Origin of the sequence: Ignatzschineria ureiclastica (assembly GCF_003121845.1) — a bacterium.
In the GTDB taxonomy this organism is placed as follows: domain Bacteria; phylum Pseudomonadota; class Gammaproteobacteria; order Cardiobacteriales; family Wohlfahrtiimonadaceae; genus Ignatzschineria; species Ignatzschineria ureiclastica.
This window is the reverse complement of record NZ_QEWQ01000004.1, coordinates 403,700-591,116: the sequence shown is the minus strand read 5'-3', so window position 1 is coordinate 591,116 and position 187,417 is coordinate 403,700. Positions and strand designations below refer to the sequence as shown.

148 protein-coding genes, 1 tRNA gene, 1 pseudogene and 1 CRISPR repeat array (1 of these 151 only partly in view) are annotated in these 187,417 nt (G+C 39.4%); of the genes and pseudogenes, 92 read left to right on the top strand and 58 right to left on the bottom strand.

Annotation, left to right across the window (positions count from 1 at the left end; genetic code table 11):
* From DC083_RS08015 to DC083_RS08005, 3 genes and pseudogenes are all read left to right on the top strand, one after another.
* Nucleotides 1–457 (top strand): annotated as a pseudogene (locus tag DC083_RS08015) (IS982-like element IS1592 family transposase); the annotation flags it as partial.
* 420 nt (nt 458–877) lie between these two features.
* Nucleotides 878–1,639, top strand: coding sequence for a Nif3-like dinuclear metal center hexameric protein (locus tag DC083_RS08010; protein ID WP_109189675.1), 762 nt, complete (start codon nt 878–880; stop codon nt 1,637–1,639).
* A 270-nt stretch (nt 1,640–1,909) separates the two neighbouring features.
* A complete protein-coding gene (locus tag DC083_RS08005) occupies nt 1,910–5,422 on the top strand; it encodes a translocation/assembly module TamB domain-containing protein (protein WP_189364545.1) in 3,513 nt (1,170 codons plus the stop codon).
* Nucleotides 5,423–5,891: 469 nt separating this feature from the next.
* Here the strand turns inward: DC083_RS08005 and DC083_RS08000 are convergent, their stop codons facing one another.
* On the bottom strand, nt 5,892–7,529 hold the full coding sequence (locus DC083_RS08000) for an FMN-binding glutamate synthase family protein (protein WP_109189673.1): 1,638 nt from the start codon (nt 7,527–7,529) through the stop codon (nt 5,892–5,894).
* A gap of 184 nt (nt 7,530–7,713) precedes the next feature.
* Between DC083_RS08000 and DC083_RS07995 the strand changes: the two genes are divergently transcribed.
* The 3 genes from DC083_RS07995 to DC083_RS07985 all read left to right on the top strand — a co-directional run bounded on the left by DC083_RS07995 (nt 7,714) and on the right by DC083_RS07985 (nt 12,791).
* A complete protein-coding gene (locus DC083_RS07995; RefSeq protein ID WP_109189672.1) occupies nt 7,714–8,445 on the top strand; it encodes a hypothetical protein in 732 nt (243 codons plus the stop codon).
* Between the two features lie 10 nt (nt 8,446–8,455).
* Nucleotides 8,456–9,172: a regulatory protein RecX gene (locus DC083_RS07990; protein WP_157954910.1), complete on the top strand. Its 717-nt coding sequence runs from the start codon at nt 8,456–8,458 to the stop codon at nt 9,170–9,172.
* A 193-nt stretch (nt 9,173–9,365) separates the two neighbouring features.
* Complete coding sequence (locus DC083_RS07985) at nt 9,366–12,791, top strand: FAD-dependent oxidoreductase (protein ID WP_109189670.1); 3,426 nt, start codon at nt 9,366–9,368, stop codon at nt 12,789–12,791.
* Between the two features lie 573 nt (nt 12,792–13,364).
* Here DC083_RS07985 and DC083_RS07980 read toward each other — a convergent pair.
* The gene (locus DC083_RS07980) at nt 13,365–14,576 is read right to left on the bottom strand and encodes an argininosuccinate synthase (RefSeq protein WP_026878639.1); all 1,212 of its coding nucleotides are present in this window, start codon (nt 14,574–14,576) and stop codon (nt 13,365–13,367) included.
* Between the two features lie 97 nt (nt 14,577–14,673).
* A complete protein-coding gene (gene trkA, locus DC083_RS07975; RefSeq protein ID WP_109189669.1) occupies nt 14,674–16,053 on the bottom strand; it encodes a Trk system potassium transporter TrkA in 1,380 nt (459 codons plus the stop codon).
* A gap of 394 nt (nt 16,054–16,447) precedes the next feature.
* Between trkA and DC083_RS07970 the strand changes: the two genes are divergently transcribed.
* The 3 genes from DC083_RS07970 (at nt 16,448) to DC083_RS07960 (ending at nt 21,142) form a co-directional block, all read left to right on the top strand.
* Entirely contained in the window at nt 16,448–18,085 is a 1,638-nt protein-coding gene (locus DC083_RS07970) for a bifunctional metallophosphatase/5'-nucleotidase (protein ID WP_157954909.1), read from the top strand.
* A gap of 713 nt (nt 18,086–18,798) precedes the next feature.
* On the top strand, nt 18,799–19,830 hold the full coding sequence (gene mgtE, locus DC083_RS07965; RefSeq protein ID WP_109189667.1) for a magnesium transporter: 1,032 nt from the start codon (nt 18,799–18,801) through the stop codon (nt 19,828–19,830).
* 19 nt (nt 19,831–19,849) lie between these two features.
* Nucleotides 19,850–21,142: an AmpG family muropeptide MFS transporter gene (locus DC083_RS07960; RefSeq protein ID WP_229822294.1), complete on the top strand. Its 1,293-nt coding sequence runs from the start codon at nt 19,850–19,852 to the stop codon at nt 21,140–21,142.
* A gap of 181 nt (nt 21,143–21,323) precedes the next feature.
* Here the strand turns inward: DC083_RS07960 and DC083_RS07955 are convergent, their stop codons facing one another.
* A complete protein-coding gene (locus DC083_RS07955; protein ID WP_109189666.1) occupies nt 21,324–21,509 on the bottom strand; it encodes a hypothetical protein in 186 nt (61 codons plus the stop codon).
* Between the two features lie 696 nt (nt 21,510–22,205).
* Here DC083_RS07955 and DC083_RS07950 point away from each other — a divergent pair.
* Nucleotides 22,206–23,204, top strand: a complete 999-nt coding sequence (locus DC083_RS07950; RefSeq protein ID WP_109189665.1) for an MDR family oxidoreductase — start codon at nt 22,206–22,208, stop codon at nt 23,202–23,204.
* A gap of 80 nt (nt 23,205–23,284) precedes the next feature.
* Here the strand turns inward: DC083_RS07950 and DC083_RS07945 are convergent, their stop codons facing one another.
* The 4 genes from DC083_RS07945 to folA form a co-directional block, all read right to left on the bottom strand.
* Entirely contained in the window at nt 23,285–23,791 is a 507-nt protein-coding gene (locus tag DC083_RS07945) for a flavin reductase (RefSeq protein ID WP_109189664.1), read from the bottom strand.
* A 247-nt stretch (nt 23,792–24,038) separates the two neighbouring features.
* The gene (locus DC083_RS07940) at nt 24,039–24,920 is read right to left on the bottom strand and encodes a DUF726 domain-containing protein (protein WP_109189663.1); all 882 of its coding nucleotides are present in this window, start codon (nt 24,918–24,920) and stop codon (nt 24,039–24,041) included.
* 43 nt (nt 24,921–24,963) lie between these two features.
* Nucleotides 24,964–25,722 carry a sulfate transporter CysZ gene (cysZ, locus tag DC083_RS07935; protein ID WP_109189662.1) on the bottom strand — a complete coding sequence of 253 codons (759 nt, stop codon included), beginning with the start codon at nt 25,720–25,722 and terminating at the stop codon, nt 24,964–24,966.
* A 231-nt stretch (nt 25,723–25,953) separates the two neighbouring features.
* Nucleotides 25,954–26,460, bottom strand: a complete 507-nt coding sequence (gene folA / locus DC083_RS07930) for a type 3 dihydrofolate reductase (protein ID WP_109189661.1) — start codon at nt 26,458–26,460, stop codon at nt 25,954–25,956.
* Between the two features lie 418 nt (nt 26,461–26,878).
* On the opposite strand from folA, the gene pssA reads away from it, so the two are divergent.
* From pssA to DC083_RS07890, 8 genes are all read left to right on the top strand, one after another.
* Nucleotides 26,879–27,859: a CDP-diacylglycerol--serine O-phosphatidyltransferase gene (gene pssA, locus DC083_RS07925; RefSeq protein ID WP_109189660.1), complete on the top strand. Its 981-nt coding sequence runs from the start codon at nt 26,879–26,881 to the stop codon at nt 27,857–27,859.
* A 129-nt stretch (nt 27,860–27,988) separates the two neighbouring features.
* A complete protein-coding gene (locus tag DC083_RS07920) occupies nt 27,989–29,077 on the top strand; it encodes a uracil-DNA glycosylase (RefSeq protein ID WP_157954908.1) in 1,089 nt (362 codons plus the stop codon).
* Between the two features lie 73 nt (nt 29,078–29,150).
* Nucleotides 29,151–29,621: a ribosomal protein S18-alanine N-acetyltransferase gene (gene rimI / locus DC083_RS07915; RefSeq protein ID WP_026878630.1), complete on the top strand. Its 471-nt coding sequence runs from the start codon at nt 29,151–29,153 to the stop codon at nt 29,619–29,621.
* A gap of 201 nt (nt 29,622–29,822) precedes the next feature.
* The gene (locus DC083_RS07910; RefSeq protein WP_026878629.1) at nt 29,823–30,050 is read left to right on the top strand and encodes a sulfurtransferase TusA family protein; all 228 of its coding nucleotides are present in this window, start codon (nt 29,823–29,825) and stop codon (nt 30,048–30,050) included.
* Between the two features lie 94 nt (nt 30,051–30,144).
* Nucleotides 30,145–31,875, top strand: coding sequence for a single-stranded-DNA-specific exonuclease RecJ (gene recJ / locus DC083_RS07905; RefSeq protein ID WP_109189658.1), 1,731 nt, complete (start codon nt 30,145–30,147; stop codon nt 31,873–31,875).
* A gap of 396 nt (nt 31,876–32,271) precedes the next feature.
* Nucleotides 32,272–33,783: a peptide MFS transporter gene (locus DC083_RS07900; protein WP_109189711.1), complete on the top strand. Its 1,512-nt coding sequence runs from the start codon at nt 32,272–32,274 to the stop codon at nt 33,781–33,783.
* 182 nt (nt 33,784–33,965) lie between these two features.
* On the top strand, nt 33,966–34,970 hold the full coding sequence (locus tag DC083_RS07895; RefSeq protein WP_229822297.1) for a DNA ligase: 1,005 nt from the start codon (nt 33,966–33,968) through the stop codon (nt 34,968–34,970).
* A 155-nt stretch (nt 34,971–35,125) separates the two neighbouring features.
* Nucleotides 35,126–35,590, top strand: a complete 465-nt coding sequence (locus DC083_RS07890) for an outer membrane lipoprotein (RefSeq protein ID WP_109189657.1) — start codon at nt 35,126–35,128, stop codon at nt 35,588–35,590.
* A 175-nt stretch (nt 35,591–35,765) separates the two neighbouring features.
* On the opposite strand, the gene DC083_RS07885 is transcribed toward DC083_RS07890, so the two are convergent.
* Nucleotides 35,766–37,001: an aromatic amino acid transport family protein gene (locus DC083_RS07885; RefSeq protein ID WP_109189656.1), complete on the bottom strand. Its 1,236-nt coding sequence runs from the start codon at nt 36,999–37,001 to the stop codon at nt 35,766–35,768.
* Nucleotides 37,002–38,052: 1,051 nt separating this feature from the next.
* On the opposite strand from DC083_RS07885, the gene nhaC reads away from it, so the two are divergent.
* The 5 genes from nhaC (at nt 38,053) to DC083_RS07855 (ending at nt 44,261) form a co-directional block, all read left to right on the top strand.
* The gene (gene nhaC, locus DC083_RS07880; protein WP_109189655.1) at nt 38,053–39,510 is read left to right on the top strand and encodes a Na+/H+ antiporter NhaC; all 1,458 of its coding nucleotides are present in this window, start codon (nt 38,053–38,055) and stop codon (nt 39,508–39,510) included.
* An 884-nt stretch (nt 39,511–40,394) separates the two neighbouring features.
* Nucleotides 40,395–41,345 (top strand): ABC transporter permease, encoded by a 951-nt coding sequence (locus DC083_RS07870; RefSeq protein WP_109189653.1) that lies wholly within the window; start codon nt 40,395–40,397, stop codon nt 41,343–41,345.
* Complete coding sequence (locus tag DC083_RS07865; RefSeq protein ID WP_109189652.1) at nt 41,342–42,319, top strand: iron chelate uptake ABC transporter family permease subunit; 978 nt, start codon at nt 41,342–41,344, stop codon at nt 42,317–42,319. Before DC083_RS07870 ends, DC083_RS07865 begins: the two co-directional genes overlap by 4 nt.
* Nucleotides 42,320–43,078 carry an iron ABC transporter ATP-binding protein gene (locus tag DC083_RS07860; protein ID WP_026878622.1) on the top strand — a complete coding sequence of 253 codons (759 nt, stop codon included), beginning with the start codon at nt 42,320–42,322 and terminating at the stop codon, nt 43,076–43,078.
* A 202-nt stretch (nt 43,079–43,280) separates the two neighbouring features.
* Entirely contained in the window at nt 43,281–44,261 is a 981-nt protein-coding gene (locus DC083_RS07855; RefSeq protein WP_109189651.1) for a siderophore ABC transporter substrate-binding protein, read from the top strand.
* A 292-nt stretch (nt 44,262–44,553) separates the two neighbouring features.
* On the opposite strand, the gene DC083_RS07850 is transcribed toward DC083_RS07855, so the two are convergent.
* Nucleotides 44,554–44,865, bottom strand: a complete 312-nt coding sequence (locus DC083_RS07850) for a YqfO family protein (protein WP_026878620.1) — start codon at nt 44,863–44,865, stop codon at nt 44,554–44,556.
* Nucleotides 44,866–44,948: 83 nt separating this feature from the next.
* Nucleotides 44,949–45,110: a hypothetical protein gene (locus DC083_RS10190; protein ID WP_157954907.1), complete on the bottom strand. Its 162-nt coding sequence runs from the start codon at nt 45,108–45,110 to the stop codon at nt 44,949–44,951.
* A 49-nt stretch (nt 45,111–45,159) separates the two neighbouring features.
* Between DC083_RS10190 and DC083_RS07845 the strand changes: the two genes are divergently transcribed.
* The gene (locus DC083_RS07845) at nt 45,160–45,603 is read left to right on the top strand and encodes a DUF4377 domain-containing protein (RefSeq protein WP_109189650.1); all 444 of its coding nucleotides are present in this window, start codon (nt 45,160–45,162) and stop codon (nt 45,601–45,603) included.
* Nucleotides 45,604–45,614: 11 nt separating this feature from the next.
* Complete coding sequence (rluA, locus tag DC083_RS07840; RefSeq protein WP_109189649.1) at nt 45,615–46,274, top strand: bifunctional tRNA pseudouridine(32) synthase/23S rRNA pseudouridine(746) synthase RluA; 660 nt, start codon at nt 45,615–45,617, stop codon at nt 46,272–46,274.
* An 18-nt stretch (nt 46,275–46,292) separates the two neighbouring features.
* On the opposite strand, the gene DC083_RS07835 is transcribed toward rluA, so the two are convergent.
* Together DC083_RS07835 and DC083_RS07830 are read right to left on the bottom strand one after the other, a co-directional pair.
* The gene (locus tag DC083_RS07835; RefSeq protein ID WP_229822298.1) at nt 46,293–47,576 is read right to left on the bottom strand and encodes an MFS transporter; all 1,284 of its coding nucleotides are present in this window, start codon (nt 47,574–47,576) and stop codon (nt 46,293–46,295) included.
* Between the two features lie 306 nt (nt 47,577–47,882).
* Nucleotides 47,883–49,055, bottom strand: a complete 1,173-nt coding sequence (locus DC083_RS07830) for a M20 aminoacylase family protein (protein WP_275667361.1) — start codon at nt 49,053–49,055, stop codon at nt 47,883–47,885.
* 255 nt (nt 49,056–49,310) lie between these two features.
* Here DC083_RS07830 and DC083_RS07825 point away from each other — a divergent pair, with 255 nt between their 5' ends.
* The 7 genes from DC083_RS07825 to phoU all read left to right on the top strand — a co-directional run bounded on the left by DC083_RS07825 (nt 49,311) and on the right by phoU (nt 57,072).
* The gene (locus DC083_RS07825) at nt 49,311–50,372 is read left to right on the top strand and encodes a PTS sugar transporter subunit IIC (protein ID WP_229822300.1); all 1,062 of its coding nucleotides are present in this window, start codon (nt 49,311–49,313) and stop codon (nt 50,370–50,372) included.
* A 392-nt stretch (nt 50,373–50,764) separates the two neighbouring features.
* Entirely contained in the window at nt 50,765–51,271 is a 507-nt protein-coding gene (tpx, locus tag DC083_RS07820; RefSeq protein WP_109189646.1) for a thiol peroxidase, read from the top strand.
* Nucleotides 51,272–51,856: 585 nt separating this feature from the next.
* Nucleotides 51,857–52,897 carry a phosphate ABC transporter substrate-binding protein PstS gene (gene pstS, locus DC083_RS07815; protein ID WP_109189645.1) on the top strand — a complete coding sequence of 347 codons (1,041 nt, stop codon included), beginning with the start codon at nt 51,857–51,859 and terminating at the stop codon, nt 52,895–52,897.
* Between the two features lie 400 nt (nt 52,898–53,297).
* Nucleotides 53,298–54,233, top strand: coding sequence for a phosphate ABC transporter permease PstC (gene pstC, locus DC083_RS07810; RefSeq protein WP_109189644.1), 936 nt, complete (start codon nt 53,298–53,300; stop codon nt 54,231–54,233).
* Nucleotides 54,233–55,150: a phosphate ABC transporter permease PstA gene (gene pstA / locus DC083_RS07805; RefSeq protein ID WP_051396232.1), complete on the top strand. Its 918-nt coding sequence runs from the start codon at nt 54,233–54,235 to the stop codon at nt 55,148–55,150. The genes pstC and pstA overlap by 1 nt, the downstream gene beginning before the upstream one ends.
* A gap of 170 nt (nt 55,151–55,320) precedes the next feature.
* Nucleotides 55,321–56,175 carry a phosphate ABC transporter ATP-binding protein PstB gene (pstB, locus tag DC083_RS07800; protein WP_109189643.1) on the top strand — a complete coding sequence of 285 codons (855 nt, stop codon included), beginning with the start codon at nt 55,321–55,323 and terminating at the stop codon, nt 56,173–56,175.
* 168 nt (nt 56,176–56,343) lie between these two features.
* Nucleotides 56,344–57,072, top strand: coding sequence for a phosphate signaling complex protein PhoU (phoU, locus tag DC083_RS07795; RefSeq protein WP_109189642.1), 729 nt, complete (start codon nt 56,344–56,346; stop codon nt 57,070–57,072).
* 155 nt (nt 57,073–57,227) lie between these two features.
* Here phoU and DC083_RS07790 read toward each other — a convergent pair whose 3' ends face one another.
* The 4 genes from DC083_RS07790 to glmM form a co-directional block, all read right to left on the bottom strand.
* The gene (locus tag DC083_RS07790) at nt 57,228–58,313 is read right to left on the bottom strand and encodes an NADH:flavin oxidoreductase/NADH oxidase (RefSeq protein ID WP_109189641.1); all 1,086 of its coding nucleotides are present in this window, start codon (nt 58,311–58,313) and stop codon (nt 57,228–57,230) included.
* Nucleotides 58,314–58,568: 255 nt separating this feature from the next.
* Entirely contained in the window at nt 58,569–59,858 is a 1,290-nt protein-coding gene (phoR, locus tag DC083_RS07785; protein ID WP_157954906.1) for a phosphate regulon sensor histidine kinase PhoR, read from the bottom strand.
* 184 nt (nt 59,859–60,042) lie between these two features.
* Nucleotides 60,043–60,735 (bottom strand): response regulator, encoded by a 693-nt coding sequence (locus DC083_RS07780; RefSeq protein ID WP_109189639.1) that lies wholly within the window; start codon nt 60,733–60,735, stop codon nt 60,043–60,045.
* 370 nt (nt 60,736–61,105) lie between these two features.
* Nucleotides 61,106–62,431, bottom strand: coding sequence for a phosphoglucosamine mutase (glmM, locus tag DC083_RS07775; protein WP_189364547.1), 1,326 nt, complete (start codon nt 62,429–62,431; stop codon nt 61,106–61,108).
* A gap of 401 nt (nt 62,432–62,832) precedes the next feature.
* On the opposite strand from glmM, the gene DC083_RS07770 reads away from it, so the two are divergent.
* The 6 genes from DC083_RS07770 (at nt 62,833) to DC083_RS07745 (ending at nt 70,146) form a co-directional block, all read left to right on the top strand.
* Entirely contained in the window at nt 62,833–63,798 is a 966-nt protein-coding gene (locus DC083_RS07770) for an NAD-dependent epimerase/dehydratase family protein (RefSeq protein WP_109189637.1), read from the top strand.
* Nucleotides 63,799–64,182: 384 nt separating this feature from the next.
* Nucleotides 64,183–64,638, top strand: a complete 456-nt coding sequence (gene dut, locus DC083_RS07765) for a dUTP diphosphatase (RefSeq protein ID WP_109189636.1) — start codon at nt 64,183–64,185, stop codon at nt 64,636–64,638.
* Between the two features lie 432 nt (nt 64,639–65,070).
* Complete coding sequence (locus tag DC083_RS07760) at nt 65,071–66,273, top strand: MFS transporter (protein WP_109189635.1); 1,203 nt, start codon at nt 65,071–65,073, stop codon at nt 66,271–66,273.
* A gap of 462 nt (nt 66,274–66,735) precedes the next feature.
* The gene (gene leuB, locus DC083_RS07755) at nt 66,736–67,803 is read left to right on the top strand and encodes a 3-isopropylmalate dehydrogenase (RefSeq protein WP_109189634.1); all 1,068 of its coding nucleotides are present in this window, start codon (nt 66,736–66,738) and stop codon (nt 67,801–67,803) included.
* Nucleotides 67,804–68,077: 274 nt separating this feature from the next.
* A complete protein-coding gene (gene asd / locus DC083_RS07750; RefSeq protein ID WP_109189633.1) occupies nt 68,078–69,217 on the top strand; it encodes an aspartate-semialdehyde dehydrogenase in 1,140 nt (379 codons plus the stop codon).
* Between the two features lie 590 nt (nt 69,218–69,807).
* Nucleotides 69,808–70,146: a YegP family protein gene (locus DC083_RS07745; RefSeq protein ID WP_109189632.1), complete on the top strand. Its 339-nt coding sequence runs from the start codon at nt 69,808–69,810 to the stop codon at nt 70,144–70,146.
* A gap of 139 nt (nt 70,147–70,285) precedes the next feature.
* Here the strand turns inward: DC083_RS07745 and DC083_RS07740 are convergent, their stop codons facing one another.
* The gene (locus DC083_RS07740) at nt 70,286–72,448 is read right to left on the bottom strand and encodes a YgiQ family radical SAM protein (protein ID WP_109189631.1); all 2,163 of its coding nucleotides are present in this window, start codon (nt 72,446–72,448) and stop codon (nt 70,286–70,288) included.
* Between the two features lie 548 nt (nt 72,449–72,996).
* Between DC083_RS07740 and bfr (DC083_RS07735) the strand changes: the two genes are divergently transcribed.
* Both bfr (DC083_RS07735) and bfr (DC083_RS07730) read left to right on the top strand, forming a co-directional pair.
* On the top strand, nt 72,997–73,467 hold the full coding sequence (gene bfr, locus DC083_RS07735; RefSeq protein ID WP_109189630.1) for a bacterioferritin: 471 nt from the start codon (nt 72,997–72,999) through the stop codon (nt 73,465–73,467).
* Between the two features lie 134 nt (nt 73,468–73,601).
* Complete coding sequence (bfr, locus tag DC083_RS07730) at nt 73,602–74,078, top strand: bacterioferritin (protein ID WP_109189629.1); 477 nt, start codon at nt 73,602–73,604, stop codon at nt 74,076–74,078.
* Nucleotides 74,079–74,232: 154 nt separating this feature from the next.
* Here bfr (DC083_RS07730) and DC083_RS07725 read toward each other — a convergent pair whose 3' ends face one another.
* A complete protein-coding gene (locus DC083_RS07725; protein WP_109189628.1) occupies nt 74,233–74,442 on the bottom strand; it encodes a bacterioferritin-associated ferredoxin in 210 nt (69 codons plus the stop codon).
* 246 nt (nt 74,443–74,688) lie between these two features.
* Between DC083_RS07725 and epmA the strand changes: the two genes are divergently transcribed.
* Nucleotides 74,689–75,654: an EF-P lysine aminoacylase EpmA gene (epmA, locus tag DC083_RS07720; protein ID WP_268248485.1), complete on the top strand. Its 966-nt coding sequence runs from the start codon at nt 74,689–74,691 to the stop codon at nt 75,652–75,654.
* A gap of 209 nt (nt 75,655–75,863) precedes the next feature.
* Here epmA and hemJ read toward each other — a convergent pair whose 3' ends face one another.
* A complete protein-coding gene (hemJ, locus tag DC083_RS07715) occupies nt 75,864–76,304 on the bottom strand; it encodes a protoporphyrinogen oxidase HemJ (RefSeq protein ID WP_109189627.1) in 441 nt (146 codons plus the stop codon).
* Nucleotides 76,305–76,452: 148 nt separating this feature from the next.
* On the opposite strand from hemJ, the gene ispG reads away from it, so the two are divergent.
* From ispG to DC083_RS07700, 3 genes are all read left to right on the top strand, one after another.
* Nucleotides 76,453–77,679: a flavodoxin-dependent (E)-4-hydroxy-3-methylbut-2-enyl-diphosphate synthase gene (ispG, locus tag DC083_RS07710; protein ID WP_109189626.1), complete on the top strand. Its 1,227-nt coding sequence runs from the start codon at nt 76,453–76,455 to the stop codon at nt 77,677–77,679.
* Nucleotides 77,654–78,484, top strand: coding sequence for a tRNA (guanosine(46)-N7)-methyltransferase TrmB (trmB, locus tag DC083_RS07705; RefSeq protein ID WP_109189625.1), 831 nt, complete (start codon nt 77,654–77,656; stop codon nt 78,482–78,484). The genes ispG and trmB overlap by 26 nt, the downstream gene beginning before the upstream one ends.
* Before the next feature lie 197 nt (nt 78,485–78,681).
* The gene (locus DC083_RS07700) at nt 78,682–79,992 is read left to right on the top strand and encodes an arsenic transporter (protein ID WP_109189624.1); all 1,311 of its coding nucleotides are present in this window, start codon (nt 78,682–78,684) and stop codon (nt 79,990–79,992) included.
* A 46-nt stretch (nt 79,993–80,038) separates the two neighbouring features.
* On the opposite strand, the gene greB is transcribed toward DC083_RS07700, so the two are convergent.
* Both greB and DC083_RS07690 read right to left on the bottom strand, forming a co-directional pair.
* A complete protein-coding gene (gene greB / locus DC083_RS07695) occupies nt 80,039–80,566 on the bottom strand; it encodes a transcription elongation factor GreB (protein WP_109189623.1) in 528 nt (175 codons plus the stop codon).
* Nucleotides 80,567–80,644: 78 nt separating this feature from the next.
* On the bottom strand, nt 80,645–82,777 hold the full coding sequence (locus tag DC083_RS07690; protein ID WP_133243363.1) for a hypothetical protein: 2,133 nt from the start codon (nt 82,775–82,777) through the stop codon (nt 80,645–80,647).
* Between the two features lie 974 nt (nt 82,778–83,751).
* Between DC083_RS07690 and DC083_RS07685 the strand changes: the two genes are divergently transcribed.
* The 5 genes from DC083_RS07685 to DC083_RS10315 all read left to right on the top strand — a co-directional run bounded on the left by DC083_RS07685 (nt 83,752) and on the right by DC083_RS10315 (nt 87,475).
* The gene (locus tag DC083_RS07685; protein ID WP_026878994.1) at nt 83,752–84,051 is read left to right on the top strand and encodes a lipopolysaccharide assembly protein LapA domain-containing protein; all 300 of its coding nucleotides are present in this window, start codon (nt 83,752–83,754) and stop codon (nt 84,049–84,051) included.
* A gap of 143 nt (nt 84,052–84,194) precedes the next feature.
* Complete coding sequence (locus DC083_RS07680) at nt 84,195–85,346, top strand: hypothetical protein (protein ID WP_109189621.1); 1,152 nt, start codon at nt 84,195–84,197, stop codon at nt 85,344–85,346.
* Between the two features lie 196 nt (nt 85,347–85,542).
* Nucleotides 85,543–86,889 (top strand): nucleobase:cation symporter-2 family protein, encoded by a 1,347-nt coding sequence (locus DC083_RS07675; protein WP_109189620.1) that lies wholly within the window; start codon nt 85,543–85,545, stop codon nt 86,887–86,889.
* A gap of 213 nt (nt 86,890–87,102) precedes the next feature.
* A complete protein-coding gene (locus tag DC083_RS10185) occupies nt 87,103–87,246 on the top strand; it encodes a hypothetical protein (protein WP_156923269.1) in 144 nt (47 codons plus the stop codon).
* A 94-nt stretch (nt 87,247–87,340) separates the two neighbouring features.
* A complete protein-coding gene (locus tag DC083_RS10315; RefSeq protein ID WP_268248487.1) occupies nt 87,341–87,475 on the top strand; it encodes a hypothetical protein in 135 nt (44 codons plus the stop codon).
* Nucleotides 87,476–87,509: 34 nt separating this feature from the next.
* Here DC083_RS10315 and DC083_RS07670 read toward each other — a convergent pair whose 3' ends face one another.
* Nucleotides 87,510–88,289 carry a pirin family protein gene (locus tag DC083_RS07670; protein WP_109189619.1) on the bottom strand — a complete coding sequence of 260 codons (780 nt, stop codon included), beginning with the start codon at nt 88,287–88,289 and terminating at the stop codon, nt 87,510–87,512.
* Nucleotides 88,290–88,614: 325 nt separating this feature from the next.
* Here DC083_RS07670 and DC083_RS07665 point away from each other — a divergent pair, with 325 nt between their 5' ends.
* Nucleotides 88,615–89,499, top strand: coding sequence for a LysR family transcriptional regulator (locus DC083_RS07665; RefSeq protein ID WP_109189618.1), 885 nt, complete (start codon nt 88,615–88,617; stop codon nt 89,497–89,499).
* Between the two features lie 192 nt (nt 89,500–89,691).
* Here DC083_RS07665 and dinB read toward each other — a convergent pair whose 3' ends face one another.
* The 5 genes from dinB to DC083_RS07640 all read right to left on the bottom strand — a co-directional run bounded on the left by dinB (nt 89,692) and on the right by DC083_RS07640 (nt 96,389).
* Nucleotides 89,692–90,777, bottom strand: coding sequence for a DNA polymerase IV (gene dinB / locus DC083_RS07660; RefSeq protein ID WP_109189617.1), 1,086 nt, complete (start codon nt 90,775–90,777; stop codon nt 89,692–89,694).
* 65 nt (nt 90,778–90,842) lie between these two features.
* Entirely contained in the window at nt 90,843–91,475 is a 633-nt protein-coding gene (locus DC083_RS07655) for an ankyrin repeat domain-containing protein (protein ID WP_275667358.1), read from the bottom strand.
* A gap of 175 nt (nt 91,476–91,650) precedes the next feature.
* Entirely contained in the window at nt 91,651–94,008 is a 2,358-nt protein-coding gene (rnr, locus tag DC083_RS07650) for a ribonuclease R (RefSeq protein WP_157954905.1), read from the bottom strand.
* Nucleotides 94,009–94,624: 616 nt separating this feature from the next.
* Complete coding sequence (lpxK, locus tag DC083_RS07645; RefSeq protein WP_109189615.1) at nt 94,625–95,629, bottom strand: tetraacyldisaccharide 4'-kinase; 1,005 nt, start codon at nt 95,627–95,629, stop codon at nt 94,625–94,627.
* A complete protein-coding gene (locus tag DC083_RS07640) occupies nt 95,604–96,389 on the bottom strand; it encodes a type III pantothenate kinase (protein ID WP_109189614.1) in 786 nt (261 codons plus the stop codon). Before DC083_RS07640 ends, lpxK begins: the two co-directional genes overlap by 26 nt.
* A 294-nt stretch (nt 96,390–96,683) precedes the next feature.
* Between DC083_RS07640 and dtd the strand changes: the two genes are divergently transcribed.
* Complete coding sequence (gene dtd / locus DC083_RS07635; protein ID WP_109189613.1) at nt 96,684–97,121, top strand: D-aminoacyl-tRNA deacylase; 438 nt, start codon at nt 96,684–96,686, stop codon at nt 97,119–97,121.
* Between the two features lie 55 nt (nt 97,122–97,176).
* Here the strand turns inward: dtd and DC083_RS07630 are convergent, their stop codons facing one another.
* The 4 genes from DC083_RS07630 to msrA form a co-directional block, all read right to left on the bottom strand.
* Nucleotides 97,177–98,172: an LLM class flavin-dependent oxidoreductase gene (locus tag DC083_RS07630; RefSeq protein WP_109189612.1), complete on the bottom strand. Its 996-nt coding sequence runs from the start codon at nt 98,170–98,172 to the stop codon at nt 97,177–97,179.
* A 344-nt stretch (nt 98,173–98,516) separates the two neighbouring features.
* Nucleotides 98,517–98,852, bottom strand: coding sequence for a hypothetical protein (locus tag DC083_RS07625; protein ID WP_109189611.1), 336 nt, complete (start codon nt 98,850–98,852; stop codon nt 98,517–98,519).
* 140 nt (nt 98,853–98,992) lie between these two features.
* A complete protein-coding gene (locus tag DC083_RS07620; protein ID WP_133243362.1) occupies nt 98,993–99,583 on the bottom strand; it encodes a hypothetical protein in 591 nt (196 codons plus the stop codon).
* A gap of 357 nt (nt 99,584–99,940) precedes the next feature.
* On the bottom strand, nt 99,941–100,462 hold the full coding sequence (msrA, locus tag DC083_RS07615) for a peptide-methionine (S)-S-oxide reductase MsrA (RefSeq protein WP_229822306.1): 522 nt from the start codon (nt 100,460–100,462) through the stop codon (nt 99,941–99,943).
* A gap of 368 nt (nt 100,463–100,830) precedes the next feature.
* Between msrA and DC083_RS07610 the strand changes: the two genes are divergently transcribed.
* Nucleotides 100,831–103,869 (top strand): autotransporter domain-containing protein, encoded by a 3,039-nt coding sequence (locus DC083_RS07610; RefSeq protein ID WP_189364549.1) that lies wholly within the window; start codon nt 100,831–100,833, stop codon nt 103,867–103,869.
* Between the two features lie 492 nt (nt 103,870–104,361).
* On the opposite strand, the gene leuS is transcribed toward DC083_RS07610, so the two are convergent.
* A complete protein-coding gene (gene leuS, locus DC083_RS07605) occupies nt 104,362–106,947 on the bottom strand; it encodes a leucine--tRNA ligase (protein WP_109189608.1) in 2,586 nt (861 codons plus the stop codon).
* A gap of 425 nt (nt 106,948–107,372) precedes the next feature.
* Here leuS and DC083_RS07600 point away from each other — a divergent pair, with 425 nt between their 5' ends.
* The 9 genes from DC083_RS07600 (at nt 107,373) to DC083_RS07560 (ending at nt 117,527) form a co-directional block, all read left to right on the top strand.
* The gene (locus tag DC083_RS07600) at nt 107,373–108,143 is read left to right on the top strand and encodes an ABC transporter ATP-binding protein (RefSeq protein ID WP_109189607.1); all 771 of its coding nucleotides are present in this window, start codon (nt 107,373–107,375) and stop codon (nt 108,141–108,143) included.
* Between the two features lie 210 nt (nt 108,144–108,353).
* Nucleotides 108,354–110,147, top strand: coding sequence for a cysteine desulfurase family protein (locus DC083_RS07595; protein ID WP_109189606.1), 1,794 nt, complete (start codon nt 108,354–108,356; stop codon nt 110,145–110,147).
* Nucleotides 110,148–110,357: 210 nt separating this feature from the next.
* On the top strand, nt 110,358–110,570 hold the full coding sequence (locus DC083_RS07590; protein ID WP_109189605.1) for a hypothetical protein: 213 nt from the start codon (nt 110,358–110,360) through the stop codon (nt 110,568–110,570).
* Nucleotides 110,571–110,609: 39 nt separating this feature from the next.
* Nucleotides 110,610–110,984: a hypothetical protein gene (locus tag DC083_RS07585; RefSeq protein ID WP_109189604.1), complete on the top strand. Its 375-nt coding sequence runs from the start codon at nt 110,610–110,612 to the stop codon at nt 110,982–110,984.
* A 302-nt stretch (nt 110,985–111,286) separates the two neighbouring features.
* Entirely contained in the window at nt 111,287–112,333 is a 1,047-nt protein-coding gene (locus DC083_RS07580) for an iron ABC transporter substrate-binding protein (protein WP_109189603.1), read from the top strand.
* Entirely contained in the window at nt 112,333–113,313 is a 981-nt protein-coding gene (locus tag DC083_RS07575) for a FecCD family ABC transporter permease (RefSeq protein ID WP_109189602.1), read from the top strand. Before DC083_RS07580 ends, DC083_RS07575 begins: the two co-directional genes overlap by 1 nt.
* Nucleotides 113,313–114,086, top strand: coding sequence for an ABC transporter ATP-binding protein (locus DC083_RS07570; protein WP_109189601.1), 774 nt, complete (start codon nt 113,313–113,315; stop codon nt 114,084–114,086). Before DC083_RS07575 ends, DC083_RS07570 begins: the two co-directional genes overlap by 1 nt.
* Nucleotides 114,087–114,196: 110 nt before the next feature.
* Nucleotides 114,197–115,048, top strand: coding sequence for a class I SAM-dependent methyltransferase (locus DC083_RS07565; protein ID WP_109189600.1), 852 nt, complete (start codon nt 114,197–114,199; stop codon nt 115,046–115,048).
* 226 nt (nt 115,049–115,274) lie between these two features.
* Nucleotides 115,275–117,527 (top strand): TonB-dependent receptor plug domain-containing protein, encoded by a 2,253-nt coding sequence (locus DC083_RS07560; protein WP_229822311.1) that lies wholly within the window; start codon nt 115,275–115,277, stop codon nt 117,525–117,527.
* Between the two features lie 183 nt (nt 117,528–117,710).
* Here DC083_RS07560 and modD read toward each other — a convergent pair whose 3' ends face one another.
* The 3 genes from modD to DC083_RS07545 all read right to left on the bottom strand — a co-directional run bounded on the left by modD (nt 117,711) and on the right by DC083_RS07545 (nt 120,939).
* Complete coding sequence (modD, locus tag DC083_RS07555) at nt 117,711–118,559, bottom strand: ModD protein (protein WP_109189599.1); 849 nt, start codon at nt 118,557–118,559, stop codon at nt 117,711–117,713.
* Between the two features lie 161 nt (nt 118,560–118,720).
* A complete protein-coding gene (locus tag DC083_RS07550) occupies nt 118,721–120,082 on the bottom strand; it encodes an ATP-binding protein (protein WP_109189598.1) in 1,362 nt (453 codons plus the stop codon).
* A 68-nt stretch (nt 120,083–120,150) separates the two neighbouring features.
* Nucleotides 120,151–120,939, bottom strand: a complete 789-nt coding sequence (locus DC083_RS07545; protein ID WP_109189597.1) for a winged helix-turn-helix domain-containing protein — start codon at nt 120,937–120,939, stop codon at nt 120,151–120,153.
* Nucleotides 120,940–121,169: 230 nt separating this feature from the next.
* On the opposite strand from DC083_RS07545, the gene DC083_RS07540 reads away from it, so the two are divergent.
* The 4 genes from DC083_RS07540 to DC083_RS07525 all read left to right on the top strand — a co-directional run bounded on the left by DC083_RS07540 (nt 121,170) and on the right by DC083_RS07525 (nt 123,620).
* On the top strand, nt 121,170–121,817 hold the full coding sequence (locus DC083_RS07540) for an MtnX-like HAD-IB family phosphatase (protein ID WP_109189596.1): 648 nt from the start codon (nt 121,170–121,172) through the stop codon (nt 121,815–121,817).
* 167 nt (nt 121,818–121,984) lie between these two features.
* Nucleotides 121,985–122,848, top strand: a complete 864-nt coding sequence (locus tag DC083_RS07535; protein ID WP_109189595.1) for an alpha/beta hydrolase — start codon at nt 121,985–121,987, stop codon at nt 122,846–122,848.
* Entirely contained in the window at nt 122,845–123,204 is a 360-nt protein-coding gene (locus tag DC083_RS07530; RefSeq protein ID WP_109189594.1) for a DMT family transporter, read from the top strand. The genes DC083_RS07535 and DC083_RS07530 overlap by 4 nt, the downstream gene beginning before the upstream one ends.
* Nucleotides 123,204–123,620, top strand: coding sequence for an EamA family transporter (locus DC083_RS07525; protein WP_109189593.1), 417 nt, complete (start codon nt 123,204–123,206; stop codon nt 123,618–123,620). Before DC083_RS07530 ends, DC083_RS07525 begins: the two co-directional genes overlap by 1 nt.
* A 99-nt stretch (nt 123,621–123,719) precedes the next feature.
* Here the strand turns inward: DC083_RS07525 and DC083_RS07520 are convergent, their stop codons facing one another.
* From DC083_RS07520 to DC083_RS07505, 4 genes are all read right to left on the bottom strand, one after another.
* Complete coding sequence (locus DC083_RS07520) at nt 123,720–124,628, bottom strand: arginase family protein (RefSeq protein ID WP_109189592.1); 909 nt, start codon at nt 124,626–124,628, stop codon at nt 123,720–123,722.
* A gap of 51 nt (nt 124,629–124,679) precedes the next feature.
* Entirely contained in the window at nt 124,680–125,756 is a 1,077-nt protein-coding gene (locus DC083_RS07515) for a GNAT family N-acetyltransferase (RefSeq protein WP_109189591.1), read from the bottom strand.
* 134 nt (nt 125,757–125,890) lie between these two features.
* Nucleotides 125,891–127,276, bottom strand: coding sequence for an aspartate aminotransferase family protein (locus DC083_RS07510; RefSeq protein ID WP_109189590.1), 1,386 nt, complete (start codon nt 127,274–127,276; stop codon nt 125,891–125,893).
* A 328-nt stretch (nt 127,277–127,604) separates the two neighbouring features.
* Nucleotides 127,605–128,348, bottom strand: coding sequence for a MipA/OmpV family protein (locus DC083_RS07505; protein ID WP_109189589.1), 744 nt, complete (start codon nt 128,346–128,348; stop codon nt 127,605–127,607).
* 747 nt (nt 128,349–129,095) lie between these two features.
* On the opposite strand from DC083_RS07505, the gene DC083_RS07500 reads away from it, so the two are divergent.
* A complete protein-coding gene (locus DC083_RS07500) occupies nt 129,096–130,628 on the top strand; it encodes an AbgT family transporter (protein ID WP_109189588.1) in 1,533 nt (510 codons plus the stop codon).
* Between the two features lie 197 nt (nt 130,629–130,825).
* Nucleotides 130,826–132,013 (top strand): M20 metallopeptidase family protein, encoded by a 1,188-nt coding sequence (locus tag DC083_RS07495; protein ID WP_109189587.1) that lies wholly within the window; start codon nt 130,826–130,828, stop codon nt 132,011–132,013.
* A gap of 249 nt (nt 132,014–132,262) precedes the next feature.
* Here the strand turns inward: DC083_RS07495 and DC083_RS07490 are convergent, their stop codons facing one another.
* The 3 genes from DC083_RS07490 to DC083_RS07480 all read right to left on the bottom strand — a co-directional run bounded on the left by DC083_RS07490 (nt 132,263) and on the right by DC083_RS07480 (nt 134,183).
* Nucleotides 132,263–132,877, bottom strand: a complete 615-nt coding sequence (locus DC083_RS07490) for a DUF805 domain-containing protein (protein WP_109189586.1) — start codon at nt 132,875–132,877, stop codon at nt 132,263–132,265.
* 198 nt (nt 132,878–133,075) lie between these two features.
* Nucleotides 133,076–133,465: a hypothetical protein gene (locus DC083_RS07485; protein WP_109189585.1), complete on the bottom strand. Its 390-nt coding sequence runs from the start codon at nt 133,463–133,465 to the stop codon at nt 133,076–133,078.
* A 31-nt stretch (nt 133,466–133,496) separates the two neighbouring features.
* Complete coding sequence (locus tag DC083_RS07480; protein ID WP_109189584.1) at nt 133,497–134,183, bottom strand: DsbA family oxidoreductase; 687 nt, start codon at nt 134,181–134,183, stop codon at nt 133,497–133,499.
* Nucleotides 134,184–134,405: 222 nt separating this feature from the next.
* Here DC083_RS07480 and DC083_RS07475 point away from each other — a divergent pair, with 222 nt between their 5' ends.
* Complete coding sequence (locus tag DC083_RS07475; protein WP_229822312.1) at nt 134,406–134,849, top strand: PaaI family thioesterase; 444 nt, start codon at nt 134,406–134,408, stop codon at nt 134,847–134,849.
* Between the two features lie 28 nt (nt 134,850–134,877).
* On the opposite strand, the gene DC083_RS10180 is transcribed toward DC083_RS07475, so the two are convergent.
* From DC083_RS10180 to DC083_RS07455, 5 genes are all read right to left on the bottom strand, one after another.
* A complete protein-coding gene (locus DC083_RS10180) occupies nt 134,878–135,030 on the bottom strand; it encodes a hypothetical protein (protein ID WP_157954904.1) in 153 nt (50 codons plus the stop codon).
* A gap of 184 nt (nt 135,031–135,214) precedes the next feature.
* A complete protein-coding gene (gene rpsU / locus DC083_RS07470; RefSeq protein ID WP_084331539.1) occupies nt 135,215–135,430 on the bottom strand; it encodes a 30S ribosomal protein S21 in 216 nt (71 codons plus the stop codon).
* 159 nt (nt 135,431–135,589) lie between these two features.
* Nucleotides 135,590–136,888, bottom strand: coding sequence for a trigger factor (gene tig, locus DC083_RS07465; RefSeq protein ID WP_109189583.1), 1,299 nt, complete (start codon nt 136,886–136,888; stop codon nt 135,590–135,592).
* Between the two features lie 243 nt (nt 136,889–137,131).
* Nucleotides 137,132–137,215 (bottom strand) — tRNA-Leu (locus DC083_RS07460).
* A gap of 209 nt (nt 137,216–137,424) precedes the next feature.
* Nucleotides 137,425–138,144: an SDR family NAD(P)-dependent oxidoreductase gene (locus DC083_RS07455; protein ID WP_229822316.1), complete on the bottom strand. Its 720-nt coding sequence runs from the start codon at nt 138,142–138,144 to the stop codon at nt 137,425–137,427.
* 270 nt (nt 138,145–138,414) lie between these two features.
* Here DC083_RS07455 and DC083_RS07450 point away from each other — a divergent pair, with 270 nt between their 5' ends.
* From DC083_RS07450 to DC083_RS07440, 3 genes are all read left to right on the top strand, one after another.
* Nucleotides 138,415–139,125: a TIGR04211 family SH3 domain-containing protein gene (locus DC083_RS07450; protein WP_109189581.1), complete on the top strand. Its 711-nt coding sequence runs from the start codon at nt 138,415–138,417 to the stop codon at nt 139,123–139,125.
* Nucleotides 139,126–139,525: 400 nt separating this feature from the next.
* Nucleotides 139,526–140,395, top strand: coding sequence for a MetQ/NlpA family ABC transporter substrate-binding protein (locus DC083_RS07445; RefSeq protein ID WP_109189580.1), 870 nt, complete (start codon nt 139,526–139,528; stop codon nt 140,393–140,395).
* Between the two features lie 147 nt (nt 140,396–140,542).
* Complete coding sequence (locus tag DC083_RS07440; RefSeq protein WP_109189579.1) at nt 140,543–141,373, top strand: MetQ/NlpA family ABC transporter substrate-binding protein; 831 nt, start codon at nt 140,543–140,545, stop codon at nt 141,371–141,373.
* A 175-nt stretch (nt 141,374–141,548) separates the two neighbouring features.
* Here DC083_RS07440 and DC083_RS07435 read toward each other — a convergent pair whose 3' ends face one another.
* Nucleotides 141,549–142,208, bottom strand: a complete 660-nt coding sequence (locus DC083_RS07435) for a DUF421 domain-containing protein (protein ID WP_109189578.1) — start codon at nt 142,206–142,208, stop codon at nt 141,549–141,551.
* Between the two features lie 375 nt (nt 142,209–142,583).
* Between DC083_RS07435 and DC083_RS07430 the strand changes: the two genes are divergently transcribed.
* The 9 genes from DC083_RS07430 (at nt 142,584) to cas6f (ending at nt 153,543) form a co-directional block, all read left to right on the top strand.
* Nucleotides 142,584–143,402, top strand: a complete 819-nt coding sequence (locus tag DC083_RS07430; protein WP_109189577.1) for a MetQ/NlpA family ABC transporter substrate-binding protein — start codon at nt 142,584–142,586, stop codon at nt 143,400–143,402.
* A gap of 351 nt (nt 143,403–143,753) precedes the next feature.
* The gene (locus tag DC083_RS07425; RefSeq protein WP_109189576.1) at nt 143,754–145,172 is read left to right on the top strand and encodes an NAD(P)/FAD-dependent oxidoreductase; all 1,419 of its coding nucleotides are present in this window, start codon (nt 143,754–143,756) and stop codon (nt 145,170–145,172) included.
* 128 nt (nt 145,173–145,300) lie between these two features.
* Nucleotides 145,301–145,786: a RidA family protein gene (locus DC083_RS07420; RefSeq protein ID WP_109189575.1), complete on the top strand. Its 486-nt coding sequence runs from the start codon at nt 145,301–145,303 to the stop codon at nt 145,784–145,786.
* 397 nt (nt 145,787–146,183) lie between these two features.
* The gene (locus DC083_RS07415; protein ID WP_157954903.1) at nt 146,184–146,651 is read left to right on the top strand and encodes a DIP1984 family protein; all 468 of its coding nucleotides are present in this window, start codon (nt 146,184–146,186) and stop codon (nt 146,649–146,651) included.
* 309 nt (nt 146,652–146,960) lie between these two features.
* Nucleotides 146,961–147,950 carry a type I-F CRISPR-associated endonuclease Cas1f gene (gene cas1f, locus DC083_RS07410; RefSeq protein WP_109189573.1) on the top strand — a complete coding sequence of 330 codons (990 nt, stop codon included), beginning with the start codon at nt 146,961–146,963 and terminating at the stop codon, nt 147,948–147,950.
* Between the two features lies 1 nt (nt 147,951).
* A complete protein-coding gene (locus DC083_RS07405) occupies nt 147,952–150,903 on the top strand; it encodes a CRISPR-associated endonuclease Cas3'' (RefSeq protein WP_109189572.1) in 2,952 nt (983 codons plus the stop codon).
* The gene (gene cas7fv, locus DC083_RS07400) at nt 150,896–151,873 is read left to right on the top strand and encodes a type I-Fv CRISPR-associated protein Cas7fv (protein WP_109189571.1); all 978 of its coding nucleotides are present in this window, start codon (nt 150,896–150,898) and stop codon (nt 151,871–151,873) included. The genes DC083_RS07405 and cas7fv overlap by 8 nt, the downstream gene beginning before the upstream one ends.
* 8 nt (nt 151,874–151,881) lie before the next feature.
* Nucleotides 151,882–152,907, top strand: coding sequence for a type I-Fv CRISPR-associated protein Cas5fv (gene cas5fv / locus DC083_RS07395; RefSeq protein WP_109189570.1), 1,026 nt, complete (start codon nt 151,882–151,884; stop codon nt 152,905–152,907).
* 12 nt (nt 152,908–152,919) lie between these two features.
* The gene (cas6f, locus tag DC083_RS07390) at nt 152,920–153,543 is read left to right on the top strand and encodes a type I-F CRISPR-associated endoribonuclease Cas6/Csy4 (RefSeq protein WP_109189569.1); all 624 of its coding nucleotides are present in this window, start codon (nt 152,920–152,922) and stop codon (nt 153,541–153,543) included.
* Between the two features lie 131 nt (nt 153,544–153,674).
* A CRISPR array of direct repeats spans nt 153,675–158,325; the repeat unit is 28 nt; unit sequence GTTAACCGCCACATAGGCGGCTTAGAAA.
* Nucleotides 158,326–158,459: 134 nt separating this feature from the next.
* Here the strand turns inward: cas6f and DC083_RS07385 are convergent.
* Both DC083_RS07385 and DC083_RS07380 read right to left on the bottom strand, forming a co-directional pair.
* On the bottom strand, nt 158,460–159,740 hold the full coding sequence (locus DC083_RS07385; protein ID WP_109189703.1) for an NAD(P)/FAD-dependent oxidoreductase: 1,281 nt from the start codon (nt 159,738–159,740) through the stop codon (nt 158,460–158,462).
* A 423-nt stretch (nt 159,741–160,163) separates the two neighbouring features.
* Entirely contained in the window at nt 160,164–161,345 is a 1,182-nt protein-coding gene (locus DC083_RS07380) for a M20 family metallopeptidase (protein WP_109189568.1), read from the bottom strand.
* A gap of 460 nt (nt 161,346–161,805) precedes the next feature.
* Here DC083_RS07380 and DC083_RS07375 point away from each other — a divergent pair, with 460 nt between their 5' ends.
* Nucleotides 161,806–162,699 carry a DMT family transporter gene (locus DC083_RS07375; RefSeq protein ID WP_109189567.1) on the top strand — a complete coding sequence of 298 codons (894 nt, stop codon included), beginning with the start codon at nt 161,806–161,808 and terminating at the stop codon, nt 162,697–162,699.
* A gap of 76 nt (nt 162,700–162,775) precedes the next feature.
* Here DC083_RS07375 and DC083_RS07370 read toward each other — a convergent pair whose 3' ends face one another.
* On the bottom strand, nt 162,776–162,979 hold the full coding sequence (locus DC083_RS07370) for a YqaE/Pmp3 family membrane protein (protein WP_109189566.1): 204 nt from the start codon (nt 162,977–162,979) through the stop codon (nt 162,776–162,778).
* 479 nt (nt 162,980–163,458) lie between these two features.
* Between DC083_RS07370 and purD the strand changes: the two genes are divergently transcribed.
* Nucleotides 163,459–164,739 carry a phosphoribosylamine--glycine ligase gene (gene purD, locus DC083_RS07365; RefSeq protein ID WP_109189565.1) on the top strand — a complete coding sequence of 427 codons (1,281 nt, stop codon included), beginning with the start codon at nt 163,459–163,461 and terminating at the stop codon, nt 164,737–164,739.
* A 691-nt stretch (nt 164,740–165,430) separates the two neighbouring features.
* A complete protein-coding gene (locus DC083_RS07360; RefSeq protein ID WP_229822387.1) occupies nt 165,431–167,545 on the top strand; it encodes a BCCT family transporter in 2,115 nt (704 codons plus the stop codon).
* A 287-nt stretch (nt 167,546–167,832) separates the two neighbouring features.
* Here the strand turns inward: DC083_RS07360 and DC083_RS07355 are convergent, their stop codons facing one another.
* Nucleotides 167,833–168,834, bottom strand: coding sequence for an FUSC family protein (locus tag DC083_RS07355; protein WP_109189563.1), 1,002 nt, complete (start codon nt 168,832–168,834; stop codon nt 167,833–167,835).
* Nucleotides 168,835–169,089: 255 nt separating this feature from the next.
* The gene (locus DC083_RS07350) at nt 169,090–170,019 is read right to left on the bottom strand and encodes an NAD-dependent epimerase/dehydratase family protein (protein ID WP_109189562.1); all 930 of its coding nucleotides are present in this window, start codon (nt 170,017–170,019) and stop codon (nt 169,090–169,092) included.
* Nucleotides 170,020–170,260: 241 nt separating this feature from the next.
* Here DC083_RS07350 and DC083_RS07345 point away from each other — a divergent pair, with 241 nt between their 5' ends.
* Entirely contained in the window at nt 170,261–170,479 is a 219-nt protein-coding gene (locus tag DC083_RS07345; RefSeq protein ID WP_109189561.1) for a heavy-metal-associated domain-containing protein, read from the top strand.
* Nucleotides 170,480–170,785: 306 nt separating this feature from the next.
* On the opposite strand, the gene DC083_RS07340 is transcribed toward DC083_RS07345, so the two are convergent.
* Nucleotides 170,786–171,634, bottom strand: coding sequence for an endonuclease (locus DC083_RS07340; RefSeq protein ID WP_109189560.1), 849 nt, complete (start codon nt 171,632–171,634; stop codon nt 170,786–170,788).
* Nucleotides 171,635–172,631: 997 nt separating this feature from the next.
* Between DC083_RS07340 and DC083_RS10375 the strand changes: the two genes are divergently transcribed.
* Together DC083_RS10375 and DC083_RS07330 are read left to right on the top strand one after the other, a co-directional pair.
* Nucleotides 172,632–172,895, top strand: a complete 264-nt coding sequence (locus tag DC083_RS10375) for an NYN domain-containing protein (protein ID WP_229822318.1) — start codon at nt 172,632–172,634, stop codon at nt 172,893–172,895.
* Between the two features lie 77 nt (nt 172,896–172,972).
* On the top strand, nt 172,973–174,022 hold the full coding sequence (locus tag DC083_RS07330) for an NAD(P)-dependent alcohol dehydrogenase (RefSeq protein WP_109189559.1): 1,050 nt from the start codon (nt 172,973–172,975) through the stop codon (nt 174,020–174,022).
* Between the two features lie 76 nt (nt 174,023–174,098).
* On the opposite strand, the gene DC083_RS07325 is transcribed toward DC083_RS07330, so the two are convergent.
* Nucleotides 174,099–174,470 carry a hypothetical protein gene (locus tag DC083_RS07325; protein ID WP_109189558.1) on the bottom strand — a complete coding sequence of 124 codons (372 nt, stop codon included), beginning with the start codon at nt 174,468–174,470 and terminating at the stop codon, nt 174,099–174,101.
* Nucleotides 174,471–174,505: 35 nt separating this feature from the next.
* Complete coding sequence (locus tag DC083_RS07320) at nt 174,506–175,786, bottom strand: hypothetical protein (protein ID WP_109189557.1); 1,281 nt, start codon at nt 175,784–175,786, stop codon at nt 174,506–174,508.
* Between the two features lie 489 nt (nt 175,787–176,275).
* Here DC083_RS07320 and DC083_RS07315 point away from each other — a divergent pair, with 489 nt between their 5' ends.
* The gene (locus tag DC083_RS07315) at nt 176,276–176,722 is read left to right on the top strand and encodes a GNAT family N-acetyltransferase (protein ID WP_109189556.1); all 447 of its coding nucleotides are present in this window, start codon (nt 176,276–176,278) and stop codon (nt 176,720–176,722) included.
* Nucleotides 176,723–177,051: 329 nt separating this feature from the next.
* Here DC083_RS07315 and DC083_RS07310 read toward each other — a convergent pair whose 3' ends face one another.
* Nucleotides 177,052–177,648 (bottom strand): hypothetical protein, encoded by a 597-nt coding sequence (locus DC083_RS07310; RefSeq protein ID WP_109189555.1) that lies wholly within the window; start codon nt 177,646–177,648, stop codon nt 177,052–177,054.
* 134 nt (nt 177,649–177,782) lie between these two features.
* Between DC083_RS07310 and DC083_RS07305 the strand changes: the two genes are divergently transcribed.
* The 5 genes from DC083_RS07305 to DC083_RS07285 form a co-directional block, all read left to right on the top strand.
* Nucleotides 177,783–178,817: a lipoate--protein ligase gene (locus DC083_RS07305; protein WP_275667348.1), complete on the top strand. Its 1,035-nt coding sequence runs from the start codon at nt 177,783–177,785 to the stop codon at nt 178,815–178,817.
* A 766-nt stretch (nt 178,818–179,583) separates the two neighbouring features.
* A complete protein-coding gene (locus DC083_RS07300; protein WP_109189553.1) occupies nt 179,584–181,074 on the top strand; it encodes a basic amino acid/polyamine antiporter in 1,491 nt (496 codons plus the stop codon).
* Nucleotides 181,075–181,229: 155 nt separating this feature from the next.
* Nucleotides 181,230–182,498, top strand: a complete 1,269-nt coding sequence (locus DC083_RS07295) for a phosphatidylserine decarboxylase family protein (RefSeq protein WP_229822320.1) — start codon at nt 181,230–181,232, stop codon at nt 182,496–182,498.
* A 522-nt stretch (nt 182,499–183,020) separates the two neighbouring features.
* On the top strand, nt 183,021–184,931 hold the full coding sequence (htpG, locus tag DC083_RS07290; RefSeq protein WP_109189552.1) for a molecular chaperone HtpG: 1,911 nt from the start codon (nt 183,021–183,023) through the stop codon (nt 184,929–184,931).
* 684 nt (nt 184,932–185,615) lie between these two features.
* A protein-coding gene (locus DC083_RS07285; protein ID WP_109189551.1) for an autotransporter outer membrane beta-barrel domain-containing protein crosses the window boundary here: on the top strand, nt 185,616–187,417 show its 5' end (the start). It continues 3,058 nt past the right edge of the window; 1,802 of the gene's 4,860 nt are visible here — the first part of the coding sequence; it begins with the start codon at nt 185,616–185,618; its stop codon lies off the right edge, out of view.

The window sequence follows — 187,417 nt, the reverse complement described above, 5'->3', positions numbered from 1 at the left end:
TTGGTTTTACGGATTTAAACTGCACGCGATTATCAATCATCACGGTGAGTTATTATCGATTAGAGTCACTCCGGGAAATATAGATGATAGAGAGCCGCTAAGACAGGGCCTAGCAAATGATATATTCGGTAAACTGTTTGGTGATCGAGGGTATGTCAGTCAAGATTTAAAAGATAAACTGTTTAATGACTTCAATATCGATTTTATAACCAAGCTTCGAAGGAATATGAAACAGCAGATTCTTAAACCTATTGATGAGGCGTTACTTAACGGACGCTCGTTAATTGAAACTGTTTTTGATGAGCTTAAAAACCTATGTCAGATTGAACACTCAAGGCATCGAAGCTTCACAGGGTTCGCTGCTAATCTTTTAGCAGGACTCATTGCTTACTGTTGGTTTCCCTTTAAGCCGACACTCAAAAACGTGTCGGCTTATGGACAAGCTGCAAAAAACTAAGCTGTTTCAATGATTTAGGCAAGCTCTTATCCCGAACTCAGGTTAATTTAATTATACTTATCGTTTTACTACTTGTCGTTTTACAGTTATTTTAATTCCATATTAATTCGGTACTTAACATGCTTCATGCGGCCAAAATGGCCCGTACAGCAAAATTGCTTTCACTTTCTAGTCTAAATCTATAAATCTATTAGATAGAATACCCTTAAGTTCATTAGCGAAAGAAAATCATTAATAATAGGGAAGATACGATCGTTCTTGATGAGGCATATTTGTTGCTAAACGGCTATCATAAAATCGTTCTATAGGCGTGTTCATTAGGGGAACTTGTGGTAGTCTAGCTCTATGTTTTGAGCATCAAACAGATATTAAAACAAACTATTTTAGTTGATTGATTGAATTAGCGAGAGGTCATTATTAATGCATAACCTAGAATTAGAAAATATTCTCGATACCTTTTTACAGAGTAAACAGATTAAAGATTATACGATTAATGGCCTTCAAGTTGAGGGTAGACCTGATGTGAAACGAATTATAACAGGTGTTACAGCAAGTTTAGAGCTTATTGATATGGCGATTGAGCGAGGGGCCGATGCACTATTAGTACATCATGGATATTTCTGGAAAAGTGAAGCACCGGCTATTCGGGGGATGAAATATCAACGTATTAAGCGTCTGATTGAAAACGGAATTAATCTCTATGCTTATCATTTACCTTTAGATCTTGAACCCACTCTGGGTAATAATGCAATGCTCGGGAAGCTCTGGGATATTGTAGATATAGTACCTTTGTCAGAGGCGCAGCCTCTTGTATTAACTGGAGAGTTACCTGAGGCAATGGATATTGTTTCATTAGCAAAATTGATCGAACAAAGTTTAGATCGCAAACCTTTTGTCGAAGCTTCCGGGCCAAAGTTAATTAAACGAATTGCGTGGTGTAGTGGTGCAGCGCAAGATATGTTAGAAGAAGTGGCTGAAGCAGAATTTGATGCTTTTATTACCGGTGAGGTATCAGAAAGAACGATTTATATTGCCCGGGAGTTAGGGATTCACTTTTTTGCAGCAGGGCATCACGCAACAGAGCGTGGAGGCGTAAAGGCGCTTGGTGAATGGCTACAGTCAGAATATGGACAAAGTCATGGACTTGAAGTCGAATTTATTGATATTGATAATCCGATCTAACCGATATCATTTATAAATAGCTGCTTGTATTTAATGAGACCTTTTATGAAAAGATAATTATTCAGATGATCTATGGTTTAGAAAGAGATTATTAAAAACTTTATTTTTTGAAGAGAAGTTTAGATAGAAGGGTGATAGGGTATTTCTATGGAAGTACTGAACTATTTTAATCTTGTTATAAAACAAGGTAGAATACCAGATCATATCTCATTATCAATAATCACGTGAATTTAAAAGGTGAAGATGAGCGATAAAGCAGAAAAGTCATCTATGAATAGGAATACTGATAAAGTACAGCACGATAGTGTACAGCATTCGAAAGAATTCACTATTCAGGAAGCTTCTACCACTGAAAATCAGCAAAATCAGACGCAAGAAGCTGTAGGTGACTCAAAACCAGAGGACACTAAAAAAACTAAAAAGCCTAAAAAGTCGAAACGCAGAAGACGTACGCTTTTAGGCCGTTTTTTGACGTCTATACTAAATCTGCTTTTGATTTTAATTGTTGCGATTGTTCTACTCTTCTTCTATCTATTAGATACAGAATCAGGGCTTCGTACTATTGTTAATGTTGCCAATCATTATTTCCCACAATATGTTTCAATTCACAATGCCGAAGGACAGTTAGGCAAACGTTTTACACTTGAAGATGTGACATTAAATCTCCCTAATTATGAACCATTAGAGATTCCTCAATTAACACTTGATTGGAATTATGGGCAATTATTAGAGATGACGGTTGCGATCAATCATCTTGAAGTAGAGGGCGCGAATCTTAATTTTACACCAATTGAGAAGATCGAGAAGATTGAGGAGGCAAGCGAGCCATTTTCATTAAAGTCACTGAATATTCCCATTAATGCCGAAATTAAGACGATTGATATCACAAACAGTACGTTAAAGGTAGATGATTTCTATCTAGCGATGAATGATATTCAGCTGACCAATGCCAAACTTGAAGATAATCATGTCACGATCGAAAATACAGTGGGAGATTTACAAGCATTAGTGGGTTCTGATGTCGATCTCCCATTCGTTGTCGCACTGAATGGTAATGTCGATATCCCTACGGAAACTTTTGATCTTAATTTAGCGATTTATGCGCAAGAAGCCTTTATTAGTGGTAACGAGCTCAATTTAGCGCTTAATACCGAAGTAAAAGGCGAATTAGAGAAGTTTACAGCGGATCTCAATGGTCGGGTGGATTGGGCAAATTTCTTGAATGACCCTATCTTACTGAAAGTGGATAATGAGGTGACGGGATTAAGCGATATTAAAAGCTATCTGCATCTTAAAAATCTTTCAAATCAGATTATGCTCAATAGTGAGTGGTCTGCGCAGAATCCATTGAATGTCGATCTTGATTTAAAAATGAATGCACCTTACTTATCACAATTGCATCCGGATATCAGTGGTTCTTTAATGGGGAATATTGATCTTAAAGGGGAAGTACTCAAGCCTATTTTAGTAGCTGATGTTAATATCTCGAATATCAATGCTTTTGGTCTACAATTACAATCCTTATTATTGAAAGCGAATCATGAAGATTATAATGCCGATATATTGTTGCAACTCGATAGAATGCGTTTTGATACGATCTATTTGGCGCTGTTAAAGCTACAGTTTGATGGAAGCTTAACGGATGAGTTTGACCTTGATCTTTTAGTGGAAAATCTAGAGCAAGCTAAAAGCGCAAAAGAGGCTGATCAGTCGGTGAATAAGATTGAAGTTGCTAATATTAAAGAGCCTGATGGTGAGATTGATGAAACTTTAACTTATCAAGAGAATAAACCAATGGCATTATTGCCGGCAGATGATCGACAAGTGCTTGTGAAAAAGATGGAGTATAAAGTTACAGGAAAAGCAGATTCACATCATTTTAACTTTGATCTTGATAGTATTGTCGGAACGATTAAATCAGATGGGATAGCCTCGTTAACAGATGTTTTTACGGATCCCACTTTTACTCTCTATCTACAAAACTCAGTGGTCAGTTCTGATTTTGTGGGGGATTATAAACTCAATAAACCTGCTTATTTCTACTATAGAGCGAAGAATAATACGATCTCGTTGAGTTCGGCCTGTTACGAGCAAGGTTACATTGTATTTTGTGCAGAAGGCGGGCGCAGCATTGAAGGGGTTAATACGGCCGTTATTACGCTTAATAACTTACCTTCATCCCTTATCGATAGTTATTTGCCACCTGATCTCTCGATTAATACCAAAGCGAATGTGACCATTGCCGGACAATTTACAACAGAAGAAGATTTTGTCGGCGTTGTAAACTTAGCGCTCTCAAAAGGGGATATTCGCTACCGTTTCCAAGGTCGAGAAGTCTTAATTCCCTTAGATAAAACATTATTAGAAGTTCATGCACTTCCTGAAAAAGTGACGAGTAATCTCAATGTCGATTGGGGGAAATATTTGCGTGTTCAGGGTAAGGGAGAGATGAACGATCTCTTTAAAGAGAATCTCGTAGACGCGAGCGTTGTCGCTAATATCCCAAGTTTTGATTGGGTATCCCCCTTAATGCCGGTATTACAGGATCTTGGAGGAGAGGTTCTCTTAAAAGGTAAAGTACAAGGACCTGTGGCTCATCCTAAAATGGGTGCTAATTTTTCCATTAAAGATGGGCATCTCTATATCGCCTCGCTCAACAGTCGTTTAAAAGCCATTAATTTAGATGTCGCTTTACAAGAGGGAACGCCTGAATTCTTTATTAAAGGAAGCGTCGGAACTAATAAAGGAACTTTAAATCTTGATGGTTACTATAATATTGCCAATTTTAGTACAGAATTGAATGCATCAGGCGATGATATTCAGTTAGCCGATAGTCGTGATATTAAAGTCATGATTTCCCCTAAAGTACAATTTACAGGGAAACATTCAGGTAATATCCAACGTTATCAATTGAAAGGATCTATTTTAATCCCCGAACTCTACTATATGCATACCTCTATGGGCGGCGGTGGCTCTGTCGTGAAAGTCTCAGAAGATACTGTTATCGTAGGCGATGGCTATGATCAAAAACGTAGTGAAAGCTTTATGGATAATTTCTCTATGGATCTTAATGTCATTTTGGGGAATGATATCTTAGTGGGGGCTGAGGGGCTTAAGGCACACTTAAGTGGTGGTTTAAAAGTCTTGAAAGATTACGGTAGTCAACCAATACGAGGACTAGGAGTGATCAATGTGGGGCAAGGGGAATTTGATATCTACGGTCAAGTATTGCAGTTAGATCGTGGTAAGATCCAATTCTCTGGTGCATCGATTACTAATCCGGCACTTGATATCCAAGCTTCACGACAATTTATGAATGAAATTGAAGGTCGGGAGCTGCGTGTCGGCGTGAAAGTTTTAGGTAGTGCAGAAGCACCAAGAGTGGAACTCTATTCATCACCTACCATGACAGATATCGAAATCGCTTCTTACTTGTTTCTCGGACGTGGTCCTAACTTAGGTTCAGCCGCTGAAAACTTAATGCTTCTCAATATGCTTCGTAAGATTGCGATGGGTGAACCTGTATCCAGTTCTGATACGAGTATTGCGAGCAAAGTAGGGCTTACTGATCTTGGGTTTATGGAGACGCCGAATGGGCATATTGGTGTGGGTTTAGGGAAACGATTTGCCAATAGTTTCTATGTCGGATTAGGCGTTGGCGTTGAAGAGGGCGAGAGTGCATTTGCACTGTTACGTTATAGCTTCCTGAAATATTTCAACGTGAATGCGGCCTTTATGAGTGAGGGCGAGAGTGTGAACTTGAACTATTCACGGGATTTCTAAAATTGAGATTAGATAGGGATGACTGACTTTCTATACGCTTTTATCTCTCTCTATTCTTATCGGTTTTTAAGTAGCTAGTATGATATTTGAAAAGAACATACTTACTAAACAAAAGCTTGTAAAATGTCGGATAGAATAGCCTCCTTGCCTCGATCTGCTGATGTGCCGGCATTTCAATAAGCTTATTCAAATGCCGGCGCATCGGTTGTAATAAGTAAGGAAGTCGTTTTATCCGGCATCTTGCAAGTGTTGTTTAAAACCATTTTTCTTAAACCAAATTGATTATAAATAGATAGAATATGTCTCTATAATTTATATGTGTATATTTATTTATATTGAATAGCAAAAAGGCTAAGTAATCATATCGTTACTTAGCCTTTTTATTGAAATTATTGAAGTTATTAAATCTTATTAGAGTCTTAATTGTTAAGCTTCAATAATCTCATTGCAACTTAATCTTAGATGATATCTAGACAACCTTAGGAATCACAACACGAGGTTGGAATGATTCTGCTTGTGCAATATTCCAAATGCTTGAGTAGTAGTTACTTTCGATTTCATCACCGAGTAGTGCGCCTTCAGGTAGATAGAAGTGCATATTAGAGAAGAGACGAATCTCATTTTCAGAGGAACGCATCACTAAATGCTGAGGTAATAGTTTAGATGGATGGGAAACGCCGGCAGAAGAGAGCATTTCCGAGAGTGCATGAAGTGTATTGTGATGGAAGTTTTTAACGCGAGTCATTTTATCTTCAACCACTAATGCTTTTTGTCGTAATGGATCTTGTGTAGCAATTCCTGTAGGACAATTATTGGTATGACAGCTTCGAGATTGAATACAACCTAAAGCGAACATAAATCCACGAGCTGAATTAACCCAATCAGCACCAATAGCAATGGTCCGAGTGATATCAAATGCAGTAATGATTTTACCGCTAGCCCCAATTCTAATCTTTTTGCGTAAACCTGTTCCCACTAAAACATTATGAACGAAGAGTAGCCCTTCTTGTAGCGGTGTTCCAATATGATCGGCAAATTCAATAGGTGCTGAACCTGTCCCGCCTTCTTTACCGTCAACGACAATAAAATCGGGGAGAATATTAGTGAGTAACATGGCTTTAGCGATCCCCATAAATTCCCAAGGATGCCCTATACAGAGTTTGAAACCAACAGGTTTACCGCCGCTTAATTCACGAAGTTTCTTGATAAATTCAAGCAGCTGAATCGGCGTTGAGAAAGCACTGTGATTAGAGGGTGAGATACAATCTCGATCCCGAGGTACGCCGCGAGTTGCGGCAATCTCTTCACTAATTTTATCTTTAGGTAATACACCACCATGTCCTGGTTTTGCACCTTGGCTTAGCTTAATTTCAATCATCTTAATTTGAGGATCAGCAGCTTGCTGCTCAAATTTTACGGGATCAAAGAAACCATCTTCGGTGCGGCAACCAAAGTAACCGCTTCCTAATTCCCAGATCAGATCACCGCCATGTTTTCGGTGGTAAGGGCTAATGCCACCTTCACCGGTATCGTGGGCGAAATTCCCCATTTTTGCACCCCCATTGAGTGCCTCGATTGCATGAGCGCTCAGTGCACCGAAACTCATGGCGGAAATATTGAGAATAGAGGCAGAATAAGGGTGAAGACAATCATCACCGCCGATGGTCACTCGGAAAGTTGCAGGGTCACTTGCAGGGACTGTTGCCATCGAATGGGTAATAAATTGATAACCTGGTTCGTAGGTGTTTTGTAGTGTTCCGAATGCTTGTACAGAATCTTGTGCAATATTCTTAGCGCGTGCGTAGACAAGCTTGCGTTCAGCGTGGGTAAAGGGAACGGCATCGTTATCAGATTCAATAAAGTATTGGCGGATTTCTGAACGGAAATGTTTGAGTAGATAGCGCAGATTCCCGATGATAGGATAGTTTTTTCGAACAGCGTAGCTGTTTTGGGAAATATCGATGATTCCGATCACTGAAAGAATCGCAGTAATGCCCGTCAGAACCCATATAGTTGTGGTATGATGAGCGAAGAATAATCCATAAATTGTAAAGAGAATGGACAAAACTAAAGGGAGGTAACGCCCAAAGCGAGCAAGCGTATGCATGTTAGGAAGCTCCTGTCATGATCGTTGAATGGTTATTGTAAATTGCCTCTATCATAACGCATTCCATAATTAAATTTTAAAAATTTTTAAGATTTATTGTAAGTGTTATTTGTATGGAATTGAGACTTGTTGTCAATATTTATATATTAAAAATCGACTTTTTCTATAATTTTTTAAAGAGCCTATGAAGAGAGAAGAATTGAATCCTTGGGATGATGAGATCGTTCCTCGTAAAAAATTAGATGAAATAGAAGTCAAAGGTCGGCTTCGGAATGTGCAACGTGAAATCGGTAAGATGTCCCGTAAACGCTCGCCTGAAGAGACTTACAAGATGCTCACAATCTACCTTAAAAGATCACTACAACTCTCCTACATAGAGCCCTGGTTTCAGTTCTTTTTACCGCCAAGATTAAAAGGACGGCTTTTTATTGCGACAATTGGTAAGCGCTATTGGGTAATCGGAACGCCTCGAGGGGAGTTTGGTGCGGCATTTAATTTCTATCAAAAAGAGATTCGTAAATCTCTAGAAATGCACCTGAATAAGATCTCTAAAAAACGGTGGAAAATTCCCCCATTTCGAATCTCTATTATGCCGGAGAATCCTAATACTCGAGCTTTTGATGAAGAGATCGAGGCCTTGATGCAGATTAAATCAGTACCGATGAAGTCTCAAGAAGAGAGACGAGCGATGCTTGCTAAAGAACGCCGGGAGCGATTAGCAAAACAAACATTCAATGAAAAATCAGCAGACATTGCAGTATCGAACAATCAGCGAATAGATTCAGGGGAGTTAAAAAGTTCAAGAGGGTCAGAAATATCAGAGGGGGCAGAAATATCACAAGATGCCCAACATATTATTTCCGATCTATTTGCGGAAGTTCTACAATATGAAGTTCGTCGGCGGACTCGGCAGTAGAGGTGATGTGATGAGCAAATCAAATATCAATGATGCGATGAGTAGTGAGAAATTTGCAGCCCTTGTAGAAGAGATCAAACAGCGAGATTCTCACAGAAAGCAATCTCGAAGAGAGCAGCAACAAAGTTATAGTAGATCTCGAAAAGATCATTCTTTCATAAAAGCCGATAACGCTATAGATCCCCAAGATCTTGAATGTATTGAAGATAGAGATCAAACATTGAAAGATTATGTTTTAGAAGAGAAAGCGGGGATATCGCAAGAAGATTTAACTGCACAGCTGTTAGCCGCAGCGAAAAGAGAGGAGGAGCAGGCGCGAGAATGGCGATATTGGCGAGAACGTGCGATGAATTTCTTGATTCGTCGAGAGCACAGTGAAGTGGAACTTCGACAAAAGCTACAACAAAGACAATGTCCCTCTGCATTGATTGATCCGATTATTGATTGGCTCTATGGTGAGCGTTATTTGAGCCTTGAGCGATTTGCTTATAGTTACAGTAAAAACCGCGCGGACTTAGGTTATGGGCCCATTCGAGTTCGTTATGAATTAGCACAAATTCACCGAATATCTGAGAGAGATATTACGGCGGCTTTTAAAGAGATTGATTGGCATCATGCTCGCTTAATTGCCGAACGTAAAGTGGGTAAAAAGGAGGGGGCTAAATATTATGCCGCGCTCTATCGCCGCGGGTTTAGTGGTGAAATGATCGTTGAGGATGATCTTTGAAAATTGATAAGATGAGGGGGATCAGTAGAAGGGGCGGTAGTATAGGATGAATGAAATTGTCTGCTTTTGATCTAACTTCCGCCATTAGAACAAAATCAAGGTATAATATTGCGTTAGTTTATTTTTATTTTATTGAAGCGGTTTTTCAGTTTTTAATTTATTTAGATTTGAGTAATGCATAAGAGGATGAGATATGGCATTAGAGGAACAATTGCAAAAGTATGGCTTGAGCTTTCAGGATTTGCAAAATCATCAGGGTTTAACAGAAGTTGATACATTATTTCAACAATTTCTACCCGATGAAACGCTGCAATCACTACTACAATGGCGTCGAGGTGAGCTCAATTTTACCGCAATTGAAGAGTCAGAATTTCAAATTCTCTTAGGGCAATATCTCAATGGCTTCATTGCGAAACTCTTTGGAATTGAAAAAGAGAGTCAAAAATTAGAAGAGCGAGCGGCACAATATAATCGTTTAATGCGTTTTAAAGAGCAATTTATTCAGCGAGGCGCTAAGCGTTATCGTCAAGCGATTGAGGGTGATTTTGCCACACATCATGCCGCTTTATTAGCGAAAATGGGTGTGAGTGATGAGGATCCGAATTTAGAGGCCAAAATTGCAGAGTATGCGCTCTCCCTTGATGCAGAAAAAAATGCTTCAGAGATTGAAGCGCTCTATCAATGGGGTTCTTTAGCGGAATCTGATCCTGTCGGTGCGGAACGCGTTGCGGATTGGATGACTTTTAAATTCCCCGCGCGTTTAGATTATGATCATCTTGTCTCTACTAAAGAAGAGACGTTCCAAGGGATTCCAGTGAAAGTAGGGACGCATTCTCTTCGTAAACGGGATGGTTTTGCGCTTACAGATCAACGCATGAATCGTTATGAAGTGGCTAGTGAAATTGAATATTGCAAGTATTGTCATGATCATGATGGGGATTTTTGTAGTACTGGTTTCCCTGTGAAAAAAGGGGATCCAGCCCAAGGTTTCCGTAAAAATCCTTTTGGTGCAGCACTGACGGGTTGCCCGCTTGATGAGATGATCTCAGAGATGCAGCGCCTTGAAAAAGAAGGGCTCTCAATTGGCTCTTTAGCAATTACTATGGTTGAAAATCCTATGGTGCCGGCAACGGGCCATCGGATCTGTAATGATTGTATGAAATCCTGTATTTATCAGCGTCAAGAGCCGGTTAATATCCCTCAAATTGAGACCAGCGTACTCTCAACAGTTCTAGATCTACCTTATGGTGTTGAGATCTATAATCTGCTTGCGCGTTGGAATCCTCTTAAACCAACAGATTATCTCCCTGCAAAAGAGAATAATCGGAAAGTATTAGTGGCAGGAATGGGACCCGCGGGCTTTACGATGGCGCATTATCTATCGCAACAAGGTTGTTATGTTGTGGGAATTGATGGTCTTAAAATTGAGCCATTACCCCAAGAATTACTCACTGCGCCGATAAAATCTTGGGCGGAGTTAGAAGAGAATCTTGGTGATCGGATATTAGCAGGGTTTGGCGGTGTTGCAGAATATGGAATTACCGTTCGTTGGGACAAAAACTTCCTTAAATTGATCTATTTGACCTTAGCACGCCGAGAAAATGTCGATATCTATGGCGGTGTCCGTCTAGGTGGGACTTTAACACTCGATGATGCTTTTGACTTAGGGTTTGATCATGTTTCATTAGCTGTAGGCGCAGGTTTACCTCGTGTTCTTAAAATTGAAAATTCCTTAGCAAAAGGGATGAAGCAAGCCTCAGACTTTTTAATGGCGATGCAGTTAACAGGTGCCGCAAAAGATAGCTCCATTGCGAATCTTCAAGTAAGATTGCCAGCCGTTGTGATTGGTGGCGGATTAACTGCAATTGATACCGCAACAGAAGTACAGGCTTACTATATTAAGCAGGTAGAAAAAGCCCTTCATCGCGTTGAGATCTTAGGGGAAGAGAAAGTTCGGGAGAATCTATCGCCGGAAGATAATGAGACTTTAACGGAATTTTTAACCCATGGTCGAGAAGTGCGCGCCGAGAGAACTCGTGCAGCAGAAGCCGGTGAAGCACCTGATTTCAATCCACTTCTAGCAAAATGGGGCGGTGTTATGGTGGCCTATCGCCGGAAGATGCAGGAATCACCCGCTTATACGCTGAATCATGAAGAGATTACGAAAGCCTTTGAAGAGGGTATTCATTTCGGTGAGGAGCTCAATCCTCTAGGGGTAGAACTTGATCAATATGGCCATGTGAAAGCCATTCGCTTTATGAAATCAGGAGAGACGGAAGTAACAGTTCCGGCACGAGCGGTCTTAGTGGCGGCAGGGACATCACCGAATACTATTTATGGCACAGAGTATCCAGGCTCTCTTGAAATTGAAGAGAAGCATCATTTCCAAGGATATGATTTAGAAGGAAATTTAGTACCTTTTGAGTGGGGGACGAATAATAAAGAGGCATTTGCGCCCTTTACCTCTTTTAGACGGGGTGAGAAACGTGTCTCTTATATCGGAGATACTCATCCTGTTTTTAACGGAAATGTGGTTAAAGCGATTGCAAGTGCGAAAAAGACCTCGAAATTTGTGATGGAAGCATTAGCAAGATTGCCGGAGAACACTTTAGGTAATGAATCATTAGCTACGACAATGAATGAGGGATTAGTCGCGACTATTGAATCGATAGATAGTAGTAATCCAACCGTTTGTGAAGTATGGGTTAAAGCGCCGATGGCAGCTAAAAACTTCAAACCAGGTCAATTCTTTAGAATGCAGACCTTTGAAACCGGCAGTGAGATTGTTGCCGGTACGCGTTTACAAATCCCACTTTTAACTGTTTCAGGGACAGGATCTACAGAGGATGCGATTCGCCTTTTAGTATTCCAATGGGGTACAGGGCAACGATTAATTCCCTCTTTAAAACCAGGTGATCAAGTTATCCTAGCGGGTCCTACAGGCGCACCAACAGACCTTCCATCAGGTAAAACAATCTTGGTGGTTGCAGGTAAATGGGGCGCTGCTGTTATGCTTGATATTGGATCTGCACTTCGTAATGCTGGCAATAAGGTCATTTACCTTGCGGCAATGGGGTCAAAAGACGATGTGGATCAAATGGATGCCTTAGAGGAGGGCGCAGATCAAATTATCTGGGCTGTAGGTAAAGGTGAGCCGATTGAAGCAAGAAGACCTCAAGATCATTCAGTTGTCGAGTGGGATGTCATTAAACTGATTAAAGAACTCGATGATCAAGGTATTGTCGAGATGAAAGCTGTTGATCGTTTAATGGCAATGGGCTCAACAGGAATGTTAAAAGGCTTCCAAAAAGAGCTCTCTGAAGGTGGATCTCTCTATGATCGTTTCAAAGAGGATCTACATATTACCGGTACTATCGGTAGCCCTATGCAATGTATGATGAAAGGGGTTTGCGGGCAATGTCTGCAGTGGCAGATTGATCCTGTGACGAAAGAGCGCACTCAAGCTGTATTTACCTGTTCACAACAAGATCAACCCCTTAAAAATGTGGATCTCGATAACTTGACTGCAAGAACGAGTCAAAATCGTCTCCCTGATATTATCTCTTCTCATTGGCTTAGCTATGTATTAGCAGAGAAGTCGAAACAACAAGAATCATAGTTTATTCCTTAATGCTGTATAAATTGACGTTATATAAAGTTTAAACTGTTGAAAGCCTCTTCGTCAGAAGGGGCTTTTTAGTGTTGAGGAGTTAGGTAGCGAGGTTAGGTCGTTAATGATAGTAAGATCGGTTCAAAATAAGCTCATTTAAATGCCGATGCATCGGCTGATAGAGGCGAGTAAGTCGTTCTATTTGGCATCTTGAAAATATTGTTTAGTAAGATCTTATGTTTTTTATAGTAAGATCGGTTCAAAAAAAGCATTATTTAAATGCCGGCGAATCGGCTGTAAGAGACAAGGAAGCTATTCTATCCGGCATCTTGCAAGTGTTGTTTAGTACGGTTTGATATTCTTTTAAAGCTTCACACTCGCTACATAAAAAATCATTTTTCTTAAACCAAATTGACTATAAAACGACGAAATAAATAAATCCCGCATTATCTCTCGATAGTGCGGGATTTGGTTTAATTATGAATAGAATTTTAAGGATTTTAGTATAGCAATTATTATTTAAATTTGCATAGGTAATTATTCTTTTTTAGTTAAAAGTTTTTACCAAACCTTAAAAGATCATTAAAAATGTCTATTTTTACTCGCTGCAATACGTAAACGAAGGGCGTTTAACTTGATAAAGCCACCTGCATCTTTTTGATCGTATGCACCCCCATCATCTTCGAAGGTTGCGATATTTTCATCAAAGAGTGAATCATCTGATTTACGGCCAACAATAATGACATTGCCTTTGTAGAGTTTTACACGAACAACACCATTCACGAATTTTTGTGATTCATCGATCATTGTTTGAAGCATTTTACGCTCAGGAGACCACCAATAACCGTTATAGATCAAGCTTGCATATTTGGGCATTAATTCATCTTTAAGATGAGCCACTTCACGGTCAAGTGTAATAGATTCAATAGCACGATGTGCTTTTAACATTACAGTACCTGCAGGTGTTTCGTAGCAACCGCGAGCTTTCATTCCCACATAACGATTTTCAACGATATCAACACGGCCAACACCATTTTCGCCTGCGAGTTTATTGAGTTTTGCCATCACATTCGCAGGAGAGGTTTCCACGCCATCAATAGCAACAATGTCCCCATGACGATAAGTCAATTCAACATAGGTAGGTTTATCAGGTGCTGCTTCAGGAGAAACAGTCCAACGCCACATATCAGCTTCAGGCTCTGTCCAAGGATCTTCTAATACTAAACCTTCATAAGAGATATGAAGTAAGTTAGCATCCATTGAATAAGGAGATTTTTTACCACCACGATCGATTTGGATGTTATTTTTCTCTGCATAATCGAGGAGTTTTTCACGAGACATTAAATCCCACTCACGCCAAGGTGCGATAACTTTAATGCCTGGTTTAAGGGCATAAGCACCAAGCTCAAAACGCACTTGGTCATTTCCTTTACCTGTTGCGCCATGAGAGATGGCATCAGCATTAGTTTCATTGGCGATTTCAACAAGGCGTTTTGCAATTAATGGACGTGCAATGGAAGTTCCAAGAAGATATTCTCCTTCATAGATTGCATTCGCACGGAACATTGGGAAAATAAAGTCGCGCGCAAATTCTTCACGTAAATCATCGATATAGATCTCTTTTACGCCTAATGCTTTTGCCTTTTCACGTGCAGGTTCAACTTCTTCGCCTTGACCGATATCTGCGGTAAAGGTGACCACTTCACAGTTATATTCATCTTGTAACCATTTAAGGATCACAGAGGTATCTAATCCGCCTGAGTAGGCGAGCACGACTTTATTGATTTTGTCCATTCTAGTCTCCTAACGACTTTGGTGTTGATCATAATTTATGATAAGTGATTTTATAGTAAATTATTGATTTATTAATTGAAATCAATCATTGGTTAGCTTATTTTCTAAGCTCAAAAAGATCTTCCACTTCTGGAATACTCTCTTTATCGGTGATAAATAAAATCAGATGATCGTTCTGTTCTATAAACATAGAAGGTTCAATCTTCATGACTTTACCACGGCGAATAAGACCTGCAACGACCACATCTTCAGGCCAGCGAATACCCTCTAGGGATTTGCCGACGATTTTAGAAGTCTCTGCATTACCATGGGCGATAATTTCCATCGCTTCTGATTCACCTGATCTTAAAGAGTATACCTGAACGATATCTCCTTTTCTAATATAGGTGAGTAGAGTACTCAAGGTCACTTGTTGAGGGGAGAATGCTAGGTCAATATTTGATTCATCTTCAATCATCTCCAGATACGAAGATCGATTAATAAGTGACATTGAGAATTTAGCCCCTAATCGTTTAGCGAGCATCGCTGCCATAATATTGGTCTGATCATCATTGGTCAGGGCACAGAATAGATCAGTATTCTCAATATTCTCCTCAAAGAGAAGTGTCTCATCAGTACAATCGCCATGTAAAATTAAGCTACGATTGAGTTTAGAGGCGAGTGCATTCGCGCGCTCAGCACTTGCTTCAATAAGTTTAACATGGGCAAATGATTCTAGTGCCTCGGCGAGTGCTGCACCAATATTGCCACCGCCAGCAATAGTAACGCGTTTTGCGATCCGTTGTTTCGATTGAAAGAGTTCAATGACTTCTCGTGCATCAGAACGAGCACAGAGGAAATAGACTTCATCATCCTCCTCTAAAACAGTATCTTCTTCGGGAATAAACTCGCATCCCTCGCGATAGATAGCCACATAGTTGATATTGAGGTGGCGTGTTCGGCGTTTAATTTTGGAAAAGCGACGGCCAAAAAGCTGTGAATCTTTCTCAACCCCCATTGAGACAATTAAAGCTTCCCCTTTCGCAAAGCGAAGTACATCGAGAGCGCCAGGAAGTTCGATGATATTTTTAATATAGTTGGTGATGAGTGTTTCGGGGCTAATGACCACATCGATATGGAATGTGGAGTCAAGTTTATTGCCAAAGAGATCACCTGCACGTAAATAATCTTGTGAGCGAACACGGGCAACTTTAAGTTTGATGCCAAAAACCGTATGCGCAATTTGTGAGGCGACAATATTGACCTCATCACTTGAGGTCACTGCAATCAAAACATCCATACTCTCCGCTCCCGCTTCTTTAAGCAGGATCGGTGATGCCGCATTACCACGGATAGTGCGAATATCGTAACGTTCTTTGAGTGCAGCAAGTGGCGCATATTGATTATCAATAATAGTGATATCATTTTGCGCCTCTTTCGATAAGACGTGGGCCACTGTTGAGCCAACTTGGCCAGCACCTAATATTAGAATTTTCATGAGATCTTATTATTTGAATTTCAGATAGTGCAATCATACCGTAAATGAGAAGAATTGTGCATCTCAATTTCATGATTCTCAGGAATAGTATTATCTTTTTATGTAAAGGAATACAGGATATTAACTCTTTATTAAAGTCTTTATTAAAGTCTTTATTAAATTTTAATTAATGCCTTGTTTTTTGAGATTATTTTAATCCTTTTTAAATTTTTGTTTAAATATCTTTTAATTTTTTGTTGTTCAAATTTTCATTGTGTCGTTATTTGTATCGTTATTTATATTGTTATTTGTTGAATTTGGGCTATATTGAGAGTCAAATTATATTTAGATGATTATTAATATGATCGATATTATTCAAGTTTTAATGCCTATTTAGAGTATGCAAAAGGAGTGGATGATGTTACCTCTTATCAATATGGGACGTGCCCGACGTTCGGTATCGAAGCAAGCAATATTGCTAAAGACAATATTATGGTTATTATTGATTGTGATGTTGATTCCTGTGGCCTCTTTTGCTGAAGAAACACAAGATCATATTCAAAAAGTGTATATTTTACATACTAATGATACACATGCGCGGGTGATTGGTGATGACGTTCCTGGTAAAGATGGAAAACCCCTCGATAAAGGATTAATAGGTTATGCTCGTTACAAAGGGGCGATTAATACTTTTAAGGAGCGTTATCCTGAGCAAGTATTAATTTTGGATGCCGGTGATACTATTCATGGAACCAATTTTGCCACTTTATCGAAGGGGCAGAGTGTGATCCGTCTCTTAAATGAGATAGGTTTAGATGCGATGACACTTGGCAATCATGAGTTCAATTATGGGCAAGAGGACTTAAAAGCCGCTATTGCAGAAGCACAATTCCCCGTATTAGCGGCGAATGTCCTTAATAGTGAGAATCAACAACCGGTATTTGAAAGTAGCACGATTTTAGAAGTCAATGGTTTAAAAATTGGGGTAATCGGTTTGGCTACGCCGGAAACTAAGGTCAAATCATCCCCTAAAAATACCGAAGGTTTAGATTTTGCTAATCCTGCGATGATTGCTGCAAAAGAAGTTGAAGCATTAAAGGCACAAGGTGTTGATGCCATCATTGTCTTGAGTCATTTAGGAATGGATGATGAATCAGAAATTACCTCTTATTCAGTGCTTGATCAGGTGGCGGATATCGATCTTTTAATTGATGGTCATAGCCATACGCTGCTACCGGAGGGGAAACGTTATAAAAATACAATGATTGCATCGACAGGGAATTATCTCGAAAATATTGGACTTGTGACATTGACGTTTAATAATCATCAATTAGTAGATATTACAGCTGAAACCATTGATTTTATCCATGCAATGCAGTATCCGATAGATGAGGAGATTAGTAATGCAATTGAAGCTATTAATCAAGAGAATGCGCGTGTGACTGCAGTTGAGGTAGGCACATTACTCAATGATCTGAATGGCGAACGGGAAAATGTTCGGGGTAAAGAGACAGACTTGGGGCAGTTATTAGCAGACTCAATGCTTTGGGCAACAGATGCCGATATTGCATTGACTAACGGCGGGGGGATTCGAGCCTCTATTCCGGCGGGTAAGGTGACTTATGGTGATTTCTTAACGGTATTGCCATTTGGCGGTTTAGTGACTGTTATTGAGGTGAATGGTCAAGATATTCTGGATGCCTTAAATCATGGTGTGGATGCCTATCCTGCTGTTGCTGGTAAATTCCCACAAGTGGCAGGTTTAACTTATCAGCTTATTGCACCTAATGGGGATCAATCTGAAAAAGCGCATGTTACCAATGTCATGATTCAAGGAAAGCCGCTTGATCTTAATGCGAACTACCGTTTAGCAACCAATGATTTTATGGCCATTGGTGGAGATGGTTATGAGATGTTTAAAGGGAAGCCACAATTATTACTTCAAGGTTTAATGGTGGATATTTTGATTGATTATGTCAAAACAGAATTGATGAATGAGCAGGGTGAATTTCAATTTCAGATGGAAGCGCCTAGATTAATCCTTGTAGAGTAGTCCATGATGAACTAGTGACTTTAATTTTGTAGAGCATTAATGCTACATCGTTATGAGTAAATGGTGAGATAAATTATCTCATTGAGGCATTATCTCATTGAGGGAGAAAGGGATTGTAGAGGAAAAGAATACAATCCCTTTTTTATTATTTCATATCAATTTCATATCACTAACAGTATGATAGATATAGTAAATTGGGTTTAAGAAAAATGTTTTTTATGTAGCTAGTATGGGGCTTTAAACGAACATCAAATCGCATTAAACAATACTTGCAAGATTGCCGGATAGAGAAAAGCTTTCTCGACTTGAACCGTTGATGTGCCGGCATTTAAAAGAGTTTATTTTGAACCGATCTTACTATAGTTATCTTTGTCGCTACTATTGTTGTTATCTTTATAACTAGCTTTATAGCCCTTTTTATTGGTAAAAAGGGTAATATTGAATTTATTGGTAATAAAAGCTACAATGTCGACCTTTCAAACCTGATCATTCCTATGATTCTTTTTCGCTAGATTTAGCACTATTGCGATGATTTAAGTTGGCTAGGATGCTTTAAATAGGGATTATTAAGATCAGTCTAGATGTCCCTGCTACGATTTTCGTCTGATGTTATTTCAACCGATTATAACTATTATAGCTTAGATACGAGCTAATTTAGAGACAGACGTTTCTCACCTCGTTTTTCGGTCACAATTACTTACAGGAGTATGTTTATGGCGCCACAACATGCAGCAAAACGCCCACAACACTTTGCCGAAGAAACCGTTGGTTCTTTGATGGACTTTGATTTTATCTGCGTTCCAGAGAGCTATACCGTAGGAGAAACTTTCAAATATCTGAGGAAGAATGTGCATGGTAAGGCCAACATTCATTATAGTTATGTGATTGACCCATTGGGTGTCCTAGTGGGAGTCCTCTCTTTGCGTCAATTATTAGGGGCAGAGGAAGATCAGGTTTTGCAGGATATTATGTCACCGGCAACCTTACGTCTTGATTATGAATTAGACCAAGAGCAAGCAGCGAAAATTTTCCAAGATTGTGATCTTGTCACACTTCCTGTGGTTGATAGTAATGGCCGAATGATTGGTGTATTACATGTGGATGAGATGATGGATGTTATGCAACAAGAAGCCACAGAAGATATTCATAAAATGGCTTCCATCTCGGTAGATGACGATGAAGAGGATAAGGGATTATTAGAATCCTCTTTTGGTTGGCTTTATAAAAAACGCATTGGCTGGCTCGTCATTCTTGTGTTTGTGAATCTTTTATCGGGTGCCGGAATTGCGAGTTATGAAGATCTTTTAGGGAAGTATCTGCATATTGTCTTCTTCTTACCGCTTTTAATTGCAAGTGGTGGGAATGCAGGATCGCAATCGACAACGCTTGTGATTCGGGCTATGGCAGTCGGGGATGTGACGGTCAAAGATTGGTTTAAGGTGATTAGTAAAGAGGCATTAGTCTCTTTTGCGCTAGGTTTAACGATGGCGGTAGCGATCTCTTTAATCGGTTATTATCGAGGAAATGCTTATAATGTTGGTGCAGAAACAGCGATGATTGTTGCCATTGCCATGGTCGTAGTTGTTATGTTCGGAAGTCTATTGGGTGCCATTTTACCCTTTATCTTCCGTCTCTTTAAACTTGATCCTGCAACTGCAAGTACGCCGTTAATTACTTCCATTTGTGATATTGCCGGTGTCTTTATCTATCTTGGTACTGCAAGTCTTTTCTTAGTGTTTGATTAGCCAATAATAAGGAATGCCTATGAAGTATCAAAATTGGGTGAGTAGTTTTATGCGCTATTTCTCGAAGCAAAATTTATCGGTAGCCCTGTTAGGTTTCTCATCGGGCTTGCCGATTTTAATGACGCTCTCAACGCTCACCTATTGGCTCTCAACACTCAATATTGAGAAGGGAACGATCGGGCTTGCTTCTCTTTTGGGCTTACCCTATCTTCTGAAGTTTCTATGGGCGCCTTTATTGGATATTTTTCATCTGCCTATATTAGGAAAATTAGGTAGAAGAAAAGGCTGGATTATCTTTTTTCAGATTTTCATCGCACTCATTTTTTTAGGATTGGCTTGGGTTGATCCTTTGGAAAGTCCATATCTTTTAGGATTTATGATCTTTCTGCTAGCATTTGCTTCAGCGAGTCAAGATATTGTGGTAGATGCTTATCGTATCGATTATCTTGATAAAGAGAATCAAGCATATGGTGCAAGTGGGTATCTCTTTATGTACCGCATTGCGATGCTCTTTATGGGCGCAGGCGTTTTGATGCTATCTGATCGTTATAGTTGGTCGTTCATTTTTCAGATAATTGCGATTTTAATGGGCATCATTGTTGTATTAACGCTGATGATCCCAGAGCCGAAGACGAAAGAGACAGTTATTACTCATTCAGAAAATGAGAGTGCCTCGGAAGCCTTGCTGCGAGTTTTAAATCGGTTTATTGAAGGATTTGTGCACTTTTTTCAGCGGGAAAGAGCACTTTGGTTTTTACTATTGGTAGTTTGTTATAAGTTGCCTGATGCCGTTTCTGGAGTCATGGTCACCAACTTTTACTATGAGTCAGGATTTACCGGCACTCAAATTGGATTAGTCACAAAAGTATATGGCTTAATCGCTACATTAGTGGGCGCATTTTTAGCTGGTGCGATTATTAATCAATTAGGCCTCTATAAGAGTCTTATTATTTCGGCGATTCTAATTGGCGTTACCAATCTAGGTTATCTTCTGATTATTGCTTATCCTGGTAGTACATCAATGCTGACAGTCGCCATTAGTGCGGAGAATTTCATTTCAGGATTCTCAAGTGCGCTCTTTATTATGTTTTTAGGGCTACTTTGTGATCGAAATGCTTCAGCAACACAATATGCGCTATTAAGTGCCTTAGCTGCTTTTGGGTTGCGTATTTTAGGTGGTGCTTCAGGGTTTATGGTAGAAGGACTTGGATGGACTGATTTCTTTATTATGACGGCAGTATTATTTATCCCTAGTTTAATTCTGATTATCATGCTCCGTCCCCAAATCCAGAGATTGAAAGCGCCAGAATAGTATTCATAATTATTGAGTGGAGTTGAGCAACGAAAAAGAGTTGCTATTATATGGCGCACTAGAATAGACAAAGCCTGCAATGAATGCAGGCTTTTTATATGGTAGATATCTCTAAGGATATTCTTCTATTTATTGAGTCTTGGGAAGCGCACCTACAACAGGGCAGTGAACTATCCATGACTTAGCAAGCGTTACTATTACGTTGGATAAAATATTTGATCTCTTCAAACCAATTGAAGCCACCATTTTTGTACCAAACTTGCTCGGTATTATCGTCAATACGGATAATGGTATCCCATTGTTGATCTCTCATAAGGCAGTTGCCGACAGATACCGCATTTCCATTTTTATCAATAGGTTGTTTCATATTAAATCTCCTAATTTTATTATTAATATGGTGATAGGAATAACTCATTTTTGAGTTATGACTTATTAAATTTGTGATTTATGCTACGAATGAACAAAATCGCATTTTTAATAGGGTTTTAAATTTTTAATATGTTATATAACTTAATGTCTTTTCGACAAATTAGCTAGAGGGCTAGATAACTTTATGAACTTAAGGATGCAGATAAATTGATCCTGAACAATATATGCAATCTAGCGCAAACATTGCGACTTAACAAAAGTCAAATTACAGCTCAAATGTTAGAAAAAATTTTAAACGAATTTATTGTAGAGATCGCTATGGTTATTGTTAGTGTTATATAAAAATAAAGAAGTAAAATGATCATCTACAATAAAGTATGCATATTTGCATTGAATTAGTATAGTGCTATCTTACAGCAGATGCAACATTTTTATGTTCAATCAAAAAATATTTGGATAATACAGCAATATGATTATCTCGAAATATTCTTAGCTAATTCATTAAAATAGATGAATATATTTTTGAGTATATTTGTGGATATGTCTGACTGGATTTTAATTTACTAGAGTTTAATTGAAAATTGATATTAGTCTTATCTAAGGGTGGTTTTCTAAGGGGAAGCGATTATGTCGAAGTGATATCTGCTATGATGAGTAGGTGCTTTTATATTGATAAAACAACTAGGAGAATATTATGTTTCAAGCCCTCTACTTAGAGCAAAATCCTGAGTTTCATTGCCAAATTCAAACGTTATCATTAGATACTTTGAAAGCGAATGCACGTGAAAAAGCTGATGGCGATACGCTTGTGAAAATTCATTACTCAACGCTCAATTATAAAGATGCACTAGCGATTACTAATAAAGGGCGAATTGCTCGACGTTTCCCGATGATTCCTGGGATTGATTTTGTTGGAGAAGTGGTAGAAACCACTCATACAGAACTCAAAGTAGGGGATCTTGTCTTTATGAATGGGCTAGGGTTAAGTGAGAGTTATTTTGGTGGCTTGTCTGAATATGCTTTTGTACCGGGCGAGGATCTATTACTGGTTCCTGAATCTTTTACTGAATTTGATGTGATGGCCTTAGGAACTGCAGGCTATACAGCAGGGCTCTGTGTGAATCGTTTACTAGCGCATGGAATTAAGCCTGATGATGGTGAGGTATTAGTCTCAGGCGCTACAGGGGGGGTTGGTATGGTAGCCTTAATGTTGCTCAATAAATTAGGGTTTAAAACGGTCGCTTTAACTCGTAAAGCGGATGCTGAGCATTTTTTTGAGGCTTTAGGTGTCAGTAGAATTGAGCAAAATCCAGCCTTTTATGAGAAAGGAAAGGTATTACAGAAAGAGCAATATCAAGCCGCGGTCGATGTATTAGGTGGTCATCCTCTTGCGAATATTTTAGCGCAGACTCAATATAGTGGGATTGTTGCCGCGTGTGGTTTAGCCAGTGATATGGCGCTTCCTACAACTGTTGCACCGTTTATTTTACGAGACGTAACGCTGGCAGGTGTTGATAGCGTTATGGCACCGAAGAAGAAACGGATAGAGGCTTGGGCGTTATTGAGTCGATTACTGACCTCAAAAGATCTTCAGGATAAAGTGACAGAGATTCCGCTTTCTGAAGTGAGCTCAGTTGCAGAAGCGATGATTTCAGGGACTATTAAAGGGCGCTTTGTCGTAAAAATTGCTTAACTGGATTTACCTGGCACAATGTAATTAAATGTAACGTAATTTAACAAAGTCTCAGACTTAACCTTTGATTAAATCTAGGATTAAGAAGGATGCTTTAGAGTATAGAAGGCGCGATTGAAATAGATCAGCGCCTCTTTCTCTTCTGAAGCCCGAATTTCAAAGAGTTCTAGAATAAAGAGTGTATGGGTGCCGACTTCATAGGTTTCAATAATATGACCCTCGAGTTGTGCGAGGGCACCTGTTAGCAGCGGTAGTCCTAATGCCCCTTTTTCAAACGGGAAACGGGCAAAGCGAGCTTCCATAGAGACCGGATGTATTCCACCAAAATATTCAGCCTCAAGTTGTTGTTTAGCGCTCAAGATGTTGACAGCCATTGTGCCATTTTCTTTAAAGATTGCATTCACCGCACTATTGCGATTTACTGAGATCATCATCGTGGGCGGCGTATCGGTAATAGAAACCACTGCAGTTGCCGTTAATCCCGCACATCCAGCCGGACCATCAGTCGTAATAACGTTAACACCTGCACCGAGTGTTGCCATTGCATCTCGAAAAATTTTTTTTACATCTTGATGTTGTGAATCCATACCCTTTGTATCCCTTACTGGCATCTTAGCAATGTGATGCAAGATTTCCCATATTTTGATTTTTCATATTTATTATTGTTAGCTCTATTGATTCTAGCGATTAAATATCATTTTGCAAAAAATAATCACAGAGCGCATCATTCTTTGAAAAGATCAATAGAATCAGAATCAAAAACATAAAATACAATATCGGAAATATAAAAAGATATCTCACAAACAGGGAGGACTGGTAGAAAAGAACCAATGTTTAGGATGATTGTTGGGTTATCAAGCGATACACATCAGGGTAATTCTCTTTCCATTTATCATGACCTGCAATAATCTCAGTGCAATCGATGTTATGAATACGAGGATGTTCACTTTTAATACAGTAGTAGCCTATTGCTTTACTCAATCCTGCATTTGCGATCTTGTAGCCATAGCGTAATGTATCATCATTTTTAGAGTAGCAATTGTAGATATTGCCGGTAATATGATCGGCAATTTTTTCCCAATCTTCCGTTTGATTCCCGACTGCACCGCCCAGTAGATAGAGGTTGTGGAGTTTTTTCTCGGGCTGTTGTAGTAATGCTTCTGCAGTATAGTAGATTACTCGGCAACCTAGGGAGTGCCCTGCAAGTGAGTAGGAATCTTGAGTTTGTTGCAAAATTTCTCCGAGTATCTCGCCGGCATCTTCAGCCTTTTTCATAGAAACATGCCACGGGTTAGCGATAAGACCATAAGCAACCATTGTCCAAGGCGTTCGACGTATAAGTGTCGAGGCGGCGGCTGAAGGCGAGACAAAGCTTTTGATAAAATCATTTATCTCTTTTGAATCCCACGTTAAGCCATAAAGTTCAACATTATCTGGAATATCGTTGTAGGCCTCTAGCCAATCTTCAAAGATTTTAGCTTTATCATTTAAGAAGCCATTAATAAGAATGATTTTTTGCGCAGGAGAATCATCACCCGCTTGAGGCGCTTTTTCGAGTTTTAATAGATTAAAGTGTTGATCTTTTGCAAAATAATCCCCTAAAAAAATTTCTCCGAGTTTTTGCCCAAAATGGCGATCATCAGGTTGCTCTTTGAGTTTTTCTACAATCTCTGTAATTTCAGCCGTTGTCAGTTTGTCTTGCGGGTGCTTCTTCATTACATTTCCTTTTTGGGGATAAATTAAGTCAAAGATTCCTCTATTATTGTGGTAGATGTTTCTGCCGATAACGATCCACCCAGAGAGCAGTGCCTGCGCAGACAGAAGCCGGCATAATAAAGAGGTTTAAGATCGGTACCATAGTGGCAATATAGACTAAACCACCAAAAGGCATATTGGTAATGCGATCTTGTTTGAGGCTCGCTAACATTACAGGAAAAGAGATCTTATGATTATCAAAGGCGTAATCACAATACTGTAAGGTCAACATCCAAGCACCAAAGATAAACCAGAGAAATGGCGCTGCCACGTTGATCACCGGTACAAAAGAGATAATAAGGATGAGTAAGGCGCGCGGGATATAATATTTGATACGTGTCCACTCCCGGTGAAGTGTTCTTGGAATATCTTTAATCACATCAGACCAAGGCATTGATTCTGCTGGTATACCTCGCAGTTCAGCTTCTACTTTTTCTGCTAAAAAACTATTAAAGGGGGCTGCGATGATATTGGCAAGCGCACTAAAGAAATAACCGAATATTAGAAGAATAGAGGCTAATACCATAGGCCACATGAGATATTTAAGCCACTGTAGCCATGAGGGAAGGTGGGTTAAAAGATATTCAATCCAATCGTCTACTTGTAAGTAGAGCCAAGAGAATGCGCCCCCTAAAATAATAATATTCACCAATATTGGCATAAAGACAAAACGCTTCATTCCGGGGCGCATCATTAAACGAAAGCCCTCAAGAAAATATTGTAAGCCATTTTGGTTATTGCGTTGAGATGCAGTGGCACGCATGGTAAGAGATCCTCATATTTTAATGATGCTTAATCAAATTGAACTACACTAAGCTAAATTATCATTAAAGTTAAGTTAGATTAAGCAACTAGATTAAATCATAATATAAACAATATTATTGCCATTATATAGTGTTAGAGAATGGATATTTCAAGTAATCATAAGTTATTGCTTGAAATATTCAGCGCGAACAATATTAATGATCGCGCTATAGTACGCGACTCAAATAATCTATTTAGCCGGGAAATCCCAAATTTCAAAGGTATAATCATATTGATTTTTCTCATCTTTATGATGCGCTTCCTTAAAAATCTCAGTAGCGCCAGTAAAATCAAATGGTGGCATTTGAGTATCACCCTCAATGTCAGCGTGAACATGGGTAAGATAGAGGCGATTCATTAAGGGAAGTGCGCTTTGATAGAGTTTTGCCCCACCCATAATCATGATCTCTTTTGCACCTAAAATCTCTTCAGCATACTCAATAGCTGTTTCTAATGAGGTAAAGGTATGGCAACCAGTAATCTCAGTGACCGTTCTTGAAACCACTAAGTTCTCTCTACCTGGCAATGGTTTTCCAATCGATTCATAGGTTTTTCTGCCCATAATAATGGGTTTACCGAGCGTGCTCTGTTTAAAAAACTGTAAATCTTTAGGGAGATGCCAAGGCAGGCTATTGTTATTACCAATAGTGCCGTTATCGGCCATAGCAAGGATGAGAGAGATAATAGGTTTTGACATAGTTTTATCGCATCAAATTGAGAAATTATTAAAGCCATTATGATCTCATCACATATATTTTATTAAATATGAGATCAGAAAATATAAGATCATCAAACCTAAGATTAGGAATCATAGGAAAGCAATGGCGGATTACTAAAAGAGTTCTTAGTTTAACACGAAAGGTTACAAAATATCCGTTGAGGATAAGCGCCTCTATTTTGAATTGAACAATGATGATCATTGCGCCCTTTATGATCTATCTTATTGATCATTAATGGCAGTAAATTTTTCTTTATCGAGTTTACTCTAATCTTATTTTCGAGGTTTAAAGTTACAAACAACGAAGTAGATCAGGATTCGTTTAAACTTCTTCCTTAATAAAAAGGGGGAGAGTGTTATAATAATGACTTACTTTTATGAATATGATGGATAAACAATGAGTAATCAAAAAGATTCCAACAAACCGGCACAAAGAAAAAATAATGCGATTTATGCCTTACCCAATCTCATTACCACAGCTTCGATGCTCTGTGGATTTTCTGCGATCCTAATGGCATTAGATGCTTACTATGGCGCTTATGGCGGTGCGGATATGCCACAAAGCTTTACCAAAGCGGCTATTTTAGTCTTTATTGCAATGATCTTTGATGGTTTAGATGGTCGTGTTGCGCGTATGACCAATAGTGCGAGCGCTTTTGGAGAGCAATATGATTCACTGTCAGATCTTATCTCTTTCGGGATTGCACCGGCGCTGATTATCTATCTTTGGGCGCTTAAAGAGAGCCATTTTAATATAATTGGGGGCTTATCTTGGGTGGTGGCTTATATCTATTTGGCTTGTGCGGCGCTTCGATTAGCGCGCTTTAATGTCCAAATTGGCAAAGTGGATAAACGTTTCTTTGTCGGTATGCCAAGCCCAACAGCTGCTGCGATTGTGGTGGGATTCGTTTGGTTCGGTGAGAATATCGGCCTTGATTCACCTTGGAAAGATTATATTGCGCTCGTATTAACGCTCTATAGTGGTTTGATGATGGTAACGAATATTAAATTCTTCAGCTTTAAAGATATTCGTTTCCAAAATCCGGTACCTTTCTTTTATTGGGTACTGCTTGTGATCCTATTAGGAATTTTAGCGGTTTGTATTGTGCGTTTCCCCGGCCAAGCAATCTTCTTAATTCTATTGGCGTATGGCCTTTCAGGTCCAATTTATGCTGTAATGCGTTTCCGTAAACGCCGAGAATTACAGAGTCGCGTTAAAGATCGAGCAACTAGACGAGCTCATCGAGCAGCAAAATCGGCTACAGCTACTGATAGCGCTGAGATTAAAGAAACTGCTGTGGAGTTGACCGCTACTGATAAACAGTCAACTCAAGAAGAGACCGCATCACACTCAGAGACAACTTCACAAGATAAATAAAGTAGCCTGAATCACTCAGACTCGGAAGATCGGTAATTCTATTGAGAAAATAGAATTACCGATTTGTTATTTTATCCCTTTAAATATAATATTGAGGCTCAGTAGTGAGATCGATGAAAGGATATGGGAATGGATACAAGGCAGGCCACTTACCTAAAGCTATTAGGCATACAAGCTTGGTGTAAACAGGAGGATTTGCCTCGTATTCGAGAATATCAAAAAGCGCAAGCAGGGCAATCTGTCAGCGTTGCATCGGTCAGTGGCACATCGGTTAAGGAGCAATCGGCAATTGTTGATCAGAGTACGCTCATTCCACCGCAAGCCGATTACTCATCTAATAATGTAATGAATAGTGCTGAAACCGCAACAAGTCAGCGGAAGCAAGGATTTTTTAGTGATCAGCTATCGTCCATTATTGATGGGGAAAAAGGCCAACCTCGCCGGCAAGTGATCAATGAAGCGGAAACTAACGATCAAGGCACCACGACAAGAACATTAGAATCAAACGTACACAATATTCCACAGAATCATCAATCGGCGAAAGCTTTTAAAGCCGAGCCATTCGAGGCCACGTCATTTCAGGGCAAGTCATCTGATACTAAGTCATTCGAAGCTAAACCATTTGAATCTAAGCCATTTAGTAGTAATAAAGCGACTTCAATCTTTACATCTGATTTTCTACAATCGATTCGACAATGTACCGCTTGTGAATTCTCTCAAAGCCGTCAACAAGCCACGCTTCCAAGACAGAATCACAATGCAAAAGTAATGGTCATTACCGATATCCCTCTCAAAGAGGAGATGTATCAAGGCGTTGTTCTTGATCGGCAAGATGAATCATTCTTCTTTAAGGCATTGTCGGCGGTGGGATTACCACCGGAATCGCTCTATATTACCCCTTTTATTAAATGTCGTCCGCCGGAGCTACGAGATGTGACGGCACAAGAGTGGCAAGCCTGCGTACCGATTTTGCAACAGGAAATAATTGGTTTAAATCCTGATTTCCTCTTTATATTAGGGCGAACATCGGTGAAGTTTCTGTTAGGGCAAGAGTTGCCTTTTGATCAGCTTCGAGGAGAGATTCATCAGGTGAATATGGCAGGGCAACAGTTCCCGGCGATCATCTCTCATTCGCCGAAAGTCTATGCGCATAATGCAAGATTAAAAGCGAATTTTTGGAAAGATGTTAAATTGCTACGACGATCTTTAGCGGACTGATCAATAGCAGTGATATCGACAATAGAGAATAATAAGCGAAGAGCAGATTAGGGAAAAAGGGGAAGAGAGTAGTATGGCAAAGATTGAGATTGTGCCGGCAACATTAGCGGATTTAGATGCCATTTTAGAGATTGAAGCACGCGCGTATCCGGTTCCTTGGAATCGAGCGCAGATGGAAGATGTCTTTCATCAAAAGGTGATTCGTCAAAAACTACTCTATGATGGTGTTTTAATCGGTTATACCTTTGTTTCGATTATTTTAGATGAGGGACATCTACTGCATATTACTGTTGATCCTAAGTATCAAGGTAAAGGGCTTGGGCACGTGTTGCTAGATTCGGTGCTTGCATTGGGCGAAACACATCAATTAGCGACGATTTTTTTGGAAGTAAGAGCAGGGAATACGCCGGCAAGAGCGTTGTATGAAAAGCGAGGCTTCAATCAGATCGGTCTTCGTAAAGGATATTATCCTTGCCTAATTAATGGCCGGGAAGATGCTATTGTGATGGCCTATACCTTAGCAACTGCTTTTGATTTTAAGTAGATTTGACATAGATTTCAGGAGACTCTGAAATCATCCCCGAAAATCGCTATAATAGACTACTTTTATAATGCTGTATCAATGGCAGATCAATAACAGATCAACAACGAATCGTAGAGATTGCCAAACGTCATTTTGGGCGTGAAGGTAGATTTTTAACGGATTGATTTGCATAGCTTACTTCACAATGTGAGTCATATTAGGATTGAAATAATGATAGAACTAGATTTAAAAGGACTCAATTGTCCGATGCCGATTCTAAAAACGAAACAGGCAATGAAGAATATGGTCAAAGGCGATCAATTGCGAGTATTGGCGACAGATCCTCATTCAGAAATCGATTTTAAAGCGTATTTGGCGCGTACCGGGGATCATTTACTCGAATGTTTCGAGGCTGATGGTGTCTTTACGTTTCTAATTGAGAAAGCTTAATTTGTGATATGTCACTATTTTTATCAATGTGAAAACTAATAATCTCTAGGCACTACAATAACTGATATTGCTTATAACCTATACTGTTTATTTTATGAAAATTATCCGTAGAACGGCGCACCACTCTTATCAACGTCCAGAGCATTCGACACTGCTACAGCGCGTGCTAGCGAATCGTGCGATTACAGAGGATTCAGAATTAGACCTTTCGCTGAAAGGGCTCTATCCTTATCATTCGCTGAGTAATATTGAACCAGCAACACAATTGGTGGTAGAGGCTATTTTAGCGGAGAAAGATATCCTTATTGTGGGGGATTATGATGTCGATGGTGCCACAAGTATCGCGCTTGCAATCCGTATTTTACGGGATTTTGGGGTTTATAATATCCGGTATACCGTACCACATCGTATTCTTGATGGTTATGGACTTTCTCGCTCTCTAGTACAAAAGATCCTCATTGATCCCCCCGATCTACTCATTACGGTGGATAATGGAATCTCTAACATTGATGGTGTGGCTTTAGCTCGTGAAAATGGAATCGATGTTGTAGTCACAGATCATCATTTACCGCCTGAAACATTGCCTAATGCCAATGCGATTGTGAATCCCAATTTGCCGGGGGATCAATTTCCAAGCAAAGCATTAGCCGGCGTTGGCGTTATCTTTTATCTACTGTTAAGTGTACGGGCTAAACTGATTGAAGTGGGTTATTTCAAAGGGCAAGCACAAGGGGCAATTCCGAACCTTGGGCGTTACCTTGATATTGTGGCGCTGGGTACTGTGGCCGATTTAGTCCCTTTAGATGGGAATAATCGCCGGATGGCGCAACAGGGGTTACTGCGAATGCGGCAAGGAATGATGGTGCCCGGCATTGCGGCTTTAATCGAAGTATCGCAGCGTAATCGAGAGAAGCTCTCGACAAGTGATATTGGATTTAGTATTGCCCCCTTACTCAATGCCGCAGGTCGCTTAGATGATATGCAGGTGGGAATAGAATTATTATTAACAGATCAATATGAAGAGGCTTTTGCTATTGCGCAACAGCTCTATGCGCTCAATGAAGAGCGGAAAATGATCGAGCGGGGAATGCGCGCTGAAGCGAATGATGCTCTTGAAAAAGTGCAGTTAAAACGAGATGAAGTACCCCTTGCAATCTGCCTTTATAACGAATTGTGGCATCAAGGGATTACCGGGATTGTCGCTTCTCGGATCAAAGAGCAATATTATCGACCTACATTTATCTTTGCTTATGATAATGAAGGGTTACTCAAAGGTTCCGGACGTTCGATTCAAGGCATTCATCTTCGGGATGTGATTAGTAATGTTGCACGTGATAATCCGGGGATTATCAATACCTTTGGTGGGCACGCAATGGCGGCAGGGCTCTCGATTTATGAGGAGTATTTGCCACAATTTACTGAAGCGATTAATGCCGAGATGGCAAAATCTTTAGAGGCTTTAGAATCCGCAGATGAGATTTTAAGTCAGAAGATCTATACCGATGGAGCGCTTGCTCTAGAAGAGTATCGATTAGATCTGGTAGATGAGATGAAGCTGGCTTATCCTTGGGGACAACAATTTCCTGAACCACTATTTGATGATCGTTTTGAGGTGGTGGATTACCGTATTTTAAAAGATCTACATCTGAAATTTACCTTACGAAAACCCGGCACTCACACGCTCTTTGAGGCGCTTGCTTTCTTTCAAGCGCATCAAATTGTCGATAATGTGACGGAGATTCACTGCGCCTTTAAGCTTGATATTAACGAGTGGCGCGGAGAGCGTAAATTGCAGTTGTTAATCGATTATTTTGAAGCTGTATAATTGTTGCTGATTCTTGTTATGAATGTCATATATAGTAAATTGGGTTTAAGAAAGCTGATTTTAAACAGCACTTGCAAGATGCCAGCTAGAATAGTTTCCTTACTGATTACAGCCGATGCGCCGGCATTGAAATAAGCTTATTTTGAACCGATATTACTATAAATCTGAATAACAAATCATAATAGCAAAGCTGAAAAGTCATAGAACTCGTTAGACATTTGATATAAATCTTATCAAATAGATAATTATGGTTAATATTTGCGCATAATCGTGCTCTATCTCATTTAAGATCGTGATAATCTGTCTGATATCTGTTTTTAAAGGAGATTGTAGTTCAAGTAATCTGAATATGAAAATGAATAAAAGATTATTTGAGTGAATGTTAGGGCAAATATTATGAATAAAATAACAACTGAAGATAAGGCCTTTTTTGGTCATCCGCGACCATTGAGTTCGCTCTTTTTTACGGAAATGTGGGAACGTTTTTCGTTCTATGGTATTCGACCGCTACTGATTCTTTTTATGGTGGCGACGGTGAATCAAAATGGTTTAGGAATCGATGCGGTTACCGCCTCTGCGATTGTCGGAATTTTTGGTGGTGCGATTTATCTCGCGGCACTTCCTGGTGGTTGGGTCGCTGATAATTGGCTGGGGCAGGAGCGAAGTGTTTGGTATGGTTCCTTAATTATCGCGTTAGGTCATCTCTCTATTGCACTATCTGCTTGGCTATCGGTGCACTTTTTCTATCTTGGTCTGATCTTTATCGTCATCGGCTCAGGACTCTTTAAAACCTGTATTTCCGTCATAGTCGGGATGCTCTATAAAGAGGGAGATCCACGCCGAGATAGTGGTTTCTCAATCTTCTATATGGGGATTAACTTGGGGGCTTTTATCTCGCCGATTATTGGCGGGATTCTGAATGAATCTTATGGTTGGCACGCGGGCTTTGCCGTAGGCGGTATAGGAATGTTAATCGCCTTACTGATCTTTCGTCTAAAGGCTATGCCGGATATGCGTCGATTTGCACAAATTGAGGGGATTGAACCCACGTGGCAAACACCGAGCACAATTTCGCCATTAACTAAACGAATTGGATTAGGCTCAATTGCACTAATTGCAATTTTATTTATTTTGATTAGTGCCGGGATTATTCCATTCTCGCCCGTTGCGGTGGTGAACTATACGACAATCATTATTGCGATTACGGTAGGAGCTTATTTCTTAGGACTCTTTTTCTTTGCGAAGCTCAACAAACAAGAGCGCTTTCAATTGATTATCTGTTTGATTCTTTTTGTAGCGGCTGCATTTTTCTGGTCCGCCTTTGAACAGCAACCTACCTCGATGAATCTCTTTGTAGATAGTTACACAGATCGTACCATTTGGGGTTTTCAGATTCCAACGGCTTGGTTCCAATCGATTAACTCAATCTTCATTATTATCTTCGCACCACTTTTTGCAGCACTTTGGATGGCGATGAGTAAGCGCAATATTGAACCCAGTAGTATGACGAAGTTTGCATTTGGGCTCTTCTTCGCGGCGGTGGCTTTTATCTGTCTCTATCTTGCAAGTAATATTGTTGTAGGTGAGGGCTCTAGATTAGCATCCCCAATGTGGATGGTCGCTTGTATGCTCTTTTTAACCTTTGGTGAACTCTGTTTAAGTCCTGTCGGACTCTCGATTATGACGAAAATTGCCCCCAAAATGATTCGTGGACAGATTATGGGATTATGGTTTGCCTCTGTTTCACTAGGAAATCTAGTAGCTTCAAAAGTTGGGGGAAATGTGCAAGCAGAAACCATTGGTGATTTACCCGGCATCTTTATGACCATTATTATTGCATTAGCCATTGTCGGCGTTTTACTACTCCTCATTAATTTAGTGGTTCGTCGTTATGTGAAAAATGTTTAGTGGTGAATAGGCAATAGGGTTTATTTCTGACTTGTTTGTGACGCATTGATGATTCGTTTATCATCCAGCGCTCGATCTTTGGGATCGGGCGTTTTTTATGGATAATTCCCACAAATTCTCCTCTTAACCTAATCTTTAGGTAACTGAAGTTTAGAAGCACATCATAATCGTGAGAGGGGAAGATGATGATCAGTTATGAAATTAAAAAATTTGAATTATTGGGGAATAGAGCATCGAATTTTTCAGCGATAGCTGTGGAATTTAGACGGTTATTAGTGGCTCTGATCTGTAGTTTAATATTATCCATTATCGGCATATTGCCGGTGTTTTCAGATACTTTAATGCCTCTGCAACACGGTGTGGCAGTGAGTGATGCTAAATGGGCAACGCTACCGGTAGAATATTACTATGTCAGTGAAAAGCTCGATGGCGTTCGGGGTTATTGGACGGGGAAAGAGATGCTCTCAAGGCAAGGTTATCCGATTACTGTGCCTGAGTGGTTTACCCAAAATTTAGGGGATAAACCTTTAGATGGGGAAATTTGGCTTGGAAGAGAGACTTTTGAGACGCTCTCTGGATTAATTGCGCGTGAAGATGTGGCAGATCCTTTATGGCAATCTGTAACTTATCAGATCTTTGATATGCCGGCGGAGAAAGGCACCTTTAAAGAGCGGGTATCAGTGATGAAAGAACATATTGCCTCGTTACATTCGCAAAATCCCCATTTGAAAATGATTCCGCAGGAAAAATTCAGCTCAAAGGAAGCGCTTGAAGCGCAGCTACAGGCAGTCGCCAAAGCAGGGGGCGAGGGATTAATGTTGCATCATCAAGATGCTTATTATCAACCGTATAATCGCACCAATGCATTGATTAAACTCAAAGTGATTGATGAAGGTTGCGCATTGGTTCGGGGCTATTCGCCGGGAAAAGGGAAGTATCAAGGAATGGTGGGTTCACTACGAGTGGAAACCGTCATTGATGGCGAAAAACGTTACTTTAAAGTAGGTTCAGGATTAACAGATCTGATGAGAAAAGATCCACCGGAGATAGGGCGGGCAATTATCTATCGGCATAATGATTTCACGAAAAATGGCATTCCCCGTTTTCCTCGTTTTAAAACGGTGCACGTAGAGGAGAATTGTGATGGTTATTGGGCAAAAGAGGGCGTTGATGGGTTAGCGCAGTAGGAGCGCTGAGGTTAACATTTTTTTCTCGCTTTCTATACTATCAATTTGCTGATGATTGATTAGAGCAAACGACTGTTCCTTAATGCATTATGATGGGGTTGTTGCTATAATAATCAGGATTTATTGTAACAATAATCTGATAAAAGGATTTCAATATGAAAAAATTAGCAGTGGTGAGCCTTGCGCTCTTGACTATCGCGGGTTGTACAAACTCAAGCCTCTATTCTGGTGATGTGTATACCGGCAATCAAGCAAAAACTGTGCAATCGGTCTCTTATGGTACGGTTGTAGGAGTTCGTCCTGTCACGATCCAAGCAGATGATTCTTCACCATTGGGTGCGATTTCTGGCGCAGTATTAGGCGGCGTTGTCGGTAATGCTTTTGGTGGCGGTAGTGGTCGTAATATTACAACGGCTGTAGGCGCAATCGCAGGCGGTATCGCAGGTGACAAAATTGGACAAGAAACTAGCAAAGTCAATGGTGTTCAGTTAGATATCAAAACAGATAGCGGTCAAACGATTGCCGTGGTCCAAAAACAAGATAAAAACGTGATTTTTGCACCCGGTCAACGTGTTCGTATGACAGGCAGTGGTCGTAATATTAACGTATCTCCGCTCTAATGCGATTGAACTATTGATTCGATCATTATTGATTTTGACTGAGTCAGTGATGACTTGAAGGATTAAGCGATCAGTATCGGTTGATCACTCAAAATGGATGATAGAAAGAAACCCTTTTAGTTGAACTAAAAGGGTTTTGTTATATTTCAATAATGATTATTGTGTATTGATCTTACTATTTGAAGAAGTTGAGTGTTCCGACTTGGAAGACTTCCACTAATAGATGAGAAACAATAGCAATTAAACCGTAAATAATAATGATATAAGGCATCACTTTTCCGCCGAAAGCTTGGAATTTTAAGGGCGCATTTGGATTGCGTTTACGGTAGCTGATAACCATTGCAGCCGGAACAATGACTGACCAAATGGCCGCAAAAAGGCCGGCAAAACCGATGGCTAAGACAAAACCATTTGGGAAGATCATTCCGAAAATAGTTGGAGGAAGGAATGTGATTAAGGCGGTCATCAAGCGACCTTTTGGCGTATCATCAATTTTGAAAAGATCGGCAATATAGTCAAATAATCCTAATCCTGCACCTAAGAATGAGGTTACAACTGCGAAAAAGGCAAAGAAGCGAAGAGAGAGATCTGCAAATTCAGAGGCATTGACTTGATTCAATAGCCAAGCAACTTCATCACTGCCCACTGTTAAGAAACTAGCACGATCGATGCTTCCCATAATGGCCGTCATCCAACAGAGATAAAATACGAAGGTAATAATCATTCCCCAAAGAATCGCTTTACGAATTTTGCTACCCTCAATTCCATAATATTTCACAAAGCTTGGAACACTTGCGTGAAAGCAGAATGAGGTAAGGAAGAAGGGAAGGCTTGCAAATGCATAGAGTGCAAATTTACTTTCGCCGGTAGGCTCTAGTAGATAAGGAATTTCTATCTGTCCTAATAATCCCGTAACGGCTGCAAAAAGTGTGATAAACATCCCGATCATTAAGACAGTTGAAAGGCGATCCACCGCTTTAGTACTCCACCAAACAATCGCAGTAAAGAGTAGGGCAAAGATAAAGGAGGATTGATAACGAGGAAGGGGAATATTGAAATTACTCATTAAGGTATCGCTAATGACCGATCCTGAGCCCACCACATACGCATAAAGCAGAATATAGAGAACAAAGGCGACAGAAAAACCATTAATGAAGCGCCAAACATTACCGAGATTATATTTGACTAAGGTATCGAAGCTGGCACCGGGATTATAGTTGAGATTGACTTCGAGGATCTGCTCGGCTGTCACATACATAAAAAAGACGGTCATAATCATAATGAGTACTGTCCAACCATACCACATACCCGCTGAGGCAATCGGTAAACTGAGCATACCTGCACCGATCATTGTGCCGGCGGCAATCATAGCACCACCAAGGACGGTGGGGGATTTATCTACTTTTGTCATAATCTTTCTTCTACTGTTTATTACGCTACTATTCAATAGCAAGGGTCTTTTTAATTACTGCCACTCTTTAATGAGAGATGTATCAGTCTATGCCGATCTATCGAGATCTATTGTATTTGAATGAGTCTTTCATTATCTAAAAGTCTTTCCTGATCTAAATATATCGTTCATCGTTGATTCACTATAATAGATTCTTGTGTAAAATAAGATATTCGTATAAGAATCAATCATTAAACAGAGTATTTTGTGGGCTAAATATGGTTTACTTATTTCAATAAAGAAGCAAACTATCGTAAATAGTAGCACGTTCAAAAGGGGCTGCAATCAATAAAACAGAAGATAGATCAATGAAGATTCAATAATAGACCCATAAATAAGCCAATAAATAAACCAATAATAGATTTATAGGAAGATCAGTTCAAAATAAGCTGATATAGATGCCGGCGCATCGGACGTAAAAGGCAAGGAAGCGGTTCTACTCGACATCTTGCAAGTGTTGGTGAGTCAGGTTTTATGTTCTTTTTAAAATCTCATACTCGTTGCTTAAAAACCATTTTCTTAAATCCAATGGGCTATAATCGTTTATTAAGGACTTTCTTCTCTAGGATATTGCCGTAGCGTAATCTATTAAGGTTTATGAGCGATAATGATCTCCCTGTATCGTATTATTTTTAGGCAGATAAAGACTATACATTTGCAGTTTTTGTGATAGACTTGCGAAACGTTTTGCGGTGGGATAAAAGTCCTATTTTTTATATTAACTTACAGCACATTTTGAGTCTTCGGTATATTTTTTCTTCTTGCGTAAGTAGACCATTTCACCATTCATCACCGCCTTGATTAGAGTTCTCTCTAGGGATTTCTTGCAAGATTAACGTCACGGGCTATCTATTCACTTTTCCCTAACAAGTTTGTACCTAATAAGTTTATGAGTTGATGAATCATTAAGGTCATTGAGTTTTCATCATCTGCCTTAGGCTGAGCTTTTATCGAAGGGATGGCTAGATAGAATTTTCTCCTCTTTTTTCGACTTTGTGAGGAAAATGATCATATGAGTATTGAAGTATCCCCTGTTGAAGCTGTACCTACTAGAATGCCGACCTTAATCGAGGCATTAATTCCTATTGTCTTTATGATGTTTGCCTTAGTGGTGGGCATATTTTTTTGGGGGGTAAGCCCTCATATTCCATTATTACTGAGTGTTTGTGTGGCGATTTTAGTCGCGATGCGCCTAGGTTTTAAATGGAAAGCGATTGAAACCGGTATGCTTGATGCGGTACGTTTAGCACTGCAAGCGATCGTCATTCTAATCGTGATCGGCACGATTATTGCTTCGTGGATTGCCGGCGGTATCGTACCCACCTTGATCTATTATGGACTCAATCTTTTAGCGCCTGAATATTTCTTAGTGGCCGCTTGTGCGATCTGCTGTATTATTTCCATTGCTTCGGGTAATGCTTGGACCGCTGCGGGGACTATCGGGATTGCCATTATGGGAATCGGCTTCGGCCTTGGAATTCCTGCTGAAATGGTAGCAGGGGCTGTGATCTCCGGTGCATATTTTGGCGATAAAATCTCGCCGCTTTCGGAATCAACGAATCTCGCACCAGGGATTGTCGGTGTAGATCTTTTTGAACATATTCGTTATATGCTCTATACCACGATTCCGGCATTAGTGATCTCTTTGATTCTTTTTACTATTTTAGGGTTTACGATCTCGGCGGATTTCAGTAACACTGCCGCAACGAACTTTACGCTACAGCAAGATCTTAAAGATATTTTTGTCATTAGCCCTTGGTTATTATTGGTACCAGCATCGATTATTATTGTAATGATCTTCCGTATTCCTGCGTTCCCTGGTTTAATGATGGGTTCGATTCTTGGTGTTCTTTGTGCGATTTTTGTGCAAGGGGCGGAGCCCAGTATGGTTCTGACAGCGCTTTATGATGGTTACTCAATTCAAGTAGCCAATGAAACGCTCAATGAGCTTTTGAATAATGGCGGAATTGTCTCTGTATTTGCCACAGTATCACTTGTGATTATTGCGATGTGTTTCGGCGGTATTTTAGAGTTTACTGGCATATTCCAAACAATTGTATTTAGTATTGTTAAATTAGCGAAAACAACGAGAAGCCTAATTATCACAACGGTGGTGACTTGTATTACCGGAAATATTGTTGGCTGTGATCAATATATGTCGATTATTATTCCGGGCAGAATGTATGCCGAAGAGTATCGCAAACGGGGTATTAAGGGCAAGGTACTCTCTCGGACATTAGAAGATGCCGGTACAATGACCTCGCCACTGATTCCTTGGAATACTTGTGGTGCCTTTATGGCAACGACGCTAGGGGTTGCGACCTTTAGTTATCTTCCTTATACCTTTTTATGTCTATTAAGCCCTGTGATTGCAATTGTTTATGCGGTAACTGGTTTTACTATTGAATATTATGAAGATGGAGAAGCACCGAAAAAAGTTCGACGTTTTAGAATGGCGAAACGAATCTAAAATAATCTCTATTAATTCAGATTAAGCAAATGGAGCACTTCAATATTGAGGTGCTTTTTTATTGCCTAAAAGTTAAAGGCTTTGGTTTTTTATTTGTGGGCACGTGGTTTGCCTGGATTTGCACGCATTCTCTCCCGCCGGGAATCAGATTTGATTTGCAATGACTAGAAGATTAATCTCATCGCCGGGGGGAATGATCGCGCTCTTGCCACAATCTTGCGCCGGCAAGTAGGGCAATTCTTAATGCCGAAAGATATTTTGATTTCAGTAAATTACTTGGATTATTCTGATAGAGATGATTGCCGAGAGATTAAGCATCGCTCATCTGTGGGCGCGAGGTTTGTCTGGATTTGCAAGCATTCTCTCCCGCCGGGAGAATGATCGTGCGCTTGCCACAGTCTTGCGCCGGCAAGTAGGGCAATTCCTTAATGCCGAAAGATATTTTTATTTCAGTAAATTACTTGGATTATTCTGATAGAGATGACCGAGAGATTAAGAATCGCTCATCTGCGGGCGCGAGGTTTTTCTGGATTTGCACGCATTCTCTCCCGCCGGGAGTTAGATTGAATTTGTAATGACTAGAAGATTCATCTCATCGCCGGGAGAATGATCGTGCGCTTGCCACAGTCTTGCACCGGCAAGTAGGGCAATTCCTTAATGCCAAAAGATAGTGTGATTGCAATAATTTGTGTCGATAGCTGTGAAGGTTATCCTTACTAAGGATTATTCACTATTATCTTGTTTTTTAACAAAAAAGGCTCATCTCTGCACAAATTCTATTTAAAATCTTTAATTGACCTATGAAAATGTTAAATATGCTGTAAAATAGCAATCATTATCATTCGTGTTCACATTTCATTTGTAAAAGGAAAAGGCTTTTGTTCATGAGAATACATTTTTGGGTTCTCATTCTCATTGTATTATCTGTGATCTCTCTCTTTGTAGGAGTCATCAATATTTCTGTGAATGACCTCTTTCATCTGACAGATGCGCAAAAACAGACAATCTTAATTAGTCGCTTGCCGAGATTGATTGCGATTCTGATTGCCGGCGCTAGCCTCTCGATTAGTGGCCTCATTATGCAAAAGTTGAGTCAAAATCCTTTTGTTTCGCCGACAACGGCAGGAACGATGGAATCTGCACGATTGGGGATTTTAGTAGCTATCCTTTTTGTCCCTGGCGCTTCGCCACTTTTGAAAATGGCTCTGGCTTTTATCTTTGCATTGGGTGGAACCTACATATTTGTTCAAATTCTCAATCGTATTCGCTATAAAGATGCGATATTTATTCCGCTGATTGGCCTAATGTTTGGCGGTATTATAGGTTCTATTTCCACCTTTATTGCCTATAAATATGATCTCATTCAAAATCTAGCTTCTTGGCTCATTGGCGATTTTTCGATGGTAATGGCAGGGCGCTATGAGTTGATCTATATTGCCGTTCCCTTGATGGTGATTGCTTATCTCTATGCACATCAATTCTCTATTGCTGGTATGGGACAAGATTTTGCTAAAAACTTAGGGCTTAAATATCAACAAGTGGTGAATATTGGTCTTGCCATTGTGGCAATGGTCAGTGCTTCGGTGATTTTAACGGTTGGAATGATCCCATTTTTAGGGCTAATTGTACCGAATATTGTGTCACTCTATCGGGGTGATAATATTCGGACTACCTTGCCATTTACCGCTATTTTAGGGGCCATTATCGTTTTAGTATGTGATATTGCTGGACGATTAATTATCTATCCTTATGAAATTCCTATTAGTGTTATGATCGGTATAGTCGGGAGTATTGCTTTTATCTGGCTTCTCTTTAAGAAGGTAGGTTCGGCATGATTCAGACGCAAAAGGGCTTACAACGAGGTTTAAGTCATCGTACCAAATTGATTATTTTAGTAATCCTGGCGATAGCTTCCGTTGCGCTCTATCTCTTCTATCAGTTAGGCAGTAATTGGGATTATGTCTTGCCACGCCGAGGTTATAAAGTGGGGGCGATGGTGATTGCCGGTAGTGCTATTGCATTTTCGACGGTTATTTTCCAGACGGTGACACATAATCGAATTTTAACACCTAGCATTATGGGGCTCGATTCGCTCTATCTGTTGGTGCAAACCATTTTAGTCTTTTTCTTAGGTGGCAAGAGCTTTGCGATGATGGGGAGCGTGCCGCTCTTTTTCATCTCTGTTGGGGTATTAGTTTTTTTCTCATTAATCCTGTTTAGAGGTGTTTTAGGAAAAGAAGGTCGATCGGTCTATTTCTTACTATTAGTCGGGATCATTTTTGGCGCACTCTTTCAGAGCCTTTCAACCTTTATGCAGGTATTGATTGATCCGAATGAGTTTCTGATTGTTCAAGATAAGATGTTTGCAAGTTTTAACAATGTGCAGGTGAAATTAATTTGGTGGGCTTTGGGGATTTTAGGCGTTGTATTTTTAGCCTATCTACCGATGATTAAATATCTTGATGTGCTAACACTTGGGCGAGATCAATCACTCAATTTAGGCGTTCCTTATCAAAAAATAGTGATGATTTCGCTGATTGTTGTGGCGATCTTTACCGCTGTTTCAACGGCGCTGATTGGGCCGATTACCTTTTTGGGATTATTAGTTGCGAATCTAGGGTATGAAGTGCTCAAGACCTATCGCCATACGATTTTGTTAATGGGTACGGTATTGATCAGTATTATTGCACTGGCCTTTGGGCAGTTATTAGTAGAACGTGTCTTTAGTTTTTCAACGACATTGAGTGTGATTATCAACTTTATTGGGGGAATCTACTTTATGTATCTATTGTTAAGAGGGAGTCGTTAAATGATTACAGTTGAACATATTTCTAAATCTTTCGGTCATAAAAAGGTAGTAGATGATGTCTCTTTAACAATTCCTGCGAATAAGATTACTTCTCTCATTGGTCCTAATGGTGCAGGCAAAAGTACATTACTTGGCATTATGAGCAGAATTTTAACTCCAGACAGTGGTCAGGTGGTGATTGATGATGTGCCGATTACCGCCTGGAAAGAGGAGGATCTTGCGAAAAAGATCTCGATTCTAAAACAGGCAAATCATCTTAATTTGCGGATTACTGTACGGGAACTCGTTACTTTTGGGCGTTTCCCTTATTGCAAAGGTCGGCCCACAGCAGAAGATCAGCGCTATATTGATGAAGCAATCGAATATATGGGGCTTGTGGATCTACAACATAAATATATTGCCGAGCTTAGTGGCGGTCAGCGTCAATGCGCTTTCATTGCAATGGTTGTGGCCCAAAATACAGAGATTATTTTCCTAGATGAGCCCCTTAATAACCTTGATATGAAACACTCAGTAGAGATTATGCAAGTGCTTCGTAAGCTCGTTGATGAAAAGGGGAAAACGGTGGTCATTGTGATTCACGATATTAATTTTGCCTCTTGCTATTCCGATCATATTATCTCGCTCAAACAAGGTGCATTAGTGCATGAAGGGGATACTGCTTCGATGATCGATAGTAAAATTTTACGAGATATTTATGATATGGAGATTCCTATTCAGATGGTGGATAACCGCCGGATCTGTGTCTATTTTTCTTAAATAGAGCTTGTGAAAACAATTTTGTTAAAACAAGAGCAGAGAAGTGACTTTTAAAGCAACAATAGATCAACAATAATTCAAAATTATAAAGTCACACTATTGATTCCCAATAGAGATTCAAAATAGGGATTTAAGATATTCAAATTAAAAATTTTAGTACCAATTTTAGTTCATTTTAATGATTACAGTAAGGAGATATACGATGAAGAAATTGAATAAGGCGATTATCGCATCCACTTTAGCACTACTATTAGTGGCTTGCGGTGATGATAAAGCGCCACAAACAGAGAGTAATACAGCGGCTTCAACTACAACGGCAGCAACGACTGCACCTGCGAAAACCGTAACTATCAAACATGCTTCCGGTGAAACGGTGGTTCCTCTTAATCCAGAACACGTTGTTGTATTTGATTTTGGGACTTTAGATACTTTAGAAGCACTTGATATTGATGTTATGGGTCTTCCTAAAGCGAATATGCCCGCCTATCTCTCAAGCTATGATAATGGCAAATATTTAGATTTTGGAACTTTAAAAGAGCCAAATTTTGAAGCAATTCATGGGGCAAAACCTGATTTTATTGTGATTTCTCATCGCCAAGCACCACTTTATGAACAATTTTCTGAGATTGCGCCAACGATCAATTTAGCGATTGATAATAAGCATTATCTTGATTCTGTAACCGGTAATATGAAAACGTTAGGTCAAATTTTCGGTAAAGAAGGGGAGGCAGAGAAAGAGATCAAGGCGATTGAGCAAAAAGTGGCAGATGTTCGTGCGCAAACTGCGAATATGGATGAAGGTGCTCTTATTTTGCTAGTGAATGATGGCAAAATTAGTGCTTATGGTCCTGGCTCACGTTTTGGGTTAATCCATGATGTGTTAGGTATGAAACCAGCAGATCCATCTATCAAAGCAGAATCCACTCATGGACAAACTGTTTCATTTGAATATGTGATGGACTTAAATCCGGATTATATTTTTGTGGTGGATCGTAGTGCTGTTGTAGGTAATAGCGATAGTTCTGCGAAACAAGTGGTGGAAAATGATCTTGTGAAAAACACCAATGCTTATAAAAATGGCAAAATTATCTACCTTGATCCAAACGTATGGTATCTCTCAGGTGGCGGATTTAAATCCACAGAAACAATGATTGATGATGTACAAAATGCTATCAAAAAATAAGTAATCGTTACTCATTGTTAATAATAGAAACGACAGAAAATGCCTTTATTAACCTTTGAGATGCCTTGCGCGTATCAGAGGATTTAAAGGCATTTTGCATTTCATCTTTCAAATAAAAGTTCATTCTTGGCGGGAGGGAATGCTTGCAAGTCCAGATGAAGTGAGCGCCCGCAGATAAGCGATTTTAATCTCGATATTGAAAAAGTGCCACAATTGCCGGCGCGGGATTTAGGGAAGAACGGGATTATTCGATCCGGCGATGGGATAAAATTGTCTGAGTCATTTCCTATCTTTAAAAAGGCAATAATGCTAATACATCATACGCCGGAACTTCATAGGGATGGGCTTCTTTCATAGCTTTAATAGCCTCTTCGATCAGTGGCTTGGCAACGACTAATTCTACACGCCATTCAGGGACGATTTTAAGTGTATCAATAGTACCAGAGTACGGATGACTTCCGGGAAGAGGTTTAAATTGCCCTTGACCTAATGTTTGCCAAGCGCAATGACTATAATGACCGATTTGACCGCCACCGGCAGCAAAAATTGCCTCTTTGACAGATTCAAGATGAGATTCCGGGACGAAAAAGATGAGTTTATACATAATCAGAAATACCTTCTGTCTGTGAAAGGTTATATAGTAAATTGGGTTTAAGAAAAATGTTTTTTAAACAGCTATTACGGGGTTTAAAAGAACATAAAACCTGACTCACCAACATTTGCAAGATGCGAGATAGAACAAGCTTTCTTACCTCGATCAATTGATGCGCCGGCATTGAAATAAGCGTATTTTGAACCGATATCATCTACATTGATCTTTATTTTTTGGTAAGATGAGCCACAAATCATAGCTCGCTTTCATCAATACCACACTTTTTATAATAGAGATCAATATCAGATGCGCCCATTCAGAAATAGCATACTACTGCTTACCACATTGAGTCTACTTTCGGCTTGTAGTACAACATCAATGCCGGGAAAAAGGGTTGAGTTACGTATTGCTTCTCAAATGGTGGATTGTGTCGGCGTTGTGCCTCAAAAGTGTCTATTGGTTGAAACAATTTCCGAGGGGAATGGATCAAAAGAAAACAGCTTCGTTAATTCGAGTGGGGATCAGCCTGATTGGCACTATTTCTATCAAACAATAGAGGGGTTTGAATATCAGCCGGGTTATGAGTATCAGATCTTAGCGCAGGTTGTGCCCGAATCTTTTGATCAAAATGATGTGGCCGATCGATCCTCTATTCGCTATCAGCTGATTAAAGTTATTTCGAAAGTCGCCGGAGAATCCCATCATTTACCGAAAACGCATCACTATAATGTTGCGCCTCGCCGGTCTTAATAGGGACGGCTATGGAGTTTTACTATAATCCGCCGATTGAACCTTGGCTCGATATTCTCTATCAAGATGATGATATTATGGTGGTCAATAAACCGGCAGAACTTCTCTCCGTACCGGGTAAGGGGGCCGAGTTACACGATAGTGTTATTTCCCGCGTGCAATGGCAATATCCCTATGCGGAAACGGTTCATCGATTGGATATGTCAACGAGTGGGATATTAGTGATTGCGCTCACTAAAGAAGCCGAGCGGGAATTAAAACGACAATTTCGAGAGCGAGAAACGGAGAAAGCCTATATTGCAGATGTTTGGGGCATTATAGAAGAAGAGGGTGGTTTGATTGATCTGCCACTCATTTGTAATTGGCCGGAAAGACCGAAACAGATGGTCTGCTTTGAGCGAGGAAAATCAGCAAAAACGCTTTATAAGGTGATTCATCGAGATATTGCGCATCACTATACGCGCGTCTCTCTTGTTCCCATTACCGGGCGCTCTCATCAATTGCGAGTTCATCTGTTAAGTATCGGTCATGTGATTTTAGGGGATCGTTTTTATGCCGATGGTGAAGCTTACTATTGCCGGGATCGCTTAGCGCTCCATGCTTATCAGTTACAATTTTCACATCCCATAACAAAAGAAAGGCTCACCTTTAGCTGTGAGCCTCCCTTTTAGTTTCTCAGAATCTACGGATTACTCAAGTGGTTGTCCGGCAGTCTCTTTGACTAAGAGTAGTGCAATCAAGCTCACAAGCCCCGTTGCAATGACATAAAATGCCGGTGACAGTGGATTATCTGTCCAGCCGATTAGAAGCGTGACGAAGAATTGGGCAAAACCACCAAAGATCATGACCGTAAAGCTATAAGAGATCGAAAGCCCTGTTGCACGAATACGGCTAGGGAAGATCTCAGCACAGAGAACGATACTTGCAATCCCATTTCCTACTAAGAAGAACGCTAAGATTGCGACAACAATAAAGAGCATATAAGGTTCAGGATACTTATTAATGAGTAGGAAAGCAGGGTAGATAAAGAGCACAATTCCCATACGTGTCCAGAAGATCATCTGTTTACGACCAATTTTATCAGTTAAAATCCCCATAAATGGAGAGAGTACAACTTGGACTAAGCCTGAAACAGTGACTGCCCAAACAGTATATTTAAAGTCCATTTTGAGCTGGGTTGCGGCATAGTTAGCCATATAGTAGGCGATAATATAGGTGGATGCAGTAATACCAAGAATAATAAGAACGCCGGCGATGAGCGTTTTCCAATAATCTTGGAAGAGTTCTTGTAAAATCGCTTTTTCAGTTGCTTCATCTGTAGTCTTCTCTTTGGTCTCAGGGAGATTACGGCGGATATAGAGTGCAATGGGAATGATGATTAAACCTACAGCAAAGGCCGCGCGCCAGCCCCATAGTGTGAGTGCATCTTCGGAGAGTACTAATCCTAAAATCCCCCCAATAAGCGATGCTAAGAGCTTATTAAAGTTTTGGCTAAACATCTGCCAGCTACCATAGAATGCACGATTTTGATCATTTGCATACTCCATTAGCATAGCTGTAGATGAGCCTAATTCCCCGCCTAATGAGAAGCCTTGTAGTAAGCGCGCCGAGATAATCAGAATCGGGGCGGCAATCCCAATGGTGTCATAGGTGGGGGTTAGGACGAATATGAGAGTCCCAAGTCCCATTAAAAAGAGTGTCAATAACAACGCCGGTTTTCGGCCATATTTATCGGCATAAAGACCGATACAGACAGCCCCTAAAGGGCGGGTAACAAAGCCAACACCGATGGTTGCAAAGGTGAGCAGCAATTTGGCAAATTCATTATCTGCCGGGAAGTAGAGTTTACCAATTAAGACGGCAAATACCGTATAGATACCAAAATCATAGAATTCAATAGCATTTCCCATAGTAATGCCGGCAATATTCTTGATTCTAGCGCCACGGCTATCATTTTTTGAAACAGTAATCACGTTAAATCTCCTCATAGCCTTTAGGCCGATGGAATGGTGAGTCAAGGCGCCTGATTAATGATAAGTGAGATTGTGCGGATCATCACTTATGCTATTGACTTATTTCAGGCTCGATAAAAGGCCACATAATGTAGCCATATAAATACTAATTAGTAATCGATAGTAGAAAGATTGTAAAAAAGGGGTAAAAGGTTAAGTAGGGCGATTAAGCAGCCTGAAGCAGTATGAAGCTACAAGATCTTTCTTATATGAAAGCCTTTGTTATCTACCACTCTATAAGAGGCTCTATAAGAAATTTCGACCTTGTTATGACTGCTTGGGACAAAAAGCGTAGACTAAATTCACCCAATAATTAGCCACAATGGGAATCAATGCATCGTTAAAATCATATTTCGGATTATGTACAGAACAACTATAAGTACCGATATCGCCATTTCCTACAAAGAGATAACACGCCGACACTTCATTCGCAAAAAAGGCGAAGTCTTCACTTGCTGTCATTGCCGGAAAATCATCGATGATCTTCTCATCGCCTAATACTTGACGCGCCACATTCTGCGCAAACTCCGTTTCTGTGGCATGATTATAAAGAATAGGATAAGAACGAACATAATCAATCGCTGCCGAAGCACCAAAACTGGCGGCTTGTCCATTAATAATCTCTTTAACTCGTGTTTCTACTTGATCTTGTGTTGCAGGATCAAGGTTACGAATAGAGAGTTGCATCGTGGCAGTTTCGGGAATGACGTTAAAGGTCTGTCCTGCATGGATAGAACCCACTGAAATGACCGTCATTTTCAGAGGATCAACATTGCGGGATACGATTGTTTGCAAGCTCATGACGATAGAGGAGGCGATAACAATCGGATCAATGGAGAATTGCGGCATTGCGCCATGTCCACCTTTACCGGTAATAGTGACAGTCACTCGATCAGAAGAGGCCATCGCGGAGCCTGCTTTAAAACCAAAGTGCCCGGCAGGAAATCCTGGCATATTATGAAAGCCAAACATTGCATCACATGGAAATTGCTGTAGCGCACCATCATCAATCATCGCTTTAGCACCGCCAAGCCCTTCTTCAGCAGGTTGGATATAGAGATTTACCGTCCCTTGAAAATGGGGATTCTCTGCAAGATATTGTGCCGCAGCCAATAAGGTTGAAGTATGTCCATCATGACCACAAGCATGCATTTTGCCAGGATTTTGACTTTTATGGGAAAAGTTATTCTCTTCAGTAATGGGTAGTGCATCCATATCCGCACGTAAACCAATAGTCGGGCCATCCCCTGTTGAGAGTTGTGCCACCATCCCAGTTTTACCAAAACCTCGAGTCACTTTATAGCCCCAAGCAGTTAATTTCTCTGCTACAAGATTACTTGTTTCGATTTCTTCAAATCCTAATTCTGGATGTTGATGTAGATAATGACGAATTTTAGTTATCTCTTCAGCAATCGTCTGCATTCCCGGCAATAACGACATGATAATTCACTCCTTTGATTTTTTATTGTTATGATCTATTGATCGGTCGTTGTTCAATTGAATTGATCTAATCTAATTCAGTAGATTGAATTTAGTAACACGACTTTTTTAGTAATAGCAGGAAAAATGTAAATGTGTATATAGCATATCTCATTTTTTGTTAAAAATAGTTGTGACAATTTTATGCAATTGATTGAAAATATGGCTATATCAAAGCGTTAATAATGATTTATTGTGGGTGAGGATGGCGGAGAGATGGAAAAGAATGATGTGAAACAGAAGGGGTATGCTATTGATTCTATTCGAGGCTATTTAACAAAGAAAGGTGTTTCCCTCTCGCCTCGAATTTACTTTATTCAAGCCCTGAGTTATATGGCATTAGGGCTTTTTTCATCGCTTTTAATTGGGCTGATTTTAAAAACCATCGGCGATAAGTTGGGAATTACGACTTTAACGGATATTGGTCAATTGGCGATGGATAGTAAAATTGTCGGGGGTGCGATTGGGGTTGCGATTGCAAGTAGTCTCCAAGCGCCGCCACTAATTCTTTTTTCGGCACTGTTTGTCGGGGCGATTGGTAATCAATTAGGGGGGCCGGCCGGTGCGTATGTCGCGGTACTTTTAAGCGTAGAAATCAGTAAATTATGCTATCAAGTGACTAGGCTCGATATCATCTTAATGCCACTTTTAATGCTGCTGATAGGTTATGGCTTAGCGCATCTTGTTGGTATTCCTGTGAGTCATCTGATGCAACGTTTAGGGCAGTTGATTAACTGGGCAACTACGCAAGAGCCTTTCAGTATGAGTATTATCGTAGCACTCGTGATGGGGCTTGCTTTGACTGCACCGATCTCAAGTGCGGCACTTGCTTTTATGCTCGGCTTAGAGGGCTATGCTGCCGGCGCTGCGGTCATTGGTTGTAGTGCGCAGATGATCGGATTTGCCACGATAAGTTATCGTGATAATAGTTTTGGGGCTGTTATTGCCCAAGGGATTGGCACTTCAATGTTACAGATCGCCAATATCATCAAAAATCCTTGGATCTTACTGCCTCCTACATTGGCTGGTATGATTGTCGCTCCTATTGGCATTCTGCTGTTTGATATGAAAAATAATCCTGCAGGTGCCGGCATGGGAACGAGTGGTTTTGTGGGGCAATTTATGGCATTTGAGACGATGGGCTTTTCTTGGTCTGTCGGTTTTGCAGTACTGCTTTGCCATATTGTCTTGCCGGCATTATTGGCTTGGGGCTTCGCTTCTTTATTAAGAAAGATGCATCGGATTCAGGATGGGGATTTAACGCTTAATTATCAGTAGAGTGCTATTTTATAAACATGATGATTTTGTTGAGTAAGGTCGCTTCAAAATAAGCATTATTTCAATGCCGGCGCATCAGTTGTAATAAATAAGGAAGCTGTTCTATCCGGCATCTTGCAAGTGTTGTTTAGTAAGGTTTTATCTTCTTTTAGAATCGCGTACTAGTTGCTTAAAACCATTTTTCTTAAAATAAATTGACTATCATTTCAAAAAGAAGAGAAATAGATCAACGAAGAAAATTGTGAGGATCATGAGAAGGATGGACGCTACAACGAAGAAGATCGGGCTTACCCATTCAAGCAGTGGTATTATAACGAAAGGGAATGTGTTACCCACATTCCATTGTCACAATTTTCTTTTGTAATTTCATCATTTATTAAAGGAGCTTCAATATGTCAAATAGAACAGGTATTACAATGGGCGGCAATCCTATTACATTATTAGGAACAGAAGCGGTTGTAGGAGAGAAAGCACCACAGTTTACGGTAGTAGATAATGGTTTAAAGCCCGTTACATTAGCGGATTTTGCCGGCAAAGTGAAATTGATCTCTGTTGTTCCCTCTATCGATACAGGCGTCTGCTCAATCCAAACGAAGCGCTTTGAAGAGGAAGTGGCAAAGCTAGAGAATGTGGCAATGATGACCATCTCTGTAGATCTTCCTTTTGCGCAAAAGCGTTTTGTAACGGAGAATAATCTTACCCATAATCAGCTACTCTCTGATTATCAAACACACGATTTTGGGATTGAGTACGGCTTTGAAATTGAGAATCTCGCACTCTTAGCCCGCGGTGTTGTCGTGATCGATCAAGATGACGTGATCCGCTATGTGGAATATGTCAAAGAAGTGACGACTGAGCCTGATTATGAGGCGGCGTTAAATGCGGTGAAAGCAATTTAATGACGGCTGAAGTACTGATTTAATCGCAGATTTAATCATAACCTAATTATGTATGTCACAGCTGAAGATCTATGCTTAAGTGATCAATCGTAATCATAGTATTAATTACAGTATTTATGACTAGCAACAATCTATTTAGTTCAACAAGAACCTGAAAAGAACCTCTTTTCAGGTTTTTTCTTGAATGATAGATCTATTGTTTTCAGATTTTGATTTTAGATTTTTATCTTTAGCATTCTTTTTATAGTAAGATCGGTTCAAAAGAAGCTGATTGAAATGCCGGAGCATCAGCTGTAATAAGTAAGGAAGCCGTTCTATCCGGCATCTTGCAAGTGTTGGTGAGTCAGGTTTTATACTTTCTTAAACCAAATTTACTATAAAATCCCCTCAAATAGCTGACTATTGCTCGTTTGATAGGTGTTTTTAGTAGTAAAAAGTTGTAAATCATAGAAATATGATGCAATTGTTACAGAATTGTCACAATCGATTTATATACTGTCTTCAGTCGCGGGAATGAAGTCACAAAATCTACCCCGTCTCCTTAAATCATAAACTTTTATTTTGTACACTTAGGAGCGTTTCTATATGAAAACTTTAAAGAACAACATCGCAAAATTAACTGCTGCAGTCGCTTTTGGTGTTGCAGTAAGTGCAACAGGCGCAATGGCGCAAAACCCTGTAACAGTTACCGGAGCGGGTGCTTCTTTCCCAGCACCAGTGTATGCCAAATGGGCTGCTGAATATGCAAAAGAGACTGGTAATCGTATTAACTACCAATCAATTGGTTCATCTGCAGGTGTTAAACAGATCGAAGCGGGTACAGTAGATTTTGGTGCAACAGATGCGCCCCTCTCTGAAGAGCAACTTAAAGAGAAAGGTTTAATCCAATTCCCAACGGTTATCGGCGGTGTTGTATTAGCAATCAATGTTGATGGTATCAAAACAAACGAATTAGTCTTAGACGGTGAAACGTTAGGTGACATCTATCTTGGTAAAATCAAGAAATGGAATGATCCAGCAATCGCTAAATTAAACCCTTCATTAACACTTCCTAACCAAGATATCTCTGTTGTTCGTCGTGCAGATGGTTCAGGTACTTCATTCATCTTCACAGGTTACCTTGCAAAAGTAAATAACGAGTGGAAAGAGAAAGTAGGTAGCGGTTCAACTGTAAACTGGCCTGTTGGTATCGGTGGTAAAGGGAATGATGGTGTTACAGCATTCGTTCAACGTATCGAAGGTTCAATCGGTTATGTTGAGTATGCTTACGCAAAACAAAATAACTTAAGCTACACAAAATTAGTCTCTAAAGATGGCGAAATCGTGAGCCCAGGTATTGAGTCATTCAGTGCTGCCGCTAAAGAAGTTAAATGGAATGAGTCTTTCGTACAAGATATGACTGACAAACCAGGTAAAAATGCGTGGCCTTTAGCGTCTACAACATTCGTGTTACTTCACAAAGAGCAAAAAGATCCAGTGATTACTAAAGAGATCGTAAACTTCTTCAACTGGGGTTATGGTAAACAAGGTCAAGAGATCGTTATCGGTCTTGATTATGCACCACTACCAGAAAATGTTGTAGAAATCATCCAAACGACACTTAAAAAAGATTTTAATCTTCAATAAGTTGATAGATTGATAACGGTTCAATACTCGATGATTAGAATGATTCAATATCAATCCTTCTCAGAGAGTTGTAGTTAAACAAAGAAAACCCAATCATAGAATGAATTATTATGATTGGGTTTTCGTCTTCAATATCAATTTATCATTTATATTGTTGTAAATTGGTTTATGATATTGAATTTTTAGAAATGCATAAATGTAGAGCTAGAAATAAAACTACAAAATAATGTTTGAATGAATATTTGAATTAGTTATCTATTTATCACTTGATCTACCGCATAGCTATTTCTTCTCAGAGGAATAAGATAGAGCCGTAGAGCAAGGCAGTAAAGTTACTCAAAAATGTTACTCAAAACGATCAGTCAACGATCAACCTTAAAGAATCTAAAGAAGAGACTCGATGAAAACGATAAAGAATCCTCAGTCGCCTATTCCTGATAAGATTTTTGCCATTAGTGTAAAATCCTCAGCGATATTTGTTTTAATCCTCTTAACCGGCATTATGTTGTCCCTTATTATTGCTTCAATGCCGAGTATCAAAGAATTTGGTTTTAGCTTCCTCTGGAATAAAGAGTGGGATGCGCCAATGGATCAATTTGGTGCTTTAGTACCAATCTATGGAACGATTATTACCTCTGTGATTGCACTTGTGATTGCGGTACCGGTGAGCTTCGGAATTGCCATATTTTTGACAGAATTAGCTCCCCCTTGGTTGCGTCGCCCAATTGGTGTTGCAGTTGAATTATTAGCAGCGATCCCAAGTATCGTGTACGGTATGTGGGGACTTTTTGTATTTGCGCCACTCTTTGCAAAATATTTCCAACGTCCATTAGAATCATTTAGTAAAGATATTCCATTTCTGAAAGAGCTCTTTGCAGGACCTGCTTTCGGGATCGGTATCTTAACTGCCGGGATTATTTTAGCAATTATGATTATCCCTTACATTGCCTCTGTAATGCGTGATGTATTTGAGAGAACGCCGAGAATTATGAAAGAATCGGCCTACGGTTTAGGTGCAACCACTTGGGAAGTGATCTGGAAAGTGATTCTACCTTATACCAAAAAAGGGGTATTCGGTGGCGTAATGCTTGGACTTGGGCGCGCACTAGGAGAAACGATGGCGGTCACATTCGTAATAGGGAATACCTATCAATTTGATAGCTTCTCACTCTTTGCACCAGGCAATAGTATTACGTCATCCCTTGCGAATGAATTTGCAGAAGCGTCAAGTGAATTACATACAGCAGCCTTGATGGAGTTAGGTCTACTGCTCTTTATTATTACTTTTATCGTCTTAGCGATCTCTAAACTCTTTATGAAACAGGAGCGTGCATAATGAGCTCTTCTAATAACATTCGACAAGCAACGATGACGCAAGCAGAACGCACTGCTGTGATTGAAGCACGCAAGAAAAAGCAACAACGCCGGAAATATATCAATAAATTCGCCATTACCTTATCGCTCATTGCGATGGCTTTTGGTCTCTTCTGGTTAATCTGGATTTTATGGACCACTGCAACAAAAGGAATGGGGGGCATCTCTCTGCAATTCTTCACCGAAATGACACCACCACCGAATAGTGAAGGCGGCGGTTTACTCAATGCGATTGTGGGAAGTGGAATTTTAATTCTCTGGGCAACTGTAATCGGAACACCTTTAGGGATTTTGGCCGGGATCTATCTGGCAGAATATAATGCCGAAGGGAAGCTCTCAGCGGTTATTCGTTTTATCAACGATATCCTCTTATCAGCACCCTCTATCGTGATTGGTCTCTTTGTCTATACTGTTGTGGTCGTTCGAATGGGGCACTATTCAGCACTTGCCGGGATTATTGCTTTGGCTCTGATTCAGATCCCTATTGTGATTCGTACTACAGAGAATATGTTACTGCTCGTACCGAATACACTTCGGGAAGCCGCGTATGCCCTTGGAACACCTAAATGGAAGATTATTCTACGGATTACCTTGAAGTCATCTCTATCAGGAATTGTTACAGGGATTCTATTAGCGATTGCTCGAATTTCAGGGGAAACCGCACCGTTACTCTTCACAACGCTCTCTAATCAATTCTGGAGCACGAATGTGATGGAGCCAATGGCAAGTTTACCGGTTACAATCTACAACTTTGCAATGACGCCAGATAGTAACTTGCAAGCACTTGCGTGGTCAGGGGTATTCTTTATCACAATGGCGATCTTGTTACTCAATATTATCGTTCGGGTCTTCTTTAAGTCCAATACGAAAAACGATTAATAACTCAGGAAAAATAGATATAAAACAATCAAGATGGCAGGAGAGGAGAGTTTTGATAGAGATGAGATGCTTATTTTGTCATCATTCTGTCATATTGATTGTTTACACTAAAACCGCTTATTCCCTCGAATGTCGCGAGAGGATACTCAAACTCTAGTAGGAATAGTAGAATGAATTTAGATAATAAAACCAATGCCGATCACATTGATAATGCTGCGCACGATCCATTTATAGCGGCAAGCAATAAAGCGCCGGTAGAGAAGAAAGAACACGCAGCGAAGATTAGTGTGCGTAATTTGAATTTCTATTACCAAAAATTTCACGCGCTACACAATATCACGTTAGATATCCCAGAGAATCAAGTAACCGCATTTATTGGCCCCTCGGGTTGTGGTAAATCAACGCTACTTCGGACATTTAATAAAATGTTTGAACTCTATCCGGAGCAACGTGCTGAAGGGGAGATTCTCATTAATAATGAAAATATCTTAACGAGCAAGCAAGATGTGGCGCTATTAAGAGCGAATGTGGGGATGGTTTTCCAGAAGCCTACACCATTTCCGATGACCATTTATGACAATATTGCTTTTGGTGTAAAGCTCTTTGAAAACCTTTCACGTGCGGATATGGATGCGCGGGTAGAGTGGGCATTGACGAAAGCGGCGCTTTGGAGTGAAACCAAAGATAAATTACACGATCAAGGAACGAATCTTTCCGGTGGTCAGCAGCAACGTTTGAGTATTGCACGTGCAATTGCGATTCGTCCTGAAATTTTGCTAATGGATGAACCTTGTTCGGCACTTGACCCGATTTCAACGGGGAAAATTGAAGAGTTAATCTTTGAATTAAAAGAAGATTATACCATTGTGATGGTAACCCATAATATGCAACAAGCGGCTCGTTGTTCAGATAAAACCGCCTTTATGTATCTTGGTGACCTAATTGAGTTTGATGATACTGATACGATTTTCACTAAACCGAATCATAAGCAGACAGAAGATTATATTACTGGCCGTTATGGTTAAGCTATTTTTAAAGCATTATTAAGAAATACTTGAGAAGCGACTAGATCGGGATACAACCGATTGTAATAAAGGTACACAATGATTGAAGATCGCCAAAATAAGATGTCTAATTAAACAGGATCGGTTTTGGTGATCTTCCCAATTTTATGGGTTCATAGGTAATTAGAGATGAAAAAATTAGATTTTAATAGCCATATCTCTGCACAATTTAATGCAGAGCTTGAGCGCTCAATGAGCAAAGTATTAGAGATGGGGGGATTGACTGAGCGTCAAATCCAAGATTCTATTAAAGCGATGATCACGCAAGATGAAGTACTTGCGAAAGAGATTATTGCGCGGGATGAAGTGATTAATGAATTAGAAGTAGAGATTAATGAGCTCTGCATTATGATCATTGCTAAACGCCAACCGACCGCAAGCGACCTGCGTCTTTTAATCGTTATTATCAAAACAATTGCCGAACTTGAGCGTATCGCCGATAGTGCGCGTAATATTGCTAAAATGGCGTTTACACCATTACCAGAAAATCACGCGTCGATCTTAGTATCGCTTGAATCATTAGCAAATCGCAGTCTACGTTTCTTTGAAAAAGTACTCGATGCCTTTGCGCGTATGGATTTTGAAGCGGTATTAGAGATCTATCCTGAAGATGATCGCATTGATGGGGAATATGATAATGTTATCCGTCAATTAATGACCTATATGATGGAAGATGGTCGCACGATTCCCTCCGTATTAAGCGCAATGCAATGTGCTCGTTCTTTAGAGCGGATTGGGGATCGTTGCCAAAATATCTGCGAATTTATTATCTACTTCGTCAAAGGCGTTGATATTCGCGTTCAGAAGAATGCACGTTTAGAAGCTTTACTTGAAAATCGTGATAAGAAAGCGTTGTAAAATTTCAGTGGGTAGATCAAAACCTCAGTTTTTTAGCTGAGGTTTTTTTATTGATTTTTATGATTCTTCATCAATTAATCGAATAATCAATTAATTAAGTAATCTATCTATCGTATTCAATGCTCTATCTATTCATTTGAAATATTTATTATAGATTACTTTGAATGACGCAATATTGAATGAATCGCATTATATCGAGGGTTTGTAACGACCTCTTCCCCTAACTGATGAGCTGCAATCCAGCCCCAACGTGGATTGAGTAACATTCCTCGGCCAATGGCAACAAGATCTGCTCTCTTCTCGGCGATTACTGATTCTGCTTCTTGTGCTGTAGTAATTAAACCAACGGCAATTGTGGTAAGGTCAGTTTTTTGTTTAATCGCTTCAGCAAAAGGTACTTGATAGAGCGGTTTGGCTGGGATTTGTTGTTCTAATGAGAGCGCGCCGGTGGAGACATGGATAAAATCAGCCCCTTTTGCTTTTAATTGTCGAGTTAATTCAATCGATTCTTCTAAATTCCAGCCGCCCTCGACCCAATCGGTTGCAGAGATACGAACACCGACAGCCACTTTAGGAGATACTTTCTCCCGTATAGCAGTAAAGACTTCCATAAGAAAACGAATACGGTTCTCAAAACTGCCGCCATAACGATCTGTACGTTGATTGGAAAGTGGAGAGAGGAATTCATGTAATAGATAACCATGTGCAGCATGAAGTTCTAATAATTCAAATCCAGCACGTTCCGAGCGAAGAGCCGCTTCAACAAAACCTTCAACGCGGTCAGCAATTTCTGCCTCTGTTAATGCCTTTGGAGTCGCATCATCGATATTAAAGGGGAGAGCAGAAGGTGCGACAGTCTGCCAGCCACCTTCGGCAATCGATAATTGTCGATCTGTTTTCCAAGGAATATCGGTCGAGGCTTTTCGACCTGCATGAGCTAACTGAATCCCCATTTTAATAGGAGAATACTCTTTGATTTCTGATAGCAAGGATTTAAATCCAGCTTCCTGTTCATCATTCCAAATCCCTAAATCAGCAGAAGAAATTCGACCCTCAGGTAATACCGCAGTTGCTTCCACAATTAAGAGAGAAGCCCCTGATTGTGCTAAAGAGCCATAGTGCATTGAATGCCAAGCAGAAGGAATACCTTCTATCGCTGCATATTGACACATTGGCGGAATTACGAGACGGTTTTCAAGTTGCAAAGCCCCTAGTTGATAAGGTGAAAATAGTTGACTCATAGTATGCTCCTCTTTGCGTTGATCTATATCAAAATATAAATGGATATATTATGGTAACGCGGGGAGTGTCAATACAAGTTGTTTTTTGTAAAGGGCTGATTCAATCTATTTATTGGCATGATTTATAAAAGAACATAAAACCGTACTAAACAACACTTGCAAGATGCCGGATGGAACAGCTTCCTTACTTTTTACAACTGATGCGCCGGTATTTGAATAAGCTTACTTTGAACCAAATATTATTACAACTCCTCATCAACTCCTCATTAATACAAACCCAAACTTCGTGCCTTTACCTACTTCACTACTGACTTGTAGTTGACTGTCATGGTTGTTCAGTGCGTGTTTGACGATGGCAAGCCCTAAGCCACTACCGCCGGATTGGTTGCGGTTACGGGAGGAATCTACTCGATAGAAACGCTCTGTAAGTTTGTGAAGATGTACAGCAGGAATGCCGGCACCTTGATCTTCGATGGTGAATTGTACTTTTTTATTCTGTTCTGTTAGTGAGATATGAATCGGTGTTTCAGGTGGGTTATGCTCAATTGCGTTATAGAAGAGATTACTGACGACTTGTCGTAATTGCTCCAAATTGCCCCAAACTTCAATATTGGGGGCAATATTACTTGTGATATAAGTGCGTGTTGTAGGATGATTTTGTTGATAATCTTCGATGATTGAAGTCAGTAGGGCAGAAAAGTTAAAGGTCGTAAATTGATCTTCTTTAGGGGCTGTTTCTAAGCGAGTGAGTGCCATTAGCTGAATGACAAGTGCATGTAGCCGATCGACTTGCTCTTCCATTCGTAAGAGTGCTTTTCCCTCAAAAGTATCTTTCTCTTCATCAGAAAGATTATTTTCAAGCATTTCAACATAGCCTTTAAGCACAGTCAGCGGTACCCGTAACTCATGATTGACGTTAGCAAAAAACATCTGCCGAGTGCGTTCTGCGATCTGTCGATCCGTAATATCTCGAATGATAATCAGTAAGTTATTTTCGATATAGGGATAGTAAAAGCGGCACTCTAATTCACGTTGATCATGTTTTAATAGAAAGGGTTGATCAAAATCCCCTTTCTTAAAGTATTCGACAATATCCGGTTTACGAATAAGATTAAAAATATTTTGTCCCTCATCTTGAGGCCAACGGAGCTTAAGCATCGTTTCTGCTTGTGGGTTACACCAGTTTAACCGGCCATCTTTATCACAAAGAATGGTAGCATCCGGCATTGATTCTGCACCTTTGCGAAAGTACTTAATAAATTCAAGTAGTTGATTTCGCTCTTTTCGTTGGTCAAGACGCATACGCCGTAAACCATGAAATATTCGCAGCCAAACACCTCTTCCTTCCGGTGGATAGATATTATGATCCACCCAAATCCAATGAGAAAGCCGGTAGGCTTGCCGATAATGCCATATCAAGAGGAGTAAGGTTGCAAGAAAGAGCCAAAGGAAAAGATGTCCAACAATAAATGAGAGCAAAATTGCCGGTAATGCAGCGAACAGGAGTTCTAAAATAAAGTGTTTTATGGAGATATGGCCTAGCATGTAAGCATCTTTCCTCATGAATATTAAATATTGCCTATAAGATAATGGAAAACGATGGGAAATGTTTGAATCATCGTCATTATGAATATTTAATAGGCAGATTGAAATAAAGGGGAATGGATCATTCTCGATATGAGATTGGTTATCTAGTATGAAATGATACTTATATTAACTATAAAGTAGGTTATGAGGGTGAAAAACGATAGCCTTCGCCCCGAACAGTTTGTAATAACTTATGATGTCCTGTTTGTTCTAATATTTTCCGTAATCGACCAATTGTCACATCCACTGTTCGTTCATCCACATAGCTATCAATTCCCCATACATGATCGAGCAGTTTTGCCCGGCTATATACCCGATCTAAGTGAGTCATAAAGAAAGCTAGTAAGCGAAATTCAATCGTGCTGACATTCAGGGGCTGCCCTTCGATGACAATACGCTGCGCATCAAGATCAAGCTCAATGCCGGAGATTTCAATAATCTGATTCTCTTCAGGGATATACTCTTCAATACGGCGAATGAGGGAGTTGACTCGAGAGAGGAGCTCTTTCATGGCAAAAGGTTTGGGGAGATAATCATCTGCGCCAGAATCCAGTCCTTCTAATCGGTCTTCTAATTCTGCGCGGGCACTGAGCATAATCACAGGAATATGACGGTTTTTACGGCTATCTTTGAGTTCTTTAAGAAGATCAATACCGGATTTTTTAGGAAGCATCCAATCGAGGAGGATGAGATCGATTTTCTTTTGAGAATTGAGAATCTCTTTCGCCTCAAGGCCATCGAAGGCTTGGGATACATCGAATCCCTCGCTGGTTAAAAAGTGTTCAATCATTTCTGAAATAGGAAGTTCATCTTCAACGATCAAAATTTTCTTCATAGTGCTCTCAACATATATTTCGTGATTATCAATTGCCATCTGATTTTGTCATACAGCTGTAATAGATGGCTTCAAGTGTAAAATTGAATTATGACAATTGTGTAACAAAACTAGTGTTTGACTGATATTTTGTCATATTCTTGTCATAGAGTCGGTTAATTTTCATTCTTTGATGTTCGTTGATCTTCCTTGGGAATTATTGATGAAGAGTCGTAAATATTGAAATCAAAAAACTAAAAAAGCACTAGATAGAGTAAAGCCCCAGAATCATCTAGAGTGATCCGGGGCTTTATGATAATTTACAAGTTTGGAAAAGAGTTAATCGATGATGTTTGACCTGTTTAATCACACTAGATAACGCTAGGATTATTTATGCAAGCACCATATTTTCTAATAACACCTTTTTAAGACGTTCAACATAGATCTCACATTCATTTTGATCGCTACTTTCCACCATAATGCGCACTACAGGCTCAGTCCCAGAAGGGCGGATGAGAATACGGCCTTTGCCTGCAAGCAGGGTATCGATAACAGCGATCTCTTGTTTGAGAGCATCGCTTTCCCAAAGTGCGCCTTTTTCAATACGAACATTATGCATGACTTGTACAGTCTTAGGGATCTCATCGCGAATCTCGGCAAAGCTTTTACCGAGTTTTTGACTAAATAGTAATGTTTGGAGCGCAGCAATAATGCCATCGCCGGTAGAATGTTGATCTAAGCAGAGAATATGACCTGAATTTTCGCCACCAATCGTGAGATTCTCTTCGTTGAGCATCTCAAGGACATAGCGATCACCTACTTTTGAGCGAAGTAATTCAATGCCGGCTTTTTTCAGCGCTTGCTCAAAACCAAGATTACTCATAATAGTCCCCACAACGCGCTTCTCTTTTTTTGCGATCGCAAGGAGATAGAGGATATCATCACCATCAAATGGACGGCCTTGATGATCGACAATAAGCAATCGATCCCCATCACCATCAAAAGCAATACCACAATCTGCTTTTTGAGTTAATACCGTTTCGATTAAGGTTGCCGGCGCAGTTGAGCCCACATGATCATTAATATTGGTACCGTTGGGTTCTGTACCGATAGTGATGATGTTGGCTCCTAATCGTTTAAATAATGTTGGCGCTACTTCATAGGTGGCACCATGGGCACAATCGAGAACAATGTTTAATCCTGAAAGATCGAGATTATCGGCACTAGCTCGGCAAAAATCGATATATTCAGCAACACCATCTACAAAATATTGTGTTCTGCCAATAGAACCATTGTCTGGCATGGTCATTGGCATATCAATCAATGCTTCGATATGTGATTCTAACGTATCATCGAGTTTTTCCCCTTTTTTACTGAAAAACTTAATGCCATTATCATAAAAGGGATTATGAGAAGCAGATACAACAATTCCGGCAGAAAATTGATGCTTAATCACTAAATGGGCAATTCCGGGGGTTGGTAAAATACCTGCAAGGAGAACATCAACGCCGGCATAGTTTAATCCTGCTGCTAAGGCTGTTTCAAACATATCCCCAGAAAGACGCGTATCTTTTCCGATCAAGACAGTGGCTTTAGGATGTTGTTCCGCTAAAGCTTTACCTGCGGCAAACCCTAATTTGAGGGCAAAATCAGGTGTTAATGGGAATTCCCCGACTTTTCCTCGAATCCCATCGGTTCCAAAATATTTTCTCATCATTCAATCCTTTTATGATTTTCTATCACTTTCTTGTGGGTGATATCTAGTTTATAGATTTACTGAATTTATTTAAATATTTAAACATTTATAATGTCGGCATTTTACGCTATTTGATGACAAATCAAAGAGATCTTTATACTATCTGAGATTATTTTGCACAAATAGAGAAAAATATGAATCTGTTATTTGATACGGCTCAAGATTACGTATGAAGATAGATAGTAGGAATTCAATGTATTCAAGATTTATCACTATTGGATATCTATTGGATATCTATTGGTGCTATCTCATAATGATAGCTGATAATCATATTCATCTTTTATCATGAAAATAGGTCCTATGATGATTGGGAATTTGTTATACTCAGAGAATTATGTAGCTATTTTAATTCAGGAGCAGAGATGAATAGAAAAAAAGTGAGTATCTTCGGCGGCACCGGATTTATTGGTTCTCTTTTGAGTGTTGCATTGGCCAAAAATGGTTATCGTGTCACTGTGTTTTCACGAGATCCTAATGTACAAAATGATGCTTCATGTTATTCCTATGTGGAATTTATTGATCAGTGCAAATTAGAAGATGAAGCTTTAATTCGTCATCATATGGCTGGTTCTGATTATGTGATCAATCTTGTAGGAACACTCGATAATAATCGTCGTCGTGCAACTAAGGCGCATGTTACATATCCTACTAAAATTTATGAAATTGCGAATGATCTTGGTGTGAAGAAGATGATTCACTTTAGTGCATTAGGTGCAAGTAAAGATGCCCCCGGCACATTCCTTTCTACCAAAGGAGAAGGGGAAGCTGCACTCATTGATTTAGCCAAAAATCACACAACAGAATTAGCGGTGATTGCGCCTTCACTTGTGGTGGGTTATGAAGATCGCTTTACCTATCATATTGCCCGATGGGTTCGTACAATGCCGATTCTCTTTTTACCTATGGCGAAAGCAGAGGTACAGCCGGTATTTGTGAATGATATTTTAGATGCAGTATTACAAATTTTGGCCAACGATTATGAGCAGACACGCTTTGAATTAGCAGGTAAAGAGACTTATACACTCAAAGAGATTGCACAGAAAGTCGCGAAAGAGATTACCCCGAAAAAACGGACTATTATCGGTTTTCCCAATAGTTTTGCGGCGTTGATCGCATTTTTTATCGGATTTATGCCACGATTCCCTTATAGCCGTAACTTAATCAAAACTTCAAAAACCCCTTCAGTAACGAAGCGAGATGATTTTGCAGTGTTAGGATTAACGCCGGCTAGTTATGAATCAGTACGTCAATTTGAGATGCCGACAACTGTGTTAGACAAATATTATTACGATCGTTTGAATGCGCGTCGTTCAACAAAATTGTCGTAATTCTAAGGTTATCACTATCATAAATATAGCTAAAAAAGGCAGTTACCAATTGATCACCAGAGTGATGATCAACGTATAATTATAAAAAATATAAATAATCAGAGCGAAATGATAAAAAATTAAAATTCAGCTCGGGTGTTTTAAAAAATCCATATAGATCAATAAGGTATTAGTTATTGTCGAATAGTTTATATTTAAATGTCGACAATTGATGACTTTCTACACAAAGATAAGAGCAAGCTTGTGAGATACTCTAGCGAATAAGAAAAGATCTCATTAGCTTGCTTTTTTGCAACAAGGATTATTGGACGATTATTGAAATAGTCGTTAATGGTGCAATAAAAGTAAAAAGCTAATAGGATTAGCGAATTAGGAGAAAATAGGATGTTACAGGTTGATTTTAAGATTTTAGATGCGCGTATAGGGAAAGAGTTTCCATTACCTAACTATGCAACGGCAGGTTCAGCAGGGTTAGATCTGCGGGCAATGATTACAGAAGACACCGTCATTAAAGCCGGTGATAGTCTGTTCGTAAAAACAGGGATTGCTATCTATCTTAAAGATCCTCGCTATGCGGCCATGGTGCTTCCACGTTCAGGTTTAGGTGTGAAGCATGGAATTGTTTTAGGGAATTTAGTGGGTTTGATTGATGCTGATTATCAGGGTGAATTAATGGTTTGCTTATGGAATCGTGGCAAAGAAGATTTCACGCTTAAAGTAGGTGAGCGTATGGCGCAGCTTATTATTGTGCCGGTAATGCAAGCAACTTTAAATCTTGTAGATGAATTTGAAGAGAGCGAACGCGGTGAAGGGGGCTTTGGTCATACGGGTCGCCATTAATGCGCATTGATATTAGAATCTATTGATTCTAATCGCATTACAGAGGATCCATTGAAGCAATTCGATTGGATCCTTTTTTATTATCCTGACAAGAATGTAAATCAGAATTCTCATTAAGATTTGGATAAGTATGTTAAGGAGGATTCTGATTTGGATTTAATGAAGAAAATAGCAGGTAAATTGTATTTTTATTACTTTACTTCAATATTCGTGAAACTAATCAATAGTTTTAATATAACTATTTTTTTATTGTAGAAGTAGTTATGGAAGAAATCATTGTTGTAAAAAAGAGATCGATTGTTAAATAAATAATGTGAAATGAATGATGCCAAGCAAATATGTTGCGCCTATATATTGGGTGCATACATTAAGCCTAGATAACATTATCAATAAAAAGTAGAAATTAAGAGATAAAAATAAAGGAGTTATGAGATGAATTCGTCCGTCCGATCGAAGCCCTATATGGTGCCGATAGCCTGTTTTTGGTTAGTTTTTTTAGCTGCGGCTTCGCTTCGTGTGACCTTGACCTCTTTGGGGCCTGTTTTAAGTGATATTGCCAATAATTTAGATCTATCTAGTGCTATAGTCAGTTTTCTTGTGACAATTCCTATTATTTGTATGGGGGTATTTGCACTATTTGCTGCTCCTCTTAGTAATCGATTTGGAATGGAACGGATGATTACCATTAGCCTCTTTTTAATTGGTTTATCTACCGTTACTCGTAGCTATTTTCATTCGACTCTTTGGCTCTTTCTCTCCTCTTTTTTGATGGGCATCGGGATTGCGATTGCAGGTCCGCTATTATCAGGTTACGTGAAGCGACATTTTAAGCATAAAAGTAATGTGGGCATGATTTTCTATACCTTTGGGATTAGCATTAGTGGAGTATTAGGTTCGTTTAGTAGTTCATTTTTAAATCAATACTTAGGCTGGGATTGGGCGATAACACTTGAAGTTTGGGCAGTCCCTATTTTATTGGTGTCAGGTATTTGGGCGGCTTTTTATCTCTTTAGACAGAGTGAAGATAGCGCTCAAATGAGTGCCCCTAAGGCTAAAATGCCTTGGAATAAACCACGCGCTTGGATGCTTGTTGCTTGCTTTGGCTTACAGTCTGGACTTTTTTATACCAATGTAGCTTGGTTGCTGCCTTTTCTCGGAGAAAAGGGGATTAATAGTTTCCATGCCAATATGCTCTTTAATCTCTTTATCCTCAATGGCATTGTTGGCAGCTTCTTAATTCCTATTATTGTGATTCGTATCGGTTTGAAAGCAACGGCAATCGGGGCTATTACGCTGATTATGCTGATGATGTTACTGTTATTATTGGGTAATAGTTCTCTTATATTAGTCTATTTAGCTGTAGCTATTTTGGGGATATTGATTAGCTCAGGGCTCTTTGCAATTACGATGCTTCTTCCGTTTAATGAGGTCAATGATGGTAATGCAGTTGCAAGTTGGACGGCTATGATGCTCTTCGGCGGTTACTGTTTTGCCGCATTTATTCCGACGCTATTAGGATTGCTGTATGATTTAACCGGTAGCTACAGTGCTATCTATTGGGGAGGAATGATAAATGGCTTTTTACTCTTTGTGATGTTCTGTATCTTCTTTCGTAAGAAGGGAATCGAGAAATAATCGGTGAGTATTTTTGCATTGAGATCGGGGGCGAGTAGATTGATGACAGAGGCCAGTACCAAGAAGGATTTAAAATAGAATAGAGTAGAAGGAAATAAATCAGAGGATGTGAATTATTTAACCAAATAGCGCTATGATTTTAGATCCCTTTTTCGTATATTGAAAAGTACTTACCACAAAATGGTCATCAATTGCTTTGATTAATGAGTGAAAATCCACAAGATTAAGCTTATTAGATCAATAAATTACAATAAATAGAGAGTTTCCCTTGTATCTATGTTGGGGTTAGAGGCATATTAGTAAGGTGTAACGCTGTAGAGCGATATCGTTCTACCTCATCAATTTATGTGTAATTACGCTTATCATAAAATAATCATCAGGAATTATCGTTTGTTAGTGACAAAAATTAACAGCGGTAATACAAATAGATAAACAGATCAGTTAAAAGAAGAGAATTGGAAGATGAAGATATTAGTTTTAGCCGGAGATGGTATTGGACCTGAAATTGTCGGGCAAGCGGAGCGGGTATTAACAACAGTTGCGAAAAAGCACTCACTCAATATCGCACTCGATTATGCCAATATTGGTGGAATTGCAGTAGATAAAGATGGCGCGCCTTATCCCGCTGTCACTGCTGAGAAAGCCAAAGCTGCGGATGCCATTCTTTTAGGCTCAGTGGGTGGACCACAATATGATAGTTTACCGAGAGATCTTCGCCCTGAGCAAGGCTTATTGGCGATTCGAAAAGAGCTGAATCTTTTTGCAAATCTTCGTCCTGCACAAGTATTTAAAGAGCTCGCACACGCTTCAAGTTTAAAGGATGAGTTAGTTGCCGGGCTTGATATTATGATCGTTCGTGAATTAACCGGGGATATCTATTTTGGGCAGCCGCGCGGCATTGAGGAGCGTAATGGTGAATTAGTGGGTTTTAACACCATGATCTATTCGGAATCAGAGATTCGCCGTATTGCACATGTAGCATTCCAGGCGGCACAAAAGCGTAATAAGCACCTCTGTTCAATCGATAAGATGAATGTGTTGGAAGCAACGCAACTCTGGCGTGATGTGGTTAAGCAAGTCGCCACAGAATATCCTGATGTGACTTTAACTCACTTGTTGGTCGATAACGCCGCAATGCAATTGGTGCGTGCGCCAAAACAATTTGATGTCATGCTTACCGGTAATATCTTTGGGGATATCCTCTCAGATGAAGCATCTATGTTAACCGGTTCAATCGGAATGTTGCCATCAGCTTCTTTAGATGAAAACAACAAAGGGCTTTATGAGCCAATTCATGGTTCAGCGCCGGATATCGCAGGGCAAAATATTGCTAATCCATTAGCTACTATTTTATCGGTAGCGATGATGTTCCGTTATACTTTTGATCGAAACGATATTGCAGATGAAATAGAGAATGCTGTGAAATCAGTATTAAGCCAAGGTTATCGAACTAAGGATATTGCGACAGCTTCAGAAAAAGTGGTTAGTTGTTCAGAGATGGGCGATGCGGTGATTGCGGCCTTAGGTTAATGGCTTTCAAATGTCGGTATAGACCGAATATTGTAAGTTTAGAGTAGTTGATACAAGATACAATGCTTAATATTCATCTTAAACGGGAATATTGAGCATTTTTGTGTCAGGATTTATCGTAGTCCTTGTCGCTTGTTAAAGGAATTGATAATACGGATGAATAATAATTGTGGTAGATGCAATGAGCAATGAGCAATGAGTTTTATCTGTCGTCATTAGTTGTGGCATTGAATAAATTTAATAAATAATAAACAGTCTTAAAAAGAGGATAATCATGAAAAAATTGGGTTTAGTCGGTTGGCGTGGCATGGTGGGTTCTGTATTAATGGAACGAATGATTGTTGAGAATGATTTTGCCGGCATTCATACCACTTTTTTTTCAACATCAAATGCCGGGGGTGAAGCGCCTACGATTGAAATCGATGGTGTCACTGCTTCAACGGAAAATGGTCTTGCAGATGCCTATGATTTAGAAGCATTGCGAGCGCAAGATATTATTATCAGTTGCCAAGGAGGCGATTATACCGCAGCTGTTTTTGAATCATTGCGGGATAGCGGTTGGAAAGGTTACTGGATTGATGCTGCTTCTTCGCTTCGAATGAAAGAGCACGCGATGATTATCCTTGATCCTGTGAATCGGCATATTATTGATCAGAGCCTTGAAAAAGGGGTTAAAGATTTTATCGGCGGGAACTGTACTGTTAGCTTAATGTTAATGGCACTCGGTTCACTCTTTAAAGAGGGATTAGTTGAGTGGGCTACTTCGATGACTTACCAGTCGGCATCAGGAGCTGGGGCACAAAATATGAAAGAGCTTTTAGCTCAAATGGGCGCGATTCATGGTTTTGTGGCTGCAGATCTAGAGAATCCTGCGAAATCTATTCTTGAAATTGATCAAATGGTGACCGCTTCTTTCGATATGGATCATTACCCAAAATCCCGTTTTGGCGTACCCTTGGCAGGGAGCTTAATTCCTTGGATTGATTCTGAGCTAGAAAATGGTCAGAGCCGGGAAGAGTGGAAAGCGATGGCAGAGAGTAATAAACTCTTGCAACTTGAACGACAAGTTCCGATTGATGGGACTTGTGTGCGTGTTGGTGCAATGCGATGCCATTCTCAAGGTTTAACACTGAAATTAACCAAAGATATCCCGATAGCAGATATTGAAGCGATGATCAAAGAGAGTAATCGTTGGGTGAAAGTCGTGCCAAATCATCGGGATATTACAATGCAAGAGTTAACGCCAGCAGCAACATCAGGCACACTGACAATCCCTGTCGGACGTTTACGTAAGATGAATTTGGGAAATGAGTATCTAAACGCATTTACAGTAGGCGATCAGTTGCTATGGGGTGCTGCAGAGCCACTTCGCAGAATGCTCAATATTATTCTTGAGCGGGAAGAGAAGTTATAACTGCAGGTGCTCAAAAATTAATGTAATGAATAGTGACTGAACGTATAAGTATAGATGTCAAAAAATGATAATTTGAAACGCTATTTTTTAGGAATAGCGTTTTTCTTTTGTATAAGAATAATCCTTTAAATTGGGTTTTAGGGGGGGGATTAGTTTTAGTGTATAGCAATATCGGTTCAAAATAAGTATTATTCAAATGCCGGCGCATCGGTTGTATAAGTACGGAAGCCATTCTGTCCGGCATCATGCAAGTGTTGTTTAGTATAGTCATTCCGGTTTAAGAAAATTCACAATCATTATAAGATGGAGATTCTTACAAGCTTGCAAACATCTTCACTTAATAATTTAAAACCGATTTCACTATACAGTTTTATCTTCTTTTAAAACTCCGCAATAGTTGTTTAAAAACTATTTTTCTTAAAATAAATTTACTATAGTTTTAGCGTATATATCATTGGTAATTTGTATTAACTTATTGTTTGTAATAGAAATAATAACGATTTATAATTAGTTATCTGTATAGTAAAAATAAATGCTGTAGATTCAATATTGATAACAAGGAACTTATTTCTAGTAAACAGGGAGTCACTATGAGTGGTAAGTTTGAAATATTTTTGGCGAAAAATGATAAATTCTATTTCCGTTTAAAAGCGGGGAATGGGGAGATTATTTTAAGTAGCCAAGGTTATGCTACAAAGACAAATTGTAAGAAAGGGATTGCATCCGTACAGAAGAATTCAACAGATCCTAATCGCTATGAGAAAAAGAGCTCAGATACTGGGAAATTTTCTTTTAACTTAAAAGCGACCAATGGCCAAGTGATAGGCAGTAGTCAAAGTTATAAGAGTGAGTCAGGCTGCGATAATGGAATTCAATCTGTGGCAAAAAATGCAGTCGATGCAACGATTGTGGATTTAACTGCAGAGTAGTGATGTATCACCAATTTAAATAACGAATATAGATTAAGAAATACCTAATAAAACGCCTAATAAAGTTATTAGGCGTTTTCATTTTTACGATAAATTTTCAGTCTAAGCTTTACAGATTGTTGATCTTCAATATCTAAGATTACTTGCTTCTAGTGGACTTCTTCGTTCTAGGAATTCCCTGATGATTCGTCGTAAATTTTTGACCACGTCTAGCAGCATTAGGGCGTTGACCATTTCGATTGATTGCACCGCGTTCCCGCTCTCTACGGCTCTCTGCGGGGATTAAGCACTCTTTACCAGAGCCAATAAGTTCCCCTCGTCCCATGTATCTGAGCGTTTGGCGAAGTAATGGCCAGTTATCAGGATCATGATAGCGGAGGAATGCTTTATGAATTTTCCGGCGCTTGAGGCTTTTAGCTGTTCCTACATGCTCTGAATTGCGGCGAATAGGTTTGAGAGGATTACGCTCTGAGTAATACATCGCTGTGGAGAGCGCCATCGGTGTGGGTAAGAAGGCTTGTACTTGATCGGCACGAAGATCATTTTTCTTGAGCCAAAGCGCAAGATTAAGCATATCTTCATCGGTTGTTCCCGGGTGAGCTGCAATGAAGTAAGGAATGAGATATTGCTCTTTGCCGGCTTCTTTAGAGTATTTTTCAAAGAGCACTTTAAAGTCTTCGTATGCTTTCATCGAAGGCTTCATCATTTTAGAAAGCGGCCCCTCTTCAGTATGTTCAGGTGCAATCTTAAGATATCCACCCACATGATGAGTAACTAATTCTTTGATATATTCCGGCTCTTGAGATGCCAAATCATAACGAACGCCGGATGCAATATGAATACGCTTAATACCATCAATCTCTCGCGCTTTACGGTAGAGCTCGATCAGGGGTTTATGATTGGTATCGAGATTTTGGCAAATGCCAGGGAAAACACAAGAGAGTTTCCGGCAATGCTTTTCGATATTGGGATCTTTACAGGCCAATCGATACATATTCGCGGTAGGACCACCCAAATCGGAGATATAACCTGTAAAACTTGGATCTCGGTCGCGGATCTCTTCAATTTCATTGAGAATTGATTTCTCTGAACGACTCTGAATAATTCGTCCCTCGTGCTCCGTAATAGAGCAGAAAGAGCAACCGCCAAAACATCCCCGCATAATGCTGACAGAGTGTTTAATCATCTCCCAAGCAGGGATATGTGCATCACCGTAACTAGGATGCGGGGCGCGTTCAAAGGGAAGTGCATAGACAGCATCCATCTCTTTTGTAGAGAGCGGAATAGGCGGTGGATTAAGATAGACATCTAAATCCCCATGTTGCTGCACTAAAGGGCGCGCATTAAAAGGGTTCGTTTCAAGATGTAAAATTCGACTAGAGTGAGCATAGAGTGCCGGAGTTGCCGAAACATCATCAAAACTAGGAAGACGGATTGTGACATCCGTTCGAGTGATTTTCTCACTTTTCCCTACTTGCGCTTCTGTGGGAGCTTCGAGTGCCACATTCGTTTGACATTTTTTGGCATCTACCGATTCCCCATAAGGATTAATATAAGGGTCAATTTTCCCCACATGATCAAAATGTGTTGAATCGAGTTCATGGCGATTAAAATGATGTTTACCATGAGGACGCAACATAGCCGATCCTCGAATATCGGTAATTTGATCAATTGTTTCTCCATTGGCAAGACGATGACTTAGTTCAGTAATAGAACGTTCCCCATTACCATAGAGTAGAAGATCCGCAGCGCTATCCACTAAAATCGAACGGCGTACTACTTCTGTCCAGTGATCATAATGAGCCACCCGGCGAAGAGAGGCTTCAATTCCGCCAATAATAATTGGAATATCTTTAAATGCTTCTCGAAGTTTTTGTGTATAGACAATCACCGCACGATCAGGGCGCTTACCGGCAACATCCCCGGCAGTATAGGCATCATTTCGACGAATTTTACGATCAGACGTGTAGTGATTGACCATAGAATCCATATTGCCGGAGTTGACGGCGAAATAGAGATTCGGGGGTCCTAAACGTTCAAAATCCTCTAATGAACGCCAATTGGGTTGGGAGATTACGCCAACACGAAAGCCTTGCGCTTCTAATAATCGACCTAAGATAGCGGTTCCAAAGCTTGGGTGATCGATATAACTGTCGCCGGTGACGAAGATAATATCGCAACTATCCCAACCTAAAAGATCCATCTCTTCTCGTGTTGTGGGTAAAAAAGGCGCGGTACCAAACCGGTGAGCCCAATATTTACGATAAGAAAAGAGTGGGGTAACCCCATCAAATTGACGCATAATATAAATTCATTCCTCTGTGTATCGAAAGTCTAGGGGGAGATAATACATTTTTTTGAGAATTTATTCAGTAGCAGTGATGTAAAGATCGTGATTTTTTTCAGAAAGAACGCTATTTATAGCATTCATTTGTATTCTGCCATTTTGACGGATCTTTTAATAAGACTTTATTTATAAAAGATCTACCGTTGATCTGTATAAATATTGATCTATATCAGGTAGAGAATCATTAATATGATTACAAATAATTCCTATTTACAGTCAAGGAGTATTGTTAAAAAGTCTTGCAATGCCGAGGATTGCGTTAACTCTGAATCGAATTATCATACATCTTTATTTGTGAATTGTTGCCATTTGTATCTTTTTGATTGTGGGAATCAATCTCGATTCGTCAATCGTCAGGATATTACTTATACTATAGAGGTGAAGAGTAGATTATTCTTTCGTTACTGAGCATTAGTGAATACTTTGTGTCTCGTGAATATCGAGTAAGAGAGAAAGGTCTGCTTTAAGATTAACTGAGAAAGAATTAGTAAAGGGAATCGATTATGAAAGGTAATAAAGAAGTTATTGATTATTTAAATGTATTACTCGCAGGTGAATTAGCGGCGCGTGATCAGTACTTTATTCATTCTTCGATGTATGAAGAGTGGGGTTATATGAAGCTTTATGAGCGCATTGCCCATGAGATGGAAGATGAAACCGAACATGCAAAATTGATTATTGCCCGTATTTTACTATTAGAAGGTACGCCAAAAATGGTACCTGATCAGATCCATATTGGTGCGACTGTACCTGAAATGTTACAAAGTGATCTCAATTTAGAATATTCTGTGCGTGAAGCGCTTAAGAAAGGGATTGCACTTTGTGAAGAGAAACAAGATTATGTCACTCGCGATATGTTAGTGGTTCAGTTGCAAGATACTGAAGAAGATCATGCGCATTGGCTTGAAAAACAATTACGTTTAATCGATACAATCTCATTACCGCTCTACTTACAACATCAATTGGCTGAGTAAGCGAATAGGATGATTGATTCTGATCGGTTACAGGATAGATTATAGAATATAGGTAATTTGATATTAATTTATTACTAATCGGTCGGAATTCTTGTGAATAGAGATAAAAAGCATTATTAAAGGGAATGGATATCATGAAAATTGAACGTACTGTACTGCAGCATCTCAATAAGGTGTTAGGTCAATACCTTATCTCAATTAACCAATATTTTTTACATGCGCGTATTTTAAAGAATTGGGGCTTTGAAGGATTAGGGCATCCGATCTATAAAAAATCGATCGAGTATATGAAAGAGTCTGATGATCTGATTGAGCGTATCTTATTACTCGAAGGTCTGCCTAATTTGCAGGAATTAGGGAAGTTATTGATTGGTGAAGATGTACCGGAGATTTTACAATGTGATCTCTCTCGGGAATATGAGAAACGTGCGACATTAGTGGCGGCTATTGAACATCTAGAATCTGTACAAGATTATGTTTCTCGTGATCTTCTATCTGAAATGTTAGATGAGAGTGAAGAGTATATTGATTGGATTGAGACTCAACAAGAGAATATCGAATTAATGGGTCTAGATGTTTACTTGCAAAAACAGATCGAAAAAGCAGATTAATTCTATTCATTAGCTGAATATAACAAGCTGAATATGATAGAAAGTCAAAACCCTCAAACTACAAAGTTTGAGGGTTTTTTAATCCGTTCTCAATTCATTTCGATTTATACTAATGTTAGTACAATGTTGCTAGTATTCGCGATGAAAGAGTGTCTTAGCGTAATTCATACGCTTGAGGGACAGGCATCCCTTGTTCGATAGGAGAAGCTTCACCAGGTAGAAAACTTTTGGCAATATCCGCACAGCTTCCACAACAAGTTGCGACACCTAATTGTGCTTGCAATGCTTCAAAAGTAGTCACGCCATTCTCGACTGCTTCGACGATTGCTTTATCGGTGATCCCATTGCAAAGACAAATGTACATGATTTAATCCTCTTATCAATAACTTTTCTATATCTTAATAATAATTATTCCCATTTGCAACTGATAAATGATTTTATTCCTAGAAAATGGGAAAGGTATTAAGATCATTCAGGTGAAATTGAGAAATATGTACTATGATAATGCTATTAAGCTACTAAACTACTAAGCTATTAAAGAGGAATTAATGCCTCAAAAAGTAGATAGAGATCTAATTTATCGGATAATCATAAAGGAGTAGATCAATTAATGGCGCAGGCGATAGATACAATACAGGAACGATTATGGCGGCGAGGAGTGTTATTTCGTACAATTCGTGATTACTTTTTTTTGGAAGAAGTGGTTGAAGTAGATACCCCGATTTTAAGTCAATTTGGTAATCCTGATCCGGCACTACTGAATTTTGTGACCACTTATCATGGTCCAGGAGAATATTATCGAGCCCCTTTTTACTTGATTACCTCCCCTGAATATCATATGAAGCGCTTGTTAGCACAAGGACTTGGTTCTTGTTACTATTTAGGGAAAGTTTTTCGAGATGGGGAATTAAGCGGACGACATAACCCAGAATTTACCATGTTGGAGTGGTATCGTTTGGGTTATGATCTTGAAAAATTGATGGAGGAGGTGATTCTTCTTACCAAAATCTTGACAGATCTACCCCTTGAAGTAGAGAGGGTAACTTATCGTGAGGCGTTCTTAACCTATTTACAGATTGATCCTTTTACGGCAACCCTTGATGAATTAGAAGCGATATTAGCATCGAATAAGATCGATTTAACCTTTACATTACGAGATAGGGATGAAGCTTTAGATTTGATTGTTTCTCATCTGATTGAACCTCGATTTAACCCCCATAAATTGACGCTACTCTACCATTATCCCGCTTCACAAGCCTCTTTATCAAAGATTGTAGAAGTCGATGGTCAACTTGTAGGTAAACGCTTTGAACTCTATTGGAAAGGCTTAGAGTTAGCTAACGGTTATGAAGAGTTGACCCATGCCGAAGAACAGCGTAAGCGCTTTGAAGCGGAAAATAAGAAGCGAGTCGCATGCGGTATGCCGGCCGTTCCAATTGATGAATTGTTATTAGAATCTTTAGATCAGCTTCCCTTTTGTAGTGGTGTGGCCTTAGGTGTCGATCGATTATTGATGGCGATAGAACAGACAAAAGAGATTGAAATGGTCATTCCATTTGGCTGGGAAGATGCTTAAATAATGGAAGGGGAATTTCATAAAAGTGTAACGCATAGTCAGAGCGGTTCAAAATAAGCATTATTTAAATGCCGACGCATCAGTTATAAGAAGTGAGAAAACGTCACACAATCGATGACTCGCCTGGATTGAATAAACAAGAAAAAGCGCATTATCATAATAGATAGTGCGCTTTGAGTATTGAAAGAAGTTGTCAAATTCGGTTATTTCTACCAAAAGTTTATAAAAGGAATACCTTTTAGTACCACTAAGAAAACAACGATGATCAGAATGACACTTGGAATCTCATTGAAATAACGATAAAACTTGTGGGAATGCTTATTTTGATCCTTTCTAAAGATCATCATATAGTGGTAACAGAAGTAGTGATAGATCACTAATAGAAATACTAGCGTGAGTTTAAAATGGAACCAACCGAATTTCCATAACATTGGGTTTTGCATAACTAAAATCAGACCAAAAATAATGGTTAATGCGCCCCCAATATGGGTCATAATCATGAGTTTACGTTCCATGATTTTGAAGGTTGCGCTGGTTTCAGGATCTGTTGTAGAAGCGTGATAGACGAAGATTCTTGGAAGATAGAAGAGACCGGCAAACCAAGTCACCATAAAGATAATATGGAGCGATTTAAAGACTAAATATGACATAATAACCTTTCCCCAAAATAGAATAAAAGAAGAGTGATAAAATAAGGTTTTATTATAGCAAATAATCAGATAGTGCGTCTGCTTGTGAAAGTGGACGATTTTAGCGATAATAGCCCACAATATTTCTCTCACCTTAAAGGATATTTACATGGTTTTTACCATTAAAAGACGACCCACAAGTCAAGTGATGGTGGGTAATGTCGGCATCGGTTCTGATTATCCCATTCGTGTGCAATCGATGACGAATACAAATACGGAAGATGTTGATCAAACGGTATCGCAAATTATCGCTTTAGCGGATAGTGGCTCTGAGCTTGTTAGGGTGACTGTCAACACTGAGAAGGCGGCGAAAGCAGTCCCATTTATCGTAGAGAAACTCTCAACTTTAGGGTACGATACGCCGATTGTTGGTGACTTCCATTTTAATGGTCATCGCCTGCTACAAGCGGAACCTGAGTGCGCTAAAGCTTTAGCAAAATTACGTATTAATCCCGGTAATGTCGGACGTGGAGCGCGTAAAGATGAACAATTCTCGGCGATTGTTGAAGAGGCTCTCAAGTATCGTAAACCTGTACGTATTGGTGTGAACTGGGGAAGCCTTGATCCTGAAGTTTTAAAGCGTTTAGTAGATGAAAATCTTAAACGTGCAGTGCCCTTAACGAATGATGAGCTTATGTGTGAGGCAATGATTGTCTCGGCACTTGAAAGTATTGAGTTTGCTAAAGAGATCGGTATGACTGATGAGGATATTATTCTTTCGGTTAAGGTGAGCCAAAGTCAGCAATTGATCAAAGTCTATCGTGATATCGCCCCTAAAGTACGAGTTCCATTGCACTTAGGATTGACAGAAGCAGGAATGGGAATGAAGGGAATAGTTGCTTCGTCAGCAGCGTTAGCGGTGCTCTTACAAGAGGGAATTGGCGATACAATCCGCATATCTCTCACGCCGGAACCGAATGCTCCACGCACAGAGGAGGTTTTGGTAGGAAAAGAGATTTTACAAAGTCTACAGATTCGTGCTTTTACGCCTAAAGTGGTCGCTTGCCCCGGTTGTGGTCGCACAAGTAGTGATGATTTCCAATATTTAGCGCAAAAAATACAATCTTATATCGATCATAATATGCCTATTTGGAAGCAAAACTATGAAGGTGTTGAAAAGATGGTTGTCGCCGTAATGGGCTGTATTGTGAATGGTCCAGGCGAATCGAAAATGGCCAATATCGGTATTAGTTTGCCGGGAAATGGTGAGAAGCCTGTAGCGCCCGTCTATATTGATGGTGAGCGTGCAGTGACATTGAAGGGTGAGAATATCGCCGAAGAATTTAAACAAATTATAGATGAATATATTGATGGAAAATATCGTAAACAACAATAAAGATGAGCAGAGCTCAACAGAGCATTCGTCGAATAACGCATTAGATGAATCTCTCCTAAATGACAGTAAGAATGTCGGTGAGCTCGATATAGATGCCATTAAAGAGAAAGCCGGTGGTCGTTACATTCGAACTATTCGTTCATTTGTAAAACGGGAAGGGCGCTTGACTAAAGGTCAAGAACGGATTTTGGCAGAAAGTCCTTATCTTATTGATCATGAAGCTGTAAATGCACGTTGGAATTTAGATGCGCTCTTTGGACGTACGAATCAGAAGCGAACACTTGAGATCGGCTTTGGGGATGGCGCTTCACTCTCAAAGATGGCTGAGCGGGAACCTGATCGTGATTTCTTAGGATTAGAGGTACATCGTCCTGGTGTAGGCCGTCTACTTTTAGATGTAGAGGAGAAGGGGCTCACTAATATTCGAGCCATTGATTATGATGCCGTTCATATTCTCAAACATTGTATTCCTGATGAGAGCTTAGAGTGTGTCCAAGTCTTTTTCCCTGATCCTTGGCACAAAAAGAAGCACAATAAGCGTCGCATTATTCAGCCAGCATTTGTAGCACTCATTGCACAGAAGCTAATGAAAGGGGGAAGACTCTGTTTAGCAACCGATTGGGAGCCTTATGCCGAGCATATGATGGAAGTTATGCAAAGTGCGCCAGATTATATAAATAGCGTGGATGCTTCAATCAATGGGGGATTTGTGATGGAACCTAATCACCGAATGCCCACTAAATTTGAAGCTCGTGGTAAGCGATTAGGTCATGGCGTTTGGGATCTTATTTTTTTGAAAAAATAGCCGAATAAGTGGTCGCATTCATTATTCAAGAGAGTGATAAAATCAGCGCAATAATGTAAAAAACTCAGTAGAATAGAGCGATAGAGATAATGTATAACAATTTGATCTCTATCGTTTTTTATTGTGAGTTTTATGGTGAATAACTGACTTTTTCTTTTTCTTCTTCACTCCTACTTAACTGCTTTAAAGGTGCCACAATGTTGTTAGCGATTGCTATTTTTATCTTTACGTTGATTCTAGTCATAGGGCAACCTAAAGGGCTAGGAATTGGTTATAGCGCTACAATAGGCGCCTTATTAGCATTAGTGAGTGGTGTCATTGATTGGCAAGATATTCTAACGGTTTGGGGAATTATCTGGAATGCAGTATTAACCTTTATTGCGATTATTCTTATTAGCTTAGTATTAGACGAAGCCGGATTCTTCCGTTGGGCTGCACTCTATATGGCGCGTTTAGGGCAAGGAAGTGGCCGGCGATTATTCTGTTATATGATCTTATTAGGGGCCTTAATTTCAGCCTTTTTTGCTAATGATGGTGCTGCACTGATCTTAACACCGATTGTAATGGCGATTTTATTGCAATTAGGTGCATCTCGAGCTTCAACGCTCGCTTTTGTGATGGGCGCTGGATTTATTGCAGATACCGCTAGCTTGCCTTTAACGGTTTCAAACCTCGTTAATATTATCTCGGCAGATTACTACGGCATCGATTTTGGTCGTTATGCATCAGTTATGATTCCGGTCAATATTATCTCTGTATTAGCCACATTAGCGGTACTCTATCTTTTCTATCGCCGGGATTTGCAATTTCAATATCAGTTAGAGGCAAAACAAGATGCCGGAAGCCTTGAAGCCCTTATTCCCCGTAATGCAATTGTTGATCCCCTAACTTTCAAGGCAGGCTGGTGGGTTTTAGGGTTGCTTTTAATCGGTTTCTTTATCTCTGATCTGATCTCGGTACCGATTAGTATCATTGCCGGCATTGGCGCACTCATTTTACTATTGATTGCTAAAAAAGGGCAGAAGATCAATGTACCTAAGATCGTCCTATCGGCGCCTTGGCAGATAGTGCTCTTCTCATTAGGGATGTATTTAGTGGTATTTGGCTTACGAAATGCAGGGCTGATGGATTACTTAGTAATCTTGCTCAATCAATTAGCAGAATTTGGTATTTGGGCAAGCACTCTAGGAACAGGCTTTTTAACGGCGATATTGTCATCGATTATGAATAATCTTCCTACCGTTCTGATCGGCGTACTCTCTATTGATGCCTCAAATGCAACGGGCTTAATACAAGAAGCGATGGTCTATGCTAATGTGATTGGTAGTGACTTAGGGCCGAAAATAACCCCTATCGGTAGTCTTGCAACGCTCCTCTGGCTTCACGTCCTATCGCTTAAAAATATGAAGATCACTTGGGGCTACTATTTCCGCGTCGGGATTGTGTTAACATTGCCGGTACTTCTGATGACACTGATCGCTTTAGCGGCAAGGTTAACACTGTTTTAACGAATAATCTTTAGTGGATAGTGGAGATAATATGAGAGGCGAACCGTTACTGCGCTTCACTACTTTGTAACGGCGCTTCTAATTCCGCTCTGATTTCATCGGGCACACCATAATGAATCTCATCGATAAACCACTGTTTTTCTAATAATTCAGTGCGGACAATCACCTCATCATCCACTTCTTTACCTAGGCAAGCTTTGGCAATAGGAGAGTTGATAGAAGCATAATCTTTATGATGAGCAATCTCATCAGCACCAACAATCCGAAAGTAGAGGCTATTCTCTTCTTCATCTGAAAGCCGTACCCAAGCACCGAAATAAATCTTTCCCTCTTGGCTGGGGGAATAGGGCACCGGGCGAAGAAGCTCAAGGCGCTTACGAAGATGACGTACACGCCGATCGATAGCCCTTAATTTCTGCTTGTTAAACTGGTAATCAGCGTTCTCAGAGCGATCGCCTAAGCCCGCAGCCCAGGTGACTTTTTGGGTAATTTCAGGGCGCTCAATACGCCATAGAAAATCGAGCTCTTTTTGCAAAAGGGCAAGGCCCTCTGGCGTAATTAAATTTACACTCATGACTTTATTATGAATCCTTTTTTACTATTGATGTGTGTCGATCAATTACTGATTGATTATATTCTTCAAAATCTAAGGTTATTTTTTACGATTGTTTTTAGTTCTTGGGCGACGTTGTGTGCGGCGATTATTATCTGAATTATTACCCCCATTGCCACTGTTGCCATTTCCATTGCCATAACCTTGGGTGATATTTTGAATAAAGTTGCCATTCGTAGATTGACCGATACCGCCAGGAACACCGAAAGGATCTCGACCTCTACGGCGATTTTCGCGTGCAATATTGGCTTCAAAAGAGCCTGATTCAAAGGGTAAGCGATTGCGGTTGACGATCTCATCTTGATTAATATTAAAGAAATCGCTCTGGCTATCCCCTGTTGACTGATGGCTATTATGATTTTTGTTATTGCGACGATCATTGCGAGGATTATTATTCCGCGCTTGCCCTCGTTGTGTTGATGAACGTCTATTTTGTCGTTTATCAGCATTACCATGGCCATTATTGTTGTTGCTATTTTCTTGAGATTCATCCGCTTGTGAACGAGTACGTTTGGGCGCTTTACGATTCTTTTGTGAACGTTCTCTCGATGGTGTCTGATGTGGATTATCTTGACTATTATCGTGCGCTTGTTGTGCCGAAGTCGATGTAATTACACTTTCTTCATTTTGAGGACTGACATTTTTACCTATTTCAGTATCATTCACTTGGTCTGTTTTGTGATCAGTTTTCTCGGCTTGATCTACTGTCTGTTTAGAATTTCGTGGTTTTTTCTGAGCACCTTTAGCCTGCTTTTCTGGCTTATGATTCGCTTTTTTCTCTGTATCATCTTTCGGTTCTCGGCGCTTAGGGGGTTCGATATCGATAGGAATAATCGGTAATCCTAATTGCGGATACTCTTCAGTGAAAGATTGAATCCAAGCTTTATCATTTTCTGTGGCAATAGAGATAAAGTGTGCCGGCTTATAATGATTTTGAATAAACTCAAAACGTTCGGCATATTCTGAATAGACGGTAGGGAAATCGAGGAACATGACAGAATCACATTTCTCAATTTTAGAGGCAAATTCTTCGATAACTCGGTGCATTAAGATAAATGCGGTAAATTGTCCTTTATTGTAACGATCAAATAGGCTAGTTGCTGTCTCATCATTAATTTTTTCATGAACCACACGACTACGAATACGTGCTCGATAGAGGTATTTTTCGAGTAATCGTGCGGATTGACGATTATGGGTAACAATCAAAAGGTGTTGTAGATGATGAGTTCGAATATAATCGCGAATATATTGGCGTTGCAGATTTTTAGGCACTAGCGCAATAAAAGGAGTTTCCGGTAGTGCCGGTGTTTCAGCTTTTGAGGGTGATTTTATTTGATCAGAAGATGATGCACTATCTTGTGCAAGATCTGTGGTGACAGAATGTTTGGAGTTTTTCTCAGTCTCTTTACCTTTGGTGTGTTTCGTTTTTGGGGTATCTACGGTTGTTTGAGCTTCGACGGCTACTTCTGTTACATCTGCTTCATCAACCTTGGTTTTTGTTGCTTTTTTACGTTTTGTTGAATCCGTTTTTGTGGGGACTTCGATCGGATCATTAGGCTGTGTAGCTGTGGTTTTTTTCTTTTTAAGCGTAATTTTTTGCGGTACTTCTACGGTTGTTTCTTGGACTTGACTGATTGTTGACGACGTTGAATGGATATTCGCCGTTAATGTTTGCGTAATAAGGGTAAAGTCAGAAGCTAATAGAAGGCTTTCATTTTCAATGGCAAGCAGTGACCGATTTAATTCATCGACAAAGAGCAGATCATGTAGAAAATTAGCAGGGATTGCTTCATCGATCATAATAATATCAAGATCGAGTAATGGTAATGAATGTTGGCGAATTCGCTCTAACGAGAAGAGAGGGTAGGGAATGATTGTGATATCTGCTTGATTAAAGCTAATTTGGGAATCTGGTGTATCCGCTAAGATGAGATGCAATTTTAACTCAGGATTTGCTTCGGCTAATAGCATACGAATAAGAATAGCATCGCTAATATTCAGTGTGAGAAGAAGCGTTTTATGAAGTTGTTCTGTTGCAATGAGCTGTGAAACTTGTGCTAATAACTCAAGAGCCTCTGGAGATTGAATCAGCTTTAAGGCGTGCTTCTCCTGTAATAAGGTCTTTGTTGCAAGTGAGAGTTCTTTCCAATGCGTTAATGTGGTCTCTTTCATAAAATCCATGTAGTTTTTCTATTTATATTGATTACTCTTTGTGACATAAGTCCGGATATCAAAATCGAATCAATTCCAAATCAATTCCAAATCAATCTATAACGTCTTTACTGCTTATTAGGTGTGTATTAAGTTTAGAACTTCTATGAATATATCCGTAAATTCCGAATGAATTTTGTGCCATATCCAGATTCTCTTATTCAATATTTGTTGTTATCGATACATTTACTGATGTGCTCGTGACTGCTCCAAAGCAAGATCAAACATTATCTGTTATTAATATTTCTGTTACCTATATCTAAATCACTAGGCAGAGTGTAGCGTGCATATTCAATCTATATTCGATCTATAGTAAGTTTATGCACTCGTAATTTTACTTAAATATATTAATGGGTTATTAAAAATATTATATTAATCTACGATACTCTTTTGGGCTGTAATTATTATATTATCTCACTTTGTTATTATTGATTGAGTCAGCTATCAAACTTGATAAATGGTCACAAATAATTACCCGCTCAAATTAGAAAGCTAAATTCTATATTCTGGAGAATTCTGTTTTAGTTATTATTACATGCTATTGCTATTTTAAGTTGCCGTAATTTCTTATTTAAGGCGACTATCTTTGATATATATGTTGATATATCTGAAATTAACAACTTATAGTATATCCAATAGATCTGATAAGATCCCAATAGGCATGAAAGAAACAACTCATCTCTCAATATTTTAACAAGAATACACAAATATTGCTCAATTCTTCTTATCTTTATTGAAAAATGGTTCTTTAACAATCTTCTCAATCCTTGATAACGCTTTATAATTTACCACGATAAAGGTAAAATGCAAAGATTGCAATAACAAATTATGCTACAGTATAGCAGTCTGATTATTGATAAATAATCTAAGTTAATCAATGAACAAATAAACAACAAAAACAAATTAATCAACAATATCAAAGGATCTATAAACCTATGAAGCGTATCTATTTTTGGTTGAAGCTGGCAATTTGGTTATTTATCTTTGCGGTGGTTTTTATTATTTTCTATGTCAATCGCGATGGCCAATTAACCTTTAATTATCTTTTAGGCGAAGCAACACTCAATACCTCGATCTTTATCTGCATCGTTTTTATTATTGGCGCACTCTTTACATTAGGTGTTCTAATGTTGATTAATATTCCAAGTCTCTTCTCTCATTTTGCGCTGAAAAGTAATTTAAAGCGTCTCGAGAAAGAGAATGCTGAATTAAAACGTAAGACACACGTGCTTTAAGCTATAAGATATCTGTTTTCAACATACAATATTTATGAAAATTCTATAAAAATGTAATCTATCCATGATGATCGCTATAGAGACTGAGCAGAGCGTATTACTATATCAATTGATTGGTCTATTCAATCAAGGATCAAACGCGCATGTTTGAATATATCTGGTTACTGCTTCCGCTCGGTCTCTTAATTGGTTGGCTTGCGGCAAAAAGAGATAACCTGAAGAAGCAGAAAATGCTTCGTTATCTCAATCTGCGCTATTTTGTTGAAGAGAGTAAAGAGGTTGATGCCTCGCTCTTAACGTTACCGCCAGATTATGATGTCGACAACCTCAATTTTAGTCTAATGCTCGGGGATCTCTTTCGGAAAAGAGGGGAGATTGATAAAGCGATTAATCTCCATGAATATCTGCTCAAAGAAGCCCCGACACAAGCACTGACCGATAAAGTCTACTTGTCTTTGGCTGAAGATTACCAAGTTGCCGGAATGTTAGATCGTGCCGAGAGTACTTTAAGATTACTACTCGAATCATCTATCTACAAAGAGACGGCACTGCGAAAACTTGCCAAAATTTATAAACAACAGCGGGAATGGCTACAAAGTATCGCAATGCTTGAACAATTAACCGAGCTTGATGATAATTTAAATGCTGAAATTTCGCATCTCTACTGCGAGCTTGCCGAAGGGGAGCTTTTGCAACCAGAAGCACTTAATTTAGACCGATTAACGCTTTGGCTTGATAAGGCGCTGAGTGCTGATCGCAACTGTGCTAGAGCAAATCTGATCCGTGCTTATGCGCTCTATTATTATGGCAATTATGAAGCTTCGCTTGAGGCATTATTGCTTATCGAGAAGCAAAATAGCGACCTAATTCCCATGATTCTCTCAATGGTGTATCATCTTTCGATGTTGCTCAATCGGACACAATTTTTTCAAGATTGGTTAGCGAAGATGATGACGAAGAATCATCATATCTTTCTTAAAATTTGGCAAACGCATTGGCTGATTAAAACGGTATCACTTGAATCCGGCATTGAATATCTGCAAAAGGTATTAAATAACGAGAGTAATCTCTATGGCTTAATGGTTTTAAATCAACTACAGAAGTACCGCATTGATGTGACTGAAGTTCGTTTGATTGAGAAAACTTTCCGAGAAATGTTAGATCAATATGCACAATATCAATGTAGCTCTTGCGGCTATACCACTAAGAGTTTGCAGTGGAGTTGCCCGAGCTGTTTTGAGTGGAATCGTTCTATTCCTGTGAACGATATTATTGCATTGAAAGTGAAACATTAAACTGAAAGTGTATAATAGGGCGGATTGAATCGCCGCTCATAATACGCTGTATTGTAATTTGGTTTTGGCAGATAAATCCTTTTATATTAATGGGTTATATCAGAGTGTCATATCGAGATATCATATCAATCTATTATCGTAGCGTGCGGTCTCATATCGCTATCCATAACCTCGTTATTTAGACTTGAGAGACTCTATGAAAGATCAATTACGCTATCATCTCGAAGATAAGCCCCCCTTTTCCATTTCCCTTTTACTTGCCGCGCAACATCTTCTTGCTGCACTGGGTGGTATTATCGCAGTACCTTTAGTCATTGGTAGTGCGCTCAATTTAAGTGCGGCCGAGAAAATTGCTTTAGTAAATGCGGCGCTTTTAGTTTCAGGAGCAGTCACATTTGTCCAATCTCGTGGTATCGGACCGATTGGTTTACGACTACCGGCGGTGATGGGGACAAGCTTTACCTTTGTCGCCTCCGCCATAGCGATTGGTAATAGTGAATATGGCGTCAGTGGAATTTTAGGTTCTTCATTAGTAGCTTCCTTAGTGATGATTATAGGAAGCTTTTTTATGCCACAAATTCGTAAACTTTTTCCGCCGGTTGTGACGGGAACAGTTGTCGCGATGATCGGTTTGAGTCTATTACCGGTTGGACTTGATTGGTTTGCGGGTGGTCAAGTGGGCTCGACACAATATGCCACAGCTTCTAATCTATTAGTGGCTTTTTTAGTGCTCTTTGTTGTGATTGGGCTTACACAGTGGGGAAAAGGGATTCTCTCTTCTGCATCAATTGTGATTGGAATGGTTGTGGGTTATCTTGTGGTCATTCTGTTTGAAAAAGGTTTTGGCTTTGATCTTGGCTTAACCCATTTTAGCGGTATTAAAGAAGCATCAGTATTTGCATTGCCTGAACTCTTTAAATATGGTTTCTCATTTCCTATCTCAGGAATCATTGGAATGAGTATTGCTTATCTTGTGACCATTGTGGAATCAAGTGGTAACTTCTTAGCATTAGGTGAAGCAACACAATGTAAAGTGACCGGCAAACGAATGAAAGGCGGTATTCTCTGTGAAGGGTTAGGATCGGCTCTAGCAGCTTTAATGTCTACAACCCCATTTTCAACTTTTGCTCAAAATATCGGTATTATCTCGTTGACCGGTGTTGCGAGCCGTTTTGTAGTTGCAATGACCGGGATTTTGTTAGTACTTGCCGGCATTTTCCCTATCTTCGGGGCTTTAGTGGTCTCTATTCCACTACCGGTGCTAGGGGGTGCAGGCTTAATGATGTTTGCGATGATTATTACTGCCGGTATTCAGGTCTTAGGTCGGGTTGAAATCAATAAGCGTAATGGTCTTGTGATCTCGGTTTCGCTTGGTTTAGGTCTGATGGTCACTATGCGCCCTGAAGTCTTAAATGCCTTGCCGGAGTTTATTCAAGTGATCTTTAAATCAGGGATTACAGTGGGATCGCTCTCTGCTCTCATTTTAAATCTCATCTTACCCGGTCGAGAGATTGTGCAGGATGATGAGCTAGAAGAAGCTTAATCAATCAATTGGAAAGTGATTGTCTGCGGTGTTTATTAAACAGCCAAGAACAAACAGCCAATAACAAATAGCAAATAGCATAAAACCTAGAGAATTGTGAAGGATATTGGATATTTGTAAAAGCTTGCAAAAGTTGCTTGAAGAACTCACATTCCTCAGATTTTACAATCAAAAATCGCTATAATGGCACTTCAAATTGAGAAGGAGAAAAGTATGAGTGATGAGTTAGATGATTTAACATTTGATCTTGATAATCTCTATGCGGGCGTAGAAGGGAACTCTGAACGTCCAATTGATACTTCAACCCCTGAAGAGATCGAAGATACCGGCTGTGCGGGCGGGGCTTGTACTCTGTAATAAGCTTGGGGATTGCAAGTAGTCACAATCAGTAGAATATCACTGAACGATATCATCAAAACGGTGAGCCTTAACTTAAGGTTCACCGTTTTTTATGATCGGTTCAAAAGAAGCTTATTCAAATGCCGGCGCATCAGTTGATCGAGGTAAGGAAACTGTTCTATCCGGCATCTTGCAAGTGTTGGTGAGTCAGGTTTATCTTCTTTTAAAACCCACAATAGCTATTTAAAAACCATTTTTCTTAAACCAAATTTACGATATGATCAACCTCTTCGGGGTTCATGATAAGGGCGAAGTTCAAAGAGAAGAAATTCAGCCACAACTGTTTTATCGCTATCAAGAGAAGTGGTTTCTATCGCAGAAAGATCCGTAGCAGAAAGCCCTGTAGCAGATAGCATCAATTGTGTCTCATCATAAATACGAGCACCATCGCCAGCTTTAAAACGATGACCATTTAAGGACAATTCCCCTTTAGCGAGATGAAAATAGTAGAAACGGTCCTCTTTTAACGGAATATCGAGAGATCCTGTTGCCGTTAATCCACCAGCATAAATTCGAGTCTCTTGGCGAATCTGCAATGATTGATCTTCACCATTAGGGGAGACAATAAGGGTTAATGGGTTCTGCTTTTGATTATCGAGCAATTCTAATTGCTGATATCGTGGCGGCGTATTTGCCTCATTGGGTAATAGCCAGATTTGTAGGAGATGAACAGGATGGTCACTACCGTTTTTCTCGCTATGAACAACGCCACTACCGGCGCTCATCAACTGAATTTCCCCCGCTTTGATCGTTTCACTATTACCCATTGAATCTTGATGGGTCAGTTCACCCTCTAAAACATAAGTGAGAATTTCCATATTATCGTGAGGATGGGCCCCAAAGCCTCTATGGGGCGCAATGCGATCATCATTAATGACGATAAGATCTGAAAATCCCATTTCGGTAGGCTCATAATAGCGAGCAAAAGAGAAGGTGTGGGCGGCTTTTAACCAACCGTGGTCGACATGTCCTCGATCTTCTGCCAAACGAACTTTAATCATTTTAAATCCTTTACCTATTGAATAGGTGTAATGTTGTGAAATATCTGTCTATTTATGTGATTAGGTCAATGAATGAGGTTAATGAATGGAGTCAATAAGCGATATTGTAGTGTATTAGTGCAATAAGATAATTAAGCGTAAATGAGGTATAATAGAGTCTCTATCATTGAATAATTAGAAGATAAAATATTAGAAGTAAATTGTTAAAAACAGTTGATGTAGCTAATTATAGAGAAGAAAATATTCAACATTAAGTGAAATTAATAGATGCTTATCTTCGAAATTTTTGAAAATGGATGAATAGTTATGAATAAAGGAGTGTAAAATGCGACTCACTTTAGAGGCGATTAAAGTGATTGAAACAATTGCAAAGACAGGCTCATTTACTAAAGCCGGGGAATTGCTCTATAAAGCGCCATCGACGATCTCTTATACCGTTTCTAAGATTGAAGAACAGATGGGATTGCAATTTTTTGAACGCAATGGCCCACATGTGACCTTAACACCAATTGGTCAAATTTTATTAGAGGAGGGTAAGCCGCTCTTAACCGCTGTTTCAGATCTTGAATCAAGACTGAACAAAATAGCGGGTGGGGTTGAAGAGTCGATTCATATTGCGGTAGATGAAATTTTCCCTATTACACAAATTTTACCGTTGATCACACAATTTCAACAATCATTGGTGGCAACACCATTAACCTTATCTCGAGAAGTGATGATGGGCGCGTGGGAGGCATTATTGAAATTCCGTGCAGATCTTGTGATTGCTGTAGGAGAAGGGCCCTCAGGGGGCGGATATCGTACTTATCCAATTGGCGTTGTCCCTTTTATTTTCTGTGTTGCGTCGGACCATCCTTTGACGGTGATTGATCGGCCTTTAGAGCGGAATGATTTATTGGCTTACCCGGCGATTGTATTAGCGGATAGTGCGCGTTATATGCCTTTAAGAACGGCAGGATTGTATGAAGGGCAGCAACGGATTACCGTTACGACTTTAGCAGATAAAATTGCACTACAAAAAGCCGGGATGGGTCATGGATTTTTGCCGGAATCAATGGTTCAAGAAGCTATTAAAGCCGGGGAATTAGTGACCTTACCGGTGCTTGAAGGGCATAAAGAAGAGACGCTCTATCTTGCTTGGAGAACTGCTGATGAGGGATTAGCGCAACAATGGTGGCGAGAAGCATTAGCAGATCATTGGGTACGATAATGGAATCAAATTAAGTTATAGTCAGATCGGTTCAAAATAAGCTTATTCAAATGCCGGCGCATCAGCTAATCGAGATGAGGAAGCTATTCTATCTGGCATCTTGCAAGTGTTGGTGAGTCAGGTTTGATGTTCTTTTAGAGTGGCACACTAGCTATATAAAAAACATTTTTCTTAAACCCAATTTATTATCATTCAAATCGGTAATTGTAACTGTGATAAGCCGCTATTTAATTGTGTTTTATCAAGATCGATATTCGCAATGGCAAGTCCCATCAAACGAATACCGCGATCAGGATGAAGTTGAATTTTATCTAATAGCCAAAGCACGACTTTCCAAAGCGTTGTAAGATCATCGCCGAGCGGGAAGGGGGTTGTGATACTACGGGAGAGTTGACTAAAATCGCGGTAACGGACTTTAAGCGTACAATTTCGCCCAATAAAGTCACTCTTTTTCGCTCGGCGAATAAGTTCAATGGCAATAATCTCTAACTCTTCAATCACCTCTTCTTTGAGTTTTAAGTCGATAAAAAAGGTCTCTTCTACGCCGACAGATTTCTGCGGTTGATTCGGTTCCACCGGACGAAGATCGATCCCTCTTGCGTAGTGATAATAACTTTTTCCGGCCTTACCAAAATGCTTGATGAGAAAGGTTTCATCAAGATTCTGAAGATCGGCGCCGGTACTAATGTGCAATTGATGCATCTTTTGTGCAGTTGCTTTACCAATGCCAAAGAAATCTTCAATGGGTAATTGCGCAAGGAATGCTATAGCCTCTTCTTGTTGAATTGCAAAAAGGCCATTGGGCTTATTCACATCTGAGGCAATTTTAGCTAAAAATTTGTTATAGGAAACGCCGGCGGAGGCAGTTAACCCGAGGGTACTTTCTATTTTTTGCTTAATCTCTTGTGCGATTACAATGGGGTCATTGATGTTAGGATGATTTTCGGTGACATCTAAAAAAGCTTCATCGAGTGCAATCGGTTCAATAAGTGGGGTATATTGCCGGAAAATGTCCCGAATTGCCCGAGAAATCTCCCGATAACGATCAAAGCGAGGACGGGCAAAAATAAGATGAGGACAACGCTCTTTAGCAATGCGAGCCGGTAGTGCCGAATGTATACCAAATTGACGGGCTTCATAACTTGCTGCTGCGATTACACCGCGGCCTTCAGAAAATCCCACAACGAGCGGTTTTCCACGATATTCAGGATGATCGTGCTGTTCAATAGAGGCATAGAATGCATCCATATCAATGTGGAGTATCTTTCGTTGCATCATTTGAGTAGATCTACTTTATCCGTTGTGATCAACAGTATGCTCATAAGATATAGTCATATCGGTTATCAATGCCCGCCGGCGTTCTCTAAGATTTGGGCAATTTCATCGAATCCTCTCTCTTTTGCTAGAGAGAGCGGTGTTTTACCATATTTATCGGTCATATTAGGATCAGCTCCGTGCGCTAATAGTAAGCGAATAATCGCTTGTTGTGTCGCGCCGCCATCATTAAGAATAATCGCTTCTAATAATGGTGTCCAGCCGACGAAATTAGTGTGATTGACATTGATCGAGCTCTTTTCAAGTAGGAGTTGCACCATCTCTAGATGCCCCTTTTCAGCCGCCGGTGTAATTCCTACACCGCCAAAGCGGGTTAAACGCTTTAGATCAGTCCCGGCATTTAGCATTATCTCAACGAGTTTCAAGTCATTGTGGATACAGCCCCACAGAAAAGGATTAAAACAGATTTGATCCTGAAGATTAATATCCGCACCTTGTTCTATTAGGAATTGCACCACATCATATTGCTGATGTTTAGCCGCGACTAAGATTGCGCTCTCTTCTGTACGATTAAGGGCATTAATATCACCTCCCGCGTGAAGATATTGCTCAATGGCTTTTAAATCGCCTGTTTGTGCGGCTTGATGAAAGTGGGCAATAGACACCATAGTTTCGGTAGTTGCAGTAGTTGTAATCGGCATCTGCTTAATCTCCTTTCGATAAATTGATGAAATAGACGGTAGTCATCACCTATTTCATCGTATTAAACCCATATTCTATTGAATCGATATTTTATTGAATCGATATGTTACGGAATATGTGGTGGATTCATCCTTGAATCTTCTTTGATTTTTGAACTAAATAGTGAGCTGATGACTATTTTTTAGGTTTACGACGTTTTTTCTTTTTGCTTCCTTCGCTAGAACGATCTATCTTTTGATTCTTTGGACGATGACGCTTCGATTTTTTCCCAGTTTTACCCTCATCACTACGGCGTGGTTTTTTAGGGACTTTTTGTCCTTTAGTAGCATTTCCTTCATTGGGTAGAGGAGAGATTAATTCAAAATCGATATGTTTTGTTTCAGGATTGGATTCTAATACTTTAACGCGCACCACATCGCTGAGGCGATATTGTTGGCCTGTATTCTCCCCAATTAAACGATGTTTTGTATCATCGTAGAGATAGTAATCTCCTTGCAGTTGGGAGATATGGACTAAACCCTCAATAAAGATCTGATCGAGTTCGATAAACATCCCAAAACTAGTAATACTTGTGATTCTGCCATCAAACTCATCGCCGATAAAGCGTTGGAGATATTTGGCTTTAAGCCAATCCATCACATCACGAGTGGCATCATCGGCTCGGCGCTCTGCCATTGAGGTGTGTTCGCCCATATGTACCATTTGCGATTCTGTGTAGAAATGCTCAAAATTCCCTTTTTGCAGTAGCAATTTAATCGCTCTATGAATAATTAAATCGGGATAGCGACGGATCGGGGAAGTAAAGTGGGCATAATGGGTTAAGGCTAGACCAAAGTGACCATCATTTTCTGGTTGATAAACTGCTTGGCTTAATGAGCGAAGCATTACCGTTTGGATCATATTAAATGCCGGTAATTCTTTAGCTGCTTCTAACGTATCAGCATAATCCATCGGCGTGGGTTCATCGGCGCCGGCAAGTCCTAATTTAAATTCCCGTAAGAAATCGCGAAGTGCTGCTAATTTTTGACTATCCGGTTTTGGATGCACGCGATAGAGCGCAGAGAGCGGTGATGACTCGATAAAACGCGCAGCGGCGATATTAGCGGTAATCATACACTCTTCAATAATTTTGTGAGAATCAAATCTCGCATCAGGAACGATTTTATCAATCTCCCCATCTTCGTCATAGAGCACTAAAGTTTCAACGGTATCAAAGTCGATCGTACCCCGTTCATTGCGTGCTTTACGGAGAATTTTATAGAGCGAGTAGAGATTATCTAAATGGGGAACAAGTGATGCATAGCTTTCACGAAGCGCACTATCGCCATCGATAATTTGTTGCACTAATTCATAGGTTAAACGTGCGTGAGAGCGCATAACGCCTTCAAAGAAGGTATATTCAATCAACTCTCCTTGATGATTAATCTTCAATTCCGCAACCATTGTTAAACGATCTACTTCAGGATTGAGTGAACAGATCCCGTTAGAGAGTTTATGATGAAGCATCGGCACAACATAATTAGGGAAATAGACTGAAGTAGAGCGCAGATAAGCATCTTGATCTATCGCTGAATCCCGTTTGACATAGTGCGCAACATCGGCAATGGCGACATAGAGTTTATAACCTTCTGCAATGGGCTCACAGTAGACCGCATCATCAAAGTCCCGCGCCGTAATACCATCAATGGTCACAAGCGGTAGATCACGATAATCTTTACGTCCCTTATGCTCTTGCTCGCTCACTTCATCGGGAATGGACGTTAATTCACTTTCAGTCTCTTTTGAGAATTGATGTGGGATATTATGCTCTAAAATTGCTTGCATAATCTCAAGATCAACAGTCATCTCTTCCCCAAATGTCTCAAGGACCTTGGCCTTCGTTTCCCCTTTATCAGAAGGATATTCGGTAATTTGAATGCGTACAAGGTCTAGGTGTTTTGCTTTGAGTGTATCAGCATCATCGATCTTAAATTCAACCGGAATTTTACGATTTTCGGCGATGACGATATTGTGCCCCTCATCACGATAGAAACGGCCAATAAGCTCAGTGAGTTGATGTTCGATCACTCGCGTAATACGGGCAATCGCACGTCCTCGATTATCAATACCATCAATCGCCGCTTCGGCAATATCCCCTTGAAGTAATGATTTCATCTCATTCGGTGGAATATAGAGATTAGGCGCACCCTCTATCTCTAAGAAGCCATATCCTTCGGCGTGACTTGCAACTCGACCGGTATAACGTTGATCAGGATTGATCACTTGTAATCGATCTTGCTTATCAAGATAGAGCGCCCCTTGACGAATCATCGCATTGAGGCGGTTCTCAAGGGCATCGAGTTCCCAATTTTTACGAAGCTTAAAGATATTCGCCATTGCTTCAAAATCAAGATTAGGATGATTTTGTAGTAGCTTTAAGATAAAAGCGCGGCTCGGCACCGCTCGGCCATATTGCTCTTTTTGCATTTCATACTCGGCATCATTCTCAAAGTAACGTGCAAAGTAGTCTAAATTTTTGGTTGGTTTATTCACTAATTGATTCCTTTTATTATTTAATCTGTCTCTTTCTTGGAATTCGAGAAGGTATTTTGTATTGTCTAAGATTCTCACTATCGCAAAGAAAGGGGGAAGGTGAGAGACCATTATTATGAGTGATTATTACAAGCAAATGATATTCTAGAACAAGGGTATATAAAATGTTATTTAGATATATATTCAAGGAGTTAGTCGTCGCTAGAATGGAGTTTGCTATGGTTGTAAATAATAAAATGATCTACTCACTGATTGTTTGGGTTATATGAAATTGCCTAATGAAAGGCAAAGATCTTCAGAAGGTGAATCTATAACATACGATATCAAGGTCGCACTTTTTTGTGATGAATCGGACGCTTCTGAAAGAGGTGATTGTCTGTTCTTTGATTGTTATTGATCGTAGGGATCTATTTTTAATCATCTTTTCTAATTATCTTTTTTACTATCTATTCTACATTGTACTGCTTCATTCTAACAAATTATTGAAAAGAAGATCGGGATTAGTTGTGAGATTGCCGATATTATTGGATATAGATATCCATAGGAATAGCGATAGATAGTTATATTATGAGTATCTAGTTAATTTAGAGGGAAGTAAATACCGCAGAGCCTCTATTTACGATGTTTTGGTAGAGATCTTTTCAATGATCTCATCGACTAGAGATTCCGGCAATGAGAGTTCTAGTGGCACACGCCAAAGGTTTTCTCTTTTGAAATAAAGGCACTTGCTCGCATCTTTTTCGGTCATTAGAATCGGCGTTGTAATATCGGCTAAATCCGCTTCTGTCAGCGCATAATGATCAGGATAACTCCGAGTCGTAAATTGTAATCCTTTAGCTTCAAGCATTTGATAAAAATTTTCAGGGTGCGCAATGCCGGCAATAGCGGTAAAGGGGATTGTTTGCCATTCAGTAAAGGGAAGAAGTGCTTGAGAATGGAGCGATCTTGGATCTTGTAATGAAGCTTTAAGTTGGATAATGGGCGTATCCATCATCTCTTTTAAATGGTGAATAGTCTCTTCATCGGTACCATTTGCCCAAATATAATCAACGGTTTGTAGTCGTTCAAGCGGTTCTCGTAAAGGGCCCGCCGGCAGAAGATAGCCATTTCCGAATCCTTGTTTGCCAATAAGGGCAATTTCGATATCGCGTGCAAGTTGACGGTGCTGTAAGGCATCATCGCAGATAAAGCAGTCAATGTGTGGATTTTGTGCTAAAAGCGCTATTCCTGCTTCGTAGCGATTATGATAGATCGCCATCGGTGCTGCTGTTTTTTGATAGATCAGGTATGGCTCATCTCCCATTTCGAGCGCAGTAAGTTCAGTGGAAGCAAGGGTTAATGCTTTATGATTGCGACCAAATCCACGAGAGAGAATCGCAACCTTGATCCCCCGAGCTTGCAGAGCCTGCGTTAATGCAATGGTTGCCGGTGTTTTACCAGTTCCGCCCACATTGATATTGCCAATAACTATGGTAGGCTTCGGTAGTTTTTGTGCCTTGAGTGCTTTTTGTTGTAACGATCGATGAGAGATCAAACCATAGAGCTTTGATAAGGGCCAAAGTAAGCGCGCCGGCATTGCCCGCTTTTGCCAAAAGTTAGGCGTGTGTTGCTTTATTGCCATATTTTTGTTCGTAGAGATAGATTAATCCTTTGAAGATCAGCGTTTCATCGAAGCAGATATCGGTGTCTATGAGATCTCGATAATAATTCATATTACCGCCGGTAAAGAGTACTTGTTCAAGGGGCATTGTTTTACGCATTTCGGCCAATAATCCTTGAATCATATAGTAATGGCCATTGATCGTGCCGATACTCATCGATTCAAAAGTATTGTGGCCGAGCGGTTGCGGTAGGTAGCAATATTGCATTTCAGAGAGTAGTGCCGCTTGGGCGTAGAGTCCTTGTAAACTCGTTTGAATGCCAGGGGAGATCGTTGTTCCGATAAAATTGCCATCTTGAATCACAAAAATGGTAGTAGCGGTTCCAAGGGCGACAACGGCACAGTTTTTAAGTTGATAGCTTGCTTCTACGCCATAGAAATTAGCGACAAAATCCGCACCTAAGAGATTGAGATTAGGGAGTTTAAAACGACTCCAATCAACCGGCAGATCGTGCCGTAAACTTTCCACTGAAAGTTGCCAAAGCGCACCTATTGCCCGAATTGTTTCATTGAGCTTGGGCACCACTGAGACGTAGATAATTGCTTCGAGCTCTCTTACATCGAGTTGAGCATTCTCTAAGTCTGTGATAATCGCTTCCGGCGTTAGGTTTAGCGCATCTTGTGTGAAAGGCCGAATGAGGGGCGACAGCTCACGAGTCACCGTATCATAGAGGCGAAAATCCGCTGTTGTATTACCGATATCTACGAGCAGTAGTTTCATTATATAATGCGCTTTTCCAGTGAAATAAAGTCCTATATTATAACGTTTTTAGAGATAAATTCACGTGAATCCTATTTTTCAGCCATTATCTTGATTATGATCTAATTGCCGAAAAATAGTCGCCTAAGGAATAGAGATAATTATAGTAAATTTTTTTTAAGAAAAATGATTTTAAACAACACTTGCAAGATGCCGGATAGAATGGCTTCCTTACTTATTACAGTAGATGCGCCGGCATTTAAATAAGCTTATTTTAAACCGACAGTACTATATAGGGTCATTTATAGGACAATTATGAAAATATTATTACAGAGAGTCAGTGAAGCATCGGTTACAGTAGAGAATGAAGTGATTGGCGCAATTAATGCCGGCATTATGGCGTTAGTGGCGATTGAAGAAGAGGATGATCGGCAAGCGATAGAGAAGGGGATTACTAAGCTCTTAAAGTATCGCGTTTTTAGTGATGATGCCGGTAAAATGAATCTCTCTCTTTTAGATATTCAAGGGGAATTGTTACTTGTTTCCCAATTTACCTTAGCCGCTGAAACGAATAAAGGGCTTCGCCCAAGCTTCTCTAAAGCCGCAAAGCCTGAAGTGAGCGAAGCGTTATTTCAATATGCAGTGGATTTTGCCAAAACCCAATTAGCGATTGTAGAGACAGGCAAGTTCCGGGCAGATATGAAAGTCGCGCTTATTAATGACGGCCCGGTGACTTTTCTGTTAGAGATTTAGCAAATTTCTTGAGGGGTTCTTATTGATCCCCTTATTGAGTTTACTGTTGAGTTTATTATTGATTCTCTTGTTGAATCTCTTGCATCACTTCACTGAGCAGTTTAAAGGAGTGAAGTCGTTTTTCTCTATCATATACCATCCCGGCAAACATCAATTCCTCCACCTCAATCTCTTCTAAGAGCTCGGTAATATAGGCTTTAACATCTGTTTTATCGCCAACCGCAGAGAGCTTGAGCATTGAGGAGGCGTGGCGTTTCTCTAATGGATTCCAGAAGCTTTCAATATCCTCGATAGGCGGCGGTGTTAATCTGCGATCATCTCGGATTAAGAGGGTAAAGCTCTGTTGCATTGTGGTAAATAGATATTGTGCTTCTTCTCGTGAATCGGCGACAATGGCATTCATACAGAGCATTGCATAAGGTTTCTCTAAATATGGCGAAGGTCTAAATTGCTCGCGATAGATCCGTAATGCCTCTTTCATTTGCGCCGGTGCAAAGTGGCCGGCAAAAGCGTAGGGTAATCCCATATAAGCGGCAAGTTGTGCGCCAAATAGGCTAGAACCTAAAATCCAGATCGGCACATCTAAACCCATTCCCGGAATAGCGTGAATGCGTTGATTATCAACAGGATGAAAATAGGTGAGAAGTTCTGCAACCTCATTCGGAAATTGTTCTGCTCTACTGGGATCTCGGCGAAGGGCATAGGCGGTTGCTTGATCGGTTCCCGGTGCGCGTCCCAATCCTAAATCAATTCTTCCGGGATAGAGGCTCTCTAAGGTCCCAAAGGCTTCAGCGACCATTAAGGGTGCGTGATTAGGGAGCATAATACCACCAGCACCGACGCGAATCTTCGACGTTTTCTCAGCTAAATGACCGATGAGTACTGCCGTCGCTGAACTTGCGATATTGATCATATTATGATGTTCGGCTACCCAAAAGCGTGTATATCCTTGTTGCTCGCCCAATTGCGCTAAGGACACAGCCCGCTGAAAGGCATCCTTGGCTTTCTCTCCTTGATAGATATTGGCTAGATCTAAAATAGAATATTGCATCTGAATCTCCTTATATGATGAATCCCTCGATAATTAACCAATATGAGATCGACATATCAATTTATTAGTTGAATTAAAAGGGATCTATTTGAAATGGCAATAATAAGTGAATGGGGATTCAGATCAAGAAAACCAAGTATTCATTTTGATGCATAGCGGTCAGCTAAGAGTCATTTATAGTAATATCGGTTCAAAATAAGCTTATTTAAATGCCGGCGCATCGACTGTAATAAGTAAGGAAGCCATTCTATCCGGCATCTTGCAAGTGTTGTTTAAAATCATTTTTCTTAAACCAAATTTACTATAAGAGCCATCTAATAATCAGCACGTAGTGAGTTGTGGCATTAATACCACGTTTCCTGCATCTCTTCGATGAGTAACGAAAGTTGGCGATCATCAAAATAGAGCGGGCGGAAATTGAGTACAAAAGCTTTGATATCTTCAAATGAACCCTGTAATTCACAGCTCTCATCATTAGGCTCATATTGAAATGCGCCTTGTAGATCGGTCAATTCATTCTCAAGATAAAACTCAATAATATCCACCCAATTGTAGCCACTACTCTCCATTTCAAGTGCATCAAATACTTCAAAACGTTCGTGCGCCGGGAAAAAGAGACCAAAGTGATTTTCATCATATTGGATAATTTCAAAAGGATGAATACGTTGTAGATCTTCCATCAATAAAACCTCTGATTGTATGTTTGTGATAATTGATATTTAGAAAGCCATAAGGCGCGCAGTAGTGCATCATTTTAACGAAAGACGCTATTTTTAGGCTACTTTTATTCACAAAGAGGATTATAAAAATAAGTAGGATATTATTGATGTGGTTTTTTAGCAGATGTTTTCAGCTCTTTAATCACTAATTTAGCAATTTTTTCGATCTGTTTAAGATAAGTTTGCATTTTTTGTTGATCTTCTAATAATCTGATTTGCAACTCATCTTCGTGCCCCTCACTTTGACACTGTGCTCGCAGATCAATTGTATGCTCGATCTGTAAACAGTAATCTTCAATCGTAAAAATATGTTCCCGAATTAAATTGAGAGCATTATGTGAGGGATCCTGATGTGCCGCTTGATAGATTGCCCCATCAATCAAATTGAGTAGCGCTTGTTGTAATACGCCAAGCGAACCTAAATTCTCAATAATATCCAGATTAAGTGTTAATATTTTGAGAATAGAGATCGATTCAATGGGCTTAAGATGATAGACAGACATACGATGCTCGATTAATTCTTCAATATCGATCGTTTGTAGTGTTTGTAAGGTGTCCGCAATATATCTAGCTAAAATAGGAGCATCAAGGGCACTCGATTGCGCCGCAACCATCTCCTTAAATGAGGGGAAATGGCTAATCTCTTGATAAAGTGAAACAGTATCTTGGTCGCTTAATGTCTGTGTCATCATTATGCTCCTTCATCATCCTCGTTATTCTACCTCTATACACTCCCGTAAACTTCTAAAATAGAATGTTAATCCTTGATTATTTTAAAGTCTTCATCGGTGAGTACCACTATGGATTCTAGCGCAAATAAGTGGCAGTTTGTAACATAACTCAGGATCATCTGACTAAAGTCAGGTTATGATCAAACAAACTGCCTTATTGATAAGTAGAAAATTTAGGACTAACAAATGTAAGCAAATGAAGCAAGACATCATTTTGACTTGTAAATCAAAAAGATGATTCTTCTATCGGGCTTTCTCTATTCATTGTTTAGTACAATAGGTTAATGAATAGATTAATAACGAGATAAGCCTGTCTGATTATTTTCGTTCACTAGGTTTAATTAGGGCGAAATTGATATGACAGTAACCTTGTGGATTTTTAAGGAGATAATCTTGGTGAAAATCTTCCGCTGGCCAAAATGTTTTGAGGGGCTCTACCTCTACAGCAATCGGTGCAGCGTAAGCTTGTTGCTCTTGAGCGATAAACTGCTTAATCACAGGAAGATCTGCTTTATCGCTATAGTAGATACCGGTGCGATATTGTGTACCGATATCATTGCCTTGTTGATTGAGTGACAGCGGATCAATCATTCGAAAGAGGTGTTCTAAAATCTTCTCAAGCGCAATGACATTCGCGTCATAAACAATCTTCACCACTTCCGCGTGATCGGTTTCCATCGTACACACCGCTTCATAAGTCGGGTGATCAACAACCCCTTGCGCATAACCTACCTCTGTTGCTATAACCCCTTTAAGCTGCTGATAGTAAGCCTCAACACCCCAAAAACAACCGCCGGCAACGACAATCTCTCTAATGTCTTGTGTCTCTTCAGTCATCATCTATCTCCTTTTTATAATGTTTTTCTCAGGTTGATTGTGCCATAACTTACAATCTTCGACTATAGTCTTTATTCTGTTTCTTTATGTTGCAATTGTGAGAGATAAACGATGAGGTAAAGATCGGGGGATTGAGGGAGATTTTTAAAAAGATCTATAAAATTATTAGGGATTACTCATATTAATTACTCATATTAATTACCTATTGATGATCTATTTGTGACCTATTTTTATTGGATATATAACTCATTTTATTAAAGAATTATAAAAATATTTTTCATAATTTAAATCTGTAATATTTCTGTCACATATGATTGTTATTCTTCGATTTTAGAAAGAACCTCTATTATTCTTGAAGGATGATTATCAAAATGCAGTTAAAAAAAACCGTACTCGCCACATTAACGTATATCTCTCTTTTAAATCTTACGCCTGCGATTGCCGCACCTAAATATACTGAAGAGGCAACAGGTTTAATTACAGGTATTACGACTTTAAACAATAGCGAGCAAGGCAAGAAAATTCTTACACAGAACCTTGCAAAGAGCCTTGAAATTAACAAAAATTCAACGAAAGCCGAACAACAGCAAGCGCTTTATGACAATACATTAATCGGTTTAATAGGCTCTATTGATAATGGGTTGATTGTGGCGGATGCTCTTGGAGGTAAGATGAAAGAGGTATTTTTTGAGAATACTTCGATAAAAATAGATCCTACAACGTACCAAAATGTGGGGAAATCTTTTTCTCCAAGTTTTAAATCTCTCTTTACTCAAGTCAATTCAATTGTGAGTAGTGATAATGATTTTGCTAAACATTTCTTTGCGACAGGTGAAATTGAAGGAAAGCCGTATTTAAATTTAGCGCTTCCAGAAGGCGGCATTTTTGGGGTTTATGATGAAGCTTACAAAGATCAAATAGCCAATGGTGGTCATCCCAATGGTGTAGGAAATGCAAGACCTGCGCAAGTTTCTCCTGATAGTATTGTCATTTTTGAAGGTACAGATTTCTTTGGTAAGCCTGCCTCATCAGATAAGGATGCGTTAGCGACAATTCAAGATAGTCCCGCTTATCCTAGTGGTCATTCGGCATTAGGTTTCTCTTCGACATTACTTTTTGCTCAAATGGTGCCGGAGCAGTATCAAGAGTTTATGGCTCGTGGTTCAGAATTTGGGAATAGTCGTGCAGTATTAGGGGTGCATTATACGCTTGATATTATGGGTGCACGAATTATGACAACTTATGCTGTTGCACAAATGCTCAATAATAATCCTGATTATACCAATCAGGAAATTAAAGGGATGCTCGGCAATAGTATAACAACTACCGGCAACTTTCAGACCTTATTGGCGGATGCTCAGAAAGATCTGCGGTCAATGTTAGAGCAAGGTTGTCAAATGAGTATCGCTGATTGTAAAAAAACAGCACCGAAAAAATCAAAAGAAGAACGAGCTAAAGAGCGTCAGGATTATTTAGATCGTTTAACTTATGGTTTAGATCCTATTGGAGATACAACATTAGAAGCAGTAGTGCCTGAAGGTGCGGAAGTACTAATTGCAACTCGTTATCCTTATTTAGATAAAGCGCAACGCCGAGAAATTCTTCGTACAACGATGATTGAATCAGGGCACGCATTAGATGATGGCAGTGGTTGGGCGCGTCTTAATCTCTATGATGCCGCCGGTGGTTATGGTTCTCTTGAGAGCGATGTTGTAGTGAATATGGATGCTTCTCAAGGTGGGTTGAATGCCTATGATGAGTGGAATAATGATATTAAAGGTACAGGTTCACTTGAGAAAAAAGGCACAGGGGTGCTTGAATTATCAGGGGATAGCAGCTATACAGGCTTAACCACTGTCAGTGGGGGAGCATTGATTGTTTCAGGTTCTTTAGCTTCGGATGTGTTAGTTAAACCGCTTGCGATTTTCCAAGGTAGCGGTATGGTGGGTAGTGTAACGGTAGAAAAAGAGGCCATTATTGCCAATAGTAGCGAAGGTGCTTTAACCGTGAATGGAGATCTATCTTTAAATGGCGCGACTTATCTTGTGACAGTCAATGCCCCTGAAAATAGTAGAGGAAAGAGTACTGAAGATCGTACTGTAACTAATTCTCAAGGGATTATTGTTAAAGGCAACGTTCTATTACAAGATGCCACATTGTCAGTCGTTGCATCTCAAGATCAAATCGGAACATTAATGGGTCAGAAACAGCAGATTTTAACGGCCAACAATATCACTGGTGATTTTACTATTGAAAATCAGTATCTGCTGGTCGATAGCCTCATTGAGAAAAGTAATAGCGGGTTAGATTTAACCTTAACGCGTAACCAAAATGCTTTAGGAAATTATGCGCTCAATCAAAATGGTCAAGCAGTCGCCACTGCGTTAGAGAGTATGCCATTGGATAGTCCGCTTTATAATCATTTCTTAGCCTCAACTAATGCCGCAACTGTGGGACAAGAATTAGGGCAATTATCCGGACAAGTCTATGCAGATATCGTGTCATCAACTATGGAAGAGAGTCATCTACTTCGTGATCAATTACAATTACGCCTTAATGATCGGATTGATGAAGTGCGTAATGAAAAACTCACCAATCTGTGGGGGAGCGCTTATGGTAATTGGGGGAAAGTGAAAGATCGCGATAATCTAGTGGGCTTTAAACGAGATACTCAAGGGCTTTTAATCGGGCTTGATACAGGAATGCAGAACAATATGATTCTTGGTTTTGCTGCGGGTTATAGCAAGAGCAAAATGAAGTGGGATCATCGTCCTAATGTAGATCAAGATAACTATCAATTAGCGGTCTATGGAGCTACGAATTGGGATCGGTGGAAACTATCGGGAGGATTAAGCTATGCTTGGCACAGAGCGGATGTTGATCGAGCAGTGACACTTGGAACTTTATCAGAGCAACATAGTGATAAATTTAAATTGGAAACAATGCAAATTTTTGCTGATTTAGGATATCAAATCCCGGTAGCGAGCAGTAGTACATTAGAGCCTTTTGTAAACTTAGCGTATGTCAATGTGAAGAATAAAGACTTAACTGAATCAGGTATCACAGGTCTTGATGTGAAAAGTAAAAATCATCACTACTTTGCTTCTACTCTAGGGCTTCGTTTGAATAGTCATATTGGTGGCGATAATAGTGCCTTACAATTTGCAGGAACGCTAGGTTGGAGACAACAATTTGGTAACCTTGATCGTGAAGTAGATCTGCGTTTCCAAAATAGTGCAGCAAGTTTTAAAACAATGAGTGTACCTGCTTCAAGAAGTGGTGCAGTGATTCAAGCAGCTCTCTCTTATCAGATGAATCAACGCAGTGAAATTAGCTTTGGTTATCAAGGACTCATTTCCAAAAATGCCCATGATCATAGTGTTAACTTAGGAATCAATATTGATTTATAAGATGGAAGCATCAGAAAAGTGATCAAAAGCGTAGTGTAATAATCAAGGTCATTAAGATGACTAAGGCGATCTTATCTAAGATAAGATCGCTTTTTTGATTCTCTAGGGAGAGGTTGTTCATTCGTTTTTACGCATATAGTTATATAGTAAATTTGGTTTAAGAAAACATAAAACCTGACTCACCAACACTTGCAAGATGCCGGATAGAACAGCTTCCTTGCTTGTTACAACTGATGCGCCGGCATTTCAATAAGCTTATTTTAAACCGATCTTACTATAAATAGCTATTGTAGGATTTTAAAAGCAGATAAAACCTGACTCACCAACACTTACAAGATGCTGGATAGAACAGCTTCCTTGCCTCGATCAGCTGATGCACCGGCATTTGAATAAGCGTATTTTGAGCCGATATGACTATATTTTATCAATCTAAAAAAAATCCCGCACAATGTACGGGATTTGATAGTGATGATTGTCTATTGAGACCAAGAATTAATTGGCAACGATATTGACTAAGCGATTAGGGACAACGATAACACGACGAATTTCACCTTCGATGAATTTCTGTGCATTTTCATTGGCAAGTGCTGCTTTTTCAATCTCTTCCTTAGAAGCAGATGCCGGTACAACGACTTCACCGCGGAGGCGACCATTGACTTGTACCATATATTTCACTTCATCAGAGATCAGTGCTGATTCATCCACAAGAGGTAGTGCATGATCTAGAATATTGTCACCAAATAAAGTTGACCAAATAGTATGAACAATATGAGGCACAATCGGACTCAATAGGCGAAGCATAATAGAGAAGCCTTCACGTTTCACAGCCGCTTCATCCGGTGAATCTTTCAATTTCGTAAGGACATTGAGCATAATCATATTCGCAGAGATGACCGTATTGAAATGGAAGCGCTCATAATCGTAGAGGGCTTTTTTCAATTCCTGATGAATTTCTCGGCGAGCATCTTTGGCGGCTTTATCACTGATTTTACTAGCATCAAGCGTATGATCTTTGAGGATTGCTTGATTCTCATAAGCAAAGTTCCAAACTCGGCGAAGGAAACGGTCAGCTCCTTCAAGGCCTGACGTTGACCATTCAAGCGTTTGCTCGGGTGGTGAGGTAAACATCATAAAGAGACGGGAAACATCAGCGCCATACGATTTAACGATTGCCTCAGGATCAACCCCATTATTCTTCGATTTCCCCATTTTGAGAATACCGTAGTAAGTGACAGGTTCACCATCTTTTTTGAGGATGTAGCTCTTCTCACCATTCTTATCGATCACTTCAAGATCATTGATATTGAACCATTCATAACCTTTACTTGTATGACGATAGAAAGCGGGAGAAACCACCATTCCTTGAGTGAGTAGTGCCTTAAAAGGTTCAGGGCCAACTTTTTCAGGATTACCTAAAACACCCTCATTACGCATCAATTTATGGAAGAAACGGGAGTAGAGTAGATGTAAAATCGCATGTTCTACACCGCCGATATATTGATCTACCGGCAACCACGCTTCAGCGGCCTTAGGATCAACCATTCCTTCATTGAAATGACTTGATGCAAAACGGGCATAATACCAAGAGGATTCTACGAAAGTATCCATTGTATCGGTTTCACGTTCGGCATCACCACCACATTGCGGACAAGCAACTTTCTTGAAGGAATCGAGTTTATTCAGTGGGTTACCGCTGCCATCAGGAATACAATCTGTTGGTAATACAACCGGTAGATCTTGCTCAGGAACGGGGACTTCACCACAGCTTGGGCAATTGATGATTGGAATAGGGCAACCCCAATAACGTTGACGAGAAATCCCCCAGTCCCGTAAGCGATATTGTGTTTTAGGTTTACCTAAACCTTTGGCTTCAAGTGCATCTCCAATTTTTTTGAAAGCTTCTTCAAAATTAAGACCAGTAAATTCACCAGAATTAATTAAAGTTCCATGTTCACCGAGAGAATCGTGCCAAGTATCTAGGTTATGATCACCATCATTAGGCTCAACGACCATTTTGATAGGAAGATTGTATTTGTGAGCAAAACCAAAATCTCGGGCATCATGTGCCGGAACGGCCATTACAGCGCCATCGCCGTAGGACATTAGTACATAGTTGGCGACCCAAATTGGAACTTCTTCACCGGTTAATGGATGTTTAGCAAATTCGCCTGTTGCCATTCCTTTGGCTTCTTGAGTGGCAAAATCGGCTTCACTGGTGCCCGTTTTTTGACACGCTTTGATAAACTCAGCAAGTTCAGGATTATTTTCCGCTGCTTTTGCTGCAATCGGATGTTCAGGAGCAACCGCGACATAAGTAACGCCCATTAATGTATCAGGGCGCGTTGTAAAGACATTAAATTGCCCATCTTGATGGAGGAATGTGACTTCCATACCTTGAGATTTACCGATCCAGTTGGCTTGCATCGTGCGTACTTGCTCAGGCCAATCTTCGAGTAATTGAAGATCTTCCAATAACTCTTCGGCATAATCGGTAATTTTGAAGTAGTACATCGGGATTTCTCGGCGTTCAACTAACGCATCTGAGCGCCAGCCACGACCATCGATGACCTGTTCATTTGCCAATACTGTTTGATCTACGGGATCCCAGTTAACCATCCCTTTTTTACGATAGATCACCCCTTTTTTATAGAGTTGAAGGAAGAACCATTGTTCCCAACCATAGTACTCAGGGTCACAAGTTGCAAACTCTCGAGACCAATCAAAACCGAATCCGAGCTCTTTAAATTGTTTGCGCATATAGACGATATTTTTATGCGTCCAATCGTGTGGAGAGACTTTATTGTCAATCGCCGCATTTTCTGCAGGCATACCAAAGGCATCCCAACCAATGGGTTGCATTACATTGTAGCCACTCATTTTTTTATAACGAGTAATCACATCCCCGATAGTATAGTTACGCACATGTCCCATATGCAGTCGACCTGAAGGGTAAGGGAACATTGAGAGGCAGTAATAATTAGGTTTGTCAGTATGATTTTCTACTTTGAAAGAAGCATTCGCTTCCCAAAATGCTTGAGCGGCTGCTTCGATTTGGGCAGCTTCGTAGGTTGGTTTCATCCTATAAAATCCTTTTGTTTCTCTTCAGAAATTGAATCAAAAAATTACGTTATAAATTGTGATTGTGTCTATATTGTTATGATAATTTGTCTGCATTAATAATGCCTAATCAATGATATCCTAATAAATGATTAATAAGGAATATTAATAATGTGTATGAATAACATATCGTATTATTAAGAGTTGATTAGATCCTATTTTCAAAGATTCAATCTTGAAGATCAAACCTTCAGATGGGCATAGGTCAAACTTTTATAAACTTACTTTATTAAGATCACTTTAAACTTCGCTAGTATACACTAACTTAGTCTGAAATTGTCCTCTTAGGAAGAGAGATTTATAACAAATGTACATCGTCTTTCTTCGAATGTTGTTATAATGGCAGACTTGCTTTATGTCATCGAAACTGTAGGAATATTCATATTATGTCAAGTCAACCCACATTGGTCGTTGAAAATATCCATAAGTCATTTGGAGATCGGGAGATTTTAAAAGGAATCTCGCTCACCTTAAATAAAGGCGATGTCGTCTCAATGTTAGGGGCTTCAGGATCTGGAAAGAGTACCTTTTTGCGTTGTATCAATCTATTAGAGAATCCTGATCAAGGTGAAATTACGCTCAATGGTGAGAAATTGATCCTAGTTCCTAGTGATAAAGGTTTAGTGGCAAAAGATCAAAAAGCATTACAGAAAATGCGAACAGAATTGGGTATGGTATTTCAAAACTTCAATCTTTGGGGTCATATGACGGTGCTTGAGAATATGATCGAAGCGCCTGTTCATGTCTTAGGATTATCGAAGAAAGAGGCAAAAGCACGAGCGCTGAAATTGCTCGAAAAAGTGGGGATGAGTGAACGGGTGAATGACTATCCTATCTCTTTATCGGGTGGGCAGCAGCAACGTGTGGCGATTGCGAGAGCGCTTGCTATGGAACCGAGTGTGATTCTCTTTGATGAACCTACATCGGCATTAGACCCTGAGTTAGTGCATGAAGTGTTGACAGTCATGCAGGATTTAGCGAAAGAGGGGATGACGATGATTGTGGTAACTCATGAGATGGATTTTGCCCGTAATGTCTCTAATCGAGTTGTCTTTTTCCATGAAGGGCGTATTGAAGAAGAGGGGGATCCTCATGAGCTCTTTACGAATCCACAATCAGAGCGGTTTAAACAATTTATTCAACATTACAATGGATGATTTCTTCCCCTAACTTTTATGCTAATAGTTGTTAGCGAAGATAAAATCAATGATATATTAAAGAAGCGCTCTCTTGGCGCTTTTTTTATTCGGCTTTGTTTATGAGAGCTTTGTGATTACAAAATTAGATTGAGTGTTAATAAAGTAGCAAAATAAGTAGCAACGATGAATCTATCACTTCATAGCGCTATCGATTGAAAAGGATAATCAATGAAAAGAGTATGGGATATTGCTGAAAACTTGAATGATACAACCCAAAGTGAGCTGAATCAGCAGGGGAAAGGGGAGATTGAACTTTTGAAGCTTCCCACAAAGCCCCATTTCTCGGATATGGTTTATCTTGATTATGCTGCGACAACGCCGGTAGATCCTGCGGTGATTGAGACGATGGTCAATGCAATGGAACGCCATTGGGCCAATATCAGTAGCCCGCATGAATTAGGTGCAATGACAACGCAATATGTGCAAGAAGCGTTAGAAGAGATTGCTCGTCATTTTAATGTCACTCGAGAAGAGATTACGATTACAAGCGGTGCAACAGAATCGATTAATCAAGCACTCAAAGGCGTATTACAGGCGCAAAAAAAACGGGAAATCATCACCACGACTATCGAGCATAAAGCGACGATTAATACAGTTCAAAGTTTGATGAAGATGGGTTATAAGGGGCATTTTATTGCGCCTAATAGCGAAGGGACGATTACCGCGGAGATGATTGAATCTGCGATTAATGAAGAGACTGCGCTTATTTCTCTTATTTGGGTCAATAATGAAACGGGTGATAAATTGCCGGTAGAAGCTATTGCTAAAATGGCTCGGAAATATAAGATTCCCATTCATATCGATGCAACTCAAGCCGCTCCTCATTTTCAATTTGATGCTTCTCAATTTGACCTTGTCAGTCTGTCGGCTCATAAATGCTATGGTCCTAAAAATATTGGATTACTCTATCGCCGAGCATTCCCAAAATTACCGATGCAACATTTGATGGATGGTAGCGGTGGACAAATGCTGCGTGCCGGCACAATGCCGAATGAGGGTGTTTTAGGATTTGCAAAAGCGTTATCTTTGATTGCGGCGAATTGGCGTGATGAACGTCATCGTTTAGTGCGGTTAGAGGGCTTACTACTTCGTCAATTACTGCCTCTTGGCGTTGAGGTGAATAGTGCTTCAATTGTTCGGAAAGATTCACAAGATGATCAGCAAATGGGGCAGCAAAGCAGCCAACAAAGCAATCGGGAGAGAGATAAAACACTCACTGATATTATCAATTCAGAGCCACAATTTGCCGATATTAAATCAGGTATAAAGGTTAAGGCAGAGCGGGAGCCAGGCGTTTTAAATCTCTATCTTCCGGATGTTCATGCCGATACTTTATTGGCCTTAGTGCCGAAGTTAGCGCTTGCAAAAGGCTCGGCTTGTAATAGTGACAGTACTTTACCCTCTTACGTATTAACAGAGACGGGCTATGATGAACGCCGGGCATTCTCGTCAATTCGTGTGAGTGTGGGGCGCTATACGACGGAAGAAGAGATCCTCTACGCCGGTGAATTATTGCGAACGGCCATTGAATTTATTCAAAGTATTGCTAAAGGTCGGCAAACCAATTGGTATGGGGAATATAATATTTATGATCCTTATATCGAATCATTATTGTCGCCCACTTTTATTGCGCATGATTTTAAGGAAGAAGATTTTGATGATTCAACGCATCTCATCACGATTGAAAAACCCTATTTTTCTCTATCATTATATGGTGTTTTAGAGCGCAGTAGCATCGCAGATGGGGCAGTATTTCGCTTCAGAGAACTCTCCGCTAAGGCTTATGGTGCGCCATACTATCTTGCGCTTTTCCAAACACTCATTACAAGTTTGCGAGAAGAGATGATTACAACGCATTTTAAGTTAGAGCAACTGATAGACCAAAAAACGCCGGCAGAATATTTAAGGGATACCATCTATATCGAAAGAGCGTTACAAACTTTTTTACAAGATCTGCAATAGGCGATAATTAATAGGATTGAGGCCAATTTAGAGAGAAGTGAATAGAAGCCTAAATGACAGTGCATTATTCAATAATCGCATTGAATTATCAATATATTTAAATAGTTGTAGCTTAAAGTATATTCTTTATAGTGTTAGAATAGATCCTTATGAATCAATTTGTATGGTTTTTTAATAGATATATAGAATGAAAGTTCAGCGAGGTCCGCTATGTTATTTTTTCTCTTCCTCTTTTTTGTAGTCGGTGTTGGTTTACGTCATTTTTTAGATGATCGTGCCGTTGTGATTGCATCAGTCGCTATTGCGATCTGTTGGATGTTTGCTTTTAATATCGGTTGGGCGATTGTGACGCTCATAGAGCTATTAGTAGGGGCATTTTTAATTGGTCCGCCAGTACTCACTTATTGGAAAAATAGACGCTAATTCTTCATTGAGTATTCAATTTTATTAAAGGAATGGATCATGCGACGATTATTACAACGAGTGAGTTTATTGTTACTCTGTGCCTGTAGTTTTGGGGCAGTGACTTGGGCTTCTGACTATATTCTTGCAACGGAGGCGAAGGTTTATGAGGGCTATATCCGTAAAGTTTGTGGGGAAGTAGCAACAGTTGATGTCACTGAAGAAGCGATATATCTCAATTTTGTACAACCCTATCCGAAGGAACCTTTTTATGGTTTTATTTGGCGAGAAGATCTAGCAGATATCGGTTCACTTGAGTGGGCACAATCATTAGCAAAACAGGAAGTCTGCCTCACAGGTCATATTGATAGTTATGAAAATGTCCCCTTGATGATTATTACCGACCGAGATCAAGTTGAAGTGATTGATCTTTAAGCTCTGATTTTGGTATTTTAGCTTCATCTATCGAATTTTTTAAGCATATTTATTGAATGATAAGATCCCCGATATTGTCCATATTGGGGATTTTTTTCGATAACAAGAATGTAATGTGGACTATTTCGCTACTGTTGTTTCGTATAGTTCTATTGGGTAATGGTCAAGATTGACTAAAAAGAGTGTAATAATGCCAACTTTCATTAAAAAGTTGATATTTGATCCTTAGTGACTGATGTTTTAGATCAATATCACTTTTATTTATTCATCATTTATTGCATGCCTTTGGGTGAGAAGATCTTATGTTGAACCGTCGTCATTTTCTTAAAACAGCTTTAGCTTCCTCTTTATTACTGCAATTTCCGGCATTGGTCTTTGCTAAAGAGCAATCATTTTTAATGGAAGCTTTTGGTGATCTTCCTAAGCCTCAAACGATAGAGCGAATTCTAAGTGCGGGCCCTGTTGCTGATATTTTACTGCTCTCTTTAACACCGAATAAGCTGATCGGATTGGCATCCCTTAATCTCTCTTCAAAGCAGAAGCATTTTCTACCTGAAAGAATTCAAAATCTACCCTCAACGGGCAGATTAGCGGGCAGAGGATCGACAGCCCCTCTTGAGAAAATTATGGCCTCAAAGCCTGATCTGATTGTGGATATCGGTACGGTATCGCCGAGCTATATTGGCGTTGCAGAGCGTGTTCATCAGCAAACTCAGATCCCTTATCTACTTGCAAATGGGCAATTTTCAGATACAGCAGAGCAGTTACGGACATTAGGACGCGTTTTAGGCGTTGAAGCGCATGGGGCGCTATTAGCAGACTACGCCGAGGGAGTATTGCAACAAACGCATAATATTGTCTCAAAGAGCAATCAGGGGGAGATAAAAGTTTACTCAGCTCGTGGTGCTGATGGACTTGAAACTGGATTAAAAGGATCTATTCACACCGAGGTCATTGAATGGATTGGTGCGACAAATGTTGCTGAAGTGGCTGGTGAAAAGATGATGACTCGGGTGTCTTTAGAGCAATTGATGTTATGGCAACCCGATGTGATTCTGATTATGGATGCAAATTTTTATCAAACGATTCAGACAAATCCTATTTGGCAACGTTTAAAAGCAGTGAAAGAGAAGCGTTACTATTGGGTACCGAATCTACCTTTTGGCTGGTTAGATATGCCACCGGGTATGAATCGTCTATTAGGCGCTTCGTGGCTTGCCTCGCTATTAGTGCCGGAACGTTATTCTTTAGAGATGGCAAAAAAAGCGATTATTGAGTATTTTGCCCTTTTTTATCAATACTATTTGAGTGAAGATGAATTAAAAAAAATAACTGCAGGGCCTCAATAATGCGTCTTTGGTTAGCACCTATTTTTTTGGTCATCATGTTTTTGATTTCCATTTCTGTTGGACAGTATTCCATTTCGATCGCAGAATTGTGGCACTCTTTAACGAATATTGCACAAGGTCATGATTTAACAGATCACGATATTGTACTTTGGCATATTCGGATGCCGCGGATGTTAACAGCGATGGTTGTGGGAAGCGCGCTAGCCATTGCTGGTGCGACCTATCAAGGTATGTTTCGTAATCCGCTAGTCTCCCCTGATATTCTCGGTGTTTCTGCGGGTTCAGGATTAGGAGCCGTAACGGCCATTTACTTTGGCTTTTCGGTGGTTGGGATTCAAGTAGTAGCATTTCTATTTGGCTTAGCAACGGTAGCGCTTGTCTATCTTATTTCACAAATGGTACGACGGTTAGATCCTATTTTAGCCTTAGTGCTCTCAGGGATTGCTATATCTGCTTTACTAGGTGCCGGGATTTCACTTGTGAAGTTGCTCTCAGATCCTTATAGCCAATTAACACTCATTACTTTCTGGCTAATGGGATCTTTGACAATGGCAACCTTGGAAGATCTCTATATTGTTGTTCCGCTCTTTATTATCAGTTTTATGCCACTTTTCTTACTTCGCTGGCGGATGAATCTTCTGAGTTTAGATGATGAAGAGGTATTAGCGCTCGGCGTAAATGTTCAATATCTTCGTTTAATCTTTATTTTATCAGCGACATTAATGACATCGGCTGTGGTTTCAATTAGTGGTGTCATTGGTTGGATTGGGCTTGTGATTCCTCATATTGCAAGGCTTTGGGTCGGACCTGATTTTCGTCGATTGCTTCCGACGGCACTCTTTATGGGGGCAGGATTTCTACTCTTAACCGATACGCTTGCGCGCACTATTTTCCCCATTGAGATGCCCTTGAGTATTTTAACGGCCTTTATTGGTGCGCCTTTCTTTATTGGGCTATTACTCAAAGGAGGCGCACATTAATGAGTAGGGGCGTGGCATCTATTATTGAATTGCAGAATGTAAGTTTAGGCTATGGCCGCAAAAAGGTTGCCTCAAACTTGTCTTTGCAATTTTATCCTAATGAGATTGTTTCGCTCTTAGGGGCAAATGGTTGTGGCAAAACTACGCTCTTAAAAACAATTATGGGCATTATTCCAATATTAGGAGGCGAGATCTCAATTGCAGGGAAATTGCAATCAAAGTGGTCTCGTAAGGGATTGGCCAAAATGGTGGGATATGTTCCACAAGCGCAAAACAACTACTTTCCATTTACCTCGGAAGCTATCATTTTAATGGGACGAACCGCTTCTTTACATTGGGCAGGAACGCCAAAAGCAGAAGATATGGAAGCGGTAACGAGAGTGATGAAGCAATTAGAAATCGAGTATTTAGCAGGTAAGCTCTATCCGCAATTAAGTGGTGGTGAAAAACAGTTGATTCTGATTGCTAGAGCCTTAGTACAAGCGCCGAAGATACTGATTATGGATGAACCCACATCAAGCCTTGATTATGGTAATCAGCTTCGAGTCTTAGAGCAGATTAGTCGATTGAAGCAGGAAGGAATGACAATTTTAATGACAACTCATCAACCTGAGCATGCAGTTCGAGTTGCTGATCGTCTGCTGCTCTTTCATCAAGGTCAAATTATCGCAGATGGTGCAAGTGATCAGGTTTTAACAACCCATAATCTTGCGACAATTTATCGTCTACCCGAAGAGATTATTAGAAAGAACCTAGAGGGTATTTTACTGTGATGTCACGATCTGCTTAGAAGTGATATTAGATAAAACGACATTAGATAAAATGATATGTCCTTGATATGTATGTAAGAGAGAGACAAGGGATAAGAGAGAGGAGAATAATAATGAAAAGAGATTTAACAACTATTTTTGATATTGATTTTGGTGAACTCTACCGTTCCCATGCCAATGAATCTATCAGGCAACCTAAGTTGCCGGAAGATTGGGATCAAAAAGCGAACCGTATGCGTACCGGTGGTGGCTGCGTCAATGCAGATTATATTTCGGCATTTTTAGCGAGGATGGATTTAGAGGGTGTAGAGACAGCTCTTGATATCGGTTGTGGTGGCGGCACGATTGCTCTTGCGATTGCACCGATGATCAAGAAAGTTTATGCCTTAGATTATAGCCCAAAGATGTTAGAAGTAGTCGATGAGAGGGCCTCGGAACTTGGTATTACCAATTATGAGACGATCTTAAAATCGTGGGATGAGGATTGGTCTGAGATTCCTGAATGCGACATCTGTATCTCTTCTCGTTCTTCTATGGTGGCAGATTTAGAAGATGCGCTTGCAAAACTCAATGCAAAGGCGAAAAAGGCGGTCTATATGACGATGACTGTCGAAAAGGATTTTGTAAATCGCGATATTCTGCGAGCCATTGGTCGGGATAGTGTCGGCTTTCCCACCTATATCTATGCGGTCAATCTACTCTACCAACAAGGTTATCAAGTGTCGGTGGATTTCATTGAAGCCAATCATCAAGTTAGTCGTCAGACTATCGAGAATGTAGAAGATTTTATTCAAGCGGTCACCTGGTCAATTGGGGATTTAACGGCCGATGAAGTTGAGAAGTTAACCCAATATTATGATGATTTTGGGCATACATTGCCTACGGTTTATCACGCAAATCGTCCCTGGGCTTTCTTAAAGTGGCGAACAGATCGAAAGCGAGGCTCAGATGTGAGAAAACCTTAAAAGCGTACCGGAGATGTACCTGATCATTTTATAAAAATGATTCATAAAACCCATTTCATAGAACCTATTTCATAAGACTTATTGCATCAGATTATAACGATTCAATAATTTATTAATAATCTACATCAATGACCCGATAAAAGAAGCTCTTTTAGTCCGGGAGAGGCTTTTATTGTCCATTTTTAAGTAAAACAGTAACGACTATTTATCAACGAAAAGGAGAACTATGTTCATCAAACAAAATAATCAGGCATTCACAAGCACAATGCCTCAACCGAAAAAAACAGCTCTTGCCGTACTATGCGCGTTATTTCCACTATTATCTGTAGGGTTTGCACAAGGCGTTGATCGTATTGATCAGTTAGAATCGGAAGAATCAGTGACTAAGATTAGTAATGAAAAGGGTGATCAGTCCGGTTCATCAAAAGATATTGATTCTAACCAAGTTTTCACATTGGGAACCGTGTTAGTCAAAGGTTCTATGGAAAAAAACTTATTGGAATCTTCAGATTTTTTTGAGAGTTATATTAGTAAAGAAACCATTGATCTATTTGAGGCAAAAGATGTAGGACAAGCATTAGCCTATACGCCGGGTGTCTATTATGATGCGCCGATTGGTGCTTCGGGGAGAAGGGCGGCGAACCGTTACGAGCCGAGTGTTTCCGTGCGGGGCTATGGATTGCGCTATGTGCCGGTATTTGTCGATGGTATTCCTGTCTATATTCCTTACGATGGTTACTCTGATATGAGCCGTTTCTCAACGTCGGATATCTCTTCTATTGAGGTTGCTAAGGGCTATAGCTCTGTGATGTATGGTCACAATACATTAGGCGGTGCGATTAATATTGTGACACTAAAACCTCGCTCTGAATTGGATATTTCAGGGGTTGTAGGTGCCGGGGAAGGTCAAACTCATGAAGTGGGGCTGAATGTCGGAACCTTACAGGAGAAATGGTATGCTTCAGCGAGTATCTCTGAGCGGGATCGCCATTCTACAAAGTTAGCTGAAAATTATGTAGGTAAAGATGCTTTAGATCGAGAAGTGGATTCTGATAAATATCTCTATCGCACCAAAGATCGCCGTATTAGTATGAAATTAGGTTGGACACCGGTAGAAGGGGATGAATATGTCTTGAGTTACTCAAAACAGACAGCGAAGAAGCATCCTGGTAGTCCTGATGATAATGGGATTATTCCTACCAACTGGATTTGGCCGAAGTGGGATCGTCAAACAATTTCGTTTGTCTCAAACACATGGCTCTTTGAAGATCAGCTCTATATCAAGCCGCGCGTCTATTATGATACATTCAAAAATACGTTACTCAATTTTAGACCGAATCAATCAAGTAAATATGATGATAAGGCATTTGGTGCATCGGTAGAGGCTGGAACAACGGCGATTGATCGACACTTAGTGAAATTGATGTTGAGTTATAAACGAGAAACTCATAAATCGATCGATGAGAATTTATTAACTTCTCACACGACAAGTTCAGAAGCAACACAGAAATTCTATTCTGTTGCGCTTGAAGATAATATTACGATTAATGATCAATGGGAAGCTCAGTTAGGGGTTATTTATACTCGTCGTACCGCTGATGCTAATGGTATTGGTAAAAATACCGAAGCATTATTAGCGCAATATCCACAAGCGGGTAGTATGCTGTCGCCTTCTATTCATACAACGGATTATCAAGCGGCGCTTTTCTATAAACCGAACGATGTAGATATTTTCCGTTTTGCAATTGGCCGTAAGACCCGTTTCCCAAGCTTTAAAGAATCTTATTCTAACTATGGGGATAATGAGAAAAAGTGTCCTAAAGGTGAAACATACTGTATTCCTGGTCAACTTTATCCAAGTATTGCTTTACAAAATCCTGGTTTGAAACCTGAGAGTGCACTCAATATTGAATTAGGCTATTCCGGGATGCCGTTAGATAATCTTCACTTTGATGCTTCTCTATTTTATAGCCAATCGAAGGATGCGATTCAACGTAGTGATGATGATTGGTCTATCTTCCCAGGATATGCAGTCACTCAAAATATCAATCTTCCCGGGAAAGTGATCCGTAAAGGGATTGAATTAGGGCTTGATTATGATGTGAATCAGTATTTACGGGTAGGGGGTAGTTATACTTACCTGCATGTCAAAAATAAAGATCATAATGAGATCAAAATTACAGATATTCCCAAAAACTTTGGTTATGCTTACGCGACAATTAAGCCTGTTGATTGGCTTGAAATTACACCTTCGGTGACAGCAAGAAGTACTAGTTATGCTGACAGTAAAGGACTTACGAAAAACCGGGGATATGCAACTTACAACCTGAAGTTTTCTGTACGTCCGCCACAATGGAGAGGCATGACATTCAATGCCGGCGCTGAGAATATCTTTAATAAGAACTATGCATCGTATAATTCAACCTATCCTTCAGCGGGGCGCTATCTCTATATGAATATGCGTTATGATTTCTATTAATAGTTGGTTGTGATAAGCAGATTTATATCATTCTTACGGTATTGATCAGTATAAAGTGATAAAGGATAGTCTCCTAATCAATGGTGACTATCCTTTTTTATGTTCCCTATGTTTTCCATGTGACCTATGCACCGGCATTTAATGCTGCTTATTTTGAACTGATCTTACTATATTTTTTATAGATCAAAATGATAGTGGTGTAATGTCTACTTTAATATCTAAAGGTTTTGCATAATAAGGAGCTGTTGTAACGATGCCTTCAATATCGGCTTCGATATACTCGGTAATATTTTGTAGATTAATACCGCCGGCGGCGAGAATACGCAGTGTAGGGTGCTTAGATTTAAGGGAATAACTCGCTTCTTTAAGGGCTTTCGGTGTCAATTTGTCAAATTGAATAATATCGGCGCCCATTGCAATAAAACGTTCCGCTTCTTCTACGGTATCTGCTTCCATAACAATATGTTTTTCACAAGTCAGATGTTTAATCTCTTGGATTTTATTGGCAAGTGACTGGTCATTTGGAAAGAATGCACGATGTTGCTTAAAGATCAAAATCGTTTCAGATAACCCTAACCGGTGGGGAACGGCACCGCCGGCCATGATGGCATTAATCGCTAACAGTTTAGTGCCGGGGATATTCTTGCGAGTGGTCAGAAGCGCAATAGGCTTAGGGGATTGCCGGCAAATATGTGCCATTTTTGCTGTATAACTTGCAATACCACAACTATAATCAAGTACATTTTGTCCAATTTTCCAAACTGTATGAATCGCTTCGGCAGAGCCCTCGCCGGAGATCAATAATCCATTCGGGGTAATAAATTCCCCATTTTGTTGATACTCTATAGGGGTAATTTGACATTGTTGAAACATCTTTAGAATGACATCAATACCGGCAATGACACCTGATTCCCGAGAACGATACTCGATGCGCGCACGTTGCTTTGAGATGCCCAATAGAGAAGATGTAAGGTCAATGTAAGGAAGATCTTCGTGAATGAGTCGATCAACGAATTCGGTACTGATAAACATGTTTACTCCCATAATAGTAGTGGTGTATCTACAAAAAATGCAGATATTAACCGTAGATATGTACCATTATTTAACCTGAAGATTACTCAATCAATAGTTATAGTGGGTAATTGACAATATGATTACAGGTTATTTCAACTATTCGATATTAATCATAATGTTTATCGCAATATGAGCGTTAACTCAGCACCATTCCACTGACTTCTGCCTACTCTAATACAACCTTGATGAGATTCCGCAATGAGAGCAACATAGGCAAGTCCTAAACCATGACCGCCGGTTTCTCGGGTTCGGCTATTATCTAATCTTGAAAATGGTTTAAAGATCTCTTCATAGGCCTCTGGAGGAATGCCGGCACCATCATCGCTGACTTTGATATAGAGCGCCTCATCCAATACAGACATGCTGAGGGCAACTTTAGAAGCAGTGTATTTATAAGCATTGAGCAGAAGATTATTGAGCGCAAGCGTTGCGAGTTTTTGATCTATTGAAAAGGTTGTATTTTCAATGTGCTCTTCAAGGGTCACTTCTATAGGTTTCATTGGCATTAATGAATGAATGACGTGAGATGCCCAATTCTGTAGATCTACGGGAGTTTTGTTAGGCAGAATTTCCTGCTGTTGCATCTTAAAGAAATTGAGGCTGGTATTGATCAAGGCTTCTAATTCCTCTAAATCGTGATGAATTCCCGGTAATTGTCGTTTCATAGCTTCAATAGTATTGGCTTCATCCATCATTGTAAGACCAAATCGGAGTCGGGCAATAGGGGTGCGTAATTCGTGTGCCATGGCATGGAAGATCAATTTACTATCACGCATCTGTTGATTAAGACGATTCGCCATTGTATTGACTACTTCCGTTAGCGTTTTAAAGAGCCAACTATTAGCCTTAGGTGTTCGAGAGGAGAGGTTGCCAATGGAGAGCTGATCGGCAGTGGCACGAAGTCGCATAGCATCACGCCAAAGAGGGAGAAGCGCCAAAAAGAGAAAGCAGACGAAGACAATAGCACTTACAAGTGAGCAGATGAGAATAAAGAGAAGCAGTGCAGAGGTGTCAGCATCAAGAATATCATTATTGGCAAGCGGACCTATTTGTAATAGTTGTTGATCTGGGCCAAATCGTAGATAAATGGTATTGAGGCGATCATCATAAGCGAGATGATCTTCTTGAAATTGGGCATCAATGTCCGGTGGTAAGGTGGTATCTAGCGGTAAAATTTCGACTGCAAATTTAAAGCGTTCACTGATTTTATCCACTAAGGCCTCATCGTGAATAGGATCGCCATTGAATTGCTCTGTTAAGAGTTTGGCACTTTCGCCAAGCATTTCTTGATAAAATTGATAATCTTCACTCAATCCTGTCCACGTTTGAGGAAGTGCCACGAAAATGTGAAGCGCTCCATAAACAATAATACTTTGAGCAACAAGCATAATGCCAAGATAAAGAATCACACGAGAGGTCAGGGATGGTTGTTTCGGATAATCTTTTGCTTGATGATGGGAGGGATGTATTGGTTGACTCATATAATGATAGATTCCTCTATTGAATGCGCACAATGATCACTATGTATTATTCAATTCCCTATGGATTATTAAATACTTTGTGCTGGCGTATCTAGCGTAAAGAGATAGCCTTTGCCGCGAACGGTCTTAATCCACGTAGGATTGTCGGGGTCTTCTTGCAGCTTTCTGCGAACACGGGATATTTTGGCATCAATAGAGCGATCATCCCCATCAAAATCAATACCTCGAAGATCATTAAAGAGATCATCCCGCGTTAAAATAGTGCCGGCATGACTTGCTAATAGCCATAGAAGATCAAATTCTGCGGTTGTGAAATCAAGTAGTAGCTCTTTGATTTGCACTGTACGGTTATTGCCATCAATTGTAAGATCGCCAAAAGTGAGTCGTTGAGATGATTGATACTGCGGTTGAATAGAGTTGATGGGGATTGAAATGGGTGTTTGCGATGAATCATCTCGACCATTAGCCGTTATGGGGCTTAAATGATGATGAGTAGGTTGCCTACGTAGTAATACTCGGATTCGTGCAAGTAAACGCCGAGGTTCTACCGGTTTAGTAAGATAGTCATCTGCCCCTAGTTCAAGGCCGATAATTTCATCAATATTATCTTCACTTGCCGTGAGGATCAGGATAGGATTGCGATAGAAAGGACGAATATCTCGGCAGATATCAAATCCTGATTTACCGGGTAGTAGCACATCTAAAATCACAAGGTCAGGCATTAAACTTAAAATGGTTGATTCAGCAGTATCCCCTCGAGTATGGCAAGTAACGGTAAATCCTTGCATTTGTAGATATTCACTAGTAAGGGTTGCAAGACGTGTATCATCCTCAATAATCAGTATATGTTTAGACATGATTTTCTCGGTTTTTGGCCAATAAGCCTTGAAAATGTGATGAAAGTTAAATATTTGTCAATTATAACATATTCTTTCTCTTTTCGAATTCTGAGTGGTTACACAAATTACACAAAAGTTGTATAGCGTATTAAGGGAAACCTAGGATAATAACGCTCTATATTTGAGTAAATTTAAGTAAATCACCCAAGGTAATTCAAAATAATTCATAATTATTTTAAGGTTAGAGTATGACAATGAATAACATTGTATTGTGTGACTTTGATGGAACTATTAGCCTCAAAGATGTAACGGATACCTTGATTGAGCATTTTGGCGAAGTCGGCTGTGAGGCTTTAGAAGAGGCTTGGGAATCTGGGAAAATTGGATCCTTAGAATGTATGGCAGGTCAAGTAGCGCTATTAAGAGCAGATCAAGCCATGTTAGATGCTTGTTTAGAGACAATTGAAATTGATGAAAGTTTTATCCCCTTTTTAGAGATAATGCGCCGGCGTCATATTCCTGTAGCCATTGTCAGTGATGGCTTAGATTATGCAATTCGATATATTTTACAAAAGCATGGTATTACTGACGTTCCTATCATCGCTAACCATCTTATCTATGAGGGGGATTCTCATTGGCGGTTGGAGTTCCCTTATGCAACTTCTTTTTGCAAGAAGCAAAGTGGTAATTGCAAATGTCATCAAGCGGATCGACTCTATGAACAATATTCACAGATTCTCTATGTAGGCGATGGCACTTCTGATTTCTGTGTCTCCCATGTGATTGATTTTGTCTATGCAAAAGGGAAGCTTATTCATTATTGTCACAAACATGGCATTCCTCATCAAGCGATTATGAATTTTGCCGATATTGTGACGCATTTAGATGGAAAATAAGTGTAATAGCGCTATTGATGAGGATTATTGGTGAGAGCTGTGGAGAAGAATGAGTAGTTGAATAAGCTAAAAAATAAGCTAAAAAATAAGTTAAAGAAGTATTAAAAGAAGTATTAAAAGAAGTATTAAAAGAATAAGTAAAAAAACAGAAAATAGGTAGTGAATGAATGATTAAAGATGTCAGCTTTATGTTGCAAGGGGATCGAAATATTGGCGTATTATTGATCCATGGTTTAACCGGTACCCCTAATGAAATGCGTATCTTAGCAAAGGGGCTGAATAAAGCAGGTTTTACCGTTTATGCGATGCAGATTGCTGGCCACTGTGGAACAGAAGCGGATCTTTGTAAAACAACTTGGCAAGATTGGTATCAGAGTGTTGAAACTGCAGCTGAAAAATTACAGCAAGAAGTAGAGCATCTTTTTGTCGCAGGTCTTTCAATGGGGGCGGTATTAGCGTTGAAACTTGCTGAAGAGCGGCAAGATATTGTGAACGGGGTTATGACCTATGCAACTACTTTTCGATATGATGGGTGGAGCATTCCCTTTTATGCGAAGCATCTCTTTTTTCTACTGAAATGGTTTAAGAAATGGGGGATATTTCAAGATCGAGCTTTTGCTGAAGAGCCTCCTTATGGCCTTAAAGATGAGAAAATTCGTAAAGTTGTCTCTGATAGTATGTTAGGCGGTGATGCTGCATCTGCGGGGCTTGCGAGAAATCCATATACGTCATTAGCAGAGATGCTCTATCTATCGGAAGAGGTTGAACGTAATCTTGGCAAAGTGACGGCCCCTTGTTTGATTATGCATTCAAGTCACGATGATATTGCTGATATTGAGACTAATGCGCGTGTGATTGAGCAGAATGTGTCAGGTCCTGCGACCTTAATTCCATTACATGATAGTTATCATCTTATTACGATTGATCGGGAACGCAAAGCGGTGATTGATGCTTCAGTCAATTTTATTGAAGAAGTCGTTCAAGAAATGGCAAAAGACTCTGTTGAGGAAGCCGGCAAAGGAGTTGTATGACAGGGTTAATTTTAATTCTATGGATTGCCAATGTGGCTTTCGATACGTTAGGACAGATCGCTTTTAAATATGCGGCGAGCAATGAAACTGATAACGAGACTATGTGGCGCTATTGGCAGGGAATCCTTCGACAAAAGTGGCTGTGGGTCGGTATTTTTTCCTATATCGCAGAGTTTTTTCTTTGGCTTGCCTTTCTGACCTTAGTTCCCTTGTCAAAAGGGGTATTACTTGCCGCAATGAATATTATTACTATCATGCTGGCAGGACGCTTCCTTTTTAATGAGAAGCTGATTCCTTTGCGCGTAATCGGGATTGCCTTTATTACTGCCGGCGTAGCGATTGTGGGGATCTTCTAATGAAAAAGTTTTATTTAATTGGTTTTGGTGTGCTCCTTCTTTTCGATACATTAGGACAGACCAGCTTTAAGTTAGCGGCAATGGAAGCAGAACCTCTAGAGATGAGTCTTGAATGGATCATCCGGGTTTTTACTAATGTTTGGATTTATGTGGCCATTTTTGGTTATATCGTCACATTTCTTGCTTGGATGACGCTACTTCGGCATGCGCCTGTAGGGCCGGCATTTGCGGCTGCTCATATGGAAGTTGTGACCGTTATGATCGTATCCGTTTGGCTCTTTAATGATGAAATTACCTTTGGACGATTTACGGGAGCTTTGTTTATTATTATTGGTATTATTTTTCTAGCCTTTGCTGAGAAGAAAGCCATGGCACTTGAAGAGGCGGAGAAAGCTCAAGAAGAGGTCAATCAGTAAAAATAGCGAGTAGGGAAGTGAGGATAGAGATAGTATCTTTAGGTTAGAAAACGAGTGATTCAAGAGAGAGTCACTCGTTTTTATTCATCAGGTTATCTGTTATGACGTCAAGTGCTCAATAATTCTTGTGTTAAAGGCATTTTGTTGTTCTTGCCAAATGGTGAGAGATTCCTGTGGAATGGGGGCTTGTTGATCGAGTTTGCTTAAGAAGCGTTTCCAAGGGGTTTGATAATGATATTCGGATACTTCACCGGTAATATCTGCGGCGATAATACGGGGTTTGAGTTGATCGATGACTTGCCATAAATGGTGTTCTTCTAAGATTCCTTGATCCCAATTGGTCTGAATGACATCTCTACTAAAGGCATCTTTATCGATGGAGAGATAGAGATTATGGGTCTCATTTTTCATAGTTTGTAAAAAGCAGTCGATTAATTGATCCGGTGAAGCAAAACTTTTAAAGGCTTTTTTTAAGCCGATATAGTGTGCCCACTGTGTGTTGACCTGCATTGACCAATAAGTGAGTTTATTGCGATAGAGCGGGCGGAAGTGATTTTCAATTGCATGGGCAAAGCCAATATCATTTGAGGTAATTCCTATAACATGAATATGCCGAATTTGTGGCAGTTTCGCGGCATGAAATACCCACGAGCCACAATGAATGCCGAAAGGGAAGCGCATATTATCAGGGTGATTATCAAACACAATAAGATCAATGGGTTGATGATCTGTAAAAGTGCCTATAAGGTTATTGTTCTGCTTTGCTAGAAGTCGTTCTAATAATAGAAGCGTAATATGATGATAATCGCCACTGCCCATAAATACCGGACCATATTGGTCTGGCATTTGGTGATTGAGTGCTTGACGTAAGATATCAAAATTTTTCATACTTGAACCAAATCGAATGCTCTCTTGCCACTCTGTGAGTTCGATGGTTTGAGCAGATGTTAAATGTACACTCTGATCAAAATTGAGAATAAGGGGTTTTTGCGCTGTTATTTCATTCATTGTGATAGTCACTTTCTTATGAGTCTGCTGTGAATCCACTGACTGATTTTATCAATCTTTTTGATTCAGTTTTTCTAAGGTGTTTTGATCGCTTTCAAAATGATGACTTAATCGCTTTAAGATGGCTCTTAAAATAGGGTTACGAATATAGATCGCATGCTCAGTTAGGGTAAAAGAAGCTCCTAAATAAGCTTTAATTTCAGGATCAGTCCAACCGGCAATGTAACGTGTTAAGCCATGAGTGGCAGCATAATCTAAATTATAGAACCAACTTAAGTAGTAAAGATTATGGGTTCTAGCATCGGGGTAGATAAAACCGACATATTTATCAATCAAGCTATCACCCACGATATAGCAGATATTGTAGCCGATCAGTTTTCCTTGATAGGAATAGGTAAATACTAGGCCATGACTGCTGCTATCTTGCAAAATAGCGCTGAAAAAGTCTCGGCTTAATTGATCAAAATGAATCTCACTCTGATTAAAAACATTGAGGTATAACTCATAATAGTAGGCTAATAATGCTTCATCAAAGAAACATTCATCACCGGTTTGAAGAATCTGAATCTCGATATCCGCCATACTTTTGAGTTTACGCCGCATATCTTTACGCCGAGATTTAGAGAGCCTTGCGATATATTCTTCTGAATTAGCAAAATCAATGGGAACCCAAGCAAGAGCTTGCCCTGAGAGTATCAGAAAATTCTCAGTCACGAGCGCTTCTTTAAAAGCCGAAGCTGCTTGATTGGCTTCATCTGACAATAAGGGCGAGTTTTGGGGAATATCTTTCACGATGGTCAGGGCAAAATCGCGAGTATATTGTGAGCGAATCTGTCCGGCAAGATTCGCTAATTCAGCTTTATTAGTGACTTGAGGTAATAGGCAATATTCAGACACAGTGGTGCCCACAAAACAGCTATTCCACGTTAAAAGCCGTGTTAAGAAGCGATGTAATGGGATTTTAGAGAACTTTTGAACAAAATCATGATCGGCGGTTGTCAAAAGATTAAAAGGCGCACTAAATGCCGGGAGCTCAGGGATTCGATTTTGAATGATAAAATCATAAGGTGGGTGCGCGTTGAATTGATTGATAAGAGAAGTGGGTTCCAGTTGTGTAAGATATTGCACAATAATTCCCTTAAAAAAATGAATATTCAAAAAAAGAGGGTCAATTTAGTCCAATCTATGATCTTTCTAAATCAACCCTCTCTCTATTTGATACTTTTAGTGTTATCTTTCAATATCGTGTTTAACACTATGATTTAGCTCTTTTTAGCACGCGTTAAAAGCTGATCTAATAAGGCTAAACCTTGATCAATCTCTTCAGTAGAGATATGAAGCGATGGAGCAAGGGTAATGACATTTTTGTAGTAACCGCCGACATCCAGTACTAAGCCCATTTTTTTGCCATTCCATTCAAGATCACCGGCTAGACCAATATCTACCATCTTATCTAGTAATGGTTTATTAGGTGTAAAGCCATCTTCAGTACAGATCTCGGCACGAAGTGCTAAGCCTAAACCATCGACGTCACCAATCTCTTTATGGCGTTTTTGTAGATCACGTAGCCCTTCTAAGAAGTGTTCCCCTTTCTTGGTGACCATTGTTTCATAATCCATCTCTTGGGTCATCTTCATCACTTCTAAGCCAAGTGCTGTTCCTAATGGGTTTGAAGCAAAGGTTGAATGTGTTGATCCAGGAGGGAAGACTTCAGGATTGATTAGCTCTTCACGGGCCCATAATCCGCCGAGTGGGTTGAGGCCATTAGTGAGCGCTTTTGCGAAGACTAATACATCGGGCGTTACATCAAAGTGCTCAATTGACCAGAGTTTACCCGTACGATAGAAGCCCATTTGGATCTCATCGACCACTAATAAAATACCATATTGATCTAAGACTTTTTTCAAGCCTTTAAAGAAGTTGCGTGGTGGAATTACATAACCGCCGGTGCCTTGAATGGCTTCAATATAGAATGCCGCATACTCAGCTTCATTCACTTTAGGATCCCAAACACCGTTATATTCTGTTTCAAAGAGGCGAGCAAATTCATTGACACAATGTTCGCCGTATTCCTCAGCAGTCATTCCTTTAGGACGACGGAAAGGATAAGGGAAAGGAATAAAGTGCGCACGCTCACCAAAGTGACCATAGCGACGGCGATAACGGTAGCTTGAAGTGATTGATGAAGCTCCTAAGGTTCGACCATGATATCCGCCTTCAAAAGCGAACATTAAGCTTTTGCCATTGGTTGCATTACGCACCAATTTTAAGGAATCTTCGATACATTGTGATCCGCCGACATTAAAATGAACACGACCCTCTTTACCAAACTTGCGTTCCATATCGGTAGCAATCGCTTTAGCTAATTCGATTTTTGTAGGGTGAAGATATTGGCTCGCCATTTGTGGTAATGTATCGATCTGCTGCTTGAGTACATTATCGAGGCGTTCATTTTTATAACCGAAGTTGACCGCTGAATACCACATCTGTAAGTCGAGATATTGAATATCGTTAGCATCATAAAGATAGCTACCCTCACAATTCGTGAAAATTTTAGGCGGATCTACATAATGAACTGTATCCCCAAATGAGCAATATTTTGCCTCATCTTTTAATAATTGCTGTTCATCGATAGTGTGATTTTTCATCTGCCAAGCTCCGTGTTGTCAATGAATTAAATGTGATATGAAATATTGCGTTATGGTTGAAGATCTTTAAATAAGCCCTAATAGGTTTCTAATGGCGTAATTGCTCACTAGAATTAGGGCATATCAAAAAATGCACCAAAATAATTTATTTAACGTCAATATTTATCAATAAATATATAAACGAGCGCATTATCTATTACATCATTCTGCTTGTGTATTAGCTTTCTGTGTACTTTTTGTAACAATTAAGCGTTTTAATATGTAATCAATTGATATTAATAATGATTATAATAAGGCTTATAAACGTTACCTTTGATGTTGATGAACTTTAGAATTGATAGGCAAATCCAAGTTGTAGAGAATAGAGATTGTTGCGATTGACCATCGGGCTTCGACGGATCTGCTTATTGAGATGATCATAGCGCGCTGTTCCCATAATCTGCCATTTAGGTGTGGCTTGATAGCTTAGATTGAGCTCGATATAAGGATTAATACCCTGTTTACTCTTATATTGCGCTAGACCAGAACGTTTTGACTCTGCTTCCGTAATGCCATAGTAGTAATTATTGTAACGACGATCTTGCCAAGTAAGACCGATAGAGGGCATTACAGTGAGTTTATCAAAGGTTTGTGCAACGCTATAATTGACGGCAAAAGTAGTACCTTTACTGCGTCCTAGAATATCGTGATTTAATGTTGCCCCAAAAGCACCAAAGGAGGTAATAACGGTATAATCCAATGTTGCCATCGCACTATATTTCCGGCGATCTAGTTGTTTCATTTGCCAATTATCACTATGTTTAGGTTTAAAGCCAGTTTCATCATAGAGTACACCAAGAGTCAATTGTTGCATTGCAGATTGATGTAGATAAAATCCCGCTTCTAAGCCATCGATATAGAGGTAGGGGGATTCGTAATTAATATAGGGCTTCACATTATTATCGTGATCAACGCCGATATAAGGCGATTGGTCGATCTCACCTATTAAACCTAAACTCAGAGAATCTGCTTGAGCAATTGTTGTCAGACCGCTAAAACCCAGTGCCAATATAAGTTTAGAAGATAATTTCATACATTCATGATCCTATTCTAAATGAGTACAGTTTATAGATATATTGATGAATAACTTATTCAAAAGGTGAGTTATTGTACTTTAATAATGTCAATTTTTCTAAAGTTATATCAATTGCCAAGAAGATTATTGAACTCTTTACCGAGTGTAAGAGGAATAAACATGTATCGTAATATCGATTCAAAATAAGCTTGTTTAAATGCCGATGAATTGGCATTGAAGATTATGTAGCGCGGTTCTCAAACTTTATTAAAAGAGACAAATGTCTACTTTTTCTGGTCAGCGTAGAAGATAGTGAGTCAGATTCACTAAGATTTTTGTGGAATTTTTGTAGGATTTTTAAGAGGGTAACTGTTTAATTACTGCACAATATCTTCTAAATCTAAAGGGAAAAATAGGCATAAGGCATTAGAAAGGGCGTTATTTCAAATCATAAAAGTATTAGAAATGAGCGATTTATATCGATTTTTATCATTTTTGCTCGATTTAAATCGATAAAGTGACTCTATAAATATTGATTTCAAATATTTTAAATCTTTTATGTTTCATTTTGTTAGATGAAATTCTAAATGTATAGACATATATTTGAATGTAATAAATTTACAATAAATTTAATTTTTTATAAAAGATCTGCTATACCTAAGACAGAGCACAAAAAAGCAACAAATATAAAAGTGACTCATACATAAGATAATAATCTTACAAGAAAATAATAAAGTAAGAAATGACTATACCAAAGGAGCAACTATGACGACACAAGCGATTAAGCCGAGTCTCTTTATGCGATTTTTAAATAAAATCGAGTATTGGGGGAATAAATTGCCTGACCCGGTGATGATCTTTATCGGATTATCAGTTTTAACTATTATTGCATCAGCTATTTTACATTTTTTAGATGTGACCGCCTTTAACCCTGTTACTAAGCAGACAGTGGAAGTCGTGAATTTATTGACGATGGATGGTTTAACGCAGATTGTAACGAAAGCCACCTCTAACTTCACAGAATTCCCGGCCTTAGGTGTCGTACTTGTAGTCATGTTTGGAATTGGTGTTGCAGAGCATAGTGGCTATTTTAAAGCCTTGATGATCTCAACGGTAGAAAGAGCCCCTACAAAGCTTATTATGCCGGTGATTATTCTCGTTGCGATGATTGGTACTGTTGCCGGCGATGCTTCACAAATTGTGGTTCCGCCACTTGCTGCGATGATCTTCTTACGCTTAGGTTACCATCCTATTGCAGGATTAGTAATGGCTTATGCCGCGGCATTAGGTGCCTTTGCTGCGAATGTGATTATTGGTATGGCTGACGCTTTAGCACTGTCGTTTACAGAAGCAGGACTGAAAACCATTAATGTAGATGTGCCGGTGAATATTGCGATGAACTGGTACTTTATGACTGCATCGATGTTTCTGCTGCTTTTTGTGATTCTTTTTGTAACGCATAAAGTGATCATTCCACGTTTAGGAACCTATCAATCCGTAGATAATGTTCACGATATTGATGATTTAACTGATCTTGAAAAGAAAGGATTAAAATGGGCAAACTATGCCTTAATGACTATTTTTGTCTTAATTACCTTAATGGCCATTCCTGAATCGAGTTTCTTGCGTAATCCTGAGTCGGGCAGTTTAATTGATGGGCCTTTAATTAAAGGCGTGGCAATTGTCATTGCAGTAATCTTCTTCGTGCCAGGTCTAATTTATGCGGTCATTACTAAAAAAGCGCAAAGCTCTAAAGATATCGTGGAGATGATCAATCGCTCAATGGCAGGAATGAGTTCCTTTATTGTCATCGTATTCTTCTCAGCACAGATGATTGCACTGTTTGCTTGGAGTAATTTAGGGCTCATTATCGCTATAAAAGGGGCTTCACTTCTTGAGCATCAAAGTGGCTTTGTACTCATTATTGGCTTTATCTTTATTACCAGTGTGATCAATATCTTTATTGGGAGTGCTTCGGCTAAATGGGCACTTTTAGCACCGATCTTTGTGCCGATGTTCCTCTTCTTAGGGTATCACCCTGCATTTACTCAGATTCTCTATCGTATAGGAGATTCTATTACTAATCCTATTACACCGATGATGGCTTATTTACCGCTATTGCTCACTTTTGCGAAGAAGTATGATAAGAATATGGGGTTAGGAACCTTAATCTCGAATCTCTTCCCTTATACTTTGGCATTAGGTTTGATTTGGACAATCTTTGTTTTGATCTGGTACTGGACAGGTTTACCGGTAGGTCCAGGGGGGCCGATCCATCTTGAGCAACAATATTTTTAGATAGATGGAAGATCGCCATTGATCAGATCATTTATCGGTGATGAATCTGAATCTGAATCGAAATCGAAATCGAAATTGAAATTGAAATTGAAAGTTAGAATTAGAACTAAAATTAAAATGGAAAAAAATTTGAGGATCATCAGAACTTGGTTATTTGATGATCCTCAGGATTAATAAAGATTACTAGGAGGAATATTATGAAACTAGTTACACAAGCAGAATTACAGCCTTATGAAGCAAAACTTATTGAAAATCGTCGCCATCTTCACGCTCATCCTGAGCTCTCTTTTCAGGAATATGAGACTGCGAAATACATTATTAGTGAAATGGAGCAGTTGAAACACGCGGAGATTATTCGGCCCGTTGGCACGAGTGTATTAGTGAAATTTGTGACCGGCAAGCCCGGACCAAAAATTGGGCTTCGTGCTGATATTGATGCCTTAGCGATTGAAGAAGAGCGGACAGAGTTACCTTTTTGCTCTCAAAACGATGGTGTAATGCACGCTTGCGGTCACGATATTCATACTTCAATGTTACTCGCTGCTTGTCGTTATTTTGATGACCACTTTGATGAATTAACAGGAGAAGTATGGGCTATTTTCCAACATGCAGAGGAATTACTTCCTGGCGGTGCGCAAGAGATGGTCAAAACTGGGCTATTTGATGAGTTGGACTTTATCTATGGCCAACATATCTGGTCAGGAATGCCGGTGGGGATTATTGATATTAAAGAGGGGCCGGCAAGCTCAAACTCAGATACTTACGAGATTCATATTCAAGGTAAGGGCGGACATGCGTCACAACCTGATATGGCCATTGATCCTATTATTATTGGTTCAATGATTGTCCAGAAATTGCAGACAATTGTTTCCCGTATGGTTTCACCACAAGAACCGGCAGTCATCAGTAATACGGTATTTCAAGCGGGAAGAACAGAGGCTTTAAATGTGATTCCAGATACTTGTCGTTTAGGTGGTAGTGTGCGCTCTTCGAGTGATGAAGTGCGTGAGATTCTTAAAAGTAATATTACAAAAATGGCCGAATCTACCTGCAGTGAATATGGCGCAACATGTACGATTGACTATATGGTGGGTTATGGTGTGACCTATAACAATCCTGAAAAGACAGCTTTTATGCGTCAAGTAGCTGAAAATATTGAAGGTGCCACTATTATTACAGAAAAATGTATGCTCGGGGGTGAGGATTTTAGTGCATTCTCAAAAATCGTACCTTCTACTTTTCTCTTTGTGGGGGGCGGCAATGAAGAGATGGCCTTTAATTACCCGCATCATCATCCTAAATTTGGGATTGATGAAGATGGAATGCGTTTAGGATTACAGTTACTGGTGAATGCAGTAGTACAGTATCCGCATTATTTCAAATAGATTCAAATTTGCTAAAACGGGATGAGTGTAATAACACATTCATCCCGTTGTTGTATTCACTATCCTATATTTCTGTATATGAAGTTATCATGTATAGTAATGTCGGTTCAAAATAAGCTTATTTAAATGCCGGCGCATCGGTTGTAATAAGTAAGGAAGCCGTTCTATCCGGCATCTTGCAAGTGTTGTTTAAAATCATTTTTCTTAAACCAAATTTACTATATAACCTACAGGCTTAAGACTTACAGGCTACAGGTTATAGAGAAATGCGATAGAGAGGCTCTGTAAGGTAATATAGCGATAAAGGAAATAGCTACCTACAACAGAGACAATAATCAGTATAATGATTCCTAAAGGTGTTCCTGTACGAGATGGTGGACCATATTGATTAAGCTGTTTATTGCCGGGCATAATAAAAGGAAAGAGTCTAATTGCAAGGCTCACAGTAAAGAGCATAAAGAAGTAAGTATAAAAAGCCCCTCGAGAGAGTGTCATCGGTAACATGATGACCGCAAGGTCAAGTAGATAGGGGCAGAGAAAGAGTAGGCAAGACCACCAACCTGAGAGTGAGATATCATGTAAGCGCATAATAATCATTCGTAAATAGAGCACTATGATCGCCCCCACATAGCCACTATAGAAAATAAGGCGAATGAGATTTTTTGTCATATCAATGGATTTATCATTTTCACTAAATAATGAAAAGATCCCTTTTTCTGCGACATAGAAGTAGAGCAGATAGATTAGAGTAAAAAGTACCAAGTAGGTGACAAAACGATTGGCAAATTCTAATCGACCAATTCTCCCTGTAAAGCTTAAAGAGAAGTAAGGCGGTGCCTTGATTCGTTCGTGTTGTTTGCTCATGAAACTCCTTATACAGGTGATATTGCATGATTGATTAAGAACGTATTATAGGTTGTTCTATAAAACCACTCAAGCTGCGCAATTTGATTTCAATAGGTTCATATAAAAATCCCCATTAAAAATGGGGATTTCATTATGAATCAAAGAGTAACCAGAATATAAACGGCACTTATTTAATAATACTTACTATAACAATGCTTATTTGTGCTCTTTAGCTTGCTTAGCTTCAGCTTTCTCTGCTTCGCGCTCTCTAAGTTCTTCAGGTGTTTCAAAATTGAGGGGTTTGCCTGTTAAGACACGCCAGATCACTTTTTTGAAAGCCCAAATATTGACAATGCCGAGTACAATGAGCGCTACAATGACGAAATAAGCAAAGTAGAATTCAGACATTAATTTTGGATCTGCTAAAAATCCTGAAGTATCAAAACGAATCACAATGAGTGATACAAGCATTATCACAAATGCAATAAGTAATAAGCTCATCCATAACTTTTTGACCCCCTCTTTTGATAAAAAGAAGAGAGAGACAATATAACCGATGACAGCAATAGCAAAAAAACCTACGACAATCAGTAATTCCATAGACATAGTAAACTCCTATCAATAATAAAAGAAAAAATTATGCATCCTGCGTAGGGGTATTTTCATGACCTTGTTTATTTTGTTCCTTGAGATATTCCACTAAAAATTGGTGAAAGTCCTCCACTTTTTGTGCGCCTTGTATTGCGACTTCATTGTCAATGACAAAGAAAGGAACGCTTTGAATATTAATTCGGTGAGCAATGGCTTCATCATCGCGTACCGCATTGACGTAAACCTCATCATCTAATGCTTTTTTAACATCCGTCAGATCGAGTTTAAGTTTATCGGCGATTTCAATCAGTGCAACGATATCACTTAAATTAATGCCATCTTGAAAATAGCCTTTAAAGAGCAAATCGGCACAAGCTTTAATCTTACTCGGTGCTTTGTTTGCAACATAATGCAACAGTTGGTGCGCTAAGAAAGTATTGGTAGGAATGATTTTATCATTATTAATCGTTAATCCTACAGTTGCTGCCATACCAGCAGAGTTCACCGTTAGCTCTTTTGCTTTTTCTACAGTTGTTTGGTAACGTTCAGCTAATACTTCCGCGAGTGTTTGATCCGTAAAAAGAGGTGCATCAGGTGCTAATTCAAAACTGCGGTATTGAATTTTGATTTGCGCCATTTCATCTTCGGAGAGAAGCATGATTGCCTGTTCTAGATTATGCTTGCCGATATAACAAAAGGGGCAAGAGAAATCAGACCAAATTTGGATATTCATAGTGATTCTTTCCTTTTTCGAGGATAAATGAGATGATTCTTGCTATTGTAGCGTAAAACCGCATCATAAAGCACTATCATCGTAACTATTTATTAGTTTTTGCCGATATTTTGCAAAATAAAGTCAATCTTATTAGTGAAATAGAAAATCGATAATAGATAGTGCTTAGCATTGAGATAAGCTTATTTTGAACCGATACAATATAATAATGGAGAGGAGTTTATGAAAGGTGAAAGAACGGTTACGGCGATTAATCGCTATCAAGGAATGAATCTTTTAAAGACATTAGAGATTGAAATTCTACAATTAGAGGCTGATTATGCGGAAGCGATCATGCCGGTGACTGAAAAACATCAACAGACAATGGGATATCTACATGGTGGGGCAACGATTGCTTTAGCTGAAACCATTGGGGGTATCGGATCGTATGCGATTTTACCTGCTGAGCTCGGTTGTGTCGGTATGCAAATCAGCGCAAGCCATATATCATCGGCAAGAGTAGGGGATCGAGTGATAGCTAAAGCGACATTACAGCATCGTGGTAAGCGGACTCATGTTTGGGATGTGAACGTCTATTCCGGGACCACAGGCAAATTAGTTTCAACCATAAAGGTGACTAATGCAGTAATTACGCTCCCCACCGATAGCGGGCAAGTAACTAGGTAGAATGACATTTACATAATGTATTAGTATGCTAGTTACCAAGATTATAGCCAAAGCTAAGGCGACCATAGACTTGATTAGAGTAGTCATTGCGATAATGCATACTTGGACTACTAGAAGCGCAACCGGCGATGATCAAGGTGAATAAGATGATTGTTGTGGGGATTAAGATCTTTTTCTTCATGATTAAACCTCTTATATATCACTAACATTCTACCATATTACTCATATCGAGTTTATTTTGCCAAAACTAGCTATAGTTAAATCCCGAAATGATAAAAAACCCTAGATCGAAATCTAGGGCTTTTAATGTTACTCACATTGAGTAGCTTATTAATGTACTAAATACTTAGTAAACTAAACAACGATTAGTAGTAACGGATTCTACGGTTCGATTCGCGCATTATACGTTTATAATGACGCTTTTGAGCCGCAGCCTTCTTACGCTTTCTTTCAGTTGTCGGTTTTTCATAGTACTCACGTGCACGCACCTCAGATACGATACCTGCTTTCTCGCAAGACCGTCTAAAACGACGCATAGCAACGTCAAATGGTTCATTCTCACGAATTTTGACGGAAGGCATTGAACATCACCCCAATTTAATAAAGTTTAAATAAAAATTGCTCTTATTAAAGTATGATAATCAGGCTTTAAGAAGAGCACCAATTCACTAGTGTAGCCTAAATCATTTGAGATTTCAATGAAGAATCAAGGATAGAGGCTACTTCATGAATACTTTTGACTATCTTTGCGCTTGATTCATAAGCTCATCGAAAGTTTTCTTTTCAGTAACAACTGCCGCTTTTTCAGCTAAAAGATCAACTACTTGATCTTCAAGTGCGATATTGCGGATATTTTGCATACTGTTCTTATCTTTTTTGAAGTGTTCGATCACTTCAGCTGGATCTTCATAGGTTGAAGCGATGAGTTCTAAACGCTTATCAACATATGCTTCATCAGGTTTCATTTGGCTATCTTCGATAAATTGGCTTACAAGAAGACTTAAGCGTACTTTTTGTTCAGCTTGTTTTGCGAAAATTTGTTGGATTAAGCCCATTAACTGATCAGCTTCTTCACGTGTTTTTGGTTGTGGGAAGTTTGATTGTTGTGCCATTGATTGTGCTTCAGCGATGACTAATGCTTCAGGCACTTCTACTTCATGATTTTTCTCGAGAGATTCAAGAATAGAAGCTTTAAAGCGATTATGAATTACGTTATTTAATTCACGCTCCATATTTTTGCGAAGCTCTGAACGAAGTTTTTCAACATCGCCATTTTCAATGCCGAAACGTTCTGCAAATGCAGCATCAATTTCAGGTAATTGACCTTCTTCTACTTTATTGACTTCAATATCAAATTCAGCTTCTTTACCCGCTAACTCTTCTGATTGATAGTCCATAGGGAAGGTGACTTTAATCGTTTTGATATCGCCTTTTTTCATACCCACGATTTGATCTTCAAAACCAGGGATCATTGTGTTAGAACCAAGGAGAAGCGGAGTATCATTTGCAGAGCCACCTTCAAATACTTCACCATCAACACGACCTACAAAGTTGATGGTTACGCGATCTTCAAGTTTAGATGCAGCTTCTGTTTCTTTCCAAGTTTGGCTCTGTTTTTGAAGTGTTTTAAGCATGTTCTCAAGATCAGCATCCGTAACTTCTGCTTCAAATTTCACAGCTTCTAACTTGTCAAGATGATCAAGTTTCACTTCTGGCATCACTTCAAATTCTGCAGTGAACGAAAATTTGTTCTCTGGATTTGGCATATCTACAACAGGTTGACCTGCTGGAGAGAGCTTGTTTTCAGCGATGATTGCTTGGTATTTTTTGCCAATAGCTTCGCCAATGACTTCGTTCTCAACTTCTGCACCATGCATGCTGCGAACGACTTTAACTGGTACTTTCCCAGGGCGGAATCCATCAACACGGACGCGGCGAGCAAGATCCTTGAGACGATTCTCAATATCTTTGTTGATCTCTTGCTCATCAAGTTCAATCACTACACGGCGTTTGAGGCCTTCTAATGTTTCTACTGACATATCTTATACCTGACTGTTAAGTTGAATCTGAAAATTAAATCAATAAATCAAATCTAAACGAAAAATTTGAATTTAACCTAATGTAAACCTTGGTTATTTTAACTAAATTTAAACGCTTTGATTAAACTATTTTGCTATATAACTAGAACTATCTAGAATTACTAAAAATTTAAATATAAAAAAAGGTGCTATGTAAGCACCTTTTAAATCTTATTAAGGTGATCTAATCACCATAACTAAATATGGTGCGAGCGGAGAGACTCGAACTCTCACGGATGAACCACTAGATCCTAAGTCTAGCGCGTATACCAATTTCGCCACGCTCGCATTTGAGATGTAGATTATACAGTACTATCAAATCTTGTCAAGAAATTATTGCGTATCGTTTCTTTATTTCAGTTTGAAAAGATCGTTGCTGACAGACCGTTGCTACAGAGAAAGATGATAATCTATTTTGGTAAAATTACAACCCTTTTTCTTACTCAAAATTGTAGAAATAATAGGCGATATTGAGAGTTTCCCTTAGAAATAGGGAGTTACATATCTCTGATATCTGTAATAGGATCATCCGACAGCATGGTAGGGCGCTGTATATACGCAATGATTTTTTCAGCGCATTCGTGGGGTGTGAGTAGAGTGCCACTCTCTTTCATCTCAATAAAACGCGCAACACTTGGGAATGCGGATTGCTCGCTTCCTCGAATCTCTTTTTGCATATCGGTATCAATGACTCCGGGGGCTAATGCCGTAACCGCAATAGGGTATTCCATAGATTGTTGCTCAAGATAGAGTGCCCGACTAAAGTGATCGATGGCGGCTTTGGTCGTGCAATAAATTGACCAACCTTCGTAAACATGACGACCTGCACCAGAGGAGATATTGATAATACGTTTAGTGATAGGAAGTGATTGTGTCAGTGCTACAAAGGCATTGCTCAGTTCAATCGGTGCAGTCACATTAATCGCAATCGCTTTATGAATAGCATTGGTGTTTAACGCCCCGATTTTTTGAATGGGTTCGATAACGCCGGCATTGTTAATGAGCGTTACTTCACTTGCTAACGGTAAGAGCGGCGTTAGCCATTCCATAATGCGTAATGTGGCTTCCGGTGCTGTAATATCCATTGTCATCAGATTAGAAAAACCTGCAGGATTAGTTCGAGCAACTCGTAAAACTTTATGTCCTTCCGCTTCTAATATTGAAGCTAAGCTATTACCAATACCTTTCGATGCCCCTGTAATAATATAGACTTTCATAATCTCTCCTAGTTGGCTGTTCTATTAATGCTATTGAATGTTATTCAATAACAAACTGACGAATCTTATTTTAACATTAAATCTTCAATAAGTGGTTGATGAGGTTATTAGAACTATTTTAGATGTTATTGCTAATAACGTTATGATCATCAGTGTTATTACGGATTGAACCCATTTTCGAGAAACCTTTCAAAAAAATTCACATTTTTCAGGTATAATAACCCCCTTGTAAATTCGATATAGATACAGATTAGAGATAGGATCCTCATTATGATGAAAGCTTCTAAACGACTACTTACCCTCGCTCTTTTAACAAGTTGCTTCGCTTTAGCTTCTGCGGAACAGCTCTATATTAGTGATAAGCTACAAGCGCCGGTTCGAGCAGGTTCAGGGGATAACTATCGAATTACTAAGATGATTAATGCCGGAGAACCTGTAGAGAAGCTCGCTACGCGAAACGGTTATGTACAAATTCGTTACGATGGTAATCGTACTGGGTGGATTCACAGTCAATTTCTGATGGATGAACCTAGTGCCCGTAATTATATTGAAGAGGCGAAAGCCCGTTACGAACCACTTCTTAAAGAAAATGAGTCGTTAGAGGCTGAAATTGAGCGATTGAAGCAACAAGAAGAGAGCAATATCCAAAAGCTCAATGATGAAAAAAATGCTATGGCTTCAGAAGTTGAAATTTTAACGGCTGAAAATGAGGCGCTAAAATTGGAGATTGTTGAACTCAAAAAGCTCTATTCTCATGAGATGGAATTAGCTCAAAAGAATGAGGAGCTCAATAAACAAGATCATGTGCAAAAGGTTGAAATTACCCGTTTAAAACAGGAAAACACCCGTTTACAAGATGCGAATCGGAGTAATGAGTGGACGGTGGGTGCCTTAATTCTATTAGGTGGTATTATTCTAGGATCAGCGATCCTACCTCGTCTTTTTGCGAAAACACGCCGTAAGCGTAGTTGGGACTTCTAATAAGCGTCTATTCGTGTATGAATACAAATTTATAAATGGGAATGAAGTGTTATAAATTGTTTGAGGCTTGAGAGAAAAATTTGACACCTCTCATAATAAGCGCTTAAATAGAACTTGCCGATTTGATACAGCTTGCGGGCACAACAGCTAAAGCGTGATATAGAGAGTAGAGTCATTAGACTATCTCTTCTATCCGAATAGATGACCCGTAACAGATGTTGCGGGTTTTTTTGTGTCTTTTTGGTAATGAATTATTTAGGTCTATCTGAAAAGTGCATCTGAAATAGCCATTCGAATAGTTGGATTCAAATAGCTATATACGAACAATATATTCGGATAACAATTTTATCGATGATGTCAGGTAGTAGACCAACATCTCATAGGACGAGGAGGAATTTTAATGAAGCAATACTTTCAGCGATTTTATCAACACACATTGGGTAAAATAATCACTATAGTTGTGATCTCAGCTCTAGTGCTTGTGGGTTGTAATGAGACACAAAAAAATAGTGAAATAGGTCAAGCAACTGATAAAAAAGAGATTGTTATCGGTGTTACCGTCGGTGTCAACGGGCAAATGGTGCGAGATGTTGTCGGCCCACTGCTTGAGAAACAAGGTTACAGTTACAAGCTCATTGAATTTGCCGACTATATCCGTCCTAATTTAGCACTAGCTGACGGTGATTTAGATATTAATATCTTCCAACATAAGCCCTATTTAGATGCTTTTAAGGCGCAACACAATTTAGCCATTGAAGAGGTTTTTCAAATTCCAACGGCTCCTTATGGACTATATGCCGGTAAAACTAAACGCTTAGAAGATGCGCATCAAGGAATGAAAGTCTCTGCACCGAATGATCCTTCTAACTATGCGCGAGTGCTTGTGATTCTCGATCATTTAGGTTGGATTAAGTTGAAAGAGAATACGAATTATCTGACAGCTTCTCGCGAAGATATTGCTGAAAATCCCCTTAATATTGAGATTATTACATTAGATGCCGGACAACTGCCACGTTCATTACAAGATGTCGATTTCTCAGCGATCAATGGGAATTTTGCGATTAGTGCGGGTTTAGATCCTAAAAATGCGATCTTCACAGAGCCGACTTTTACCTTTGTTAACTGGTCAGCTGCGCGTATTGAAGATCGTGATGCACCGTGGTTAAAAGCGATTACCGAGGCATTTAATTCAGATGAACTCAAAGCCTATACTGCTGAACATTTTGAGGGTTATCAATTGCCGGAAGCTTGGGCGCAAGATAATCGTTAATCGATTCAATAAGTTACATTCAATAAGATATAGTTAATGGTATGCATTCAAGAAAATATATTTAAGAACATATAGTTAAGAAGATACCTACATACCGATATTTCACATCGACTTCATAATCAATGAAGATCATCTTAAGGAGATAATATGAAACAACTCGTTAAAAAAAGTCTTTTAGTTGCATTAATCGGTGCAACTTCTATTTTAGCCGCTTGTAATTCTGAGGATAAAACGGCGGATTCTCACGATTTGAAAAAAATCCGTATCGGCACAACAGTCGGGGATTTTGCAGATATGGTGACTGATTCTGTAAAGCCACAATTAGAGAAAAAAGGCTATGAAGTAGAGCTTGTTGTTTTTACCGATTACGTCTTACCCAATAGAGCATTAGCGGATGGTTCACTAGAGATTAATACCTTTCAGCATCTGCCATATTTGAACTCTTTCAAGACATTGAATAATTTAGATTTAACCGAGGTATTTCAAATCCCGACAGGGCCTTTAGGGATTTATAGTGGTAAGAAAAATAGCTTAGAGAATTTACCTAAGGGAAGTAAATTTGCCGTTGCCAATGATCCTAGTAACTTCTCTCGTACTTTGATGTTGCTTCAAGATGCCGGCTTAATCACACTGAAAAACGGCATTGATCCACTGAAAGCAACGAAAGCAGATATTGCCGAGAATCCTTATGCCATTGAGTTAGTACAATTAGAAGCACCTCAATTACCGCGCGTGCGGGAAGATGTAGATTTTGTGGTGATTCCTGGTAACTATGCGGCAAGCTCAAAAATTCCTTTCTCTGAAGCACTTTTCACTGATCCTGGCTTCATCTTTATTAATTGGGCAGCGGTGAAAACTCAAGATGTCGATGCGCCTTGGTTAAAAGATGTGACTGAAGCTTATAATTCGGATGAATTTAAAGCTTATGCAAAAGAGCGTTTTGCTGGTTATAAATATCCTGATGCTTGGGGAAAGTAGCAATCGATGAGTCGTATTAAGTAATATAGGTGTAATAAACACAAATAAGCGTATAGAAGTAATAAGATATAAGATAAGGATTAAGCCATTATACTGATGAGTTCTTGAAGAGAATCAATCGGAATAATGGCTTTTTTATTTCTTCCAATTTTTTTCTCACCTCTATTTCATCGCTTTAGTGTGCCGGTACCATTGAGCCATCTTGTAGGATTGCGTGAATCTTTCCATCCCAAAATTCTACTAAAAATAGATCCTCTAATTGATGGAGATTTAATTGGGCAAGCTCTCTTTTTAACCAAGCTTCATCTCGGCCAATTTTTTCTAATTCATCTTTATAAATCTCCCCTTCTTTTAGTAACACTATTGAGGGCATTTGCGCACGATCACAGATAATAGTCAGTTGGCCATTGGGTTCAATTTGCGCAAAATAGACCTCTTGAAAAGAGTGAATACCTTGAGCATGCATTTGGGAGAGAATATTAAGAATATCTATTTTATTCTGTTTCTCTTTCAGTGTTTCCATCTGAAATTGACCATCTTTGATAATCGTAATGGGATTACCGATAGTCACATTCCGTACTAGACGAATATGCTTGCTAATCCAATGAATGAGGCTAATCATTGAGACGCCAATGAGTAGCACGACAATATATTGTGTTAAGGGAATAGCATCGCTATAGATGACACCGCCGATAATACCACCGAGTACAAAATTACCAATAAAATCCACCGGCGTCAGTTGCGATAGCTGTGTCCGACCGGTGAGATTCATATGGGTCAAAATAATGGTAAAGCCAATCATAAATTTGATAATTGCTAATAGATAGTAGGGCATAATGTCGCTCTTTTATGTTGTTGACAATGAATCAGTTAAAAGGGGGGCTTTGGAAAGTCTTTGAAATAACAAAATGCAATAACAAAACGCGATAATAAAATGTTATAACCAAAAGGAGATAACAAGATAAGTGCTCTCTTATTCCTCTATTTTAAATAGATTTAAAAATATTGATATTCTATTTAAGTGTTATTGCTTCTATGATGACGTTATTTGTCGATAAAGGATTCTCTTTTGCCAAAATCAATGATTTAATAAGAGGAATAAACTTTAAAATACTTTAACTTATATGTTAAGTATGCTTTAATGATTGCATGAAATTGTATAATGAAATCATATAGTGAGAAAGTAGCCAAATTGAAAAGGAGATTGTAGATGAAGCGATATGTGAAGTGGTTAGGCGTTGCACTAATAGGATTAGTCGTTGCCGCTTGTGGTAATAGTGAACAAGATGATGCTAATAAAAAGGTATTACGTGTAGGTATGCCACCTAGTGCTCATAATGTATTAGTAGAAAAAGTGGTTAAGCCACAATTAGAGGCGGAAGGTTATACGATTGAATTTCTCAATTTTAGTACGCTTCGCGATGCTAATACTGCGTTAGTCGAGGGGGGAGTTGATTTTCATACCGCACAGCATCAAGCCTACTTAGATGTCTATAATCGGGAAACAGGGCAAGATTTAGTGTCGATTGTTCATACGCCTTCAATTCCTGCATTTATCTACTCGATTAAACAAGATTCTTTAGATAATATTCAGTCTGGTGAATCAGTTTTAATTCCAAACGATCCTTCTAATATGGCGCGTTCCTATGCACTTTTAGATAAAATCGGCTGGATTAAAGTTGATCCCAATGCGGATATTGCGACTTTAACGCAGAAAGATATTATTGAAAATCCTAAAAACCTGCAGTTCAAAGAAGTTGATTCAGCTCTTATTCCTCGTCTATTAGATGAGATCGATTATGGTGTAATGCCGGGCGGTGTTGCACTTCTTGCTGGCATTGGTTCAGAGCATGCATTAGCGCATGAGACTTTTTTACCAAGCCTTGAGTTATTGGTGACAGTGAAAGCAAAAGATGCCAATACAGCATGGGCCAAAGATGTAAAAAAAGCATTTCAATCTGATGAAATGCGTCAATTTATCGAGAATGATCCTGAAAGCAAAGGCTGGTTTATCTGGCCTGAGGGTTAGTAATGATTTGATAATATAGAATGTTTTAAATTCTATATAGATAAAAATAAGTCAAAATTGATTAATAGCCGTTTCTTTTGAGAGAAAGAAACGGTTTTTTTGTGCAAAAAAAAAGCAATTTAAAATATAAATAAGGTGGTTTTAACTTACCTATAATAATTCTTTGTTAAAGATAACTATTTAATAATAAAAAGATATCTTCTATAAAGCGATTTTTCATCTTGGATCTTGATATAGATCCTAGCTCAATTTATCAAAAATTGATCGTGATCAATAAAAAAGAGGCGTGATATGATACGCGCTTCGTAAATTTATTTGATTTTTTATAAACAATTGGTAAAGGTAGTTAAGATGAAAATTTCACGACGAAAATTCCTTATCGGAGCTGGTGCAGTGGGTGCATTAGGTGCAGGAGCTGTAGTGACCCCTATGATGCGTAGAGAAGGAACGTTGATTCAAACTAAATCTCGGGCGCAACATGTTGTGGGGACTGAAGGTCCTTTACCAAAGCAATCTGACGTTGTGATTATCGGTGCTGGTATCCAAGGGATTATGACAGCGATTAATCTTAGAGAGCGTGGTTTAAGCGTTACTATCTGTGAGAAAGGTGAAGTCGGTGGTGAGCAATCAGGTCGTGCTTATAGCCAAATTATCAGCTATAAAACCTCTCCTGAAATTTTCCCTCTACATCATTATGGTAAAAAATTGTGGCGTGAAATGAATGCGCGTGTCAATGATGATACAAGCTATCGTACACAAGGCCGAGTGGAAGCCATTGCAACAGATAAAGAACTTGCAACAGTGAGAGAATGGATTGCACTCAATAGCGAAGATCCAGGTTTTGATACACCGCTTAAAACGCGTATTATTCATGGTGAAGAGCTAGCAGCTCGTCTTCCAAATGCGCAAACGAATTGGGAGATCGCCGGATTTGAAGAAGATGCAGGTTCTGTTGACCCTGAAACAGGGACACCTGTATTAGCACGTTATGCTCAAAGAATCGGTGTAAAAATCTTCACTAATTGTGCAGTACGAGGCATTGAAACTGAAGGTGGTAAAATTGCTGATGTAGTTACCGAAAGAGGCAATATCAAAACCTCATCAGTGGTACTAGCTGGTGGTATTTGGTCACGTCTCTTTATGGGGAACTTAGGCGTTGATCTTCCAACTCTCAATGTTTACCTTTCACAACAACGTGTTTCAGGCGTTCCTGGCGCACCAAAAGGTAATGTTCATTTGCCAAATGGCATCCATTTCCGCGAACAAGCTGATGGCACTTATGCTGTTGCACCGCGTATCTTCACAAGCTCAATCGTGAAAGATAGCATTCTGTTAGGTCCTAAATTTATGCATCTTTTAGGGGGTGGTGAATTACCGCTTGAGTTCAAAATTGGCCCTGATTTCTTAAGTTCATTCCAAATTCCAACCTCTTGGAATTTAGATGAAGTTACGCCATTTGAGAAAAACCGTATTGTAACGGCAACTCAAAATAATGAGCATTTAGATGCGGTATTTAATCGGATGAAACGTGAATTCCCACAATTTGAAGCATCAGAAGTGGTTGAGCGTTGGGGTGCAATCGTAGCACCAACTTACGATGAATTGCCGATTATCTCTAAAGTGCCACAATATCCAGGTTTAGTGATTAATACTGCAACCGTTTGGGGTATGACAGAGAGCCCTGCAGCAGGTGAATTGACGGCTGACTTGGTCATGGACAGAAAACCTGTGATTAATCCAACACCATTTGATGTAACACGTTTTAGTTAATATCACAGTAACAGATGGAAGATCTTAAGTATTTTAGACGGAGATCTTCTTTGATCAAGGTAGGTTATCTGCCGAAATAGTGAGATCCGGTAATGGATTTCAAAAATTGTTAAATAGGAGTATATATTATGCGTTTAAAGAGTCTTTTATTAGCCCTTCCATTCGTGGTAGGTGTTGCAAGTGCTGACGATGCAGTGGTTTACCATAAGTTAGAAGGTATGCCTATTTCTCAATCAGTAGAGATTCCTGCAGGCAAAAATCTCGTATTTTTAAGCGGTAAAGTTCCTACTGTGAGCAATCCTGATGCACCCGCTAATTCACTCGAAGCATACGGTGATACAGAAGCGCAAACTGTGAATATCTTAAAACAAGTAGAAGAGAATCTTGCAGAACTTGGCTTGACTATGGAAGATGTTGTTAAAATGCAAGTCTTCTTAGTAGGTGGCGAAGAGACTGATGGCACAATGGATTTTAAAGGTTTTATGAATGGTTATTCACAATTCTTTAACCCAGAAAAAACGAACAAGTTACCAGCTCGTTCAGCATTCCAAGTGGCTAAATTAGCGCACCCAGCATGGCGCGTTGAGATCGAAGTCACTGCCATTCGTCCATAGGATTGATCTTTATAAGGTATATCCTTATAAGTTGTAAACTGATGAATAATTAAAGCCTTCATATTCTCTTGAGAGTGTGAAGGTTTTCTTTTGGGATCCTCATAATACTCGTAAAAATGGTACAATATCCCTCAATAAAGTAGCGTTTATGAGATATTGTCAACTATTAGAGAGATAGACTTTCATCTTAGATGATTTATCTTAGAATTTAAGTAACATAGACGCATAGACAGTACAAGTATAGTAATATCGGTTTAAAATAAGCTTGTTTAAATGCCGGCAGATCGGTTGTAATAAGTAAGGAGGCCGTTCTATCCGGTATCTTGTAAGTGGTGTTTAAAACCATTTTTCTTAAACCAAATTTACTATAATGTAGATAGCACATAGGTAAGGAGATATGATGACCTTAGGAGAAGCGCTCAACATACGCGCAGATTTACAAAAAAGAATTGCTCAACTTAATGAACGTTTATTAGAGAATGTCAAAGTTCAAGAAGGTGATACACCCGCTTTAGATCCTATTGAGGTGCGTAAAGAGCTCTTTATTGCTATTGATCAATTAGGACATTTAGTGGGAAGAATCAATCAGACTAATAATGAAACCCCCTTTTCTGAAACAATGAGCCTTGCGGATGCCCTGATCGAGCGGGAGAATCTGATGAAAAAGCGGGATACATTAAATCAGATGATCAATCGAGCATCCGAAAATGCTAATCGTTACAGTATGTCTGAGATTAAATTCTTAAGCATTGTCGATGTCGCCGAGCTTTCTAAAGAATATGATGCACTTGCTAAAAAATGGCGAGAATTAGATACCCAAATCCAAGCGACTAATTGGCGTACAGCGCTTGTAGAGGCAAAGTAATGGGTTATAATGTTTAACGGCAAAGTAGAAAAGGCGAGTGCTAAAACCAACCCTTAACCAATGAGCGCTAACAACGCAATCCTTATCATCATTTACGTTAAGAATCATTTACAGGCTCACTGTAAAATAACACTATTCACTACCACAGCACTGATTTTCTACTAGGGTGGGATCGGGGAAAGGCCTCAGTATCGAAAGATGCTGAGGTTTTTTGTTGTTAGAATAAAATCTATTTTTATTAAGTAGTTATATGAATAATTAATCTAATATGATAATCTTATTTAAAATTTAACTTTTGAGATTATTAATATGGATTATCTTTATGGATCTGATCTAAAAGCAATTCTTCACTCAAAACGCGCTAATATTTTCTATCTCGAACACTGTCGTGTCATGCAAAAAGATGGGCGTGTCCTCTATCTTACAGAGGCGAAAAAGGAGAATCATTACTACAATATTCCCATCGCTAATACTACTGTGATACTACTCGGTACCGGAACTTCTATTACTCAAGCAGCAATGAGAATGTTGGCATCTGCAGGAGTTCTAGTAGGTTTTTGTGGTGGAGGTGGAACACCGCTCTTTATGGGGAGTGAGATTGAATGGATGATGCCGCAGAGTGAATATCGTCCTACGGAATATATGCAAGGGTGGATGGGGTTTTGGTTTGATGAGCGTAAACGCTTTAAAGCCGCACAGGAATTTCAACAAGCACGTATAGAATTTATTCAGAGAGCCTGGCGTAAAGATCGAGATCTTAAGAATGAGGGATTTGATGCTGATAATGAAACAATATCAGTTGCTTTTCAGGTGTTCTCTCGAAAAATTAATGATCTGCATAAAGTTGGTGATCTTCTTCTTGCTGAAGCACAAATGACAAAGCAACTCTATAAGTATGCGGCAACACAGGTTGCGATTAAAAACTTTGTACGTAATGCCGAGCAAGGAGACTTAGCTAATGATTTCCTCAATCATGGTAATTATCTTGCTTATGGCTTAGCCGCTTGTACGCTTTGGGTCTTAGGAATCCCTCATGGTTTTGCCGTAATGCATGGGAAGACAAGACGTGGCGCATTAGTTTTTGATGTTGCTGATCTGATTAAAGATGCTGTTGTATTACCTTGGGCTTTTATCTGTGCCAAAGAGAATATGACAGAACAAGAATTTCGTCAGCAAATTCTACAAAAATTTACAGAACATAAATGCCTTGATTTTATGTTTGATGAAGTGAAGCGAGTGGCACTTCATCCATGGAATGAAGCTCTCCAGGAAGAATCTTCCAAGTCGGAGGATCTCTAATATGATCGTCACTTTTATTAGCCAATGTGAGAAGAAAGCATTAAGTCGCACTCGGCGTGTATTAGATGCCTACGCAAACCGCATTGGTGATAATACTTGGCAAACGATTATTACAGAAGAAGGCCTATTAATGGTGAAAAAGCTCTTGCGCCGAACCGCCTCAAAAAATACCGCAGTGAGTTGCCATTGGATACGTTCTCGTTCAAGAAGCGATCTCTTATGGATTGTAGGGAATCGTCATCGCTTTAATGAGATGGGATATGTACCGGTGAATTGGACGATGAAAGATTTAATAATGGATGTCACAACAATGAAAGCAAAAGAAAACGAATTATATGCAAATACTCAGTTACAACCTTTAGCAGAACACCTATTTGCCGTAGGTTGGCTTGCGGAAGAGATTTTCAAACGAACTGTGAAAAATGAGGAGTATCAAAAACTTTCTCAAATAGCATTTTTAGCAGGTTGCCTACATGATTTAGGGAAACTTGATCCTTATTTCCAGGAATGGGTTCGTAAAGGAAAACAGAAAAATCCCGAAGATGATGGTCAACATATTGATGTAAAATTTACGTTTGATAAACACCCTAGACATAATGAAATTTCTGCAATTTTATTAGCGATTTTTGATTCCGAGCTTCAGGGATTAAATTTAAGGCAAAAGGAAGCATTAATTCATGCGATCTATTGGCATCATGCAAAACCTTTTAGAAAAACCGATGATTTTGAAGAGGTTTTTAAAGCTTATGAATATCTACGAAAAAACTTAGATAGTAGTGCTTTTCAAAAGTTAATGAATGGTACGAAAGCGTTGCTCAAAGCGATACAGAGCATTGCGGCTCAATATCAAAGTAAGGAATCCCTTATTACTCGACAAAATTGGTCTGTCGATGCCTTAGCGGATCTTTTTGAGCAATTTGAATATCACTATAAAGGGAAAACGTTTGCAGAATTTAAGAGCTATTCTTTAACGGATGACTTTGAACAATTGAGAAATAATATTCAAAAAAATGCTCATAATAATCTTTTACGAGCGTGTGTGATTAGTGCTGATCGATTGATTTCTCAACAAACAGCAGAAAATTTATTGTCCCTAATTGCTGAAGGTCGTTTAGATGTATTGATTGAAAATGTAACAGAAGATGAGATTTCTTTATTAATCCCTCATCTAGAGTCTGCATCTACCAAGTTTCCAATGAGTGAAAGAACGCAGGTGCAAAATAAAATGGCAGAGGAGCTGAGTCAGAAACGTGATATTCCTGTGCTAGCAGGACCTGCTGGATGTGGTAAAACAAGAATCGCTTTAGAGTGGGCGCGTTTGCAAAATGCTTCTCAAATTATTTGGGTATGTCCAAGAGTTCAGGTTTGCCAAGGGATCTTTCAAGAATTAATTGAAACTTATCTCCCCGATGCGGATGTTGAAATTTTTACTGGTGAATTTAAATATACCAAGGAATGGGGCAATGAAACACCAGAAGAGGCTTATTTTTCAGGAGATGTCATCGTCACAACGATAGATCAAATTTTAGGATCAATTGTGACCCATACTCGCGTTGATAGCTTAATTCCATTTATGCAAGCCCATGTAGTATTTGATGAGTTTCATGAATATATCCCTATGGATATTTTTAATATTTTGTTTGCAGAATTAATTGCGAACAAAAATATGCATGAAAATTATCAGAAAAAAGCGTTGTTAGTATCGGCTACGCCTCACTATTTTTACTTAAAAGAGATTTTAGGGATTCATCCTGAAGATGTAGTAGAGATGGCATCTTTTAATCCGAGTCAATATCAATTGCAATTTGTTGAGTATGATGAAAAATCTTTGGATAACAATCCATTTTTCCAATCTTACGAAAATAATACCTTTGTCATTAGTAATACAGCATTAACAGCTCAGCTAGGTTTTATCTATCAAAAAGATCAAGAAAATAGCATCCTGTTTCACTCGAAATATAAAAAGAGTGATAAGCGAATTTTATTTGATGAAGTATATAACTCCTTTAAAAAGGATGGAACTCATAAATATGCTGTTTTGAGAAGTGGTCCTATTGTTCAGGCATCTTTGAATATCTCTGCAGATGCGATGTTGACAGAGATGACATCACCAGAAAATATGTTGCAACGCTTAGGGCGGTTAGATCGCTTTGGGCAGAATAAAGACCCTAATATTTTAACCATTGCCGTTACTGAAGCGGTTAAAAATGGTAAATCTCTTGGTACATCAGCTTATTTTCTCAATCAATTAAATAGCTTGCAGACAACTAAGCATTGGTATGATTTTTTGCAAGAAAAAATAGGAGATCGTACTTTTTCATTGACGGAGTTATATCAGATTTATAAAGATTTTTATCATTCTGAATTAGGTGCTAGGGCGACGCAAGGCGATTTAGAGAAAGCCATTAAACAGAGTATTACGCTAATTGGTAAGAAAGTGGCTGAGCCAAGTGTAGTGGTTAAAAATAAGGCTAAGGATCAGAAAGCAAGAATTAGCAAAAACTCTTTACGGGGCGATAGTCGATTTGTGCAATTAGCACTATTAGATCTTGATGACTATCGACATCCTATCTTCATGAATGCTTATGTTTATGAGCCACCACTTGATGATAGGAGTGAATACGATAATTTGACAGAATCTTTGACAGCAGTGCGTGACCTGATGCCATTTATTGCTCAAAAACAGGGCATTATCGATCCAAGTCATCCAGTGAAGGGAATTCCGGCGAAAAAAATTAAGTTAAGAGAGCAAGTGTTAGAAGGGCATGCTCGAGATCCTGATTATCCACTCTATTTAAGCTATCACATTGATGATTTAGATAAAGTCGGCGGTGTAGGGCAAAGAAATGAACATGCTATTTATTATGCGATATGTAGTCAACAAGCAATTGGCATGATTGCTTATGACAAACTGCAATTATTAAATCAATCAGAAGGAGAAAATCATGAATAAGGTAACAGGGATTAAAAGTGTAGATTTTAAAATTAAAGCTTTGGGTTATGGTGTGGTGAATTGGAATGGCCCAACAACGTTAATGGGTGATAACGGTAAAACGGTCGATAATCATACACTTCCGAAACTGCGAGGTTATACTAATCTATCCGGCAAAGTGAAAGATGATACAGGTTATAAATATCGTAAAGAAGCCTCTGATATTAATTTCCAAGAAACGCCTATGTATATCAGTCAAAATTGTATTCGTCATCATCTCTTTAGAGATCAAGCTTATGATCTGCATTATGCAAAAGATAAAAATTTAGAAGATGTAATTGCGTCTATTACAGGGCTAATTAGAGGCTATGTTGTTCCTTCTAGTCAATGTAAACGTACAAGTCCGCTTTTGATTACTGACTTTGTAGATCAATTAGGGAATGGTAACTTTGAGCAGATGGGACGATCAGGCTCAAAAGAGAAAGAGACCAATAAGAAAGGGGAAGAATCGAGTAATTCTTTCTTTTCTAAAACAACCTTTGGAGATACTGAATACGAAGCTTATGGCTCTATCAGTATTGAACAATTAGAATTTATCTCTCTTGATAAAAAATTTGATCGTGCTGCTATGGTCATCAAAGAAGGTGAGGGAGAGAAAGTCGCACAAAAAGTGGCCGATTTTATCAAGAGCTTAGATCCCTCTAGAGATCCTAAAGCTATATTTCACCCTAATTATGTCCGGGTAGGAACGATTTTTGAAGAAGGGGAAGCAGGGATACTGTTAGATAACACGGCGATTGATATTCTTGTAAAAGAGACCTTAAAAATGTTACAGAATCTCACTATTCGCCAAGCAAAAGGTTATATGTATGTGGATAGTGTTGAGGTTGATTACAACGATAGTAATAAGATGATGCGAATTAAGCGCAATCCTGAACAGATTGAACCTACACCAGAGAGCGATTATGCGGTTTATTTTAAAGCGCAATAGGAGGAGGCATGCAAATCATTATTGATTATGAATCCTCTTGGCGAAATTCTTTCTTAGATGGCTCTAATAATGAGCCATTACCAAAGAATGGTCGTAAGTTTATTGCATCTATGACTGAATTAAAGAAAGCGGGTAATTATAAAGCGCACCAAATCACCAAAGATACAGTGATGGGGATTTTGAATAGATTAATAGGGGATCAGCGTAAGCTCTATCAATCAAGGTTAGATGAAAACTACTATTTTCAACATATCGAATCTATATTGACAGATAAGGATATCGAAGATCATATTCAATACAAAGATCAAGAAATGGTATTTATCCGTAATATTTCAGGTAGTGAAGATCAAAACTCCTTTACAGGCATGATTAAGACAAAAGATCTATCTTTTAATAGTGAGTTTTCTGCAAGTTTATGGGGTGTATTATTTATACCTTTCCCAGATATCGCTAATTGGATTCTTGCTGATGATATTCAAATGAATACAGAAAATCTTCCAATTTTAGATCCTATTAGTGTGATTGAACAATTAGAGTTACTAAATACACTTAAAGCTATTGGGTTAGAGGGGAAGTTAAAAGAGGCTTATGAAAAAATAGTCCGTAGTTTTCCGGAGGTCGATTTTAAACTTACAGCGAAAGGTCTATTTACCCCTATTAGTTTTTATACAGCGGCTTTATATATTCAACTCGATCGTTTAAGTAAACAATATGATTTAAGTGAAGTTGTAACCGCGCAAGGAGGGTTAAGTGGTATATCCAAAAGAGGATTTACCAAAAAAGATTTTATGAAACGTTATACGACGGGTCCCAAAAAATTAGTATGGGGAAATCCTTATTTACTCAAAACGAGAGTAAAGGGTGAGGGGGAAATGACACAGCTACTGACTAAAGCAACGGGAAAACTTACGATAAACTTGAATATTTCTTTTGAAGAAGCACGTGATCTAGAAGATAAGATTCGAAATGCCGGAGTTTCAGCCTTTTATCTTGGTAAGAAAGGATTAGCGTATGTTTCAGATATTCGTATATAAAGGAAATGTAAGATGAAATATTACATTGAGTTAACATTGATTGAGAATAGTCAAGGCAACTTGTATTCCCTTTGGTCTAGAATTTTTACCCAGATACATTTGGCATTTGTAGAGCGTAAAGATAAAAACGGCAGAATCCATTATGGCGTATCTTTTCCTAATTACTTTTTTAATGAGAAAGCCAATATTGGTATCTTAGGAGATAAAATCCGCATTTTTGCAGAAACAAAAGAAGAGCTTTTTCTTCTCGCCCTTCCAAAGTGGTTAGATCGATTATTAGATTCTGTACACATTCAATCAATTAAGGAAATCCCCACTAAAATTGATGGTTATGCGAAATATCTTTATTGCCGACCAAAAGGTGAATCTCGATTGAGAAAAGAGAAGAGGGAATATGCTGAATACTACGCTCAATTACATTCAATATCTGTAGATGAGGCTCTGACTCGGTATGATGATTGGGAGTTTAAAAAAGTCTATTACCCTTATATTCAGATGAAGAGTCTTCATCGAGATAATTCATTTAAGCTTTTTGTCAAAAAAGAAGTTGTGCAAGAAAAAAATTTAGAAAATAGCACTCATCAGCTATTTACAACTTATGGTTTATCTGCTGGGGGCATTGTTCCTGAGTTTTAACCATTATTTTTTGCTCTTTAAAAAATTGGATATAATTCAGTAGGTTATAAGAAAGGGAGAAATCATTAGTTTTTTAGGGTGAAATACTCAAGAAATTAGAATTTCTCCCTATTTTGAGCTTTTAATCTATAGTTAACCGCCACATAGGCGGCTTAGAAAAAACCTTGATTCCGCCATCGTCACGAACAAGCGTTAACCGCCACATAGGCGGCTTAGAAATCATTTACGATGAATTTGCGCTTGATCTTAAAGTTAACCGCCACATAGGCGGCTTAGAAAATCTGTTGATCGCTTTACTACATCGCCCTTAAGTTAACCGCCACATAGGCGGCTTAGAAATCAGGTAAAGCATTGAAAGATATGACTTCTACGTTAACCGCCACATAGGCGGCTTAGAAATAAAAATTAATCTGTGGCAGTGCTAAGCATCGGTTAACCGCCACATAGGCGGCTTAGAAAGGCAAATTGCTGACTTGTGTCGAGTACAGGCAGTTAACCGCCACATAGGCGGCTTAGAAAACTCGATCTCTGAATCGATTGTTACAAGTGAGGTTAACCGCCACATAGGCGGCTTAGAAACTTCGCTTTCCACGATAAAGAGCCATCTTCAAGTTAACCGCCACATAGGCGGCTTAGAAATGACATTATTTTAGTTATTGTTGTCGGGCTAAGTTAACCGCCACATAGGCGGCTTAGAAATCCGGCTTTAGACCTCTAGAAATAATCGATAAGTTAACCGCCACATAGGCGGCTTAGAAATACAGAGAATGCCTGATGATCAAATTAGAGTAGTTAACCGCCACATAGGCGGCTTAGAAAAGTTTAAATTGCCGTATTTCTTTTTGCCGTCGGTTAACCGCCACATAGGCGGCTTAGAAAGATCTTTTAGAACCTTACACTAATCGAAAAGAGTTAACCGCCACATAGGCGGCTTAGAAATTTTTGATTAGCTCCTATGGTTGCCCTGCAAAGTTAACCGCCACATAGGCGGCTTAGAAATCTTTCAAGCCCCAAATGAGCGACTTTTTGAGGTTAACCGCCACATAGGCGGCTTAGAAAGATAATCAAGGGCGGTCGAGTAGAGTCAGGTCGTTAACCGCCACATAGGCGGCTTAGAAATGAAATGATCTTTACGGGATGGGCTGAGGGTGGTTAACCGCCACATAGGCGGCTTAGAAAGTATGCTAGATCAACGTCTGATTGCTCGCCCCGTTAACCGCCACATAGGCGGCTTAGAAATACAGGCACACCGCAATAGAGGTCAATATGATGTTAACCGCCACATAGGCGGCTTAGAAATTGAAGTGTTCATTCTCAGTCGTCAACATGGAGTTAACCGCCACATAGGCGGCTTAGAAAAGTCAGACAGTTCAGCCAATCTATTATCCGCGAGTTAACCGCCACATAGGCGGCTTAGAAATGTCGTTTTCTTAATCGGCAAATCATCAATTGGTTAACCGCCACATAGGCGGCTTAGAAAAAAAATCATAAAATCATAGATAAAGCGCTTAAGTTAACCGCCACATAGGCGGCTTAGAAATGATAATTCAATGCCGGTCGCATCTTTCACAAGTTAACCGCCACATAGGCGGCTTAGAAATAAAAAAAACTGTGCGTTTTGCGCATTAGATAGTTAACCGCCACATAGGCGGCTTAGAAATTAATCTTCTCTTCTTGACCTGCTGCGATTCTGTTAACCGCCACATAGGCGGCTTAGAAAACTTTGGTGCGGGAATGTTCGGGGTTTGCTTTGTTAACCGCCACATAGGCGGCTTAGAAATTTTGATTGAATTGAGCATCCAACAAAAGGGTGTTAACCGCCACATAGGCGGCTTAGAAATCAATGTTTAAATTCATTCAATGAAAATACTTGTTAACCGCCACATAGGCGGCTTAGAAACAGTCTGATTGTTGATCTCATAATCGAGATCTCGTTAACCGCCACATAGGCGGCTTAGAAATAAATGTTCCGCCTGTTCCCGTAATTTTTTGAGTTAACCGCCACATAGGCGGCTTAGAAAACAGGATACGGTTGGGCAAGTTCTCAATTAAAGTTAACCGCCACATAGGCGGCTTAGAAATGAAAAATATATCAATAAAGCGATTAAATTTAGTTAACCGCCACATAGGCGGCTTAGAAAGTAATTCTCTTCATCTTGACCGGTTAGGTCATGTTAACCGCCACATAGGCGGCTTAGAAAAAGTAACAAACATTGCATAACATATTGATTTAGTTAACCGCCACATAGGCGGCTTAGAAATGAGATCTATGTTCAATATATTTTTCAAACATGTTAACCGCCACATAGGCGGCTTAGAAAAATTTATCATCGCTTTGGAATGTCGTTTTGATGTTAACCGCCACATAGGCGGCTTAGAAAAATCCCGCCACCTAAAAGAGAAAACGCCGGAAGTTAACCGCCACATAGGCGGCTTAGAAAAGCGATTTTCTGCACCAATTCATCAAGCGTCAGTTAACCGCCACATAGGCGGCTTAGAAATTTTTGGGCTTCTTCTTCAGCTCTTTTGATTAGTTAACCGCCACATAGGCGGCTTAGAAACATAATATGCTCACCGATCAGGCTGACTTCAGGTTAACCGCCACATAGGCGGCTTAGAAATTTCAAGCGCTCTAATTCCTCTTTGCCAATCAGTTAACCGCCACATAGGCGGCTTAGAAAAAAAAAGGAAAAGATGACTGGCTTTATGAATTGTTAACCGCCACATAGGCGGCTTAGAAATAGATACGATGTTCATGCAAGCGCAGGTCATGGTTAACCGCCACATAGGCGGCTTAGAAAAATTCGGACGGGGGTTCGCGGGACGTGATTTGGTTAAGCGCCACATAGGCGGCTTAGAAAGGCTGGTGAATGATGTTCGCCGGTCATGTGTAGTTAACCGCCACATAGGCGGCTTAGAAAATTTCTTCAAAGAGCGGCAGCATTTCATTTTCGTTAACCGCCACATAGGCGGCTTAGAAAAGAAAAATGATTGATGAATTAAAAGCCTTAATGTTAACCGCCACATAGGCGGCTTAGAAAAATCGCTTACACTTCTAACGATTTTAGTAATGGTTAACCGCCACATAGGCGGCTTAGAAAAGAAGTGAAAGAAGATCCGCGAGGTATTGCTAGTTAACCGCCACATAGGCGGCTTAGAAAGCACTGGGTTATTAATCAACTAATCGAACTGTGTTAACCGCCACATAGGCGGCTTAGAAACTCATCATTCTCTTTCATCAAATAGCGCTCCCGTTAACCGCCACATAGGCGGCTTAGAAAACACCGCTATATTGCTCACGATCTGATACAGAGTTAACCGCCACATAGGCGGCTTAGAAAACACCGCTATATTGCTCACGATCTGATACAGAGTTAACCGCCACATAGGCGGCTTAGAAAGTCTACGCTTGATCTTGCAAAAGCGGGTGATGGTTAACCGCCACATAGGCGGCTTAGAAAATTTTGCTGATCTCCTCTGTTTGCGGGGCAACGTTAACCGCCACATAGGCGGCTTAGAAACTGAAAGCACAGATCCCAATGCACAAACGCCGGTTAACCGCCACATAGGCGGCTTAGAAAGTTCTTTAGTATTTCTCTTATATGCACTATGCTGTTAACCGCCACATAGGCGGCTTAGAAAGAAAACTGAGCGAATCAAAGGACTCACGTCGAGTTAACCGCCACATAGGCGGCTTAGAAATTTACGATCTCTCTCTCACAAATTCTGATGCAGTTAACCGCCACATAGGCGGCTTAGAAAACAGAATAGCGCTCTGCATCTGCTTTAAGCGCGTTAACCGCCACATAGGCGGCTTAGAAAAAGAAGTTGCTTGTGCGAGCAAAGACTTCAAAGTTAACCGCCACATAGGCGGCTTAGAAAGGAATGTTACGACCGTCCACAGTTGGACCCGAGTTAACCGCCACATAGGCGGCTTAGAAAAATACGACTCCCAAGGATTGTGGTTCCAAATCGTTAACCGCCACATAGGCGGCTTAGAAATAAGCGCAGTGACTGAGCTTTTACAGTCTGAGGTTAACCGCCACATAGGCGGCTTAGAAAGCATTTAATTGCGCTAAACGGCTACGAGGTCAGTTAACCGCCACATAGGCGGCTTAGAAAAAAACATCACAATAGAAAATGTGAGCTTGCATGTTAACCGCCACATAGGCGGCTTAGAAAGTCGCCGTTAAAGGCAGAGGGGATGACAGGTAGTTAACCGCCGGATAGGCGGCTTAGAAAAAACTTTCAAACGCCATTAGCTGACTTTTCAGGTTAACCGCCGGATAGGCGGCTTAGAAATGCGGAAAGCCCAGGCATTGAGATCACGCTTAGTTAACCGCCGGATAGGCGGCTTAGAAAACCCGTGATCTCTTGATTCTTTAATTTCATTCGTTAACCGCCGGATAGGCGGCTTAGAAATTTACCGCTAAAAAATTTCACGATCATTTATAGTTAACCGCCGGATAGGCGGCTTAGAAAATTCAGGACTTGCAGTCATCATATATTCGACCGTTAACCGCCGGATAGGCGGCTTAGAAAAAAAAGCGAGCAACTTAGCTCAATGGGGGAAAGTTAACCGCCGGATAGGCGGCTTAGAAACAATTGCCCACACTGAAGATATCTTATATATAGTTAACCGCCACATAGGCGGCTTAGAAAGCTTCGATCGTGGGTTCTCGTTCTGTGCATTGGTTAACCGCCGTACAGGCGGCTTAGAAAAACGGGAACGTATCGAAGCAGATAGAAACATTGTTAACCGCCGCACAGGCGGCTTAGAAAGCTCGTAAGACCTCTTCTTAGGAAGAGGTTTTGTTAACCGCCGAACAGGTTTTTTAATAGAAAATCCCGCCAATTGGCGGGATCTTTTTATCTCTATGTTGGATATGAGAAATTCTGATTAATAGGAAAGTATATTAAATCTTTTCTGCCATAATTTCAGCAACATCATTTCCCCAAACAGGGACTTTACCATCGGTTTCAAAGAAGAGGGTTTTATATTGCATTTTGAGCATATAAGGAATACGACCCATTTTGAGAACCTGTGTATCGCCACCAAACCAAGAGTTCGAGCGAATGTAGAAGCCTTTGCCGCTTCCAATATCACCAATACAAAATACCCAAGGTTTAAGGGTTTCATTGGCTTTTTCTGCATCCATTTTGCCAAGATCCAATGCAACTTGTCGGCCGATGATTTCACATTGTTGATGGCCGATAGCCCCTAGTTTTGGCATGGTAACTGCAGCACAATCACCGGCAGCGAAGATGTTTTTGTATTTTGGATTACGCATTAAAAGGTCAGTAATAATAAAGCCTTGATTATCACTAATCTCTAAACCTTTTAGGAAATCATGCGCTTCCCAATCGGGGAAAACAATCTTCAGTTCTGCAGGTAGTTCTGTACCATTTGCAAAAACAATAGAATCTTTCGTCAATTTCACGATATCTTTGGTGTTATTCACATATTTGAAGCCCATTTTACCGGCAACATCTAGTAATTGTGGCACCACTTTATCGCCGGCATCTTCGGCAATCATCTCGCCAGGCGTTGTGATTGTGATTTTAGAAGCATCGCCCATTTTATGGCGCTCAAGCCAATCGGCTAAACCTAAACTGATCTCAACAGGTGGTCCTTCGCAAGCGGCCATTGCATCTGGAATCTGCCCGCCAGGATAGGGCTCAAGTCCTTTGGCGCCATCGCCTTGATGGAATCTTGCAGAACCTACAACAATAGGACCGCCTTTATAAGTTCCATCATGGAGTTTTTTACGTAATTTATTACCATGATAGAAGTCAGAAACCGTATCACCATACTCGGCAAAACCTTCTATCTTGTCGTAAGCGAGTTTTGCTCCTAATGCAATGACGAGATAATCATAAGCGATTGTGTGCGGTTCAGCACCAGGGCGCTCATTTGGAATTATTGAAACAGTCTGGGCTTTTGGGTCAATCTTGGTAACTTCGGCATGGATAAAATCAATTTTATCTTTCTTCAAAGTGGTAGGAATATCCATTTTGAGAGAGTACTCAGGATTACGATTCTCTAATACTTCAGCTGGAATATTGGGAACATAAAGCAGATATGACTTACGGTCAATAACCGTAATATCCACTTCATCTTTGGCATATTCACGAATTTTTTGCGCAGCGCCTAAACCGGCAAAGTTACCGCCTAATACGATGACTTTTTTCTTCATCATAAGTGCTCCTTTTATAGTCTTAACACAGAGATAGAAAATAACCACTTATATTCATTGTTAGATGCAATCGAAATTACAGAAACAGATCTCTACAAGCGGTTACCGTTACTCACTAAATCACTATAAAATCCTTTTAATAGTTAACTAAGATTCCATTAATCTGTTTTTAGTTAACGTATTTTTTAATTAACTTGTTAATTTCAAATAGTAAATCTTAGCTAACATCATTATACATAAATATATATTTTATAAAACATTATTTTAAAATGTTATTTAATATTTGATTTATCTATTTTAAATTATCCGTTCTGAGCTATAGTTTCTTAGTTATGGCTTCTGAGCTATAACGTCTATTCGCTGTGTTAATTCATTCAATTGCCATTTTTTGACTAAAAGAGGCTTTATAGAAATAAGTCTGAGCTAAAATATATTTTGCGATAGATAGGCAAGGGCATATTGTGCATAGAGTTCTGCGCCTTGCTTGAGCGTCGATTCATCTACATTAAAGCGACCATGATGATGTGCCCATTCGCTATCTGCTTCAGGGTTTGCGGTGCCGAGGAATGCAAAACAGCCCGGCGCTTTTTCTGTATAGTAGCTAAAATCTTCAGCGCCAGTGGTTGGGCGATCTGTGATAAGTGCATCAAGGCCAAATTGTTGTGTCACAACTTCTGTTGCCAATGCCGAGCTCTTCTCATCATTGATGACGGGCAATGTACCGTAATGATAATCAACGGTCGCTGAAGCACCATACATAGCTGCCGTATATTCTGCAAAGCGATGAATAGCATCCCGAATGCGATCTCTATTTTCAACTGAGAATGTGCGAACAGTTCCTTCTAAATAAGCATTTTCGGCAATCACATTAAAGCGTGTACCGACCTCCATTTTTCCAATGGAGATCACTGCGGCATCTAAGGGATGAGTTTCTCTTGAAACAGCCGCTTGGACATTCATGACAAAAGAGGAGGCCACCACTGCGGCATCGACACATTGATTAGGCAGTGAACCATGGCCGCCTTTACCTTTAAAATGGATCTTTACGATATCCGCAGAAGCCATACGAGGACCCGCTTCACAAGAGATTTTACCGGCCGGCATTACAGTCCAAATATGCATACCAAAGACATTATCGACATTCTCCATAGCGCCTTGTGCCACCATCTCTTTTGCGCCCTCAGCAATTTCCTCGGCAGGTTGAAAGATAAAACGAACGTTGCCGGGAATTTCATCTTTAACTTCATTTAGCACCCTTGCAGCCGTCAATAGCATAGCTGTATGTGTATCATGGCCACAGGCATGCATTTTCCCCTCATTTTGAGATTTATAAGGAATATCGCTTAACTCTAAAATAGGTAAAGCATCGATATCACCACGCAAAGCAACGGTTTTACCAGGCTTTCCTCCTTTAATTTCGGCAATAATACCGGTCGGTTGAGTAAGGCGATATTCAATCCCGAGTTTATCGAGTTCACGCGCAATGCGTTTTGTTGTTTCAAACTCTTCCCAAGGAAGCTCGGGATGCATATGCAATTCTCGGCGAAAGGCGATTAAATCAGGTTCTGCATTTTGAATGAGTTCTTTAATTTGATGTTGTAACATGGTATCCCCTTTTTACTTTTAGTGATTTTTATGGATAGCTATTGTGATCTTGCTTTTATCTATTTAGATTTGGCTATTCTCATTGATTCTATTCACTGTAGGCATTTTTGGAGTGAATGTCAGCTTATTTTATTTTTTGATCAATATAGTGAGATCGGTTCAAAATAAGTTTATTAAAATGCCGGCGCATCGGTTGATCGAGACAAGGAAGCCGTTCTATCCGGCATCGTGCAAGTGTTGGTGAGTCAGGTTTTATGTTCTTTTAACCCCCCACAATAGCTATGTAAAAGCCATTTTTCTTAAACCAGATTTACTATAATTCCCCAAATAAACAGTTAAAACGATAGAGATAAGAAAATCTGTCTGATTAAATCGGAACTGCTACAATTTTGCCCATATTATCGAATCCTTCATCGAATCGAATATCGAATTTTTATTATTCCCTTAAGCTGAGTACACTATGAATCCTTATCTTTTTCCCTTTTTTGCGGTATCTATCTGGGCATTCAATACGATCGTAAGCAAATTAAGTGTCGGCGTTGTGAATGCCGAGGCAATGGCATTTTATCGTTGGTTCTTTGCCTTTCTAGTTTTAACGCCTTTTGTAATTCGAGGGATTAGACAAGAGATTCCTTTTTTACGGACACACTTTTGGAAAGTGGCCGTCTTAGGCTTTCTGCGAATCGTACTCTATCAAAGTATCATCTATTATGCAGTACAGATGGTGCCGGCAACCACATTGGCGATTTTTGGCGGCTTAGTCCCGATTCTAATTCTGCTTTTCGGTACATTTCTTTTACGAACGCCGGTAACGATTTGGCTGATCAGTGGGTTTTTATTGGCCTTTTTGGGGGTTATTTACCTAAGTACTAAAGGGGAACTATCGAATTTGATCGCATTAGAAGGGCACAAGGGGGAGTTTCTACTCTTAATCTCATCATCGGCTTATGCGCTCTATACCGTCTTGGTCAAACGTTGGAGTCTTGAGATTAATACCTGGAATTTTCTCTATCTACAGATCGGCATTGGACTTGTGATTCTATTCCCCTTTTTTATCTATCAAGGGCATTATGCGCTATCATTCAATGCCGCAGGGCTGATTGCTTATGCCGCTATTCCGGCATCCTTAATTGCCCCTTATCTATGGCTACGGGGCGTTGCACAAATTGGTGCGAATCGTTCGGCTCTCTTTCTGAATCTTACGCCTCTTTTAACGATTACCTTAGCGATATTAATTTTACAAGAACCGATAGATCGCTATCTGCTTATCGGCGGTGGATTAATTCTGCTTGGAATCGCTACAACTTTTATACCTAATCGCCAAGCTACAAAGGCAGGTAAGATCACAGTTTAGACATAAAATAGACGTAAAAAAACAGGATCAACTCTATGAAAAGTGATCCTGTTTTAAATTTACGATCATAATCTGATTATAGATGTGTGCCATTGCGGCGATTAAACGCTTCAATCTTTTTATCAGTATTATATTGAGATAATTCATACACAGCCCAGATCGCTGCTGGCACCCAGCCGATAAGAGTGATTTGTAAAATAAGGCAGACTAAGCCTGAAATAGGACGACCAATGGTGAAGAAGAGCAACCAAGGGAGGAAAATGGCAATAATTAAACGCATATTAAAAATCTCTTGTGAGTGAGTCGAAAAATAATAAAAATAGCTCAGTTGTATATATCCATTACATATTGAACCCATTGTTCATGATCAATTGCTCATGATTAATGAATTTGAATATATATTGATACTCGATAAGGCATCATTATGATAAATAATCACAAATATCATAAACATCATAAATTACTCAATGAATATACTCAATGGATAACTTAAGAGTTGCTGAATTTATAGTAAGGACTTCATCTCTTTTTTCAACTATTGTGTTATCAAAATAAATTATTGATCTTATTCCGGTTATCTTTCGGAGATTGAGAATGAAAAGTAGGGAAAGGCTGACATCAACGTAGTAATATTGTTATACTTTCAAAGCGAGAAATAACGCTCACTATTTTGTAAATTTAGGGCTATTTTCGTGTAACAAAGCACCACACAACTAACCTCATTTTTATAATCACAATCAATCGGGATGGAATGATCGGATGAAAGTTTTAATTGTCGGAAAAGGGGGCAGAGAACATGCCCTTGCTTGGAAAAGTGCCCAAAGTTCATTAGTATCAGAGGTATTTGTTGCGCCGGGAAATGCCGGAATGGTGCAAGATGCAACGTTAGTGGATATTGCCGAAACAGATGCAGTTGCGCTTGCTAATTGGGCGGAAGCCAATGATATTGATGTGACCATTATCGGTCCTGAAGCAAGTTTAGTGGCCGGTGTTGCTGATGAATTTAATCGCCGTAATCTGCTTGTTTGGGGCCCAAGTGCTAAAGCTGCGCAGATTGAAAGTAGTAAAGATTTCTCAAAACAGATGATGGTTAAATATGGTGCGCCGACCGCGCATTCTCAAAGTTTTACTGATAGCCAAATGGCTAAAGCCTATGTGGGTGAAATTGGTCTACCCATTGTGATTAAAGCCGATGGTTTAGCGGCCGGGAAAGGGGTTGTCATTCCTGAAACACTTGAAGAAGCTTTTGCGACGATTGAGGATATGCTTGAGGGAAATCGCTTTGGCGATGCCGGCGCATGTATCTTAATCGAAGAGATGTTGGTCGGAGAAGAGTTCTCATTGATGTGTTTTGTCCATAATGGTCAAGTGATTCCAATGGTGATGGCGCAAGATCATAAACGAGCTTATGACAATGATGAAGGTCCTAATACTGGCGGAATGGGCGCTTATGCGCCGACTTTTAAAGCGGATAGCGATGAAGTTGCAACTGCGGTGAAGACAATTATGCAACCGATTGTTGATGGACTAGCAAAAGAGGGAACGCCTTATACCGGATTTCTCTACGGTGGTCTATTTTTAACTGCAGAAGGCTTTAAAGTCATCGAATTTAATGCGCGTTTTGGAGATCCTGAAGCGCAGATTATTCTACCGCTTCTCAAGACTGATTTTATTGAGATTATTCACGGCTTATTAACTGGTAAAGCGCTACCGGCGGTTGAGTGGCATGATCAATATGCTATCGGTGTTGTTTTAGCTGCCGAAGGTTATCCTGACGCACCACAATTGGGTTATCCGCTCAATAAACCTGTGATTAATGGCATTGATGAATTAGTATTCTATGCCGGCGTTAAAGCAGAGAAGAGCGGAGATAGTGAGGTGCTTTTGAGCAATGGTGGCCGAATTTTGTTAAATGTCGCTATCGCCGATGATTTTAAATCAGCCTATGATAAGGTCTATCAGACAATGGAAGCCTTAAAAGTACCGCATACTTTCTATCGTAGCGATATTGGTCATAAACAATTTAAACGCCAATCGTAATGAGATAAGCCGATAGTTACAGTAACTGAGTAAGGGCTAATCTATTGATATAAATAATAGGCTATCAACAAGAAAAACGATCAATGAATGTCTGATTTTAGATATTCGTGATCGTTTTTTGTTTTTATCCTTCAGTAGATTTTTAAAGAAATGACAAAAGAATGCATAGTATGGATAGTACGGAGGATAGTACTTTCTATAAACTGGTAACGTTATAATAATGGTCAAGATTATATGGGTGATTATAGTTTTATTATAAATGTCAATGATATGTATAAATTTTACTAAATATTTGGCAATCGGTTTTATCTTGCAAAAGAGAGAACTATTTTATGCTGATTTCTTTCCCTAATAGAAATTCAATATTTTGAGAGGATTAGTTAACAGTTGGATTTATATCATAAAAATGGTTTTATGCTCAGAAAGTCGTAGAAAGGGCGTTAGGCGAACGGATAGTACAAAAAAGGTCTAAAAATTCTGCGAAATATTGACAAAAAAATAAGCTAATTTTATTGGTTTTAACGGGTGTAACATGAGAACTGATTGATATTGTGCTATTATTTTTCAATTATTTTAGATCGTATATGATCGAGAATTATTAAAGACATGGGGTCTTTAACGCAATTTAATCTCTCTAACAGCAGTTCAGAAAGGATTATATATTATGGTGGCAACAAATATTAAAGGGAATTTGCCAGAGAATGAGACGAAAAAAAAATCCGAAGGTGGCTTATTTTCATCTCTGCATTTACCCGTTTTTATTAGCGCGAATATTATTATTCTCGCAATTATTGCAATAGCAATATTCCATCCTGATGCGCCTGATTTTTTCTCAGGGCTATTAGGTTGGATTACAGAAAATCTTGGATGGTACTATCTACTCGCTGTAGGTATTATTCTTCTTGCTTTCATTTATGTGGCACTAAGCCGATTTGGAACTATCAAGCTAGGGCCAGATCACTCGGAGCCAGCGTATAGTGATAAGAGTTGGTTTGCGATGCTCTTCTCAACCGGGATGGGGATCGGGATCATGTTCTTCGGTGTTGCAGAGCCTCTGCTTCATTATCTACTTCCCCCTATCGGTGATGGCGAGACTATTGAAGCTGCAAAGACAGCGATGAATATTACCTTCTTCCATTGGGGAGTGCATGCTTGGGCTATCTATGGAATCGTCGGTTTAGTATTAGCCTATTTTAGTTTCCGTATGAACTTACCGCTCGCATTAAGATCAGCACTTTATCCGATGATTGGCGATCGTATTTATGGTCGTTGGGGTGATGCAATTGATACTTTTGCTGTGATTGGTACCGTATTCGGGGTTGCGACTACACTCGGCTTCGGGGTAATGCAGATCAATACAGGTCTGAATGTACTATTTCCTTCGATTCCGGTTGCTTCGACAACGCAGGTGATTTTAATCATCGTCACAACTGCTTGTGCAACGCTTTCGGTGAGTATGGGGCTTGATAAAGGGATTAAATTCCTATCAGAACTTAACCTGATCTTAGCTTTTGCCTTAGTACTCTTTGTCTTCCTATTTGGTGGCAAGGTACTCTTCTTACTCGAAGTGTTAATGCAAAATATCGGAAACTATTTCTCTAGTATTTTTGGCATTACCTTTAATATGTTTAGCTATGAAGCGGCCTCTTCACCGGCGCTTAAAGAGAGTATCGATGGTTGGTTAGGTGGTTGGACTATCTCATATTGGGGTTGGTGGATTGCTTGGTCTCCATTCGTAGGGATGTTTATTGCTAAGATCTCTCGCGGTCGTACGATTCGTAACTTCGTCGGCGGTGTTCTCTTAATTCCGGCAGGATTTACCTTCTTCTGGATGACGGTATTTGGTAACTCAGCAATCGATATGCTCGAAAATGATCATATTATGGCGCTTAAAGAGACACTTTTAGGACCTGATGGAAGTTCAAAAGCACTCTTCGCTTTTATTAGTCATTTCCCAGTTTCAGAAACAGTACAAAACTTCATTCCTGCAGAATGGATTCGCGGTGCGATTTCGTTTGTGTCAGTGGTGATGGTGGCAGTCTTCTTCGTAACGAGTGCGGACTCAGGTGCGCTTGTCATGGATATGCTTTCAAGTAAGAAAGATGTGGAAGTCACACCACTTTGGCAGCGGATCTTCTGGGGTTCAATTACAGGTGTGATTGCGATTGTATTACTGTTAAATGGGGGGTTAGGGTCACTACAAGCCGTTTCTACAACGACCGCATTTCCATTTAGTATTGTTATTCTAATCTCAATTTATGGGCTCATTAAAGCGCTCAGAATGGATATTGGTAAGATCGATATTCGTAGCAAAGCGAATATGTATGTACAGCCAAGCACTGTTGACTCTGGTGGTTGGCAGAAGCGTCTTCGTAATGTAATGGTCTATCCTCGTCGTGGTAATGTGATTAAGTTTATGGAAGCGGTTGTCATTCCTGCTTTTGAAGAGGTAAAAGCAGAGTTTGTCAAACAGGGCTTAACTGTCAACATTAATACAGAGCAGGATGATGATATTACTTTTGAAGTAGATCATGGTGAGAATGCAAACTTTATCTATCGTGTTAAAGCAAAACATTACCTCAAACCCAGCTTCACATTGATAGATGAAGAGACAGATCAGGAAGATCAGAAATACTTCCGCGCAGAAGTCTATCTCGATGATGGTAGTAAAGGTTATGACATTATGGGTTACACCAAAGATAATGTGATGAATGATATTGTGGATCAATACACAAGTCACCATTACTTCATTCAAAACTTTGAAATGCGTTCTGATTATGAGGTCGGTTCTAATCCGAATGATTAATCAATTGACGTAGTCGTCAGTCAAGTATTGAGATAAAGAAAAGCCAAGATCTGATGAGGATCTTGGCTTTTTTATCTCTTCCTTATTATTAAAAGATAGGTTTTTTATAGTAATATCGGTTCAAAATAAGCTCACTTAAATACCAGCACATCGGTTCTAAGAAGTAAGGACTCTGTTTAATCCGGCATCTTGCAAGTCTTGTTTAGTACAGTTTTATAGTCTTTTAAGATCCCACACTAGCTGCTTAAACCAATTTTTCTTAAACCAAAGTCACTATATCAATGTTTTTAATCCTGTTGACGCATAATCTTTAGAATCCAACTGGTGATAATTGCAATTATTCCGCCAAGAGCCGTTTCTACAATACGATCAGTTAATAGCGCTAAAACAGGATGATTCCAATACATTGCTAACTCGACCATCACTAAACTATAGCAGGTCACCCAAAATGTGACGGTGGCAAACCCTTTTGTAAAACTCAAGGGTAAGATAAAAGAGAAAATGAAGAGTAATCCGATCATATAGTAAGTCTCATTCATCTGCGGTAGATATTGTGGGACTTGGAATAGTAGAAAGAGTACAAGTACTGCCACAATACTTCCTAAGAAACGCAGGAGAGAGTTACGAAAGACGGTTGAGGCTTTTGGTGGCATCACCATAACAAAGGTAATGGTGGCCCAATAATTTTTCTCAATCCCGAGATAATGGGGGATGAGTAGCGTTAAGAACATGCCTAAACTATAGATAAAAGCGCGCGGAATCAGATGGGTTTGTAGCCGAAAGAGATCCTGGCTAAAAATCCCCTGTTTAAAAGCTTCAAGATCCATATTTTTACGCAATAAAAAGTGACATACAATCAGCGCTGAAATGGTGCCAATTGCAGAACCAATGGGCAAACCATCGGTAATTTTCGGGAGGGCTGTCCCTATAGTTGAGAGAATAATGACAAATCGCATCGCGCGATCAAATACAGGATCTCGTCCAAAGAGATAGTAGTAGAAATAACTTAAAACAAAGAGATAGAGATAAAACCACCAGGTCAAATGGAGCATCTGCCCAACATAAGCACTTCCAAGTACCAATGTCATCCAGAGAATGAGATAGAGGTAATTAGAACGATCGGGTTTAGCATTATAGAGGGCATAAGTACAGAGAACAGAGAAAGAGGTCCAAACAATCGCGCCTCGTAATCCCATAAATTGGGCGGCAATCAGCGCACTGAGAATCATACTTCCTAAGAAAACAAAGCTATCTTTAAAGTAGCCACGTTGAATATGAAATAAGTTCATAGTCGTAAGTTAATCCTTTTAAATTACAGAAAATAGTATCGTGAGCCTTCTACCCATATTTCACGATAGCCCATTAAATAATGAACTAATGATGAGCGTAAATAACTAGCTTAAATAATTATAAGAATATTTCAAATACGATATGACTAAATATTAATAATCATAAATAAAAAATAAATAATGCATCTAAGATAATCTCTTTAAATTAAAAGAGATATAGACATTTCTACAATCAGGATTTATGTAATGATTGATCTATAAAGGCGCATTGACTAAATCTAATTGTTGATAACTAAAATCCCCATTTTCAGTAATAAGGCTACCGTCAATGATCTTTTTAAGTTCCGGCATCGCATCTGCAAATTGCGGCAAGGGCAGTTGCAAGCGGCGTGCAACGGCTTCATAGTAGCAAATACGAGTAGGATGGCAGGGTGAAACAATATTGTAGATCTCATTTTGTATAGGTGTATTTCGCGCAATCAGTGCCGAGATGGCGGTAATGACATCTGTCTGATGCACCAAATTAACCAGTTGGTAGGGGCTTGCGATATGATCTCTACCGCTCAAATAATAAACCGGATGGCGATTAGGTCCGATTAGCCCGGCAAGACGAAGAATCGTAGCGGGAATGGGGCTTTCTATAAAAGCGTCCTCTATTAACCGACAAATCTGCGCTGATTCCGTTTGGGGCAATGCCGGCAATGCTTCATTAATAATACCGCTACTGTTGCCATAGATCGAGGTTGAGCTTGTATAGAATAGTCGTTTCACACCCAATTTTGTCGCAATGAGCAGGAATCGATCGATTAAAATGCGTGTCGATTCTAAGAGCGATAATGCGAGCTCTTCTGAGTTTAGAGGTTTAAATGCACTAGGTGGCAGTGTAAAAATCACCGTTCGATGACTCAATAACTCAGTAAAATAAGCACGTTGGCTGACACTTAGATTCTCTAGATCAAGATTGGCAATATCTTGTATCTGAAATGGGCGATAGTGAATGGGATGATTTTCAATTAGCGTTTTTTTATCGATTACTTGCCGCTTGGTCGCAATTACATCTGCCCCTGATTTTGCTAAGCTAAGCGCTAGAGCAGAGCCTAACCAACCGGCACCGATAATGGTGATCTTAGCATTCATCGGGGAAATGGGGTTTTGTGGAGAATGGTTAGATAATTGAGGCATCATTAAACTCGCAATAATAGAGAATCAAGGTTGAGGAAATAAGAGATAATAGGAATCAATGAGTAAATGTAGGTACATTATATTGTGTATGTATTGCCGGCAAAAGGGACAAACGCCTTCAGTTAAAGTTTGGTAGACTAGATAGGTTATCAGCTATATAACATCATTGGGCTTTCGAGTCATATAGCGATCCGAAAGTCTCAAGAGAATTATTAATATCATAAACTCAAATAGGAGTATTTCCATGAAAAAAGTCGTATTAAGTATCCCTGAAATTAGCTGTGGTCATTGTACTTCTAGCATTGATGCTGCATTAAATGAGTTAGATGGCGTGATTAGCGCGACTTCTAGTGTTGATAAGAAAGAGACAGAAGTTGAATTTGAAGAGAAGATCATCTCAATCGGCGCTATTATCGAAGTCATTGATGATATTGGTTTCGCCGCAACGGTTGTTGGAGAATAACTGAATAGATAAGTGGAGGAATGAAGTCTATTCCTCATCAAAAGGAAAGGCCATCCTATCACGGCGATGGCCTCTCGATGATCTATTGTTTACTATTGAATGATTATTCGAGGAAGTGAATTGATGTAGAGTAATATCAGTTCATGATAAGCATTATTTAAATACTGGCGCATCGGCTGATCAAGGCAAGAAACTATTCTATCCGGTATTTTGCAAGTATTGTTGTGTAAGGTTTTATCTTTTTTAAAACCCCATATTCTCTGCTCAAAACCATTTTTTACACCCAATTTACTATAATTAATTGAATTAAAGTCCTAGTGCTTGGCATTGCTGAGTAATAAAAGGGTTATCATTGCCTTGTACCGATTCAATAATCCGATTACGCTCACATTCCCATTTTTGTACGGGATAACTTTTATTCCAAGCGCTCATTAGACGTTCTTCGTTTTTGGAGAGGTTTAATCCGTAGCGATCAGCCATATAGAGATAAGTTCTAGCAATCATCCCTTTAATCTCATTACGAGGCTGCACCTGACGATTTTTAAAATCAGTAGCAAATTGACATTGACCATATTGATTAAAAGTTTTCGTGAACTCATTAAAACCAAAATTAGAGCGATCCGCATTGACCTCACCCACAGCCGGCTGGAGATTATGCATATCGCCTTCCATTGTATTAAATTGAATACTGTAATTCGGTTGTGTTTTACAATTCTCTCGACCGCCATTTTTCCAACATTGGAGTTGATTGCCGAAAGCATATGCCGGCATGACATGTTCCCATTCAATCCGATTGGCGCGTACCTCATTTTTACGAACTTTATAACCACAGCTTTTCAGATCAACAATACCCTTTCGACCTTCCCAAGAGAAATCACAACCACAATAAAACTCTTTCTGTTCGGGATGAGCTTTATAGATTTTGGTAAGTTCAGTTTTCGCTTTATTAAAATTTTGTTCAGAGATTACCCGTTGCCGAGCTTCTTGATCTTTAGGAAATTCAAATTGGCGAATATCAAAGTCGGTAAAATAAGCCCCCAGCACGAGCACGATAATGCCTAAAAGCCAATAAATTGGATTCTTCTTCTGAAAGAATTTGTTTGCAATATTAGCAACTTGTTTCTGATTTTTATTGGTTCGTCTTTTTTTAGCCATAATATTTTATAATATCGAATAATAATGAAAGGGATCATTGTACTGCAAAAGAGTAGGCTATTATGGGCGAAAAGCGGGCATTTATCAGTAAAGAGAGCCAGTGTTATAAATAACCTTATGGATTTCAAATGCTTATACTTGATAATATGCTTCGTTTAATTTTAATTAATATTACAAATTAACATTATTATAATGATGTACTATATTTTTATATAGGGTGTTTTGTATCGAAACCCTATTTTTTGTTCTTTAAAAATTTGCATAAACTCAATGTGTTAAATCTGACTGAAAAATAAAGATAAGAGAACACAAAATTTTGAAACTTAAGATGATAGGTAGATTTACAGTAAATCTCTTCTAGTTAACCACGAACGGGCAGAATAAGCTTATAAATATTTTGACAATATTTATGTAGATAAGTAGCATATAAATTATTATATGCCCGGTTGCAGTAAGCCTACCACTCTATTTAAGGTAGTGCCGAACCACCGGGCTTTTGTTTTTTTGAGGTAATATCAAATGCCAACAGCCATATTAATTGATGGTGCTTTTTTGATAAAAAGATCTCGTTATTTAAGCAACAAATATCCTAAAGGGTTATCCCAACAAGAAGTAGATGATATTTGTATGATCCTAAAAAAGTAGCTACTTTTATTTTTGAATATGCCTTGTCCCATTTGAATGCGAAAGGAAATAGCAGAAAGAGAGATCTCTATAGAATTTTCTTTTATGATTGTCCTCCTGCTCAATATAAAGGGCATAATCTAATTTCTAAAGTTACTTATGATTCAACCAAGACTAAAGAATATCTATTTAGAACAGCATTACATATTGAGCTTAAAAAATTGAGAAAGTAGCTTTACGATTTGGAAAAATTACAAATACTAGCTGGACCTACAAAAATAGAGTTATTCAAGATCTCTTAAAAGGAAGAAAAAAACTAGAAGATATTACTGAAAATGACGTAGAGCCATCTTTTAGACAAAAAGGTGTCGATATGAAAATTGGAATCGATATATCATCATTAACCTTGAAAAAGCTTGTTAAACAAATAATTTTGATTGCAGGCGATGCAGATTTTGTACCTGCTGCAAAATTAGCTAGAAGGGAAGGGATTGACTTTATATTAGATCCGATGGGTATTGATATTAATCCAGAGTTATTTGAACATATCGATGGACTCCAAAGCCCCAAAAAGGATCTTATATGGATTCCTAAAGAAAATAGGCAAAATAGATCTAAGAGTAATGATAGCAAGTAATAACAGGTCAATTTGAAAATGCTACAATAAATACTCCTATATAGGAATTATTGTCACTATTCACAAGGAGTTTTGTTATGGCTAGAACGGTAAATGGTTTTGCAGCGTATGAGGCGAAAGATGCTCTGAAACCTTACACTTTTGAGCGCCGGGATCCTCGGCCGGATGATGTGGTGTTTGATGTACTCTATTGCGGTGTCTGCCATTCTGATTTGCATCAAGTAGAAAACGATTGGGGCGACTCGACTTATCCTATCGTACCGGGACATGAGGTTGTCGGGCGAGTGACGGAAGTGGGTAGTGAGGTTACCAAATTTCAAGTAGGAGATCTTGTGGCTGTTGGTTGTATGGTGGATTCTTGTCGGACTTGTAACCCTTGTCAAGCGGGATTGGAGCAATATTGTGAAGAGGGTAATGTTGGAACCTATAGCGATATTGATCGGCATGATCATCTACCAACCTATGGTGGCTATTCAAAAATGATGATCTGTACAGAGGACTTTGTATTAAAAGTGCCGGAGAATCTCGATCTTAAAAGTACACCACCAATTGTTTGCGCCGGGATTACCACTTGGTCACCACTTCGTCATTGGAATGTCGGTAAAGGTAGTAAAGTGGCGGTTGTAGGATTAGGTGGACTTGGTCATATGGCGCTTAAATTAGCGAATGCATTAGGGGCGGATGTCACACTTTTTACCCGTTCTTTGAATAAAGTGGAAGATGCGAAGCGATTAGGTGCTCATCATATTGTCTTGTCAACAGATGAAAAGGCGATGGAAGCTGTCGCTAATCAGTTTGATCTCATTATTGATACTGTCCCCAATAACCATGATCTTTCGCCTTATATTCCTACATTGACACTAAATGGAACATTAGTGTTAGTAGGCTATTTAGGGAATCTCGATGAAGTCAACACAGTGCCCTTAATTCTCGGAAGACGCACTATTGCCGGCTCTGTAATTGGCGGTATTCAAGAGACCCAAGAGCTATTAGATTTCTGCGGTCAGCATAATATTACTGCCGATGTAGAAGTGATTAAAATGGAAGAGATCAATGAAGCTTATGAGAGAATGCAAAAAAGCGATGTGAAATATCGTTTTGTGATTGATGTGGCTGATTTTCAGTAATGAGTGCGGTCTTTAATCATCATTAAAGAAGAGAAACCTGAGTACAGTTTGAAATGTACTCAGGTTTTTTGATGTGTTACGGTGTCATTAAGCGTAGAAAATGGGGATTGCTCAATTTAATTTGTAATTGATCATTGTATTGTTCAATAACGCCTAGACCACAAAATCGGCGATTAAGATATTGATCGAGTTTACCCAATTTCTCTTCAAATTGAGGATAGTGATTATCCCATATTAATAAAGTTAGCGTCTGTTTGGGGAAAGGTGCATCGAGATTGAGATAATGGCGATTCTTGAAATGTTTAATCTCTGCTAACTTTCCGCAAGCCAATACCGATTGATTAAGATAAAACGGCGCTTTGAAAGCCTCAATTTTGGTCTCATTAGCGCTTGCAATGGCGCTTAAGCAGAGCAGACTAAAAACGATACAGATGATGTTTTTATACATAGATAATCGCCTATAGGGAATCGTTATGGGTAGGATTAATGAATTTGCTCTAAAGAGCGCAAGTTAATACGAGGTTTATTTTTGTAAGACTCGATTTTACCTTCAATACAGAGCCATCTTTTCTCTGTGGCTTTGGCTTGTAATTGCGCACTATCACTATTTTTGTTATCCCAAAGTACAATCGTTAATGGTGTATTAGGATAAGGGCGGTCAAAATTGAGGAATATCCCTTTCGCAAAAGATTTTTCTTCAACAATATTGCCACAAACTAATTTTGATTGGCCGATATATTTGTAGGCTTCTTGCGCTGTAATATAGCTCGGGGAAGTTGTTGAATGATTAGCTGAAATGGTCTCCTTTTGTCTACTAGGAGATATCTCATTATGTAATAAGGCTTGTTTGTTAGCGATAGGATCATTATTAGGTTGATCCGCTTTTTGCATGTTACTGGTATTATTGAGTGTTTCTGAAGATTGAAGCATGGCTGAAGGCTCATTGGTCGGAGAATTAGCGGTCGCGATCTCCCTATTGTTAGTAGCAGGATGAGTCTGATTAGATTTATCAGTGCTAAAAAATAGAAACCCAATGATCAGTAAAATAGCAATAACTGCGATGCCGATGTAGAGAGTCTTTTTTATTTCCGTTGTTATGGAGCCTAGTTCTGAGTTTTGCCAATTTTTAAGATTAGAGAGCTCTTGTTGCATGCTTTCGAGTTCATGCAGATGATTCTGCTTAAAGAGAGATAGACTTTGTTTAACAAGGGCGATCTCTTGCTGCTGTTCTTTGAAGTGCTCTGAAGATTCTTGGTCGTTATTATTGACTTCAGCGATTTGTTGCGATTCATATTGGGCAATTTTAGCTTCATATTCATCAATCAATGCTTGAATTTGAGTCTGTTTAAGTTGCTCGGTCACTTGTCGATTGGCTTGTAATCGAAGGGCATTTCGAATCTCTTTTCTGACCTCATCTTGATGTCTGAAGGCTTTTTTATTGGTATAACGCAGAACAATACCAAATTGTTGAATGAGATCATTTTGCCGCTCTAAGAAATCATTGAAGACGCGATATTCTTTATTATTAATCTTCGAGTAACCATCGAGTTCGATAGGGAGTTGATAGCCTTTTTCTCGATTGAAGATCATAAAATCGATATAGCGATTATGACCTCTATGATCTTTAAAGGGAAATTGCGCAAAGAGATCTGATGGGGTGATCTCTGGAATTTTACTCAAAATTTCATCAACAAACTTCTCTTCATATCCCACAATATGTTTAATTTTATCGCGATTTTTAAATTTCCAGGCTTGCCAATCCAAAACGTAATCCTTTCTCTTTTCTTGTTAATTTTTATTGCGAATAATATGCACTATTTCTGGATGAGTGATAGTTTTCGGTTTTTAGGAAAGTGAAGGGCTTCTATTCACTTATAGTAAATTTGGTTTAAGGGACATGATCGTTAAACAGCTATTGTAGGGTTTTAAAAGAAGATAAAACCTGACTCATCAACACTTACAAGATGCCTGATAGAACAGCTTTCTTGCCTCGATCAGCCGGCATTTCAATAAGCTTATTTTGAACCGATCTCCCTATATTAAAAAGAGTCACTATTCCCTAAAATCATAATCATAAACTAATAGCATAAATAAAACCGTAAATATCGGTAAAATTTTGCCTGTAAAATAGACAAATAGAGCCTCATCTCAAGATTCTATTAAACGCGTGTTATGATGTGAGTTATAACATAAAGGTAAGTTTACGAATTTATCTATGGATCTCATTATTTATTGTAGAAAGGGACTATTCCTATGACCCAATCCCCCATTCTCATTCGTCCTTTAAGTCGACCTGAAGATTTTCAGGATATTATTAATATCTGGTTAGAGGCCTCTATTGCGGCACATGATTTTATTCCTACTAGCTTTTGGGAATCGAAAGTAGCGGACATGTGTAATATCTATCTGCCTGCATCGGATCTCTATTTAGCGGTGAGAGATCAGAAAGTATGTGGCTTTTATGCTTTAAATGGAGAGCGTTTATCGGCACTTTTTGTAAAGCCGGAAGTGCAAGGAGAGGGAATAGGTTCAGCGCTACTAGAGTATGCAATGAAGCATCAAAATCCATTAATTCTAACCGTATATAGCGAAAATCGGCGGAGTATTCATTTTTACGAGAAGCATGGGTTTCAGAAAATCGCTGAGCAAGTGGATTCTGAAACTGGGGCGAATGAATGGGTGATGCGTTGGGAACAATAATGCTCTTCGAGCTCTCTTCTATCTTGTCGGATGGTAAACTGAGTAACACAGAAAGTTAAAACTGATCAATATATAGTAATATCGGTTCGAAATAAGCTTGTTTAAATGCCGGCACATCGGTTGTAATAAGTAAGGAAGCCATTCTATCCGGCATCTTGCAAGTGTTGTTTAAAACCATTTTTCTTAGACCAAATTTACTATAAAATTGATAGAGCAAATGAGAAACATAAAAAAAGCGCAAGTCTTGAGGGCTTGCGCTTCTGTTTTTGATATATAACTGCTAGATATTTCTAGTCGCTGTGTATTATGAGTCACTATAAACTGTAAGATTATGGTTTACAAGTTAATACGGCTTTATATTCCTCTTTTACTTCAGGTGTTAATACCGTTAACGTGCCTGATTGTAGGGCAACAAAATTATCTTTATACACCTCATCTACATCGAGTGTCATAATAACTACTTCATCAGGATTACTCCAAATATGAAGATGCTCAGGATCATAGTGAGTCCGTTTGACGACAACCGGCTTATTTTGTAATTTGATCACCATAGAATCTTCTTTTTGACCCACGCCGAGTGCAAGCTCAATTTTTTTCTGTTGAGTCTCAACGGCAAAAGGTTGAGAGAGGGAAATATCACAACGGTAAACAAGATCTTTCTTTTTTACAACAGGGCGCGGTTTTTCATTCGTCGTGGCAGCATTCTTATCATCTGCTTTATGGGTCTCGGTTTTAACTTTCGGATCAGCTTCTTTTTTATCTGCTGTTTTCGCATCATCAGTCGCTTCTGGTTGAAGTTCAAATCCAAGTGCTTTTGCATACTCTTGATCGCTGATATTGGGCGTTGTGACAACAGGTGTTTTAGCAAAAGCATGATTGATGAATAATACGCTACTTAACGCTAAGAAGATGATAACTTTTTTCATGAAACACTCCATATTCTTATTAGATTTAGAGGATAATATTACCATGATTAGGCGCATAATATGGGAAAATCGCATAGAATGGGAACCTTAAATAAAGTTTTGAGTAAAACAAATCGATCAAAAGAGGTGATGTTGTGGCAATAAGATTATTGATTTCAGAGAGTCATAATCCGCACTTTAATTTAGCGGTGGAAGAGGCTATTTTTAAAAGCATGGATCCTGCGCATAAAGTGCTCTTTCTTTGGCGTAATGATAATACGGTGGTCATTGGTCGTGGGCAAAATCCTTGGAAAGAGTGCAATACTAAGAAGATGGCGGATGATGAAATCATTTTAGCCCGTAGAAGTAGTGGCGGCGGTGCAGTATTTCACGATTTAGGGAATAGTAATTTTACCTATATGGCCGGTAAACCTGATTATGATAAATCTGTATCTACCGCTATTATTCTCTCGGCATTACAGTCCTTAGGTATTGATGCAGAAGCCTCAGGGCGTAATGATCTAATTGTCTTACAAAATGGTGAACAGCGTAAAATTTCAGGATCGGCATATCGGGAAACTGCAGATCGTGGATTTCATCATGGAACATTACTAATTGATGTGGATTTTACGAAACTCAGTAATTATCTGAATCCTGATCCCAAAAAATTAGCGGCAAAAGGGATTACTTCAGTGCGTTCTCGTGTGGCAAATCTGAAAGAATTTGTGCCAAGTTTAACCCACGAAATGCTGTGTGATGCGATAGAGAAAGCCTTTTTTCAGCATTTTGCAGATGAAGTTGGTGAGAGCGAAATGGTTATTCCTGAATTAATTTCAGAAGATAATCCCCCCAAAATCCCCGGATTTGCAGAGCTTTATGAAAAGCAGAAGAGTTGGGAGTGGAATTTTGGCCAAGCTTTACAATTTAGCCATGAGCTTTCAGAGCGCTTTCCTTGGGGCGGTGTTGAAATTCATCTAGATGTGGTGCGAGGTGGTATTATGGAAGATGCCAAAATCTTTACCGATAGCCTGTTTGTTGAGCCATTTGAGCGATTAACGAGCCTTTTAATAGGGAAGCGCTATAACGTTGAGGATCTTCGTCTGCTCTTAAACAATTGGATTACTGAATTTCCCGAATATAATGCAGAACTACAGCAATTTTCAGACTGGTTTACTCAATCTCTTGCTTGATCTAGTCGATCTTATTAGATCGCTAAACGTTAGATTTGAATCATTCTCTTCTGAATAATTAGATCCTAAATTAGATCCTATATGGGTAAAATTCTCGTAACTTTTACCTCATTATTCGCAAAATTATTTGAATATCTGTTCCGCTATGGAGCAGATATTTTTTTGTGCGAATGTTTTTTCGAGAATTTATGTGATATTTCGTGTCTATTTGCAATGAAATTTGTTGAGAATATTTTGATTTTGAGCAGAAAGTAGTTATTAAAGGTAATTGCAATTAAATAAAACTCTTAATTTATAAACTAAATACATAATAAATTAGCGTGACTGATAATGTAAATATTTATATAAATGTTTTATATCAATTGACTGATCTTAATGAAATATATTTACATCTATTGATAAAAAATAACGGATAACTATACTGAGAATTAGAAGTTAATTGTTAATGAATAGGCAATTTTATTACGTTTTTATTCGGGGATTAGTAATGATTGATTAAGTCATTTTAGATGTGAAAATTTTATCAACATTCCCTTGCTAATATTATGAAGTCGTCATTATCGATTAACAGAAGATACCAATGAGCCTTAGCTTATAAAGAGCCTCAACTTATAAAGGGCTTTATCTTATTCGCAGCTCTGAGGTTTTTATTGAGTAATGATGTTGATTCGTAATTTTTATTTCTGGCTTGAATTTATGTAGGTGCGTGATAGGTCTTATCAGACTTCATCTATGCAAATCATTGATCATTAAAAGGAGTATTGCTATGAGTGATACTAATGTCAGTAAATCATCAGGGGCTAAAAAACAACTCGGGATTTTAGCGATGACGCTGCTTGTGATTAGTGCAATGTTTGGGGGCGGTGTGTTTAATGTTCCTCAAAATATGGCGCAATCAGCAGCATTAGGAGCGATTATTATCGCGTGGATTGTCACAGCGCTAGGGATCTTCTTCTTAGCAAGAACGTTTCAAGTTTTATCAAATATTCGACCTGATATGACATCAGGGATCTATATGTATTCTCGAGCAGGATTTGGAAAACTAGTGGGTTTCTTAATCGCTTGGGGTTATTGGATGTCGGCGGCATTCGGGAATGTGGGCTATGCTGTCCTCTTAATGGATGCGCTTAACTACTTCTTTCCCCCTTATTTCCAAGGTGGAAACACTTGGCAAGCGGTATTAGTCGCTTCAGTGGTTATTTGGGGCTTGAGTATCTTTGTACTTCGTGGGGTAAAAGGAGCTTCGTTACTCAATAATATCGGTACTTTTGCGAAATTTGTTCCGATTCTGCTCTTTATCCTGATTGTCGGTTATTTTAGTTTTAATAAAAATCTCTTTAGTTCAGACTTCTGGGGGAATGTGGCGAATGCCGGCTTACACGATAAACCTTTAAGCGGTATCTTCGATCAAGTGAAAAGCACAATGCTCGTCACACTATGGATGTATATCGGGATTGAAGGGGCTGTGGTGATGTCTGATAAATCAGATGCGAAAACAGTGGGTAAAGCGACTATTTTAGGTTTTATAATCACTACGATTCTCTTTGTATTCGTCTCTGTCATTCCTTTTGGCGTGTTCTCCCAAGGGGAATTGGCGACAATGGCTCCGCCCTCAACAGCTGCGATTTTAAGTAGTCTTGTAGGTGAATGGGGTTCTATTGTGATTAATGTGGGTGTGATTATTGCATTGCTCTCATCTTGGTTAGTCTGGACTTTATTGGTGGCAGAATTACCTTGGGCTTGTGCGAAAGATGGTACATTTCCGAAAGTCTTTGCCAAAACCAATAGTAAAGGTGTTGCCTCTGTGTCGCTTATTGTTTCAACGGTGATTATGCAAGCGGCAATGATCTTCGTCTACTTCGCAACAGATGCTTGGAATGTGATGCTCTCAATTACCGGCGTTGTGATTCTTCCGGCGTATATCGGCTCAGCGGCTTATCTCTGGAAAGTAATGGCGACCAAACAATATCCAAAAGCTGCGCAATATGGTGCAACATCCGCCTTAATTGTCAGTATTTTAGCAACGCTTTATGGCTTCTGGTTGATCTATGCTGCGGGCGTGCAATTTATCGTTGCCGGTGCCTTTATCTATGCTTTAGGTTTGATCGTCTTTATCTGGGCAAGAAGAGAGCATTCACCACAAGAAGCGATATTTACCAAAGTGGAATGGATTGTAGCTATTGCTTTAGTGGTTGTCGCCGTACTTGCAATTTGGATGCTCTTTAGTGGTCATCTACCTGAAGTCTATAAACCTTAATTATCAAATATCGTTCAAATAGTCGTTTAAATAAGTTGTTCATATTGGATTTTATATTGAAAGTGATATTGGAATTTGCATTGGACTTTACATTGTAGTTCTCGTTGTAAATCACAATCAATTCAAGCAAAAAACTCTAATAAAAGGAGAGTGCTATGAAAGATGTAATGAAACCACGGAATAAAACTTTTACCGTTGGAAAATGGATGCCGTCTGATTATGAAACTTTACGCTCTTGGATGGAAAAAATAATGGCGAAAGCAGAGAAAAATGATGCGCCATTATTGCCGGTGATCGAAAATTTCAAAAACTTTATTGAAACAGACCCTAAAGCGTATATGTTCTTTACACAGATGTTTGACCAAGTCGCGCATACGCATAAAACATCGCCTGCGGATTTACCGCAAGTGCGTGACTATCAACATATGTTGCAATTGATGAATGTGATTATGACGCACGCGCCTGATTTTGATGAAACAGGCTTAGTGGGCTTTCCATTCAATGCGATTTTAGATTGGTCAATGGCCACAAAAGGCGGTTGGGCAGGTTTTTTAGATGAGAAAGTGAATGCGCATCTGAAAGCAATTCTTAATGAGTGGGCAACTTTCTTACAATCAGAAGAGAGTACCGCTGTTTTAAGCGATGATCCTGTTTCTGGTTGGTTTGGGGCGAATGCACAAAAAGCGATGCCAACCTTTGTGGATGATTTTATCTGCGATCCCTCTGCACCCCATTATGGCTTTAAATCTTGGGATGACTTCTTTACTCGGCGATTCCGAGAGGGCGTTCGTCCGGTCGCTTCCCCTGAAGATGACTCAGTAATCGTTAATGCCTGTGAATCAGCGCCGTATCGAATTGCAAAAAATGTTCAATTGCGGGATAAATATTGGATTAAAGCACAGCCTTATGCATTGCAATTTATGCTCGATAACGATCCTTGGACCGAGCAATTTGTCGGAGGAACAATCTATCAGGCATTTTTGAGTGCTTTAAGTTATCATCGTTGGCACGCGCCGGTTTCAGGAACGGTTGTGAAAACCAAAATTATCGAAGGAACCTACTATTCTGAAGCGCTGTCTGAAGGTTTAGATCCAGCCGGCCCTAATGATTCTCAAGGATATATTACTGAAGTGGCAACGCGGGGTTTAATCTTCATTGAAGCAGATAATCCTGATATTGGTTTAATGTGCTTTATGGCTGTCGGGATGGCAGAAGTTTCAACCTGTGATATTCGCGTCTTTGAAGGACAACATATTGAAAAAGGGCAAGAGATAGGGATGTTCCACTTTGGTGGCTCTACGCATTGCTTAATTTTCCGTCCTGAAGTGGATATTGAATTTGATCTACACGGTCAAACGCCGGGATTAGATAGTCATAATATCCCTGTACGAGCTAAATTAGCCACTGTTAAAGGTCGTAAATAGGGATCTCTCTAAGATTCAATTAGAGAAGCAGTATTGAATATTAAAGTATTGAAGTATTGAAGTAATTTAATAGATAGAACGCTCTATTCGTTAATAGGGCGTTTTTTATGTAGCTAGTGTGGCACTTCAAAAGAATATCAAACTGTACTAAACAATACTTGCAAGATACCGGATAGAATAGCTTCCCCGTATTGATCAGCTGATGCGCCGGCATTTGAATAAGATCCGATATTAACTATATATAGAGCAACCTATGGATGTAATGGGGTTGATTGTCCAATTGCCGGGAATTATCTGATAATGATATCGTTATTTTGAGCGCACATATCTGTGTATTTTTAATTCAGCGAATCTCTCTGACTTGAAATTTGGAAAATGAGCACTATTAATTAAGACAATTAGAAGAAGTTGAGGGAGTTCGTTCCATAGTGAGCGATTTTCATCAGACTCAATATTGAGACGATATGTAGTATTTATTCATAATAGTGCAGAAATAGATTGAAAATTAGGAGTTAGGAGATTATGACAGATCAAACACGTGCAGAGACTATGCAGTTTCAGACAGAAGTGAATCAACTTTTAAACCTGATGATTCATTCTCTCTATTCCAATAGAGAGATCTTTCTTCGGGAGTTGATTTCAAATGCGTCAGATGCATTGGATAAGCGCCGTTTTGCTGGATTGACTGATCCTCTATTAATTGAAGGACAGGGCAATCCTGAAATTGAGATTGCCTTTGATCCTGAAGCGAAAACCTTAACGATCACTGATAATGGGATCGGGATGACTCGGGAAGATGTGATCGAAAATATCGGTACAATCGCAAAATCGGGTACTAAAGCATTCTTAGAGAAATTAGAAGCGGATCAGAAAAATGCTTCTCAATTAATCGGGCAATTTGGGGTGGGTTTCTACTCCGCCTTTATCGTGGCTAAAGAGATTGAATTAACTACTCGCCGGGCAGGAGAGCCTGCAGATAGCGCTACTTATTGGCGTTCTGAAGGGCAAGGGGAGTTTACCATTGCGCCAACCAATCGGGAAAAAGCGGGGACAACGGTAACACTTCATATGCGAGATGAGGATGTCGATCTCTTAAATGAATGGTCGATTAAGGATATTGTGAAGAAATATTCCGATCATATCGCTTATCCCATTATGATGGCTGTTGAAAAGCCGATTATGCCTAAAGAGGGTGAAGAGGAGAGCGAACTCAAAACTGAGCGGGTTATTGAGCAGATCAACTCAGCAGAATCTCTCTGGCAACGGGAACGTTCAGAGGTGAGCGATGAGGAATATATCGCTTTCTATAAAGAATTAACGAATGATTATACTGACCCACTCACGTGGAGCCATAATCGTGTAGAGGGTAATACCTCTTATACCTCATTACTCTATGTGCCGGCGGTCGCGCCGAGAGGATTGTGGGATCAAGAAGTGAAATATGGTATTGATCTCTATGTTCAGCGTGTCTTTATTATGGAAGGCTCTGACAAATTGATTCCTCGCTATTTACGCTTTATGCAAGGGGTTGTGGACACGCAAGATTTACCGCTCAATATCTCGCGGGAAATTTTACAAAGCTCCAAAACAATCGACACGATTCGCCAAGGTCTCACTCGCCGTTCATTAACAATGCTTGAGTCATTAACGCAAGATGAGACTAAATATCAAACATTCTGGAAGCAGTTTGGTCGAGTGATCAAAGAGGGATTAGGAGAAGATTTCAGTAATCGTGAAAAAATTGCTTCGCTCTTACGTTTTGCTTCTACGGTAACGGATGAAGAGGTTGTATCGCTTAAAGCTTATAAAGAGCGAATGCAAGAAGGGCAAGATAAGATCTACTATATTACTGCTGATTCTTTGAATACAGCGAAGAATAGCCCTCATCTTGAGATTTTCAAATCAAAAGGTATTGAAGTGCTCTTAATGACCGATGTGATTGATGATTGGATGACTGGATTCTTACACGAATTTGACGGCACAGAGATGGTCAATGTCGCCAAAGGGGATGTGAAACTCGATGGCGAAACTGCAGAAGAGAAAGATCAAAAAGAAGATCTCTCGGAAGCAGATCAAAAATTGGTGGATCGGGTGAAAGAGGTCTTAGGAGATCGTGTTGAGAGCGTTAAAATTTCCAAACGTCTAACGGACTCAGCTTCAGTACTTGTACGCAATGAACACGCATTAAGTGGCCACTTTGAGAAGATGTTACGGGAAGCGGGACACGATGTTCCCACAATGAAACCCTGGCTTGAGATCAACCCCAAACATCCGCTCTTAAAAGCATTAGCAGATGATAAAAATAGCAATGAAGCTGAAGATATCGCAATGTTAATCTATGAAGAAGCACTATTACTTGAGGGCGCGCAATTAGATAATCCGTCAGAATTTGTAGCGCGTCTCAATCGATTAATGAAAGAAAAGATTGCTTAATGGTCATATCTGAAAACGTCTCATCTGAGAAGATAAGATCTTTGTAGGAGAAAAATTCTGAAAGCATTCATCAACTTGTCAATGATCAAGTTGTAGATTCTTAACATTAGTGACTTAAAGCAGTGAAGCACTCTATGAACAGTTGTTCGTAGAGTGTTTTTTTATGTCTCAAAAAAGTAAAGTGAATCGCTTGTGGAGACTCATTTTAAAAATAACTTTATGAAAAAGTTGAAGAAAAGTAGAGCGTGGAAGAGGTTTTTTCACTCAAAATTGCCTATAAAATAGGCAAAAATAGTATAAAAAATGATCATTTTATGGGATTCTATATTAAAAATTAAGGAAATAATGTGCTTTTATGTAATTAAAAGCTAAACAATTATTGCCCCCCTAAAAAGTCATTCTATCTTATTGATTTAGGGTAAAAGCCTCACTCAATTTGCTTGTAACCTCGATATAATCAGTAAAATTCACATATTTTGTTAAATGAGTTTTATTATCAAATTTACATAAATTTACCAAAATATTTACAATATTTGGGTCGTAATCTATTGCTTATGATCTAAAATTTAATAAAAAACTTTATAAATGATTAGTAATCATCTTTTATTGTCAAGAGTTGTAAATTGATCTAGGTCAATATATACTCGCCGTTGTTATTTTTTGTTAGATAAAAATGGTTAAAAAATGAATAAGATTTATAAGGTTGTGTGGAATGGAATCCTCGGTCATTGGGTAGTAACATCGGAGCTTGCGCGCAGAAGTGGTAAGGTAAAAAGTTGCCAACAAACTGTGAATGCAGTGGATAAATTGACAGTATGGCCTAATACCAATGGAGCCAAATATAAATTATTAGCATTAGCTACCTTTTTAGGTTTGAGTGGCAGTAGTATTAATATTGCAATGGCGCAAAATCCTAACTTTGTGATTCGTCATCAAAATGATCAAATTTATTATCCCGATCACGAAGTAATGTCTCGGGATGGTATTACACGCGATAGCATCAATGGCATTATTTTTGATTCATCGCTCACAGGACAACAGGATGTGACCTTTGAAGCGCCGAATGCCAAATTGAATAGTACTCGAGTACGTTCCGCGATTCAGGTTGGATTGTATGATGTGCCTGAAAACATCCGATATAGCCTCGATAGTTTAGGTTTAAAAATCAATGACTATGGTGATGGAATATTATTTAATACCGGACAAGATGACCGTTATGGTCGGAAGATCTTCCTCAAAGGAGAAGATGCCAATGATTATGTCGGTACGACTTATGTTAAAAACAACGCATATCTCTATGTTGGGCAAGATGCCGAGAAAGATCACTCTCTCTTAGGTCATAATAATGATCTTACGATTAGTGATTTCTCTGTTGTGGGTATTTATAGCCAAGAAGTGGTCAATCAATTACGCTTTATCGCCGGCGATAGTGCAAGATTATCCCGTGATAGCCAAGATCCTGATCGCTATTTCTTCGCTGAAATTGAGCAAACAGGTGCAGAAGAGGGAGTTCGTTTTTACCATATTCCCAATACACCACAAGGTGGAGTCGTTCATTTAACGCCTAAATCAAGTTTAGTGGTCAATGGTGAAACAACCTTTGCCGGAAATAATGCGTTCAATGTTTCCATTAGTGCTTATGATGCGAAGCTTGATCTTAAACAAGAGGCAACATTTGATCGCGGTAATATCTATCTTAACAATAACAGCCAAGGCGTTGCCGAGAAAAATGTACAATTCTCAGGGCATAACTCAGGGCTTTCATTAACGAATCATTCTAAATTAGAAGTAAAAGGCACACTAGAGAAGCTCAATAGTCGCGAGAATAATGGCTATGGTTATTTTACAGTGAAAACCGGTTCTGAATTAGAACTGCATCAAGAAGCCGTTATTGAGCGAGGAACGCTTGATATTAATGATGGTAATGAATTCCGCCATAATAGCGGGTTCCCTGATCATCAACGTCAACCGAATCAACCTGTCGATGGTTTACAATCATACTTTAGCAAAATGTCGGCAATGGTGAGCTCAAAGCACAATATTATCTTTAAAGGTAGTGATAATCGCCTCAATGTAACCGGTAGTCAATTACTGGTGAGTGAAAACCTGCTTGCTAATGATGGTTTAAAAGTCAACGCATTATCCGGTAATATTAATGTCAAAGGTAATGAAGGATTTGTATTAGGGGCGAAAAGCGATGCTGTCTTATTAGCGACTAAAATGGGCTTATCTGAGTGGACTATCGGTGATGAAAGCCTTGTATTCTCTGGAAGTAATCAAATTCTAGTAGATCGTAATATGACATTAGGCGAAAAAAGTGCCTGGTTAGATGCAACTTATGCGGATGGGGAAACACTGCTACTCCCTAATGGTGATGAGAAAGTAGCTCGGTTACATTTTGCCAACGATTATGCACATCACGGCTTAACGTATGATGAGTATCTTAACGTGATGAAAGGTCGCAATTCTAATGAATCATCAAATGA

Excerpts from the sequence above, each read along its gene's own strand:
- DC083_RS08010 (WP_109189675.1), top strand. The coding sequence starts at position 878 with ATGCATAACCTAGAATTAGAAAATATTCTCGATACCTTTTTACAGAGT.
- DC083_RS08005 (WP_189364545.1), top strand. The coding sequence starts at position 1,910 with ATGAATAGGAATACTGATAAAGTACAGCACGATAGTGTACAGCATTCG.
- DC083_RS08000 (WP_109189673.1), bottom strand. The coding sequence starts at position 7,529 with ATGCATACGCTTGCTCGCTTTGGGCGTTACCTCCCTTTAGTTTTGTCC.
- DC083_RS07995 (WP_109189672.1), top strand. The coding sequence starts at position 7,714 with ATGAAGAGAGAAGAATTGAATCCTTGGGATGATGAGATCGTTCCTCGT.
- DC083_RS07990 (WP_157954910.1), top strand. The coding sequence starts at position 8,456 with ATGAGCAAATCAAATATCAATGATGCGATGAGTAGTGAGAAATTTGCA.
- DC083_RS07985 (WP_109189670.1), top strand. The coding sequence starts at position 9,366 with ATGGCATTAGAGGAACAATTGCAAAAGTATGGCTTGAGCTTTCAGGAT.
- DC083_RS07980 (WP_026878639.1), bottom strand. The coding sequence starts at position 14,576 with ATGGACAAAATCAATAAAGTCGTGCTCGCCTACTCAGGCGGATTAGAT.
- trkA (WP_109189669.1), bottom strand. The coding sequence starts at position 16,053 with ATGAAAATTCTAATATTAGGTGCTGGCCAAGTTGGCTCAACAGTGGCC.
- DC083_RS07970 (WP_157954909.1), top strand. The coding sequence starts at position 16,448 with ATGATGTTACCTCTTATCAATATGGGACGTGCCCGACGTTCGGTATCG.
- mgtE (WP_109189667.1), top strand. The coding sequence starts at position 18,799 with ATGGCGCCACAACATGCAGCAAAACGCCCACAACACTTTGCCGAAGAA.
- DC083_RS07960 (WP_229822294.1), top strand. The coding sequence starts at position 19,850 with ATGAAGTATCAAAATTGGGTGAGTAGTTTTATGCGCTATTTCTCGAAG.
- DC083_RS07955 (WP_109189666.1), bottom strand. The coding sequence starts at position 21,509 with ATGAAACAACCTATTGATAAAAATGGAAATGCGGTATCTGTCGGCAAC.
- DC083_RS07950 (WP_109189665.1), top strand. The coding sequence starts at position 22,206 with ATGTTTCAAGCCCTCTACTTAGAGCAAAATCCTGAGTTTCATTGCCAA.
- DC083_RS07945 (WP_109189664.1), bottom strand. The coding sequence starts at position 23,791 with ATGGATTCACAACATCAAGATGTAAAAAAAATTTTTCGAGATGCAATG.
- DC083_RS07940 (WP_109189663.1), bottom strand. The coding sequence starts at position 24,920 with ATGAAGAAGCACCCGCAAGACAAACTGACAACGGCTGAAATTACAGAG.
- cysZ (WP_109189662.1), bottom strand. The coding sequence starts at position 25,722 with ATGCGTGCCACTGCATCTCAACGCAATAACCAAAATGGCTTACAATAT.
- folA (WP_109189661.1), bottom strand. The coding sequence starts at position 26,460 with ATGTCAAAACCTATTATCTCTCTCATCCTTGCTATGGCCGATAACGGC.
- pssA (WP_109189660.1), top strand. The coding sequence starts at position 26,879 with ATGAGTAATCAAAAAGATTCCAACAAACCGGCACAAAGAAAAAATAAT.
- DC083_RS07920 (WP_157954908.1), top strand. The coding sequence starts at position 27,989 with ATGGATACAAGGCAGGCCACTTACCTAAAGCTATTAGGCATACAAGCT.
- rimI (WP_026878630.1), top strand. The coding sequence starts at position 29,151 with ATGGCAAAGATTGAGATTGTGCCGGCAACATTAGCGGATTTAGATGCC.
- recJ (WP_109189658.1), top strand. The coding sequence starts at position 30,145 with ATGAAAATTATCCGTAGAACGGCGCACCACTCTTATCAACGTCCAGAG.
- DC083_RS07900 (WP_109189711.1), top strand. The coding sequence starts at position 32,272 with ATGAATAAAATAACAACTGAAGATAAGGCCTTTTTTGGTCATCCGCGA.
- DC083_RS07895 (WP_229822297.1), top strand. The coding sequence starts at position 33,966 with ATGATGATCAGTTATGAAATTAAAAAATTTGAATTATTGGGGAATAGA.
- DC083_RS07890 (WP_109189657.1), top strand. The coding sequence starts at position 35,126 with ATGAAAAAATTAGCAGTGGTGAGCCTTGCGCTCTTGACTATCGCGGGT.
- DC083_RS07885 (WP_109189656.1), bottom strand. The coding sequence starts at position 37,001 with ATGACAAAAGTAGATAAATCCCCCACCGTCCTTGGTGGTGCTATGATT.
- nhaC (WP_109189655.1), top strand. The coding sequence starts at position 38,053 with ATGAGTATTGAAGTATCCCCTGTTGAAGCTGTACCTACTAGAATGCCG.
- DC083_RS07870 (WP_109189653.1), top strand. The coding sequence starts at position 40,395 with ATGAGAATACATTTTTGGGTTCTCATTCTCATTGTATTATCTGTGATC.
- DC083_RS07865 (WP_109189652.1), top strand. The coding sequence starts at position 41,342 with ATGATTCAGACGCAAAAGGGCTTACAACGAGGTTTAAGTCATCGTACC.
- DC083_RS07860 (WP_026878622.1), top strand. The coding sequence starts at position 42,320 with ATGATTACAGTTGAACATATTTCTAAATCTTTCGGTCATAAAAAGGTA.
- DC083_RS07855 (WP_109189651.1), top strand. The coding sequence starts at position 43,281 with ATGAAGAAATTGAATAAGGCGATTATCGCATCCACTTTAGCACTACTA.
- DC083_RS07850 (WP_026878620.1), bottom strand. The coding sequence starts at position 44,865 with ATGTATAAACTCATCTTTTTCGTCCCGGAATCTCATCTTGAATCTGTC.
- DC083_RS10190 (WP_157954907.1), bottom strand. The coding sequence starts at position 45,110 with ATGATTTGTGGCTCATCTTACCAAAAAATAAAGATCAATGTAGATGAT.
- DC083_RS07845 (WP_109189650.1), top strand. The coding sequence starts at position 45,160 with ATGCGCCCATTCAGAAATAGCATACTACTGCTTACCACATTGAGTCTA.
- rluA (WP_109189649.1), top strand. The coding sequence starts at position 45,615 with ATGGAGTTTTACTATAATCCGCCGATTGAACCTTGGCTCGATATTCTC.
- DC083_RS07830 (WP_275667361.1), bottom strand. The coding sequence starts at position 49,055 with ATGTCGTTATTGCCGGGAATGCAGACGATTGCTGAAGAGATAACTAAA.
- DC083_RS07825 (WP_229822300.1), top strand. The coding sequence starts at position 49,311 with ATGGAAAAGAATGATGTGAAACAGAAGGGGTATGCTATTGATTCTATT.
- tpx (WP_109189646.1), top strand. The coding sequence starts at position 50,765 with ATGTCAAATAGAACAGGTATTACAATGGGCGGCAATCCTATTACATTA.
- pstS (WP_109189645.1), top strand. The coding sequence starts at position 51,857 with ATGAAAACTTTAAAGAACAACATCGCAAAATTAACTGCTGCAGTCGCT.
- pstC (WP_109189644.1), top strand. The coding sequence starts at position 53,298 with ATGAAAACGATAAAGAATCCTCAGTCGCCTATTCCTGATAAGATTTTT.
- pstA (WP_051396232.1), top strand. The coding sequence starts at position 54,233 with ATGAGCTCTTCTAATAACATTCGACAAGCAACGATGACGCAAGCAGAA.
- pstB (WP_109189643.1), top strand. The coding sequence starts at position 55,321 with ATGAATTTAGATAATAAAACCAATGCCGATCACATTGATAATGCTGCG.
- phoU (WP_109189642.1), top strand. The coding sequence starts at position 56,344 with ATGAAAAAATTAGATTTTAATAGCCATATCTCTGCACAATTTAATGCA.
- DC083_RS07790 (WP_109189641.1), bottom strand. The coding sequence starts at position 58,313 with ATGAGTCAACTATTTTCACCTTATCAACTAGGGGCTTTGCAACTTGAA.
- phoR (WP_157954906.1), bottom strand. The coding sequence starts at position 59,858 with ATGCTAGGCCATATCTCCATAAAACACTTTATTTTAGAACTCCTGTTC.
- DC083_RS07780 (WP_109189639.1), bottom strand. The coding sequence starts at position 60,735 with ATGAAGAAAATTTTGATCGTTGAAGATGAACTTCCTATTTCAGAAATG.
- glmM (WP_189364547.1), bottom strand. The coding sequence starts at position 62,431 with ATGATGAGAAAATATTTTGGAACCGATGGGATTCGAGGAAAAGTCGGG.
- DC083_RS07770 (WP_109189637.1), top strand. The coding sequence starts at position 62,833 with ATGAATAGAAAAAAAGTGAGTATCTTCGGCGGCACCGGATTTATTGGT.
- dut (WP_109189636.1), top strand. The coding sequence starts at position 64,183 with ATGTTACAGGTTGATTTTAAGATTTTAGATGCGCGTATAGGGAAAGAG.
- DC083_RS07760 (WP_109189635.1), top strand. The coding sequence starts at position 65,071 with ATGAATTCGTCCGTCCGATCGAAGCCCTATATGGTGCCGATAGCCTGT.
- leuB (WP_109189634.1), top strand. The coding sequence starts at position 66,736 with ATGAAGATATTAGTTTTAGCCGGAGATGGTATTGGACCTGAAATTGTC.
- asd (WP_109189633.1), top strand. The coding sequence starts at position 68,078 with ATGAAAAAATTGGGTTTAGTCGGTTGGCGTGGCATGGTGGGTTCTGTA.
- DC083_RS07745 (WP_109189632.1), top strand. The coding sequence starts at position 69,808 with ATGAGTGGTAAGTTTGAAATATTTTTGGCGAAAAATGATAAATTCTAT.
- DC083_RS07740 (WP_109189631.1), bottom strand. The coding sequence starts at position 72,448 with ATGCGTCAATTTGATGGGGTTACCCCACTCTTTTCTTATCGTAAATAT.
- bfr (WP_109189630.1), top strand. The coding sequence starts at position 72,997 with ATGAAAGGTAATAAAGAAGTTATTGATTATTTAAATGTATTACTCGCA.
- bfr (WP_109189629.1), top strand. The coding sequence starts at position 73,602 with ATGAAAATTGAACGTACTGTACTGCAGCATCTCAATAAGGTGTTAGGT.
- DC083_RS07725 (WP_109189628.1), bottom strand. The coding sequence starts at position 74,442 with ATGTACATTTGTCTTTGCAATGGGATCACCGATAAAGCAATCGTCGAA.
- epmA (WP_268248485.1), top strand. The coding sequence starts at position 74,689 with ATGGCGCAGGCGATAGATACAATACAGGAACGATTATGGCGGCGAGGA.
- hemJ (WP_109189627.1), bottom strand. The coding sequence starts at position 76,304 with ATGTCATATTTAGTCTTTAAATCGCTCCATATTATCTTTATGGTGACT.
- ispG (WP_109189626.1), top strand. The coding sequence starts at position 76,453 with ATGGTTTTTACCATTAAAAGACGACCCACAAGTCAAGTGATGGTGGGT.
- trmB (WP_109189625.1), top strand. The coding sequence starts at position 77,654 with ATGGAAAATATCGTAAACAACAATAAAGATGAGCAGAGCTCAACAGAG.
- DC083_RS07700 (WP_109189624.1), top strand. The coding sequence starts at position 78,682 with ATGTTGTTAGCGATTGCTATTTTTATCTTTACGTTGATTCTAGTCATA.
- greB (WP_109189623.1), bottom strand. The coding sequence starts at position 80,566 with ATGAGTGTAAATTTAATTACGCCAGAGGGCCTTGCCCTTTTGCAAAAA.
- DC083_RS07690 (WP_133243363.1), bottom strand. The coding sequence starts at position 82,777 with ATGAAAGAGACCACATTAACGCATTGGAAAGAACTCTCACTTGCAACA.
- DC083_RS07685 (WP_026878994.1), top strand. The coding sequence starts at position 83,752 with ATGAAGCGTATCTATTTTTGGTTGAAGCTGGCAATTTGGTTATTTATC.
- DC083_RS07680 (WP_109189621.1), top strand. The coding sequence starts at position 84,195 with ATGTTTGAATATATCTGGTTACTGCTTCCGCTCGGTCTCTTAATTGGT.
- DC083_RS07675 (WP_109189620.1), top strand. The coding sequence starts at position 85,543 with ATGAAAGATCAATTACGCTATCATCTCGAAGATAAGCCCCCCTTTTCC.
- DC083_RS10185 (WP_156923269.1), top strand. The coding sequence starts at position 87,103 with ATGAGTGATGAGTTAGATGATTTAACATTTGATCTTGATAATCTCTAT.
- DC083_RS10315 (WP_268248487.1), top strand. The coding sequence starts at position 87,341 with ATGATCGGTTCAAAAGAAGCTTATTCAAATGCCGGCGCATCAGTTGAT.
- DC083_RS07670 (WP_109189619.1), bottom strand. The coding sequence starts at position 88,289 with ATGATTAAAGTTCGTTTGGCAGAAGATCGAGGACATGTCGACCACGGT.
- DC083_RS07665 (WP_109189618.1), top strand. The coding sequence starts at position 88,615 with ATGCGACTCACTTTAGAGGCGATTAAAGTGATTGAAACAATTGCAAAG.
- dinB (WP_109189617.1), bottom strand. The coding sequence starts at position 90,777 with ATGATGCAACGAAAGATACTCCACATTGATATGGATGCATTCTATGCC.
- DC083_RS07655 (WP_275667358.1), bottom strand. The coding sequence starts at position 91,475 with ATGCCGATTACAACTACTGCAACTACCGAAACTATGGTGTCTATTGCC.
- lpxK (WP_109189615.1), bottom strand. The coding sequence starts at position 95,629 with ATGGCAATAAAGCAACACACGCCTAACTTTTGGCAAAAGCGGGCAATG.
- DC083_RS07640 (WP_109189614.1), bottom strand. The coding sequence starts at position 96,389 with ATGAAACTACTGCTCGTAGATATCGGTAATACAACAGCGGATTTTCGC.
- dtd (WP_109189613.1), top strand. The coding sequence starts at position 96,684 with ATGAAAATATTATTACAGAGAGTCAGTGAAGCATCGGTTACAGTAGAG.
- DC083_RS07630 (WP_109189612.1), bottom strand. The coding sequence starts at position 98,172 with ATGCAATATTCTATTTTAGATCTAGCCAATATCTATCAAGGAGAGAAA.
- DC083_RS07625 (WP_109189611.1), bottom strand. The coding sequence starts at position 98,852 with ATGGAAGATCTACAACGTATTCATCCTTTTGAAATTATCCAATATGAT.
- DC083_RS07620 (WP_133243362.1), bottom strand. The coding sequence starts at position 99,583 with ATGATGACACAGACATTAAGCGACCAAGATACTGTTTCACTTTATCAA.
- msrA (WP_229822306.1), bottom strand. The coding sequence starts at position 100,462 with ATGATGACTGAAGAGACACAAGACATTAGAGAGATTGTCGTTGCCGGC.
- DC083_RS07610 (WP_189364549.1), top strand. The coding sequence starts at position 100,831 with ATGCAGTTAAAAAAAACCGTACTCGCCACATTAACGTATATCTCTCTT.
- leuS (WP_109189608.1), bottom strand. The coding sequence starts at position 106,947 with ATGAAACCAACCTACGAAGCTGCCCAAATCGAAGCAGCCGCTCAAGCA.
- DC083_RS07600 (WP_109189607.1), top strand. The coding sequence starts at position 107,373 with ATGTCAAGTCAACCCACATTGGTCGTTGAAAATATCCATAAGTCATTT.
- DC083_RS07595 (WP_109189606.1), top strand. The coding sequence starts at position 108,354 with ATGAAAAGAGTATGGGATATTGCTGAAAACTTGAATGATACAACCCAA.
- DC083_RS07590 (WP_109189605.1), top strand. The coding sequence starts at position 110,358 with ATGTTATTTTTTCTCTTCCTCTTTTTTGTAGTCGGTGTTGGTTTACGT.
- DC083_RS07585 (WP_109189604.1), top strand. The coding sequence starts at position 110,610 with ATGCGACGATTATTACAACGAGTGAGTTTATTGTTACTCTGTGCCTGT.
- DC083_RS07580 (WP_109189603.1), top strand. The coding sequence starts at position 111,287 with ATGTTGAACCGTCGTCATTTTCTTAAAACAGCTTTAGCTTCCTCTTTA.
- DC083_RS07575 (WP_109189602.1), top strand. The coding sequence starts at position 112,333 with ATGCGTCTTTGGTTAGCACCTATTTTTTTGGTCATCATGTTTTTGATT.
- DC083_RS07570 (WP_109189601.1), top strand. The coding sequence starts at position 113,313 with ATGAGTAGGGGCGTGGCATCTATTATTGAATTGCAGAATGTAAGTTTA.
- DC083_RS07565 (WP_109189600.1), top strand. The coding sequence starts at position 114,197 with ATGAAAAGAGATTTAACAACTATTTTTGATATTGATTTTGGTGAACTC.
- DC083_RS07560 (WP_229822311.1), top strand. The coding sequence starts at position 115,275 with ATGTTCATCAAACAAAATAATCAGGCATTCACAAGCACAATGCCTCAA.
- modD (WP_109189599.1), bottom strand. The coding sequence starts at position 118,559 with ATGTTTATCAGTACCGAATTCGTTGATCGACTCATTCACGAAGATCTT.
- DC083_RS07550 (WP_109189598.1), bottom strand. The coding sequence starts at position 120,082 with ATGAGTCAACCAATACATCCCTCCCATCATCAAGCAAAAGATTATCCG.
- DC083_RS07545 (WP_109189597.1), bottom strand. The coding sequence starts at position 120,939 with ATGTCTAAACATATACTGATTATTGAGGATGATACACGTCTTGCAACC.
- DC083_RS07540 (WP_109189596.1), top strand. The coding sequence starts at position 121,170 with ATGACAATGAATAACATTGTATTGTGTGACTTTGATGGAACTATTAGC.
- DC083_RS07535 (WP_109189595.1), top strand. The coding sequence starts at position 121,985 with ATGATTAAAGATGTCAGCTTTATGTTGCAAGGGGATCGAAATATTGGC.
- DC083_RS07530 (WP_109189594.1), top strand. The coding sequence starts at position 122,845 with ATGACAGGGTTAATTTTAATTCTATGGATTGCCAATGTGGCTTTCGAT.
- DC083_RS07525 (WP_109189593.1), top strand. The coding sequence starts at position 123,204 with ATGAAAAAGTTTTATTTAATTGGTTTTGGTGTGCTCCTTCTTTTCGAT.
- DC083_RS07520 (WP_109189592.1), bottom strand. The coding sequence starts at position 124,628 with ATGAATGAAATAACAGCGCAAAAACCCCTTATTCTCAATTTTGATCAG.
- DC083_RS07510 (WP_109189590.1), bottom strand. The coding sequence starts at position 127,276 with ATGAAAAATCACACTATCGATGAACAGCAATTATTAAAAGATGAGGCA.
- DC083_RS07505 (WP_109189589.1), bottom strand. The coding sequence starts at position 128,348 with ATGAAATTATCTTCTAAACTTATATTGGCACTGGGTTTTAGCGGTCTG.
- DC083_RS07500 (WP_109189588.1), top strand. The coding sequence starts at position 129,096 with ATGACGACACAAGCGATTAAGCCGAGTCTCTTTATGCGATTTTTAAAT.
- DC083_RS07495 (WP_109189587.1), top strand. The coding sequence starts at position 130,826 with ATGAAACTAGTTACACAAGCAGAATTACAGCCTTATGAAGCAAAACTT.
- DC083_RS07490 (WP_109189586.1), bottom strand. The coding sequence starts at position 132,877 with ATGAGCAAACAACACGAACGAATCAAGGCACCGCCTTACTTCTCTTTA.
- DC083_RS07485 (WP_109189585.1), bottom strand. The coding sequence starts at position 133,465 with ATGTCTATGGAATTACTGATTGTCGTAGGTTTTTTTGCTATTGCTGTC.
- DC083_RS07480 (WP_109189584.1), bottom strand. The coding sequence starts at position 134,183 with ATGAATATCCAAATTTGGTCTGATTTCTCTTGCCCCTTTTGTTATATC.
- DC083_RS07475 (WP_229822312.1), top strand. The coding sequence starts at position 134,406 with ATGAAAGGTGAAAGAACGGTTACGGCGATTAATCGCTATCAAGGAATG.
- DC083_RS10180 (WP_157954904.1), bottom strand. The coding sequence starts at position 135,030 with ATGAAGAAAAAGATCTTAATCCCCACAACAATCATCTTATTCACCTTG.
- rpsU (WP_084331539.1), bottom strand. The coding sequence starts at position 135,430 with ATGCCTTCCGTCAAAATTCGTGAGAATGAACCATTTGACGTTGCTATG.
- tig (WP_109189583.1), bottom strand. The coding sequence starts at position 136,888 with ATGTCAGTAGAAACATTAGAAGGCCTCAAACGCCGTGTAGTGATTGAA.
- DC083_RS07455 (WP_229822316.1), bottom strand. The coding sequence starts at position 138,144 with ATGAAAGTCTATATTATTACAGGGGCATCGAAAGGTATTGGTAATAGC.
- DC083_RS07450 (WP_109189581.1), top strand. The coding sequence starts at position 138,415 with ATGATGAAAGCTTCTAAACGACTACTTACCCTCGCTCTTTTAACAAGT.
- DC083_RS07445 (WP_109189580.1), top strand. The coding sequence starts at position 139,526 with ATGAAGCAATACTTTCAGCGATTTTATCAACACACATTGGGTAAAATA.
- DC083_RS07440 (WP_109189579.1), top strand. The coding sequence starts at position 140,543 with ATGAAACAACTCGTTAAAAAAAGTCTTTTAGTTGCATTAATCGGTGCA.
- DC083_RS07435 (WP_109189578.1), bottom strand. The coding sequence starts at position 142,208 with ATGCCCTACTATCTATTAGCAATTATCAAATTTATGATTGGCTTTACC.
- DC083_RS07430 (WP_109189577.1), top strand. The coding sequence starts at position 142,584 with ATGAAGCGATATGTGAAGTGGTTAGGCGTTGCACTAATAGGATTAGTC.
- DC083_RS07425 (WP_109189576.1), top strand. The coding sequence starts at position 143,754 with ATGAAAATTTCACGACGAAAATTCCTTATCGGAGCTGGTGCAGTGGGT.
- DC083_RS07420 (WP_109189575.1), top strand. The coding sequence starts at position 145,301 with ATGCGTTTAAAGAGTCTTTTATTAGCCCTTCCATTCGTGGTAGGTGTT.
- DC083_RS07415 (WP_157954903.1), top strand. The coding sequence starts at position 146,184 with ATGATGACCTTAGGAGAAGCGCTCAACATACGCGCAGATTTACAAAAA.
- cas1f (WP_109189573.1), top strand. The coding sequence starts at position 146,961 with ATGGATTATCTTTATGGATCTGATCTAAAAGCAATTCTTCACTCAAAA.
- DC083_RS07405 (WP_109189572.1), top strand. The coding sequence starts at position 147,952 with ATGATCGTCACTTTTATTAGCCAATGTGAGAAGAAAGCATTAAGTCGC.
- cas7fv (WP_109189571.1), top strand. The coding sequence starts at position 150,896 with ATGAATAAGGTAACAGGGATTAAAAGTGTAGATTTTAAAATTAAAGCT.
- cas5fv (WP_109189570.1), top strand. The coding sequence starts at position 151,882 with ATGCAAATCATTATTGATTATGAATCCTCTTGGCGAAATTCTTTCTTA.
- cas6f (WP_109189569.1), top strand. The coding sequence starts at position 152,920 with ATGAAATATTACATTGAGTTAACATTGATTGAGAATAGTCAAGGCAAC.
- DC083_RS07385 (WP_109189703.1), bottom strand. The coding sequence starts at position 159,740 with ATGAAGAAAAAAGTCATCGTATTAGGCGGTAACTTTGCCGGTTTAGGC.
- DC083_RS07380 (WP_109189568.1), bottom strand. The coding sequence starts at position 161,345 with ATGTTACAACATCAAATTAAAGAACTCATTCAAAATGCAGAACCTGAT.
- DC083_RS07375 (WP_109189567.1), top strand. The coding sequence starts at position 161,806 with ATGAATCCTTATCTTTTTCCCTTTTTTGCGGTATCTATCTGGGCATTC.
- DC083_RS07370 (WP_109189566.1), bottom strand. The coding sequence starts at position 162,979 with ATGCGTTTAATTATTGCCATTTTCCTCCCTTGGTTGCTCTTCTTCACC.
- purD (WP_109189565.1), top strand. The coding sequence starts at position 163,459 with ATGAAAGTTTTAATTGTCGGAAAAGGGGGCAGAGAACATGCCCTTGCT.
- DC083_RS07355 (WP_109189563.1), bottom strand. The coding sequence starts at position 168,834 with ATGAACTTATTTCATATTCAACGTGGCTACTTTAAAGATAGCTTTGTT.
- DC083_RS07350 (WP_109189562.1), bottom strand. The coding sequence starts at position 170,019 with ATGATGCCTCAATTATCTAACCATTCTCCACAAAACCCCATTTCCCCG.
- DC083_RS07345 (WP_109189561.1), top strand. The coding sequence starts at position 170,261 with ATGAAAAAAGTCGTATTAAGTATCCCTGAAATTAGCTGTGGTCATTGT.
- DC083_RS07340 (WP_109189560.1), bottom strand. The coding sequence starts at position 171,634 with ATGGCTAAAAAAAGACGAACCAATAAAAATCAGAAACAAGTTGCTAAT.
- DC083_RS10375 (WP_229822318.1), top strand. The coding sequence starts at position 172,632 with ATGAAAATTGGAATCGATATATCATCATTAACCTTGAAAAAGCTTGTT.
- DC083_RS07330 (WP_109189559.1), top strand. The coding sequence starts at position 172,973 with ATGGCTAGAACGGTAAATGGTTTTGCAGCGTATGAGGCGAAAGATGCT.
- DC083_RS07325 (WP_109189558.1), bottom strand. The coding sequence starts at position 174,470 with ATGTATAAAAACATCATCTGTATCGTTTTTAGTCTGCTCTGCTTAAGC.
- DC083_RS07315 (WP_109189556.1), top strand. The coding sequence starts at position 176,276 with ATGACCCAATCCCCCATTCTCATTCGTCCTTTAAGTCGACCTGAAGAT.
- DC083_RS07310 (WP_109189555.1), bottom strand. The coding sequence starts at position 177,648 with ATGAAAAAAGTTATCATCTTCTTAGCGTTAAGTAGCGTATTATTCATC.
- DC083_RS07300 (WP_109189553.1), top strand. The coding sequence starts at position 179,584 with ATGAGTGATACTAATGTCAGTAAATCATCAGGGGCTAAAAAACAACTC.
- DC083_RS07295 (WP_229822320.1), top strand. The coding sequence starts at position 181,230 with ATGAAAGATGTAATGAAACCACGGAATAAAACTTTTACCGTTGGAAAA.
- htpG (WP_109189552.1), top strand. The coding sequence starts at position 183,021 with ATGACAGATCAAACACGTGCAGAGACTATGCAGTTTCAGACAGAAGTG.